223 protein-coding genes, 1 tRNA gene, 1 other RNA gene and 2 pseudogenes (1 of these 227 running past the window's edge) are annotated in these 220407 nt (G+C 70.6%); 117 read left to right on the forward strand and 110 right to left on the reverse strand.

The genetic code is table 11. The features are described from left to right. From CKY28_RS19370 to CKY28_RS13075, 3 genes are all read left to right on the forward strand, one after another. A complete protein-coding gene (locus CKY28_RS19370) occupies positions 1–177 on the forward strand; it encodes a DUF6471 domain-containing protein (protein WP_425442533.1) in 177 nt (58 codons plus the stop codon). 26 nt (positions 178–203) lie between these two features. Next, positions 204–1085, forward strand: coding sequence for a hypothetical protein (locus CKY28_RS18330; protein WP_141243941.1), 882 nt, complete (start codon positions 204–206; stop codon positions 1083–1085). 359 nt (positions 1086–1444) lie between these two features. Continuing rightward, the gene (locus CKY28_RS13075; RefSeq protein WP_245841865.1) at positions 1445–4417 is read left to right on the forward strand and encodes an AAA family ATPase; all 2973 of its coding nucleotides are present in this window, start codon (positions 1445–1447) and stop codon (positions 4415–4417) included. Here CKY28_RS13075 and CKY28_RS13080 read toward each other — a convergent pair. The 3 genes from CKY28_RS13080 to CKY28_RS13090 all read right to left on the reverse strand — a co-directional run bounded on the left by CKY28_RS13080 (position 4389) and on the right by CKY28_RS13090 (position 9220). After that, complete coding sequence (locus tag CKY28_RS13080) at positions 4389–7841, reverse strand: Dyp-type peroxidase domain-containing protein (RefSeq protein ID WP_095998819.1); 3453 nt, start codon at positions 7839–7841, stop codon at positions 4389–4391. The two genes, CKY28_RS13075 and CKY28_RS13080, sit on opposite strands and share 29 nt — an antisense overlap. Then, positions 7838–8584 carry a Crp/Fnr family transcriptional regulator gene (locus CKY28_RS13085; RefSeq protein WP_095998820.1) on the reverse strand — a complete coding sequence of 249 codons (747 nt, stop codon included), beginning with the start codon at positions 8582–8584 and terminating at the stop codon, positions 7838–7840. Before CKY28_RS13085 ends, CKY28_RS13080 begins: the two co-directional genes overlap by 4 nt. Positions 8585–8845: 261 nt before the next feature. After that, on the reverse strand, positions 8846–9220 hold the full coding sequence (locus CKY28_RS13090) for a UrcA family protein (RefSeq protein ID WP_095998821.1): 375 nt from the start codon (positions 9218–9220) through the stop codon (positions 8846–8848). A 340-nt stretch (positions 9221–9560) separates the two neighbouring features. Between CKY28_RS13090 and CKY28_RS13095 the strand changes: the two genes are divergently transcribed. Together CKY28_RS13095 and CKY28_RS18770 are read left to right on the forward strand one after the other, a co-directional pair. Continuing rightward, complete coding sequence (locus CKY28_RS13095; protein WP_095998822.1) at positions 9561–10472, forward strand: IS1595 family transposase; 912 nt, start codon at positions 9561–9563, stop codon at positions 10470–10472. 573 nt (positions 10473–11045) lie between these two features. Further along, positions 11046–11441 (forward strand): hypothetical protein, encoded by a 396-nt coding sequence (locus CKY28_RS18770; RefSeq protein WP_176473093.1) that lies wholly within the window; start codon positions 11046–11048, stop codon positions 11439–11441. A gap of 12 nt (positions 11442–11453) precedes the next feature. On the opposite strand, the gene CKY28_RS13100 is transcribed toward CKY28_RS18770, so the two are convergent. Further along, a protein-coding gene (locus CKY28_RS13100; protein ID WP_095998823.1) for an IS5 family transposase occupies positions 11454–12214 on the reverse strand; the annotation gives its coding sequence in 2 pieces (ribosomal slippage) (positions 11454–11881 and positions 11881–12214; 762 coding nt in all). Positions 12215–12669: 455 nt separating this feature from the next. Here CKY28_RS13100 and CKY28_RS13105 point away from each other — a divergent pair. The 21 genes and pseudogenes from CKY28_RS13105 (at position 12670) to CKY28_RS13205 (ending at position 29431) form a co-directional block, all read left to right on the forward strand. After that, entirely contained in the window at positions 12670–13188 is a 519-nt protein-coding gene (locus CKY28_RS13105; RefSeq protein WP_095998824.1) for a hypothetical protein, read from the forward strand. Then, entirely contained in the window at positions 13185–14501 is a 1317-nt protein-coding gene (locus CKY28_RS13110; RefSeq protein ID WP_245841838.1) for a DNA-packaging protein, read from the forward strand. Before CKY28_RS13105 ends, CKY28_RS13110 begins: the two co-directional genes overlap by 4 nt. A gap of 140 nt (positions 14502–14641) precedes the next feature. Next, positions 14642–15742, forward strand: a complete 1101-nt coding sequence (locus tag CKY28_RS13115) for a phage portal protein (RefSeq protein ID WP_095998825.1) — start codon at positions 14642–14644, stop codon at positions 15740–15742. Beyond that, on the forward strand, positions 15739–16041 hold the full coding sequence (locus CKY28_RS13120; protein ID WP_095998826.1) for a DUF6127 family protein: 303 nt from the start codon (positions 15739–15741) through the stop codon (positions 16039–16041). The genes CKY28_RS13115 and CKY28_RS13120 overlap by 4 nt, the downstream gene beginning before the upstream one ends. Further along, a complete protein-coding gene (locus CKY28_RS13125; protein ID WP_176473094.1) occupies positions 16029–16391 on the forward strand; it encodes an HK97 family phage prohead protease in 363 nt (120 codons plus the stop codon). Before CKY28_RS13120 ends, CKY28_RS13125 begins: the two co-directional genes overlap by 13 nt. Before the next feature lie 169 nt (positions 16392–16560). After that, positions 16561–17568: a phage major capsid protein gene (locus CKY28_RS13130; RefSeq protein ID WP_425442520.1), complete on the forward strand. Its 1008-nt coding sequence runs from the start codon at positions 16561–16563 to the stop codon at positions 17566–17568. A gap of 189 nt (positions 17569–17757) precedes the next feature. After that, complete coding sequence (locus CKY28_RS13135) at positions 17758–18312, forward strand: head-tail connector protein (RefSeq protein WP_095998828.1); 555 nt, start codon at positions 17758–17760, stop codon at positions 18310–18312. Then, the gene (locus tag CKY28_RS13140) at positions 18309–18503 is read left to right on the forward strand and encodes a hypothetical protein (protein ID WP_095998829.1); all 195 of its coding nucleotides are present in this window, start codon (positions 18309–18311) and stop codon (positions 18501–18503) included. Before CKY28_RS13135 ends, CKY28_RS13140 begins: the two co-directional genes overlap by 4 nt. Further along, positions 18500–18892 carry a tail completion protein gp17 gene (gene gp17, locus CKY28_RS13145; protein ID WP_095998830.1) on the forward strand — a complete coding sequence of 131 codons (393 nt, stop codon included), beginning with the start codon at positions 18500–18502 and terminating at the stop codon, positions 18890–18892. The genes CKY28_RS13140 and gp17 overlap by 4 nt, the downstream gene beginning before the upstream one ends. A 142-nt stretch (positions 18893–19034) precedes the next feature. Continuing rightward, positions 19035–19469 (forward strand): phage major tail protein, TP901-1 family, encoded by a 435-nt coding sequence (locus tag CKY28_RS13150; RefSeq protein ID WP_245841839.1) that lies wholly within the window; start codon positions 19035–19037, stop codon positions 19467–19469. A gap of 159 nt (positions 19470–19628) precedes the next feature. After that, positions 19629–19940, forward strand: coding sequence for a gene transfer agent family protein (locus CKY28_RS13155; RefSeq protein WP_095998831.1), 312 nt, complete (start codon positions 19629–19631; stop codon positions 19938–19940). Further along, on the forward strand, positions 19937–20155 hold the full coding sequence (locus CKY28_RS13160) for a phage tail assembly chaperone (protein WP_095998832.1): 219 nt from the start codon (positions 19937–19939) through the stop codon (positions 20153–20155). The genes CKY28_RS13155 and CKY28_RS13160 overlap by 4 nt, the downstream gene beginning before the upstream one ends. Further along, positions 20148–20720, forward strand: coding sequence for a tail tape measure protein (locus tag CKY28_RS13165; RefSeq protein WP_095998833.1), 573 nt, complete (start codon positions 20148–20150; stop codon positions 20718–20720). Before CKY28_RS13160 ends, CKY28_RS13165 begins: the two co-directional genes overlap by 8 nt. Positions 20721–20768: 48 nt before the next feature. Further along, complete coding sequence (locus CKY28_RS13170; protein ID WP_095998834.1) at positions 20769–23027, forward strand: DUF2460 domain-containing protein; 2259 nt, start codon at positions 20769–20771, stop codon at positions 23025–23027. A 244-nt stretch (positions 23028–23271) separates the two neighbouring features. Continuing rightward, a complete protein-coding gene (locus CKY28_RS13175; RefSeq protein ID WP_095998835.1) occupies positions 23272–24081 on the forward strand; it encodes a DUF2163 domain-containing protein in 810 nt (269 codons plus the stop codon). Continuing rightward, a complete protein-coding gene (locus CKY28_RS13180) occupies positions 24078–24470 on the forward strand; it encodes a hypothetical protein (RefSeq protein WP_095998836.1) in 393 nt (130 codons plus the stop codon). Before CKY28_RS13175 ends, CKY28_RS13180 begins: the two co-directional genes overlap by 4 nt. A gap of 2 nt (positions 24471–24472) precedes the next feature. Further along, positions 24473–26611, forward strand: a complete 2139-nt coding sequence (locus CKY28_RS13185; RefSeq protein WP_095998837.1) for a phage tail protein — start codon at positions 24473–24475, stop codon at positions 26609–26611. An 11-nt stretch (positions 26612–26622) separates the two neighbouring features. Beyond that, positions 26623–27123, forward strand: coding sequence for a DUF2793 domain-containing protein (locus CKY28_RS13190; protein WP_095998838.1), 501 nt, complete (start codon positions 26623–26625; stop codon positions 27121–27123). Between the two features lie 118 nt (positions 27124–27241). Further along, positions 27242–28354: an OmpA family protein gene (locus tag CKY28_RS13195; protein WP_095999220.1), complete on the forward strand. Its 1113-nt coding sequence runs from the start codon at positions 27242–27244 to the stop codon at positions 28352–28354. Positions 28355–28584: 230 nt separating this feature from the next. Continuing rightward, a pseudogene (locus CKY28_RS13200) lies at positions 28585–28926 on the forward strand (DUF5946 family protein); the annotation flags it as partial. Positions 28927–29008: 82 nt separating this feature from the next. Then, positions 29009–29431, forward strand: a complete 423-nt coding sequence (locus CKY28_RS13205; RefSeq protein ID WP_095998840.1) for a VOC family protein — start codon at positions 29009–29011, stop codon at positions 29429–29431. Here the strand turns inward: CKY28_RS13205 and ygfZ are convergent. Next, positions 29421–30128: a CAF17-like 4Fe-4S cluster assembly/insertion protein YgfZ gene (gene ygfZ / locus CKY28_RS13210; RefSeq protein ID WP_095998841.1), complete on the reverse strand. Its 708-nt coding sequence runs from the start codon at positions 30126–30128 to the stop codon at positions 29421–29423. The genes CKY28_RS13205 and ygfZ overlap by 11 nt on opposite strands. Positions 30129–30151: 23 nt before the next feature. On the opposite strand from ygfZ, the gene pyrC reads away from it, so the two are divergent. Then, entirely contained in the window at positions 30152–31186 is a 1035-nt protein-coding gene (pyrC, locus tag CKY28_RS13215; RefSeq protein ID WP_095998842.1) for a dihydroorotase, read from the forward strand. 96 nt (positions 31187–31282) lie between these two features. Here pyrC and CKY28_RS13220 read toward each other — a convergent pair whose 3' ends face one another. Next, positions 31283–32035, reverse strand: coding sequence for a DUF1134 domain-containing protein (locus CKY28_RS13220; RefSeq protein WP_095998843.1), 753 nt, complete (start codon positions 32033–32035; stop codon positions 31283–31285). A gap of 159 nt (positions 32036–32194) precedes the next feature. On the opposite strand from CKY28_RS13220, the gene CKY28_RS13225 reads away from it, so the two are divergent. After that, positions 32195–32284: transfer RNA gene (locus CKY28_RS13225), tRNA-Ser, on the forward strand. Positions 32285–32584: 300 nt separating this feature from the next. Here the strand turns inward: CKY28_RS13225 and CKY28_RS13230 are convergent. Next, on the reverse strand, positions 32585–33103 hold the full coding sequence (locus CKY28_RS13230) for a thioredoxin-like domain-containing protein (protein ID WP_176473095.1): 519 nt from the start codon (positions 33101–33103) through the stop codon (positions 32585–32587). Beyond that, positions 33090–35228, reverse strand: a complete 2139-nt coding sequence (locus tag CKY28_RS13235) for a TonB-dependent receptor plug domain-containing protein (protein ID WP_141243943.1) — start codon at positions 35226–35228, stop codon at positions 33090–33092. The genes CKY28_RS13230 and CKY28_RS13235 overlap by 14 nt, the downstream gene beginning before the upstream one ends. 450 nt (positions 35229–35678) lie before the next feature. On the opposite strand from CKY28_RS13235, the gene mntR reads away from it, so the two are divergent. Continuing rightward, entirely contained in the window at positions 35679–36122 is a 444-nt protein-coding gene (gene mntR, locus CKY28_RS13240; RefSeq protein WP_095999221.1) for a manganese-binding transcriptional regulator MntR, read from the forward strand. Between the two features lie 185 nt (positions 36123–36307). Here mntR and CKY28_RS13245 read toward each other — a convergent pair whose 3' ends face one another. Genes CKY28_RS13245 through CKY28_RS13260 form a run of 4 tightly spaced genes read right to left on the reverse strand, consistent with a single transcriptional unit; the run spans position 36308 to position 39485 of the window. Continuing rightward, complete coding sequence (locus tag CKY28_RS13245) at positions 36308–37102, reverse strand: APH(3') family aminoglycoside O-phosphotransferase (RefSeq protein WP_245841840.1); 795 nt, start codon at positions 37100–37102, stop codon at positions 36308–36310. 40 nt (positions 37103–37142) lie between these two features. Then, positions 37143–37355, reverse strand: coding sequence for a TFIIB-type zinc ribbon-containing protein (locus CKY28_RS13250; RefSeq protein WP_095998847.1), 213 nt, complete (start codon positions 37353–37355; stop codon positions 37143–37145). Position 37356: 1 nt separating this feature from the next. Further along, entirely contained in the window at positions 37357–39072 is a 1716-nt protein-coding gene (locus CKY28_RS13255) for a long-chain-fatty-acid--CoA ligase (RefSeq protein WP_342747173.1), read from the reverse strand. Continuing rightward, complete coding sequence (locus tag CKY28_RS13260; protein WP_095998848.1) at positions 39072–39485, reverse strand: hypothetical protein; 414 nt, start codon at positions 39483–39485, stop codon at positions 39072–39074. Before CKY28_RS13260 ends, CKY28_RS13255 begins: the two co-directional genes overlap by 1 nt. Positions 39486–39783: 298 nt before the next feature. Here CKY28_RS13260 and CKY28_RS13265 point away from each other — a divergent pair, with 298 nt between their 5' ends. Next, the gene (locus CKY28_RS13265) at positions 39784–40701 is read left to right on the forward strand and encodes a hydrogen peroxide-inducible genes activator (RefSeq protein WP_095998849.1); all 918 of its coding nucleotides are present in this window, start codon (positions 39784–39786) and stop codon (positions 40699–40701) included. Positions 40702–40910: 209 nt separating this feature from the next. Here CKY28_RS13265 and CKY28_RS18340 read toward each other — a convergent pair whose 3' ends face one another. From CKY28_RS18340 to CKY28_RS13280, 4 genes are all read right to left on the reverse strand, one after another. Further along, positions 40911–41120: a zf-TFIIB domain-containing protein gene (locus CKY28_RS18340; protein WP_141243944.1), complete on the reverse strand. Its 210-nt coding sequence runs from the start codon at positions 41118–41120 to the stop codon at positions 40911–40913. Then, a complete protein-coding gene (locus CKY28_RS13270; RefSeq protein WP_095998850.1) occupies positions 41117–41836 on the reverse strand; it encodes a Bax inhibitor-1 family protein in 720 nt (239 codons plus the stop codon). The genes CKY28_RS18340 and CKY28_RS13270 overlap by 4 nt, the downstream gene beginning before the upstream one ends. A 9-nt stretch (positions 41837–41845) precedes the next feature. Beyond that, entirely contained in the window at positions 41846–42058 is a 213-nt protein-coding gene (locus CKY28_RS13275; protein WP_141243945.1) for an HP1242/YdcH family protein, read from the reverse strand. A gap of 250 nt (positions 42059–42308) precedes the next feature. Next, positions 42309–42656 (reverse strand): hypothetical protein, encoded by a 348-nt coding sequence (locus CKY28_RS13280; protein WP_141243946.1) that lies wholly within the window; start codon positions 42654–42656, stop codon positions 42309–42311. A 449-nt stretch (positions 42657–43105) separates the two neighbouring features. On the opposite strand from CKY28_RS13280, the pseudogene CKY28_RS19375 reads away from it, so the two are divergent. After that, a pseudogene (locus CKY28_RS19375) lies at positions 43106–43354 on the forward strand (hypothetical protein); the annotation flags it as partial. Between the two features lie 26 nt (positions 43355–43380). Here the strand turns inward: CKY28_RS19375 and CKY28_RS13285 are convergent. From CKY28_RS13285 to CKY28_RS13300, 4 genes are all read right to left on the reverse strand, one after another. Beyond that, positions 43381–45798, reverse strand: coding sequence for a TonB-dependent receptor (locus tag CKY28_RS13285; protein WP_095998852.1), 2418 nt, complete (start codon positions 45796–45798; stop codon positions 43381–43383). Positions 45799–45866: 68 nt separating this feature from the next. Beyond that, positions 45867–47165 carry an MFS transporter gene (locus CKY28_RS13290; RefSeq protein WP_176473096.1) on the reverse strand — a complete coding sequence of 433 codons (1299 nt, stop codon included), beginning with the start codon at positions 47163–47165 and terminating at the stop codon, positions 45867–45869. Between the two features lie 181 nt (positions 47166–47346). Beyond that, positions 47347–48411, reverse strand: a complete 1065-nt coding sequence (locus CKY28_RS13295; RefSeq protein WP_095998854.1) for an LLM class flavin-dependent oxidoreductase — start codon at positions 48409–48411, stop codon at positions 47347–47349. After that, complete coding sequence (locus tag CKY28_RS13300; RefSeq protein ID WP_095999224.1) at positions 48408–49304, reverse strand: aldo/keto reductase; 897 nt, start codon at positions 49302–49304, stop codon at positions 48408–48410. The genes CKY28_RS13295 and CKY28_RS13300 overlap by 4 nt, the downstream gene beginning before the upstream one ends. A 31-nt stretch (positions 49305–49335) precedes the next feature. Between CKY28_RS13300 and CKY28_RS13305 the strand changes: the two genes are divergently transcribed. Together CKY28_RS13305 and CKY28_RS13310 are read left to right on the forward strand one after the other, a co-directional pair. Then, on the forward strand, positions 49336–50415 hold the full coding sequence (locus tag CKY28_RS13305; protein WP_176473097.1) for a Gfo/Idh/MocA family protein: 1080 nt from the start codon (positions 49336–49338) through the stop codon (positions 50413–50415). Continuing rightward, positions 50412–51794, forward strand: a complete 1383-nt coding sequence (locus CKY28_RS13310; RefSeq protein WP_245841841.1) for an FAD/NAD(P)-binding protein — start codon at positions 50412–50414, stop codon at positions 51792–51794. The genes CKY28_RS13305 and CKY28_RS13310 overlap by 4 nt, the downstream gene beginning before the upstream one ends. Here the strand turns inward: CKY28_RS13310 and CKY28_RS13315 are convergent. The 5 genes from CKY28_RS13315 to CKY28_RS13335 form a co-directional block, all read right to left on the reverse strand. Beyond that, complete coding sequence (locus CKY28_RS13315; RefSeq protein WP_095998855.1) at positions 51791–52744, reverse strand: cation diffusion facilitator family transporter; 954 nt, start codon at positions 52742–52744, stop codon at positions 51791–51793. The two genes, CKY28_RS13310 and CKY28_RS13315, sit on opposite strands and share 4 nt — an antisense overlap. Beyond that, complete coding sequence (locus CKY28_RS13320; protein ID WP_095998856.1) at positions 52741–53430, reverse strand: substrate-binding periplasmic protein; 690 nt, start codon at positions 53428–53430, stop codon at positions 52741–52743. The genes CKY28_RS13315 and CKY28_RS13320 overlap by 4 nt, the downstream gene beginning before the upstream one ends. A gap of 58 nt (positions 53431–53488) precedes the next feature. Further along, on the reverse strand, positions 53489–54661 hold the full coding sequence (locus tag CKY28_RS13325) for a glutathionylspermidine synthase family protein (protein WP_342747177.1): 1173 nt from the start codon (positions 54659–54661) through the stop codon (positions 53489–53491). 150 nt (positions 54662–54811) lie between these two features. Continuing rightward, on the reverse strand, positions 54812–55573 hold the full coding sequence (locus tag CKY28_RS13330) for a PspA/IM30 family protein (protein WP_245841843.1): 762 nt from the start codon (positions 55571–55573) through the stop codon (positions 54812–54814). 18 nt (positions 55574–55591) lie between these two features. After that, positions 55592–56026 carry a YjfI family protein gene (locus CKY28_RS13335; protein ID WP_095998859.1) on the reverse strand — a complete coding sequence of 145 codons (435 nt, stop codon included), beginning with the start codon at positions 56024–56026 and terminating at the stop codon, positions 55592–55594. Positions 56027–56097: 71 nt separating this feature from the next. Here CKY28_RS13335 and CKY28_RS13340 point away from each other — a divergent pair, with 71 nt between their 5' ends. The 5 genes from CKY28_RS13340 to purT are packed head-to-tail and all read left to right on the forward strand — an operon-like array spanning position 56098 to position 59980. Next, positions 56098–57102, forward strand: coding sequence for a potassium channel family protein (locus CKY28_RS13340; protein ID WP_095998860.1), 1005 nt, complete (start codon positions 56098–56100; stop codon positions 57100–57102). Next, complete coding sequence (locus CKY28_RS13345; RefSeq protein WP_176473098.1) at positions 57099–57734, forward strand: DUF2491 family protein; 636 nt, start codon at positions 57099–57101, stop codon at positions 57732–57734. The genes CKY28_RS13340 and CKY28_RS13345 overlap by 4 nt, the downstream gene beginning before the upstream one ends. A 10-nt stretch (positions 57735–57744) precedes the next feature. Then, positions 57745–58161, forward strand: coding sequence for a DUF350 domain-containing protein (locus CKY28_RS13350; RefSeq protein ID WP_095998861.1), 417 nt, complete (start codon positions 57745–57747; stop codon positions 58159–58161). Positions 58162–58170: 9 nt separating this feature from the next. Next, on the forward strand, positions 58171–58809 hold the full coding sequence (locus CKY28_RS13355; protein ID WP_095998862.1) for a DUF1190 domain-containing protein: 639 nt from the start codon (positions 58171–58173) through the stop codon (positions 58807–58809). Between the two features lie 4 nt (positions 58810–58813). Beyond that, the gene (gene purT, locus CKY28_RS13360; protein ID WP_095998863.1) at positions 58814–59980 is read left to right on the forward strand and encodes a formate-dependent phosphoribosylglycinamide formyltransferase; all 1167 of its coding nucleotides are present in this window, start codon (positions 58814–58816) and stop codon (positions 59978–59980) included. Here purT and CKY28_RS13365 read toward each other — a convergent pair. Next, entirely contained in the window at positions 59958–60452 is a 495-nt protein-coding gene (locus tag CKY28_RS13365) for a metallophosphoesterase family protein (RefSeq protein ID WP_095998864.1), read from the reverse strand. The two genes, purT and CKY28_RS13365, sit on opposite strands and share 23 nt — an antisense overlap. A gap of 69 nt (positions 60453–60521) precedes the next feature. Here CKY28_RS13365 and CKY28_RS13370 point away from each other — a divergent pair, with 69 nt between their 5' ends. Then, positions 60522–60800, forward strand: a complete 279-nt coding sequence (locus CKY28_RS13370; protein WP_095998865.1) for a hypothetical protein — start codon at positions 60522–60524, stop codon at positions 60798–60800. Here the strand turns inward: CKY28_RS13370 and CKY28_RS13375 are convergent. The 12 genes from CKY28_RS13375 to uvrB form a co-directional block, all read right to left on the reverse strand. Next, positions 60797–61891 (reverse strand): spore photoproduct lyase family protein, encoded by a 1095-nt coding sequence (locus CKY28_RS13375; RefSeq protein ID WP_095998866.1) that lies wholly within the window; start codon positions 61889–61891, stop codon positions 60797–60799. The two genes, CKY28_RS13370 and CKY28_RS13375, sit on opposite strands and share 4 nt — an antisense overlap. A 43-nt stretch (positions 61892–61934) precedes the next feature. Then, positions 61935–62777, reverse strand: a complete 843-nt coding sequence (locus CKY28_RS13380; RefSeq protein WP_095998867.1) for an RDD family protein — start codon at positions 62775–62777, stop codon at positions 61935–61937. After that, entirely contained in the window at positions 62767–63759 is a 993-nt protein-coding gene (locus CKY28_RS13385; protein ID WP_245841844.1) for a stage II sporulation protein M, read from the reverse strand. The genes CKY28_RS13380 and CKY28_RS13385 overlap by 11 nt, the downstream gene beginning before the upstream one ends. After that, positions 63756–65117, reverse strand: coding sequence for a DUF58 domain-containing protein (locus CKY28_RS13390; protein ID WP_095998868.1), 1362 nt, complete (start codon positions 65115–65117; stop codon positions 63756–63758). Before CKY28_RS13390 ends, CKY28_RS13385 begins: the two co-directional genes overlap by 4 nt. Before the next feature lie 17 nt (positions 65118–65134). Continuing rightward, complete coding sequence (locus CKY28_RS13395; protein WP_095998869.1) at positions 65135–65509, reverse strand: GIY-YIG nuclease family protein; 375 nt, start codon at positions 65507–65509, stop codon at positions 65135–65137. Between the two features lie 85 nt (positions 65510–65594). Beyond that, a complete protein-coding gene (locus CKY28_RS13400) occupies positions 65595–66551 on the reverse strand; it encodes an AAA family ATPase (RefSeq protein ID WP_095998870.1) in 957 nt (318 codons plus the stop codon). Then, positions 66548–67792 (reverse strand): DUF4350 domain-containing protein, encoded by a 1245-nt coding sequence (locus tag CKY28_RS13405; RefSeq protein WP_095999229.1) that lies wholly within the window; start codon positions 67790–67792, stop codon positions 66548–66550. The genes CKY28_RS13400 and CKY28_RS13405 overlap by 4 nt, the downstream gene beginning before the upstream one ends. After that, entirely contained in the window at positions 67792–68478 is a 687-nt protein-coding gene (locus CKY28_RS13410; RefSeq protein WP_095998871.1) for a DUF4129 domain-containing protein, read from the reverse strand. Before CKY28_RS13410 ends, CKY28_RS13405 begins: the two co-directional genes overlap by 1 nt. Positions 68479–68566: 88 nt before the next feature. Beyond that, positions 68567–69199, reverse strand: coding sequence for a hypothetical protein (locus CKY28_RS13415; RefSeq protein WP_095998872.1), 633 nt, complete (start codon positions 69197–69199; stop codon positions 68567–68569). Further along, positions 69196–69432, reverse strand: a complete 237-nt coding sequence (locus CKY28_RS13420) for a hypothetical protein (protein ID WP_095998873.1) — start codon at positions 69430–69432, stop codon at positions 69196–69198. Before CKY28_RS13420 ends, CKY28_RS13415 begins: the two co-directional genes overlap by 4 nt. Positions 69433–69529: 97 nt before the next feature. Beyond that, positions 69530–70831 (reverse strand): family 1 glycosylhydrolase, encoded by a 1302-nt coding sequence (locus CKY28_RS13425; RefSeq protein ID WP_095998874.1) that lies wholly within the window; start codon positions 70829–70831, stop codon positions 69530–69532. 84 nt (positions 70832–70915) lie between these two features. Then, positions 70916–73114 (reverse strand): excinuclease ABC subunit UvrB, encoded by a 2199-nt coding sequence (uvrB, locus tag CKY28_RS13430; protein WP_095998875.1) that lies wholly within the window; start codon positions 73112–73114, stop codon positions 70916–70918. 103 nt (positions 73115–73217) lie between these two features. On the opposite strand from uvrB, the gene CKY28_RS13435 reads away from it, so the two are divergent. Continuing rightward, positions 73218–74555, forward strand: coding sequence for an amidohydrolase (locus CKY28_RS13435; protein ID WP_095998876.1), 1338 nt, complete (start codon positions 73218–73220; stop codon positions 74553–74555). A 14-nt stretch (positions 74556–74569) separates the two neighbouring features. Further along, positions 74570–74959 (forward strand): VOC family protein, encoded by a 390-nt coding sequence (locus CKY28_RS13440; RefSeq protein ID WP_095998877.1) that lies wholly within the window; start codon positions 74570–74572, stop codon positions 74957–74959. On the opposite strand, the gene CKY28_RS13445 is transcribed toward CKY28_RS13440, so the two are convergent. After that, on the reverse strand, positions 74946–75674 hold the full coding sequence (locus tag CKY28_RS13445; RefSeq protein WP_176473100.1) for a class I SAM-dependent methyltransferase: 729 nt from the start codon (positions 75672–75674) through the stop codon (positions 74946–74948). The genes CKY28_RS13440 and CKY28_RS13445 overlap by 14 nt on opposite strands. A gap of 45 nt (positions 75675–75719) precedes the next feature. Further along, the gene (locus CKY28_RS13450) at positions 75720–76907 is read right to left on the reverse strand and encodes an MBL fold metallo-hydrolase (RefSeq protein WP_095998879.1); all 1188 of its coding nucleotides are present in this window, start codon (positions 76905–76907) and stop codon (positions 75720–75722) included. A gap of 185 nt (positions 76908–77092) precedes the next feature. On the opposite strand from CKY28_RS13450, the gene CKY28_RS13455 reads away from it, so the two are divergent. Beyond that, on the forward strand, positions 77093–78676 hold the full coding sequence (locus tag CKY28_RS13455) for an amidase (RefSeq protein ID WP_095998880.1): 1584 nt from the start codon (positions 77093–77095) through the stop codon (positions 78674–78676). Here CKY28_RS13455 and CKY28_RS13460 read toward each other — a convergent pair. Further along, positions 78673–79116, reverse strand: a complete 444-nt coding sequence (locus CKY28_RS13460) for a DUF2721 domain-containing protein (protein ID WP_095998881.1) — start codon at positions 79114–79116, stop codon at positions 78673–78675. The genes CKY28_RS13455 and CKY28_RS13460 overlap by 4 nt on opposite strands. Before the next feature lie 71 nt (positions 79117–79187). On the opposite strand from CKY28_RS13460, the gene CKY28_RS13465 reads away from it, so the two are divergent. Further along, the gene (locus CKY28_RS13465) at positions 79188–80279 is read left to right on the forward strand and encodes a GNAT family N-acetyltransferase (protein ID WP_095998882.1); all 1092 of its coding nucleotides are present in this window, start codon (positions 79188–79190) and stop codon (positions 80277–80279) included. Here the strand turns inward: CKY28_RS13465 and trmB are convergent. Beyond that, positions 80264–80944: a tRNA (guanosine(46)-N7)-methyltransferase TrmB gene (gene trmB / locus CKY28_RS13470; RefSeq protein WP_095998883.1), complete on the reverse strand. Its 681-nt coding sequence runs from the start codon at positions 80942–80944 to the stop codon at positions 80264–80266. The two genes, CKY28_RS13465 and trmB, sit on opposite strands and share 16 nt — an antisense overlap. 146 nt (positions 80945–81090) lie before the next feature. Next, complete coding sequence (locus CKY28_RS13475) at positions 81091–82344, reverse strand: putative DNA modification/repair radical SAM protein (protein WP_095999230.1); 1254 nt, start codon at positions 82342–82344, stop codon at positions 81091–81093. A gap of 149 nt (positions 82345–82493) precedes the next feature. On the opposite strand from CKY28_RS13475, the gene CKY28_RS13480 reads away from it, so the two are divergent. Further along, positions 82494–82907: a hypothetical protein gene (locus CKY28_RS13480; RefSeq protein ID WP_095998884.1), complete on the forward strand. Its 414-nt coding sequence runs from the start codon at positions 82494–82496 to the stop codon at positions 82905–82907. A 56-nt stretch (positions 82908–82963) separates the two neighbouring features. Here CKY28_RS13480 and CKY28_RS13485 read toward each other — a convergent pair whose 3' ends face one another. Genes CKY28_RS13485 through CKY28_RS13495 form a run of 3 tightly spaced genes read right to left on the reverse strand, consistent with a single transcriptional unit; the run spans position 82964 to position 84954 of the window. Then, on the reverse strand, positions 82964–83701 hold the full coding sequence (locus CKY28_RS13485) for a DsbA family protein (RefSeq protein ID WP_095998885.1): 738 nt from the start codon (positions 83699–83701) through the stop codon (positions 82964–82966). A gap of 24 nt (positions 83702–83725) precedes the next feature. Then, a complete protein-coding gene (locus CKY28_RS13490) occupies positions 83726–84427 on the reverse strand; it encodes a thioredoxin domain-containing protein (RefSeq protein WP_095998886.1) in 702 nt (233 codons plus the stop codon). A 5-nt stretch (positions 84428–84432) separates the two neighbouring features. Further along, positions 84433–84954 (reverse strand): DUF721 domain-containing protein, encoded by a 522-nt coding sequence (locus CKY28_RS13495; RefSeq protein ID WP_095998887.1) that lies wholly within the window; start codon positions 84952–84954, stop codon positions 84433–84435. A gap of 47 nt (positions 84955–85001) precedes the next feature. Between CKY28_RS13495 and CKY28_RS13500 the strand changes: the two genes are divergently transcribed. The 7 genes from CKY28_RS13500 to CKY28_RS13530 all read left to right on the forward strand — a co-directional run bounded on the left by CKY28_RS13500 (position 85002) and on the right by CKY28_RS13530 (position 91072). After that, entirely contained in the window at positions 85002–85994 is a 993-nt protein-coding gene (locus CKY28_RS13500; RefSeq protein WP_095999231.1) for an A/G-specific adenine glycosylase, read from the forward strand. Further along, positions 85991–87304, forward strand: coding sequence for a serine hydrolase domain-containing protein (locus CKY28_RS13505; protein ID WP_095998888.1), 1314 nt, complete (start codon positions 85991–85993; stop codon positions 87302–87304). The genes CKY28_RS13500 and CKY28_RS13505 overlap by 4 nt, the downstream gene beginning before the upstream one ends. Before the next feature lie 134 nt (positions 87305–87438). Then, positions 87439–88317 (forward strand): NAD(+) diphosphatase, encoded by an 879-nt coding sequence (nudC, locus tag CKY28_RS13510; protein WP_095998889.1) that lies wholly within the window; start codon positions 87439–87441, stop codon positions 88315–88317. 56 nt (positions 88318–88373) lie between these two features. Beyond that, complete coding sequence (locus CKY28_RS13515) at positions 88374–89114, forward strand: hypothetical protein (RefSeq protein WP_095998890.1); 741 nt, start codon at positions 88374–88376, stop codon at positions 89112–89114. Between the two features lie 155 nt (positions 89115–89269). Next, on the forward strand, positions 89270–89737 hold the full coding sequence (locus tag CKY28_RS13520; RefSeq protein WP_095998891.1) for a hypothetical protein: 468 nt from the start codon (positions 89270–89272) through the stop codon (positions 89735–89737). Positions 89738–89796: 59 nt separating this feature from the next. Then, complete coding sequence (locus tag CKY28_RS13525; RefSeq protein WP_095998892.1) at positions 89797–90441, forward strand: DUF2306 domain-containing protein; 645 nt, start codon at positions 89797–89799, stop codon at positions 90439–90441. 10 nt (positions 90442–90451) lie between these two features. Next, positions 90452–91072 (forward strand): LysE family translocator, encoded by a 621-nt coding sequence (locus tag CKY28_RS13530; RefSeq protein ID WP_095998893.1) that lies wholly within the window; start codon positions 90452–90454, stop codon positions 91070–91072. A 10-nt stretch (positions 91073–91082) separates the two neighbouring features. On the opposite strand, the gene CKY28_RS13535 is transcribed toward CKY28_RS13530, so the two are convergent. Beyond that, positions 91083–91646: a TetR family transcriptional regulator gene (locus tag CKY28_RS13535; protein WP_141243948.1), complete on the reverse strand. Its 564-nt coding sequence runs from the start codon at positions 91644–91646 to the stop codon at positions 91083–91085. 65 nt (positions 91647–91711) lie between these two features. Between CKY28_RS13535 and CKY28_RS13540 the strand changes: the two genes are divergently transcribed. Then, entirely contained in the window at positions 91712–92164 is a 453-nt protein-coding gene (locus CKY28_RS13540) for a hypothetical protein (protein WP_141243949.1), read from the forward strand. Between the two features lie 9 nt (positions 92165–92173). On the opposite strand, the gene CKY28_RS13545 is transcribed toward CKY28_RS13540, so the two are convergent. Further along, entirely contained in the window at positions 92174–93061 is an 888-nt protein-coding gene (locus CKY28_RS13545; RefSeq protein WP_095998896.1) for a prephenate dehydratase, read from the reverse strand. 148 nt (positions 93062–93209) lie between these two features. Between CKY28_RS13545 and CKY28_RS13550 the strand changes: the two genes are divergently transcribed. Continuing rightward, complete coding sequence (locus tag CKY28_RS13550; RefSeq protein WP_095998897.1) at positions 93210–93908, forward strand: c-type cytochrome; 699 nt, start codon at positions 93210–93212, stop codon at positions 93906–93908. Between the two features lie 143 nt (positions 93909–94051). Here the strand turns inward: CKY28_RS13550 and CKY28_RS13555 are convergent, their stop codons facing one another. After that, positions 94052–94930 carry an LOG family protein gene (locus CKY28_RS13555; RefSeq protein ID WP_095998898.1) on the reverse strand — a complete coding sequence of 293 codons (879 nt, stop codon included), beginning with the start codon at positions 94928–94930 and terminating at the stop codon, positions 94052–94054. Positions 94931–94968: 38 nt separating this feature from the next. Beyond that, positions 94969–95604, reverse strand: a complete 636-nt coding sequence (locus CKY28_RS13560; protein WP_176473101.1) for an extensin family protein — start codon at positions 95602–95604, stop codon at positions 94969–94971. 194 nt (positions 95605–95798) lie between these two features. On the opposite strand from CKY28_RS13560, the gene CKY28_RS13565 reads away from it, so the two are divergent. The 6 genes from CKY28_RS13565 to CKY28_RS13590 all read left to right on the forward strand — a co-directional run bounded on the left by CKY28_RS13565 (position 95799) and on the right by CKY28_RS13590 (position 102992). Beyond that, positions 95799–96962 carry a phosphoserine transaminase gene (locus CKY28_RS13565; protein ID WP_095999232.1) on the forward strand — a complete coding sequence of 388 codons (1164 nt, stop codon included), beginning with the start codon at positions 95799–95801 and terminating at the stop codon, positions 96960–96962. A gap of 134 nt (positions 96963–97096) precedes the next feature. Next, a complete protein-coding gene (serA, locus tag CKY28_RS13570) occupies positions 97097–98674 on the forward strand; it encodes a phosphoglycerate dehydrogenase (RefSeq protein ID WP_095998900.1) in 1578 nt (525 codons plus the stop codon). 65 nt (positions 98675–98739) lie between these two features. After that, positions 98740–99210, forward strand: a complete 471-nt coding sequence (locus tag CKY28_RS19315; protein WP_095998901.1) for an endonuclease domain-containing protein — start codon at positions 98740–98742, stop codon at positions 99208–99210. After that, on the forward strand, positions 99207–100301 hold the full coding sequence (locus CKY28_RS13580) for an ATP phosphoribosyltransferase regulatory subunit (RefSeq protein ID WP_095998902.1): 1095 nt from the start codon (positions 99207–99209) through the stop codon (positions 100299–100301). Before CKY28_RS19315 ends, CKY28_RS13580 begins: the two co-directional genes overlap by 4 nt. Positions 100302–101124: 823 nt before the next feature. Continuing rightward, positions 101125–102414 (forward strand): adenylosuccinate synthase, encoded by a 1290-nt coding sequence (locus CKY28_RS13585; RefSeq protein ID WP_095998903.1) that lies wholly within the window; start codon positions 101125–101127, stop codon positions 102412–102414. Positions 102415–102482: 68 nt separating this feature from the next. Then, entirely contained in the window at positions 102483–102992 is a 510-nt protein-coding gene (locus CKY28_RS13590; protein WP_095998904.1) for a hypothetical protein, read from the forward strand. A 56-nt stretch (positions 102993–103048) separates the two neighbouring features. Here the strand turns inward: CKY28_RS13590 and aroC are convergent, their stop codons facing one another. The 6 genes from aroC to CKY28_RS13620 are packed head-to-tail and all read right to left on the reverse strand — an operon-like array spanning position 103049 to position 107632. Beyond that, a complete protein-coding gene (gene aroC / locus CKY28_RS13595) occupies positions 103049–104116 on the reverse strand; it encodes a chorismate synthase (RefSeq protein WP_095998905.1) in 1068 nt (355 codons plus the stop codon). Beyond that, positions 104113–104502: a hypothetical protein gene (locus CKY28_RS13600; protein ID WP_095998906.1), complete on the reverse strand. Its 390-nt coding sequence runs from the start codon at positions 104500–104502 to the stop codon at positions 104113–104115. The genes aroC and CKY28_RS13600 overlap by 4 nt, the downstream gene beginning before the upstream one ends. Next, positions 104499–104867 (reverse strand): VOC family protein, encoded by a 369-nt coding sequence (locus CKY28_RS13605; protein ID WP_245841845.1) that lies wholly within the window; start codon positions 104865–104867, stop codon positions 104499–104501. The genes CKY28_RS13600 and CKY28_RS13605 overlap by 4 nt, the downstream gene beginning before the upstream one ends. Positions 104868–104880: 13 nt before the next feature. Further along, positions 104881–105684, reverse strand: coding sequence for an enoyl-ACP reductase FabI (fabI, locus tag CKY28_RS13610; RefSeq protein WP_095999233.1), 804 nt, complete (start codon positions 105682–105684; stop codon positions 104881–104883). 17 nt (positions 105685–105701) lie between these two features. Further along, positions 105702–106670: a YihY/virulence factor BrkB family protein gene (locus tag CKY28_RS13615; protein ID WP_095999234.1), complete on the reverse strand. Its 969-nt coding sequence runs from the start codon at positions 106668–106670 to the stop codon at positions 105702–105704. Positions 106671–106678: 8 nt separating this feature from the next. After that, positions 106679–107632: a DnaJ C-terminal domain-containing protein gene (locus CKY28_RS13620; RefSeq protein ID WP_095998908.1), complete on the reverse strand. Its 954-nt coding sequence runs from the start codon at positions 107630–107632 to the stop codon at positions 106679–106681. A 101-nt stretch (positions 107633–107733) separates the two neighbouring features. Here CKY28_RS13620 and CKY28_RS13625 point away from each other — a divergent pair, with 101 nt between their 5' ends. Further along, positions 107734–108006: a hypothetical protein gene (locus tag CKY28_RS13625; protein WP_095998909.1), complete on the forward strand. Its 273-nt coding sequence runs from the start codon at positions 107734–107736 to the stop codon at positions 108004–108006. 153 nt (positions 108007–108159) lie between these two features. Here the strand turns inward: CKY28_RS13625 and CKY28_RS18775 are convergent, their stop codons facing one another. Next, positions 108160–110646 carry a calcium-binding protein gene (locus tag CKY28_RS18775; protein ID WP_095998910.1) on the reverse strand — a complete coding sequence of 829 codons (2487 nt, stop codon included), beginning with the start codon at positions 110644–110646 and terminating at the stop codon, positions 108160–108162. A 122-nt stretch (positions 110647–110768) separates the two neighbouring features. On the opposite strand from CKY28_RS18775, the gene pdxH reads away from it, so the two are divergent. Genes pdxH through CKY28_RS13645 form a run of 3 tightly spaced genes read left to right on the forward strand, consistent with a single transcriptional unit; the run spans position 110769 to position 113098 of the window. Continuing rightward, complete coding sequence (pdxH, locus tag CKY28_RS13635) at positions 110769–111350, forward strand: pyridoxamine 5'-phosphate oxidase (RefSeq protein ID WP_095998911.1); 582 nt, start codon at positions 110769–110771, stop codon at positions 111348–111350. Then, positions 111347–112294 (forward strand): cation diffusion facilitator family transporter, encoded by a 948-nt coding sequence (locus tag CKY28_RS13640; protein WP_095998912.1) that lies wholly within the window; start codon positions 111347–111349, stop codon positions 112292–112294. The genes pdxH and CKY28_RS13640 overlap by 4 nt, the downstream gene beginning before the upstream one ends. Before the next feature lie 9 nt (positions 112295–112303). Beyond that, the gene (locus CKY28_RS13645; protein ID WP_095998913.1) at positions 112304–113098 is read left to right on the forward strand and encodes a PhzF family phenazine biosynthesis protein; all 795 of its coding nucleotides are present in this window, start codon (positions 112304–112306) and stop codon (positions 113096–113098) included. Positions 113099–113133: 35 nt separating this feature from the next. Here CKY28_RS13645 and CKY28_RS13650 read toward each other — a convergent pair whose 3' ends face one another. Further along, entirely contained in the window at positions 113134–113643 is a 510-nt protein-coding gene (locus tag CKY28_RS13650; protein WP_095998914.1) for a hypothetical protein, read from the reverse strand. 295 nt (positions 113644–113938) lie between these two features. Between CKY28_RS13650 and CKY28_RS13655 the strand changes: the two genes are divergently transcribed. The 4 genes from CKY28_RS13655 (at position 113939) to CKY28_RS13670 (ending at position 119363) form a co-directional block, all read left to right on the forward strand. Then, a complete protein-coding gene (locus CKY28_RS13655; protein WP_095998915.1) occupies positions 113939–114220 on the forward strand; it encodes a hypothetical protein in 282 nt (93 codons plus the stop codon). Positions 114221–114497: 277 nt separating this feature from the next. Then, on the forward strand, positions 114498–116156 hold the full coding sequence (locus CKY28_RS13660) for an N-acyl-D-amino-acid deacylase family protein (protein ID WP_095998916.1): 1659 nt from the start codon (positions 114498–114500) through the stop codon (positions 116154–116156). A 79-nt stretch (positions 116157–116235) separates the two neighbouring features. Beyond that, positions 116236–118107 carry an AI-2E family transporter gene (locus CKY28_RS13665; RefSeq protein WP_095998917.1) on the forward strand — a complete coding sequence of 624 codons (1872 nt, stop codon included), beginning with the start codon at positions 116236–116238 and terminating at the stop codon, positions 118105–118107. Beyond that, positions 118104–119363, forward strand: coding sequence for a YihY/virulence factor BrkB family protein (locus tag CKY28_RS13670; protein ID WP_095998918.1), 1260 nt, complete (start codon positions 118104–118106; stop codon positions 119361–119363). The genes CKY28_RS13665 and CKY28_RS13670 overlap by 4 nt, the downstream gene beginning before the upstream one ends. Here the strand turns inward: CKY28_RS13670 and mscL are convergent. Then, positions 119317–119781 (reverse strand): large conductance mechanosensitive channel protein MscL, encoded by a 465-nt coding sequence (gene mscL / locus CKY28_RS13675; RefSeq protein ID WP_095998919.1) that lies wholly within the window; start codon positions 119779–119781, stop codon positions 119317–119319. The genes CKY28_RS13670 and mscL overlap by 47 nt on opposite strands. 68 nt (positions 119782–119849) lie before the next feature. Between mscL and CKY28_RS13680 the strand changes: the two genes are divergently transcribed. Genes CKY28_RS13680 through CKY28_RS13695 form a run of 4 tightly spaced genes read left to right on the forward strand, consistent with a single transcriptional unit; the run spans position 119850 to position 122465 of the window. After that, positions 119850–120431, forward strand: a complete 582-nt coding sequence (locus CKY28_RS13680; RefSeq protein WP_095998920.1) for a LemA family protein — start codon at positions 119850–119852, stop codon at positions 120429–120431. Further along, positions 120428–121294 carry a TPM domain-containing protein gene (locus CKY28_RS13685; protein ID WP_095998921.1) on the forward strand — a complete coding sequence of 289 codons (867 nt, stop codon included), beginning with the start codon at positions 120428–120430 and terminating at the stop codon, positions 121292–121294. Before CKY28_RS13680 ends, CKY28_RS13685 begins: the two co-directional genes overlap by 4 nt. Beyond that, positions 121294–121962: a TPM domain-containing protein gene (locus CKY28_RS13690; RefSeq protein ID WP_095998922.1), complete on the forward strand. Its 669-nt coding sequence runs from the start codon at positions 121294–121296 to the stop codon at positions 121960–121962. Before CKY28_RS13685 ends, CKY28_RS13690 begins: the two co-directional genes overlap by 1 nt. Continuing rightward, positions 121959–122465: an NUDIX hydrolase gene (locus CKY28_RS13695; protein ID WP_095998923.1), complete on the forward strand. Its 507-nt coding sequence runs from the start codon at positions 121959–121961 to the stop codon at positions 122463–122465. Before CKY28_RS13690 ends, CKY28_RS13695 begins: the two co-directional genes overlap by 4 nt. Here the strand turns inward: CKY28_RS13695 and CKY28_RS13700 are convergent. Together CKY28_RS13700 and hrpB are read right to left on the reverse strand one after the other, a co-directional pair. Further along, complete coding sequence (locus tag CKY28_RS13700) at positions 122458–122748, reverse strand: NADH dehydrogenase ubiquinone Fe-S protein 4 (RefSeq protein WP_095998924.1); 291 nt, start codon at positions 122746–122748, stop codon at positions 122458–122460. The genes CKY28_RS13695 and CKY28_RS13700 overlap by 8 nt on opposite strands. Before the next feature lie 10 nt (positions 122749–122758). Next, on the reverse strand, positions 122759–125299 hold the full coding sequence (hrpB, locus tag CKY28_RS13705; protein ID WP_095998925.1) for an ATP-dependent helicase HrpB: 2541 nt from the start codon (positions 125297–125299) through the stop codon (positions 122759–122761). 139 nt (positions 125300–125438) lie between these two features. On the opposite strand from hrpB, the gene CKY28_RS13710 reads away from it, so the two are divergent. Further along, the gene (locus CKY28_RS13710) at positions 125439–127715 is read left to right on the forward strand and encodes an MHYT domain-containing protein (RefSeq protein WP_095998926.1); all 2277 of its coding nucleotides are present in this window, start codon (positions 125439–125441) and stop codon (positions 127713–127715) included. A 68-nt stretch (positions 127716–127783) separates the two neighbouring features. Then, positions 127784–128719, forward strand: a complete 936-nt coding sequence (locus CKY28_RS13715) for a cation diffusion facilitator family transporter (RefSeq protein ID WP_095998927.1) — start codon at positions 127784–127786, stop codon at positions 128717–128719. 52 nt (positions 128720–128771) lie between these two features. Here the strand turns inward: CKY28_RS13715 and CKY28_RS13720 are convergent, their stop codons facing one another. Next, positions 128772–129203: a hypothetical protein gene (locus CKY28_RS13720; protein WP_095998928.1), complete on the reverse strand. Its 432-nt coding sequence runs from the start codon at positions 129201–129203 to the stop codon at positions 128772–128774. Positions 129204–129391: 188 nt separating this feature from the next. Next, positions 129392–130399, reverse strand: coding sequence for a polyprenyl synthetase family protein (locus CKY28_RS13725; RefSeq protein ID WP_095998929.1), 1008 nt, complete (start codon positions 130397–130399; stop codon positions 129392–129394). Between the two features lie 97 nt (positions 130400–130496). Here CKY28_RS13725 and CKY28_RS13730 point away from each other — a divergent pair, with 97 nt between their 5' ends. Next, entirely contained in the window at positions 130497–130778 is a 282-nt protein-coding gene (locus CKY28_RS13730) for a chorismate mutase (RefSeq protein ID WP_095998930.1), read from the forward strand. Between the two features lie 117 nt (positions 130779–130895). On the opposite strand, the gene CKY28_RS13735 is transcribed toward CKY28_RS13730, so the two are convergent. Both CKY28_RS13735 and CKY28_RS13740 read right to left on the reverse strand, forming a co-directional pair. Further along, on the reverse strand, positions 130896–132689 hold the full coding sequence (locus CKY28_RS13735; protein ID WP_095999235.1) for a DUF885 domain-containing protein: 1794 nt from the start codon (positions 132687–132689) through the stop codon (positions 130896–130898). Positions 132690–132939: 250 nt separating this feature from the next. Beyond that, positions 132940–133371, reverse strand: coding sequence for an RrF2 family transcriptional regulator (locus CKY28_RS13740; protein WP_095998931.1), 432 nt, complete (start codon positions 133369–133371; stop codon positions 132940–132942). Between the two features lie 39 nt (positions 133372–133410). Between CKY28_RS13740 and ssrA the strand changes: the two genes are divergently transcribed. Then, positions 133411–133784: a transfer-messenger RNA gene (gene ssrA / locus CKY28_RS13745) on the forward strand. Between the two features lie 101 nt (positions 133785–133885). Here the strand turns inward: ssrA and CKY28_RS13750 are convergent. Both CKY28_RS13750 and CKY28_RS18780 read right to left on the reverse strand, forming a co-directional pair. Continuing rightward, the gene (locus CKY28_RS13750) at positions 133886–134608 is read right to left on the reverse strand and encodes a hypothetical protein (RefSeq protein ID WP_095998932.1); all 723 of its coding nucleotides are present in this window, start codon (positions 134606–134608) and stop codon (positions 133886–133888) included. A gap of 140 nt (positions 134609–134748) precedes the next feature. Then, positions 134749–134898 (reverse strand): hypothetical protein, encoded by a 150-nt coding sequence (locus CKY28_RS18780; protein WP_176473103.1) that lies wholly within the window; start codon positions 134896–134898, stop codon positions 134749–134751. A gap of 201 nt (positions 134899–135099) precedes the next feature. Here CKY28_RS18780 and CKY28_RS13755 point away from each other — a divergent pair, with 201 nt between their 5' ends. From CKY28_RS13755 to CKY28_RS13765, 3 genes are all read left to right on the forward strand, one after another. Next, entirely contained in the window at positions 135100–135681 is a 582-nt protein-coding gene (locus CKY28_RS13755; protein ID WP_095998933.1) for an outer membrane protein, read from the forward strand. Between the two features lie 105 nt (positions 135682–135786). Next, positions 135787–138096: a calcium-binding protein gene (locus CKY28_RS13760; RefSeq protein ID WP_095998934.1), complete on the forward strand. Its 2310-nt coding sequence runs from the start codon at positions 135787–135789 to the stop codon at positions 138094–138096. A 68-nt stretch (positions 138097–138164) separates the two neighbouring features. Then, positions 138165–138734: a cytochrome b gene (locus CKY28_RS13765; RefSeq protein WP_095998935.1), complete on the forward strand. Its 570-nt coding sequence runs from the start codon at positions 138165–138167 to the stop codon at positions 138732–138734. On the opposite strand, the gene CKY28_RS13770 is transcribed toward CKY28_RS13765, so the two are convergent. Next, on the reverse strand, positions 138731–140152 hold the full coding sequence (locus CKY28_RS13770; RefSeq protein ID WP_095998936.1) for a glycoside hydrolase 5 family protein: 1422 nt from the start codon (positions 140150–140152) through the stop codon (positions 138731–138733). The two genes, CKY28_RS13765 and CKY28_RS13770, sit on opposite strands and share 4 nt — an antisense overlap. Before the next feature lie 89 nt (positions 140153–140241). Beyond that, on the reverse strand, positions 140242–140742 hold the full coding sequence (locus CKY28_RS13775; protein ID WP_095998937.1) for a hypothetical protein: 501 nt from the start codon (positions 140740–140742) through the stop codon (positions 140242–140244). A gap of 106 nt (positions 140743–140848) precedes the next feature. Between CKY28_RS13775 and CKY28_RS13780 the strand changes: the two genes are divergently transcribed. Further along, positions 140849–141796, forward strand: coding sequence for a cell wall hydrolase (locus CKY28_RS13780; protein ID WP_176473104.1), 948 nt, complete (start codon positions 140849–140851; stop codon positions 141794–141796). A gap of 9 nt (positions 141797–141805) precedes the next feature. Here CKY28_RS13780 and CKY28_RS13785 read toward each other — a convergent pair whose 3' ends face one another. Then, positions 141806–142330 (reverse strand): hypothetical protein, encoded by a 525-nt coding sequence (locus CKY28_RS13785; protein WP_095998938.1) that lies wholly within the window; start codon positions 142328–142330, stop codon positions 141806–141808. 18 nt (positions 142331–142348) lie between these two features. Further along, a complete protein-coding gene (locus tag CKY28_RS13790; protein WP_095998939.1) occupies positions 142349–142579 on the reverse strand; it encodes a hypothetical protein in 231 nt (76 codons plus the stop codon). A gap of 750 nt (positions 142580–143329) precedes the next feature. Between CKY28_RS13790 and CKY28_RS13795 the strand changes: the two genes are divergently transcribed. Further along, positions 143330–143590, forward strand: coding sequence for a hypothetical protein (locus CKY28_RS13795; RefSeq protein WP_141243950.1), 261 nt, complete (start codon positions 143330–143332; stop codon positions 143588–143590). A gap of 31 nt (positions 143591–143621) precedes the next feature. Continuing rightward, entirely contained in the window at positions 143622–144326 is a 705-nt protein-coding gene (locus tag CKY28_RS13800) for a hypothetical protein (RefSeq protein ID WP_217989590.1), read from the forward strand. 1 nt (position 144327) lies between these two features. Here CKY28_RS13800 and CKY28_RS13805 read toward each other — a convergent pair whose 3' ends face one another. Both CKY28_RS13805 and CKY28_RS13810 read right to left on the reverse strand, forming a co-directional pair. Next, positions 144328–145623 (reverse strand): Hsp70 family protein, encoded by a 1296-nt coding sequence (locus CKY28_RS13805; protein WP_095998941.1) that lies wholly within the window; start codon positions 145621–145623, stop codon positions 144328–144330. An 83-nt stretch (positions 145624–145706) separates the two neighbouring features. Then, entirely contained in the window at positions 145707–146447 is a 741-nt protein-coding gene (locus tag CKY28_RS13810; protein WP_095998942.1) for a hypothetical protein, read from the reverse strand. Positions 146448–146758: 311 nt separating this feature from the next. On the opposite strand from CKY28_RS13810, the gene CKY28_RS13815 reads away from it, so the two are divergent. Together CKY28_RS13815 and CKY28_RS13820 are read left to right on the forward strand one after the other, a co-directional pair. After that, entirely contained in the window at positions 146759–147049 is a 291-nt protein-coding gene (locus CKY28_RS13815; RefSeq protein WP_095998943.1) for a type II toxin-antitoxin system TacA family antitoxin, read from the forward strand. Positions 147050–147086: 37 nt separating this feature from the next. Continuing rightward, positions 147087–147602, forward strand: a complete 516-nt coding sequence (locus CKY28_RS13820) for a GNAT family N-acetyltransferase (protein ID WP_095998944.1) — start codon at positions 147087–147089, stop codon at positions 147600–147602. 279 nt (positions 147603–147881) lie between these two features. Here the strand turns inward: CKY28_RS13820 and CKY28_RS18360 are convergent, their stop codons facing one another. The 11 genes from CKY28_RS18360 to rimP form a co-directional block, all read right to left on the reverse strand. Then, on the reverse strand, positions 147882–149651 hold the full coding sequence (locus CKY28_RS18360) for an ATP-binding protein (RefSeq protein ID WP_141243951.1): 1770 nt from the start codon (positions 149649–149651) through the stop codon (positions 147882–147884). Between the two features lie 558 nt (positions 149652–150209). Next, positions 150210–152570, reverse strand: coding sequence for a polyribonucleotide nucleotidyltransferase (pnp, locus tag CKY28_RS13835; protein ID WP_095998947.1), 2361 nt, complete (start codon positions 152568–152570; stop codon positions 150210–150212). Positions 152571–152725: 155 nt separating this feature from the next. Beyond that, entirely contained in the window at positions 152726–152995 is a 270-nt protein-coding gene (gene rpsO / locus CKY28_RS13840; RefSeq protein WP_095999238.1) for a 30S ribosomal protein S15, read from the reverse strand. 15 nt (positions 152996–153010) lie between these two features. Further along, positions 153011–154015, reverse strand: a complete 1005-nt coding sequence (gene truB / locus CKY28_RS13845) for a tRNA pseudouridine(55) synthase TruB (RefSeq protein ID WP_095998948.1) — start codon at positions 154013–154015, stop codon at positions 153011–153013. Positions 154016–154022: 7 nt separating this feature from the next. Next, the gene (locus CKY28_RS13850; RefSeq protein ID WP_095998949.1) at positions 154023–154706 is read right to left on the reverse strand and encodes a site-2 protease family protein; all 684 of its coding nucleotides are present in this window, start codon (positions 154704–154706) and stop codon (positions 154023–154025) included. 24 nt (positions 154707–154730) lie between these two features. After that, positions 154731–155309 carry a thymidine kinase gene (locus CKY28_RS13855; RefSeq protein ID WP_095998950.1) on the reverse strand — a complete coding sequence of 193 codons (579 nt, stop codon included), beginning with the start codon at positions 155307–155309 and terminating at the stop codon, positions 154731–154733. After that, on the reverse strand, positions 155309–155695 hold the full coding sequence (gene rbfA, locus CKY28_RS13860) for a 30S ribosome-binding factor RbfA (protein ID WP_095998951.1): 387 nt from the start codon (positions 155693–155695) through the stop codon (positions 155309–155311). The genes CKY28_RS13855 and rbfA overlap by 1 nt, the downstream gene beginning before the upstream one ends. 72 nt (positions 155696–155767) lie before the next feature. Then, on the reverse strand, positions 155768–158506 hold the full coding sequence (gene infB / locus CKY28_RS13865; protein ID WP_095998952.1) for a translation initiation factor IF-2: 2739 nt from the start codon (positions 158504–158506) through the stop codon (positions 155768–155770). Positions 158507–158515: 9 nt separating this feature from the next. After that, entirely contained in the window at positions 158516–159262 is a 747-nt protein-coding gene (locus tag CKY28_RS13870; protein ID WP_095998953.1) for a DUF448 domain-containing protein, read from the reverse strand. Continuing rightward, a complete protein-coding gene (gene nusA / locus CKY28_RS13875) occupies positions 159243–160868 on the reverse strand; it encodes a transcription termination factor NusA (protein WP_095998954.1) in 1626 nt (541 codons plus the stop codon). The genes CKY28_RS13870 and nusA overlap by 20 nt, the downstream gene beginning before the upstream one ends. 1 nt (position 160869) lies before the next feature. Next, positions 160870–161442: a ribosome maturation protein RimP gene (gene rimP, locus CKY28_RS13880; RefSeq protein WP_095999239.1), complete on the reverse strand. Its 573-nt coding sequence runs from the start codon at positions 161440–161442 to the stop codon at positions 160870–160872. Positions 161443–161605: 163 nt separating this feature from the next. Here rimP and CKY28_RS13885 point away from each other — a divergent pair, with 163 nt between their 5' ends. Together CKY28_RS13885 and CKY28_RS13890 are read left to right on the forward strand one after the other, a co-directional pair. After that, complete coding sequence (locus tag CKY28_RS13885) at positions 161606–162781, forward strand: PQQ-dependent sugar dehydrogenase (RefSeq protein ID WP_095998955.1); 1176 nt, start codon at positions 161606–161608, stop codon at positions 162779–162781. After that, positions 162778–163947 (forward strand): PQQ-dependent sugar dehydrogenase, encoded by a 1170-nt coding sequence (locus CKY28_RS13890; protein ID WP_095998956.1) that lies wholly within the window; start codon positions 162778–162780, stop codon positions 163945–163947. The genes CKY28_RS13885 and CKY28_RS13890 overlap by 4 nt, the downstream gene beginning before the upstream one ends. Before the next feature lie 181 nt (positions 163948–164128). Here CKY28_RS13890 and CKY28_RS13895 read toward each other — a convergent pair whose 3' ends face one another. Together CKY28_RS13895 and CKY28_RS13900 are read right to left on the reverse strand one after the other, a co-directional pair. After that, positions 164129–164509, reverse strand: coding sequence for a PaaI family thioesterase (locus CKY28_RS13895; RefSeq protein ID WP_095998957.1), 381 nt, complete (start codon positions 164507–164509; stop codon positions 164129–164131). Next, positions 164506–164928: a PaaI family thioesterase gene (locus tag CKY28_RS13900; protein WP_095998958.1), complete on the reverse strand. Its 423-nt coding sequence runs from the start codon at positions 164926–164928 to the stop codon at positions 164506–164508. Before CKY28_RS13900 ends, CKY28_RS13895 begins: the two co-directional genes overlap by 4 nt. Positions 164929–165108: 180 nt before the next feature. On the opposite strand from CKY28_RS13900, the gene CKY28_RS13905 reads away from it, so the two are divergent. Continuing rightward, complete coding sequence (locus tag CKY28_RS13905) at positions 165109–165891, forward strand: crotonase/enoyl-CoA hydratase family protein (RefSeq protein WP_095998959.1); 783 nt, start codon at positions 165109–165111, stop codon at positions 165889–165891. On the opposite strand, the gene CKY28_RS13910 is transcribed toward CKY28_RS13905, so the two are convergent. The 3 genes from CKY28_RS13910 to CKY28_RS13920 form a co-directional block, all read right to left on the reverse strand. Further along, positions 165888–166325, reverse strand: coding sequence for an acyl-CoA thioesterase (locus CKY28_RS13910; protein WP_095998960.1), 438 nt, complete (start codon positions 166323–166325; stop codon positions 165888–165890). The genes CKY28_RS13905 and CKY28_RS13910 overlap by 4 nt on opposite strands. A 115-nt stretch (positions 166326–166440) precedes the next feature. Beyond that, a complete protein-coding gene (locus tag CKY28_RS13915) occupies positions 166441–167223 on the reverse strand; it encodes an SDR family NAD(P)-dependent oxidoreductase (protein WP_095998961.1) in 783 nt (260 codons plus the stop codon). 13 nt (positions 167224–167236) lie between these two features. Then, a complete protein-coding gene (locus CKY28_RS13920; RefSeq protein WP_095998962.1) occupies positions 167237–168406 on the reverse strand; it encodes an acetyl-CoA C-acetyltransferase in 1170 nt (389 codons plus the stop codon). Between the two features lie 78 nt (positions 168407–168484). Between CKY28_RS13920 and CKY28_RS13925 the strand changes: the two genes are divergently transcribed. Beyond that, complete coding sequence (locus tag CKY28_RS13925; protein ID WP_095998963.1) at positions 168485–169150, forward strand: nitroreductase; 666 nt, start codon at positions 168485–168487, stop codon at positions 169148–169150. Here the strand turns inward: CKY28_RS13925 and CKY28_RS13930 are convergent. From CKY28_RS13930 to CKY28_RS13940, 3 genes are all read right to left on the reverse strand, one after another. Next, a complete protein-coding gene (locus tag CKY28_RS13930) occupies positions 169147–169413 on the reverse strand; it encodes a hypothetical protein (RefSeq protein WP_095998964.1) in 267 nt (88 codons plus the stop codon). The two genes, CKY28_RS13925 and CKY28_RS13930, sit on opposite strands and share 4 nt — an antisense overlap. Positions 169414–169454: 41 nt before the next feature. Continuing rightward, positions 169455–170780, reverse strand: coding sequence for a DEAD/DEAH box helicase (locus CKY28_RS13935; RefSeq protein WP_095998965.1), 1326 nt, complete (start codon positions 170778–170780; stop codon positions 169455–169457). A 343-nt stretch (positions 170781–171123) separates the two neighbouring features. Then, positions 171124–172395, reverse strand: coding sequence for a NupC/NupG family nucleoside CNT transporter (locus tag CKY28_RS13940; protein WP_095998966.1), 1272 nt, complete (start codon positions 172393–172395; stop codon positions 171124–171126). 420 nt (positions 172396–172815) lie between these two features. Here CKY28_RS13940 and CKY28_RS13945 point away from each other — a divergent pair, with 420 nt between their 5' ends. The 9 genes from CKY28_RS13945 (at position 172816) to CKY28_RS13980 (ending at position 180780) form a co-directional block, all read left to right on the forward strand. After that, entirely contained in the window at positions 172816–173688 is an 873-nt protein-coding gene (locus CKY28_RS13945; protein WP_095998967.1) for an alpha/beta fold hydrolase, read from the forward strand. A 9-nt stretch (positions 173689–173697) separates the two neighbouring features. Next, positions 173698–174348, forward strand: a complete 651-nt coding sequence (locus CKY28_RS13950; protein WP_095998968.1) for a queuosine precursor transporter — start codon at positions 173698–173700, stop codon at positions 174346–174348. Further along, the gene (locus CKY28_RS13955) at positions 174345–175148 is read left to right on the forward strand and encodes a thymidylate synthase (RefSeq protein ID WP_095998969.1); all 804 of its coding nucleotides are present in this window, start codon (positions 174345–174347) and stop codon (positions 175146–175148) included. Before CKY28_RS13950 ends, CKY28_RS13955 begins: the two co-directional genes overlap by 4 nt. A 79-nt stretch (positions 175149–175227) precedes the next feature. Continuing rightward, complete coding sequence (locus tag CKY28_RS19290; protein WP_281253249.1) at positions 175228–175359, forward strand: hypothetical protein; 132 nt, start codon at positions 175228–175230, stop codon at positions 175357–175359. Positions 175360–175376: 17 nt separating this feature from the next. Further along, positions 175377–175835 (forward strand): dihydrofolate reductase, encoded by a 459-nt coding sequence (locus CKY28_RS13960; RefSeq protein WP_245841846.1) that lies wholly within the window; start codon positions 175377–175379, stop codon positions 175833–175835. A 181-nt stretch (positions 175836–176016) separates the two neighbouring features. Next, positions 176017–176943: a bifunctional riboflavin kinase/FAD synthetase gene (locus CKY28_RS13965; protein ID WP_095998970.1), complete on the forward strand. Its 927-nt coding sequence runs from the start codon at positions 176017–176019 to the stop codon at positions 176941–176943. Between the two features lie 37 nt (positions 176944–176980). After that, positions 176981–179857, forward strand: coding sequence for an isoleucine--tRNA ligase (gene ileS, locus CKY28_RS13970; RefSeq protein ID WP_095998971.1), 2877 nt, complete (start codon positions 176981–176983; stop codon positions 179855–179857). Beyond that, entirely contained in the window at positions 179850–180350 is a 501-nt protein-coding gene (gene lspA, locus CKY28_RS13975) for a signal peptidase II (protein WP_095998972.1), read from the forward strand. Before ileS ends, lspA begins: the two co-directional genes overlap by 8 nt. Next, positions 180343–180780, forward strand: a complete 438-nt coding sequence (locus CKY28_RS13980) for a DUF3035 domain-containing protein (protein ID WP_095998973.1) — start codon at positions 180343–180345, stop codon at positions 180778–180780. The genes lspA and CKY28_RS13980 overlap by 8 nt, the downstream gene beginning before the upstream one ends. 149 nt (positions 180781–180929) lie before the next feature. Here the strand turns inward: CKY28_RS13980 and metC are convergent, their stop codons facing one another. The 3 genes from metC to CKY28_RS13995 all read right to left on the reverse strand — a co-directional run bounded on the left by metC (position 180930) and on the right by CKY28_RS13995 (position 184762). Beyond that, on the reverse strand, positions 180930–182144 hold the full coding sequence (gene metC, locus CKY28_RS13985) for a cystathionine beta-lyase (RefSeq protein ID WP_095998974.1): 1215 nt from the start codon (positions 182142–182144) through the stop codon (positions 180930–180932). 93 nt (positions 182145–182237) lie between these two features. Further along, positions 182238–183077 (reverse strand): sulfurtransferase, encoded by an 840-nt coding sequence (locus tag CKY28_RS13990; RefSeq protein ID WP_095998975.1) that lies wholly within the window; start codon positions 183075–183077, stop codon positions 182238–182240. Positions 183078–183196: 119 nt separating this feature from the next. Continuing rightward, complete coding sequence (locus tag CKY28_RS13995) at positions 183197–184762, reverse strand: cryptochrome/photolyase family protein (RefSeq protein ID WP_095998976.1); 1566 nt, start codon at positions 184760–184762, stop codon at positions 183197–183199. A 21-nt stretch (positions 184763–184783) separates the two neighbouring features. On the opposite strand from CKY28_RS13995, the gene queF reads away from it, so the two are divergent. The 6 genes from queF to CKY28_RS14025 all read left to right on the forward strand — a co-directional run bounded on the left by queF (position 184784) and on the right by CKY28_RS14025 (position 191821). Next, positions 184784–185230, forward strand: coding sequence for a preQ(1) synthase (gene queF / locus CKY28_RS14000; protein ID WP_095998977.1), 447 nt, complete (start codon positions 184784–184786; stop codon positions 185228–185230). A gap of 120 nt (positions 185231–185350) precedes the next feature. After that, positions 185351–187618 carry a glycosyltransferase family 4 protein gene (locus CKY28_RS14005; RefSeq protein ID WP_095998978.1) on the forward strand — a complete coding sequence of 756 codons (2268 nt, stop codon included), beginning with the start codon at positions 185351–185353 and terminating at the stop codon, positions 187616–187618. 30 nt (positions 187619–187648) lie between these two features. Continuing rightward, on the forward strand, positions 187649–188941 hold the full coding sequence (locus tag CKY28_RS14010; protein WP_095998979.1) for a glycoside hydrolase family 130 protein: 1293 nt from the start codon (positions 187649–187651) through the stop codon (positions 188939–188941). A gap of 180 nt (positions 188942–189121) precedes the next feature. Beyond that, complete coding sequence (gene gntA / locus CKY28_RS14015; protein ID WP_095998980.1) at positions 189122–189826, forward strand: guanitoxin biosynthesis heme-dependent pre-guanitoxin N-hydroxylase GntA; 705 nt, start codon at positions 189122–189124, stop codon at positions 189824–189826. Beyond that, a complete protein-coding gene (locus CKY28_RS14020; RefSeq protein ID WP_095998981.1) occupies positions 189827–190423 on the forward strand; it encodes a DUF1989 domain-containing protein in 597 nt (198 codons plus the stop codon). It begins immediately after the preceding gene. Positions 190424–190531: 108 nt separating this feature from the next. Further along, a complete protein-coding gene (locus tag CKY28_RS14025; protein WP_095998982.1) occupies positions 190532–191821 on the forward strand; it encodes a homoserine dehydrogenase in 1290 nt (429 codons plus the stop codon). On the opposite strand, the gene CKY28_RS14030 is transcribed toward CKY28_RS14025, so the two are convergent. From CKY28_RS14030 to hflK, 5 genes are all read right to left on the reverse strand, one after another. Next, positions 191818–192246, reverse strand: a complete 429-nt coding sequence (locus CKY28_RS14030; protein ID WP_095998983.1) for a hypothetical protein — start codon at positions 192244–192246, stop codon at positions 191818–191820. The two genes, CKY28_RS14025 and CKY28_RS14030, sit on opposite strands and share 4 nt — an antisense overlap. A gap of 13 nt (positions 192247–192259) precedes the next feature. Continuing rightward, on the reverse strand, positions 192260–192523 hold the full coding sequence (locus tag CKY28_RS14035; protein ID WP_095998984.1) for a DUF4236 domain-containing protein: 264 nt from the start codon (positions 192521–192523) through the stop codon (positions 192260–192262). A 169-nt stretch (positions 192524–192692) separates the two neighbouring features. Then, positions 192693–194228: a Do family serine endopeptidase gene (locus CKY28_RS14040; protein WP_095999241.1), complete on the reverse strand. Its 1536-nt coding sequence runs from the start codon at positions 194226–194228 to the stop codon at positions 192693–192695. A 176-nt stretch (positions 194229–194404) separates the two neighbouring features. Next, complete coding sequence (gene hflC / locus CKY28_RS14045) at positions 194405–195271, reverse strand: protease modulator HflC (RefSeq protein ID WP_095998985.1); 867 nt, start codon at positions 195269–195271, stop codon at positions 194405–194407. After that, on the reverse strand, positions 195268–196365 hold the full coding sequence (gene hflK / locus CKY28_RS14050) for a protease modulator HflK (protein WP_095998986.1): 1098 nt from the start codon (positions 196363–196365) through the stop codon (positions 195268–195270). Before hflK ends, hflC begins: the two co-directional genes overlap by 4 nt. A 72-nt stretch (positions 196366–196437) precedes the next feature. Between hflK and CKY28_RS14055 the strand changes: the two genes are divergently transcribed. The 3 genes from CKY28_RS14055 (at position 196438) to CKY28_RS14065 (ending at position 199460) form a co-directional block, all read left to right on the forward strand. Continuing rightward, positions 196438–197391 carry an Mrp/NBP35 family ATP-binding protein gene (locus CKY28_RS14055; protein ID WP_095999242.1) on the forward strand — a complete coding sequence of 318 codons (954 nt, stop codon included), beginning with the start codon at positions 196438–196440 and terminating at the stop codon, positions 197389–197391. Between the two features lie 143 nt (positions 197392–197534). Then, the gene (locus CKY28_RS14060) at positions 197535–197966 is read left to right on the forward strand and encodes a CoA-binding protein (protein ID WP_095998987.1); all 432 of its coding nucleotides are present in this window, start codon (positions 197535–197537) and stop codon (positions 197964–197966) included. Positions 197967–198041: 75 nt separating this feature from the next. After that, positions 198042–199460: an amino acid permease gene (locus tag CKY28_RS14065; RefSeq protein WP_095998988.1), complete on the forward strand. Its 1419-nt coding sequence runs from the start codon at positions 198042–198044 to the stop codon at positions 199458–199460. Here the strand turns inward: CKY28_RS14065 and CKY28_RS14070 are convergent. The 3 genes from CKY28_RS14070 to acnA are packed head-to-tail and all read right to left on the reverse strand — an operon-like array spanning position 199457 to position 203018. Next, positions 199457–200110, reverse strand: a complete 654-nt coding sequence (locus tag CKY28_RS14070; protein ID WP_245841847.1) for a cyclase family protein — start codon at positions 200108–200110, stop codon at positions 199457–199459. The genes CKY28_RS14065 and CKY28_RS14070 overlap by 4 nt on opposite strands. Next, positions 200107–200355, reverse strand: a complete 249-nt coding sequence (locus CKY28_RS14075; protein ID WP_245841848.1) for a CBU_0592 family membrane protein — start codon at positions 200353–200355, stop codon at positions 200107–200109. Before CKY28_RS14075 ends, CKY28_RS14070 begins: the two co-directional genes overlap by 4 nt. After that, complete coding sequence (gene acnA / locus CKY28_RS14080; protein WP_095998990.1) at positions 200352–203018, reverse strand: aconitate hydratase AcnA; 2667 nt, start codon at positions 203016–203018, stop codon at positions 200352–200354. The genes CKY28_RS14075 and acnA overlap by 4 nt, the downstream gene beginning before the upstream one ends. 221 nt (positions 203019–203239) lie before the next feature. On the opposite strand from acnA, the gene CKY28_RS14085 reads away from it, so the two are divergent. Both CKY28_RS14085 and CKY28_RS14090 read left to right on the forward strand, forming a co-directional pair. Then, entirely contained in the window at positions 203240–203440 is a 201-nt protein-coding gene (locus CKY28_RS14085; RefSeq protein ID WP_095999244.1) for a type II toxin-antitoxin system VapB family antitoxin, read from the forward strand. After that, entirely contained in the window at positions 203437–203808 is a 372-nt protein-coding gene (locus tag CKY28_RS14090) for a type II toxin-antitoxin system VapC family toxin (protein WP_095998991.1), read from the forward strand. The genes CKY28_RS14085 and CKY28_RS14090 overlap by 4 nt, the downstream gene beginning before the upstream one ends. A 16-nt stretch (positions 203809–203824) precedes the next feature. Here CKY28_RS14090 and CKY28_RS14095 read toward each other — a convergent pair whose 3' ends face one another. The 3 genes from CKY28_RS14095 to CKY28_RS14105 are packed head-to-tail and all read right to left on the reverse strand — an operon-like array spanning position 203825 to position 205834. Then, positions 203825–204274 (reverse strand): thiol-disulfide oxidoreductase DCC family protein, encoded by a 450-nt coding sequence (locus tag CKY28_RS14095; RefSeq protein ID WP_095998992.1) that lies wholly within the window; start codon positions 204272–204274, stop codon positions 203825–203827. After that, positions 204267–205382, reverse strand: coding sequence for a saccharopine dehydrogenase NADP-binding domain-containing protein (locus CKY28_RS14100; RefSeq protein ID WP_095998993.1), 1116 nt, complete (start codon positions 205380–205382; stop codon positions 204267–204269). Before CKY28_RS14100 ends, CKY28_RS14095 begins: the two co-directional genes overlap by 8 nt. Then, positions 205376–205834 (reverse strand): DUF2269 family protein, encoded by a 459-nt coding sequence (locus tag CKY28_RS14105; protein ID WP_095998994.1) that lies wholly within the window; start codon positions 205832–205834, stop codon positions 205376–205378. Before CKY28_RS14105 ends, CKY28_RS14100 begins: the two co-directional genes overlap by 7 nt. A gap of 140 nt (positions 205835–205974) precedes the next feature. On the opposite strand from CKY28_RS14105, the gene CKY28_RS14110 reads away from it, so the two are divergent. Further along, a complete protein-coding gene (locus tag CKY28_RS14110; protein WP_176473105.1) occupies positions 205975–206478 on the forward strand; it encodes a hypothetical protein in 504 nt (167 codons plus the stop codon). A 120-nt stretch (positions 206479–206598) separates the two neighbouring features. Further along, entirely contained in the window at positions 206599–209004 is a 2406-nt protein-coding gene (locus CKY28_RS14115; protein WP_095998996.1) for a TonB-dependent receptor, read from the forward strand. On the opposite strand, the gene CKY28_RS14120 is transcribed toward CKY28_RS14115, so the two are convergent. Then, positions 209001–210098: a Gfo/Idh/MocA family protein gene (locus tag CKY28_RS14120; protein WP_095998997.1), complete on the reverse strand. Its 1098-nt coding sequence runs from the start codon at positions 210096–210098 to the stop codon at positions 209001–209003. The two genes, CKY28_RS14115 and CKY28_RS14120, sit on opposite strands and share 4 nt — an antisense overlap. Before the next feature lie 193 nt (positions 210099–210291). Between CKY28_RS14120 and CKY28_RS14125 the strand changes: the two genes are divergently transcribed. From CKY28_RS14125 to phbB, 5 genes are all read left to right on the forward strand, one after another. Then, positions 210292–211737: a S41 family peptidase gene (locus CKY28_RS14125; RefSeq protein WP_095998998.1), complete on the forward strand. Its 1446-nt coding sequence runs from the start codon at positions 210292–210294 to the stop codon at positions 211735–211737. A gap of 167 nt (positions 211738–211904) precedes the next feature. Further along, a complete protein-coding gene (locus tag CKY28_RS18785; RefSeq protein WP_176473106.1) occupies positions 211905–212402 on the forward strand; it encodes a hypothetical protein in 498 nt (165 codons plus the stop codon). A 142-nt stretch (positions 212403–212544) separates the two neighbouring features. Then, positions 212545–214719 carry a xanthine dehydrogenase family protein molybdopterin-binding subunit gene (locus CKY28_RS14130; RefSeq protein ID WP_095998999.1) on the forward strand — a complete coding sequence of 725 codons (2175 nt, stop codon included), beginning with the start codon at positions 212545–212547 and terminating at the stop codon, positions 214717–214719. Between the two features lie 48 nt (positions 214720–214767). After that, positions 214768–215775, forward strand: a complete 1008-nt coding sequence (gene hemH, locus CKY28_RS14135) for a ferrochelatase (protein ID WP_095999000.1) — start codon at positions 214768–214770, stop codon at positions 215773–215775. Positions 215776–215806: 31 nt separating this feature from the next. Next, positions 215807–216529 (forward strand): acetoacetyl-CoA reductase, encoded by a 723-nt coding sequence (gene phbB / locus CKY28_RS14140; protein WP_095999001.1) that lies wholly within the window; start codon positions 215807–215809, stop codon positions 216527–216529. A gap of 266 nt (positions 216530–216795) precedes the next feature. Here phbB and CKY28_RS14145 read toward each other — a convergent pair whose 3' ends face one another. Both CKY28_RS14145 and CKY28_RS14150 read right to left on the reverse strand, forming a co-directional pair. Beyond that, positions 216796–217527, reverse strand: coding sequence for an energy transducer TonB (locus tag CKY28_RS14145; protein WP_095999002.1), 732 nt, complete (start codon positions 217525–217527; stop codon positions 216796–216798). Positions 217528–217906: 379 nt separating this feature from the next. After that, on the reverse strand, positions 217907–218260 hold the full coding sequence (locus tag CKY28_RS14150) for a glycine zipper 2TM domain-containing protein (RefSeq protein WP_095999003.1): 354 nt from the start codon (positions 218258–218260) through the stop codon (positions 217907–217909). Positions 218261–218414: 154 nt separating this feature from the next. Between CKY28_RS14150 and CKY28_RS14155 the strand changes: the two genes are divergently transcribed. Beyond that, positions 218415–219404 (forward strand): esterase-like activity of phytase family protein, encoded by a 990-nt coding sequence (locus CKY28_RS14155; RefSeq protein ID WP_095999004.1) that lies wholly within the window; start codon positions 218415–218417, stop codon positions 219402–219404. Between the two features lie 122 nt (positions 219405–219526). Here CKY28_RS14155 and rpmB read toward each other — a convergent pair whose 3' ends face one another. Then, positions 219527–219814, reverse strand: coding sequence for a 50S ribosomal protein L28 (gene rpmB, locus CKY28_RS14160; protein ID WP_095999005.1), 288 nt, complete (start codon positions 219812–219814; stop codon positions 219527–219529). A gap of 135 nt (positions 219815–219949) precedes the next feature. On the opposite strand from rpmB, the gene CKY28_RS14165 reads away from it, so the two are divergent. Both CKY28_RS14165 and CKY28_RS14170 read left to right on the forward strand, forming a co-directional pair. Then, positions 219950–220129, forward strand: a complete 180-nt coding sequence (locus tag CKY28_RS14165) for a hypothetical protein (RefSeq protein ID WP_095999006.1) — start codon at positions 219950–219952, stop codon at positions 220127–220129. 65 nt (positions 220130–220194) lie between these two features. After that, positions 220195–220407, forward strand: the start of a protein-coding gene (locus CKY28_RS14170; protein WP_095999007.1) for a nucleoside deaminase. The gene runs 216 nt beyond the window's last position; 213 of the gene's 429 nt are visible here — the first part of the coding sequence; its start codon is at positions 220195–220197; its stop codon lies beyond the right edge, outside the window.

A 220407-nucleotide genomic window follows, 5' to 3' on the forward strand; every position in this document is an offset into this window, starting at 1 on the left:
CTGAAGCGCAGCGATGTCACATACGCGCAGCTCGCCGGCAAGCTCGCCGACATAGGCGTGATGGACTCGGAGCCGAACATCAGGAACAAGCTGGCACGGGGTAGATTTACAACGGTGTTCCTGATCCAATGCCTAGGGGCGATCGAAGGCTCAACGTTCCGGCTATCTTCGGACTAATAGCAATTTCGGCGGGGCTTGGGTCATTGGCAACGGCATCGTTCTCAGGGCCGAACAAGCCAGAGCGTTACCCCCGCTACATCGAAATTGCCGAACAAGAACAGAAAGCTCCGCCTGCGGAGGCCGGCCCAAAAACTGTCCAGCGCCGCGAGAAACGCGAGCCATGCCGCGACCAGCGGTCCCGTGATGACTCCGATCTTTGCGCCCAATGGCGCGCGGTGGAGGCTTCCCGCAATGCGGCTGATTGGGCATTCTGGCAACTTATACTCAGCGGCTTTGGCGTAATCGGCCTTATCCTTTCGCTTGATTTTAACCGAAGGGCGCTTGCCGCCGCGCGCGAAGCAAACAAGATTTCCCGCGTTAGCATGGAAGCCGAAAATAGAGCATGGATTCAAATCTGCGGCGTCAGCGACGCCACTTTCTCCCAGCAATGGCGGCCAAACCTACAAATCTGGTCTGTATCAGGCCAGTGTAGATTCAAAAACGTCGGGCAGACTGTCGCGCGCCAGATTCGGATCGATCATGAGTTTGGCTTCTTTACCCGTCACATCCTGCCCGGAGGCGGCATGGATATACGGCCTATTGGCCGCCTTCACACCGATGCTGCCCCGATAATCGGGTATCTGTTTCCTGACACTGATCGAACTTGCTATGTTACAGAAAGCCTCAATGACGGTTTCAAACGAGCGACGAGAATACTCAATCAAGAGGAGCAAGTTGCTGATGTGGTGCTCTACCTGTTCGTTCGTATCTACTATCGGACGATCTACGAGGATGACGAGTCGCCTGAGCGTGTAACTGAGTCGATTTACAGGATCGATAATCCTAAAAATCCGGTGATAACCGGTTCCGAGATTGAGAATGCTGTGGGCCTGATCCCGGTCGAAGCAGGAGCCCGGATTACCTGAAATTCCGATACTCGACGCATTAGATAATAAGGCACCCGTCACCGCAAGGATGGGTAACCAATTACGTGTCGGCGCAGCTGCCATATAGAATCGTGTCGAAGGCTAAATGCAATCGTCAGCCTTTGCACAAGTTAACGCCTACGTTTGGTGACAGACTTACACATCCGAACGGGGTAAGTGGTAATTTGGTTCAGGGTTTATCGGCGTACGCGCGACTCACGCTGAGTCGTCCGCACCGCGATGGATGCTGAAACGAGTTCAGCATGATGGCGGCGAGAGGGGTCCGGTCCGCAACCGCTTCAACCCGGACGCCACCTGTGCGATAACGCCCGCGCTACCCGTCGGAGGCGTTGGGCGACGTGGAACTCGGGGCGAGCTGGGGCGGTCTGGGCGAGCGCAGGTTCGTGACGCTGTTGTTCAGCGACCTGTGCCATTCCACGCGGATCGCGATGGCCATGGACGCGGAGGCGTACGCGGAGCTCTTGGAGCGGGTGCGGGCGGTGTCGGAGCCGATCGTGGACGCGCATGGCGGCCGCGTCGCGCAGGTCTACGGCGACGGGTCGCTGAGCGTGTTCGGGAGCGGGGACGCGGCGGACGCGGACGCGGCGAACGCGATCGACGCCGCGCTGGCGCTGCACGCGGCGGTGCGCGGGCTGGAGCGGCCCGCCGACTGCCCGGTCGATCTCCGGCTCCACAGCGGCGTGCATACGGGGCTGGTGCTGCTGCGCGACGGCGACCTCGCGCGCGGCCGCGTGGAGGCGACGGGGATCGCCACCAGCATCGCGGCGCGGCTGGCGGCCGCCGCCGGGCCCGACGAGCTGCTCGTGTCCGAGACCTCCGTCGGCCCGGCGCGGCGCGTGTTGCGGCTGGGCGAGGCGCGCGAGGTCGCGGTCGACCGGGCGGGCGAGTCGGTCAAGGCGACGCCCGTGCTCGGCCCGGCGCCGGCCGCGGGGATGGGCGCGGGCGCGTCGCGGGCGACGCCGTTCGTCGGGCGGACGGGCGAGCTGGCGGCGTTCGGGGAGGCGTTATCGAAAACGGGGGCGAGAACGGGCGCGCCGCTGCGCCTCGCGGTGGTCGCGCCCGCGGGCCAGGGCAAGAGCCGACTGGCGGAGGCGTTCGGGCGCATGGCGGCGGAGGCGGAATACGCGGTGTTCGCGGGCGCCTGTCCGGGCGGACCCGCGGCGGGCGTGCTGATCGCCTGGGCGCAGATCGTTGCGGGGATGCGGGAGCGGGAGGCGGGCGGCGAACTCGCCGAGCCGCTGCGCGCGCTCCTGGACCGGATGCGCGGGCGGGGAGGGGGCGGGGAGCCGCTGGCCGACGCGTTCGTGCAGGTCGTGGCGCGGCGCGCGGAGCGCGGGCCGGTGCTGCTGGTGATCGACGACTGGCAATGGGCGGACGGCGCGTCCATGCAGCTGCTCGCCCGGCTGACCGGATCGGGCGCGCCGGTCGCGATCGTGCTGACGACGCGCGAGGCCGCGCCGCACGGCATCCCGCTCGACGGCTGGGAGCTCCTGTTCCTGCCGCCGCTCGACCTGGAGCAGTCGCGCGCGCTGATCCGGCACTGCGACCCGCGGCTGGACCCGCTCGACGCCGCCAAGGTCCATGCGCGGGCGGGGGGCAACCCGCTCTATATCGAGGAGCTCTGCCACCTGGCGGACGGGCGGCCGCGCTCGCTCGACCAGCCCGCGGGCGGGCCGGAGCGGATCGGCTGGCTGGCGGGCATGATCGGCGCGCGGCTGGAGGCGCTGGCCGGCGAAGAGGCGGCGGCGCTGCACGCGGCGGCGGTGATCGGCGAGGCGTTCCCGTTATGGCTGTTCGAGGCGGTGGTCGGCGACCCGCGCGCGGCCGAGCGGCTGGAGGCGCTGGTGGCGCGCGACTTCCTGGTGGCGGGGCCGCGCGCTGGGCGGTTCCGCTTCAAGCACGGCGTCACCTGGGAGGTGGTCTACAGCCTGGTGCCGATCCGCGAGCGCAAGGCGCTGCACGCGCGCGCCGCCGCCGCGCTGCTTGACCGGCCGGGCCGGGGCGGGATCGAGCGCGACGAGATGCTCGCCTGGCACCACGCCGCGAGCGACCGGATCGAGGAGGCCGCGCTCGCCGCCGAGCGGGCGGGCGACGCGGCGGCCGGCTTACGCGCGCTCGACCGGGCGCAGCTGCAGTATCGCCGGGCGCTGACGCTGCTCGAGCGTCTGCCGCCGACCGACGGGACGCACGCGCGCATGGCGGGGCTGGTCGCGCGGTTCGGCATGGTGAGCGTGTTCGATCCCGAGCCGTCGCACCTCGCCATCTTCGACGCAGCGGCGGCGCGGGCGGACGCGCGCGGCGAGACGGAGGCCGCGGCGCAGGCGGAGTTCTGGGCGGCTTATTCGGCGTACGCGACGGGCGACGGGCGCCGGTCGGTCGCCTATGCCCGCCGCGCGCTGGAGCGGTGCGGCGCGGAGGAGACGCCGTTCGTCGTGCAGCTGCGCGCGACGCTGGGCCAGGCGGAGGGGCTGCTGGGGCGGTACGACGAGGCGCTGGCGCTGCTGGACGGGGCGATCGACGTCAAGCGGCGGCACCGGTCGGGGCGGCACGCGTCGCTCGGCGTCGCCTATTCGCTGACGAGCAAGGCCGCGATCCTGGGCGATCTGGGCCGGTTCGACGAGGCCATGGCGGCGATCGACGAGGCGGTCGCGCTGATGAACGGCGAGAACCACCCGGTGGAGGCGTCGATCCTCAACTGGGCGGGCGCGATCCGGCTGTGGCAGGGGCGGCCCGACGCGGCGCTGGAGGCGGCGGCGCGCGCGCGAGTGGTCGCGACGCGCGCGGAGACGGTCTATCTCCACGCGATGAGCCGCGCGATCGACGGCTATGCGCGCTGGCGGATGACGGGCGGGCCGGACGCCAGGCGCGACCTGGCGGACGCGGTGACGTGCATGGCGGAACGGGGCAAGACGCTGGGCGCGTCGCTCGCCTTCGGGTGGCTGGCCGAGGCGGAGGCGGAGTCCGGCGCGGCGGGCGCGGCCAGGCGCGCGATCGGCGGGGCGCTCAGGCGGGCGCGGGCGGGCGACCGGCTGGGCGCGGCGATGGCGGCGCGGGCGGCGGCGCGGCTCCACCGGCGCGAGCCCGCGCGGGCGCTCGCCTGGATCGCGCGGGCACGGCTGCTGGCGGCGCCGCGACGCGCGCCGCACGAGGCGGCAGCGACCGACCTCCTGGAGGCGGAGCTGCGCGCGTCATGGGGCGGGCCTGACGCGGCGCGGCCGCTGCTCGACCGGGCGGAGGCGGGCTTTGCGGCGATGGGGATGCTGTGGCACCTCGACCGCGCCGCTAACCTAGCGGGCGCAGCGTCGCCGTGAGCGGGGCGGCGCCGGGGCGCAGCGTCGCCCCGCCCAGCAGCGCCGCGAAGAAGCCGACGAGCGTGCCCATCCCCATCGCCCGGCCCGGGCAGGCGTGGGGCGGCCCGTTCCGGCCCGCCGCGCCGCCGAAGGCGAGGTCGGGGCGGAGCCGGCCGGCCGCCAGCGCGTCGGCGGTGGCCGACTGGATGGCGAGGAGGACGGGCGTCCCCGCCTCGACGGTCTCCCCGTTCAGCTCGTGCGTCTCGGCTGCGGTGCGCCAGACGAAGTCGGGGGCGGGCGTGTTCACGATCGACCGCTCGATCCGGTCGCGCAGCGCCCTGCGCCGGGCGGCCTCGTCGGGCTCGGCGAGCCAGTCCTCCTGGACCCGGAACAGCTCGCCCTTCTCCGCCCAGTCGACGAATATGTTGGCGAGGTTGGCGGCGGTGACGGGGACGAAGCCGATCATGACGCCCGCGACCGTTCGGGCGAGCAGGTCCGGGTCGTCGCGGAAGGGCGGCGTCGCCGCGAGCGTCCCGGCGATCGCGCCGGTCAAGGGCGGGCCCGACCGGAGCCGGGCGCGCACCGCCTCGGCGAGCAGCCTGCCGTGCGCCTGGCCCACCGCCACGCCCGGAGCGGACGGGGTGGGGTCGAAGACGTAGCGGGCGGGCGAGTAGAGATCGCCGGGGCAGAGGGCGGCGCGGCCGCGCGACGGTCGCCAGTCGAGCCCGTCGGCCTTGACGAACGCGCCGTCGGGCAGGCCGAACCAGTCGGCGCACAGCCCGGCCATGAAAGGGTCCACCACCTCGGTCAGCAGGTTGACGGGCCGGGCGGGGCCTTCGAGGTGCGGCCGCAGCGACGCCCCGGCCATCGCCAGCGCCTTGCGGAAGGCGGTCTCCTCGTCGACCGCGCCGATGACGGCGTTGCCGGCGGGCGCCTGGGCGCGATAGGCGGCGTCGCGGGCGTCGAACCCCAGATAGATGCGGCCGACGGACTTGCTGAAGCGCTCGTCATAGCCGCGCACCGAGTAGCGCCGGCCGTCGTCGCCCAGCACGGTGCGGACCAGCGCCTCCGACCCGACGAGCAGGCCGAGCGGCGAGGGGAGCGCGCCGCCGTGCCGGGCGCGCACCGCCGCCCAGAAAGCCGCGGCGTCGCCCGTCTGGCGCGCGCCCACGTCGTCGATGAGCGACTGCCACGCCTCCGCGGGCGCGTCCGAGTCCCGCAGCCGGGCGATCAGCGCCTCGCCGCGCTCGACCTGCTCCGCCAGCTCCTCGGGCGGCGGGGGCCGGAGGCTCGGCAGCGCGCGCACGGCGGAGATGGCGGGCGCGAAGGCGTAGAGCGTCCAGTCCAGGGTGGTGACCGGCCTGGCCGCCGGGGCGAGCGCGACGCGGCGCACCGAGCCCTCGTGCCGGAAGCGGTAGACGTCGCCGCCGTCGCGCGCGGGCCCGACCAGCGGGTCGGCGAGGCAGGAGGCGATACGCGTGCTGTTGCCGCCGTTCACCCAGGACTGGATCAGCTCGTACTGCTGGGCGAGGCTGGCGCAATAGGCCATGAACATGATGCCGCGCTCCGCGCTCTGCCCGGCGAGCGCGGCGGGCGGGCCGAACGACATGCCGCGCCGCATGATGCGCGGCGGGCGGCCCGAGCGGGGGTTGGCGCGGCGGATGTGCGACTGGAGCGGGCACCGGTCGCCGTGCGGGTCGCTGTCGAAGGTGAAGTCGTTGAGGCCGGACCCGCCCGGCACGGTGGGCGCGCCGTCGGCGCGGCGGCCGAGCAGCTTGGCTTGGACGGCGGCGCGGCTGAGGCGCGCGCGGGCGGCGGCCGCGTCGACCATCGCGCGGTAGGCGTCCGGGTGGACGGGCATGCGCCGCATCGCGAGGAAGCTGCCGTTCCCGAGCAGCGCCGCGCCCGGCCCGTCGGCGGGCTGGAGCAGCAGCTCGTCCGGCGCGATCTCGTGCGGCCCGTCGGGCGGGCGGCCCTCGACCAGCTCCGGCTGGCTGATCCCGTCGCGCAGGCCGAGATGGTCGATGTCGGCGCGGTCGTGCGCGCGCCGCATCGACTGCACGCCGAGCAGCCGCAGGCCCGGCAGCGCCGCCACCTCCGCCACCCTAGCTGCGAGCGGGTGCCGGGGGTCGGCGGCCGCGTCGTGCGACGGGTCGCCGGGCGCGCGGGCACGGTACTGGAGTACGACGTCGATCGAGGACAGGTCGATCTCCCCCGCGCGGCCCGGCGGCCAGTTGCGGCGCGGCCGCCGCCAGTTGCTCGGGTGGAAGGCGCGCACGTCGCCCAGGAGCGCCGCGCGCGCCTCCGCGCCCTGGCGGAACTCGGACGGCAGCGCGCCGAGCACGGACGCGTCCGCGCCGAGCCGCATCAGCCCTTCATAGGTGAGGGCGAGCGTGAGCGCCTCGTCCGCCGGCGCGTCCGCCTCGCTGGTGAGCGGGAGGTCGGCGAGCGTCTCCGCCGCCAGGCCGGGGTCCGTGACCTGCAGGAACAGGAGCGCGCCGTGCGTCATCGGGCCGTCGGCGGTGTCGAAGGAGGTGAGCACGCCCTTCTGCACGTCCGCCCGGTCGATCGGCGCGGCGCGCGGGCCGGCGGCGAGCGCGGCCGGACCGGGCGCGGAGCGGAGCCAGGCCACTTCCTTCGCGAAGGCGGGCGGGGTTCTGGTCGGCTCCCACTCGTCGAGCATCGAATTGGCCGCGCGCAGCAGCGTCAGCGCGTCCTCGTCGCGCGCGTCCGCGCCGTAATAGCGGGTCAGCCGGAACATGGCGCCGAGCACCGACAGGGCGAGGCCGTCGACGACCGCGGCGGGCGCGCGGCTCCGCGCCTCGCGCGCCACGCGGCGGGGATCGAGGCTGGCGAGGCCGGTGAGCGCGAGGTCGCCGTCGCGCGCCGGGTGGTGGCGCTGGATCCGTTCCGCCTGGCCCAGATAGGCGAGGTCGCCCGCGGTGAGCGGCGCGGCGCTGTAGAAATACTGGGCGGGCCGTTCGTTCTCGCGGACCCACGCCGCCCACTCGGCGGGCGAGGCCTCCCGCGCGAGCGGGTAGTCCTGGCAGTTGCAGAAGACGAGGTCGAGCATCGGCCCCGCGTCGCGCCAGAGCGCGCGCATATAGGCTTCCCAGCTGCCGTCGAAGGTGACCGCCAGCACCATGCGCGAGGGATCGGGCAGGATGGCGATGCGGAAGGACTGGACCTGCTCCAGCCGCTCCACCGGATCGGAGAAGGCGGACACGGGCGACGACTCGCGCGCGGCGGTGCGGATGGCGGCCAGCGTGCGCAGCGTCAGCGCCATGCGCGTGGCGGGCGTCACCGACTCGTAGGACTGGACCAGCCCCGTCCTGAGCGGCGCGACCACCACCAGGTCGGACGCGCCGCCGAGCGCGAGGCCGCGCGGCTTTTCGCGGACGCGGCGGCCCCATTCGAGCGCGGCGCGGTCCTCGCTGCCGATCACGCGGTGGTCCCCAGCATGCGCGCGTCGTTCGCGGCCGCGTCCTCCAGCGGGTCGCGGTCGTCGCCCTTGGCCTCGCGCACCAGCTTGGCGAGCGCGGGCACGTCCGTGATCTCGATGCGGCGGCGGTGCTGGGCCAGGATGTTGCGGCCGGCGAGCCAGCGCAGCTCGCGCGTCACCGCCTCGCGGTGGGTGCCGACGCGCGCGGCGAGGTCGGCGTGGGTGGGGGCCGGGTCGATGGTCCGGCCGCCCGTCTCCGGATCGTCGGTCGACAGGCGCAGCAGCTCGCAGTGGAGCCGGGCGGGCACGCGGAGCGTGTTCAGCTCCAGGATGCGCTCGGTCAGGCCGCGAACCTGGGCGGTGAGGCGGCGCGCGAGCCAGAGCGCGCCTTCCGGCGTGGCGCAGGCGGCGTCGCGAAAGGCCGGGCCGGGGATGCTCGCCACCGTGCAGTCGCCCAGCGCGACGATGGAGGTGGAGCGGGGGCGGCCGTCGATCGCCGATAATTCGCCGAACAGGTCGCCCGCCGCCAGGTCGCGCAGGATCACCTCGCCGCCATGGCCGGAGCAGACCACCACCTGGACGCGGCCCTCGAGCACGAGATGCACGCTGGTGGACGGCGCGCCGACGTTGAGCAGCAGGCGGCCGCCGCGCGAGCGGAGCACCGTCGCGTGCGGTGACAGCCGATCCGCCAAATCGCCGGGCAGCGCGCGGCGCGCCGCCGCGACGAGGCCGAGCTGATGGGCCATGGTCCTCGCTCCCTGTTCATGTCCCGCGTGCCCAGGGGTCGCGGGCCGAGGCCGAGCCGAATACGCACGGGCGTCGACCCGGCGACCGCGCGCCTGCGGCCGGGAGGCCGTCGCGGGCGCTCGCGCGGCCGGGTCGCCGCGGTCCGAGCGTGGAGCGGTCGGCCGTTCGGCACAAGTCCGTTTCGGCCGATTGTAGGGAATCGACAAGCTCCGAGGAAAAACGGGGCGGCGCGTCCCCTGCGCCGCCCCGTCCCTCCCTGATCACCGGCGCGCGGTCGCCAGGGCGAGCTGCGTGCCGTCCTGCCGGCCGACGTGCCGCGCGATCGCGAGCTCGACCGAGCGCTTGGCGCCGGCGGCGGCCACGCGGCGGCACTGGGGCGGCTCCACGATGCCCGGGCCGAAGCCGGGCTGCGGGCACACCGCCCGGTAGGCGCGGCGCAGGCGGCGGTTGAACGTCGCCTTTCCGGCCTCGGTGGCGAGGTTCAGGTCGGCGTACGAGACGTGCACCGACCGCGAACCGTCGAGGTTGTGCCGGACGGCGGTGGGGCCGGCCTCGGCCCGCCCCGCGGTGGCGAGGGGAAAGAGCGTGGTCACGACCACGAAGGCGATGCTGGCGAGACGGTGACGAGCGTTCATGATGGTCCTCCACTGAGCGGCGACGCCGTTCCTTCGTGGGCCGCGTCGCGCCGGCCTTTCCGACCGGTGCGTCCTTGTCGCCGATCGCGGCGGGACGTTCGGTGACGCAGGCCACCGTGGAACTGTGGTGTTTCCCACATGGCGGCGTCGCGCGCGGGCGGGGGCTCGTGCGTGCGGGCGGCGTAGGCTTCATGCGGTGCGCTGAACCATGCTGGTGATTTTCCCGCTTGACAGCGTCACGCTGCTTGGGTACAAAACAGGAACGCTGAAAAATTGGGCGTTATTATACTTGACGTACCCAGCCGATTGAGGGCATAACGGCCTTCAAGGAGCTTGAACCATGTCGGCACTTTCCGCCCCGCACTTCCACAACGAAGAAGCCGCCTACGCCTACGTAGAGGCGCGGATTTGGCCGAACGGCCCGGTTTGCCCGCACTGCGGGGGCGTGGACCGGATCGGTAAGATGGGCGGCAAGTCCACTCGGATCGGCACCTACAAGTGCTACCAGTGCCGCAAGCCCTTCACCGTCAAGGTCGGGACCATCTTCGAGTCGTCGCACGTCGCGCTGAACATCTGGCTTCAGGCGATGTACCTCATTGCCGGGTCGAAGAAGGGGATCAGCTCGAACCAGCTTCACCGGACCTTGGGCGTCACCCTCAAGACCGCCTGGTTCATGTCGCACCGTATCCGCGAAGCGATGCGCTCGAACGATCCGGGCTTCTTCGGCGAGAACGGCGGCGGCGTGGAGGTGGATGAGACCTTCATCGGCCGCGAGCCGGGCCGTGAGGTGGCGCAGGGGCCGCACCACAAGATGAAGGTGCTGGCGCTGGTGGATCGCGACACCGGCCGCTCGCGCGCGATCGTGGTGGACAACCTCAAGCCGCGCGACCTCGCGCCCATCATGTTCCACAATATCGCCCGTGAGGCGCGGCTGATTACCGACGAAGCGCACCACTACCGGGCGTTCTCTCTCGCCTTCGAGGGCGGGCACGACGCGGTGCGCCACGGCGCTGGCGAGTACGTGCGCGGCGACGTGCACACCAACACCATCGAGGGCTATTTCAGCATCTTCAAGCGCGGAATGCGCGGCATCTACCAGCACTGCGCGAAGAAGCACCTTCACCGCTATCTGGCGGAGTTCGATTTCCGCTATACCAACCGGGTGGCGAACGGCATCAACGACGCGGAGCGGGCGGACCGCCTTCTCGCTGGCGTGGTCGGGCGTCGCCTGACTTACCAACAAGCTAATTGAGGCCAGCGATGCCGAAGCGAAAACAGCAGATAACGCCCGATCGGCAGAGCGAGCAGTTCAGAACAGAAGCGCAAAAGCTAATCGACGCTGGCGAACTAAACTCCATCGAAGCGGACGCCGCGTTGGATCAACTGGTTCAAAGGGCCAATGTGAGAACCGACTTGGCTCAACCGCGAGGAAAGAAAGCATAAGGGAATGTATCTTACTCCCAGGATTGATCCCAATCTAATCCCTGATGATGAAAGGGAGGGAGCGCGATACATCGAGCAGAACCTACAGGGTCTACAGAGCCTGACCGTTCAGTTTAAAAGTGCTCTTGCTCTATTCCACAGTACTAAAGTTCTGCACAAATCAGAGATAGACAACTTGCCGAAGATACCCGACTTTCCTGATGACATGTCAGAGTGGGGCGTCGTTTCCAAACGGCACAGAGCAGAGATGGAAGCTTATCAAGCGCGCTTAAGAATGTTCTCTGATTGGCTTAGGTTCGCCGCTAGGCAAGGCGCAATGCTTACATATAGCTTTTCCATGATAAGCCAGAAGATGAATGGCACTTTAGGAAAGTGCCCCATTATGCTGTCCAAAGTCGACCTAGATGCCAAAAAGCGCGCCCAGAAGATATTGGAGAGCAATTTTCCGCAGATAGCGTCTATTCGGCTGTCCGCCGCACATCCGCGCGAAATTGGTTCTACACCGCGCGATCATGAAAAACATTCCATCAAAGGTGGACACTCTGACAGAGTTATATCGTCAAGTTCTCCACAGTTGCTTATCGAGGGTTCGCTGCTGATAGAAGACCATCGATTAGTATATACCTCATCAATCTCCGGCCGGGCCGTTTCTTTCGAGCTTTCCGAAACGTCTTACAAGCATCTAGTCGATGCCCAGCTTGAGTTCTGGAACGCTTTTAGCCCTTTGGAAGACCAGTTTTGGAGAGATACACGTCTATCTGAAAAATGGTCCTTCTAGGGTCAGGACTCACTACCGCGGTAGCCAGAAGATGACCGTCGCCGCGAGCGTGATGGCGGACATGAAGGTGTGGGCGCACCGGTCATAGCGGGTCGCGACGCGTCGCCAGTCTTTGAGCCTGCCGAACATGATCTCGATCTTGTGGCGGGCGCGGTAGAGCTGCTTGCCATGCCGGATCGGGCGGGAGCGGCCGGAGCGACCGGGGATGCATGGGCGGGTACCGCGGTCTCGCAGCGCCTGGCGGAACCAGTCGGCATCATAGCCGCGGTCGGCGATGAGCACCGGGGCGGCGGGCATGGCGGGCAGCATGGTCGCTGCGCCCTTGTAGTCGCTGACCTGGCCCTCGGTGAGCAGCAGCACGCGCGGGCGGCCCTGCTCGTCGCAGACGGCGTGGAGCTTGGAGTTCAGGCCGCCTTTCGTGCGCCCGATACGGCGCGGAACAGCCCCTTTTTGCGGAGCGATGCCGCGGTCCGGTGGGCCTTGAGGTGGGTGGCGTCGACCATGAGCTGGTCAGGTGCGCCGCCCTCGGCCGCGAGACCTGCGAAGATGCGGTTGAAGACACCCGCCCGGCTCCAGCGGACGAAGCGGTTGTACAGCGTCTTGTGCGGACCATAGGCGAGCGGAGCGTCTCGCCACATCAGCCCGTTGCGGATTACGTAGATGATGCCCGACAGCACCCGCCTGTCGTCCACCCGAGCCAAGCCGCGCTGCAACGGGAAGAACGGCTCGATCCGGCGCATCTGTGCCTCCGACAGCAGGAACGGCTCAGCCATAGGGCACCTCCTGGCACCCCGAATCCGCTACGCCGCGAGCCGTTCCACGCCGGCGTTATTGGGTCCTGAGCCTAGCGATGTCATGAAAGTCGAACTGGCCGTCTAAGGTTACGGACTCAATGAACTCTGAGAACAGAACAGCCTCGGAGTTGCTGGCCTCAAAAGCGTCGCGTAGCGCAACCGCCAAGCGATCTGCAAAGCCCCCGTCACTCTGAGCTTCACTCATCCTCACGCTCCTTGGGTACGTAAAGTACAATAACGCCAAAAATTGCGAGTCGAGGGGATCGGCTCCGGGGACGGCGGACGATCGAACATCATCGGGAACGGGAGCACGTCGCGGCGGAGCCGCGCCGTCGGTCGACGCGCGTGGAGGGTCCACGCGGTCGCCGGCCGTGCTTGCGCGGGTCTTGCGTCAGCTCGGCTGACGCGAGCCGCGCTGCGCAGGGGAGAGATACATGAACCAGGAAAATTCGAAACCGGCGGTCGACGCGCCCAAGCCGCGTCGTCGGCCCGTGCGGTGGACGCGGAAGATGAAGGACGATTTTCTCGACCATTTGGCCGCGACGTGCAATGTCCGCGGAGCGGCGCGCGAGGTCGGCGTGCATCCGCGATCCGTGTACAATCTGCGCCGCAAGGACCCGGCATTCACGCGCGCCTGGGGCGAAGCGCTGCTGCTCGGATATGAGGTGCTGGAGACGCGGCTGGTCGGGTGCGCGCTTGCGGGCGCTCGGGAGGACGGAGCGCCTTGCGTGCCGGACGCGGACCGGCCTGAAATGGACGAACCGGTCGAACCGCTCGACCGGGCGCTGGCGCTACACCTGCTGAAGTCGCATCGCGGCCACCTGCTCGGACGGCGTGCGGTCGGCGGGCCTAAGCCGCGCCGGGCGACGCCGGAGGAGACGGACGCGGCCATACTGCGTAAATTGGCGGCGATGGATCGGCGTCGTCAGGCGCGCGACGAGGCGGAGGCGTGAGCGCCGCGGGGCCGAGCTCCGCCGCGATCGAGCGATTGCTGGCGTTGAAGCCGGAGAGGCGGGCGGCCCTGTTGCGGGGCCTGTCGGATCCGCAGCGGCGCGAGCTGAACGAGCGCTGGGACGTCTGGGCGGGCGATGGGCAACGGACGCCGGACGGGGATTGGCGCGTGTGGATGATCCGGGCGGGACGGGGCTTCGGCAAGACGCGCGCGGGCGCCGAGTGGATCAGCGCGGTGGCGCGTGAGACGCCGGACGGGCAGCTCGCGTTGGTGGGCGACACCTTGGACGAGGTGCGCGCCGTCATGGTCGAGGGCCGCAGCGGCGTGATGGCGGTGGCGCGGACGGACGAGCGCGTGGAATGGCTGTCCGGCAGGCGGGCGGTCCGGTTCGCGTCGGGGGCCGTCGGCTACCTCTACGCGGCGACCGCGCCGGAGAAGCTGCGCGGGCCGGAGCATCACGCCGCCTGGTGCGACGAGGTCGCGAAATGGCGCGAAGGCGACCGGACATGGGACAATCTGCTGATGGGGTTGCGCGTAGGCGAGCGGCCGCGCGTGCTCGTCACGACCACGCCGCGGCCCAACGCGTTGATGCGGCGTGTGCTGGCCGCGCGCGGGCTGGAGGAGACGGGCGGCCGGACGCGGGACAACCCGCACCTGCCGGTCGTCTTCGTGGCGGACATGGAGGACGCCTATGGCGGCACCAGGCTCGGGCGGCAGGAGCTGGACGGTGAGCTGATCGAGGACGCGGAGGGCGCGCTGTGGCGGCGGAAGATGTTCGACGACCACCGCGTCGCGGCCGCGCCGAAGCTCAGGCGCGTGGTGGTCGGCGTCGACCCGCCCGCGTCCGTGGACGGCGACCTGTGCGGGATCGTGGGCGTGGGGCTGGGGCGCGACGAGCGGCTCTACGTGCTGGAGGATGCGAGCGTGGGCGGTTCCTCGCCGGAGGGCTGGGCGCACGCCGTGGCGGCGTGCGCGTCGCGGTGGGGCGCGGACCGGGTCGTGGCGGAGAAGAACCAGGGCGGCGACATGGTGCGCCACGTGCTGGCGGCGGCGGAGGCGACGCTGCCGATCAAGCTGGTGCACGCGACCCGCGGCAAGGTCGCGCGGGCGGAGCCGGTGGCGCTCCGGTACGAGGCGGGGCGCGTCAGTCATGCGGGGCGGTTCCCGGAGCTGGAGGACGAGCTCTGCGGGCTGAGGATCGGCGGGGGCTATGACGGGCCGGGGCGGTCCCCGGACCGGGCGGACGCGTGCGTGTGGGCGTGCACGGCGTTGATGGAGGGGCAGGGGAAGATGGTGGGGGTGCGGCAACTTTAGCTCCCTCTCCCCTCTGGGGAGAGGGCTGGGGAGAGGGGCAGGGCGGGACGTCGACGGCGGTGCACTGCCCCTCTCCCCTCGTCGCCTTCGGCGACTTCGTTCCCTCTCCCCGGAGGGGAGAGGGACAAGGGAGAAAGCACATGAAGTGGTTCGGCAAGCGGGCCGCGCGGGACGACGCGCGGCCGGGGTTGGCGCGCGGCGGTGGGTCCGGCGTAGTGCTGGGGGAGTGGCCGCGGTCGTACGAGGCGCAGGTGCGCGACGGTTATTGCGGCAACGCGGTGGCGCAGCGGGCGGTCAGGCTCGTGGCGGAGGCGGTGGGGTCGGCGCCGGTGGAGGCGTCCGATCCGGCGCTCGCCGCGCTCGTGGGCGCGCGGGTGGACGGGCGGCCGGTGCTGGAGACGGTGGCGGCTCAGCTGATGCTGCACGGGAACGCGTACCTGGCGGTGCTGCGGGAAGGACCGGACGATGTGGGCGAGCTGTTCCCGCTCCGCCCGGAGCGGGTGCGGGTGGAGCTGGACGCGCTAGGCTGGCCGGCGGCGTACCGGTACCAGGTGGGTGAGCGGGTGACGCGCTTCGGCGCCGACCCTCATCGGCCGGAGATCGTGCACCTGAAGGGCTTCAACCCGGTGGACGACCATTACGGGTTGGGGTGCCTCGGCGCGGCGTCCGGGGCGGTGGCGGTGCACAACGCCGCGGCGCGGTGGAGTAAGGCGCTGCTGGATAACGCCGCCAGGCCTAGCGGTGTCCTGCTCTACGAGCCGGGGGACGGCGCGGTGTTGTCGGCGGAGCAGTGGGCGCGGGTGCGCGACGAGCTGGACCGCGAGTTCTCAGGGGCGGCAAACGCGGGGCGGCCCATGATCCTGGAGGGCGGGTTCAAGTGGGCGGCGCTGTCGCTGAGCCCCGCCGACATGGACTTCGCGGGGACGCGCGACGCGGCGGCGCGGGAGATCGCGCTGGCGTTCGGCGTACCGCCGATGCTGCTGGGGCTGCCGGGCGACAACACCTACGCGAACTATCGCGAGGCGAACCGGGCCTTGTGGCGGCTGACGGTGCTGCCGCTGGCGGGCGCGGTGCTGGGCGGGATCGCGCATGGGGTGCGGGGGTGGTTCGAGGACGCGCGGCTGGTGGTTGATCTCGACCGCGTGCCGGCCTTGGCTGAGGAGAGGGCGATGCTGTGGAAGTCGGTGGCGGCGGCGGACTGGTTGTCCGACGACGAGAAGCGCCAGCTGGTGCGGCCGTGAGCGGGGTGTTGGCGCAGCTGCTGGGGCAGGCGGCGGAGCGCGGTGTCGACGCGGCGACGCTCCGCGCGATCGCCGAGGAGGCGGGTGAGCTGGGGGCGACGCGGGCGCTGACCAGGCTGGGGCTGTCGGACGAGGGGGCGGAGGAGGACGTGCGCGAGCTGCGCGACCTGCTCAGGAGCTGGCGGGAGGCGAAGCGATCGGCCTGGCGGGGGTTGTGGGGGTGGTTCGTGCGGGTCGTCTCCACCGTGTTGCTGGCCGGCATGGCGGTCGAGCTGGGGACGGGCGGATGGCTGGAATAGCGTTCGCCGGGTACGCGGCCGTGTTTGACCGGGTGGACCGGGCGGGGGACGTGGTGCGGCGCGGGGCGTTCGCGGGCGCGGCGGCCGTGCCGTTGCTGCTGAACCATGCCGGTTCGGCTGTCGGGGAGATCACGGTGGTCGTGGAGGACGCGTACGGGTTGCGCGTCGAGGGGGTCGCGAACGGGCCGGTGATGGTCGGGGCGGGGCTGTCGGTGGGGTATCGCGCGCGGCGGGCTCGGCAGGGGGCTTGGCGGGAGCTGCTCGACTGCGAGCTCTTGGAGGTGAGCCTGGTGGGGGTGCCGATGCAGCCGCTCGCCAGGGTGGATCGGGTGGGGCGCAGCGGCGACTAGCGACATGCCGGGGGCATGTCGCAGCCGCGAAGCCGGCTTGCGTCAGCAAGCCGTCGGTAGGCCCTCACCCTGGCTCGCGATGCGAGCCTGTCCCTCTCCCGCGAAAGCGGGAGAGGGTTTGTCAGAGGGCGTCGAGTTGCCGGCGCCTTTTTCTTTTTGGAGCGGGAGAATGGGAATGACGGATATGGTGGTGGCGCGGCCGGTGCTGGAGGGCGCGCGAACGGTCGAGGGCGCGTTCGACGGGTTCGTGCGGGCGGGCCGGACGGTGGAGATGAAGGCGTTCACCGGCGTGACCGGGGACGCGGGCGGCTTCGCGGTGCCCAAGGAGATCGACCAGGTGATCGAGACGGCGCTCAAGGCCGCCTCGCCGATCCGGGCGATCGCCAATGTGGTGAAGGTCGGCACCGCCGGCTACCGCAAGCTGGTGACCACGGGCGGCACGCCGTCGGGCTGGGCGGCGGAGACGCAAGCGCGGCCGGAGACGGCGACGCCCGTGTTCAGCGAGATCGCGCCGCCGATGGGGGAGCTCTACGCCAACCCGTCCGCCTCGCAGGCCATGCTCGACGACGCGGCGTTCGACGTCGAGGAATGGCTGGCGAGCGAGATCGCGATAGAGTTCGCCAAGGCGGAAGGGGCGGCGTTCGTCAACGGCAACGGCGTGAACCGGCCCAAGGGGTTCCTGACCTATGCGACCTCGACCACCGGGGATGCGGCGCGGCCGTTCGGGACGCTGCAGCATCTGGCGAGCGGGGCGGCGGCGGACTTCGGGGCGAGCCCGCAGGAGCGGCTGATCGACCTCGTCCAGTCGCTTCGCGCGCCGTACCGGCAGGGGGCGTGCTTCGTGATGAACGCGGCGACGGTGGCGCGGGTGCGCAAGTTCAAGACGAGCGACGGGGCGTTCGTGTGGCAGCCGTCTTTGAGCGCGGGGCAGCCGGCGACCTTGCTGGGGTATCCGGTGGTCGAGGCGGAGGACATGCCGGACGTGGGCGCGAACGCCTGCCCGATCGCGTTCGGGAACTTCCGGCGCGGCTACATCGTGGCGGAGCGGTCGGAGACGGCGATCCTGCGGGATCCGTATTCGAACAAGCCGTTCGTGGGGTTCTACGCGACGAAGCGCGTGGGGGGAGCGGTGGTGAACTCGGAGGCGATCAAGCTGCTCAAGATCAGCGTCAGCTGATCCCGGCCGATCGGGGCTCCCCGCAAAGTATTACTCTGCGGGGTCCCCGGCCGACGGCTCGGCTTGCCGAGCCGTCCGACGACGCGGCTATGCCGCGTCGGCCCCTCCACCGCCTTTGGCGGTCCCCCTCCCCGAGCGAACTCGGGGAGGATTGTTTCAGGAGAAGAGCATGAAGCGGGAGGAACGGCCGTGACCGCGCCGGTGCCGGAGGCGGCGGTGGCGGGCGCGGTGGCGGCGGCGCGGGCGCATCTGCGGATCGCGGGCGGGCAGGAGGACGCGGTGCTGGCGCGGTTGGCGCGGACCGCCTTCGCGTTGGCGGAGGCGTTCACGGGCGCGGGGCTGATCGCGCGGGCGCACGAGGACGTGGCGCCGGCAGTGGCGGCTTGGACGCCGCTGGCGCTGGAGCCGGTGCGGGCGATCACGGGGGTGACGGGCCTGCCGCCGGGCGGGGGTGCGCCATTCGCCTTGCCGGTGGACGCGTACGCGGTCGACATCGACCATGAGGGGCGCGGCTGGGTGCGGGTGACCGCGCCGGGCGCGGCGGCGCGGGTGGCGATCGCCTATCAGGCGGGGCTGGCGGCGGACTGGGACGCGCTGCCGGCGCCGGTCGCTCAAGGGCTGGTGCTGCTGATGGCGCACCTGTTCGACGAGCGGGGCGGGCGGGGCGCGGGCGCGCCGCCGGCGGCGGTGACGGCGCTGTGGCGGCCGTGGCGGCGGATCAGGCTGGAGAGGAGGCGGGCGTGAGGACGCTTGAGCGAAGGGCCGCGCGCGTCGTCGAGGCGCGGGCGGGGGAGCTGGCGGCGGCGTACGGTCAAGTGCTGCCGGGGGTGCGGGTCGAGGTGGAGGGCGGCGACGTGGTGCTGTCGGGGCGCGGGCTGGCGGGCCGAGTGCTCGACGAGCCGGCGCTACGGGATCCGGCGGGGCTTGTCCGGTGAGCGCGCGGGAAGCGTTGGTGGACGCGGTCGCGGCGTGTCTGCGCGGGCGGCTCGCCGAGGCGGCGGTGTTCGACGCGCCGCCGGTGCGCTCGACCGTGCCGTACGCGGTGGTGGACGAGCCGGTGATAGGGCCCTGGGGGACCAAGAGCTGGGTCGGGTACGAGGCGCGCGTCGCGGTGGGCTTGTGGGACGAGGGCGAGCGGCCGGTGCGGCTGCGCGCGATGCTCGGCGAGGTCGAGGAGGCGGTGGCCGGCCTGCCGCCGGACATGGCGGGCGGGTGGCGCGTCGCGCGGGTCGAGCTGGTGCGGAGCCGGCTGGCGCGGGGCGCTTCGGACAGGTGGCTGGCGAGGGCGGAGTTCGTGGCCTGGGTGTGGCGGGCGGACTCCTAAGCTCCTCCCTCGCCCATGGTGGGGGGAGGGGGATCGCGCCCGCAGGGCGTGGTGGAGGGGGGTGCTGCGCGGGAACGCATCCCGAGGTTCCCCCCTCCACCGCCTTCGGCGGTCCCCCTCCCCCGCTGTGAGCGGGGGAGGAATGAAGAAAGTCGACGAGCGGGAGGTGTATATGGTGGAGAAGGGGAGCGCGTTCCTGTTGAAGGTGGGGGACGGGCAGGCGACGCCGTCCTTCGCGACGGTGGCGGGGATGCGGACCACGCAGATGTCGGTGAACGGCGAAGCGGTGGTGGTGACGACCAAGGACTCGGGCGGCTGGCGCGAGCTGTTGTCGGGCGCGGGCGTCCGCTCGGTGAGCGTGTCGGCGTCGGGGGTGTTCACGGGCAGCGCCGCGGAGGCGCGGGTCCGGGCGAACGCCTTGTCGGGGGCGCTCGACCAGTACCGGCTGACGTTCGAGGGGGGCGAGATGATGACGGGGCGGTTCCTCGTCACGCGGCTGGACTATTCGGGCGATTTCAACGGGGAGCGGGCTTACGCGGTGACGCTGGAGAGCTCTGGCGCGGTGGTGGCGAGCTGATCATCCCTCTCCCGCTTTCGCGGGAGAGGGAGAGACGCGCGAAGCGCGGCGAGGGTGAGGGCCCGTTCTTCGGATGCGCCCTGTTCAGGCCCTCACCCTGCTGCTTCGCAGCTGTCCCTCTCCCGCGAAAGCGGGAGAGGGCTTTGGGGGAGATCACACATGACGATCATCAATCCCGCGCGGGGCGAGGCCGCGCTGCGGGTGAACGGGTGCGTGCTGAAGCTCCGGCCGAGCTTCGAGGCGCTGGTGGGGGCGGAAGGTGAGCTGGGGCCGCTGTTCGCGCTGGTGGAGCGTGCGGCTGGGGGCGGATTGTCGCTTTCAGAGATGGTGGGGCTGTTCTGGTGGTGCCTGGACGAACGGCCGGAGGGCTTGACGCGCGCGGCGCTGGGGGAGGCGGTCGTGGCCCAGGGGCTGGCGGCGTGCGCGCCGGCGCTGGGCGGGCTGCTCCGGCAGATCCTGGCGGGGCGGTGAGCGAGGGCGCGTTCGCGCCCGCCGCGGTGCGGCTGGCGGGGCTGGCCGGGGCGCTGCTGGGATGGTCGCCGGAGGCGTTCTGGCGGGCGACGCCGGCGGAGTTGGGGGCGGTGGTGCGGGCGTTGGCGAGAAATGGGGCGGAGGAGGCGGAGGACGCCGCGCCGCCGGACGCCCGGCTGATCGCGCGGATGCGGGAGGAGTTTCCGGATGGATGAGGAGATCGACCGGTTGGTGGTCGCGGTGCGCGCGGACTTAGGGACGTTCCGGCGCGACGTGGAGGCGATGCGCGGCGCGCTCGACGGGCCGCTGGAAGCCGGGGCGGAGCGCGCCGGGCGCGCGATCGAGGGGGCGCTCGGGCGGGCGGTCAGGACGGGCAAGCTGGGCTTCGACGACCTGAAGCGCGTGGCCTTGTCGACGATGGCGGAGATCGCCTCGGCGGCGGTGCGCGACGGGGTGGGGGCGCTGATCGCGGGGGGCGGGCGCGGCGGCGGCGCGAGCGGACTGGCGGGGGCGCTGCTGGCGCTGGCGGGTGCGCCGGGGCGGGCGACGGGCGGGCCGGTGGGGCCGGGGCGCGCGTACCTGGTTGGCGAGCGGGGGCCGGAGCTGTTCGTGCCGACGGCGAGCGGGCGCGTCGAGCCGGGCGTATCACGTGGCGGTGCGCGGGAGGTTCGGGTGGCGATCACGGTCAACGCGGGGCCGGGGGTTAATGGGCCGGAGGCGTTGACGCGGTCGAGCAGGCAGGTGGCTCGGGCGGTGCAGCGGGCGTTGCGGGAGGAGTGACAACATAGTTCCTCCCCCGCTGTGAGCGGGGGAGGATTGGGGGTGGGTATGGCTTACTGGTTGGCGAAGGAGCATGTCGGGCAGCGCGAGGATATCGTCTCGCGGTTCGATCCGCGGTTCTGGACGGTGAACTTTCCGCGGCCGATGATGGCGGCGGTGACGACGACGGCGCATGACGCGCTGCGGGTGGATCTGGCTTTCTATCGCCGGGACGACCTGGCGGGGCTGATCTGGGAGGCGGAGGATCGGCACGACCATCCGCTGTTGGCGTATGAGACGGCGCGGGACTTTCGGGAGTGCCGGCTCGGGTTCCGGTGGCGGTCTTCGGGCGTGCTGCCGCTCGACGCGGTGAACGGGCCGACGCTGACGATCGAGGGGCGGGACGGGCAAGGGAACCCGCGCGCCTGGTATGTGCGATTGTGGAACTATGCGCGGGGCACGCCGGAGGACGCGGCGGTCTCGATCGACTTCGCGGACGTGCTCGGCGGGTTCCTGTTGCCGGAGGAGGCGGACCCGGTCTGGGCGGGGGACGTCGACCGGCTGTTCGTGTCGATGGTGCCGCTGGGGTACACGGGGGCGGACATGGGCTTCGATGCGCCGGCCGAGGGGTGGGTCGAGCTCACCGACATGGTCTGCGAGGGGCCAGGGTCGGTGCTGGCGATCGGTGACGTAGGTGTGCCGCCGCACGGGGCGGGGATCGCGGGCGGGTATGACGACAGCTACCACCTGACGCCCGCGCGGCTGCTGCGGCAGGCGCTGCACCTGGGGTATCGGGGGGCGGTCAATCATTATGTGGGGATGAGCCACTATTTCCGGCTCGGGGCGGATGGGCTGGTGACGCTCGAAGGTGGTGCGCTGAACGGGCCTTGCCTGGCCTGGCATCGCGACTTCGCGGGCCGAGCGCGCGCGTTCGGGTTCGACGTGATCTGGTCGCTGAGCTTCGAGCTGTTCGACGCGCATTGTCCGGAGAGCTGGAAGCAGCGGGCGGCGGACGGGTCGCCGGCGCTGACGGGCTGGGTGCCGCCGTCGACGCTGCTGTCCCCGGCGAACGGGGAGGCGATGGCGTACTTACGCGCGGTGGCGCGGGCATTCGTGCGGATCGCGGTCGAGGCGGGGCTCAGTCCTAAGTTCCAGGTGGGGGAGCCCTGGTGGTGGATCATGGGGGATGGGCGACCTTGCATTTATGATGTGGCCGCGGTGGCGGCGTTCGCGCCGGTGGCGGTGCCGAGCGTGCGGGGCACGCTAAGCGCTGCGCAGAAGGCGGCGTTGGACCGGGCGGGGGAGGTGCTGGGGGCGGCGACCGCCGGGCTGGTTGCGGCGGCGCGCGACGAGGCGCCGGGGTGCGAGGCGCTGCTGCTGGCGTATCTGCCCAGCGTACTCGATCCCGCGGCGCCCGAGGTCAGGCGGGCGAACTTGCCGCCGGGCTGGGCCAAGCCGGCTTTCGATGTGCTGCAGCTCGAGGATTATGAGTGGGTGACGGCGGGCGACACGGCCGCGACCGCGCGGGGCGTGGCGGAGGCGGGGGCTCGGCTGGGCTATCCGGTTTCGGAGCAGCACTATTTGTCGGGATTCGTGCTGCGGCCCGAGGAGGCCGGGCAGTGGGGGCGGATCGAGGCGGCGTTGGAGGCGGCGCGGGCGCGGGGCGTGGCGGCGGCGTTCGTCTGGGCGCTGCCGCAGGTGGCGCGCGACGGGTTCGTCAGGTTCGGGGGAGAGGACGACATGCAGGCGTTCGACAATGTGGCGTTCCCGCTGGCGCTGGGGGCGGAGGTGGAGGTCGCGCCCGGCTTCTCGACGGCGGTGCTGACGGGGGCGGGCGGGTATGAGACGCGCAACAGCCAGTGGGCGGAGGCGCGGACGACCTATGACGTCGGGCCGGGGGTGCGGTCCGAGGCGGACATCGCGGCGCTGCTGGCGTTCTTCCGGGCGCGGATGGGGCCGGCGCGGGGATTTCGGTTGCGCGACCCGTTCGACTTCGCCGCTTCGGCTGAGCGGTTGGGGGTGGGGGACGGGGTTAACCGGCGGTTCGCGTTGGTGAAGCGGTACGGCGAGCAGGAGCGGCGGATCACGCGGCCGGTGGCGGGAAGTGTGGCCGTGACCGTCGGCGGGGTGAAGGTGTCGGGGTTCTCGGTTGAGGATGGTGGGTGGGTGGTGCTGGACGATGCGCCTACCGCCGGGGCGGTGGTGGCGGCGTCGTTCGTGTTCGACGTGCCGGTTCGGTTCGCAGAGGACGTGCTGCGGGTGAACCGGGCGACGTTTCTGGCGGGGGAGGCGGTGAGCGTGCCATTGGTGGAGCTGCGGGAGGCGTAGCGAGCGCCGTCGGCGAAGCCGACGGCGGCACGCGGGCGACCCGGCCGGCGGGGCCGCGCTCGCGCGGCGCCCGTCCGGCCGGGGTCCCCGCAAAGTACTACTTTGCGGGGTGGCTTCACGTCACGGGGCGAGGCCGCCCTCGCCCCGGTTGAGTGAGCGTCGCAGCTGCCCCTCCACCACCGGCCCAAGTGGGCCGGCGGTCCCCCTCCCCGAGGCAAGCTCGGGGAGGATCAAGGAGAGCAAGATGGATTGGTTGACTGAGGAACTCACCACCGTCGCGTTCTGCTGGCGGGTGGAGCGGCGGGACGGGGTGGCGGTGGGGCTGACGAGCCACGACCGCGATCTCGTGATCGACGGGCTCCCGCACCGCGCCGCGCCGGGGATGACGCCCTCGGCGATCCGGCGCGAGGAGGGGCTGGAGGCGGACACGATGGACGTGGGCACCGCCTTGTCGTCGGCGCTGATCCGGGAGGACGATCTGCTCGCCGGGCGCTGGGACGGGGCGCGGGTTTCGTTGTCTGCGGTGGACTGGACGGAGCCGTCGCGGCGCGTGGCCTTGAGTGAGGGGACGATCGGCGCGGTGGAGCTGACGGACGCCGGCTTCACCGCCGAGCTGCGCGGGGCCGCGGCGGCGCTGGAGCGGGCGGTGGTCGAAGAGACGAGCCCGGAGTGCCGCGCGGAGCTGGGCGACCGGCGCTGCCGCGTGCCGATGGCGGGGCGGCGGCGGTTCGCGCGGGTGGTGGAGTCGGACGGCGAGCAGCTGACGCTCGACCGAGCGGAGCCGGAGCCGGACGCCTATGGCGGCGGGCGCTTACGCTGGTTCGGGGGCGCCAATGCGGGGCTGGAGGGCGCGGTGGCGCGGTCGGAAGGCGCGCGCGTCGTGCTGCGCGCGCCGCCGGCGTTCGAGGCGGAGCCGGGGACGCTGGTCGAACTGGTCGAGGGGTGCGCGAAGAGCCTGGAGGTGTGCCGGGGGAGGTTCGGCAACGCCGTGAACTTCCGCGGCGAGCCGTTCCTGCCGGGGATGGACCTGCTCACGCGCTATCCGGGCGCGTGAGCGCGGGGAAGCGCGCCGCGGCGGCGGCGCTGGGCGCGCTGGGCGTGCGATTTCGGCTGCACGGGCGTGACGTGGCGAGTGGGCTCGACTGCGTCGGGCTGGCGGCGCTGGCGATGCGCGCGGGCGGGTACGCGGGCGAGGCGCCGAGCGGGTATCGGCTGCGCGGCGGCGACCTGGCCCGCGTGGCGGCCGCGGTGGAGGGGCTGGTCGCGGCGGACGGGTCCGCGCCCGGCGACCTGCTGCTGTTCCGGCCGGGGCCGGGGCAGCTGCACCTGGCCGTGCGGACGGCGCGCGGGTTCGTGCACGCGGATGCGGGGCTGGGGCGGGTGGTGGAGCGGCCGGGGGCGGACCCTTGGCCGCTCATCGGGGCGTGGCGATTGGAGGGCTAGGCATGGCGACGATGGTGCTGACAGCGGTGGGCGGGATCGTCGCGGGGCCGATCGGGGCGGCGCTGGGCGCGGTGGCGGGGAGCGCGATCGACGCTCGGCTGTTCGCGCCCAAGCGGCGGGAGGGCCCCAGGCTTCAGGAGCTCAAGGTCCAGGTCTCGAGCTACGGCGCGCAGATCCCGAAGCTGTTCGGGACGATGCGCGTGGCGGGAACGGTGTTCTGGGCGACGGACCTCGTCGAGCGGCGCGCGCGGAGCGGCGGCGGCAAGGGGCGGCCGGCGGCGACCGAGTACAGCTATTCGGCGAGCTTCGCGGTGCTGCTCTCCGGGAGGCCGATCCGGCGCGTCGGGCGGATCTGGGCGGATGGGAAGCTGCTGAGGGGCGCGGCGGGCGATTGGAAGGCGCGGACGGGGTTCCGGCTGCACCTGGGCGGCGAGGATCAGGTGCCCGACCCGCTGATCGCGAGCGCGGAAGGCGATGCGCCGGCTGCTAGGAGTTACGCTTACGCGGTGTTCGAGGGGCTGGAGCTGGCGGACTTCGGCAACCGCATCCCGTCGCTGACCTTCGAGGTCGTCGCGGACGACGGGCCGGTGCGGGTGGACGCGGTGGCGCGGGCGTTGGCGCCGGAACTGGACGCGAGCGCCTCGGCCGAGGTCGACGGCTTCGCGGCGTCGGGCGGGAGCGTGCGGGCGGTGCTGGAGGCGCTGGCGCGGACCGGGGGCTCGGCGCTGGCGGCGGAGGGTGGGCGAGCGACGATGCGGGATGCGCCGGCGCGCGTGGTCGAAGTGGAGGACGCGGGCGTGTCCGCCGACGGGCGAGGCGGGCGGGTCCGCCGCTCGATCGCGCCCGCGGACGCCGCACCGCGCGTCGTGACCATCAGGCATTATGATCCGGCGCGCGACTGGCAGACGGGGTTGCAGCGCGCCAGGTATGGCGCGGGCGGGCGGACGCTGGAGCTGGAGGTCGCCGCCGCCATCGGGGCGGGGGCGGCCAAGACCTTGGCCGAGCGGGTGCTGGCGCGCGAGGAGGCGGGGCGGACGCGGCGGATCGTGTCGTTGGGCTTGGGCGGGCTCGCGGTCGGGCCGGGCGACGGCGTGCGGATCAAGGGTGAGCGGGGCGTGTGGCGCGTCGTCGCCGCGGAGACGGAGCGCTGGGCGACGCGGCTGGAGCTGACGCCGGTGGAGCGGGGCGCGCTTCCCAAGCCGGCGAGCTCGGGGCGGGTGCTCGGCGCGCCGGACCTGGAGGCGGGGCGCACGGTCGTGGAGGCGTTCGAGCTGCCGGGGCTGGACGGGCCGCTGTCCGCGCCTCGGCTTATGATCGCGGCGGCGGGCGGGCCAGGGTGGCGTGGGGCGGCGCTGCTCGGCAGCCTGGACGACGGGGCGAGCTGGGCCGAGTGGGGCGCGGCGGCGGCCCCGGCGGTGATCGGGCGGGTGGAGGCGCCGCCGGTCGCGGCGTCGGGCCGCCTCATGGACCTGGTGTCGCGGCCGGTGGTGCGGGTGCCGGAGCATATGCCGCTCGAGGAGGCGGACGACGCGGCGCTCGACGCGGGCGCGAACTTGGCGCTGCTGGGCGACGAGCTCGTGCAGTTCGGGCGGGCGGAGCCGTTGGGCGGCGGCCGTTGGCGGCTCGGGCGGTTGCTGCGCGGGAGGCTGGGGACGGAGGACGCCGCGCCGGCGGCGGCCGGCGCGCGGTTCGTGTTGGTGGAGCAGGGCGCGATGCGGGCGGTCGATCTGCCCGCGCACGCGCTGGGGCGGAGCGTGCGCGTGCTGGCGGCGGGGGTGGGCGACGCGGACGGCGCGGAAGCGTCGGCGCTGGTCGCCGGCCGCTCGGTGCTGCCGCCCGCGCCCGTGCGGCTGCGCTGGGAAGCGCGGGCGGACGGGTCGGCGATGCTCCGCTGGATCAGGCGGAGCCGGGCGGGGTGGCGCTGGCTGGACGGGGCCGACGTGAGCCTAGGCGAGGAGCGCGAGGGCTGGGATGTGCGGCTGCGCTTTCCCGACGGGAGCGAGCGGATCGAGGCGTGCGACTCGGCCGAGTTCCTGCTGGGCGCGGCGGACCGCCTCGGCGGGCCGGTGGAGGTGACGGTGCGCCAGAGGGGCGACTGGGGGCTGGGCGGCGCGGCGCGACTCGTCGTGCCGGGCATGTGAGGAGGGGAGAGATGGGCGACTCGACGGCGCGACTCGGGCTGCCGCTGCTGGCGGCGGGGCAGGCGCAAAAAGAATTGTGGCACAACGAGGCGCTGGCGCTCCTCGACATGGTCGCGTGCGCGGGCGTCGAGGAGCTGGGGGCGTCCGCGCCGCCCGCCACGCCCATGCCCGGTCGGGCCTGGGTGCTCGGTGCGGACCCCGTCGGCGCTTGGGCGGGGCACGCGCGGGAACTGGCCGGCTGGACGGACGGCGGGTGGCGCTTCGTCGCGCCGTTCGAGGGGTTAAGCGTTTGGGTGGTGGCCGAAAAGCTGCACGCGACCTTCACGGGCGGGCGGTGGGTTCCAGGCGAGGTCCGCGCCCGCCGCGTGCTGGTCGACGGGGTGCCGGTGGTGGGGCCGCAGCGGCCCGCCATCGCCGCGCCCGCGGGCGGCGCGACGGTGGACGCGGAGGCGCGCGCGGGCCTGGAGCAGGTGCTGGCGGCGCTCCGCGCGCACGGGTTGATCGCGCCCTGATCGGGTCGGGTTGTTGCGCTTGCGCCACAGTTCCCGGCTTTCGTCACCTTGCGCTGAAACCAAGCAGCGGGTAGTTGGTTTGCGCTGTCCGTATGGACAACCAAGAAAGGGGACTATGATGCGGAAGCTTGCCATCGCCATGGCGCTCGCCTCCACCGCCTTAGCTTCGCCCGCGATCGCCCGCGACAACGCGTGGTACGTGGGCATCGAGGGCGGCGCGATGCTCGTCGAGGATATCGACTACGACGTCACCGCGACGAACGGCACGGCCATCAACAACGGCCTGACGGTCGACTCGGAGTACGGCTACGACGTCGACGCCGTGATCGGCTACGACTTCGGCGCCTTCCGTCTCGAGACGGAGGTCGGTTACCGCAAGGCGTTCGTGGAGGAGCACCAGCTCGGCTTCGCGGTTCCGCCGCTGCCCGCCGGCACCTATGAGAACAGCGCGTTCGGCAGCACGTCGGCGCTCAGCTTCATGATCAACGGCTTGCTCGACTTCGGCGAGGACGACGGCCTGCAGGGCTTCGTCGGCGGCGGCGTGGGCGTCGCCCGCGTGAAGGCCGACGAGTACGGCATCCTGCCGCTCACCCTGGTGGACGACAGCGACACCGTGTTCGCCTGGCAGGGCCTGGCGGGCATCCGCGCGCCGCTGACCGACACGATCGACGCGACGCTGAAGTACCGCTTCTTCAACGCGGACGACGTGAAGCTCGTCGCGGCGAACAACGCGCAGCTCGAAGGCCGCTTCCGCTCGCACTCGATCCTGGGCGGCGTGACGTTCAACTTCGGCGAGCCGGCGGCCCCGCCGCCCCCGCCCCCGCCGCCTCCGCCCCCGCCGCCTCCCCCGCCGCCGCCGCCGACGCCGCCCGCGGTGGTCTGCTCGCCGGGTCCGTTCATCGTGTTCTTCGAGTGGGACCGCTCGGACATCACGCCGGAGGCCGCCTCGATCCTCGACAACGCGGTTACGCAGTACCAGAACTGCGGCGGCGCGCAGGTCCAGATCGCGGGCCACGCGGACCGCTCGGGTTCGGCGCAGTACAATGTGGGCCTGTCGCAGCGTCGCGCCGACGCGGTGCGCGCCTACATGACCAGCCGCGCGATCCCCGAGGGCTCGATCACGACCCAGGCGTTCGGCGAGGAGCGTCCGCGCGTCGACACCGCCGACGGCGTCCGCGAGGTGCAGAACCGCCGCGTGGAGGTGCTCTACGGTCCGGGTGCGGGCCAGTAAGGCAGCCGACACGGCGAACAGGAAGAGGGGAGGTCGGGCAACCGGCCTCCCTTTTTCTTTGCGAGCTGGTCATGAGCGATCTTGAGACCTGTGCCGACTGCGGCGTAGCGCTGCCCGCGGTTATGACGGACGGACACGCCTATCTAGGGGCTTCGCCGTCCTGCTGGGCGCTGTTTGGGGAGGTACTGGCGCGAGAGTACGCTGACCCGGCCTAATTCCGCGCGCATCGGACGACGGTGGACGCCTATTGCGCGCAGCATCCGGGCGAGCCGGAGCGCCGCACGGTCCAGTCGATCAACATCCATCTGGCCGGCCTGTATGTGACGGTCGGGCGCGGCCTGGCGAGCGATTACGCACGGCGCGTGATCGGGGCGCTGACGGCCGGGCACGCCGCGGCGTTCCGCTGGCTCGACCCGCCGCCGAACCTAGGCACGATCCGCATCAATCATGTCCGTACGGCTGCGGGCGCGGACGACCATGGCGAGCGCGTGCGTGCCTGGGCCCGGTCGGTCTGGGACGCTTGGGCGCATTACCATGACGATGTGGCGAGGCTAGTCGCACGAGTGGCCTGAGCGGGAGGGGGCGCGTCGGCCGCGAATTCCGGCGCTTCGCGCTACGCTCGCCTCATACAGTCGGACGAGGTAGGAAGGTCGGATGAACTCGACCCCGCCCATCGACGGTCTGCTCGAGACCGCGATCTACGTCGACGATATGGACCGCGCCGTGCGCTTCTACGAAGAGGTGCTGGGCTTGCCCGCGATGCTGCGCACGCCGCGGCTGACCGCGTTCGACGCGGGGCGATCCGGCGTGCTGCTGGTGTTCGCGCGCGGGATGACGGAGGCGGACAGCCCGACGCCGGGCGGCGTGGTGCCCGGGCATGACGGGGCGGGGCGGCTGCACTTCGCGTTCGCGATCACCGCCGACAGCTACGACGCGTGGCGTGCGCACCTGCTGGCCAAGGGCGTCGCGATCCGGAGCGAGGTGGCGTGGCCGAAAGGCTCGCGCAGCCTGTATTTCAACGACCCGGACGGGCACGTGGTCGAGCTCGCCACGCCGGGGCTGTGGCCTAACTACTGAGCGCCCTCGCCAGCCAGTCGGGCGTGAGGGCGTCACCCAGCGACTCGACGCGGCGGTGCTCGACCATCAGGCCCAGCTCCGGATAGGTCGCGCGCGTGCGGTCGCCCGGCTCGGCGAATGGTACTACGACGAGGCGGCGGTTGACCTTGGAACGGTGGTGCATGCGGGCGGTGTTCTCCTGGCCGACGTAACAGCCCTTGGTGAAGCTCACGCCGTTCAGCTCGCGCGCGTTGCATTCGAGCCAGAGCGTCTCGCCTGAGCCGAGCTCGGCCACGCCTTCCGTCACGCCGAGGCGGAGGCGGTGCTCGAGCCAGCCCTCGGCCGGATCGCTGGGCGGGGCCAGCCAGCGGCGGCCAAGTTCGGGGAGGCGCGGGTCGGGAACGCCCTCCGCGCCGTCGGGCGCCCAGTGGACGGCGAGCGCGTCGTCGCGCGCAATAGTGATGGCGCGGCGCAGGCGGTAGATCGACAGGCGGCGGGCCAGCGCGTCGGCCTGCGCGGCTTCGCAGTCGATCAGCACGTCGCCGCCGTCGGCCCAAAGGATGAAATCGAAGAGCGCTTTGCCCTGCGGGGTCAGCAGGCCGGCCCAGACGGGCAGCGCGCCGGTCGCGTCGTTGGTGGTGAGACCTTGCAGAAAAGGGCGTACGTCCTCGCCGGACAGCCGCAGCACCGCGCGATCGATTAGGGTGGTTCCAGGCATGAGCGCGAGGTAAGCGGCCGGGCATGGAAACCCAAGCGATCACGATCCGCCGACCCGACGATTGGCACGTCCACCTGCGCGACGGCGACATGCTCCGCGCGGTGGCGCCCTATACGGCGCGGCGGTTCGCGCGCGCGATCGTGATGCCCAACCTCGTGCCGCCCGTGACGAGCGTCGCCGCCGCCGAGGCGTATCGCGACCGGATCGTCGCGGCGCTGCCGGAGGGCACGGCGTTCCAGCCGCTGATGACCTGCTACCTGACCGACGACGCCGATCCGGAGGAAGTGGCGCGCGGGTTCGAGGCGGGCGTGTGGGCGGCGTGCAAGCTCTACCCCGCAGGCGCCACGACCAACTCGGCGAGCGGCGTGACGGACGTGCGCAACATCCGCCCCGTGCTGGAGCGGATGCAGCGGATCGGCATGCCGCTGCTCGTCCACGGCGAGGTGACGGACCCGGCGGTGGACGTGTTCGACCGCGAGGCGGTGTTCATCGAGCGCGTGGGGGCGGGGCTGGTCCGCGACTTTCCCGAGCTGAAGATCGTGATGGAGCATATCACGACGGCGGACGCGGCCGAGTTCGTGGCGGCGGGCGGGCCGCTCCTGGGCGCGACGATCACGCCGCAGCACCTGCATCTCAACCGCAACGCGCTGTTCGCGGGCGGCTTGCGGCCGCATGCCTATTGCCTGCCGGTGGTGAAGCGCGAGCGGCACCGGCTGGCGGTGCGGGCGGCGGCGGTGTCCGGCAGCCCCAAGTTCTTCCTCGGCACCGACAGCGCGCCGCACGCGGTGGAAGCGAAGGAGTCGGGATGCGGGTGCGCGGGCATCTTCAACGCGCCGTTCGCGCTGGAGAGCTACCTGCAGGTGTTCGAGGAGGAGGGGGCGATCGACCGCTTCGAGGCGTTCGCGAGCGAGAACGGGGCGCGGTTCTACGGGCTGCCGCTGAACCAGGGCACGGTGACGCTGGCGCGCGAGGCGGTGGACGTGCCGGAGCGGGTCGCGGGCGTGGTGCCGTTCCATGCGGGGGAGCGGCTTGCTTGGAGGGTGGTCGAGACTGACTGAGCCCGCCGCGGCGAAGCCGCGTCGTCGAACCTAGCTGAAGCTAGGCCGGCCGGGCTTGGGCGTCTCGCCCGCGGGGCGCGGACGTGCGCCCTACGCCTAGAAAGGCAACCACTTATGCTTTTCGGTGAACCGCATGTACCCGATATTCACCCCCGCGCGCCAACCGACGCCCAAGCGAACCGGGATCAGCACCGTGTCGCCGCGCCGTAGGTAAGAGGCCGCGAAGCCGCCGACCGCATACAAACGCCCTTCCGCTGCGGGGAAGCGCTTATAGAGCTCCTGGCTGTCGTAGAGGTTGTACACGAGCACGAACACCTTGTCCGCGTCGCCGCCGAAATCGAAGCCGACCGACGGGCCCGTCCAGTAGACGGGGCGCTGGCCCTCGATCTTGTGCGTCATCACGCCCGAGCCGTAGCGCAGGCCGACCACGAAGGCGCCCGCCGCCTCGCGGCCGGCGATATAAGCGTTGGGCTCGCCCTGATCCTTGAGGATGCGCTCGATCAGCCCGGCGAACTCGGCCGCGCCCTTGCCGAACACGCCCTCGCCCGCGGCGAGCAGGTCCTCGCGCTTGTACGTCGTCTCCGCCCGCATCGCGGCGTCGGCGGCGGGCGCTTCCGGCGCGGCCTGCTGCGGAGCGCCGGCGGCCGCCGTCGGCGCGGGCTCGGCGGGAACCGGCTCGTATGCTTGCGTTTGCTGCGGCAGCGACTCGGGTTGCGGCTGGGAGGCGGGCGGCGCGCCCTGGAGGTCGCCGTCGATCGCCTGGTTCGGATCGATGGTGCGCACCTGCGCGGCCGCAGGCCCCGCCAGCGCCATCGCGCCCAGGCCCATGCTCAAAAGGAAACGACGCATAGCTTACACCCCCGGAACTCCACCCGAGCGGCATGATACGCCTCGACATGGTTGCCACGCAATTAACCACGCGGTCGCTTTCGTCGCATTCCCCGCACGGCTTGCACGCCGGTTGATCGGGCGCGGAGGCGCGGTTATAGCCCGTCGCCTGCCGCAGCCGGAGACGTGGGTGAGTGGCTGAAACCAACGCTTTGCTAAAGCGTCATACGGGAAACCGTATCGAGGGTTCGAATCCCTCCGTCTCCGCCAGGCTCGCCCGACCTCCCGTAGCGCGCTTCGCTCCTCAGGCGAGCGCGGCCCACGCCGCCGGTCTGGAGGTGCATGGGCGTGTTCACCGTCATGACGGGCGCGGCCCCGGTCGCGCCGTAGCCCTTCAGCATCCTAAAACCGAACTTTTCCGCACGGGTGCGCCGTGCTTGGTCGCGCGCGGGGACGATGCTGCGGCCCGTGGCCGCGGTGCAGGCCTGGAGGTTGGCGGGGCCGGCGATGTAGTTGAGCATGGCGGGCGCGCGGCCCGTCGCCCCGGAGCGCGAGGAGCGCCCAGGCCGGTCACCGCGTCGCGCCAGGCACGTCCTTGCGAGCGGAGGTCTCGGTCAGCAGCGCGCGCAGCGTCCGCCGCGGGCTGCTCGTTCCCCGCGCATCCCAGCTGCTCGTGAGCACGCGTCCGTCGCGGTCGAGCGCCAGCAGCCCGGGCAGCGCGGCGGCGCCCAACCGACGCAGCCGCGTCCGATGCCCGTCGTCGCACGGCAGCAGCAGCCAGGGCATGCGGCTCGCGCGCGCATAGTCGAGGGCGGCGCGGCAGGTCGCGTCGTCGCTGACGAACACCACCTCCACTCGGCGGGCGCGGAGAGCGGGATAGGCGGCGACGAGCTCGGGCGCGAACGCCCGGCACGGCCCGCACCAGCTCGCGCCGTAGTAGAGCGCGACCACCCGCGTGTCGGGCGGGAGCGCCGCCGTCCGGGGCCGACCGCGCTCCAGCCGGACGAAGCGATCGCCCGGGACCGGCTCCGCTCGGGCGGGTCCGGCGAGTGCCAGCGGGATGGCGAGGAGCGCGCTAGAGCGCGGCATCGAGCCTGACGAACAGCGTCCGCGGGCTACGCGGGCCGTAGACATAGTCGCTGTCGCGCGCGGCGCCGACCTCCAGGTCGCGTTGGCGCGCGTCCGTGACGTTGCGCACGCCGACCGTGAGGTCGATCTCGCGGCCGTCCCCGCCGACGGGAAAGTGGCGGGTGGCGCTCAAGTCGACGACGAGGAAGTCGTCCGTGCGCCTGATCTCGCCCAGGCGGTTGTTGAGCACGTCCATGCGCCCGATGTAGCGCAGCGCCGCGAACGCGTCGAAGCGGGGCAGCGGTGTCCAGACCACCTGCCCCACGCCCGACCGTTCCGGGCTCTTCAGCACGCGCCGCGTCATGAGCGTGCGCCTCTCGTCCTCGTATACGACCTGCGGCTCGTCGTAGAGCGCGTCCAGGTACGCCCCGCCGACCGTCGCGCGCAGCCGGTCGGACAGGCGGTAGCCGATGGTGAGTTCCGCGCCCGCTACGCGGCTGCCGCCCGCGTTGGAGCGCAGGCGGAACAGCCCGCCCGCGTCCTCGCGTATGTCGCCGAGGAAGAAGGTGTCGCGGATGCTCGTGATGTAGGCCTGGCCGTCGAGCGTCACCGCGCCGTCCCGCCAGGTCGGCCGCCAGTCGAAGCCGAGCGCCACGCTGTCGGCCTTCTCGGCGCGCAGGCCGGGCGCGTTGCGCACCCGGATCGGGTCCGCGCCGAGCACCTCGATGTGGACGTCCTCGCTGAACACCTCCGGCGCGCGGAAGCCTGTGGAGTAGTTCGCGCGCAGCACCAGCTCCGGCACCGGCGACGCCCAAAGGCCGACGCGGGGCGACGCAACCGCCCGGCCCAGCTCCGAGCTCTTGTCCACGCGCGCGCCGAGCAGGAGCTTGAGCCCGCTGCTCAAGCTCCACTCGTCCTGCACGAAAGCGCCCAGCGTGCTGAACGCGCCTTGCGTGATCACCGACAGCTCGCGGCCGTCCGCGTCCACGCCGCGGTCGTCGACGCGCTCGTGGCGGTACTGCACGCCCGCCAACACGGAGTGCGCGCCGAGCATGGCCTCCAGCCTTCCCTCGGCGAAGTGGAGGCGGTCGGTCGTGCGGCCGTACTGGCGGCGGCTCGCCCCCGCGGCCTGCGCGAACGCGGCGGGATCGAAGCCGGGCGCGGCCGGATCCGCCTCGACGTCGCCCAGGCCGCCGTAGAAGCTGTCGCGGTTCAGCCCCGCGAATGCGTAGACGCCGACGAGCCGCGTCTCGGGCGCGACCTCCTGCGCGACGCTGACGCCCGCGCGGTGCAGCTCGCTGTCGATCGCCTCCGCGATGTTGGACAGGAAGGCGGGCTGGTCGAGCAGGTTGCCGCCGCGGCGGCGCTCCAGCGTGTACTGATGATCCAGCGCCACCGTCGTGCCCGGGCCCGGTCGCCACTCGCCCCGCGCGCCGGCCGTGGCCAGCCGCCTGCGCGCCAGTTCCGAGTAGCCGTCGCCGTTCAGGTCCACCGCGGGGCCGAGCTCGGCCTGCGCATAGGCGTTGACGAAGCCGCGCCCGTCCGGGAGCACCAGGCTGCCGAGCACGCTTGCAATGCCCGCGTGCTCGCCGTCCGGCCGATCATAGCCGAGCGTCGCGCGCCAGCCGGTGCGCTCGGGACGGAGCGGGAGAACGTTGACGACGCCCGCCACCGCGCCCGGTCCGTAGAGCGCGGAGCCGCCGCCCTTCACCACCTCGATCTGCCGCACCAGGAGCGCGGGCACCTGTTCGACGCCGTACACGGCGGCGACGCCTGAGACGAGCGGCAGGCCGTCGAGCAGGATCTGATTGTACGCGCCGGGCAGCCCCAGGAGCTGTATCTCGACCGTGTTGCAGTTCTGGCAATTACTCTCCGAGCGCGCGCCGACGAGGTAGTCGAGCGCGTCCGCCAGGTTGCGCGCGGCAGTCGCCTCCAGCACGGACCGTCCGATCACGTCCGTGCGCACGGGCGCTTCGCGTACGGTACGAGGTGATCGCGTGCCGGTGACGACCACCTCGCCGGCTCCGCCCGCGCCGGGCCGCACGCCGCCGGCCGATCCGGTGGCCGAGGAGGAGGCGGCGTCCTGCGCGACGGCGGGAGCGCCCGCCAGGACGGCGGCGACCACGCCGGGGATGAGGAACCGCATCACGCCTCCACGCTGAAACTTAGCTAAGGCGAAACAAGAGCGCTCCTGCTTGGTTCCGGTCGCGTCACAGCGGAGCGGAGCGCAGCAGGTGGCCATGGTTGACGAACGAGCTGGTTTTCAGAAGCCGAAGCTTCCCGTCGCCGTTGGCGCGCCGCCCCACCGACGCGGCGGGACCGACGCGGCCGGTCCTGCGGCGCGGCCCGACCCGAGCCTCGCCGCCGCGTGCCGGGGCGCGGCGCGGCCGGGCGGCGAGCGATCGGTCCGGCGTTCGCCCCGGCGCTTCGTCTTTTCGGACGGCGAGGGCCGCGGGACCGAGGCGTACGCCCTTCGGGCGACGCGACGCCGCGACCTGGCGTCCGGTGACCGAAACAACACAGCCGCGGCTAAGAAGTGCTCGCGACCCGCCCGTCGTCGGGCTATCCTGCGCGCGATGCACGCGAGGACACCGGCATGGACGTGAATACCGCCCGGCGCGCGGCGGCGTTCCGCAAGACGCGCGAGGCGCACCTGACGGAGGTGGCCGAGGACTATGTCGAGCTGATCGGCGACCTGATCGCCGAGACGGGCGAGGCGCGGCTGACCGACGTCGCCGAGAACATGGCGGTGAGCCAGGCCACGGCGTCGAAGATCGTGGCGCGGCTTCAGCGCGAGGGCTTGGTCAGAAGCAAGCCGTACCGCTCCATCTTCCTCACGCCCGCAGGCGCGGAGATGGCGGAGGGCTCACGGCGCCGGCACAAGCTGGTGCTCGACTTCCTGCTCGCGCTCGGGCTGGACGAGGCGACCGCCGACGCGGACGCGGAGGGCATCGAGCACCACGTCAGCGATGCGACGCTGGAGGCGCTCACGCTGCTCACGGCGCGGTTGCGCGACACGGGCGACGGCGTCCGTTCCTGAAGGGTCGGAGTCCGAGGCGGCCCGGCCGCCTCCGGCTGGTCCTAGGCGCGGTGTGGCGCGTGAGCCACCGTCCGGGTCGCGCGGCGCCCGATCCGCTTCGAACCGCCGGGCGCGGGCCCCTGCCGACCATGCGCCGGCGGCTGCACCGGCGCGATCGGGGTGCGGCCTTGCGGCCGGGCGACCGCCTAGAAGAGCTCGTCCAGAAGCAGGTGGAAGCGCAGGCGGCGTTGGTCCGGCTCGGCGATGCCGTAGGCCCGGAACAGCTCCCGCTGCAGATCCTCACCGAACTCGCCGAGATTGTCCCAGAGGATGGCGAGGTCCTGATACGGGTCCGCCACGCCGACGCGGCCTACGTCGATGCAGCCCGTCACCCGCCCGTCCTCAATCAGGACGTTGCCGACCGAGAAGTCGCCATGGGTGACGACCCGTTCGAAGCTCAAGGGCAACAGCGCGGTCAGCTCCCGCCAGACGGGCTCGGGGTTCCACGCGTCGCGCTCGGGATCGTCGGGCGGCGGGGTCCATCCGGTCTCGATCCGGCGACGGGCGCCCGCCATGCGCAGCGGCGCCTGCGCGTTGAACGGGCACTCGTCGACCGGAAGCTCGTGGATCGACCTCAGGAACGCCGCCAGAGCCGCCACGGTCTCGCGCCGGCGCTCGGGGCGGGCGACGAGGCGCTGGTAGGCGGTGAGCCCCGGCATCGCGGTGCTCAGGAGCCAGGCCTCCTCCGGCGTGCAGACGAACCGGACCACCTCGGGAACGGGGATCCTGCCCGCGAGCCAGCGGAGCCGGGCCATCTCCTCCGTGATCGCGACGGCGACGTCCCCGGTCCCGTGCTTCAGGTACAAAGGCGCGCGGCCAGGCTCGTTCAGCCGGTGGACGTCACCGCCCGACTCGCCGTCGAGGTCGCGGGTCCAGCGGCGGCCGGCGACGAGCGGCGCCATGCAGTCCGGCACGGGCACGGGAAAGGCGGACCCGCTCATGCCCTCACCATGTAGCGTGAGCGGAGGCTTCCCGTCCGGATCACGCCCCCGCCGCGACCCTCGCGCCGAATAACGGTTCGCGCGCCTTGTTCTTGCCCGCCCGGTGCGCGAGCGCGAGCAGAACCTCGAACTCGCCGCAGTCGAGCCACACGCCGCCGCAGAACCGGCAGCGATCGTACTCGACCAAACCGGACATCACGGGATCAGCGACCCCGGCGCACGCCGGGCAGGTGATGGACGAACGTCGCGGCATGTCAGGCCTCCTCGGCTGCGGAACGAAAGCAATCGGCGCGCTCCTGCTCGACGAGCGTCTTCCTGCAGGGCTTTCCGATCAGCGTCCTGGGCAGCTCGACGCGGATCTCGATCTCCCGCGGCTGCTCGATCTTGCCCAGCTTGTTGGCGAGGAAGGCGCGCAGCTCCGCGAGCGTCGCGGCGCCGGGGCCCTTGAGCGCCACGAACGCTTTGGGCGCTTCCCCGCGATACGCGTCGGGGACGCCGATCACGAGGGCCTCGGCGACGGCGGGGTGCTCCAGCAGCGCCTCCTCGATCACGCGCGGATAGACGTTGTAGCCGCCGCACAGGATCACGTCCTTCAGCCGGTCGGCGACGAACAGGTTCCCACCCTCGTCCAGGCGGCCGAGATCGCCGGTGCGCAGCGCCCCGTCGACGAACGTCCCCGCCGTCTCGTCCGGCCTGTTCCAATAGCCGCGCATGACCTGCGGCCCGCGCACGCATATCTCGCCCACGTCGCCGGCCGGGAGCAGCCGGTCCGGCGCGTCCGCGTCGCGGATCTCCACGGCGGTGCCGGGGAAGGGACGGCCGACCGAGCCGTGCGGCGCCTCTCCCCGGATCGGCTGGCAGGCGACGATGGGCGACGCTTCCGACAGCCCATAGCCCTCGACCACCCTGGCGCCCGTCGCGCGCTCGAAGGCGTGGCGCACCTCGGGCGCGAGCGGAGCCCCGCCCGAGATGCAGGCGCGCAGGTGGGACAGGTCGACCGGGCGCTTCTGCGCGGCCTGGGCGATCGCGTGCAGGATCGTAGGCACGGCCGGCATATAGTCCGGCCGCGTGCGCCCTAGCGTCGCCAGGAGTTGACCCACCGCGAACCTGGGCAGCAGCACCATCTTCGCGCCCGAGCGCAGCGCGAAGTTGAGCACGGTGGTGAGCGCGAACACGTGGAATAAGGGCAGCACGCCGACCACGCTTCGCCGGAGCGCGTCGGCCTCGCCGATGTGTGCGAGCATGGCGTCGGCGTTCGCGACCAGGTTCGCGTGCGTCAGCACGGCGGCCTTGGGCGTGCCGGTGGTGCCGCCCGTATATTGCAGCACGGCGGGCGCGTCGGGCGCGACCGCGACGGGCTTGGGCAGCCGCGGGCCGGCGACGAGGTGCTCGAAGGTGAACGCGCCGTCGCCGAGGGGCGCCATGTCGCGGCGCTTCAGCAGCCGATAGGCGAGCCGCTTCGGCCAAGGCAATTCGTCGGCGACCCGGCAGGTGATCACGTGGCGCAGACTCAACCGTCCCGCCGCCGCCGTCACCCGCGCGTGCACCTCGGGGATGTCGCAGGTCGCGACCAGCTCCGCGCCCGAGTCGGCGAGGAGGTGTTCCAGCTCGCGCTCGGCATAGAGCGGGTTGGCGTTGACCACGATCCCGCCGATGCGGAGCGTGGCCAGATACAGGACGGGGTAGTGGGGCGTGTTGGGCAGGCATAGCGCGACGCGCGTACCGGGCGTGACGCCCAGGAGCTGGAGGCTCGCGGCCGCGCCGTCCACCAGCTCGTCGAGCTCGCGCCAAGACGTGACCCGGCCCATGAAGTCGATCGCGGGCAGCTCGGGGTGACGCGTGACCGTGCGGTCGAACATGTCGGTGACGAGCCGCGGCCTGGCGAGGAGATCGGGGCCGTGCGCGCGAGCGAGGCGCGGGGCTGCGGCGACGCTTCCGCCGGCGAAGATGGGGGAGGCTTCGGGCGGCATCAACGCACCGTGAACACGAAGTCGCCGATGGTGGAGCCGGTCGCCGCCTCGCAGCGTCCATCCCCGATCGGCTCGGCCACCGGCACCGCGCGCGCATAGGCGCCGCTGTGGCGGACGGGCGTGACGGAGAAGCGGCAACCGGCGCCGCGCTCGTCGACGTAGCGGACGGAGAAGGCCGCGCCGTCCGCCTCGGCGTGCGGCATCAACACCTTGCCGTTGGGCTTGCGCGTGAGCGCCAGGAAGCCCGGCTCGACCGACGCGCTCAGCGGCTGCTCATAGCCGGAGAGCGGCTTGTCCACCGCCAGGCGCAGCGGCTGCTGCGAGCGGTTGTGCACCGTCACCGTCGTGGCCCAGGCCGGGGCGGACGGCGCCAGGGCGGACATCAGGGTCAAGACGATCAGCGGCTTCCGCATGTTCCTCTCCTTTCGACCGCTGGAGGCGCCCGGCTCGCTTCCCGGCCAGCATGCCGAGCCGCAACCATCGCATCGCGCCCGGCAGGTGGGGGAACATCGCGCGTCAAACCTCCGGCATGAACGGCCGCGCTGCCGCGGCGGGCTGGTCCGGAACGGTCGCACCTTGGAAGCCCGATGGGATCGGCTCAGGGCTCGTTCGGGCTCGACCGCTCCGGCGACCGAGACTTAGTGCTCGAGGAGGGCGACCGGCCAATCGATAGGCTTGCGCGACGCCTATAGACTATGCCTATAACCACCTATGCCGACGCTGAGGCAGTTCCGCTACTTGGTCACGCTGGCCGACACGGGCTCGTTCGTGGCGGCCGCGCGCAATTGTAACGTGTCGCAGCCGTCCTTGAGCCAGCAGATCAAGGCGCTGGAGGACCGCTTGGGCGTCAAGCTGGTGGAGCGCGGCGCCGCGGGCGCGATCCTGACGCCCATCGGCCGCACGATCGTGGGTCGCGCGCGCGGCGTGCTCGCCGAGGTGCGCGACATGGAGGCGCTGGCGGCGCGCTGGTCGGACGAGCTGTCGGGCACGCTCCGGCTCGGCACCACGCCGACCCTGGGTCCCTATCTCCTGTCCCCCATCATCGCCGAGCTGCACAAGGCCGCGCCCGAGCTCAGGCTCTACGTCCGCGAAGGCATACCCGACGATCAAGCGCTCGAGCTGTCGCGGGGCAACCTGGACGTGCTGCTCGGCCCGATGCCGGTCAACGGCGACGACCTGGAGGTGGAGCCGATCTTCCGCGAGCCCCTCTATCTGGTCGGCGCGGTCGACGACGAGCTGGCGGGCGACGGCCCGGTCGAGCCCGAACGGTTGCACGGGCGTGCGCTGCTCTCGCTCGACAAGCGGCACCACTTCCACAGGCAATGCGCCGAGCTCGCCGCCGCCTACGGCATGGCGATGTTCCCCGATTACGAGGGCACGAGCCTCGACAGCCTGCACCAGATGGTGGCGAGCGGGCTGGGGCTGACCGTATTACCGGCGCTCTACATGGCGTCGGACGTGGGCGGCATGAGCGGGCTGGCGGTCGTGAAGGTGAAGGGCTGGCGCGCGCACCGCTCGGTCGCGTTCGCCTGGCGGCGCGCATCGAGCATGGCGGCGGCGTTCCGCTTGCTCGCGGGCCAGGTCCAGGTCCAGGCGCGCGACAGGCTGGAGGCCATAGCTTTCTCCTGACGCGCCCGCGACGGCCTTTCTATTGGCCTGTCCGAGGAGACATGGCTTATCAGCGACTCGGCCCGGTCGAAGCCACCCCCGAACCGCCGGGTACCATCCTGCGTCCGGAGCTCCGCCCCTGAGCTCCGGACGCTTTCATATGCGGGGAAGGCTCGGAGTTGGCGGACCTCGGCGCTTTCCGCGGACGCCAGGCGAGCCCGCCTATTTTCTCAGGCGGCGAGTCCCCCGATCAGCCACTTGGCGCGCAGCCGACGGCGCTCGGCCCCTGCTCTCCACAGTTCGAGGGCGATCGCGCCGAGATGGCTGTCGTCGACCCAGCTCGCCGAGCACGCGTCGCATCGAAGGATCGCCCGGCCGTGGCGCGCGCCCGGGGCGAGTGGAGCGCCGCAGGCGGGGCAGGGCGCGGCCGCCTTACTCATGGTCCGGCCCTTTCGGGGCGATGTACCTTCGCGCGCCGAAACCGAAGCGGCGCGAGGACGCTCAGGTGTAGCGACAGGGCGCCGGCCGCGGAAGCTTCGCCGTCCGGCTCACGCTCGACAAGTAGCTCGCGCATGCGCCCGTCATGTCGTGCAATCGCCCAGGTGAAGATCAGGATGCTGGCGATCGAGGCGGCGAATTGCGTCGCCGACGAGCCGGCGGCGAGGTGCGCGAGGTCCGCGATCACCAGCGCGACCACGGCGCTGATCGCCAGCACCGGCCCGCGGAAAGGGTCCTTCCTCGCGAACCGGACGAGCAGCCCGAGCGTCGCGAACAACATGGCGGCCGACGCGATCGCGGCCGACGGGTCGAGGCCGGCGAAGGCCAGGGAGGCACCGGCGAGCGCGACGCCGAGCAGCGTCGCGAACGTGACGAGCGCGAGGCGCACAAGGCTCGCCGGCCACTTGCCGAAGCGGCCGCCGATCGCGAGCGCGAACAGGAGCGCCGAGGCGATGGCGAGGTAGGGGAAGGCGGCCTTCTCCGCGACGACGGCGCGGATGGCAGGCGATCCCGCAACGACCGCCGCGACGAGCGCGGTGAGCGACAGGCTGGCCGCCATGGTCCAGTAGGCGCCCGAAAGGCGGCTGCGCAGGTAGGGACCGGCGCCGGCCCGGCCATCCCAAGCTGACGGCCGCCGGTCGATGGTGGTCGCGTTCATCGCGGCGCCTCAGACGCGCCCGGCGCGCGCGAGGATGCCGCGCACGAACGCGAGCGTATAGCCGTTGGTCGGCGCATGACGCGCTAGCCGGTCCTTGATGGCCAGGCGCTCCTTCTTCAGCCGCGCGAGCCGCTGAGCGTCGGGGAAGCGCCGCATGCGCTCGCGCCCGAGCTCGCGGCTCACGATGCGGTACGCGGCGAGAAGCCAGTCGGATACGTGCATCGTCCTCTCCTTGACGCTGTGGTCCGTCGGGGCGATCGCGCCGGTTCGAAAGCCGGGGCGACGTCCCGTGCGGTTCGACATCGCGGGGTGGTCGACCGCCGCCAGAGGGGCCCGGACCGCCTCCACCGGGTACGGCCGCTTCCCGCACCGGGCTAATTGGAAGGGTCGGCGACCAATCATAGGGCGGAGCTATGGACGTCGGCACGACGCGTGTCCTCACCGGCCGGACGCGCGGCCTGCCGCCGCCGTATCAGCCGCCCCGGTCCAACCGGGTCACCCGCGCCATCCCGTCCACGTCGATGGCGACGCCGTAGAGCGGCCCGTCCGAGCACCGCGCGAAGAAGACCGGCGAGCCGTTCACGTCCGGACGCCGCTCGCTCTCGATCACGCCCTGGCAGGGCGCGCCCCCGTCGGTGACGGCGCGCAGCAATACCGCGTCGCGCTGCCCCCGCGGCAGTTCCCGGATCCGGCGTTGCGCTTCCGACGGAGCCGTCGGACCGGCGGCCGCCTCGACCACCTGATCCCGCTCCGGATCGGCGACCGCGTCCTGCTGAGCGCACGCCGCGAGCGCGAGCATGGGAAGAAGAGCGATGCGCATTCCGAACCTCCGATGGTTATGGCCGGAGACCGACCAAGTGCTTGGGCCCGCCGATCGGAAAGGAGCCTAATCGGTCGCCGAGTGCGCCGACCAATGGGAAGGTGCATCCGGCCGCCATAGTCTGTAGCTATCCTGCGGGTGTCGACGCCAACGGCATGGCTCATGCACTAGGCTGTCCCCGAAGTCGGATGCGCGCCGATCGAGATCGGCGGGACGGCAGCCTATAGGTCCAGCCTACCATGAGGTCGCGAGCTCTCCAGTCTCCCGCCTCGAGTCCGATCGGTAGTGAACCGGCAGCGCTCGAACGAACTTCGCCATCACCCCGCGGCGAGCGTTCCCCGCGGCGGTCGGCGCGCCGTGTCCCGGGCACGTACCCCGCCCGTGCGCCCGCCGCCGCGAATGGCTGATGACGGAGCCGATCCTGGCCGGACTGGCGGACGCTTCAGCCGGGCACGTCGGTCCTGTTCCTGCTCATCCGCAAGGTTCAGCTGGAGAAGGTGCCGGCGGCGCTGAAGGGCTTTGGCGGGTGGGTGGTGTGCTCCTGCCTCTCGCTCAACCAGAGAGCGCGGCGCCGAGCTGCGCTCGACCGAGCCCCGCAGATCGCCCAGCTGCGGAGAGCGGGCGTCAACGGAGCACCATATCGCCTGAGTGCTTGTCCTGGTCGTGACGGAACGACGGGTCGGGCGCCCCCACCCTAGTCTGTCCGCCGGCGCCGGCCCGCCCCCTAGAAATTCACGCGCCCCGTGATCCCGTAATAGCGGTCCGCCTCGCGCGGAATGATGTAGCGGTAGCCGCCGGCGGGACCGCCGGCGGTGATGGACGCGGCGAAGCTCTTGTCGAAGACGTTGCGGACCTGGGCGGTGAGCCGGAAGCGGTCGGCGGCGTCGATCAGCGAGGCGGCGAGGTTCACCAGGGTGTAGCCCTCGATCGTGGTGGCCTCGCGCACGGCGGGGTTGGCGTCGAACTGCGACAGCTGCTCCGACTGGTAGGCCGCGTCGCCGCCCAGCCCGATGTCGAGGCCGCCGCCGGTGCGGATGCGGTAGTCGGCGGCGAGCGACGCCTTCCACTCGGGCGCATAGGCGAGGCGCGTGCCGCTGGGGATGACGCCTGTGTTGTTGCCGTTGCTCGGCACGCGGAAGCGGTCGACCTTGGCGTCGGTATAGGCGAGCCCGCCCGAGATCGACAGGTCGTCCACGGGCCGGAACAGGAGGTCGAGCTCCGCGCCGCGCGTCGAGATGGTGCCCGCGTTGGTGAAGCGGGTGACGATCACGCCCGCGACCTCGTCGGGGTTGTTCGCCTGGAAATTCTTGTACTTGGCGTAGAAGCCCGCGACGTTGAGCACGAGGCGGCCGTCGAAGAGCGTGGTCTTGAGCCCCGCCTCGTAGCTGTCGGCCGTCTCCGGCTCGATGACGTTGGTGCCCGTGGCGTTCAGGTTGAAGAACACGTTGAACGCCGGGCCCTTATAGCCGCGCGTCCAGCTGGCGTAGGCGGTCGCTTCGGGCGAGAACTCGTACTGCACGCCCGCCTTGCCCGACCAATTGTCGTTGGTCGTCTTGGCGCGGAAGGGGATGCCGTTGGATGCGACGGTCGCCTGGCCCGCCGCCGCGCCCGGCGCGACGCCCGCCGCGACGAGCTGGAGGTAGCGGTCGAACACACCCTGGTCGAAGTTGGGCTGGATGCCTGGAGCGGCCTGGGGCACGCCGGCGGCGTTGCGGGCGAGGCCGGTCGCGACGCGGCTATGGAAGACGCTTAGCTCGTCGTTGGTGTAGCGTAGGCCGCCGATCAGGCGCAGCTGGTCGGTCAGGTTGAGTTCGGTCTGGCCGTAAAAGGCGAGGTTCTTGAACACGGAGCCGAAATTCGCGGTGCCCGAGGGCGTGGTCACCGTCAGCCCCGGCGCCGTGCAGGGCGTGCCCGCCGCGCCGCCCGCGCAGACGATGTCGAAGCGCGAGAAGGTGCGCTCGGTATAGGCGCGCGAGTAGAAGGCGCCGAGCGTGTAGGTGAGGAACTGGTCGCCGGGCGAGGTCAGCCGAACCTCTTGGGTGAAAGTGTCGGAGACCTGTGGGCCGTCGTCGTGCAGCTCGTTGAAGCCGACGAACGCCCGCGGCAGGAAATCGCCGTCGCGGATCTCGCGGTTGTCGAACTCACGGTAGCTGGTGATCGACGTGATCGTGTTGCGGCCGAGCGACGCCTCCGCCTGGAACGACACGCCCCAGCTCTTCTCCTCGGTGGCGGTGACGAGGTTCTGCGCGAGCTCGCGCGTGCGATCGCCGCGCGCCACGGGCAGCACTTGCGCGATCACGGCGTTGGACGGCGTGGTGCCGATCAACTCGCCGCAGCAATCGTCGTTCGCCTCGCGATAGTCGCCGATCAGCGTGAAGCGCACGTCGTTCGGGACGTCCGCCTCGACGACGCCGCGGAAGCCCCAGCGCTCGAAGCCGTTGACGCGCAGGCCCAGCGTCGTGTTGCGGATGTTGCCGTCCCAGTCGCTCGCGAAGCCGGTGATGCGGCTGCGGACGTCGGGTCCGAGCGGCACGTCCAGCGCCACGCGCGTGCGGTACTCGTCGCCGTTGCCGGTGAAATAGCCCGCCTCGACATAGCCGCCGAACTTCTCGCCGGGGCGCTTGGTGGTGATGTTGACCACGCCCGCCGACGCGTTCTTGCCGAACAGCGTGCCCTGCGGCCCGCGCAACACCTCGAGCCGCTCGATGTCGACCAGGTCGCTGAACGCCTCGCCCGCGCGCGAGAAGACGACGCCGTCCACGACCGACGAGACGGACGGCTCGCCGGCGATAGAGAAGGTGGAGGTGCCGACGCCGCGCAGGAATAGCGACTGGTTGATCGACGTGCCCGACTTGCGGAAGTTGAGCGTGGGGACGAGATACTGCGCGTTCTCGATCGTGTTGACGTTCGCGGCCGCGAGCGCCTCGCCGGAGACGACGGTGACGGCGAGCGGCACGTCCTGCAGCCGTTCCTCGCGGCGCTGGGCGGTGACGACGATGTCGGCGGGGTTGGTGGAGGCCTGCTCGACGGGGTCGGTGGTCGCGCCCGATTGCTGCTGGTCGCCCGCCGCCTGCGCGAAGGCGGGTGCTGCCGCGAACAGCGCGGCTCCGGCGAGCAGTTGTCCGACGATGCGGCTGGTCATTTCCGTCCCTCCCTGTGTCGACCGCCTCTTTACCCCCGGGCGGTCCTGATCCGTATAAAGAAGAAGCTTCAGCCCGACGACATGGATTGTGTCGGCAGCGGTCCGTCCGCGGCCGGCGCTTCGACCGGGCGGACGCGCGGCATCAGCAGCCTCAGCCACCCATATGCCAGGAAGTAGGAAGCGGCTGCAAAGACGAATAGCGGGAAATAGCCGCCGCCCGCCGTCAGCACGACGCCCGTCACCCAGACGATCGCCATGCCGCCCAGGTTGCCGCAGAACGCGCCGAACGCGGTGACGCGGCCGACCTTTGCGCGCGGCACCACATCGGTGATGATCGAGAAGAGTGAGAGCGAGAAGCCCTGGTGGCCCGCGAGCACCAGCCCCATCGCGATCGCCACCGGCCAGAAGCTGTCGAGCAGGAGCACGAACGGCACGGGCGCGACCAGGCAGGCGGATGCGAGCATGACGGTGCGGCGTACCCGGTCGACGACCCAGCCGCGCTCGATCAGGCGTGTCGAGATCCAGCCCGCCAGGAACGCGCCCCCGCCCGAGCCCGCGAAGGCGATCGCCAGCGGGATGGCGAGCTCGGCGGTCGAGAGGCCGAACTCGCGCCGGTAGAAGTCGGGGAGCCAGAAATTTAGCAGCCACCAAGTCGAGTCGGACAGCGCCTTGGCGATGACGATCGCCCAGGTGCGCCGTTCGGACAGGATCGGGCCGTAGGGCGCGCCGTCGTCCGAATAGTCGGCCTGAGCGAGCTCGGCCCCGTCGTCGAAGCGCACGCCGCGCGCCGCGACGAGCCAGGCTATGAGCGTGAGAAGCCCGCCCGCGCCCGCGAACACCAGCGCGCCGCGCCAACCGAACGCCGCCGCCATGACCGGCACGCCGAAGGGGAGGAGGATCGTGCCGGTGCTGGCGATCGCGGTGCCGAGCCCGACGGCGAAGGAGCGCCGCTCGGGCTGGAACAGCGTGGCGACCGTCTTGATGGTGAGCGGCGTCTGCACCGCCTCCGTCGCGCCGAGTCCGAGACGGGCGGCGACAACTTGGCCGGACGTGCGCGCCCAGCCGTGCGCGAGCGCGGCGAAGCTCCAGGCGGTGACGCCGACGATCACCGACCGGCGTACGCCCAGCTTGTCGATCATCCAGCCTGTAAACAGGAAGGAGAGCGCGGCGGCGAACTGCGTCATCGCCGCGAGCTCGCCGAAGCGCGCGTCGTTCCAGCCGAGGTCGGCGGACATGTCGGGCTTCAGGATCGCGATCACCGGGCGATCCATCGCGTTGAAGATGCCGGCGACGCAGAGCAGCGCGAACAAGATCCACGCGCGCGCCGGCGACACGCTCGTCGCGGTTCTCGGGTCCCCTCCGGTCATCGCGCGGAGTGTGACGGGTTCGCCGCGAAACGCCAGCTTTTCTACGCGCCGTTGCATCACCCGTCTCGTCACCCCGGACTTGTTCCGGCATCCATCGTGGTGCGAACGATCCGCCGGGGACGTGCGTACGACGATGGATGCCGGAACAAGTCCGGCATGACGGAGCCTAGGTCAGGCCTGCTCAGACCACCAACGGCCCGTGCTCGATCCGTGGCAGGACGTGGCGCGCGAAGAGGTCGGCCTCCGCCGCGTGCGGGTAGCCCGACAGGATGAACGCATCGATGCCGAGCGCGCGGTAGGCGTTGAGCTTGGCGAGCACCTGGTCCGGATCGCCGACGATGGCGGCACCGCAGCCGGAGCGGGCGCGGCCTATGCCGGTCCAGAGATTGTCCTCGATATAGCCTTCGTTCGACGACGCCGATTCGCGCAGCTCGGCCTGGCGAGCGACGCCGGCGGACTGGCTATCGAGCGACTTGGCGCGGATCGCCGCGCCCTCGGCCGCGTCGAGCTTGGACAGGAGGCGGTCGGCGGCGGCGCGCGCCTCCTCCTCCGTGTCGCGCACGACGACGTGAACGCGATAGCCGAACTTGAGCGTGCGGCCGCGCTTGGCGGCGCGCTCGGAGAGGTCGGCGACGATGCCGCGCACGCCCTCCATCGTGTCGGGCCACATCAGGTACACGTCGCAACCCTCGGCCGCCGCCTCGCGCGCGGCCGGCGACAGGCCGCCGAAATAGAAGGGCGGGCAGCGGCCGGACACGGTGCCGATGCGCGGCGGGTCGACCTTCACATTGTAGAAGTCGCCCTGGTGGTCGACCGCCTCGCCGTTCAGCAGCGTGCGAAGGACGCGCATCGCCTCCACGGTGCGCTGATAGCGGGGCTCGCTGTCCAGCTTCTCGCCCGGCAGGTCGGAGGAGATGATGTTCACCGTCAGCCGCCCGCCGAGCATCCGGTCGATGGTGGCGAGCTGGCGCGCGAGCTGCGGCGGCCAGCTCTCGCCGATGCGCACCGCCATCAACAGGCGCATGCGCTTCAGCATCGGCGCGATGCCCGCCGCGAACGCGGTGGTGTCGATGCCGAGCTGATAGCCGGAGGGGAGCAGGATGTTGTCGAACCCGCCCGTCTCCGCCTGGAGCACGATGTCGCGGCAATGCTCCCAGCTGGAGCGGAGCTTGTCGTCGGGGACGCCTAGGAACTCGTAATCGTCGTCGCAGAGCGCGGAGAACCAGCTGATCTCGCAAGGGTTCATGGCAGCTTCTCCCCCGTTCCGGCCTGCATCACGGCATACCATTGCTCGCGCGTCCACTCGACCTTGTACGCGTCGGCGGCGGCGCGGACGCGCTCGGGGCGCTGCGAGCCGACGATGGGGATGACCCGCGCCGGATGAGCCATGACCCAGGAGAGCGCGGCGGCGGTGGCGTCGACGCCGTAAGCCGCGCCGTGCTCGGCGAGCAGCTTGCCCGCAGGACGGTCCCGGTCGAGCAGCTTGCCCCCGCCGAGCGGCGACCAGGCGAGCACGGCGACGTCGTCCGCCATCGCCCCGTCGAGCGTGCCGTCGTAGAGCGGCTGGACGCGCAGCGGCGAGAACTCGGGCTGCGTCGAGACGATCGGCTGGCCCAGGAAGCGCTGCAGCGCGGAGAGCTCGGCGGGCGCGTAGTTGGAGACGCCCAGCGCACGCACCTTGCCCTGCTCGACCATGCGGGTCAGCGCGCCCGCCACCTCCTGCGGATGCGTCAGGAAGTCGCGGCGGTGGATCTGGTACAGATCGATGACGTCGATGCGCAGCCGCCGGAGCGAGGAGTCGATCGCTTCCGACAAGTAGCCGGTCGAGGAGTCGTAAGGCGTCGGCGGCGTGATCCCGCCCTTGGTCGCGATCACCATGCGGTCGCGCATGCCGGCGTCCTCCGCCAGCGCGCGGCCGAACAGCTCCTCCGCACCGCCGAAGCCGATCGGCGATCCGAAGCCGTAGATGTCGGCGGTGTCAAACAATGTAATCCCCGCCTCGAACGCGGCGTCGATCAGTTCGCGGACGGGGCGGGTATCGTCGCCCTCCAGCCGCCACATGCCCCAGGCCAGGGGCGATACGGTGATCCCGCTCTTGCCGAGCGGGCGCGGTTCGCGTGATAGCCGGATCGTCGTCATGGGGACGACCCATGACATGGGATGAGGGCCGATGGTAGCTCCGATCAGGTACGGCGTGGTGGGCACGGGGATGATGGGGGTGGAGCATCTCCACAACCTCCTGATCACGCCCGGCGCGGAGGTGGTCGCGGTGGTCGACCCGACGCCCGCCTCGCTCGGCTGGGCCAAGGCGGTGGTCGGCGAGGGCGTGCGCGCGTTCGACTCGGTCGAGCGCTTCGCGTCGGAAGCGCAGGTTGACGCGGTCGTCGTCGCATCGCCCAACCACACGCACCGCGCGGTGCTGGAGCCGCTGTTCGACGCGGGCGTCGCGATCCTGTGCGAGAAGCCGCTCGCCACCGGCGTCGCCGACGCGCGCTGGATCGTGGAGCGCGCGGCCTCGCACCCCCGGCCGTTCTGGACGGGCATGGAATATCGCTACATGCCGCCCGCCGCCGAGTTCATCCGCGAGGTTCACGACGGGCGCGTCGGGCGCTTGCGCATGCTCTCGATCCGCGAGCACCGTTTTCCATTCCTGCCCAAGGTCAACGACTGGAACCGCTTCAGCCGCAACACGGGTGGCACGATGGTGGAGAAGTGCTGCCACTTCTTCGACCTGATGCGGCTCATCACGCGGGCCGAGCCGGTGCGCGTCTACTGCTCCGGAGCGATGGACGTGAACCACCTCGACGAGCGTTACGGGGGCGAGCGGCCGGACATCATCGACAACAGCTTCACCACCGTCGATTTCGACAATGGATCACGCGCGATGCTCGACCTGTGCATGTTCGCTGAAGGGGCGGAGCATCAGGAGGAGATGTCGGCGACGGGCGACAAGGCGCGCCTCGACGTGCTGATTCCGCCCGGCGACCTCGTCTTCTCCCCGCGCGTCGACTGGCGCGGGCCGAAGGCGGTAGAGCGCCGCCACGTCGCGGTCGACCCGGCGGCGATGGCGGCGGGTTCGCACCACGGCGCGACCTTCTATCAGCACCAGGCCTTCGCCGCGGCCATACGGGGCGAGGGGCCGGTCGGGGTGACCGCGCATGACGGGCTGATGGCGGTCGCGATCGGCGCGGCGGCCGAGCTCTCCGCGCGCGAGAAGCGGGTCGTCGACATGGCCGAGGTGCTGGCGTGAACGTGCTGGGGCGCATCCGCAATCCGAGCGACCACGTCCTCATCGTCGGCGCGGGCTTCTCCGGCACGCTGCTCGCCTTGAACCTGCTCCGCCACGAGGGGCCGCGCGCCACGATCGTGGAGCGGCGCGAAGGCCAGGTCGCGCGCGGCGTCGCCTACAGCGCGGCGCACCCGAGCCACCTCTTGAACGTCCGCGCCGGCAACATGAGCGCGCTGCCCGACGACCCCGACCATTTTGTCCGCTGGCTGGAGGCGCGGGGCGAGGGCGGGCGCACCAGCTTCGTGCCGCGCACCACCTACGGCGCGTACCTGCGCGAGATGCTCGACGAGGCGCGCGCGCGTTCGCCCGAACGGCTGACGCTGGTCGAGGGGCAAGCGGCGGACCTGCGCGAGGAGCGCGGCGGCGTGCGCCTGACCCTCGACGGGGGCCGCACGATCGAAGGCGACGCCGCCGTGCTCGCGGTCGGCAACCTGCCGCCCCACGACCCGCCCGGCCTCGGCCCCGACCGGCTGCCCGCGGGCGTCTACAGCCCCGACCCCTGGGCCGCCGACATCGGCGAGGGCCTCGACGATAGTGACACCGCCATACTGATCGGCACCGGCCTGACCGCGGTGGACGCGGCGCTGCTACTCGACGCGCGGGGTTTCCGCGGGCGCATCCTGGCGCTGTCTCGCCGCGGCCTCGCGCCGCACCGGCATCAGGACGGCCAGCCCTATTGTCCCGGCGTCACCGAGCGGCCATCCGGCTCGCTGTCGGGCATCGTCCGCCACGTCCGCCGGCGCGCCGGGGCGGCCGGCTGGCGCACCGCCGTCGACGAGCTGCGGCCCATGACGCACATGATGTGGGGCGCGGCCACGCGCGACGAGCGCGCCCGCTTCCTGCGCCACGCCCGACCCTATTGGGACATCCACCGCCACCGCCTCGCTCCGCAAGTCGCCGACCGCATCGACGCGCTGGTGCGCGAAGGCCGGCTCGACTTCGCCGCGGGCAAGACGCTGGGCGTCGAGCCGGAAGGGCGGGGCGCGCGGCTCTACTGGCGACCGCGGGGCGCCGACGAGGTGGTCGGCACGCTGGCGGCGCGCATCGTCAACTGCACGGGGCCGCAGGGCGACCTCACCCGGTCGCGCGAGCCGCTGCTCCGCGCGCTCATCGACCGCGGCGCGATCCGGCCCGACCCGCTCAGGCTGGGGCTCGATGTGGACGCGAGCGCGCGTGTGGTCGACGCGCGCGGCCGCGCGTCCGACCGCGTCCACGCGATCGGCCCCATGACGCGCGGCGGCGTGTGGGAGATCGTGGCGGTGCCCGACATACGCTGGCAGGCGTGGAACCTCGCGCGCCGCCTGTCGAACGCGCAGTGGGTGGGCGGCGAGGGGCTCTAAGCGTCCGGCAAGCGCGTGACGGGCATGACCACCAATTCGTGCACGCGCCAGTTCATCGCCTTGGCGCGCGCGGACGCGTCCTCCAGCTTGGCCGGCAGGTCGGCGACATCGGGCGCGGTCATGACGAACGCCTCGCCGATGAAGATATGGCCTTCGTCGCGCATGCGCACCCGCGCGTCCTCGACCCAGTCGAGGCCACGCAGCATCCGCTCCACCTCGTGCGGCAGCTGCTCGAAACCCGACTCGTCCGCGCGCTCGGGCCGGCGGTCTATCAGGTCGGCCACCGCCGTCTTGAGCGTGCCGATCCCGTCCTTGAGGATGTCGGCCGAGACGAGCGCGGCGGCGAGCGGGTCGAGCCACCACAGGCCGAAGCCGGTGCCGACCACGCCCACCGCCGTCGCGCTCTCGGCCATCCAGTCGGCCTTCATCATGCGCGCGTCCGCGAAGAGCACCTTGTCGTGCATCTTCGGCGCGAGCTTCAGCTTCATGCGGCCCAGGATCACCGACGGCACCGCGGTGTAGACGAGCGCGGCCAGCATCGGCCAGCCCGCCCAGACCATGTTCCCGAACAGGTTGAACCCGCCGATGGTCGCGCGCTCGCCGGAGAAGTAGCTCATCGCCGCCTCGGTGAGCAGCCAGCCGCCCATCAGGCACAGCGCGAGCGCGGCCGCGAGGTGCGCGATCGAGGTCGCGCGGTGGTGTCCGTAAGGGAAGTCGGGGCTGGCGCTCCGCCGCGCGACCCGCGTGCCGACGAGGAAGGCGAGCGCGGGCACGACGCTGATCACGTCCTCGTAGAAGCTCGTGCGCATCGCCTGGCTCGAGCCCATGGTGAGGTAGAGGAGCGTGGCGGCGGACGCGATATACGCGACGGTGATCCATTCGAGGCGGACCGCCTTGCGGTACACCTGCTCCACTTCGGGCGGGAACTCGGCGGGTTCGTGCGCCCTCATCGCCGCGCCTCCTGTCCCAGCCGCCGCTCGATCGCGTCGCGGTGCCGGTGGAGGAAGCGGTCGAGCGCGAAGGTGAGCGCGTTCTCCGACGGCGGGGTCGCGATCGCATGCCGCTCGGTCGCGAGCGTCGTGCCGGTCGAGACCAGCCCCAGTGCACCTAGTTCGGGCTCGTACGCCGCGCGGAAGTCGGGGGCGTTGAGGTCGGGCACCGCCTTGCGCGCGCGGATCAGCGCGGCGAGGCCGGGGCGGCGCGGGTCGTAAGCGACGGAGACGCCGTTCCAATCGTCGGGCGCGCGCACGCCCGGCCGTGCCCCGATCACCGCCTTGGCGGAAATATAGGGCTGCGTCTGCCCGACCAGCGCGCCCCAGGGCGCGACGTCGGTGAAGCCGGCGAGTCCCAGGTCGATCGCGTTGTCGCTCAGGCCCTCGACGATCTGCGCCTCGCCCGCCTCGACCCAATTGACGCGCACGCCGCGCGCCGCCGCCCAGCGCCGGACGAGGTCGGGCTCCAGCCCCGCCGGCCCGCCGTCCGCCCCGCGCCGCACCCAGGGCTCGGCGACGCTCCAGCCGACGCGTAACGGGCGGCCCGCCTCGACCTGTTCGAGCGTGCTTTCCGCGTCGCGCGGGAACTCGCCGCAGCCCGCGAGCACGGCGCAGAGGAAGAGCATGAGCGGGGCGGTCCGCATGCCCGAAACAACGTTCCGAAGTCGTTTCGGTTGCGGTATGTTACCCGGCGCGCGCCAGCTAGACGATCGCGTGCGGCAGGAAGCGGGCGAGGTCGCGCGTGATCGGGCCGTCGTCCTCGCGCACCGACATGGCTACGGGCTCGTCGCCGACGATCCAGGAGCCGATCACGACATGGCCGCCGTCGAACACGGGCAGCGGCGCCAGCTCCTGCACGATCCAGCCCTCCTCGCCGTAGCCGCCCTCCGGCCCCGACTGCTTGGCGGAGCCGTCGACCAAGTGGATGTCCCAACCCTCGCGCGAGAAGAGCGGCTTGCGCACGTACCGGCTCCCGATCGCGGCGGTCGCGGCCGTGTCATCGGCGAAGGCGGCGGGCAGCAGGTTGGGGTGGCCGCGGTGGCGCTCCCACAAGAGCGGCAACATGCCCTTGTTCGACAGCACCGCCTTCCAGGCGGGTTCCAGGAAGATCGTATCCGTAGCGCCCAAGTGCTCCGCATAGGGTTCGCGGAGCAGGTCCTCCCACGGATAGAGCTTAAACAGGGCCGCGATCAGCACGCCCGCCTCGTCGACGAACTTGCCGTCGGCATCGACGCCGATGCGGTCGACGGGGACGAACTCCGGGTCGAGTCCCGCCTGGCGTGCTGCGTCCTCCAGGTAGCGGACGGTCTGCCGGTCCTCGACATGATCGGCGACGGACGCGAAGTGGACGAGGCTGCCGCGCGTGAACAGCCGCCCGAACCGCTCCACCAGCGCCTCGTGCAGGCGGTTATACTGGTCGGCGTCCTTCGGGAGCCGGCCCGCCGCCATCATGTCCTCCAGCCAGCGCCACTGGAACAGCGCCGTCTCGAAGATGCTGGTCGGCGTGTCGGCGTTGTACTCGAGCAGCTTTGCGGGACCCGCGCCGCCGCCGCCGTAGCTGAAGTCGAAGCGGCCGTAGAGCGACGGCGCTTGTCGCTCCCACGACCGCGCCACCACGTCGCGCATGTCCGCCGGGATGGCGAGCCGGTCCATCAGCGCCTCGGAACGGACGACCTCGTCGACGAGCGCGAGGCACATCTGGTGGAGCTCGCCGCTGGGCGCTTCGACGCCGTTCTCCACCTCGTCGAGGGTGAAGCGGTAATAGGCGCGTTCGTCCCAGTAGCGCTGGCCTTCCTGATGGTGGAAGGTGAAGCCCATCTCCTGGGCGGTCTCCTCCCAGTCGGGGCGCTCGGCGACGGCGACGCGTTCTATGATCTCACCCCTCCCTAGTTTCCGTCATCCCGGCCTTGAGCCGGGATCCATGCGCGGCGCCTCCGTCTACGGTGGCCGCTTGCGAACGGACGGACGCGCGTGGATGCCGGGTCAAGCCCGGCATGACGGGAAGAGGGCAGGGAAGGGCGGAACTCACTGCCGCGGCAGGCGTGCGGGATCGCCGCTCGTGGGCGTCGCGTCGCCCGAAGCACCCGGCAGCCGCAGCGGCTCGCCCCCGCTCGGCCCCGCGAGCCGCGCCAGGATGTCGTCCGCGCTGCTCGTGCCCGGCAACAGCCCCGCGTCGCGCAGCTTCGCGTCGAGGTCCGCGCCCGTGCGCATGTCCTCCAGCTCGGCCGCCGCGCGGAACTTCTCCTCGCGCACAAGCTGGCGCTCCTTGATGCGCTTGAGGCTGTCCGCGGCGGAGCCCAATGACGAGGCCTGCTGGCCGTAGCTCGACGCGACGGCGGCCTGGGCGCGCTGCACGCTCTCATTGGCGCGCACCACCTCGACCTCGCGGCGCAGCGCCTCGATCTTGCCGTCGCCCTGGGTGATGATGCCGCGGATGCGGTCCTCGGCGGCGCGCATCTCGGCGATCTGCGGCTGCTTGGTCGAGCCCTCCGCCTCGATCGTCGCGAGCCGCTCGGCGACCTGGCGGGCGAGATCCATGTCGCCGCGCTGCATCGCCGCGCGCGCCGACGCTTCATACTTGTCGCGCTGCGCCGCCAGGCTCTCCAGCTCCTTCTCCAGCATGCGGCGCTTGGCGGTCAGCCCGGCCAGGTCGTCGCGCGCCCTGGCCTGCGCGGTCCCGGCGTCGCGGATCTGCTGGTCGAGGATGGTCAGCGCGTTGGCGTCGGCGATCGACTGGCCGGCCTCGTGCGACTTGCCGCGGACCAGGGCGGATAACTGCTTCCACATCGACATGGGCTTCGTTCCTCAGGCGGCGAACTGGGTGCGGAGGTCGTCGGCGGCGTCCAGCGCGTTCTGCGCGAGGACGCGGAGCTCGAGCAGGATCTCGCGCAAGGGGCTCTCGGACGACAGCTCGCCGATCAGCTCGTAATAATCGCGCCCGTCCACGTCGGTGATCGCGAAGTTGGACAGCGGCACGAGCTTCTGCGCCTTCAGGATGAAGCGGTTGAACTCGTCGGGGTTGGGCTGCTCGTCGACGGGCCAGAGCAGCGTCGACACGACGATCTGCTCGCCCGCGACCGACAGGAAGATGGAAAGGTCGCCGTAATTGCGCGCGATCACGCGCAGCACCGGCTCCGCCGCCTCGATCCGCACGACGCCGAACTCGTCGGCATAGCCCGCCTGGCTCAGGGTGCTCATCAGGCTGGAGATCGTCCAGGCGCGCGGTGCGTCGTCGGTCATTGCGTTCCCCCTGCTATGCGCGGTAATCATAGGGACGCGGTTGGGCACGCGAAAGGGGGGTGGCGTGACGGATGGGACGGTTCGGCCTCAGCGCGTTCCTCAGGCGCCTGTACCTCGCCGCCGCCGAGCTGCACTGGGGCGTCATGCTCGCGTTGCTGCTGGCGCACATGGGCACCAGCTGGCTCGCTCTGCAGTGGGCGGGCGAGGCGGACCTCAGGCCGCCGGTCGACTTCGCCTACTGGTACCTCACCACCGCGACCACGATCGGTTACGGGGATCTCAGCCCCAGGTCGGACTGGGGCCGGATGATCGCGGCCTTGTTCGCGATGCCGGGGGCGGTGGCGCTGTTCACCGCGTCCTTGGCGCGCGCCTTCGCCGGGCTATCCGGGCGCTGGCGGCGGCGGCGCGAGGGCTTGGGGGACTATAGCGAAATGCGCGGGCTCGTCGTGCTCGTCGGCTACGACCGCGACAGGACGCCGCGCATGATCGCGGAGATCACCGCTGACGCCCGCGCCCAGGACATCGTGCTGGTCGCGACCGACGCGCTCGACGTGGACGACCCGACCTACCGTTACGTCCGTGCCTCGTCGCTGACCGCGCCGCCCGAGCTCCGGCGCGCCGGCGTCGCCGAGGCGGCGCGCGTCGTCGTCTACGCCGCGTCCGACGCCGAGACGCTCGCCGCGACGCTGGCGGTCACCGCGATCAACGAACGCGGCCATGTGGTCTGCTTCCTGCGCGATCCCGACACGGCGCGGCTCTTGAACGCGCACTGCCCGCAGGTCGAGGTGGTGCTGACGCCCACCGTCGAGCTCGTTGTCAAGGCGCTGAGCGATCCGGGGTCGAGCCGCCTCATCGCCCAGCTCGCGAGCCACACCGACGAGGGCGCGACGCTCTACGCGACCGAGGCGGCGTCGGGCGGGCGCTTCGACGAGGTGGCGCGCAGCATGCGCGAACGCGGCGCGGTGCTGGTGGCGACCTGCGCGGCGGGCGACAACCAGCCCCGCTTCGACCTCGACGCCGGCGTCAGCCCCGGCGACCGGCTCTTCTACATCGCCAAGCGGAGGGTGGCGGCATGATCCTGGGTCGGCTGTTCGGGGGCGGGGAGACGCCGCGCGCGTCGTCGATCGCGGTGGTGCGCAACGTCACGGTCGGCCGCCAGGTCCGGCTCGACCCGCTCGCCTGGCGCGCGCTGGAGGGCACTCGATTCCAGCTCGACCGCGACACGCTGGAGATCACAGCGCAGGGGCTCATCAAGCTCGACGAGGGCGGCTACGTCCACCGCTTCTACACCGACGACGAGCTGATGCTCCAAGCCGTGTCGCAAAACCCCGACGGCTCGGACGCCGACGACTTCACGCTGTTCCAGCCTTGGACGAGCACCTATCCCGCGAACCGCAGCGACCGCGAGCTGTTCCTGCAGCGCCTGTCGCAGCCGACATGGGACGAGGCCGGCCTCGCCCGCTTCGACCGCTACTGGTACGAGGGCGACGACCGTCCGCAGCCGCCCGTGCAGCTGTGGGAGGCGGTCTATTACGAGCGCGACGCCGCGCCCGTGCGCCACATCCGGCAGAGCTGCATGCTCTACGCGCGGCAGCTTCCAGCGGGTGAGGAGCTGCTGCTGGCGCTGGCGATGGAGCCGGAGGGCGGCGACTACACGCACGAGATCATGATCGGCCTGGCCGTCGGCCCGGGCGAGTTCACGGCCTGATGGGGGACCAATGACCTTCGACACGCAAGCCTTCGCGACGGGTGCGGGGCACTTCGTCCTCGCCTTCGGCCTCTCGTGCCTGTTCCTGGCCATCTTCAAGCGGCTCTACCAATGGTCGACGCCGTACGACGAGGCGACGATGATCCGCGACGGCAACCCGGCCGCGGCGATCGCGCTGGGCGGCGCCATCATCGGCTTCGCGCTGCCGCTCGCGTCGGCACTGACGCAGACGGCGAACTGGCTCGAGTTCACCGCCTGGGCGGTGCTGGCGGGCGTGATCCAGATCGTCGCGTCGCTCGTGGTGCGCCGCTTCATCGTGCGCGACATGGTGCAGCGGCTGGAGGCCGGCAACGTCGCGAGCGCGGCGTATCTCGCGGCGACGGCGGTGGGCGTAGGGCTGCTCAACGCCGCCAGCATGACCTATTGAGACCGAACCATGACCACGACCCTACCCCGCCGCCGCAAGCGCTCCGCCGCCGCCGGGCTGTCCGCGGTCGGCGCGATGGCGATGCTGGGCGGCTGCGAGAACGGCCCGACCGACGCCGAGCTCTCGCGCCAGCAGTTCGGCGAGCCGACCGAGGTCTCCGCCTTCCGCACCGTCTCCGAGTGCACGGCGTCGGGCGCGTTCAGCGCGGTCCAGTGCCAGGAGGCGCAGCAGGCGGCGCAGGCGCAGGACGCGCAGGTGGCGCCCCGCTTCGCCGACCAGAGCACGTGCGAAGAGCAGTTCGGCGAGGGCCAATGCTCCTACCGCTATGCGGGCGGCCAGAGCTTCTTCGTGCCGCTCCTGACGGGCTTTATGATCGGCCGGTTGCTCGACGGCGGCAGCCGCTACCGTTACCAGCCGCTCTACCGCAGCCGCTACGACGATCGCTACTACACCGGCGGCGGCGCCTTCCTCTACGGCGGCGGGAGCGGGCGGGGCTACCACCGCTACCAGGTCGGCAGCCGCGCGATCACCAACCCGGTGACCACGCAGCGCATCCAGACGCGCAGCTCGGTCGTATCGCGCGGCGGCTTCGGCGGCCGCGCCAGCGCGCGCGGCGGGGGATGGGGCGGCGGCAGCCGCGGCGGCTGAGCCGGTGACGTTCACCGCCACGATCCTGCTGCTCGGCTCGGGCGAGCTGGGCCGCGAGTTCGCCATCTCCGCCAAGCGGCTCGGCGCCTATGTGGTCGCCTGCGACAGCTACGGCCACGCGCCCGCGATGCAGGTGGCCGACGAGGCGGAGGTGTTCCCCATGCTCGACGGCGACGCGCTGCGCAGCGTCATCGAGCGCCGCCGCCCCGATTACGTCGTGCCGGAGGTGGAGGCGATCCGGACCGAGGTGCTGGCGGAGGTGGAGGCGCGGGGTGTGACCGTGGTCCCGTCCGCCCGCGCGACGATGCTCACGATGAATCGCGACGGCATCCGCGACATCGCCGCGCGCGAGCTGGGGCTGACGACGTCGCGCTACGCTTACGCCGAGAGCCTGGACGAGGTGCACGCCGCGGCCGAGCATGTCGGCGTGCCCTGTGTGGTCAAGCCCGTCATGTCCTCCTCGGGCAAGGGGCAGAGCACCGTGCACGACGCGGGCGAGCTCGAGCGCGCCTGGGACTACGCCGTCGCGAACATGCGCGGCGACCGGCGGCGCGTCATCGTCGAGGCGTTCGTCGCCTTCGACTACGAGATCACGCTGCTGACGGTGCGCGGGCGCGACGGCGTCAGCTTTTGCCCGCCGATCGGCCACCGGCAGGAGCGCGGCGACTATCGCGAGTCGTGGCAGCCCGCCGCCATGTCGGACGCGGCGCTCGCCCGCGCGCAGGACATGGCGCGTGCGGTCATCGAAAACTTAAGCGGCTACGGCCTGTTCGGCGTCGAGTTCTTCGTGCGGGGCGACGAGGTGATCTTCTCCGAACTCTCGCCCCGCCCGCACGACACCGGCATGGTGACGCTCCTCTCGCAGAACTGGAGCGAGTTCGACCTCCACGCCCGCGCCGTCATGGGCCTGCCCGTGCCCGAGGTGCGCCTTCGCGGACCGGCCGCCTCCGCCGTAATCCTCGCCGACCGCGACGCGGAGCGGTTCCGCTTCGAGGGGCTGACGGACGCGCTCGCCACGCCCGGCGAGGTAGATATTCGCCTGTTCGGCAAGCCGACGACCCGGCCGTACCGCCGCATGGGCGTGGCGCTCGCGTTGGGGAGCGACACGGACGACGCACGCGCCCGCGCGGTGGAGGCGGCGGGCCGGGTCAGGATCGCCTACGACCGATGAGGTCGGCGAGCGTGACCGGACGGTAGTCCCGCGCGTCGACGCCGACATCATACTGACGCGTCATCGGCCTTAGCCGCCCGTGGCTGTGCCCGTGCAGGTTCACCGCGCCGCGCCCCTGCCGGTTCCAGCTGCGGAACGGGTAGTGGCAGAGGACCAGCTGAACGCCGTCCAACTCCAGCTCGGCATAATCCCGCACGCTCGCCCAGCCCGCTGCGTCGCATGTACCCGGCGGGTCGTTGTTGCCGCGGATCAGGTGCTTCGTCCCGTTCAGCCGCTCCAGCAGCCCCGCGACATCGCCCGCCCGCCGCGCCACGTCGCCCAGGTGCCAGACCTCGTCCTCCCGGCCGACCGCCGCGTTCCAGTTCGCGACCAGCGCCGCGTCCATCTCCGCCGTCGACCCGAAGGGCCGCCGGCCGATGTTGAGCGTCCGGTGGTCGCCCCAGTGCGTGTCGGAGGTGAAGAATACCGCCATGCAAGACGGAACGCCCGCGGGCGCGGCGGGTTCGTGGGGCCGTGCAGGCTTGAAACAGGAACGATCGACATGCCCGACGGGAACGACGCGCAGGAACAGCAGCTCGAGCGCCGCTACAAGATCCGCCAGGTCACCGATTACCAGGCCAGCTGGACGGAGCGGGGCAGGGGCGAGCCGGGCAAGTTCACCATCCAGCTCATCCTCGACAAGGGCGTGGACGAGTACATCATCGAGGCGAACTCGGACGACGTGGACGTGATCCTGAAGCTCTTGAAGCGCGCGGACCACGCGATGTTCGACATGGAACGCAAGGTGCTGATGTTCGAGAACCTCGATATCGGCGACTAGAACGCGTACCTGACCTCGCAATACGGCATCACCTCGGCCAGGATCTGCTGGAACCGTTCCAAGTAGCGCCGCTTGTCGGCGACCTTGTAGCGCAGGTTCCACTGGCCCGATTCCGACCGCTTCCACTGCTGTAGGTCGGGCCGCCACAGCAGGTCCTCGGCCTTGGGGTGCCAGCCGAGATTGACCTCGTGCAGGTTGGCGTTGTGCGTGAGGAAGATAATCTCGCACCGCATCTGCTCGCGCGCTTGGCGTGAGAGCCGCGCGTCGACCTCCTCGAACAGCGCGCGCCAGTCGGCTTCCCAGCCGTCATAGACGATGACGGGCGAGAAATTCAGGTGCACTTCGTACCCCGCCCGCACGAAGTCGTCGATCGCGGCGATCCGGTCGGCGATGGGCGAGGTGCGCACGTCTACCACGCGCGCGACGTGCGCCGGCATGAGCGAGAAGCGCACGCGCGTGCGCTCCTGCGGGTCGTAGCCCAGCAGGTCGCGGTTCACGTACTTGGTCGCGAACGAGCCCTTGGCGTTGGGCAGGTCGCGGAAGGTCGCCACCATGTCGCGGACGTTGTCGGACACGAGCGCGTCGACCGACAGGTCGCCGTTCTCGCCCAGATCGTACACCCAGGCCGCCGGGTCGATCTGGTCGGGCGCCGTCTTCGGCCCCTGCTTGGTCGCGTGGCGCGCGATCGCCCGGCAGATCTGCTCGATGTTGACGAACACGCTGATCGGGTTCGCGAAGCCCTTGCGCCGCGGCACGTAGCAGTAGGCGCACGCCATCGCGCAGCCGTTCGACGTGGAGGGCGCGATGAAGTCGGCCGACCGCCCATTGGGGCGCATCGCGAGCCCCTTCTTCACGCCCAGCACGAGCACCGTGCGCTTGATCTTCACCCAGTCGTCGACATTACCCTCGTTGCCGTAGAGCGTCGGGATGTTCCAATGCGAGGGCACGTGGATGCGCTCGGCGTCCGGGTAGCGCGCCAGCACCTCGCGGCCGCGCGCATACTCCTCGACCGCGGGCTCCGTGTAGATGCGCGAGACTTCGAGCAGGCGCAGGATCGGACTGGGCGCGGGGCGGTCGAGCAGGTCTTCCATGACGGGGTGAACCGGCGGGACGCGATTTGGTTACGCGCGCCCGTCAGCGCGCATATTTGTCCTCCCGCCGCCGGCCCACCATCAACCCCCGCTCCAATCGCGCGCAGAGCGCGGCGTAATAGTCGTTGAGAAAGCCGAGGTCGTCGCCGTCGTCCGCCATGCCGGCCTTGCGGCGGATGATCGAGGCGACGGTGGCGACCGAGTCCGCCTGCCCCCCGCGCAGCACGCCCTCCAGCGTCTGCAATTCGTACACGCCGTAGAGGTCGAGCGCGGCTTCGGGGAAGTGGCGGCGCGGGCGTTCGGCGGCGAGCTCGGCGCCCAGCTGCGCCTTGACCGTCTGCACGACCCAGGTGCCCGCGACGAGGTCGCCGACGCGCAACCGGTCGCGGTTGAACAGCGGAAAGAACAGGAACAGCCCGCTCCAGCTCAAGGCGAAGATCGTCATGGCGGTGTCGGCGCTCCCTTCCGCGCCGCGCTGCGCGAGGAAGGAGAGGGGCAGGAACAGCTCGATCTCGCGCATGGCGTTGCGCGCCACCACCGCGCCGCCCGTCAGCCGCCCGCCGTCGCGCGCCACGACGCGCAGGCCCACCATGCGCTTGCCGGGCGTGGCGCCGCGCCCGCCCAGCTCCCACAAGATGAACCAGCCGTTCCGGAGCGTGAACGCGCCGAGCAGCCACAGGATCATCAGCAGCTCGCCCTGGCGCGCGCCCGACAGGAGCCACAGGATCGCCAGCGTGCCCAGCACCAGCACGACGAGGATCATGACCGTATCGAGCATGAACGCGCCCGCCCGCGCGCCGGCCGAGCCGAGCTCGAGCCGCAGGTCGACGCCCTCCGGCGTGACGAAGCTCCGGACGCGGGTGCGGGGCGCGCGGTTACGCCGCATCGCGCCGCCGCGGCAGGTAGAAATAGGCGAGCCAGCCCATGAGCATCGCGGCCCCGATCAGCGCGCGGAACTCGTCGGTGCGCACCGTCTGCCGCCCGATCCCTTCGAGGAGGCCGGCGACGAGCAGCATCAGCACCACGCCCAGCATCGCGGTCGCAGCCAACCGCCCCGCCGCCACCGCCGCGTCCATGCGCGACAGCCGGCCCGGAAAGGCGATGGCGGTGCCGATCCGGAACCCCGCCGCGCCCGCGATCAGGATCGCGAAGATCTCGGTGGTGCCGTGGATCGCGAGCCACGCTGCCAGGCCCGCGCCTAATCCGTGCGGCACGAACACCGCGAAGAACGCCCCCAGCATCAGCCCGGTATAGACGAGCAGCATCGCCGTCGGCACCGCGAAGGCGAAGCCCAGCGCGAAGGCGAAGATCGCCACCTGCGAGTTGTGCGTGAACAGGTACGCCGCGAATGTCGCGAGCATGTCGTCCTGTTTGCCGTACAAGCTCTCGCGCAATTTCGCGGCCGATGCCGACGGGTCGCGGCCGTTCGCCAGCCCTTCGTCGATGACGGCGTAAAACCAGGTCGGGTCGTCGCGGATGAGCAGGTACGCCGCGACCGCCGCGACCGCCGTCAGCACGAACGCGGCCAGCGTCTCGCGCCACAGCGCCTGCACCGCGCGCGGCCATTCGCGCGCGAAGAACGCTTTGATCTGGGTCCAGGCGGAGCTCGGCACGCCGTAGAGCTGGAAATAGGCGCGCGTGCAGAGCTGCTCGAGATAGGCGACGAGCGCGCGGTCGAGCGACGTCTCGCGCGCGACCGAGAGCGACGACAGCGTTGTGCGATAGAGCAGCGGTAAGGCCAGCAGGTCGTCATCGCCCAATGCGCGGATAGAACGGCGCTCCATCAGTCCGACGAGCCGCTCCAGCCGCTCCCAATCCGCCGCATGCGCCTGGCGGAATCGGCTGGCGTTGACGAGCGGCGCGGTCACAGGAGGTTCCTCCGCTTGAGGTCGATGTAACCGGCGACCAGCCGCTCGCCGACGCGGTCGTGCTCGCTCTCGATGACGTGCACGCCCAAGTGCCTGAGCCTGGTCAGCGCGAGCTTGCGGTCGGCGAGCAGCCCCGCGGCGGTGACGGCGCGGGTGACGTCCTCGACGGCGTCGGGCGCGCGGTCGAGGAACGTCTCCACCTCCTCGTCGCGCAGCACGACCACGAGCAGCAGGTGCTTCTCGACGAGCTTGCGCGCGGCGCGGACGAGGAAGTCGGCCGATGTCGCGTCCGTGAACTCGGTGAACAGCACGATCATCGAGCGGCGCGTAAGCAGCCCGGCGAGCGTGGTGAGCGCGAAACTGTAGTTGGTCTCCTCGCCCGAATAGTCGATCTCGGCCGCCAGCCGCTGGAGCGCGGGAAAGGCCGCGGCACCTCCTATCAGCCCACCGGCGACGCGCGGGCGGCTGTCGAACGCGTGCAGCGCGACGCGGTCGCCGAGCTTGAGCGCCACCCAGCCCGCGAGCAAGGCGGCGGAGACGGCGCGGTCGACGCGGGGCAGGCCCGCGACCGGCTCCGACATCTGCCGTCCGCTATCGACCGCGAACACGATCTGCGCGTTGCGCTCGGTGCGGAACTCCTTGGCGTGGAGCTTGGAATGGCGCGCCGACTGCTTCCAGTCGATCGCGCGCCGGTCCATGCCGGCGCGGTACTCGACCATCGCGTCGAAGTCGGAACCGTCGCCGCGGTCCATCTGCGCGAGCAGGCCCTGCAGCGCGTGGCGCTGGAAGATCTGCGACGCGCGCTCCTCGACGCCGCGTATGTCGGGCAGGACGGGAAACGCGAGCGCCGCCTCCACTTGCCGCTGGTGCCAGCTGAGCCCCAGCGGCCCGCGCCAGCGCGCCCACAACGCCTCGATCCGCGCCGTCCCGCGGCGGAGCGTGTGGAGGCCGACGAGCACCGAACCGCGTCCGCCCGCCAGCTCGACCGCGGTCCGCCCTTCCTCCTCGGCGCGGACGAGCGGATTGGTCGCGACCGCCACCTGCGCCGCGCGGGGCGGGCGCGGGCCGTCGATCGCGAGTGCGACGGTCACGTCGGCTTGCCCGCCGACGCTGGCGCTATCCGGTCCCACGACCGAAAGCTTCGCCTTGCGCGACCCGAGAAGCGCGTCGAGCAGCGTCAGCAGCAGCACGGTCAACGGCCAGGCAAGCCCCGCGTACCAACGCCCCGGCGCGAACACGCCGACGAGCAACGCGAACGGCGCCCCCGTCGCGGCCGCGACCACCGCCGCGCGCGTCGGGTAGACGGCGGCGCGGGTACTGCGCCGTTCGGCATTCAATGGATCAGTCGCGACCGACATATTTCCGTCACCCCGGCCTAAGGGACCCCAGCAAAGTAATACCTTGCTGGGAACCCCGCGCCGGGGTCCATGCGCGTCCATCGCGGCTCGCACACCGGCGCAAACCCGAGATCGAGGGCCAGATCACGCCATGTCGGGTTCGACTTCTCGATCAGCTCGACCTTCCAAGCTCGTCGCCAATTCTTGATCTGCTTCTCGCGCGAGATCGCATCCACGATCGCCTCGAACAGCTCGAAGTAGATGAGGTACGCGGTCCCGTACCGCTTGCTGAAGCCCTCTATTATCCCTGTCCGGTGTTGATGGATGCGCTGCATCGGCCAGCGCGTCACGCCGGCATAGAGCGCGCCCTGCTTCTGATTGGTCAGAATGTAGAACATGGGCTGCGGCGTCATACAGGGCCGTCCCCTCGCCAACGGACGCGCATGGATGCCGGGTCAAGCCCGGCATGACGGGAAGAGGTCGGGCGAGGCGAGCCCGTCACCTCGGCGCCTCGATCGTGTCGATGATCCCCGCCACCACCTCCTCGACCTTACGCCCGCCGATCTCCGCGGCCGGCGACAGGATCAGGCGGTGCCGGAGCAGCGCGGGGGCGAGGCTCTTCACGTCGTCGGGGATCACGAAATCGCGCCCGTCCAGCGCCGCCCTGGCCCGCGCCGCGCCCGCCAGCATGGCGCCCGCGCGGGGGCTCGCGCCGCTCTCCAGGTCGGCCACGTCGCGCGTGCCGCGGATCAGCGCCACGACGTAATCGACGACCTCGTCGACGAGCCGTACTTGCGCCACGACCTCCACCGCGCGGCCGATTGCGGCGGCGTCAGCGACCGCCTCGACGCCCCAGTCCTCCGGCTCCATCGCCGACTTACGCGCGCCGTGAGTAGCGACGATGCGGCGCTCCTCGTCGGCGCTGGGATAGCCTACCTCCTGCTTGAACAGGAATCGGTCGAGCTGCGCCTCGGGGAGCGGGTACACGCCCTGCTGCTCGATCGGGTTCTGCGTCGCGACCACCGTGAAGCGTGGCCCCAGCGCCATGGTGTCGCCGTCGATTGTCACGGTGCGCTCCTGCATCGCCTCAAGCAGAGCGGCCTGCGTCTTGGGCGGCGTCCGGTTGATCTCGTCGGCCAAGAGCAGGTCGGTGAAGATCGGCCCGCGGGTCAGGGTGAAGGACGACGTCTGGAAGTTGAACAGGTTCGCGCCGATGATGTCGCCCGGCATCAGGTCGGGCGTGAACTGGATGCGCCCGAATTTCAGCCCCAGCGCGCGGGCGAAGCTGTGCGCCAGCAGCGTCTTGGCGGTGCCCGGCGGGCCTTCGAGCACGATGTGCCCGCCCGCGAACAGCGCCACCAGCATCAGATCGACCGTCCGCTCCTGGCCGACCACGGCCTTGCCCACTTGTTCGCGGATCGCGTTCCCCAGCGCGCGTACGTCGTCCACCGTCACCTGATCCTGTCCCCCATCCATCCGTGCAGCCGCCGCGCCCCGCGCAGCAGCTCGTGCCTGTCCTCGGCGCGTCCGACCGCGCCCGCCAGCTCGCTGAACCGTTCCCGGTTGCTCAGGCGGTCGAGATACGCGTCCGCCTCGTCCGCCCCGAGCGCGGGCGGCACGCCGAACAGCTCGCGCGCACGCGCCCGGATCGCGTCGGCGTAGCGCGCGCCCAGCCGGCTCTCGCGCTTCGCTTTGCGCACCAGCGCCGCCGTATTGTCGATCAGCGCGCGCTTGCCGAACGCGACCGCGCGTTCCGGTACCGCGGGCGCGCCGAACCGGGTCAACGCCTGCCATCCCGCCAGCAGCAGCGCCGCCGCGATCGCCAGCGTCATCGCCAGCACCGGCGGTTCGAAGAACAACTTGAGGACGCTCCGCCCGCGCCCGAGCCCGTTGAGCGTGACGTCGAACGCGATCCGGTCGGCGCGGTCGCCCGCGATGTGGTCGAGCATGGCGACCGACGCCCGCGCCTGTCCCAGATCGGCGACGCCGTGGTTGGCGATGAGGTCGGGGTCGGCGAGGACATAGGTCGGCCGATCCTCGAACCGGCCCAGCACGACGCCGCCGCGGCCGTCGGTGACGAGCGGCACGAGCTTGTCGATGACCTGCGTCGATCCGTCCTCGCGCTTCCACTCGCGCGTCTGATGCGCGGTGATCACCTGCAGGCGGCGCGGCGCGCGGAAGCGGATGTCGGACGGCAAGCCCGGCGCGGTCGTCAGCATGCGTCCGCCGCCCTGGCGACGGCGGATCGTCAGGCGCGTCGCGGGCGCCATCACGCCCTGCGGCTCCCACACGGGCAGCGTGTCGGTGACGCGCACCCAGCCGCGCCGGTCTTCGTCGGCGACGGTGGCCCATTTGGGCAGCACGATCAGCAGCCGTTTATACTCGCGGGCGGCGGTGACCTTGTCGATCGGCGTCGCGCCGCGCTCGGGCGTGATCACCACCAGCTCGGCCTGCCCGAACTGCGCGTCGGAGCGCAGCACCTGGGGCGAGCGGCCCGTCGCGTCGAGCAGCCGCACGATCCCGCTGAAACCCGTGGCCGCGTCGCTCAGCGCGTGCGCGCCGCCGTTCCGGCCCGAGCGCAGGTCGGGCGCGAACGCGCCGAGCACCAGGGTCGCCGCGAAACCGAGCAGACCGACGACGAGCATCAGCGCGACCGCGACCGGGCCGAACGGGCTGGACTGGGCGCGGGCGGCCATCACGCCCTCCACGCGCCGGGAAGCGCATAATCGGCATAGGCCGCGCGCGCGGCCCTCCAGTCATCCTGGTCCACCGCCCGCCCGCCGAACAGGCTGCGCTCCACCAGCCGCGCGATGTCGGCGAACAGCGTCCGCGCGGTCGGCGGCACGGCGGGCGCGGCGGCGAGCTCGCGGCTGGTCAGCGCGGGCCGGACGAGCTGCGGCCGCCGCCGCGCCATGTCCTCGACCGACCGCAGCAGCAGGTGGTGCGCCGCCTCGGCGTAGCGGCCCGCCGCGGCCAGCGCGTCCGCCTCCTGGAGCCAACCGCGCGTCTGCGCCGCCTCCGGCGCCCACTCCTCTTCGGGCGTTCCCTCGACGGTGCGCGATCGGCGGCGCGGCAGCCGCCACTCGCCGTGCCGCACCCGTTCCACCACCGCCCAGACCAGCGCCGCCGCGAACAAGGCCAGCACGCTCCAGAGCAGGATGCGCGCGACCGGCGCGTCGGGCATGAAGCTCCCCAACCAGCGCAGGAACCGCCCCACGGGCGCGAGCAGTTCGCCCAACCATTCGAAGAAGCGCTTGAGCCAGGCCGGCGGCTCGGCCGGCGGATCCTGGGTGCGGAGCGCGAACTGCACGTCGCCGTCCGCACGCAGCGCCCGATGCGCCGCCTCAAGACGCTGGACCCCCGCCGCGCCCTCCGCCGCCATTTGGTGTCGAACCCCCTGCGCCCGTTTGGCCCGACCTTAGCGGCGCGCGAGCCCCGCGCAACCGCTAGGGCGTCGTCTCAGCCCGGGATCACGCCTGGTCCTTCTCAGACGCCGCGGTTGAGCCGTCTCGACCTACTACTTGGCCGAGCCACGCCGACTTTCCGTCGTCGCCGACGCCGGGGCGATCTGCTTGCAATTCGGAGAGTTCCCGCCCGCCGTGCGCGATCTTGTTGATCACATCACGAGCGCTCGGAATCACGCCAGCCCGCTCCAGGCTGATGAGCCAGGTCCTCGTAGAAAGGATGTGCGCTCGCTCAAAGCGGGACAGGAGCCTGCTGGCCCCCTCGTCCTCGATCAGTACGAGCGGGACGGCGCCGGGCGCAGCGAAGTCGTCGAGCCGGCGCAGCATGTACGCGAGGGTGGCGTCGCCGAAGCCGCTCGTGGCACGCCGCTCGCCGGCGCGCTCGCGTTGCAATGCGGCCTCGTACGGCTCCCTCATAGGTGTGTCGACGACGCGGACGCGGTTGCCGATTCGAGCAAACCAGCGTTCGAGGACCGGGTAATCGGGTGCAGTAGGTTTCTTGAGGCACTCGAGCTTGACGATGTCCGCGATGACGATCGGTCGGTCGAATACCTCGATCAGGTCTAGCCGGTCGGCGTGCGCCAAGCTGATGAGAGGACCACTATCGGGAATGATGAGGTCGACGAAGGCGGCGGTCACGCGGCCTTCAGGCTCGCTTGACCCCGGATGAGTTCAGCGACCATCTCGGCTTGGCGTAGCTCATGCTCATATGGTTCGGTGCGGATCGGGACTCCGCTATGCTCCGCCGCCTTGTACAGCTCGCCCAGCGTGTCGATCTGCGCGAGCTCCATGGCGCTTCGGTAGTCCATGCGACCTTGCTGCCAGGCTACCAGGATGTCGTGCAGGGACGACGCTGCCATGAGCTTCTCCATAAAGATCGCAAGATAGCAGAGCCCGCACCGGGCCGAAACATCGTGGGCCGCCTCGGTGATGGCGCGATCGGTCGGACCGTTCCGGAGGGGTCTTCGCCTAGGCGCCCCCGTCCGCCATGCTCGGCTCCGCCTTGATCTTGTGCCGCAGCCGCTCCGCCGCATGCTCGCGCTGGCGGACAGCCCAGTCCTCGTCGCACTCGTGCGGCATCACCACCGGCACCGTCAGCGCGGAGCTCATCGTCGGCAGCACGTCGCGCCAGTCCTTGATGAGTTGCTTGTACGCGCGCCCGACCGCGCGGATGTTGCGGTCGAGGTCGTAGAGCCCGAGCGGGTTCACGCGCCCGTTCTTCTCGCGCAACGCCACGTCCCAGTCGATCTGGTCGGTGAGCGAGTACCAGGTGAAGCCAACGATGGGCGTCCCCGTGTTGCGGACGCGCAGCACGTTGGCCCATTCCTTCCACAACCAGTCGACCGCCTCCGTGCCGAGCGGCCCCTCCCACATGTTCGTCTCCGTGTGCATCACGGGTAGGAGGTAGCGCTCATGGTACTGGCGCGTGATCTCGTCGTAACCGAACACCTCGCCCGACGGGCCCGTCGAGCCGTCCGCGCGCACGCGGTGCTCGTTGGTGACGTAATAGTCGTTGCCCATGATGCAGTGCTGCTTCAGGCGGTTGTCGAGGAAGAAGTGGTACTCCTCGCGCGTCATGCCGTTGTCGAGCAGGTATTCGTACATCTCGGAGTCGACGCGCCGGCCGTAGTTGAGGTCGAGCGAAAGGAAGCGCTGCGAGTTGAGGATCTCCGCGGGCTTGATCGCGGCCGGGTTCTCCGCGTGGAAATACTCCGACGACTCCGACTGGATGAAGATCGCGTCGGGCCTGGCGCGCAGGATCGCGCGCATCGCGAGGACGTTGGCCTTGACGATGTGCTTGAGCGCCGTGACGAACGTCCGATCCGTCGTACCCTGCTCGTTCCACCAGCCGTACTTGGCCGAGAAGACGGCGCAGATGAACATCTCGTTGACCGGCGTGTAGAGCTGTACCCACGGGTATCGCCGCGCGAACTCGCCGGCATATCGCTCGAACAGCTCGGGGAAGTCCGGGTTCTGGAAGTCGCCGATCCAGTCGGGCACGCCGAAGTGGCAGAGATCGGTGATGGGAACGATGTTGCGCCGCTTCAGGTCGGCGAAGGTGACGTCCGAGAACTTCCAGTCGTACTTGCCCGGCGCGAGCCACGTCTTGTGGATGGGCGGCCCGTAGCGGAGATAGTGAATGCCCATCTCCTCCACGAGCGTGAAGTCCTCCTCCCAACGCTCATAGAAGCCGCAGACCTCCATCTGGTCGACCCGCTCGCGGCCGTTCCGGATGCGGGGCACGCTGTTCTCGATGCCCGTGGCGAACATGAAGGTGGCGATGGTTGGTCTCCCGAAGCGTGAAGCTCGGGAACGCGCTTTAGCGCAATCCGGTCCCGGCGCGAGGGGGCGGGGCTAGCGCCCGCCCGCCCGCCGCGCCGCCCTGATCGCCTTTTGCTTGCCGAAGCGCGTCTTGCGCGTCCCCGGCTTGCCCTCGTTCGAGCGGCCCATGATCGGCGCCTTTTGCTGCTCGACGGGGAGGCCCAGCTCCTCGTTTTCGAGCTGCCGGATCTCGTCGCGGAGCCGCCCGGCCTCCTCGAACTCGAGGTCGGCGGCGGCCTTGCGCATCTTGCGCTCCAGCTCCTCGATGTACGCGCGCAAGTTGTGGCCGACCATGTGCGGGCGGTCCTCGTCGATCTCGACGGTGACCTGGTCCTTGGACGCCACGTGCGCGATGATGTCGCCGATGTTGCGGCGGATCGTCTGGGGGGTGATGCCGTGCTCTAGGTTGTACTGGAGCTGTTTCTCGCGGCGGCGTTCCGTCTCGCGCATCGCGCGCTCCATGGAGCCGGTGATGCGGTCGGCGTAGAGGATGACGCGGCCCTCCACGTTGCGCGCGGCGCGGCCGATCGTCTGGATCAGCGAGGTTTCCGAGCGGAGGAACCCCTCCTTGTCCGCGTCCAGGATCGCGACCAGCCCGCACTCGGGGATGTCCAATCCTTCGCGCAACAGGTTGATGCCGATCAGAACGTCGTAAACGCCCAATCGGAGATCACGGATAAGCTCGATGCGCTCCAGCGTCTCCACGTCCGAATGCATGTAGCGGACCTTGATCCCCGCCTCGTGCATATACTCGGTCAGGTCCTCCGCCATGCGCTTCGTCAGCGTGGTGACGAGCGTGCGATAGCCCTTGGCGGCGGTCGCCTTGCACTCCTGGATCAGGTCCTGGACCTGCTCCTCAACAGGGCGGATCTCCACCGGAGGGTCGATGAGGCCGGTGGGGCGGATCACCTGCTCGGCGAAGACGCCGCCCGTCTGCTCCATCTCCCAGGAGCCGGGCGTGGCGGAGACGCACACCGTCTGCGGCCGCATCGCGTCCCACTCGTTGAAGCGCAACGGCCGGTTGTCGATGCACGACGGCAGGCGGAAGCCGTATTCGGCGAGCGTGAGCTTGCGCCGATGGTCGCCCCTGGCCATCCCGCCCACCTGCGGCACGGTGACGTGGCTCTCGTCGACGAACAGCACCGCGTTCTCGGGCAGGTACTCGAACAGCGTGGGCGGCGGCTCGCCCGGCAGGCGGCCGGTGAGGAAGCGGGAATAGTTCTCGATGCCGTTGCACGAGCCGGTGGCGGCGATCATCTCCAGGTCGAAGTTGGTGCGTTGCTCGAGTCGCTGGCGTTCGAGCAATTTGCCCTCCGCCTCCAGCTCCTTCAGCCGCTCCGTCAGCTCGAAGCGGATCGCCTCGACCGCCTGCTTCATCGTCGGGCCGGGGGTGACGTAGTGGCTGTTCGCGTAGATGCGGACGGAGTTGAGCGAGAGGTTCTTCTTGCCCGTCAGCGGGTCGAACTCGACGATCTCCTCGATCTCGTCGCCGAAGAAGGAGACGCGCCACGCCGCGTCCTCGTAGTGCGACGGGTAGATCTCCAGCGTGTCGCCCTTCACGCGGAAGTTGCCGCGCTGAAAGGCGGCGTCGTTGCGCTTGTACTGGAGCGCAACGAGCTTGCGCACGATCTCGCGCTGATCGACGGTCTGGCCCTTTTTCAGGTCGAAGATCATCGCCGAGTAGGTCTCGACCGATCCGATGCCGTAGAGGCACGAAACCGACGCCACGATGATCACGTCGTCGCGCTCCAGCAGCGCGCGCGTGGCCGAGTGGCGCATCCGGTCGATCGCCTCGTTGATCGACGACTCCTTCTCGATGTACGTGTCGGAGCGCGGGACGTAGGCTTCCGGCTGGTAGTAGTCGTAGTAGCTGACGAAATACTCGACCGCGTTCTCCGGGAAGAACGACTTGAACTCGCCGTAGAGCTGGGCGGCCAGGATCTTGTTGGGCGCGAGGATGAGCGCGGGGCGCTGCAGCTCCTCGATGCACTTCGCCATGGTGAAGGTCTTGCCCGACCCGGTGACGCCCAAGAGCACCTGGTCCTTCTCGCCCGCGCGCGCGGTCTCGACCAGCTCGCGGATCGCCGTGGGCTGATCGCCGGACGGCGTATACTCGGTCACGAGCTTGAACGGCTTGCCGCCTTCCAGCTTCTCGGGCCGCGCGGGACGATGGGGGACGAAGCTCGCGTCCGTCTCGGGCTCGGCGAGGTTTCGGCGGATCTGGATCTCCATGGCTCGGATATGGGCCTTCCGGAACGGACCGGCAACGCGTGAGCGGGCTTGAGCGGCGCGTTTTCGAGGCTAGGCTGCGGCGCGACCACTCCAAGGATCCCGCATGCGCCACCTTCTCCTCGCGACCGCCCTCATCGCCGCGCCCGCCGCGGCGCAGGGCCCCGACTACGCCGCCGCCGTCCAGGCGGATTACGACCGCGACCTCGGTGCGCTCTGGGACCACTTCCACCGCAATCCGGAGCTCTCCTTCAAGGAGACCAGGACGGCCGCGCGCATGGCGCAGGAGCTGCGCAAGGTGTCGGGCATGCAGGCGACCGAGAAGGTCGGCGGCACGGGCGTGGTCGGCGTGCTCCGGAACGGCGACGGACCCGTCGTGCTGCTCCGCGCCGACATGGACGGGCTGCCCGTCGAGGAGAAGTCGGGCCTGCCCAACGCGTCCAAGGTGCGCCAGGTCGGCGTCGACGGCGTGGAGACGCCCGTGATGCACGCCTGCGGGCACGACACGCACATCGTCGGCTTGGTCGCCACCGCGCGGCGGCTCGCGGCGCTGAAGGACCGTTGGCGCGGTACGGTGGTGTTCATCGCCCAGCCCGCCGAGGAGCGCGTCGGCGGCGCGGCCGCGATGCTCAAGGACGGGCTCTATTCGCGCTTCCCCAAACCCCAATACGCGCTCGCCTGGCACGTCGACGCGTCGCGCGCGACGGGCAAGGTCGCGGCATCGGAGCTGATCCAATATTCCTCGTCCGACTCGGTCGACATCGTCGTGCCGGGTGTTGGCGCGCACGGGGCTTCGCCCAATGCGGGCAAGGACCCCGTCTACATGGCGTCGCAGCTCGTCATCGCGCTCCAAGGGCTGGTCAGCCGCGAGCGCCAGCCGCTCGACCCGGCGGTGATCACGGTGGGCTCGTTCCACTCGGGGCTGAAACACAACATCATCTCCGACGAGGCGCGTCTGCAAGTGACGGTGCGCGCCAACAGCGAGGCGGAGCGCAAGCGGCTGCTCGACGGCATCCGCCGCGTCGCGCGCGGCATCGGCGAGCTGAACGGCATGCCCGAGAACCTGATGCCGCGCGTCGCGGTGCCCGAAGGCACGCCGGTGACCGCCAACGATCCCGAGCTCGCCCGCCGCCTGAACGCGGTGATGGTGCGCGAGCTGGGCGCGGACCGGGTGCAGCCCTTCGAGCAGAAGGGCATGGGCGCGGAGGATTTCGCCTACCTCGTAGCACCCGAGCACGGCGTGAAGGGCTATTACTTCGCGGTCGGCGGCACGCCCGCCGCGGCGCTCGACGCGGCGGCCAAGGGCGGTCCCGCGGTGCCGTCGCACCACTCGCCCCTGTTCAAGATCGACCCCGAGCCCGCGGTGGTGACGGGTGCTGTCGCGATGACGGCTGCGGTGCTCGACCTGCTCAAGCCGGGGCAGGGGAGCGCGGCGGCGAACTGAGAAGGGGTGAATATATGATCGGCTACGCGACCGTAGGCGTGAACGACCTGGAGCGCGCCTACCGCTTCTACGACGCGCTGTTCGCCGAAGTGGGCGCGAAGCGGCTGATGGCGCTGCCCGGCGACCCGCGCGGCTTCACGCTCTACGGCACGGGCATGGACCGGCCGATGGTGGCGATCACGCGCCCGTACGACGACGGTGCGGCCTCGCCCGGCAACGGTTCGATGATCGCGTTGGCGGCGGACAGCCGCGAGCAGGTGGACGCGCTGTACGCCAAGGCGCTGGAGCTGGGCGGTTCCGACGAGGGCGCGCCGGGATTGCGCCAGCCCGAGGAGATGGGCTTCTATGGCGCCTACTGGCGCGACCCGGACGGCAACAAGTTCTGCGCGTTCAAGCTGGGCTGAGCGCGGGCACTTCGTCGGGCTCCGCCAGCACCAGGAGCGAGCAACCGCCCAGCACCCGCGCGCAGAGCGCGGGCCGCGCGGCGTAGAGCAGGCGGTCGGGAAGGCGGCGTACCCGCTGCTTCCAGGTCGCGGGCGGGGGCTGCATCACCGCGTGGGTGAAGCGCGCGTCGAGCACGCGATAGCCGCAATCCTCCAGCGTCGCGCGCGCCGTGTCCGCGTCGAAATAATGGAGGTGCCCCACGCTGCGGCGCCGGTGCATCGGCAGGCCCGTCAGGAGCGACTTGATCGACAGGTCGAGCGGCACGTGGAACACGAAGCGGCGCGCGACCGGACGGAGCAGCTCGAGGAAGCCGAGATAGTCGGGGACGTGCTCGAACACGTCCATCGCGAGCAGGACGTCGAACGGCTCGCCGCGATGCTCCTCGACGCCGCCGTGCACGAAGCGCAGGCCCGCGTTCGCGCGCGCGGCGGCGACGCGGAAGGCGGGCTCGGCGACCTCGAAGCCCGTGAGCTCGACGCCCGGCGGCATGGTCGCCTGCAGCTGGACGAGCACGCCGCCCGTCCCGCAGCCCGCGTCGGCCACGCGTCGCGGCGCGAGGCCGGCCGCATCCAGGATCTCGCGGACGCGCGCCGCCTTCCACGCGGCGTCGCCTTCGTGCCAGTCCTGCGTCCGCGACAGGTACTCGCCGTCCTGGTAGCGCTGGATGAACCCCACTCGACCTGTCCTCCCGAGAGCGGGGATGGCCGTAGCGCCGAAAGCTTAACGAAGCGCCCGCACCGCCGGCGTGTCGAGGCACCGCTCCAGCCGTTCGTCCGACAGGTTCCGCGTCGGCGTAGGCCGGCGATAGGGCGGCACCTCGACGGGCCGCCCGATCGCGACCGCGGCGAAGCCCGTCCGCCCCGTGCAGCGCAGCGTCTCCGCGAGCAGCCGCGGCGGCGTGTCGTAGCCTTCGTAGGACAGCCGGAACGTGCCCCAGTGGATCGGCAGCGACGTCGACGCGCCCAGCCGCTCGTGCACCTCGGCGGCTTGGATCGGCCCGATATGGCTCCCGCTCGCCATCTGGCCGGCCTTGAAGCGGAACGCGCCGATGGGGATCAGCGCGAGGCGGACTGGGCCGTACCGCGCCGCCTCCGCCGGCCAGCGCCCGTCGCCGAAGCCGGTGTCGCCGGCGAAGAACAGGTTGCCGCCGGGAAGCTCGACGACGAAGCTCGACCAGAGCGCGCGGTTGCGGTCGGCGAACCAGCGGCTGCCCCAATGGTGATTGCGGTTGACGACCACGCGCACGGGCCGCGGGTCGCCGGGACGGCCGCGCATCGTGACCGCGCCGCCCCAGTCCACCGCCTGCGCCTCGACGCCGCGCGAGCGTAGGATCGTATCGTTGCCGAGCGAGGTGACGATCAGCGGCCGGTCGCGCTCCCACAAACGCCGGAGCGTCGCCAGGTCCATGTGGTCGTAATGGTTGTGGCTGACCACGACGAGGTCGATCTTGGGCAGGTCTTCGAACCGTACGCCCGGTTCCGCCACGCGGCTCGGCCCGACGAAGCCGAAGGGAGACGCGCGCTCTGACCAGATCGGGTCGGTGAGGATGTTGAGGCCCTGCGTCTGCACCAGCACCGTCGCGTGGCCGATCCAGGTCGCGACCATGCGGTCGCCCTCCACGCGCGCCGCGGGCTTGGTGGGCGTCACCGCGACGCGTTCCGGCCAGGCCGGCCGCCCGTCGCTCCCCGTCAGCTGCCGCCAGAAGAAGCCGCCGCGGCCGCCCCCGCCCGGCGGGCGGACGGTGTCCTCGCCGTCGGGATTGAAGAAGCGCTCGCCGTCATAGTGGCCGCTCTCCGGCCCCTGATAGTAGATGCGGTCGAGGTAGCGCGGCACGATCGTGATCGCGAGCGCGAGCAGGATGACGAGCGCCAGGATCGCGCGGCCGACGTGTTTCAGGAACCTAACCAAAGATAGCTCCGCGCTGCGATTTCGACCCTACCCCCGTCATGCCGGACTTGTTCCGGCATCCATCGGTGTGCGAACGATCCGCCGGACGTGCGCGCACGACGATGGACCCCGGAAGAGGGAACCCAGCAAAGTACTACTTTGCTGGGGACCCATGTCCGGGGTGACGGGCAGGGGATAATCAGAATATGCGTAATCTGTTGATCGGCCTCACGCTCGCCGCAGCCCCGATCGCCGCCCAGGCCCAGCAGGTCGAGGAGCGCACGATCGAGCAGCTCCAGGCCGACATGACCGCGGGCCGCACCTCGTCCGCCGCGCTCGTCCGCGCCTACACGCGCCGCATCGAGCGGATCGACCGGCGTGGCCCCACGCTCCGCTCGGTCGTCGCGATCAACCCGGACGCGCTCGCGCAAGCCCGCGTGCTCGACGCCGAGCGCAAGGCCGGGCGCGTCCGCGGCCCGCTCCACGGCGTGCCGATCCTGATCAAGGACAATATCGACTCGGCCGACGACATGCCGACCACCGCGGGCTCTCTCGCGCTGAAGGACAACTACACCCGCCGCGACGCGCCGCTGGTCGCGCGGCTCCGCGCGGCGGGCGCGGTGATCCTGGGCAAGACCAACCTGTCCGAATGGGCCAACATCCGCTCCAACAACTCGATGAGCGGCTGGAGCGCGGTGCGCGGGCTGGTGAAGAACCCGTACGCGCTCGACCGCACCGCCTGCGGCTCGTCCTCGGGCTCGGGTTCCTCGATCGCGGCGAGCCTCGCCGCGGCGGCGGTGGGGACGGAGACGGACGGCTCCGTCATCTGCCCGTCCTCGATCAACGGGCTTGTCGGCCTGAAACCCAGCATGGGCCTGGTCAGCCGCACGCACGTCGTGCCCATCAGCCACAGCCAGGATATTCCGGGCCCCATGGCGAAGAGCGTGCGCGACGCGGCGCTGATGCTGAGCGCGATGGCGGGCTCCGACCCGGTCGACCCGGTCACGACGGGAGCCGACGCGGCCAAACGCGACTACGCCGCCGGCCTGTCGCCGAACGCGCTCCAGGGCCTGCGCGTCGCCGTGTACCATCCGCAGAACGCCTCGACAGAGCTGATGGACGTGTTCCACCGCGCGCTCGATCAGCTGCGCGCCGGCGGCGCGGTGCTCGTCGACGTCGAGCGCCCGCCCACGCCCGGCCTGGGCGACGCGGAGATCAAGGTGCTGCTCACCGAGCTCAAGGCCGATCTCGACGCCTATCTCGCGACCACGCCGCCGTCGGTCACGACGCGTACGCTCGACCAGGTGATCGCGTTCAACAAGGCCAACGCCGCGGCCGAGATGCCCTTTTTCGGCCAGGAGCTGTTCGAGGAGGCGGCCAAGACCAAGGGCCTGGCCGACCCCGAATATCGCGACGCGCGCGCGAAGTCGCTGAAGATGGCGAGCGAGGCGATCGACGGCATGCTCAAACAGGCCAACGCGGCGGTGATCGTGACGCCCAGCTACGGCGCGGCCTGGCTGTCCGACACGGTGCACGGCGACCAATATGGCGGCCCCAGCTCCAGCCAGCTGCCCGCCATCGCCGGCTATCCGAACCTGACGGTGCCGATGGGGCTGGTGGACGGGCTGCCCGTGGGGCTGAGCTTCATCGCGACGAGGAACGCCGACTTCACCGTGCTCAACGCGGGCTACGCCTATGAGCAGCGCGCCCGCGCCCGCGTGGCGCCGCGCTACCTGCCGACGGCGGACGCGGGGCCGGGGCTGGACGGCGCCTCAGGGTCGAGACCCTAACGAAGTAGGTCCTCGCGCACGTGGATGGCGCGCAGCGACAGGCGCACCTCCACCATGAAGCTCAGCAGCGACACGATCAGCATCAGCGTGGCGAGGATGAACGAGACGGCGACCGCCGAGCCCATCTGAAGGTCGGTCAGGCTGCCCACGAACAGGAGCGCCACGACGAGGCAGGTCAGCATCGCGCTCGCCACCGACAGCGTGAGCGCCAGGTTGATGATGGTGATGCGCCGGTCGAGCAGGCGCAGCTCCCATACGTGCCGGTCGTGCTCGGGACCCGTCGAGCGCGGGTGCAACTGCTCCAGCGCGCGCGAGCGGTCGACCACGCGCGACAGACGGCCGGTGAGCACGTTCAGGAGCGCGCCGATCGCGGTGAGCATGAAGATGGGCGACAGCGACAGCTGGATCGTCTGCGCGACGGTGGAGATTTCGGGCAGCATCGCGCCCCTGTCGCCAATCCCCGCGCCCGTCGCAAGCTGATGGTAAGCCTCACGCGCTATCGCGGGCGGCGATGACCAAGCCGCTCCGCCCCGACGACTTCCGGCGCGCGTCCCATGCGGTCGAGGCGGTGGTGGTCGACGGCCTGCCTCCGTCGCTCGACCAGGTCGCGGACGCCGGGCCCGCCTCCCACGCCTTCCTGCGCCGCGCCTGGTTCGCCGCGGCGGTCGAAGCCTATGGCGGAACCCCGCGCACGCTGGTCGTGCGTCGCGGGGGCGAACCGGCGTTGGCGCTTCCGCTCGTCCCCTACGGCCCGCGCGCTCTCGGGCTGGCGATGGCGCCCGGCAGCTATTGGCCGTTCCGGAGCTTTCCCCTGTCGGACGCGTCGGAGCCGGTGCTCGCCGCCGCGCTCGCGCGGCTCGCCCGCACGGTGAACGTGCTCCGCATCGGCCCTACGCCCGACGAGGACCCGAGCGTTTCGCCGCTGCTGGCCGCGGCGCGCGCGCGGGGCTGGGCGGTGCTGGACCGGCCCGTGGGCGCGTCATGGCTGTTCCGTCTGGGCGACGCGACGCGCGCCGGCGAGTGGCCGCGCGGCTCCACGCTTAAGAAGAACCGCTGGCACGAGAAGCAGCTCGCCGCGCACGGTGCGCTCGACTGGCGATTCGCGGAAAATGACGACTGGCCCGCGGCGTTCGACCGGCTCGCGGCCGTCGAGGAGAAGAGCTGGATCGCGACCCGGACCGACGGCCGCGACGCCAAATTCACGGACACGGGCCACGGCCGCTTCTGGCGCGTGGCCGCCCGCGACGAGCGGCTGCGCGGCATGATGCGCGCCGCCCTGCTCGCCGTTGACGGCGAGCCCGCCGCCTTCTCCTTCGACCTGGTGGCGGGGCGGACCACCTACGCGATCGCCAACAGCTATGACCCGGCCTACGCCAAGCATTCGCCCGGCAAGCTCCTCTACACGCGCAACCTCGTCGCCCTGGTCGAGCGCGGCGTCGAGCTGGTCGATTGGGGCATGGGCGACAGCGGCTACAAGCAGGTCATCGGCGCGGACGAGGGCCCGGCCTTACGCGACTGGCTGCTGCTGCGCCCCGGCCTCCCCGCCGCGGCGGTGCGCCTGATCGCGCGCTGGTGGAGCCGGTCGGGTCAGACGCGCAGGTAGCGGAAGTACCAGACCTCGTGCCCCTGTCGGCGCGCCTTCCGCTCGTAGCGCGTCTCCGGCCAGTCGGTTGGGCGCTCCAGGAAGTCGGCGGGCCGCTCGGCGGTCCACCGGAAATCGCGCCGCGTATTCATGACCATCATCGACCAGCGGCAATAGGTCGGGTCGTCGGTCCCCAGCCGGAACTCCGCCTGCCGCTTCAGCTTCGCCGCGATCACGTCGAGCGGCCCATGGTTCATCATGCGCCGCTTGGCGTGCCGCGCCTTGGGCCAGGGGTCGGGATGGAGCAGATATACGCGATCCAGCGACGCGTCCGGCAGGCGCTCCAGCACCTCCAGCGCGTCCCCCATGTGCACCCGCACATTGGCCAGCCCGCGCTCGCGGACGTGCCCGAGCGCGCCCACCACGCCGTTCAGGAACGGCTCGCAGCCGATGAAGCCTATCTCCGGCGCCGCCTCCGCCTGCGCCGCCAGATGCTCGCCCGCGCCGAAGCCGATCTCGACGTGCAACGGCCGGTCGTCGCCGAACAGCGTTCGCGCGTCGAGCGGTCCCGTCTCGGGCACGCTCAGTTCGGGTAGCAGCTCCTCGACGAGCGCGGCCTGGCCCTGGCGCAGCTTGTGGCCCTGACGGCGGCCGTAGAGGCGGCGGATGGTGGTGGGGTCGTTCAAGCTTTTACTCTTCCGTCATGCCGGACTTGATCCGGCATCCATGCGCGTCCGTTCGACCGATGCGCTCCCTCTGCCAACGCGGGCGTGCCGCTGGTGGACGCGCATGGACCCCGGATCAAGTCCGGGGTGACGGGAAAGGGAAGGGGCTAAGCGAACAGCTCCAGCTGCTTCGTCTTGGGCGCGACGAGCGGCTTCAGCTCCGCGCGGTCGGCGATCAGCGTCGGCCGCCAGTCCTCCGTCACGATGAACGGCCGGACCTTCGCGACCGAGTTGGTCAACCGCGCCACGTCGTCCAGCCGGATGCGCCGCCACCGCCGCGACTTCACGATCTGGTTGACCGCTTTCACCCCCAACCCCGGCACGCGCAGCAGGTCTTCGCGTGGGGCTCGGTTCACGTCGACGGGAAAGCGCTCGCGATGCTTCAGCGCCCAGGCGAGCTTGGGGTCGATATCGAGCGGCAGCATGCCCGTCGCTGGATCGGCCGCCGCGACCACCTCGTCGGGCCGGTACTGGTAGAAGCGCATCAGCCAGTCCGACTGGTACAGCCGGTGCTCGCGCATCAGCGGCGGGCGGCTGAGCGGCAGCACGGCGGACGCGTCGGGGATGGGGCTGAACGCGGAGTAGTAGACGCGGCGCAGGCCGAATCGGTCGTACAGCCCCGACGCCTTCGAAATGACGTCGCCGTCGGTCGCGGCGTCCGCGCCCACGATCATCTGCGTCGACTGGCCGGCCGCGAAACGCGGCGCCGACTTGTATCGCCCGCGCGCGTCCTTGGCGTCGAGGATGGCCGACTTCACCGCGCCCATCGCGCCCTCGATCCGCCCCGCGTCCTTCTCGGGCGCCAAGCGCTTCAGCCCGCCCAGCGTCGGCAGTTCGACGTTGATCGACACGCGATCGGCGTAGAGCCCGGCCTGATGCACCAGCTCCGGATCGGCGTCGGGGATCGTCTTGAGGTGGATGTAGCCGCGGAAATCATGGTCCTCGCGCAAAGAGCGCGCGACCTCGACCAGCTGCTCCATCGTATAGTTCGACGAACGGATGATCCCCGACGAGAGGAACAGCCCCTCGATATAGTTGCGGCGGTAGAAGGAGAGGGTGAGGTTCACGACCTCCTGCGCCGTGAACCGCGCCCGGCGCACGTTCGACGACTTGCGGTTGATGCAGTAATGACAGTCGAAGATGCAGCTGTTGGTCAGCAGGATCTTGAGCAAGCTGATGCACCGTCCGTCCGGCGCATAGGCGTGGCAAATGCCCATGCCCTCCGTCGAGCCCAGTCCCTTGCCCCCGCCCGCTGCGTCCCGGCTATTGCGCTTGGCCGTGCCCGACGACGCGCAGGACGCGTCGTACTTGGCGGCGTCGGCGAGGATGCCGAGCTTCTCCTGGATGCCGAGCTGCGCCACGATGTTCCATATACGTTCGCGCACGCCGCCCGGCAAGGACGCCCGTCCGTTCGACGTTGGTATAATTTACGGGACAAAATCAACGGTTTCACAACCGCTGGCAGGCTTCTATAACGCATGTAAACGGTTTCTGTCGCAGCGTTGACTTCATGACTCCCTCTACTTGCCTGACCCGCCTCGATGAGCATCAGGCCACGATCTTAGGCATCCTTCAGCGCGGCGAGCGCCTCCTCAAGGCGCCCGAGCGCGACGCGCCGGCGCTGGCCCGGGCCCGGTGGGAGTTGGCGCGCGCGCTGCTGGCGTATCAGGGCTTCAAGCACCGCGAGCTGTTCGACCCCGTCGCGGCGAGCGGCTGTCCGCGCCGCGCCCCGGTCGCGCGGCGGCTCAAGGGCGAGTGCGAGGCGGTGGGCGAGTCGTTCCGCGCCTATGTCGCCAAATGGAGCGCGGTCAGCGTGCTCGACTGCTGGGCCGAGTACCAGCCCGCCGCCCTGCGCCTGATCGCGCAGGTCCGCGACCATCTCGCGCGCGAGCGGCGCGAGACGGCGGCGCTGCTGACGGCCTGACTTCCGTTTCAGCGAGGCTGAAACGGCACCGCATCCGGCGTGAGCCGGATCCTACCCTACGCCCCCGCGCGCTTCAGCGCCGCTTCGACGTCCTGCCAGCTCACCGTGTTCTGGAGCGGTTCACCGTTCAAGAGGAAGGTCGGCGTACCCGTGACGGTACCGCCCGCCTGCGCTTCCTGCGTCAGCTTCACCAGCCGGTCCTGCGCCGCCGTGTCGGCTAGGCAGGCGCGGGCACGGCTCTCGGGGATGCCTCGCTGCTGCACGAAGTCGATCAGCCCCATCTGCTCGCCCAGCGCGGCGATCGCCTGGCCCGGCGCCATCGCGTTCAGCCGTTCCTGGAACGCCGGCCCGGCCTGCTGAAGCCGGTCGAGATAGGCATCCTGGTTCGCGTACATCTGGTCGAGGATGGGGAAGAAGGTCGCTTCGCCGCCGCACTGGCCGAGCAGCGCCGCCGCGAGGTCCGGCGCGCCGTGGACCAGGAAGTCGCGGAACTCGAAGCTCACCTTGCCGCTCGCGACATATTGCTGCTCGAGCGGCGTCGCCGCCGCGCGCGAAAAGGCGCCGCAAGTGGGGCAGGTGCGCGCGCCGTATTCGACGAGCTTGATGGGCGCGTCGGGGTTGCCCATGCGGTACCCGCCCTCGGGCGTGCGCACCACCGTCTCCGTCCAGCTTTGGCCGGCGGGCGCGGCCTTGGCCTGGACGGGCGGGGCTTGCGTGTTCGAGTTGCCCGCGCCGCCCTCGCCGCAGCCGGCGAGCACGAGGGCGAGAGACGCGAGCGCGAAACGGAACTTCATGGGGTGTACGAACTCCTGGAGTGATCAGCGGGAGCTAAGAAGCGGCTGGAGCCGCGTCCAGTCGTGCGCGCCCGTGTAGCGGCCGTTGACGAAGAAGGCGGGCGTGCCCGTCACCTCCGGAGGCGTCTTGTTCGCGAGCAGCCGGTCGAGCGCCGCCTTGTCGGCGAAGCAGCGCTGCAGCTGGACGTCGGTCAGCCCCTGCGCCCGCCCGATCGCGAGCAGCCCCGATCCTTCGGCCAGCCCGCGAAGCTGCGCGCCCGGCGCCGCGGTGGCGAGCGTCTCGCGGTTGGTCCGCGCGAACTCCGCGCCGCGCCCCAGCCAGGTCTGCTGGCCGGCGAAGATCGCGTCGTTGATCCGGGCGAAGCGCGCCGCGCCGCCGCAGCGCGCGACGATCACGGCGGCGAGGTCGAGCGGATCGCGGATCAGGTGGCGATACTCGATGCTGGTCGAGCCTGAGCGGATGCGCGTGGCGAGCGGCGCCTTCGACTCGGCCGCGAAATGCGCGCAGTGCGGGCAGGTGTAGCTGGCGTACTCGACGATCTTGATCGCCGCGGCCGGGTTGCCGACCAGGTGCCCGCCCTGCGGCGTCGCGGCGACGGTGCGCGACCAGTCGCGCTGTTGTTGAGCCTCGACCCCACCCCGCAAAGTCTTACTTTGCGGGGACCCCTCAGCGGGCGCGACGAGCGTCAGAGCGGCCATGCCGGCCAAGGCGAAAGCGAAACGCATTGCATTTATCCGATACGGGGAAGCGTGGGACGCGCGGCGACGCCCGCCGCGAGCGATTCGAGCACGGCCTTGAGCTCCGGGTCGGCGATCCCTTTCAGGTTCTGCCCCAACTCGACCGGCGCTGGCTTGAGCGAGGGCGGCGCCGCGCGGGTCGCGGGCTTGGCGACGTCGCCCTGTTTGATCACCACGCGCGCCACCGCCGGATAGCCGAAGAAGCGGTTCACCCGCTCCGTGATCTCCGGCACGATATGCTGCATGATGACCGCGTGCGCGCCCTTGACCGTCAGCGTCAGCACGCCGTCCTGCTTGGACCCGTGCGGGAAGCGGATCGACTCGGGCTGGCTCACGTTCGCGTAGCGCTCGCCGACGATCTCCGGCCAGCGGCTGACGATCGACGACTGCACGAAGCCGAAGCGCCGGAACGCCGCGCGGCCGACGTCGGGCAGCAGCTCGGCCACCTGGCGGGGGCCGTTCCTGCGCTGGGGCTCGTCGTTGGCGGGCGGACGCTTGCTCACGCCCGTCCTCATGCCATACCGCCCCGGTGGACGCAAAGAGCCTGAACGTCGCGGGGGCGCTGCTGGAGTGGTACGACGCGCACCGGCGCGACCTGCCTTGGCGCAGCCCGCCGGGCGAGACGCCCGACCCGTACCGCGTGTGGGTGTCGGAAGTGATGCTCCAGCAGACCACCGTCGCGACCGTGCGCCCCCGCTTTGAGGCCTGGGTCACGCGCTGGCCGAGCGTGGCCGCGCTGGCGGCGGCGGGCGAGGCGGAGGTCATGGCAGCCTGGGCGGGCCTCGGCTACTACGCCCGCGCCCGCAACCTCCGTGCGGCCGCCGCGAGGATCGCGAGCGACGGCTTCCCGCGCACCGAAGCGGGCTTGCGCGCGCTCCCCGGCTTCGGCGCGTACACAGCGGCCGCCGTCGCCGCGATCGCCTTCGGCGAGCGCGCGGTGGTCGTCGACGCGAACGTCGAGCGCGTCGTCTCGCGCCTCCACGCGATCGAGACGCCGCTCCCGCAGTCCCGCCCCGCGATCCGCGACGCCGCCGACGCGCTCACGCCGGCCGCGCGCGCTGGCGATTTCGCGCAAGGGATGATGGACCTGGGCGCGACGATCTGTAGCCCCAAGCGCCCGCGCTGCCTGCTCTGCCCGGTTCGCCCGTGGTGCGACGCCTACGCATCCGGCGAGCCCGACCGTTATCCTCTGAAAGCGCCCAAGGCCGACCGCCCGCAGCGCCACGGTACCGTCTTCTGGCTCGAACATCAGGGCCGCGTCCTCCTCCACCGCCGCCCCGCGCGCGGCCTGCTCGGCGGCATGCGCGCGCTCCCGACCGGGCCGTGGGAGGCCGAGCCGCCCGGCCTCGCCGGCGCGCCCGCCGAGACGCCGTGGCGGCTGCTCCCCGACTCGGTCGAGCACGGCTTCACCCACTTCCGCCTGACGCTGGCGCTTGCGGCGGGCGAGGGGACCGGGCACGAAGCCGGCGAGTGGTGGCCGATCGATGATCTGGCGGGGGCGGGGCTCCCCACCGTCTTCGCCCGCGCCGCCGAGGCCCTAAGGAGAGGCAGATGAAAATTTACGCGTTGACGGCTGGAGCGGCGCTCCTTGCGGGGGCAGCCTGGGCGGGCCAGACGGCGAGCCCTGCGCCGCGCCCCCAGGCGCAGGCCGCGGCGCAGCTCCCCGCCACGCAAGCGCTGTTCCAGTCCTACGTTTCGACCGGCAAGATGCCCGGCATCGTCGGCGCGTTCGGCGCGCCCGGCCGTCCCGCCACCTTCGTCACCGCCGGCCGCATCGCCGACGGGGCTAACGCGCCCGCCGCCGGCCCCGACTCGCTCTGGCGCATCTACTCGATGACCAAGCCGATCACCGGCATGGCCGCGATGATCCTCGTGGAGGAAGGCAAGCTCCGCCTCGACCAGCCGGTCCACGAGATCCTGCCCGCCTTCCGGAACATGCAGGTGCTGACCGACCCGGAGAAGAGCCTCGCGAGCCGCCCCGCCGCCCGCCCGATCACGATCCGGCATCTCCTCACCCACACCGCCGGGCTCGGCTACAACATCATCACCACCGGCCCGCTCAAGGCCGAGTATGAGAAGCGCGGCATCCTGCCGGGCGCGGTGAACGGCCTCGTCGAGGCGCAGGCCCGCCAAGTCCGGCCCAAGTCGCTTGGGGAGTTCGCCGACCGCGTCGCCACGCTGCCGCTGATCGCCGACCCCGGCACGCGCTGGAGCTACTCGATCGGCCTAGACGTGCTCGGCGCGGTGGTCGAGCGCGCGGGCGGCATGCCGTTCGAGCGCTTCCTGCAGACGCGCATCTTCACGCCGCTGCGCATGACGTCGACCTACTTCACCGTGCCCGCGTCCGAGACCGGCCGCTTCGCCACCAACTACCTCTTCGCCGGCGACAACCGCGTTCCCGTCGATCCGGCCGCGACCTCGGTCTACCTCCAGCCGCCGAGCTTCCCCTACGGCGGCGCGGGCCTCGTCTCCTCGGCGCGCGACTACGACCGCTTCCTCCACATGCTCCAGAACGGCGGCACGCTGGACGGCGCGCGCGTGATGAAGCCGGAGACGGTGCGGCTTGCCATGTCCGACCTCCTGCCGCCGGGCGTCACCTTCGCCGGCATCGGCGGCGGTACGGGCGGCACGCAGGGCGGAGTCCGGATGGGCTATGGCGCGGGCGGCTCCGTGTACCTGGAGGGCAGGCCCGGCGGCCCCGGCAAGGGCACGTACGGCTGGGGAGGCGCGGCCGGCACCATCGCCTATGTCGACCCGGAGAACCGCGTGCGCGGCACGATCATGGTCAACTATTTCCCCGCCGAACGCTGGCCGCTCCGCCAGGAGATCCCCGCCGCGCTGGCGAAGGACTTGGGAAGGCGGTAAGGGTGGCACACACCCCCTCCCTCCGTCACCCCGGACTTGTTCCGGGGTCCATCGTGGTGCGAACGACTCCGCCGGAGTGCGCGTCGAACCATGGACCCCGGAACGAGTCCGGGGTGACGGGCAGAGGCTGACGTATGACGACGCCCCCCGGCTTCACCGGCTCCCCGCTCGACCGCGCCGACCGCCTTCGCAACGATAAGGCCGCGCTCCAGCTCGCGGTCGCCGACTACCGCGCCCGCCTGCTCCGCCTCGGCCCGGGCTACACGCCCGACGTGACGCCCGAAGGCCGCCTCGCCTGGATCAGCCTCGCCGACGCGGCCCCGGACGCCGAGCTCGTCTTCTTAGGGCTAGAGGACGAACGCCCCCGCTTCGCCGCGATCACCAACGAGCCCGGCGGCGCGCCCTTCCGCAGCCCCCGCCTCCTCGCCGCGCTGGGCGAGATGGCGGAAGGCGAAGCCGCCACCTACGCCGCCGCCCGCGCCGTGCTCGACTGGCACGCCCGCCACCGCTTCTGCGCAAACTGCGGCTCGCCGACCGACGTGATCCGCGCCGGCTGGGCCCGCCGCTGCCCCGCCTGCTCCGCGGAGCACTTCCCGCGCACCGACCCCGTCGTCATCATGATCGCCGAGCACGAAGGCCGCGCGCTCCTCGGTCGACAGGCGAGCTGGCCCCCCGGCCGCTATTCCGCGCTCGCCGGCTTCGTCGAGCCGGGCGAGTCGATCGAGGAGGCGGTCGCCCGCGAGATCCACGAGGAGGCGGGCGTGCGCGTCACGCAAGTGCGCTACGTCGCCAGCCAGCCCTGGCCCTTCCCGTCGCAGCTCATGATCGCCTGCGTCGCCCGCGCGGACGACGACGCGCTCCGCGTCGACACGTCCGAGCTCGAAGAGGCGATCTGGGTCCCCCGCGACGAGGTCCGCGCCGTGCTGGAGGGCAGGGGAACCGCGTTCCTCCCGCCCCCGCCCTACGCCATCGCCCACACGCTACTCGAGCGCTGGGCCGCGGACGTCCCGTAACGGGATCGCCCTACGCCGTTGTCGGCGGCGCACGCCCGCGCCATGTCCGGAGCGGCATGACCGGCGCGCTTCCTCGACTCACCGGCCTGCGCTCGCGCCTGCGCGGCCGCGGGCCCGTCGAGCTCGCACGGCTCGCCGTCAAGAACATCGTCCACCTCGTCCGTTCGCTCACGCCCGCCGCGCGCGCGGCGCGTGCGCGCGACCGCGCTTTCGATCGCCGCTGGGGCACCGACACCGGCGGCGAGGTGAGCGTTCATGATCTGGGGCTGGACGCGAAGGCCCTGCCCGGCGCCAAACGCTACGCGGCGCTCGACGAGGCGATGCTGCGCGAGCCGATCGCCGCGCTCGCGCTCGACCCCGCCATGTTCGAGTTTATCGACTACGGCGCGGGCAAGGGCCGGGCGGTGATGGTGGCGATGGACATGGGCTTTCGCCGCGCCACGGGCGTCGAGCTCTCCGAACGGCTCGTGGGGATCGCCGAGCGGAACCTGCGCCTCTTCGCCCGCCGCAACCCCGCCGCCGCGCCCGGCCGCGTGCTCCGGGGCGACGCCGTCGCGTTCCGTCCCGAAGGCCGCGCGATCCTCGCCTTCTTCTACAACCCCTTCGACGCCGCGGTCATGTTGCGGGTGCGCGGACGGCTCGAAGAGGCGCTGGGTGAGGGGACGGAGCGCATCGTCGTCGTCTACGCCAACCCCGAACATGTTGACGTCTTCGCCGACGCGCCCGGCTGGACGCGCGGCCCGGAAAGCGGCGGCTGGACGAGCTTTTCCGCCGAGTCTGCCGCGTTTCGTCGCTGAAAGAAAACAGCCCGTCGAATCGCACCAAGTTGGGACTTTCGTACAAAGTCCCGCTTCGGGCCGGAAACGAATCGCCTGACCCCTCGTTACTGTGGTAGTTTGTATCTCCAGGGGCATCGCGACGTCGCGGTGCGCCGCGTAGCGGAGGATCCACCATGCGCTACTTCGTCGATGCCGAGTTCAACGGGTTCGGGGGCGAGCTGATCTCGCTCGCGGCGGTGCCCGAGACGAACGGGTCGCCGCACTTCTATCAGGCGATCGGCTGCCAGCGGCCGATCCTGTGGGTGCGCACCAACATCATCCCCGTGCTCCAGATCGCGCCGCGCTCCAAGGGCGAGGTCGCGCACCTGTTCGCGCATTACCTCGAGAACGACCCGGCGCCCGTGCTAATCTCCGACTGCCCGGAGAGCCTGGCGCACGCCGTGCTGCTGCTGACCGACGGCCGCGGCGGCCGCCTCCTCCAGTCGCGCGTCCGCACCGAGCTGCTCCCGGCTTCCGACTTCTCGGCGGTCGCCCACAGCGAGACGCCCTACAACGCCTATCGCGACGCCCTCGCGCTCAAGGACTGGGTCCTCGCCCAAGAAGCCCAGCGCCGCCCCGTCGACCTGTTGCGCGCGGTCTGACGCTCGGGTTTCGCGCGGCCACGCGGTCGTGTTAAGTTCCTCCCGATCGGGAGGAACGGATGGCGTCGATCACGGCCAAGCGCGCGGCGACCTCTTTCTGGGCGCTGACCGCGCTGTTGAGCGTGGCGGTCGCGCTCTTCTCCTACCGCTACCTGACGCATGCGAGCCTGGGCGCGCCCGACATCCTCGCCAACACCTATGCCCGGCCCTGGTTGTCGGTCCATGTCGCCGCGTCCGCCACGGCGCTGCTGCTGGGCGCGTTCCAGTTCCTGCCAGGCTTGCGCTCCCATCGGCCGGCGCTGCATCGCTGGACGGGCCGCATCTATGCGGTCGGATGCCTGATCGGCGGGGCGGCCGGGTTGGTGATCGCCTTCGGGTCGACCGCGGGGCCGGTCGCAACGCTGGGCTTCGGCCTGCTCGCGGTCGCTTGGCTCGTCACCACCGCGCAAGGGTGGCGGCTCGCCCGCGCGCGGCGCTACGCCGAGCACCGCGCTTGGATGATCCGCTCCTGGTCGCTCACGCTCGCCGCGGTGACGCTCCGGCTCGGGCTCGCCGGCATCGCGCTGAGCGGGCTGCCGTTTCGCGAGAGCTATCTGGCGGTGTCGTTCCTCTGCTGGGTGCCCAACCTCCTCGCAGCCGAGCTCTACCTGCGCAGCGCTCGGCGGACACGCCCGCTCGCGACCGCGTCGCTGCGGCCCGCCTGAGGCGAGCGCCGTGAACCTGGAACTCTGGCTCGCCTTCGCCGCCGCGTCGTTCGTCATGGGCGTGATCCCCGGCCCCGGCGTCGCGACCATCATCGGTTTCGCGTTCGGCTCCGGCCGGCGCGTCGCGCTCGCCGAGGTCGGCGGCATGGCGGTCGGCAACGCCCTCGCGATCAGCTTGTCGCTCGCCGGCGCGGGCGCGGTGCTCGCCTCCTCGGCGCTCGCCTTTACGATCCTGAAATGGGCGGGCGCGGTCTATCTGGTGGCGATCGGCCTCCTCGCCATCCGGCGCAGCGGGGCCGAGCGCGCCACTTCGCCCTCCGCCCGACCGGTCACGCCTCGGCTCGCCTTTCTGAGCACGGTCGCGGTGGGCGTGTTCCACCCCAAGACGATCCTGTTCTTCGTCGCCTTCGCCGCCCAGTTCGTCAGCCCCGACGCGCCCTACCTGCCCCAGGCCGCCATCCTCGTCGCGACCTTCACGATCGTCGCCGCCGCCACCGACACCGCCTACGCGCTGCTCGCGTCCCGGGCGTCGGGCCTGTTCGAGCGCCCGCACTTACGCCGCTGGACCGCCCGCGCGGGCGGTGGCGCGCTCGTCGCGGCGGGCGTGGCGACCGCGGCAATACGGCGGTGACGTTTTGGGGTCAGGGCCGTGCCGCGCCGTCCGCCACCGCTCCATTTCGCACGGCCATGTCGGCCAGGTCGCGCCTGCCGATCGCGTCCAGGAACAGCGCGCCTTCGACGGTTGCGAGCAGTGACGCGCATGCCCGTTCGCGATCGGCCCGCCGATCGACGAAAAGGTGGTCGCCCGTCCAGCGCACGAATCCGTCGGTGATGGCGGCCGCGATCGCGCGCTGCGGCTCCCGGCCCCGCGCCGACGCCGCCGCGAGCTCCAGCCACAGCCGCATATAGGGCCGAAGCTCGACCGACCCGACCGCGCTCCAGATGGCTAGGAGCAGCTCGGGCGGGGGGAGGCGCGTCCCCGTCGGGATCGCCCGGTCGAGTATCACGGTCAGCCGCCCCGCCACCCGCTCCAGCGTCGCCGCGACCAGCTCGTCCTTGCTCGCGAAGTAATAGAGCAGCATGCGATCGCTGGTGCCCACCGCGGTGGCGAGCGGGCGCAAGCTCGCAGCGGCCATCCCGTGCTCGAGAAGGTGGTCGGCCATGCGCTCGATGGCGGCTTCGCGACGTGCGTCCCTGATGCTCACGCGATTCTTGTAGCGCTTATTACACCATCCTGCTATGTAGCGGCCGCTACAGAGGAGGATGCGTCATGGAACGGACTGCTGGCGCCGGTGTGTCGATGAAGGCGGAACGGGCGGACGCGCCGTCCCCAGGACGGCTCTCGGATCGGCAAGCGGCGATCCTGGTTGCCTTCGGTCTCGCCTTCTGGCTCGTCGCGGCGCTGTTCATCCGCATCGCGCCGTTCGACGTCTTCGGCCGGGACGTCGGCACAATCCTGCTGTTCGCCGCGACTTTGCCATTGGCTTGGGCGTCGGTCCGGGTTGCGGAGCGGATCGCGGCGCTCGCGCCCGACCAGCTCCTGCCGGGCGTCGCGCTCGCTTCGGCGGCGGCCATGCTGTGCGACGGCGTGGGGCTGATCTGGTGGGGGCTGTACGGCGACGGCGACCGGCTGCCGGGGGCCGCATGGCTGCTGTGGGGCGTGGGCCTGATCTTGTTCGCCGCCTTCCTCGACGGTCGACGTCGGACGGTGCGCCGGGGCTGAGCGTCCCGCCTAGCCCCGCTCGCGTGCCCGCCGGTACGTGCCCAGCACCCGCAGCCGTTCCGAGTGGAAGCGCAGCTCGGCGAGCGCGCGGTCGAAGCCCGGTTCGCCCGGGCCGCCCTCCACGTCGGCGTAGAACTCGGTCGCCGCGAAGCTGCCGCCGCGCTGATAGCTCTCCAGCTTGGTCATGTTGACGCCGTTGGTCGCGAAGCCGCCCATCGCCTTGTACAAGGCCGCGGGCACGTTCCCGACCGCGAACACCAGGGTCGTCATGCGCGGACCTTCCGCGATCACGCCGTCCTCACGCGCCAGCACCACGAAGCGCGTGGTGTTGTGCTCGGCGTCGGCGATGCCGCTGGCGAATGTCTTCAGGCCGTACAGCTCGGCCGCGGCGGGCGGGGCGAGCGCCGCCACGCGCGGGTCGCCGCGCTCCGCCACCAGCGCGGCCGCGCCCGCCGTGTCGGGATAATCCATCGGCTCGATCCCGTGCGCGTGGAGCCAGCCGCGGCACTGGCCCAGCGCCTGCGGGTGGCTTACCGCCTGCTCCACCTCCTCGCGCGCGCCCAAGCCCATCAGCGCGTAGCGGATCGGCAGGAAATGCTCGCCCGTGATCAGGAGGCCCGATTCGGGCAGCAGGAAGTGGATATCGGCGACACGCCCGTGGAGCGAGTTCTCGATCGGGATCATCGCGCACCCCGCGCGACCCTCCTTCACCGCGTCGATCGCGTCCGCGAAGTCGAAGCAGGGAAGGGGCAGCCCGTCCGGGAACATCTGCGCCACGGCCACATGGCTGTTCGCGCCCGGCGCGCCCTGGAACGACACGGCGCGCGGCGGGTCGGCGGCGGCGGCTTGCGTCAGGCGGGCGACGAGCGGGCGGGCGGGGGCCGGAAAGCGGTCCATGGTCCGCGCGGGTTAGGTCGAGTGTGGCTCCCGGGCAACCCGCCTGCTAACCGCGGTTATCGCCGCCCGACGCGCGGCTTGCGGTGGCGCGCGCGCTTTCCTAAGGACGGCGGCGTTTTACTTCCATTCCAAGGTTCCGAACCGACACATGGACATCCGGACGAACATGATCGCGGGCTGGACGCTCGCCGCTTCGGGCGCCGCGCTGGGCCTCGCGATCATCGGCAGCATGGTTTACGGCGGCGAGCGCCCGGAGAAGATGGGCTACGCGATCGAGGGCGTCGAGGCCGAGGGCGGCGCGAGCGCGGAGGCGCAGGTGCCGATCGCGACGCTGCTCGCATCCGCCGACCCCGCCAAGGGCGCCGACGTGTTCAAGAAGTGCTCGGCCTGCCACACGATCAACGCGGGCGGCGCCAGCGGTATCGGTCCCAACCTCCACGGCATCATGGGCCAGCCGATCGCCGCCAAGCCCGGCTTCGGCTATTCGGACGCGCTGAAAGGCGTGGGCGGCACCTGGGATTGGGAGAAGATGAGCGCCTGGCTCCTCTCCCCCCGCAAGTTCGCGCCCGGCACCAAGATGACGTTCGCGGGCATCGGCAACGGCCAGGACCGCGCCAACGTGCTCGCCTATCTGAACCAGCAGGGCTCCAACCTGCCGCTCCCCGCCGCCCCGCCGCCGGGCGCGGAGGCGTCGCCGACCGGCGCGGTCGATCCCAAGGCGCAGGAGGCGATCGCCAACGCCACCGCCAACCCCACCGCCGAGATCGCCAACACCGGCACGCCGACCGAGGCCGCCCCGTCGCTCGACCCCGCCGCGCAGGAGAAGGGCGCTCGGGCAGACCAGTAGGGGCTAGAGCCTCTCGATCACCCGGCCTAACCCCACCTCGTCACCCCAGCAAGCTGGGGTCGTTGTAGGAGAGGGCACCCCCGCTGGTCGGGCCTACCCCAGCGTTCGCTGGGGTGACGAACAGGGGCGAGGGGAGGGGGCGCTTACGCCGCCTCCGCCTCCGCCTGCTCGTCGTAGAAGCGCTGCACCACCGCCCAGCCCTCGGCGGGCGTGTCCACGTAGCGGAAGATGCCGAGGTCGCGCTCGCTCACCACGCCCTCCTCGACCAGCGCCTCGAAATTGACCACCCGCTCCCAGAACTCGCGCCCGTAGAGCAGCACGGGGATGGGCTTGATCTTGCCCGTCTGGATGAGCGTCAGCAGCTCGAACAGCTCGTCGAACGTCCCGAACCCGCCCGGAAACGCCGCCACCGCGCGCGCCTTCAGCAGGAAGTGCATCTTGCGAAGCGCGAAATAGTGGAACTGCACCGACAGCGACGGCGTCACGTACGGGTTGGGCGCCTGCTCGTGCGGCAGCACGATGTTCAATCCGATCGATTCCGCGTGCACGTCCTGCGCCCCGCGGTTCGCCGCCTCCATGATCGACGGGCCCCCGCCCGAGCACACGACGAAGTGCCGCTGTCCCTGCAGGTCGCGCGGAAAATTGGACGCGAGCGACGCCAGCTCGCGCGCCATGTCGTAATATTTCGACTTCGCCTTGAGGCTCTCCGCGATGCGCCGGTTCTTCTCGTCGGTCGCGAGGTCGAGCAGCGCGTCCGCCTTGGCCGGCTCCGGGATGCGCGCCGAGCCGTAGAAGACGAAGGTGGAGCCGATATGCGCCTCCTCCATGATGAGCGAGGTCTTCAAGAGCTCCAGCTGGAAGCGCGTAGGCCGCAGGTCCTCGCGCAGCAGGAAGTCCATGTCCTGGAACGCCAGCTTGTAAGCGGGATGCGCGGTCTGCGCCGTCTGCACGCTCTGCGCGGCGCTCTCGGCGTCCTGGCGGGCGCGGGGGAAGACGCGGTCGGGAACTCGGGTGTCGTTCATCCGAATCGTCCTACGCGCGGCTCGTTACGCGTCAACCCTCACCGGCAGAAGTCGGCCCGATCCGCCTCCAGGTGCAGGTGGTCGCGATGCGCCGCGTTGTAGTCGGGCGTCAACACGGTGCCGAACCGCTTGCACGCCGAGCGCCGGATCGTCTGGAAGAAGCGCTGGACCTGCGGGTCCTCCGACCGCCAGTCGTTCAGCACCGACACGGTGCGCCCGTCCTCCAGCGTGAAGCCGCCCACGTCCACCGCGTTCGCCGTCGCATGCCCCGACCGCCGCCCGGACCCTGCGACGTTGCGGCAGGCGTAGGTGCCCATGCCCTGAACCCGTGTCAGCTCCGACCCGAGTATCTGATAAGCGGCGGGCGCGACCGCGTTCCTGACCCAGGCCGCGAACGCGCGCGCGTTGCCGCACTGCATGGCCGTGATCCCCGTCACCGGCACGCCGATGTCGGTCAGCTGCACCGCCCCGTACACGCCGCATCCCTCGCCCAGTTCGCGGTCGGGCAGCGGCTTGAAGTCCACCCCCTCGCGCCTGAGGTCCGCATGGCACCGCGCCGTCTCCCGCGCGGAGGGCTCGTCCGCCTGTGCCCGCGGCCGGGGTGCGGCCGGCCGCTCCCGATCCCCGCACGCGGCGAGCAGCAGGGCCGCCGTCAACATCCCCCAACCCGTCATGCCGGACTTGATCCGGCATCCACGCGCGTCCGCCTGCCTCATCGCTGTCGTTGATGGACGCGCATGGACCCCGGCTCAAGGCCGAGGTGACGGTTTTCGGCGTGGTCGGCTTGCCGAGCCCTCGATCCGCCGCTAACCCCGTCGACGGGCCACGCCGTCCCAACGCGGCGCGCGCTCTCTGCAAGGAGAGTTACATGACTGAGTCCCCGCCCCCGGTGCGCGTCGCGCACCAAATTCCCGAACATCCGCAGGTGCGTCCTGCGCGCCCGTTCTTCTCCTCCGGCCCCTGCGCCAAGCCGCCGGGCTGGTCCGCCGACAAGCTGGCGACCGAGTCGCTGGGCCGCTCCCACCGCTCCAAGCTCGGCAAGCAGCGGCTTGGCCTTTGCATCGACCTGATACGCGAGGCGCTCCAGCTCCCCGACACGCACCGTATCGGAATCGTCCCCGGCTCCGACACCGGCGCCTATGAGATGGCGATGTGGACGCTGCTGGGCGCGCGCCCCGTCACCGCGCTCGCCTGGGAGAGCTTCGGCGAGGGCTGGGTCACCGACGCCGTCAAGCAGCTGAAACTCGAGCCGACCGTCATGCGCGCCGACTACGGCGAGCTGCCCGACCTCCGCGCGGTCGACTGGTCCCACGACGTCCTCTTCACCTGGAACGGCACCACGTCCGGCGTCCGCGTGCCCAACGGTGACTGGATCGCCCGCGACCGCGAAGGCCTGAGCTTCGCCGACGCCACCAGCGCAGTCTTCGCCTACGACCTCCCCTGGGACCGCATCGACGTCGCCACCTTCTCCTGGCAGAAGGTGCTCGGCGGCGAAGGCGCGCACGGCGTCCTCATCCTCGGCCCCCGCGCGGTCGAGCGCCTGGAAACCCACACGCCCCCCTGGCCGCTGCCCAAGGTCTTCCGCCTCACCGCCAAGGGCAAGCTCAGCGAAGGCGTGTTCAAGGGCGAGACGATCAACACCCCCTCCATGCTCGCCGTCGAGGACGCGATCTGGACGCTGGAGTGGGCGAGGGGGCTCGGCGGCCTCCACGGCCTGATCGCCCGCTCGGACGCCAACGCCGCCACGCTCGACCGCATTGTGGAGGAGCGCGACTGGCTCGGCCACCTCGCCGCCGATCCGGCGATCCGCTCGCGCACCAGCGTCTGCCTGACCGTCGAAGGCGCGGACGAGGCGCTGATCAAGAAGATGGCGAGCCTCCTGGAGCAGGAAGGCGCGGCCTACGACGTCGCCGGCTACCGCGACGCCCCGCCGGGCTTACGCATCTGGTGCGGCGCAACCGTTGACACCGCCGATATCGAAGCGCTCGGCCCCTGGCTCGACTGGGCGTACGCGAGCGCGAAAGACGCTTAACTCCCTCTCCCCTCCGGGGAGAGGGGCAGTACCAAGCGCTTCACCCTGAACCGCCCCTCTCCCGACCTCCCCCGGCTTTCGCCGGGGTCGGCCACCCTCTCCCCGCAGGGGAGAGGGAGAAGAAGGAACCCTCGATGCCCAAAGTCCTCATCAGCGACAAAATGGACCCTCGCGCCGCCCAGATCTTTCGCGAACGCGGGCTGGAGGTCGACGAGATCACCGGCAAGACTCCGCAAGAGCTCCGTGCCATCATCGGCACCTACGACGGCCTAGCCATCCGCTCCTCCACCAAGGTCACCCCCGACCTCCTCGAAGCCGCGACGAACCTGAAAGTGGTCGGCCGCGCCGGCATCGGCGTCGACAATGTCGACATCCCCGCCGCGTCCGCGAAAGGCGTGGTCGTGATGAACACGCCCTTCGGCAACTCCATCACCACCGCCGAGCACGCCATCGCGCTCATGTTCGCGCTCGCCCGCCAGCTCCCCGAAGCCGACGCGTCCACCCAGGCCGGCAAGTGGGAGAAGAACCGCTTCATGGGCGTCGAGCTCACGTCCAAGGTGCTCGGCCTGATCGGAGCCGGCAATATCGGCTCCATCGTCGCCGACCGCGCCCGCGGCCTCAAGATGCGCGTGATCGCCTTCGACCCCTTTCTCACCCCCGAGCGCGCCGTCGAGATCGGCGTGGAGAAGGTCTCGCTCGACGACCTGCTTAGCAGGGCCGACTTCATCACGCTCCACACGCCGCTGACCGACCAGACGCGCAACATCCTCAGCCGCGAGAACCTCGCCAAGACCAAGAAGGGCGTCCGCATCATCAACTGCGCCCGCGGCGGCCTGATCGACGAGGCGGCGCTGAAGGAGCTGCTCGACAGCGGCCACGTCGCGGGCGCCGCGCTCGACGTGTTCCAGACCGAGCCCGCGACCGACAGCCCGCTCTTCGGCACCCCCGGCTTCATCTCCACCCCGCACCTGGGCGCCAGCACCACCGAGGCGCAGGTCAACGTCGCCATCCAGGTCGCCGAGCAGATGGCCGACTATCTGACCACCGGCGGCGTGACGAACGCGCTCAACATGCCGAGCCTCTCCGCCGAGGAAGCCCCCAAGCTCAAGCCCTACATGGCTTTGGCCGAAAAACTCGGCTCCCTCGTCGGCCAGCTCGCCCACGGCGCGATCACGAGCGTGGCGGTCGAGGCGGAGGGCGCCGCCGCCGAGCTCAATCTCAAGCCCATCACCTCGGCCGTGCTGGCCGGCTTTCTCCGCGTCCATTCCGACACGGTCAACATGGTCAACGCCCCCTTCCTCGCCCGCGAGCGCGGCCTCGACGTCCGCGAGATCCGCCACGAGCGCGAAGGCGACTACCACACGCTCGTCCGCGTGACGGTCGGCACCCGCGACGGCGAACGCTCGGTCGCCGGCACCCTCGTCGGCAACGAAGCCCCCCGCCTCGTCGAGCTGTTCGGCATCAAGGTCGAGGCCGACCTCGCCGGCCCCATGCTCTACGTCGTCAACGAAGACCGCCCCGGCTTCATCGGCCGCCTCGGCACGCTGCTCGGCGAGGCCAACGTCAACATCGGCACCTTCCACCTAGGCCGCCGCCAGGCGGGCGGCGAAGCGATCGTGCTGCTCTCTGTCGACGAGCCCGTCACCCCCGACCTCCTGGCGCGGGTCAAGGCGCTCCCCGACGTGCGGACGGCGATGGGCCTGAACTTCTAACTTGATCTCCCTCTCCCCTCCGGGGAGAGGGTGGCCGAGCCGAAGGCGAGGTCGGGAGAGGGGCAGTGCCGAAAATCGACGAACACCTGCTGACCTTCGCGAAAGAAGTACGCCGGGAAATGACTCCCGCCGAGGCACGCCTCTGGTACCACCTCCGCGCCAAGCGCCTGAACGGCGTCAAGTTCGTGCGCCAATCGGTCCGCCGCCCCTACATCGCCGACTTCGTCGCACGCTCGCACAAGCTGATCATCGAGATCGACGGTGACACCCACGCCCACAGCGAGGGCTACGACGCACACCGGACGGCGCAGCTGGAGCGGGACGGCTACCGCGTCGTCCGCTTCACCAACTCGGACGTCATGAGCAACGAGGAAGGCGTGATCTCGACCTTGCTCCAAGCGCTCGGAACTGCCCCTCTCCCTTCCGCCGCGCTGACGCGCGGCTCCCTCCCTCTCCTCAGAGGGGAGAGGGACGACAAATCAAACTCCCTCTCCCCTCTGGGGAGAGGGCCGGGGAGAGGGGCAGTGCCGGAGTGAGCGCGCTATTACCCGAGGGCTTCCGTGACCGCCTTCCACCCCACGCGGACTCGGCCGCCGAAATCGAAACTCGCGTGCTCAGCGTCGCGCGCTCCTACGGCTACGAACGCGTCGACCCCCCGCTCGCCGAGTTCGCCGACGGCCTAGCCACCCGCCTCAAGGCCGGCGCGCTCCGCGACGCCGTCCGCTTCGTCGACCCCGTCTCGCAACGGACGCTCGCCATCCGCCCCGACCTCACCGCCCAGGTCGCGCGCGTCGCCGCCACCCGCATGGGCCACCACCCGCGCCCCGTGCGCCTGAGCTACGCCGGCTCGACCCTACGCCTCCGCGCGCCCGAGCTGTCGCCCAAACGCGAGCGCCGCCAGCTCGGCTGCGAGCTCATCGGCCTCGACTCGGTCGCCGCCGCGCGCGAGGTCGTCGGCGTGGCCGCCGAAGCGTTAGCGGCCGCCGGGGCGGGGGGCCTCAGCATCGACTTCACGCTCCCCGACCTGGTCGACACGCTCGCCGCCGGCCCGCTCCCGTGCGCGCAAGTCGACGAGCTCCGCGCCCGCCTCGACGCCAAGGACGCCGGCGGCGTCGCCGCGATCGCCCCCGCCTATCTGCCGCTAATCGAAGCCGCCGGCCCCTTCGACCCCGCGCTCGCCAAGCTCCGAGTGTTCGACGCGACGGGTGTCCTGACGTCGCGCCTCGACGGTCTCCAGGCCATCGCCGAAGCGGTGAGCGGCCTCGCCACCCTCACCCTCGACCCCACCGAGCGCCACGGCTTCGAATACCAATCCTGGCTCGGCTTCTCGCTCTTCGTCGCCGGCGGGCCGCGCGAAGTCGGCCGCGGCGGCACCTACACGGTCCTGCGCGAGGACGGCGCGGAGGAACCCGCCACCGGCTTCACCCTCTACGCCGATCAGCTTGGCCAGGCCACCGCGCTCGACCGCCGCCGCCTGTTCCTCCCCCTCAGCACGCCCGCCGAGGACGGCGCACGCCTCCGCCGAGAAGGCTGGGTCACCGTCGCCGCGCTTGAGCCGGGCGATACGCCGGAGGCGCAGCTGTGCACGCATGTGTGGCGGGAAGGAAGCGTTGAGGCGGTAAGTTGAGCGTCCGCAATGGGTGGAGAACGAACATTAGAGGTGGCGACGAGACTGGGCCTGGCTAGGACCGCCATTCTCTCGTAGCTGCTACCAAGCCGTATCCTGCTAAGGCTCCGATCAAGGGCGGGAACTGAACGAACAGGTATTCCAGCCCGCTTGTCGAACGAAGCAGTTCGGGATGCTGGCCTTGCCACCAACTGACGTAGGCGAAGGTGCCGAGAGGGATCAGGGTTAAACTCCAGCATCCGAAGCGCTTGGAACTGAGCATAAGGCCGAGCGCACCGCCAGTTATGAAGCCTATCAGCAACAATGCTTCGGAACTTAGCATAGGCATTCATCGCAGCAGCCCCGAGTGTCCGCAATGGGTCGAAAGCGGACGTGCCGAAAACCGCTGTCCTACAGCGCGCGTTTATGGTCCAAGTTGGTTCGTGACCGCTCGACGTGCCTCTTCTCCTCCCGTCACCCCCGCCTTGAGCCGGGGTCCCGCTTCTTGCCGCCGAAAAGAAGCGGGATGCCGGATCAAGTCCGGCATGACGATAGTACGCGTCCACTCGCGTCAAACTCACATTTACTACGAAACCAACAACTTAGCGCGCTCCGACCTCTCGCTTCCCTCGGCGAAGTCCGCAAGATACCCGATCCCGTGTAAAAGTCGTCAAACTTACCTCGAAAAGCCCAGGAATCCGCCGTTCCGCACGAGCCGGCCCGCGTCCGACCGCCTGCCGTGCGTCAACGCCGCAGGACTGTCGCTCCCACCCGTTCTAGGCGTGTACTTTAGTGTACTTCCGCGTGCCTTCGCCCTAACGCCCGCCCCGGAAGGAACTCAGAATTGGCCAACGTAGCGGTGATCGGCGCGCAATGGGGCGACGAGGGCAAGGGCAAGATCGTCGACTGGTTGGCCTCGCGCGCCGACATGGTCGTGCGCTTCCAGGGCGGGCACAACGCCGGCCACACGCTCGTCGTCGGCGGCGAGACCTACAAGCTCTCGCTGCTCCCCTCGGGCATCGTCCGCGGCACGCCGTCCGTCATCGGCAACGGCGTCGTCCTCGACCCCTGGGCGCTGAAGAGCGAGGTCGAGCGGCTGAGCGGGCAGGGGATCACCGTCACCCCCGAAACCTTGCGCATCGCCGACACCTGCGCCCTTATCCTGCCCTTCCACCGCGACCTCGACGGCCTGCGCGAAGACGCGAGCGGCGCGGGCAAGATCGGCACCACCCGCCGCGGCATCGGCCCGGCCTATGAGGACAAGGTCGGCCGCCGCGCCATCCGCGTCTGCGACCTCGCGCACCTCGATCAGCTCGAGCCCCAGCTCGACCGCCTCACCGCCCACCACGACGCGCTCCGCGCCGGCTTCGGCGAGCCCCCGATCGACCGCGAGGCGCTCAAGCGCGAGCTGGCGGAGATCGCCGCGTTCGTCCTCCCCTTCGCCAAGCCCGTCTGGCGCGACTTGAACGAGGCGCGCGCGCGCGGGCGCCGCATCCTGTTCGAGGGCGCGCAGGGCGTGCTCCTCGACATCGACCACGGCACCTACCCGTTCGTCACCTCGTCGAACACGATCGCCGGCACCGCCGCGGGCGGCTCGGGCCTAGGCCCCGCCGCGGTGGGCTTCGTGCTCGGCATCGCCAAGGCCTATACGACGCGCGTCGGCTCCGGCCCTTTCCCGACCGAGCTGGACGACGAGATCGGCGAACGCCTAGGAACCCGCGGCCGCGAGTTCGGCACGGTGACGGGCAGGAAGCGCCGCTGCGGCTGGTTCGACGCGGTGCTCGTGCGCCAGTCGGCCGCCGTGTCCGGCATCACCGGCATCGCGCTCACCAAGCTCGACGTGCTCGACGGCTTCGACGAGGTCCGCATCTGCAGCGGCTACCGCCTCCGGGGCGAGACGCTCGACTACTACCCCTCCCACGCCGCCGACCAGGCCGCGGTCGAGCCCATCTACGAGTCGATGGAGGGCTGGCAACAGTCCACCGCCGGCGCGCGCAGCTGGGCCGAGCTCCCCGCCCAGGCGATCAAGTACATCCGCCGCGTCGAGGAGCTGATCCGCTGCCCCGTGGCGCTCGTCTCGACCAGCCCCGAGCGCCAGGACACCATCCTGGTGCGCGACCCCTTCGCGGACTGAGAACGTCCGCTTATTGCGGCGGGATCGTCCCCGTCGCGGTCGGGCTGCCCGACGGCGCGCTCGACGTCGTGCCCGTGCTCGACGCGGTGCCCGGCGTGTTGGTCGTGCCGGGGGAGGTCGTGGTAGTGCCCGTCGTACCGGTGCCCGTGGTTCCCGTGGTCGAGCCCGGCGTGCCCGTGCCCAGCGTCGTGCCGGTGGTCGTATCGCCGCTCGTCGTGGTCGGCCGGCCCGTGCCGTACGTATCGCCGGTCGAGGTCCCGGTGCTCGTGGCCGTGTCCGCCGTGGGCGTCGTCGTGCCGGTCGCGCCCGTGCCCGTCGTGGTGCCGGTGGTGGTACGCCCGCGCGTCCGCCCACGGCTACGCGTCGTGGTGCCGCGCGTCGGCTGGGTGGCGGTCTGGCCGGGAGTGCTGCTCAGCGTGCTGCCCGTGCCGGTCGAGGTGCCGGTCGTGCCGCCGGTCGACCCGGTGGCGCCGCCCGTCGTGCCGGTCTGCGCGACCGCGGCCGCTGACAACAGCAAGGCGGAGGCGAGGGGGATGGTGATGCGCATTCCAGTTACTCCCGAGGAGTGGGGGAGTTAACGCAACATACAGGGCTGCTAACCTGTTCCGCCCTTTTTCCGCCTCGTTATATTAGGTTAGCCACATTGCGCCCGGTGCAGCAGCGCCTGGTCGGCGAGCACCAGCGTCACCATCGCCTCGATCACGGGCACGCCGCGAATGCCGACGCACGGGTCGTGCCGTCCTTTGGTCGCGATCTCCGCGTCCGCGCCGCCGCGCGTCACCGTCTCGACGGGCGTCAGGATGGAGCTCGTCGGCTTGAACGCGACGCGCAACCGGATCGGCTGCCCAGTCGAGATGCCGCCCGCGATCCCGCCCGCATGGTTGGCGAGGAACACCGGCCCGTCCGGCCCGCTCCGCATCGGGTCCGCGTTCGCCTCTCCGCTCGAAGCCGCCGCCGCGAAGCCGTCGCCGATCTCCACACCCTTGACCGCGTTCACCCCCATGCACGCCGCCGCCAGCTCACTGTCCAGCTTGGCGTAGAGCGGCGCGCCCCAGCCGGCGGGCACGCCCGTTGCTTCGCACGCCACCACCGCGCCCAGTGACGAGCCCCGCTTGCGCGCGTCATCCACTAGCCCCTCCCAGCGCCGCGCGGCCTCCGCGTCGGGGCAGAAGAACGGATTGCGGTCGATCTCCGCATCGTCGAACTGCTGGAAGTCGATCGCGTCACCCCCGATCGCTTCGACCCAAGCCCGCACGCGCACCTGCGGGATCACCAGCCGTGCGACCGCCCCCGCCGCGACCCGCGACGCCGTCTCCCGCGCCGACGACCGCCCGCCGCCGCGATGGTCGCGGAAGCCGTACTTCGCGTCATAGGCATAGTCCGCGTGCCCCGGTCGGTACGCGTTCGCGACCTCCGAATAGTCCTTCGACCGCTGGTCGACATTCTCGATCATGAGGCTGATCGGCGTCCCCGTCGTCCGCCCCTCGAACACGCCCGACAGGATGCGCACCTCGTCCGGCTCGCGCCGCTGCGTCGTGAAGCGCGACTGCCCCGGCCGCCGCCGGTCGAGCCAGGGCTGGATGTCCGCCTCGCTCAGCGCGATTCCCGGCGGACACCCGTCCACCACCGCCCCGATCGCCGGCCCGTGGCTCTCGCCCCAGGTCGTGAACCGAAAAACGCGCCCGAAGCCGTTCCAGCTCACGCCTGCTCGCCCTTGCGCGTCAGCTTCGCCACTTCGTCCCTGTACCGGAACCGCAGCGCCGACCAGGTGTCGTCGATCGCCACCTGCGTCACCGCGACCAGCTCGGCTTCGCGCAGCGGCTCCCAGCCCTGGTCGCGGTTGATGTCAGTCCGGATCGCCCCCGTCTTCTTCGGATAAGCGAACCACAATCGCCCACCCCGCCGGTACAGCGGCAGCGCCTCTCCGAGCCGCGGCGCGACGTCGGCGACCGACCGCACGAACGCCAGCACCAGCTCCGGCATCTCCGCCCGCTCGTCTGGCACCGCGTCCAGCTCCTCCGGCCGCGCGACCACGTGCGCGGCAATGCCCGGTTTCCAACCCAACTTGTCGAGCGCGCTCTTGCTCACGCGCCCGCCTCCCGTTCGATCAGCTCCAGCCGGTTGCCGAACGGGTCCTCAGTGAAGAAACGTCGCCGCCCCCCGATCGGCATGTCCTCGCCGATCGGCCGTCCCGCCGCGACCAGCCGCGCGCGCAAGGCGTCCAGCTCGTCCGTCGCCAGGGCTACATGCGCCTTCCTCGCCGGCCGGAAGTCGGCTTCGACGCCTAGGTGCAGCTGCCGCTCGCCCGCCGCGAACCAGCACCCGCCGCGTCCGGCGAGCGCTTCGGGCTTGTCGATCTCCACGAGCCCGAGCAGCACGCCGAAGAACGCCCGCACCTCGTCCTCACGCCCGGGCGGCATCGCGATCTGGACGTGGTCGAGCGTCAGCGCCATCAGGCCAGCGTCTCTAAGCTAACGCGATGTCCGGCGCGTCCTCCGCCTTCATGCCGATGACGTTGTAGCCCGCATCGACGTGGTGCACCTCCCCCGTCACCCCGCTCGCCAGGTCGGATAGCAGGTACAGCCCCGCGCCGCCCACATCCTCGATCGTGACGTTGCGGCGGAGCGGGGAGTTCAGCTCGTTCCACTTCAGGATGTAGCGGAAGTCGCCGATCCCGCTCGCCGCCAGCGTCTTGATCGGCCCGGCCGAGATCGCGTTCACGCGGATCTTCTCCGGCCCCAGGTCCATCGCGAGGTACTTGACGCTCGTCTCCAGCGCCGCCTTGGCGACGCCCATGACGTTGTAGTGCGGCACCACCTTCTCCGCGCCGTAGTAGGTCAGCGTGAGGAGCGAGCCTCCCTCCGGCATCATCGCCCGCGCGCGCTTGGCGACCGCGACGAAGCTGTAGGCCGAGATGTTCATGGTCATGAGGAAGTTGTCGAGGCTGGTATCGACGAACTTGCCCCGGAGCTCGTTCTTGTCGGAGAAACCGATCGCGTGGACCACGAAGTCGAGCGTCGGCCATTCCTTGGCCAGAGCCGCGAACGCCGCGTCCAGCGCCGCCATGTCGCTCACGTCGCAGTCGATCAGCCGGCTCGACCCCAGGCTCTCCGCCAGCGGCCGCACGCGTCTCTCCAGCGCCTCGCCCTGGTAGCTGAACGCCAGCTCCGCGCCCGCGCCCGCCAGCTGCTGCGCGATGCCCCATGCCAGCGACCGGTCGTTGGCGAGCCCCATGATCAGCCCGCGCTTGCCCGCCATCAGTCCCGTCACGCCAAACCCCTTCATACTCACGCGGGGGCGGCTTCGGCCCCCGTCTCGGCATCAGCGTTCCCTAGCGCGGGTTCGGGCGGTTCCGCCAGCGCCGCGTTCAGATGCGCGCCGAACACGACGCCCAGCCCGATCAGGTAGAAGAAGGTGAGCAGCACCACCACGCCCGCCAGGCTGCCATAGGTCAGGTCGTAGCCGCCGAGCTGACCGAGCGCCCAGGGCAGGCCCGCCGTCATGCTCACCCACCATGCGGCCGTGAACGCCGCGCCCGGCCAGATCGGGCAGCGGCGGTATTTGCGTGGCGTCACCGACCGGAACAGCGCCCAGAGCGCGCCGAACATCACGAGAGCGGGCACGAAGCGCGACAGCCCGATCCACCCGGCCACGTCCTCCGCGAAAGGGAACAGCCGGTATACGAACTGCTCGGCCGCGGTCAGGAACCCCTGGAGCAGGAACGAGAACAGCGCCAGCACTACGGACGCGATGATGACGAGCGACGACGATAGCCGCGTCCGCCAGAAGGGTGCGGTGGAGACGTAGCCGTAAGCCTGGCGGAAGATGTCGCGGATCGTCTCCACGAAGCTCCCCACCGTCCACAGCCCCACCAGCGCGCCTAGCCAGAGCAGCGACCCCGTCCGCGCCGCGATCACGTCGGACAACGGCTTCCGGAGCAGCTCGGCCGTGTCGGGGGGCAGCGTGCGCAGGAACGTCTCCACGGTGCGCAGCGTCTCCTCGTCCTGCCCGAACAGCGCCAGCACCGCCGCGGCGACGATGAAGAAGGGGAACAGCGCGGTGAGCGCGAGATAGGCCAGGTTGCCCGCGTGGATGAAGCCGAAGTTCCACACCCCCAGCGCCGCGCGCTTCGCCACCGCCGTCGCCCGCTCGCCGGGGCGCATGCGGCCGAGCTCGCGCTGCAGGAATTGGCGGGTGCGCCCGTGCTTCTTGGCCTGGGCGCGTTCTTCGGGCGTGAGTCCGGTGGGCTCGCTCATCCGCTCCGTTAGACGCCCATCGCCGCCCTCGGGTTCCTCCCCGCCGCGCCCGACCACTTGTCGACGAACGCCTCCAGCTCCGCGTCGCCCGCCGGGATGTCGACCAGCAACGTCACCAGCTGGTCGCCGCGCCCGCCGCCTTTCTTGTGGAAGCCCTTGCCCTTGAGGCGCAGGACCTTGCCCGACGTCGTGCCCTTGGGAATGGTCAGGATGACCGGCCGTTCGACGGTGGGCGCGCGCACCTGGTCTCCCAGCACCGCTTCGGCCAGCGTGATCGGTAGGTCGAGGCGCACGTCGTCGCCGTCGCGCGTGAAGAAGCGGTGCGGCTGGACCTCGATCGTGACGATCGCGTCGCCGGGGCCGCCCGGCCCCTCCTCGCCGCGGCCGGCGAGCCGCATCTGCGTGCCCGTCTCGACGCCGGCGGGCAGCTTGAGCTCGATCGACTTGCCGTCCGCCAGCGTCACGCGCTGCGGCTCCAGCGTGGCCGCCTCGGTGAAAGGCACCTGCAGCTTGTAGGCGATGTTGGCGCCCTTGGCCGAGCTGCGGCGACCCCCGCCGAAGCCGCCGAACCCGCCCGTGAAGCCGCCGCGCTGCTGGCCGCCGAACAGCCCCTCGAAGATGTCGCTCATGTCGGCGTCGCCGCCCGCGCCGCCGAAGTCGAAGCCCTGAGAGCGGAAGCCGCCACCGCCGGCGCCCCGCGGCCCCGCGCCGCCCGTGCCGAAGCCGAAGGGCGCGGTGGGGTTGCCGTCCGCGTCGATCTCGCCCCGGTCGAAGCGCGCGCGCTTGTCCTTGTCGGTCAGGAGGTCGTACGCCGCCGTCACCTCCGAAAAGCGCGCGGCCGCCTTGGGATTGTTCTTGTTGCGGTCCGGGTGCAGCTCTTTCGCGAGCTTGCGATAGGCCTTCTTGATGTCGGCCTCGCTCGCCCCGCGCGCCACCCCCAGCGTCGCATATGGATCGGCCATGGTTCCCCCGAATAGGTGTGTTGGTCGACTATGTAGGTGCCGCCGATCGCGATTGAACACCCATCGGCCCTAAGCGTTAGCGAATGCCGAAAGGATAAGCCATGAGCGACAAGCAACCCAACCAGGCGATGCCGTCGAGCGCCAACAAGGGCGCGTCGGACGGCGTCAGCGACGCGGAGACCAACCGCCACGGCGGCGGCGAGAGCGCGGGCGGCGGCTACGCCAACCCGCAGACCGGCAAGGAGCCGACCGGCGCGCAGGGCTTCATGGGCCATGGCGGCCAGACCAAGGTCGCCTATCACGGCACGGGGCAGGGCGGCACGGACGACGACGCGGACGTCGGCAACGTGAACGCGCCCACGAAGCAGGACTAGCGAAGCCGCGCCCGTCGCAAGCTCGGCTTGCGACGGCCACACGCGGCAAGCCGGCCGGCGACCGGCCGGCCCTCGTCCGGCCCGTGTCGACCGACGACGCGGCTTCGCCGCGGCGCAAGCATCCCCTTCTGTCCTCGCCCTGATCGCCCCCGTTCAGGCCGCCGGAATGTCGCCGACCGGTTGGACGATGGTGAAGCTCGCGGCCGTGAGCACCGTACCTGCCGCGAGTTGCGCGAACAGCACGGCGGCACCCGCGCCCGAGCCGTCCGCGTCGTAGAACAAGCGCCCGGTGGCCTGGTCGTAGACGAGCCGGTCGTCGCCGTCCTGTGCGGCCGTGCCGAGCGCGAGCTCGCCCGCCTGTACCCCGCCGTCCGCCACGCCCGCGAACACGTCGGACGCGAGCCCGATCAGGTCCTCGGGGCCGAAGTCCTGGATCGTGTCCACGTTGCTCGTGCCCGGCGCGGTGGTGAACGCGAACGTGTCCGCGCCGCCTAAGCCCACCAGCGTGTCGGCGCCGCCGCGGCCGTCGACGACGTTGGCCGCGGCGTTGCCCACCACCGTTTGGCCGACCTCGTTGCCCCGGAGCGTGTACGCGGACGCGGCGTCGGCGGCGGAGCCGTTGATGGCCGCCAGCGCTTCGACCTCGGTTCCTTGCCGCAGCTGGTAGCTCGCGCTGGCGTAGACCACGTCCGCGCCCTGGCCCGCCTGCTCCCTCACCACGTCACCCTGGCTGAACACGCCATAGGTGTCGTTGCCGAACAGGCCAATGAGCGTGTCGGGCAAGGCCTGGCCGTCGCCGCCGCGCCCGTTCAGGATGTTGTTGCCGTAGTTGCCGGCTATGACCTGGCTCGCGCCGTTGCCCACGAGATAGATGGGCTCGGTGCCCGCCTGGTCCGAGTTGGACAGGTACTCAACCGCAGCCGTGGAGTACAGGAAGTAGCTCGTGCCCGACGCATACACGGTGTCGAACCCGCCCGTGTCCTCGATCACGTCGCCGGTCGCGAACACCCGGTACGTGTCGTCGCCCAGACCACCCGCCATGGTGTCCACGCCGCCGCCGCCGCCGGAACTCAGGATGTTCGCGCCGTCGTTGCCCTCCAGGCGCTGCGACTGCTCGTTGCCGCCGATGTTGATGGACGCCGTGCCCGCCGCGGCCGAGAGCAGCTCGACGGACGCGCCGCCGCTAAGCAGGTAGCTGCCCTGCGTCACCGTCAGCGTGTCGAAGCCCTCGCCGACCGCCTCGACGATCGCGTCGCCGACCTCGTCCACCACGAACCGGTCGTCGCCCGCGCCGCCCTCCAGCCGGTCGACCCCGCGGCCACCGTCGAGCAGGTCGCCGCCCGCGCCGCCGACCAGCGTGTCCGCGCCGTCGCCGCCCTCCAACCGGTCGGCGCCGAAGCCGCCCTCGAACCGCTCGGCCCCCGCGCCGCCCAGCAGCGTATCGTTGCCCGCATTGCCGTACACGGCGCCGCCCACGCGCCCCTCACGCCCGTCATACAGGTCGTCGCCGACGTAGAAGCGCATCTCGCCGCCGACCGCGCCTCGGTTGGAAAACACGACTGACTGCCGGTCGTCGGCCTGCTGGATATCGACACGCTGGTCCCAGCCGGGCGCGAGCGGGAAGCCGTAGCGCCCGATCGCGCTCTCCGCGTCGAGCGAGATCGCGCCGCCGGAGCCGCCGCTGAGATTGGCGCCCGGCGACGCGCTCGACCGGAGCGTGAGGCTGGAGCTCGTGCCCAGTTCGATCGAACCGAAGCCGTCGGCGTTGCCGATGTCGAACGCCGCCTTCTGGACATAGCCCGCGTTGATCGACAGCGTCTCGAAGCCGGCCACCGTGGCCAGATCGTACGCCACCCCACCAGCGCTGTACGAGTCGATCCTGAGCGTGTCGCGCCCCGTCCCGCCGTCCGCTCCGCCGCCGGGGAGCGTAGGCGCGGCCGCGGTCCCGAACCGGTTCAACCACAGGACGTCGTCGCCGCCGCCCAGCGACACCGCCCCCGACACGACGGAAGCGTTCGACAGCTCCAAGCCTTCCGCCGCGTCACCGCCCGCGACCGAGCGCAGCGACGACGCATGCAACCGGAAGCGGTTGCCCGCGAGCAGGAGGTCGACCGCCGGATTGAGCGAGTCGATCAATCCCATGCCGTAGTCGAGCGGCGCGCCCAGCGTGATCGCCTGATAGCCGGAGAAGCCGACGAACTGCCCGTTGCCGGTCAGCGCGAGCTCCTCGAAGCCGGTGAACGCCGTGCCGTACCGCACCCCCTGGTCGGTGACGGTGAACGCCGCGCGGTCGCGCCCCGCGCCGCCCTCGGCCGCGGCCGACGCCGCGCCGCGGCTCTCGTACCGGTCGTCGCCCGCGCCCAAATCGATCCGGCCTATAATCGACCCGGCATTGACCAGCGTGTCCGCGCCGGCCGATCCCGTCACCGCCGCCGTGGAATGTGCCTCCGCACCGTCGGCGACGCGGATGATCCCGCCCGCTTCGTTGATCACGGTGGAGCCGCCTGCCGCGAAGGTGACGCCGCCGACGATGCGGCCGCTCTCCGTGTTGACGAGTTCGACGCCCGTCGCGTCTATTTGCACGCCGTCCGTGATAACCGCCGCGTTACGATAACGCGCGCCCGCCTCGCTGAAACGCATACCCGCTCCCCGCAATCCCCAAGTCCCGCATGTCGCATGCTTTTTCGGCGGCCGCAATCGGACGGGCGGGAAGGGGCGCCGCACCGTTCCCCCCGCGCCTCCGCCGCGCTACATCGCCCGGCGTGACCGAGAACCCCCATGCCCTGTTCGACACCTGGCTCACGCAAGCCACGGAGAGCGAGCCCAACGATCCCGAGGCCGTCGCGCTCGCCACCGCGACGCCCGACGGCCGCCCATCCGTCCGCATGGTCCTCCTGAAGGGCCATGACGAGCGCGGCTTCGTGATCTACACCAATCGCCAGAGCCGCAAGGCCGACGAGCTGGAGGCCAATCCCCGCGCGTCGCTGCTCTTCCACTGGAAGACGCTCCGCCGCCAGGTCCGCGTCGAGGGCGCGGTCAGCCGCGTCTCCGACGAGGAGTCGGACGCCTATTTCGCCTCGCGCAGCCGCGACTCGCGCCTCGGCGCCTGGGCGTCCGAGCAGTCGCGCGACCTCGACCACCGCGACACGTTCCTCAACCGCGTCGAAGAGATGCGCCGCCGCTTCGAAGGCCGGGACGTGCCGCGCCCGCCGCACTGGGGCGGCTACCGCGTCGCGCCGGAGCGCGTCGAGTTTTGGCGCGACCGCGAATTTCGACTACATGAGCGGCGGGTCTTCCTCCCCGACGGGCGGGGCGGCTGGACCGAAGGACTGCTCTACCCGTGACGCTCGAAGAACGCCGCAGAATCATCCCCCTCGCGATCCGCGCGGCGCTCGCCAGCGTCGGCGTGGCGCTGTTCCTGCTCGCGCTCAAGGGCTACGCCGCCTGGACGACCGGATCGGTCGCGATGCTGGGCTCGCTCGCCGACACCGGCCTCGACCTGCTGGCCAGCCTTGTGACCCTGTACGGCGTCCGGCTCGCCGCCGAGCCCGCCGACCACGACCACCGCTTCGGCCACGGCAAGGCGGAGGCGCTCGCCGCCTTGTTCCAGGTCGCGCTCATCACCCTGTCGGCCGCCGGCATCGCCTGGCGCGCGATCGAGCGGTTCGGCCAGCCGGGGGAGAACGCCGAAGCGGGTCTGGGCATCCTTGTCTCCGTGGTCGCCATCGGCGTCACCTTCGGCCTGCTCGCCTATCAGCGCGCGATCGTGCGCCGCACGGGCTCGGTCGCGATCCTGGCGGACAACGTCCACTATCAGTCCGACGTGCTCCTCAACTGCGCCGTCATCGCCGCGCTCGTGCTGGAGCAGTACGCCGGCCTGACCGGCGCCGACCCCGTGTTCGGCATCGCCATCGCGCTCTGGCTCGCCTGGCAGGCGTTCAAGGCATCGTCCGCCGCGATCGACCAGCTGATGGACAAGGAATGGCCGGAGGACCAGCGCGCCGCCTTTCTCGACATCGCCGCGCGCCAGCCGGGCCTGCGCGGCATCCACGACTTCCGCACGCGCCGCTCAGGGTCGCACGACTTCGCGCAGTTCCACATGGAGGTCGACCCCAGGCTGTCGGTCGCCGCCGCGCACGACCTGGTCGAGGGCGTCGAGCGCAACCTCAAGCGCGCCTTCCCCAAGGTGGAGGTGCTGATCCACCTCGATCCCGAAGGTCACGTCGACACCGACAACCCGCTCGTCGAAGCGGATGTCACGCCGCACTGGTTCGGCAAGCGCGTTTAAGGAGTTCGCATGAGGTTGCCGTTCACCCAGGTCGACGCGTTCGCGGCCGAAGCTTTCCAGGGTAATCCCGCCGCGGTCATCCCGCTCTCCGCCTGGCTCCCCGACGACACGCTCCAGGCGATCGCGGAGGAGAACAACCTCTCGGAGACGGCATTCATTATCCCCGCCGACGGCGATGCCGATCTCGAGCTGCGCTGGTTCACCCCCGCCGTCGAGGTGGCGCTGTGCGGCCACGCGACGCTGGCGAGCGGCCATGTCGTGCTGCAATCCGAACCGACGCGCGACAAGGTGACGTTCCGCACCCGCCAGGCGGGCCTTCTCGAGGTCGCGCGCGACGGCATCGGCTACGCGATGGCGCTCCCCGCCTACCGGGCCGAGCCCAGGGAGCTGCCCGCCGTGCTCGCCGGCCTAGGCCTGACCCAAGCCGTCGAGACGCGCTGGCACCCCGGCCGCTACGCGCTGGTCGTGCTCGACGACGAGGAGGCGGTGCGCGGCTTGCGCCCCGACTTCCGCGCGCTCGCGGCGGAGGGCGACATCCTCACCATCGCCACCGCCCCCGGCCGCGACACCGACGTGGTCTCCCGCGTCTTCGCGTGCGGAGCCGGGATCGACGAGGACCCGGTGACCGGCTCGGCGCATTCCGTCCTCACGCCTTACTGGACCGAACGCTTAGGCCGTGACCGCTTCACGGCGTTCCAGGCGAGCAGGCGCGGCGGGCGACTGACCTGCCGGGCGGAGGGCGACCGGGTGGTGCTCGGCGGCCAGTGCGTGACGGTGATCGAGGGTACCTTTCTTCTACCCTAGCGAAGGCGCGGCCACGCCCGCGTCGGCCAGCCCGATCAGTCGCCCGAACGCCGCAGCCGCGCCGTGAGCCCGCCGTCGCCCGACAGCGTCACCGTCGCGCCCGGCGCGAGCCGCACCACATCCGTCAGCTCCACCGTCCGTGTGCCACCCAGGTGGGGGCAACCGGCCCCCGACGGCTTGGTCCAACGCACGGTCGCGCTCAGCGCCTCCGCGCCGTCGCCGTGATGCGCCACCGAGAGGTTGATCGACAGGCCGGTGCTGCGGATGCGCAGGTAACCGGCGTCCACGCCGCAGGACGTCTCGGGCGGCTCCGACTGTTCGTGCCGGATCGTGCTCCCGCTCCCTCGCGCGACGCGCAACGGGCCGCTCCACAGCGTCCGGCCTTCCGCCTGCACGTCGACGTGGACGGTGAAGGGCCGCGTCGCCGGCTCGTGGTGTAGGGCTGCGCGCGCAACGATGCGGGGCGGCGGCGCCGGCGTCGCGACTTGGACGATCGGCGGAGGCGCGAGTATCGGCGCGACGACCTGCAGCACGGCGATCAGCATGGTTCTTCCTCCCCTAACCCGACCGTCCCTAGCCGGCGATCGGCAAGGAGCGGTGACCGGACATGGTGAACGCGCGGTCCCCGCGCCCGTCGATGGACCGCCGAGCCGCTCCGAGTCGCCGCCCGCCTCGCAGTCCTCTCACGGCCCACCCGTTCGCGCCGAAGGACGAGCTGTTGTCGACGAACCGCCCGCCCAAGTTTCGGGTCGTTCCGCCGCTGCAACCTTTCGCAGCCGATCCGGCGACTTAGGATCGTCGCCAACAGGGGAAACGCACACGGATTTGAAAGGCCGACCCATGTTGCTGACCATTCTGACCACGCTCGCGCTCGCCGCGCAGCAGACTCCCGCGCCGCAGACGGGCGCGCCCGCCACGTCGCCGACGCCTGACGCGACGGCGCCGGCGCCGGCCGATCCGGCGGCGACGCCCGAAACGACCCCGCTGACGCAGCCCGCTCCAGACGCGGGCACCACGGCCACCGCGTCCGACCCCGCCGCGACCTCGCCCGACGCCACCGCCGAGCAGGGCGCCGCGACGGAGACGCGGCAGGACAAGAAGCGCCGCCGCCCGCGCCGCTGACCCCTTTCGGTTCCGCCGCGCCTGCATCGCGGCGGGACCGGAAAGGCCGCCGGTCCCCCCCATGCCGGCGGCCACCCCATCCCGGCGAGGACCGACATCGACGCGAGCGTCCCGAAGGCGGCGTGCCGTCCGCCTCCGGCCGCCCACGTCCCTGTTCGGCCCGCCGGGGTGGGTTCCGTGCGGATGTGGGCAGGGCTGCTCATTTGCGTCTTCGCGTGAACAACCTTCCTAAACCCCGCTTGCGCCGAAGCACCGCCCGCCGCACGGTTCCGACCCGATGCGCCACCTCCTCGCCCCAGCCGCCGCGCTCCTCCTAGGCGCGGCCGAACCGCCCGCCCGTTACGACCTGCTCATCCGCAACGCCGTCATCTATGACGGCTCCGGCGGCGCACCCTACCCCGGCGAGCTCGGCGTGCGCGGCGACCGGATCGTGTGCGTGCGCACCTGCCCCGCGGGCCAGGCGGCGAGCACCGTGGACGCCCGCGGCCAGGCGCTCAGCCCCGGCTTCGTCAACATGCTCAGCCACGCGCGCGAGTCGCTGCTCCACGACGGCCGCGCGATGAGCGCCGTGCTCCAGGGCGTCACGCTGGAGGTCAATTCCGAGCTCTCCCACGCGCCCCTGACGCCCGCGATGCGCGCCGCGCGCGAGAGTCGGCAGGGCCTGATCAAGACGCCGCTCGAATGGTCGACGCTCGGCGGCTATCTGGACCGGATCGAGCGCGGCGGCGTGTCGGTCAACGTCGCGTCCTATATCGGCGCAGGGTCCGTGCGCGAGTTCGTGCTGGGCGCGAACGACGTCGACCCCACGCCCGACCAGCTGGCGCGGATGCGTGCCCTCGTCCGCGACGGCATGCGCGAGGGCGCGCTGGGGCTGGCGACCATGTTGATCTACGTCCCTGAACGCTACGCCGAGACGCCCGAGCTCGTCGCGCTTGCGGGGGAGGCGGGCCGCTGCGGCGGCCTGTTCGCGGCGCATATCCGCAACGAGGGCGACGCGCTCCTCGAAGCGCTCGACGAAATGGTCGCGATCGGCCGCGAGGCGCGCGTGCCGATCCACGTCCACCACCTCAAGCAGTCGCTGCCGCGCAACTGGCCCAAGCTCGGTGACGCAGTCCGGCTGATCGAGGCCGCCCGCGCGTCGGGCCTGCGCGTCACCGCCGACATGTACCTCTACCCCGCCAGCGGCACGGGCGCGAACACCATGCTCCCCGCCTGGGTGCAGGAGGGCGGGATCGAAGCGACGATCGAGCGCCTGCGCGACCCCGCGACGCGGGCGCGCGCCAAGGCCGAAATGCGCGACCGCGGGCCGGAGCACGTGCTGTTCAGCGGCTTCAAGACCGACGCCCTGCGCCAATACACGGGCAAGCGCCTCTCCGAGGTCATGCGCATGCGCGGGGACGCCGACTGGCGCGACACCGTCATCGACCTCATCGTCGCCGACGGCTCGCGCGTGGGCACCGTGTTCTTCATCATGTCGGAGGACAATGTCCGCCGCCAGACGGCCTTGCCCTGGATGACGTTCGGCTCCGACTCGAGCGCCATCGCCGCCGAGGGTCTGCTGCTCAGGGACGGCGCGCACCCGCGCACCTACGGCAACTTCGCCCGCCTCCTCGGCAAGTACGTCCGCGACGAGCGGACGATGCCGCTCGCTGAAGCGGTACGGAAGCTGACCGCGCTCCCCGCCGACACGCTCCATTTGCGCGACCGCGGCCGCCTCCGCCCTGGCGCCTACGCCGACCTGGTGATCTTCAATCCCGCCACGATCCGCGACAACGCCACCTTCGAGACGCCCCACCGCTACGCCACCGGCGTGGCCCATGTCTGGGTCAACGGCGTCCACGTCGTGCGCGACGGCGCGCATACCGGTGCCAAGCCCGGCCGCAGCGTGCGCGGCCCCGGCTGGACCGGCCACCCCGGCGGCGGCGCGTGCCGCTGACCTGAGCCGCGGGCACGAAACGGGGAAACCCGCGTTATCCCGCATCATCGGCCAGCCTGGCCGGGGTGAACAGGGGTATATGCTTTTGGGCGCGCAGCAGGAGCCGGTCCGGCGCGGGTCGGCCCCGCCCTTTGGACCGACGGAGGTGCAGCCCGCGCACGTGCCCGGGCTGACGGGGCTGCTCGGCCTCGCGGTCGGGGTGGTCGTCGTCGCCGGCCTTTATTTCGGGCGCGACGTGCTCATCCCGATCACGCTCGCGATCCTGCTCTCCTTCGTGCTGTCGCCGATCGTCCACGCGCTGCGCCGCCTGCGCGTGCCCCGCGGCCCCGCCGTGTTCGCCACCGTCCTCCTCGCGCTCGGTCTCCTGGGTGCGATCGGGACTTTGGTCGGCACGCAGGTCGCCAGCCTCGCCGACGACGCGCCCGGCTACGCCCGCACCATCGAGAGTAAGCTGGCCGGCGCGCGCGACTACGCCACCAGCCGCCTGGCCGTATTCACGCGCGACACGGAGAAGCGTGCCGAACCCGGCCGTCCCGACGCCGACGCGCCCGTCACCGACGCCATCGCCGGCCAGGTGCGCGAGCCGATCCCCGTCCGCGTCATCGGCGACGAGCCCAACGCCCTGAAGGTCGCGGGCGACGTGCTCGCCCCCGTGCTCCACCCGTTCGAGACGTTCGTCATCGTGCTGGTGGTCGCGATCTTCATCCTGATGCAGCAGGACGACCTCCGGAACCGCATGATCCGGCTGTTCGGATCGTCCGACCTGCACCGCACCACCATCGCCATCGACGATGCGACCAGCCGCCTGTCGCGCTACTTCCTGTCGCAGCTGGCGGTGAACACCGCCTTCGGCGTCGTCGTCGGCGTCGGCCTCTGGCTCATCGGCCTGCCCGTGCCCGCGGTCTGGGGCATCCTGGCGGGCGTGCTCCGCTTCGTGCCCTATATCGGCGCGATCCTCGGCGCGGTGCTGCCCATCGCGGTCGCGGCCGGCGTCGATCCCGGCTGGACCATGGTGCTCTGGGTCGTCGCGCTGTTCGTCGTGACGGAGCCGATCGTCGGCTACGTCATCGAGCCTCTGCTCTACGGCCACTCGACCGGGCTGTCGCCGCTCTCGGTCATCGTAGCGGCGGTGTTCTGGACGTGGATCTGGGGACCGATCGGGCTCATCCTTTCCATGCCGCTCACCCTCTGCCTCGTCGTGCTCGGCCGCCACGTGCCGCAGCTGGAGTTCCTGGACGTGCTGCTCGGCGACCGGCCCGCGCTGTCGCCCGTCGAGAGCTTCTACCAGCGCATGCTCGCCGACGACCCGGAGGAGGCGCTGGACCAGGCGGAGGCGATCGTCGGCGAGCGCGGCCTGACCGCCTATTACGACGAGGTCGCGCTTCAGGGGCTCAAGCTCGCCGCCGCCGACGCCAGGCGCGGCGTCGTCGACCGCAGTCGCGCCTACCAGATCGTCGACGCTATGCTCGCCGTCGTCCACGACCTGGACGAACATGCGCCGGAAGAGCCGGAGATCGCCGATCCGGACTGGGCCGAGCCGGGGGCGGTCACCTGCATCGCCGGCCGCGGCGTGCTCGACGACGCGGTCACCGCCATGGTCGAGCAGCTGCTCCGCCACCGCGGCTTCGGCGTCCGCCGCATCACCCACGCCGAGGTCGGCCGCGACCGCATCGGCCGGCTCGACCTCTCGGGCGCCAAGCTCATCTGCCTGAGCTATCTCGAGCTCGGCGGCACGCCCGGCCATTTGCGCTACCTCGTCCGCCGCCTCCGCCGCGCCGCGCCCCACGTGCGGATTATGGTCGGCCTGTGGCCCGAGGGCGAAGCCGCGCTCACCGACCGGCAGATCCAGCAGGCGCTCGGCGCCGACCTCTATGTCGGCTCGCTCGCCGGCGCGGTCGAGGCCGCGCTCGCGCTCGCCGCCCAACCCGTTTCCGAAAGGGAGATCGCATGACCGACAGCAAGAGCGGCGGGGGGCAGGGCCGAGACGCGCCCAGCCCTTGGAAGATGCCCGCCGGCGGCTGGTGGGCCGCGCTCAAGCGCACGCAGAAGGAGATGGGCGACGACAATGTCGGCCTGATCGCGGCGGGCACCGCCTTTTACGCCTTCGCGTCGATCATCCCCGTGCTGGGCGCGGTGGTGCTCAGCTACGGCCTGTTCGCCAGCCAGGAGCGGGTGGTGGCCGACATCGAGTCGCTGTTCGCCAGCCTGCCGCGCGAGGCCGCGTCCGTGATCCAGGACCAGCTGCTGACGGTGGTCAGGACCGAGGGCGGCAAGCAGGGGATCGGCCTCGTCGTCGCGCTGGCGCTCGCGCTCTACGGCGGCACCAAGGCCGCGAGCGCGATCGTGACCGCGCTCAACATCGCGTACGAGCAGAAGGAGACGCGCGGGATCGTCAAGCTTTACCTGCTCTACTTCGCGATCGTGATCGGGGCGGTGGTGCTGGTGCTGGGCGCGATCGCATCGACGACGGTGCTGGCGTTCCTCGACAGCCTGCTTCCCAATCTCGGCGGTGCAGGCAAGTTCGTCATCCGGCTGCTCAGCTACGCGCTGATCGCCGCGCTGGCGGTGACGGCAGGCGCGTGCCTTTACCGCTACGGCCCGAACCGCGAGAACGCGAAATGGGCATGGCTGACGCCCGGCTCGGCGATCGCGACCCTGCTTTGGCTGGTCGGCACGGCGCTGTTCGGCCTCTACGTGTCGAACTTCGCCAACTACGGCGCGACCTACGGCTCGCTCTCCGCGGTCATCGTGCTCCTCACCTGGCTATGGCTGTCGGCGTACGTTTACCTGTTCGGCGCGGAGCTGAACTCGGAGCTGGAGCGCCAGACCCAGCGCGACACCACCACGGGCGCGGAGAAGCCGATGGGCGCACGCGGCGCGACCGCGGCGGATACGGTGGCCGAAGGTGATGAGGCCGGCGAGGAACGCCGCGACGGCTCCGCCCGGCCTGCACGCGCTCGCCAGGCATCCGGCGGCGTCGGCGTCGTACCCGCCGCCATCGGCCTGCGCACCGCCGGCCGCGTCACCGGCCACAAGCCCGGCCTCGCGCCCACGCTGCTCACCGCGGTGGGCCTCTCGCGCCTGGGCCGCGGCGGCAACGCGGTCGGCGCGGCGCTGGTCGCCGCCGGCGCCGCGCTCGCCTGGCTCGGGCGCGACAAGCCTAAGCCGAAGGCGAGGAAGGAGGCCGTCCCCGCAGTTCGTCCCTGATCTCGCGGAGCAGCGCCACCTCCGTCGGCTCGGGCGCGGGCACTTGGGCCGACTTCTCCTTCTCCCGCTCGAACACCGACACCATCCGGTTCACGGTCCTGACCAGCATGAAGATGATGAAGGCGACGATGAGGAAGTTGACCGCTTGAGTGATGAACGCGCCATAGCCGAGCAGCGGCACGCCCGCCTTCTTGAGCGCGGCATAGTCGGTCGAGCCCGCCAAGTTCGCCGGCACGGGGCCGAGCGCCACGAAGTAGCTGGAGAAGTCGAGCCCGCCGAGCAGCCGGCCGATGACCGGCATGATCACGTCCTCGGTCAGCGAGGTGACGATGCGCCCGAACGCCGCGCCGATGATCACCGCCACCGCCAGGTCGAGCACGTTGCCCCGCGCGATGAACGCCCTGAACTCCTTCAGCATCTTCGCTCCCTCTCGCCGTTGAGACCGGGGCGCTTTATACCACATCCGTTACGACCAGGAGCATACGCATGAACCGTGCTTTCGCCCCAGTAGCCGCAGCCGTGATGCTGGCGGGATGCGGCATCAACAGCGTGCCCACCGCGGAGGAGAACGCCAAGGCGCGCTGGGCCGACGTCCAGGCCGCCTATCAGCGCCGCGCCGACCTGATCGGCAACCTCGTGTCGACCGTCAGCGCGTCCGCGCGCGCGGAGAACGAGACGCTGACCAGGGTGGCCGAGGCGCGCGCCCGCGCGACCCAGGTGCAGGTCTCGCCCGACCAGCTCACCGACGCCAACCGCGTCCAGCAGTTCGCCGCCGCGCAGGGCGCGCTGGCGCTCGCCTTCCGGCCCGTCCAGGAAGCCTATCCGGAGCTCCGCAGCCAGGCCAATTTCTCGACGCTGCTCCAGCAGCTGGAGAGCACCGAGAACCGCATCAACATCGCGGTGCGCGACTATAACGAGGCGGTGCGCGAGTATAACACGCGCATCCGCACCTTCCCCGACGCCATCGGCGCGCGCGTCATCCACGGCGCCAAGCCGATGACGCCGTTCCAAGCGGTGACGCCCGGCGCCGACCGCGCTCCGCAGATCGGCTCCGGCAAGTTCGAGTGACCGCTCGGGCCGTTACCCTGCTGATCCTCTTGCTCGTCGCGGGAGCGGCGCGGGCGCAGTCGTTCCCGGAGTTTACCGGCCGCGTGGTGGACGGGGCGAACGTCATCCCGGCCGCGACGGAAGCGGACCTCACCGCCAAGCTCGAGGCGCTCCAGCGCGAGACGAAGCGGCAGCTGGTGGTGGCGACCGTGCCCGATCTGCAGGGCTACGACATACGCGACTTCGGCTATCGCATGGGCCGCGACTGGGGCGTGGGCCTGCGCGACGTGAACAACGGCGCGATCCTCCTGGTCGCACCCAACGAACGCAAGGTCTCGATCGAGGTAGGCACCGGTCTGGAGGGCATCGTCACCGACGCGCTGTCGGCGACGATCATCAACGAGCGGATCGTGCCGCGCTTCAAGGCGGGCGACCTGCCCGGCGGCATCGTCGCGGGCGCGGACGCGTTGGCGCAGCAACTGCGCGCCGCGCCGGAGGAGGCGCAGGCGCGCACCGACACGGCCGCGCGCGAGTTCGACGAAACGCACCGCCGCCGCGTGGGCACGGCCGGCGGCGGGCAGGGCGTGCCGGGATCGCTGATCTTCTGGGGCCTGATCTTCCTGTTCGTCGTGCTGCCGCTCATGCGCCGGCGGCGCGGACGCTGGGGCGGCAGGCACTATCGTGGGGCGAGCGACCCGACGCTGCCGATCGTGCTCTGGTCGGTCGCGAACGAGCTCGGCCGTTCGCGCGGCGGTGGCGGCGTCGGCTGGGGCGGAGGCGGATCGTCGGGCGGCGGCGGGTGGACCGGCGGCTGGACGGACAGCGGCTTCTCCGGCGGGGGAGGCGGGTCGTTCAGCGGCGGCGGCGCCTCGGGTAGCTGGTGATGCGCTTCTCCCAGGCCGACCGAGACGCCGTCATCGCCGCCGTGGCCGCGGCCGAGGCGCGCACCGACGGGGAAATCGTGACCGTAGTGGCGGCACGGTCGGACGCGTACCACGACGTGGCGCTGCACTGGGCGGTGCTGGCGACGCTCGGAATGCTGGCGGCGCTCGCGGCGTTCCCCTGGATCGCCGAGCGGATCTACGGCCTCCTCGACCCCTGGACGGTGCAGACGCCCTTGGGCGGGCTGTTCACCGTTGCGCTGGTGCTCGCCGCGGCGACCTTCCTGCTCGCGCGCCTGATCCTCGCGCCCATGCCCGTCCGCATCGCGCTCACCCCCGGCCGCACGGAGGCGCGGCGCGTGCGCCGGCGCGCGGTGGAGCTGTTCCGCGCCGCCGTGGAGCGACGAACGAAGGTCAGAACGGGCGTGCTCCTCTACCTCTCGCTCGCCGAGCACCGGGCGGAGATCGTCGCCGACGAGGCGATCCACGCCAAGGTCGCGCCCGAGCTCTGGGGCGAGGCGATGGCGGTGCTGCTGGAGCGCACGCGCGCCGGACGGCCGGGCGAGGGCATCGCCGCCGCCGTGGAGCGGATCGGCGCGGTGTTGGCCGAGCATTTCCCGCGAGGGCAGGGTGACACCAACGAGCTGTCCGACCGTTTGGTGGAGCTATGATCGAACGCGTTTGGGAAGGTCGCTACATCGCGGTCGAGAAGCAGGGAAACTGGGAATACGCGGTCCGCAACCGCGGGATCGAGGCGGCGGTAATCGTTGCGGTGGATGACGGCCACCTGCTCCTCGTCGAGCAGTTCCGCGTGCCCATCGGCAAGCCGAGCCTGGAACTTCCCGCCGGCCTGATCGGCGACGAGGAGGAGGGCGAAGAGCTGGAGGTCGCCGCCGCCCGCGAGCTGGAGGAGGAGACCGGCTACCGCCCCGAGCGCATCGAGCGGTTGGGCGTGTTCCACTCCTCGCCCGGCATGACGTCGGAGGCGTTCACGCTGGTGCGCGCGTCGGGGCTGACCAGGACGGGCGAGGGCGGCGGCGCGGAGGGTGAGGGGATCACCGTCCACCGCGTGCCGCTCGCGGAGCTGCCGGCCTTCGTGGAGGCGCGCCGCGCGGCGGGCTGCGCGGTCGACGCCAAGATGCTGCTGGTACTGGCGGGCTCGCTGCTTACCTGAAATTGTCGGCGTAGCTCTGCAGCTGCAGGCGGCGCGGCGGTTCGGGGACGATCTCGAACTTCAGTCCCTGGCGCTCGCAATAGGCGACCGCCTCCTCGCACGACTTGAAGATCAGCCGGACCTGATCGGCGCGCGCGTCGCCGCCGCCGCCGGCCCAGCCGGTGAGCGGGTCGGGGGTGAGCGGCTTCTCGCGGTCGAAGATGAGCTGCCACTGCTTGACGCGGCCGGCGCCGTGTTCGGCCCCGATCTGCGGGCGGACGGAGATGAGCGCGGTTGCGGACATGGGCGCTCCCTTAACGCGTAGCGGCGGCGCGTGCATCCGCCTTTTTGGTGCGGAGCGTGGCTGACGCAGATGCTGGATCCTCGGGCCAGGGGTGCTTCGGATAGCGCCCGCGCATCTCCTTCGCGACCGCGGCCCAGCTCCCCGCCCAGAAGCCGGGCAGGTCGCGCGTCGTCTGGATCGGGCGGCCCGCGGGCGAGGTGAGCGAGAGCACGAGCGGCACGCGCCCGGAGCCCACGACGGGGTGCGTCGCGAGCCCGAACAGCGCCTGCGGCCGGAGCTCGACGCGCGGGCCGCCCTCGGCGAGCCAGTCGATCGCGTGGTGCGACCCGGCGGGCGACACGAACTCGGCGGGCGCGAGGCTGTCGAGGCGGCGCAGCTCGTCGTAGCCGAGCAGCGTGCGGAGCGCGTCGGCGAGCGCGCCCGGCGCGATCTGGTCGAGGCGTCGCTTGCCCGCGAGCAACGGCGGGAGCCACTCGTCGAGCCGGGCGAGGAGCGCCTCGTCGTCCAGCCCGACGCCGGCATAGGTGGCGCGCGTGCGCAGCTCGTGCGCGGCGGGCGGCCAGGGAAGGAGGTGGAGGCCGTGCGTGCGCACGCCTTCGAGCAAGGCGGCGGCGACCTCGCCCGGGTCGGCCTGCGCGTCGGGCCCGCCCGCCAGCCGGATCGCGCCGAGGCGCCGCTCGCGCGTGGCCTGGACGGCGCCGGTGGCGGGATCGAAGCCGAGCGTGCGGCGGGTCTCGATCCGGTCGGCGAACAGCGCCTCGACGGCGGCCCCGTCGATCGCGGCGGCGGACAGGATGCGCGCGCCCGCGGCCGTCCCCTGCGTCTCGGCGACGGCGAGCCAGTCGCTGCGGGCGAGCGGGGAGGCGGGGTCGAGCCGGAACCCGCGGCCGCCGACGCTGGCCCAGCTCTCGCCGGACGCGTCGCGGCGACGCGACACGCGGTCGGGATAGGCGAGGGCGAGGCAGGCGGCAACGTCCTGACTCCCTCTCCCCTCCGGGGAGAGGGTTGGGGAGAGGGGCAGTGTGCTGCCGTTCGACACTGCCCCTCTCCCGACCTCGCTACGCTCGGCCACCCTCTCCCCAGAGGGGAGAGGGAGAAGGCGCGCCCAACGCTCCGCCAGCTTGCGCGCGGCCTGCGCCTTGGGGCCGCGGTCGCTTCGCCAGCGGCGCAGGCGCAGCTCCAGGTCGGCGTCGTTGCCGCCCAGCCCGCGCTCGCCGAGCAGCACGGCGACCTCCGCGGCGGTGCGCCCGAGCCCCATCTCCCCCGCGCGCAGCAGCATGTGCGCGAGTCGCGGCGGCATGGGCAACCCGGCGACGGCGCGGCCGTGCGGCGTCGGGCGGCCGTCCTCGTCCAGCGCTCCGAGCGACAGAAGGCGGCTGCGCGCCTCAGCGACCGCGGCGACGGGCGGCGGGTCGAGCCAGAGCAGGTCGCGCGGGTCGGGCACGCCCCAAATCGCCGTCGCGAGCGTCAGCGCGGACAGGTCCGCCTCCAATATCTCCGGCGGGTCGAAACGCGGCAAGCCCGCGGTCGCGGCCTCCTCCCACAGGCGATAGGCGACGCCTGGGCCCTGACGTGCGGCGCGGCCGGCGCGCTGGGTGACGGCGGCCTGGCTCGCGCGCTCGGTGACGAGCCGTGTCAGCCCCGCGGCGCGGTCGTAGCGCGGGCGGCGCGCGAGCCCCGAGTCGACTACCACACGCACGCCGTCGAGCGTCAGGCTCGTCTCCGCAATCGACGTGGCGAGCACGAGCTTGCGCCGCCCGTTCGGGTCAGGCTGGATCGCGGCGCGTTGCGCGCCCGGCTCCAGGCCGCCGTGGAGGCGGTGCAGCACCACATCGTCGGGGAGCCCGCCCGCGAGGCGCTCGGCGGTACGCTCGATTTCCGCGACGCCGGGCAGGAAAGCGAGCACGCCGCCGTCGGTTTCGGCGAGCGCGCGGCGAATCGCGCCCGCCATCGCGTCCTCGATCCGCGCCTCCGCGGCGCGGCCGACATGGCGCAGCTCGAGCGGGTGGCTCCGCCCCTCGCTCTCGACCACCGGCGCGTCACCCATCAGCGCCGAGAAGCGCGCGCCGTCAAGCGTCGCCGACATGGCGACGAGCCGCAGGTCGGGGCGCAGGCCCGCCTGCGCGTCGAGCGCCAAGGCCAGCCCGAAGTCGCCGTCCAGGCTGCGCTCGTGCACCTCGTCGAACAGCACCGCTGAGACGCCCGCGAGCTCGGGATCGGCCTGGATGCGGTTAGCGAATATGCCTTCGGTCACCACCGTCACGCGCGTCGCCGCCGACCGCTTGCTGTCGAGCCGCGTCGCATAGCCGAAGGTGCGACCGACCGGCTCGCCCGCGAGCCCCGCCATCCGCTCCGCCGCCGCGCGTGCGGCGAGGCGTCGCGGCGATAGGAGCAGGATCTCGCCACCGCACCAGGGTTCACCGAGCAGCGCCGGCGCGACCGCCGTCGTCTTGCCCGCGCCCGGCGGCGCGACGAGCACGGCGTTGGACCGCTCGCGCAAGGTGGCGAGCAGGTCCGGCAGGACGGCGTGGATGGGAAGCGCGGGCGTCATCGGAAGGCCGGCGGAGATAGGGGGCCCGGTCGCGCCGGGCAAATTCGGACTGGAAGTCGCGCGCCGTTCGGCGCAAAATCGTGTCCGCTCTTTGGTTTAGCGTAGCCGAGCACGGCGAGGGCGTAAGGGGGAGGGGTCGATGACGATCGCGGGAACGCACGACGGCACGCTCGTCGCGATGTCGATCGCGATCGCCATGTTCGCCTCCTACACCGCGCTCGACCTGGCGGGTCGGATCAGGGCGTCGACCGGCTGGATCCGCAGGCTCTGGCTCTCCACCGCCGCCGTCGCGATGGGCGGCGGCATTTGGGCCATGCACTTCGTCGCGATGCTCGCCCACAGCATGCCCGGCATGGAGGTCGGCTACGACGTCGGGCTCACCATGCTGTCGCTGCTCCTGGCGATCCTGGTCACCGGCGTGGCGTTCGCGGTCATGAACCGGTCGGAGGCGTCGGGCCGGCGGCTCGCGGCGGCCGGCCTGTTCATGGGGCTGGGCGTCGTCGTGATGCACTACATGGGCATGGCGGCCATGCGAATGACCGCCGACCTGAGCTACGACCGGCTCTGGATCGGCATCTCCGTGCTCATCGCGATCGGCGCCGCCACGACCGCGCTCTGGCTCGCGTCGCGCAACAGCCGTCAGATCGAGAGGGCGGCCGCGGCGCTGGTCATGGGCGTCGCCATCGCCGGGATGCACTTCGCCGGCATGAGGGCGGCGATGTTCACCGGCCATAGCGGCGCGATGGAGGACGGGATGGCCAGCGTGGGGCAGACCGCGCTGGCGCTGGCCGTGTTCGCCGCGACGTTCCTGATCCTGTTCCTCTCGCTCGTGGCCGCGATGTTCGACCGCCGCTTCGCGTCGCTCGCGCAGCGCGAGGCCGACGCGCTCCGGAAAAGCGAGGAGCGGTTCCGCTCCCTCTACCGCGGAACGCCGCTCCCGCTGCACGCCTTCGATCAGGAGGGTCGGATCGAGCAGGTCAGCAATACCTGGCTCGAGCTGATGGGCTATGCGCGCGAGGAGGTGGTCGGCCGGCCCTTGATCAATTTTCTGACCGAGGAGTCTGCGCGACGCTTCAGGCAGCAGGACTGGCCGGAGCTGATCGCCAAGGACGTGCTGGACCCGCGCGAGTACCGCGCGGTGACCAAGGCCGGCGCGTTCCTGGACGTGGTCTCGGCCGCCCGCGTCGAGCGCGACGACGAGGGCGCGTTCATCCATGTGCTGGGCGGGCTCACCGACGTGACCGAGCGCAAGCGCGCGGAGGAGGCGCTTCGCCAGGCCCAGAAAATCGAGGCGATCGGCCAGCTGACCGGCGGCGTGGCGCACGACTTCAACAATCTCCTGGCGGTGGTGGTCGGCAACCTCGACCTGCTCCGGCGGCGGCTTCCCGACGATCCGCGCACGCGCCGGCTGGTCGAGAGCGCGCTGGAGGGCGCGCAGCGCGGCGCGGCGCTCACGCAGCGGCTGCTCGCCTTCGCGCGGCGCCAGGACCTGCGGCCCGAGGCGGTGGACGTCGCGCAACTCGTCGGGGGAATGGCCGACCTGCTGCAGCGCTCGATCGGGCCGATGGTGCGCGTGGAGACTCGCTTCCCGCCCGAGCTGCCGCCCGCGCGCGTCGACGCGCACCAACTGGAGATGGCGATCCTCAACCTGGCGGTGAACGCCCGCGACGCCATGCCGGAGGGCGGGCTCCTCGAGATCGGCGCCACCGCGGAGCAGCTGGGCGAGGGGAACGCGGCGGGGCTCCTGCCCGGACCCTATCTGCGTGTCGTGCTGACCGATCACGGCGCGGGCATGGACGAGGCGACGCTCGCGCGCGCGACCGAGCCCTTCTTCACGACCAAGGGCGTGGGCAAGGGGACGGGACTGGGCTTATCGATGGTGCACGGGCTCGCGGCGCAGTCGGGCGGGCGGCTCCTCATCCGGAGCCAGCCGGGCGCGGGCACCACCGTCAGCCTCTACCTGCCCGCCACGATCACACCCCGCGCGTCGGTGGGGCCCACGCCTGCGCTCCTCGCCGACGTGGGCGAACCCCGCCGCGTGCTCGTCGTCGACGACGATCCGCTGGTGCTCGCCAACACGGCCGATTTGCTCGAGGATATGGGCCACTCGGTGCGGCGGGCGTCGTCGGGACCGGACGCGCTCGACCAGCTGGCGCGCGACGCGGAGATCGACCTGGTGGTCACCGACCAGCTCATGCCGGGCATGACGGGCTCGCAGCTCGCGCGCCGCATCCGGACGGCCGCGCCCGAGATCCAGGTCCTGATCGTCAGCGGCTTCGCGGAGCTGGAGGAGAGCGAAGCCGGCAACTACCCGATGCTGCGCAAGCCGTTCGACCGCGAGGCGCTCGCCCAGGCGCTGTTCCGGCTCCGCCATCCGGCGACCGTCGTGCCTTTCCGGCGGGTGGGTTCGGCCTGAGCCGCCGCCTCGACCGCACCCTCGCCCCCGCCGCCCGGATCGGCTAGCCTTCCGCCCCGGAGGACCCCTTGGGCGCGCATCATCACCATGGGCACGGGCATCACGGCCACGGCCACCACGACCATCACCACGGCCCCGCGAGCTACGACCGCGCCTTCGCGGTCGGGATCGGGCTCAACATCGTCTATGTCGTGGCGGAGGCCGCGGCGGGGTTGTGGACGGGGTCGGTCGCGCTGCTCGCGGACGCGGGGCACAACCTGTCGGACGTGCTGGGGCTCGCCGTCGCCTGGGGCGGCGCGGCGCTGGCGCGGAAGCCCGCGACCAAGCGCTTCACCTATGGGCTGAAGAGTTCGACCATCCTGGCGGCGATCGTCAACGGGCTGCTGCTCATGGTGGCACTGGGCGCGATCGTGCTGGAGGCGGCGCGGCGCATCGCCGAGCCTGCGCCGGTTATGGGCCTGACGGTGGCGGCGGTGGCGGCGGTCGGCATCGTGATCAACGGGCTGACCGCGATGCTGTTCGCGCGCGGGCGGCACGGCGACGTCAACATCCGCGGCGCGTTCCTGCACATGGCGGGCGACGCGGCGGTGTCGGCGGGGGTGGTCGTGGCGGGCCTGATCGTGTGGCGCACGGGGGCGGCCTGGATCGACCCGGCGGTCAGCCTCGTCATCGCGGGGCTGATCTTCTGGCAGACGGTGGGGCTGCTGCGCGAGGCGGGCGAGATGGCGCTGCAGGCGGTGCCGCGCGACATCGACTACGACAAGGTGCGCATGTCGCTCCGGACGCTGCCCGGCGTCGAACGGGTCCACGACCTCCACATCTGGCCTATGTCGACGACCGAGCCGGTGCTGACCGCGCACCTCGTCATGCCAGGCGGGCATCCGGGCGACCGGTTCTTGGGCGACGCGCGCGAGATGCTGCACCAGCGGTTCGGGATCGGGCACGCGACGTTGCAGGTGGAGGTCGGCGTGGAGGAGTCGTGCGCGGCGGAGCACGCGTGCTGAGCCGCTTGGCCGTCCCGAAGGGCGCGAGTCGCCGACCCGCGCCCGTCGTCGCTTAGTCGTCCCAGCGATCCCGCCGAAAGTCGCGCCGGTCGTCGCGGCGCTCGCGGAGGAACTCGCGCCGGTCGCGGCGGTATTCGCGGGCGTAGTCGCGATAGTCGTCGCGATACTCGCGCCGGTAGTCGCGGTAGTCGCCGCGCCGCTCGCGCAAGAACTGGCGGTAGCTCAGATCGCCGCGGCGGTAGGCGCGGTAGTCGTCGCGGTAATCGCGGCGGAAGTCCCGGTAGTCGCCCCGACGGTCGCGGCGGAACGCGCGGTCGTCGGCGCGGCGGTCGCGCCGGTAGTCGCGATAGTCGTCGCGCCGGTCGCGGCGGAACTCGCGCCGGTCCTCACGCCATTCGCGCCGATCGTCGTCGAGCACGGCCGCCTGGGCGGGCACGGCGGGAAGGAGGACCGCGGCGAGCGCGGCGAAGAGGATGGTACGCATGACGCTTCTCCTGCTGAACGGGCGCATCATAGCGGAGCCTGGATGAACGGCCGGCTACGCGCCGTTCATGTGGCCGTTCAGGAGGCGACGGCGAAGCCGCCGCTACGACGTCGGACGAGATCGGCTGCGCCATCTCGCCGGCTGGGCGGGGCGTTGCGCGCGAGCGCGCACCCTAGCGGGCGTGGCCGCTAGTACGCCCTCGCCACCGCGAACTCGACCGCCTCGACCATCGCGTCCTTCGCCCGCCCGCTCGCGAAGCCGGCGATCGCGTCGATCGCGCGCTGGCCGTAGTGGCGGGCGCGCGCGAGCGTGTCGTCCACCGCGCGGGTGCGGCGGACCAGCTCGACGGCGTGCGCGAAGTCCTCGTCGGACACGCGGCGGCCCTCCACGGCGTCCTTCCAGAACTTGCGGTCCTCGGGCCCGCCGCGCGCGTGCGCCAGGATGACGGGCAGCGTCATCTTGCCCTCGCGGAAGTCGTCGCCCGCGTCCTTGCCCATCACGCCCGCGTCCGAGACATAGTCGATTGCGTCGTCCACCAGCTGGAACGCGATGCCGAGGTTGCGGCCGTAGCTGTCGAGCGCCTGCTCCTCCGCTTCCGGCCGCTCGGCGACGACCGCGGCGATGCGGCAGGCGGCCGCGAAAAGGGCCGCGGTCTTGGCGCCGATGATGTCGAGATAGCGGTCCTCGCCCAGGTCGATGCGACGCGCGGCGGTGAGCTGGTTCACCTCGCCCTCCGCGATCACGGCGGACGCGTTGGAGAGGATCTTCAAGACCTTGAGGCTGCCGTCCTCCACCATCAGTTCGAACGAGCGGCTGAACAGGAAATCGCCCACCAGCACGCTCGCCGGGTTGCCCCAGATGATGTTGGCGGTGCGACGCCCGCGCCGGAGGTCCGACCCGTCGACCACGTCGTCGTGGAGCAGCGTCGCGGTGTGGATGAACTCGACCGCGGCGGCGAGCCGGTGGTGGCGCGTCCCCGTGTAACCGATCAGCCGGGCGCTCGCGAGGGTGAGCATCGGCCGCATCCGCTTGCCGCCGCCCGCGATCAGGTGGCCGGCGAGCTCGGGGATGAGCGGGATCTCCGACTGCATCCGGTCGAGGATGACGGCGTTCACCGCGTTCATGTCGCCCTGGACGAGCGAGACCATCGGGTCGAGCGAGGGACTCCCCGAGCGAAGGCGGTGGACGGTTGCCATATAGCGCCGGCGATGTGGCCGTTGCGTCCGTGGAACGCAAGTCTTGGCAAGGGTGGACCGATTGTCCCAGGGTGGAGAGCCAAGGGAGGACCGCGCCGTGACGGACGAAACGCTGAGGGGTTACCGCCGGAGCATCGACAATATCGACGCGGCGCTCGTCCACCTGCTCGCCGAACGGTTTAAGGTGACGCAAGCGGTCGGGCGCTACAAGGCCGAGACCGGGCTACCACCCGCCGATCCGGGGCGGGAGGAGGAGCAGATCGCGCGGCTGCGCCGGTTGGCGACCGAGGCGGAGCTGGACCCGGAGTTCTCCGAAAAGTTCCTGCGGTTCATCATCGACGAAGTTATCAGACACCACCGGGGGATGCGCACGCCCTAACTCCCTCTCCCCTCCGGGGAGAGGGTGCCGAGCGCAGCGAAGGCGGGAGAGGGGCAGTGTCGAGACGGCGGCGTACTGCCCCTCTCCCCGACCCTCTCCCCGGAGGGGAGAGGGAGTTTAGGCCATCCGCTCCGCCACCAGCCGCTCCATGATCGACAGCGGCATCGCACCGTCCTTCAGCACGGCGTGGAAGCGCTTGATGTCGAACCGGTCGCCCAGCCGCTTCTGCGCCGCCTGTCGCGCGCGGACCCAGGCCATGTGGCCGACCTTGTAGCTGCACGCCTGGCCGGGCTGCGTGCAGTAGCGCTCCACTTCGCGCTGCGAGCGCGGCTCGGCGAAGCCGGTGGTCTCGACCAGGTAGCGCGTCGCGCGTGCGCGGTCCCAGCGCTTGGTGTGGATGCCCGTGTCGACCACCAGCCGCGCGGCGCGGAACAGGAAGCTCTGGAGGTAGCCCGCGCGCTCCAGCGGCGTCTTGTACGCGCCCAGCTCGTCCGCGACCTCCTCGGCGTAGAGCGCCCAGCCTTCGCTGTACGCGCCGAAGAAGCCGATCTTGCGCAAGGTCGGTATGTCCGCGCTCGTCTGCGCGGTCGAGATCTGGAGGTGATGCCCCGGATCGCCCTCGTGGTACGTCAGCGCCGGCAGCGTGTATTTCGGCCAGTCGCCCGTATCCTTGAGGTTGATGTAGTAGATCGCCGGGCGCGACCCGTCGAGCGAGGCACGGCGGTAATAGCCGTTCGACGCCCCGTCCTGGATCTCGACCGGCACCGCCCTGATCTCGAGCGGCGTCGCCGGGATCTCGGCGAAGACGCGCGGCAGGCGGCCCTTCATGTCGCGCACGCCCTCGTTCAAAGACGCCAGCAGCTGCGCGCGGCCCTCCGGCGTGTCGGCGTAGAGCTGGTCGGGGCGCTTGTTGAGCTGCGCCAGCCGCTGGCCGACCGACCCTTGCGTCAGCCCCTCCGCGCGCAGGATCTTGTCGAGCTCGGCGCTGATCGACGCGACCTGCTCCAGGCCCATCTGATGGACCTGCTCGGGCGTGAAGTCGGTGGTGGTCGCCTGGGCGAGCGCCACCGCGTAGATCGCGTCGCCTTGCGGCACGCGCCACACGCCGTCGCCCTCTTGGGTCTTGCCCCGCAGCTGCTGCACGAACGCGATCTGTCGGTCGAGCGCCGGGTAGACGACCGTCTCGACGGTGCGCGTGGCGCGCGGACCCCAGTCGCCCGCCACGTTCTTGGCCTTAGCGCGGGTGACGAGGCTCCTGACCATCGTGCTCTCCGCCGCGGGCTGCGAGCGGAGCTTCTTCATCTGGCCGAGCGTCAGGTCGAGCGACCAGGCGGGCGCGACGTAACCGCGCGCGGCGTCGGCGCGCTGAACCTGCACGTCTTCGTCGAGCACGCGCGCGAACTGCCCGAGGCGCGACAGATACGCCTCCGCGTCGGTCTGCGTCTCGATCGTGTGCGTGTCGTTCAGGAAGTCGGGCGTGGAGAAGTATGCGCCGCCCTGCTGGAAGATGCGATAGGGCCGGATCGCGCTGTCGAGCTCGAACCGCGTCGGCGCGACCGTGCCGTTGCGGAGCGAGTAGAGCACGATCTCGCGGTTGAGCGCCTGCGCGGGCGAGAGGCCGGCGACCGGGAAGCGCTCCACCTCCGCGAGCCAGCGCCGCGTGCGCGCCAAATCCTCCGCGCGCTCGGCGAGGCCGTTGCCGTCGAGCTGGTATTTGAGCTTGGCGCGCGCGCCCTTGTCGAGGCCGAGCCCGGTCGCGAACTCGGGGTTGCTGTCGACCGTGTCGTCGAAGATGCGCCCGAACAGCGCATTGAGCCGCGCGTCCGGGGTGCCTTGCGCGAAGGCGTGGGAAGGCGCGAGCGCCGCGCCGACGCTGGCAGCGGTGCCGTAGAGGAAGTGGCGACGGTCCAGGGTCAAGACCCTCTCCAATGTCGTTGGGGAAGTCCTTTCACGGCAAAGCGCCGGAACGCAATAGGTTAGCGGGCACGCCTATCTAGTTCCAACCGTCACCCCGGACTTGTTCCGGGGTCCATCGCTGTCCGGGCGAACCGCCCGCGAGCATAGGGACGGACGTCGGTGCGTACCCTCGAACGGATCGCGTGCGCGACGATGGACCCCGGAACAAGTCCGGGGTGACGAAGAGGGCGGTGAGAAAAGGCCCTTACGCCGCCGCCAGATCCTGCGCCGTCGCGTCCGCCAGGCTGGTGCCGTCCAGGATGCGCGCCGTCTCGTCGCGGACGCGCAGCATCGCGTGGCGGATCGCGCAGTCGGCCTCCGACTTGCAGTCGGCGCAGCGGCGGTACGCGGTGCGGCTGACGCAGGGGACGAGCGCCAGCGGTCCCTCGATCACGCGGATGATCTCGCCCATGGAGACGAGGTGCGGCGGCTTGGCGAGCAGGTAGCCGCCCATCTTGCCGCGGTGCGACACCAGGAACCCCGCCTCGCGCAGGTCGGCCAGGATCAGCTCCAGGAACTTGCGCGGCACGTTCGCCTCCGCGGCGATGCGCGTCATCGGCACGGGCGCGCAACCCGCGGGCTGTTCGGCCAGGAACAGCATGGCGCGAAGGGCATAGCGGGAACGCTGGGTCAACATGCGTCCCCTATTAAGCTTATAATATGGCGGGGGAAAGGCGGCGTTGCGCTCGCTTGCGCCTTTTCCTATATCGGTTTCGCCGGGTTCGCCCGGCTATGGCGATAAACTGCGGCGTTCAATAGACGCAGCGGACCCGGGGGCGGTACCCGGCGGCTCCACCACCTGAGCCGAGCCACTGGGCCAGCACGCGTGAAGCGTGCCGGCCGAGCGGCTCAGCTGGAGGGGCCGAACTAGGATCGACGTGTGTTGAAAAGCGCTGTTTTCGCCCGGAATGGGACCACCGCAACGGCCCATATCACAAGTGCCAACGACAACGAGGCGCTCGCGATTGCCGCGTAATCTGGACCTCACGGTTTAGATTACATCGGACAAAAGCGCGGTTCGGGCCGCACCGGGCAACAGAAGCGGATACCGGCGGCCGCCGGGGGGGCCGAGCAACAGAACCCCCCGGACCTTTGAAGTCTCGGAGCACCGAGCGACAGAAGCTCCCCGCTTTCCGCGGTTCCGTCGCTTCTTATCCCGTCACCGCGCGCGTCGCCGCCAGCCCCGGTCCGCTCCAGGCGAGCGGCTCGATGAGCAACTGCACCGCCGCAAACACGCCCAGCCCCCAGCGATAGGCCGGGTGCACGGAGCCCCGCATGCGAAGGTCGCGGACCATGGCGACGAGCGCGTAGAGCATCAGCACCGCGAAGACCGCGTGGAGGTTCCACCGCCCGAGCAGCGGCATGGGGAGCAGCCGACCGATCGCCGGGCCCATCAGCACCAGCATGCCGCACAGCATCAGCCGCTTGTGCCAGCCCGCGTCGCGCCGCATCGCCACCGCCGCGGCCGTCAACCCGCCGAAGGTGAGCAGGTGGCCGACGTTCATGAACAGGAACACGTTGGGCGGAAAAAAGGGCGGCACGGTCCCGCGCCGATAGGACGACATCATGATCGCCAGCCCCATCCACACGACGAACACGGCATAGGCCGCCGACAGCATGCCCAGCCGCCGGTGCGTCGCGACGTCGCCGGACGCCACCAGCCAGCTCTGCGCCACGAACAGCGCCACCCAGCCCATGAACGTCGCGCCGTGCAGATGGACGAGCCAGGTGGCGCGTCCCAGGTCGACGCGGCCCAGCAGCGCGTGCGAGCCGAAGCCCAGCACCACCGTCGCGCCGATCGCGATCGCCATCCCGAAAAAGAACCGCCGTTCCGCCTCCAGCGGATCGCGGCGTGCGAACGCGACGGTCGCCATGGTCGAACCCCCTTTTAGTCCAGCTAGTCTCCGGTCGGGGCGACCCCATGACGCCGGACGGGGCCGCGCGCATCGAGCCTGCGACGGGAAGGCGACGGAAGCGCGTCGGCGGGGGTCGCCCTCTTCGCGATATGGGCGGCTCAGCCCCGCGGAGGCCTTCGCGCGGCCAGCGCCGCCTCGATGCGCTCGATCAGCTCGCGGATGCCGGGCGCCGCCGCGTCGTCGCGCGCTGGCTCGGGCGCCCGCATCTTGGCGCATACGCGCGCGAACGCTCGTGGGTCGTGCAGCATGGTCCCGAGCCATGCGGTTGAAAGGTTAACGACCCCTCACCGGCGGCGCCCGTCCCGCGCGCTCGTCGCCCCGTCGTGCCGATCGGCCGGGTTCGTCGCCCTTCCGTCCGGTACGTCGCACGCCGCCTGACCGCGGCGGCGCTCCCTCCTACCGGGCCGCCGACAGCCGAACGCCGGCTGCCCAGACAGGAAGGATCGACCATGCGTTTCACCACCATCGCTCTCGCCGCCGCGACGCTGGCCGCGACCCCCGCCGCCGCGCAGGACTTCACGGGGCCGCGCCTCGAAGCGAATATCGGCTATGACCGGCTCGACGCCGACACCGGCGTCGCCGGCGCGCCCGACCACGCCGAAGGCCTGCGCCTGGGCGCGGCCGTCGGCTACGACGTGGCGCTGGGCCCGAACTTCACGATCGGCGCGGAGGCGGGGATCGGCTGGAGCCTGGACGATCGCGAGCGCGCCGCGGTGGGCACGAGCCGGGTAGGCATCGACAGCGGGCGCGACATCGACGTGTCGCTGCGCCTGGGCGCCCGCGTCGCGCCGCGCACCCTGCTCTACGCCAAGGCGGGCTGGGCCAACACCCGGTTCGAGGGCGAGGTCCGGAACGCGAGCGGCGCGCTCGTATCGCGGGTGCGCGGGGACGAGGACGGCTATCGCCTGGGCGCCGGTGTCGAGCAGGCGCTCGGCCGCCGCCTCTTCGTCAAGGGCGAGTACCGCTACACGAACTATGGCGACGACCTCGAACGCCACCAGGCGCTGGTCGGCTTCGGCGTCCGCTTCTGAGCCAGGCGACCGAAGCTCGGGCGAACGATCCACTATCTGGCGTTCGCCCGCAGCCGTGCTAATCCGTCGTTCCGGCCTAACCGCCGCAACGAGGGAGAGAACAGGGTGGCGCGACTGATCCAGGGAACCGCGGGCGGCGACACGTTGTACGGGGAGACGGGCGATACGCTCGACGGCGCCGCCGGCGACGACACGTACATCATCTACGACCCCAGCGCGGTGATCTTCGACGCCTTCAACGCGGGGAACGGCGGGTACGATCGCGTCCTCACCTTCGTCAGCTTCGACATCGGCGAGACGGCGCAGGTGGAGGTGCTGTCGACGGCAGACAACGCGGGCGTCCAGCCGCTCGACCTCGCGGGCAACGGCGGCACGCAGGTCATCGTCGGAAATTACGGCGCCAACGTCCTGCGCAGTCGCGGCGGTGGCGACACGTTGTACGGGCTGAGAGGCGACGACACCTACTACGTCTCCGCCGGGGACCGCGTCGTGGAGAATGGCGGCGAAGGCGTCGACTTCGTCTATGTCGGGACGAGCTACGCGCTGGACGCGGGCTCGTCGATCGAATGGCTCGGATCCGTCGCGCCGAACGCCGACCTCGCCGCCAACCTGACCGGCAACGCGCTCACGCAGACGATCGTCGGTTCCGGCGGGGCCGACGTGCTCGACGGCAGGGGCGGGGCGGATACGCTGATCGGCCTCGGCGGGAACGACACCTATCGCGTGTACGGTCCGGCCGACGCCGTGGTCGAGGCCGTCAACGGCGGCGTCGACACCGTCTACACCAGCGGGAATTTCTACCTCGCCGGCGGCGCGTCGATCGAAACGGTGTCGGCCGCGGATCAGGGGCTCTCCTCGTCCATGTACCTGCTCGGCAACGAGCTGGATCAGCGCATGATCGGCGACTACGGCGCCAACACCCTGAACGGCGGCGGCAGCAGGGGCGGCGACACGCTGGTCGGGCTGCGCGGCGACGACACCTACCGCATCTTCGGGCAGAACGACGTCGTGGTCGAGGCCGCGGGCGAGGGTGCGGACACCATCTACACCAGCGGGAACTACCGCCTGGCCGCCGGCGTCGAGGTGGAGGTCCTCTCGTCCTGGTCGCACATCGCCACGACGGGCATCAACCTGACCGGCAACGAGCTCGGCAACGTCGTCATCGGCACCTACGGCGTCAACGTCCTCGACGGCGGCGGGGGCGCCGACACGCTGATCGGCCTGGAAGGCGGCGACGTGTTCCGCTTCACCGCCGCGCCGGTGGCGGGAAGCGTGACGACGGTCCGCGACTACGGCGTCGGCGTCGACGTCGTCCTGCTCGACTCGCGGGCCTTCACGCAGCTGGCCGACGGCGTGCTCGCGCCCGGGGCGCTCGCCTATGGCGCGGCGGCGGCGGACGCCGACGACCGCATCGTCTATGACGCCTCGACCGGCGCGCTCTCCTACGACGCCGACGGGAACGGGTCGGGCGCGGCGATCCAGTTCGCCCGGCTGCCCACGAACGTCGCGCTCTCCGACCTGCGCATCGTCGTGGCGAGCGTCCCGCCCGAGCAGCTGACGACCAACACGCCGGGAACCTACCTGATCGGCGACGCGGTCGGGCAGGGCACGGCCATCCCCTCCTCCGTGACCAACGTCACCTTCAATCCTTATGGGATCGGCTATTATTTCGACCTGGTGTTCGGCGCGAGCACCTCGAACGGGGCCGTGCCGTCCATCCGCTTCACGGGGCCGGACTTGCCGGGCAGGCTCGACTTCTCCCAGCTGCGGCAAGGCGTGGTGACGCGCCCCGACCAGGGCTATTCGACGGCCGCGGGCCAGCTCCTGCTCGCGGAGCCGCCGGCCCCCTCCGGCCCGACCGCGCCCTTCCCGTCGGCGGTCGTCGGGACCGCGTTCGACGACGTGATCGACCGGATCGTGGGGAACGGGTTCGGGGTCGGCACGGTGACCGGCGGGGCCGGGAACGACTTCATACGCGGCGCGAGGCTGGCGGACGGCGGCGCCGGCGACGACCGCCTGTTCGCGACGATCAGCACCACGCTGACGGGCGGCGCCGGCGCCGACCTGTTCGACCTGCCGATCCGCACACGCCAGCCGGGAACCAACTCCGGCAGCGCGTTCAACGTCGTGACGGACTTCAACCCGGCCGAGGACAGGATCAACCTCGTCCTGAACTATAGCGGGGGGCTGCTGCCCGTCGATCTGGTTCCCGGCCCCGTCTCGGCCAGCCAGTTCTACGCCGGCACCGCGCCCACCAGCCCCGACCAGCGCATCTTCTACAACACGGCCACGGGCGAGCTCAGCTTCCTGGTCCGCGGCAACGCCGGGTCGGCGGCCGGCGAGATACCCGTGTTCGCCAGGCTGCCCGCGAACCTGGACCTGACGGCGGACGACTTCACCTTCGTGCTGGTCTGATCCTCCCCTCTTGGTGGTCGCGCCGGACGTGCTAACGTGTCGGACGACCACGACGGAGGAGCGACGGCATGGCGACGGTGGCGGAGCGGCAGGACCGCGTCTCGCATAGCGGTTACTCCAAGGTGGCGATCGCGCTGCACTGGACGATCGCCGTGCTGATCCTGGGCAACATCGCGGGCGCGCTCGTCGCGGAGTCGCTGGGCGACGAGATGGAGGCGTGGATCTTCTCGGTCCACAAGTCGATCGGGCTGACCGTGCTTGCGCTGTCGCTCTTCCGGCTGGGCTGGCGGATCAGCCACGGCTTTCCGCGCCTGCCGGGCGATACGCCGGGCTGGGACGCGGTGCTGGCGCGCGCGACGCACGTCGCCTTTTACTTCCTCATGATCGCGGTGCCGCTCGCGGGTTGGGCGATGGTGTCGGCGGGTCCGCGGCCGCTCCACTGGTTCTGGCTGTTCGACGTACCCAAGCTCCCCGTCTCCCGCGCTCTGGCGGGCGTGGCGCACGAGGCGCACGAGATACTGGCGTTCGCGACGCTGGGGCTGGCGGTGCTGCACGTCGCGGGCGCGCTCAAGCACCACCTGATCGACCGCGACGACGTGCTCCAGCGCATGCTGCCGCTGGTGCGGCGGCGCGCTTAAGGGAGCCGCCGGATCGCGAAGGCGCGGTCGGGGCCGATCGGGGAGGGCGTGAATCGCAAGCCCCCGCCCCGCGCCTCGGCGGTGAGCTCCTCGACCACGCGGCCGGCGCTCGTGTTCCAGCCCGTCACGCGGTAGCGGCCTTCCGCCAGGCCGGGTACGCTGACCGAAGGCGCTACCGGCTCGACGTCGGCGCGCACCCGACCATCGGGCGCCAGCGCGTTGCGGCGGAGCAGCCAGACGAGCGCCTGGGTCTCGTCGCGGCACGCGAAGCGGTGGAAGCCCGTCGCCTTTACATCGGCCGACACGTTGGCGCGCCCGAACCGCGGCCAGTCGATCTGCGGCAGGAACCCCGCCATCGCCCTTTGCGCACGCCGCATGCCGGCCGTCAGCGTATGCGGCTTCCGGTTCGGCCAGCGCATGCCGCCGCCGACGCCGCCGCTCGCCAGGTGCGCCCAGCTCATATGCCGGAAATATTCGTCGTCGAACGGCTCGGGCAGCGTCTTCTTCTTGTCCTTGAAGCTGTGGATCGGCCCGTGCTCGGTATCGAGGAAGGGGCGGCCGTCGGTGATCTCGCCCAAGCAGTCGCGCACGACCCTGCCCATCGCCGTCGCGGGCGCGACCGTGTCCTTCGGGTCGTCGATCGAGCCCTCGCGATAGATGTGGATCGACGCGAAATCGAGGTCGGGGTGGCGGAAGATCGGCTCTTTGAGCGGCATGCGCGGCCGCCACCACAGCTCCGGCCCGAACAGCGACACCGTCTGCGGATGCGCGCGGCCGTAGAGGCGCCGCTCCAGCGTCCGCACATGATGCGACAGGTCGGCGATGAACTCGGGAAAGCAGTCCGCGCTGTCGCCGCCCTGCGCCGGGTGGATCTCGTTCCACAGGTCCCAGGCGAACAGCGCGCCCGACCCGCCCCAGCGCTCGACCATGAAGGTGAGCCTGGCCTTGATCGCGCTCCGCGTGTCGCCGCACAGCAGCATCTGCGACGGGTGCTTTAGCGGCCCGCCGTTCGCGACGTTCCACGGGTGGTGCCGCCAGTGCAGCCACATCCAGAACGTGTCGACCGGCGTCAGCAGGATCCGCATGCCGACCCGCTCGCACATCTGGAACAGGTCGTCCCAGAGCTGCACCATGGCGGGCACCGGCCGCCCGGCGGGCCGCTCGAAATAGCGGTGCCGCACCTGCGCATACTCGACCATCAGCCGGAGCGTGTTGACGCCGTGCTCCGCCAGCCAGGTCAGGTGCCGTTCCACCTTGCCCAAGTCGCGCCGGCGGAACAGCCCTTCGAACTCGACCCAGGAGATCGCGTCGTTCTGGCCGATGGGCGTGAAGGGCCGCCCGTCCTCGTCGACGAAATACGGCGCGTCCGCCGCGACGCCGATCCAGGGAAGCGTCAGCCGCCGGTCGTCGCGGGCCATGTCAGAGCGTCATATCCGTGTGGGGCGTCCAGAGTAGCCGGCAGAGTAGCCGGATCACCCCCAACCGAGCGGCGGCTGGCGGGTTCCCGCTAGCGTCCGCGCAAACGCGACCAGACCCAGCGCCAGAACCGCGCCTCCAGCAGCATGAGGCGGGCGAGCAGGGGAGGGACGCCCCGCCGCTCGATCGCGGCGGCGTCCGGCTTCTTCGAGAACGCGACGCGCACAACGGCGACGAGGATCGCAGCCTCTGCGACCACCAGCACCGCGATCCTCACCCAGCGCAGCGGCGCCACCGCCGCCAGCACCACCTCCGACGCGTCGGGAGTCAGCCATCGCGCGAACCACAGCCCGGCGCACGCCATCGCCAGCACGCGTAAGCCGAGTGTGCGGCCGCCCACCGTTCCGCGGAGGTGCAGCGCATAGAGCGCCGGCACGAACAGGCACCAGTCGAACAGCAGCGCCGCCTCGCCGAGCCGCGCTTCCGCTCCCCAGTCGGCGGTCGCGCTCATGGAGTAGGAGGCGAGCAGCGCGAACGGCAGCAGGACGTGGAACCAGTGACGGCGCGCGAACGGTGCGAGCTGAAGCGGCATGGCGAAACCTCCCGTTGCGCCACCGTAACGGCTGTTCCGCGCGTCGCCAGTGGTCCGGACCCGGTTTAACCCCGTCCTAACCACGCCCGTCCTATTGCGGCACGGCATGTTGAAGCTAGTGGGCATGGGCGCGTCGACGATCGCGGCGTTGGGGACGACGCTGGGCGTGTACGCGTCACGCGTGCCCGTCGAGCCGCGCAGCCGGATCAAGGACCGGCAGATCATCGCCGACGCCAAGCCGCTGCTCGAGAAGATGGAGCTCAACGTCCCCGATCTGCGCACGGCCGATCTCGACGACCTCCCCGCGGCCGCGACGCCCGCGATCGGCGGCGGCTACGTCCCTCCGCCCTTCGCGCTCGCCGCGCGCACGCCCGACGACGCGACACGCGCTCTCGAATGCCTGACCCAGGCCGTCTATTACGAAGCGGGCAACGAGCCGCTCGACGGCCAGCGCGCCGTCGCGCAGGTGGTGCTCAACCGCGTCCGCGACCGCGCCTTTCCCGCCAGCGTCTGCGGCGTCGTATACCAGGGCTCGCACCGCCGCACCGGCTGCCAGTTCACCTTCACCTGCGACGGCTCGCTCCGCCGCCGGCCCGTGCCCTCGCTCTGGACGCGCGCGCAAGCCGTGGCGCAGGCGGCGCTGGGCGGCGAGGTGTACGCGCCCGTGGGCTCGGCGACGCACTACCACGCGAACTACGTCTCGCCCTGGTGGGTGCCCAGCCTCACGCGCATCGGCTCGGTCGGCGCGCACATCTTCTACCGCTGGCGCGGCGCGCTCGAGCGCGCGCTGACCTTTCGCCAATCCTATGCCGGCGCGGAGCCCGGCGCGGCCTCCTCCGCGCCGATGGCGGCCGCGGCGCAACTCGAGGCGGACGACGGCCCGGCCGTGCGCGTGCACCGCGCCGGCGCGCCCGCGACCGCCGCGGTCACGGTGCAGGGCGTCCGCATCCACCGCCGGGACCTGCCCGTCGCCGCCACGCCGATCGACGACACCGCCGACAGGCTGGAGGTGGTCGACGGCGCGGTGATCGCCGCCGAGAGCGACCCGGTCTAGCTCGGACGCTCAGCCCCCGTCCGCACGCGCCGGCTTGCGGCGCCGCGCCCTGCGCTCCGCCGCCGCCGCTTCCGCGCGCATGGCGCGTTCCTGCAGCTCGACCACGGCCATGACCCTGCGCCGAACCTCCTCGATCGTCACCTCGCGCCGGGCGGGCTGATAGGCGCGGCCCAGGCCCGCGACCCGCGCCTTGTGGAGCCAGAGCGCCTGGAGCGCCTGGTCGAACGAGATCGGCTCCAACACCGCGTCCGCCGTCAGTTCCTCGTCGCCCAGCATCCTGCCCGCCGACGCGGCCATCTCGATGGACAGGCGGTCGTACCCGTGCTCGACCGCCGTCCTCCACCGCTCGGCGAAATCGGGCCAGCGCGTGCGGTGGTTGTACGCCGACGCCTGGCTCAGCCCCACCTCGGCGCAGGCGCGCTTGACGTTGCAGCACGCCGCCAGCGTCGCCAGGAACCGCGCCTCCAGCCGCGGCGTCCACTGCTTCTCCCGCGCGCGGGCCACCTGCGTCCAGCGCCCGTTGGACTCGCGCACCGTCAGCTCCTCGCCGTTCTACGTGCGCCACTTGGCCGCCGGCCCCACGCCCGCGGCCCGATCGAGCCGCGCCTCGGCCGAGGCGATCGCCGCCTCCATCTCGGCCCTGAACGCGGGGTCGCCCGCGCGGTGCAGCGACACCCAGGACCGCGACACCTTGGCCCGCTCGGCGGCGAGCGTCTGGTTGCCCGTCTCCGCCAACGCCTTGAAGAACGCCGCCCGCCGCCGCTCGCTCGTCTTCGCGCTCACCTTTCCGCCTCCCCGAAGTTCGTCCCGACTCGGGGGTTAGGCGGGACCCGATCGTGTAGGACACCCTGGAATGAGCGGGTTGAAGGCCGAATGTCCGCAATGGGTGGAAAGCGGACATTGCCGTGAGGTCGTGTCTTTGCAGACGATGCTCTACGCGAACGGTCAAGACCGGCTTCCTGCCTCATCCATAAGTTGAATGCATTCCGCTTCCCCATCTAGCGAGGAGGCAATAAAAAGACCGCTTTCTATGCCGGCGGGCGTCGGCCAGCCATGCGTTACATAGTCATATACTGGACATCAGAAAAGTAACCTTGGAGAGTTCGACCGCATGAAGTTCCGTATCAAACTGGCTATAGTAGGACTGCTAATCCTAATTAGCATTTCCGTATACCTGTACAGCACAAATTGTTGTGGTGGTGCTATTGGTGGCGCATGCCGCAGAGACCTGAATATTTGAGAACATCTGGATTTTCGACCTATAATAGTCTCTAGTTTGACGCGAGATTCTGCGCACTGTCTGCTGTAGATGGATAATGTCCGCAATGGGTCGAAAGCGGTCATTCGCGTTAAGCGCTGCTTCGGGCCGGGTACCTATCTCCGGCGGCTCGTGCCGGCCACGGCCGGGCCGTCGGGCGCGGTGCCGTCCGCGGCGTGGAACCTGTGCAACCGGCCCCCTCCCGATCCGGCCGCAGGGGAGCAAGGCGCAGGGTCGGGCGTTGTCGGGCGGGAAGCAACATGGGGAGGATCGCCGTGATCGCAGCGCTGCTGTTGTGCCAAGCCGCACCCGACATCGAACTGCGGGCGACCGCGCGGGCGCGATCCGTCGAGATCGAGCGGGCGGGGGAGGCGAGCCTGACGGTGCGCTCCGATCCGCCCGGCGGCGACGTGGTGGACGTGCGTGCGCCCCGCGCCGACGGGCGCCGCCGCCTGCGCGACGTGCGGGTGGACGTGGTCGCGGAGGCGCGCATCGCCGATCCCCAGGAACGGCCCGCAACCGAAAGCCCGCGCTGACGTTACGCCTCCGCAACAGGGAGGTTCATTGATGCGTGTTAGTGTTCTCGGCGCGGCGCTCGCCGCGTGCGTCCTCGCCGCGCCCGCGCTGGCGCAGGATCGCCGCCAGCCGCAGCGAACGGGCCAGCCCTCGCCGCTCGCGCAACAGGCGATGGCGGGCGGGCAGCAGCCCGACGTGCTGCTCGACGTGCCCAATCTCTCGGTGGACGAGATCACGCTGGAGGTGAGCAACCTGCGCGCCGACATCGCGCTCGATGCGCGCCTCGCCAACCTGCTCAAGCTGACGGCGGGGGCGAACGTCGGCATCGACCAGGTCAAGATCGGCATCAAGGGCGTACAGGCGCAGGCGACGCTGATCGTCCGGCTAGAGAATGTCCGCGCGATCATCGAGCGGACGCTGCAGACGCTCGACAACAACCCGCAGATCGTGACGCAGCTGCTGAACACCGTCGACAACACGGTGGGCACCGTCGGTGGGGTCGCGAACAACGCGGTCGGGACCGTGGGCGGCGTCGCCAACAATGCGGTGGGTGCGGTGGGCCAGATCGCCGGCTCGGCGCTCCGGACCGGCCAGGTGCTGAACCTCGGCCAGCTCGGGCTGTCCCAGCTCGGCCAGACGGTGAACGCCGCCGGCCAGACGGTGCGCCAGGTCCGCGACCGGAGCGGCGCGGTGCTGGAGGTGGTCACCGATCAGGCCAACCGCATCGTCTCCAGCCGCGCGCTGCCGCGGCAGTGATCTAGGCCGCCCAGGCCGCCGGGTCGGGCTCGCCGCCGATCAGCGCCAATCCGTGCGCGATCGAGGTGAGCTCGCCCCCGGCCGCGATCCGCTCCCCGCCGAACCGCCGCTCGAACAGGGCGCGCACCGCCGGAACGAGCGACGTGCCCCCGGTCAGGAACACGCGGTCGATCCCCTCCGGCCCGACCGCGGCCGCGGCGAGCGCGCGCTCCAGCGCCGCCTCGATCCGCGCCAAGTCCTCGGCGATCCAGCCCTCGAACTCCTCGCGCCTGACCTCCGCCGCGATCGCGACGCCGCCGCCCTCGAACCGGAACTCGGCCCTGTCCTCCGCCGACAGCGCGCGCTTCACTCGCCCCACCGCGTCGTAGAGCGGAAAGCCCTGCTCGTGCTCGATCAGCGCGATCATGCGCCCGATCGGCTCCGGGTCGAGCGCGTCGCGCTGTAGCCGCCTGAGCTCGTCCAGCGTCCGCCGGTTGCGCATTAAGGCCAGCCGCGACCAGTCGGCGAACTCCGCGAACCAGCCGCCCGGTATCTCCAGCACCTTGCCCATCGAGCGATATCGCCCGCCCTTGCCCAGCATCGGCAGCACCAGCCGGTCGACGATGCGCCGGTCGAACCGGTCGCCCGCGATCCCCACCCCCGCCGACGCCAGCGGCTCGCAGCGCCGTGTCGCGCCCGGCTCGCCCACGCGCACCACCGAGAAGTCGGTCGTGCCGCCGCCGAAGTCCGCCACCAGCACGGTGGCCGGCTCGCTCAGCCGCGACGCGTAGCTGTAGGCGGCACCGAGCGGTTCATAGACATAGTGGAGCTCGACGCCGAACTCCCCCAGCATCAGGTCGTAGCGCCGCCGCGCGAGCTCGGGATCGGGCCGCGCGCCCGCCCACTCCACCGGCCGACCCACCACCACGCGCCGCGGCCGCTCGTCCAGCGCGCCGCCCGCGTGCCGCACGAGGCGCTGCAGGAACAGCCGCCCGAAATCCTCGAAGCGGTACGGCTTGCCGAAGATCAGCGCCCGCTCGAAGCTCGCGCTCGCCGCCACCGTCTTGAACGACTGGACGAAGCGGCTGTCGAGCGGCGACTGGAGATACTCGTCGATCGCCCAAGGCCCCGCTTCGCACGCGATCCCGTTCCAGGCGCGCTCCTCCTCCCAGAAGCACAACGCGGAGCGGAACACCGCGCCCGTTCCGTCCGCGAACTCGACCAGCTCGGACCCGCCCGCGCCGTCCCCGAGCGCGACCACGGTGTTGGTGGTGCCGAAATCGAGCCCGAGCGCATGGGCGGGCGGTTCGCCGTTCACGAAGGTGTCCTTGGCCGATGGTGGGGAGCCCGCCGCGCGGGGGCGCGCCTATGGCACGCGCCGGGCTCCCACGCAACGCGCGCTCAGCCGCCGTCCGAAGCTCCCCGCCGCTCGGCGTCGCGCATGCGCTCGATCGCCTCGAACTTCGCGAGGATCGACTCCGACAGCTCCTCCAGCGAGCGCGGACGCCGCCAGCGGCCGGGCGCGCGGCCGACGCCCAGGACGCGCGCCTTGTGTAGCCTGAGCGCCTGGAGCGCCTCGTCGAGCGAGATGGGCGGCATCACCAGCTCGGGCGCCATGTCGCGGTCGCCCAGCGCCGCCCCGACGGACGCCGCGATCGACATGGCGAGCTCGTCATAGCCGTCCTCGATCGCCTCGTCCCAGCGCCGCGCGAAATCGTGCCAGCGCCGCCGATGGTTGTACGCGGACGCGGGGCTCAGCCCCACGACGGCGCAGGCGCGCTTGACGTTGCAGCACCGGGCGAGCGCCTGGAGGAACCGCTCCTCCGCCCGCGGCGTCCACTGCTTCACCCGGGCGCGCGCCACCTGCGTCCAGCGCCCGTTCGAACCCCTGACCGCCAGCTCCTCGCCGTCCTGCGTCGCCCACCGGCGCGCCGGACCCACGCCCGTGGCCTGATCGAGCCGCCCCTTCGCCGCCGCGACCGCCGCGTCCATCTCGGCCTTGAACGCGGGGTCGCCCGCGCGGTGCAGCGTCACCCACGACCGCGACACCTTGGCCCGTTCCGCCGCCAGCGTCTGGTTGCCCGTCTCCGCCAGCGCCGCGAAGAACGCCGCCCGCCGCCGCTCGCTCGTTCTCGCCGTCATCCCTATTCTCCCGCGCTGTCCGTCCCGACTCGGAGGCTAGGCGAGGGCGGAGGCTGTAGGACAGAGCCGTTCGCACCTTTCCGACAGACCAACGCGCGGCTCCTCCCACCCGTCACCCCGGACTTGTTCCGGGGTCCATCGCTGTCCGGGTAAGCCGATTGCGAGCATTGGACCGAGCAGTTGAGCACGCTCGCCAACCGTACCGCGCGCACAAGGATAAGCCCCGGAATCAGTTTGTGGCGAAGAACGGGGTATATGGACGTGATCATCCCGGCCGAGATGGTCGCGGACGTCGATCAGGAGTTCCGACGATGCCTGGCGTCGCTTTCCGCACAAGAAAGATCAGCATCCGCGTCTCGCCCGACGCCAAGCGGCTGCTGCAGACGGCGGCGTCCGCCTCGCGTCGCTCGCTCAGCGAGTTCGTGCTGGAGAGCGCGCTGGCGCGCGCGGCGGAGACGCTGCCCGACCGCCAGCGCTTCGGCCTCGACGCGGACGCCTGGGCGGCGTTCCAGGCCGCGCTCGACGCGCCGCCCCGGTCGCTGCCGCGCCTGCGCCGCCTCCTGTCCGAACCGAGCGTCTTCGAAGATCCCGCCCCCCAGTGATGAGTCCCCAAGAAGGGTCCGCAGTGACAGGCCCGCGATGACGGGGGCGTCGAGCGGGCCGCTCCGGATCGAGAAGCTGACGCCCACCCACCCGCTCGACGCGTTCGAGTGCGGCGCGCCGGCGCTCGACCGCTTCCTGATCCGCCACGCGCTCCAGAGCCAGCGCGCGGGCGCGTCGCGGACCTACCTCGCGCTCCAGGGCGAGCGCGTCGTCGGCTACCGCAGTCTCGCCGTCGGCGAGGCCGCCTATGAGGACGCCGCCGAGCGCCCGACCAAGGGCATGGCCCGCCACCCGATCCCGATCATGCTGCTCGCGCGGCTGGCCGTAGCGCAGGACCAACAAGGGCAGGGAATCGGCGCGGGCCTCCTCAAGGACGCGCTGCTCCGCACCCTACAAGCGGCGTCGATCGCCGGCATCCGCGCGCTCGTCGTCCACGCCAAGGACGACGCGGCGCGGGCGTTCTACGAACGGTACGACTTTGCGCCGTCGCCGACCGACCCGTTCCACTTATATCTGTTGCTGAGAGACGTGCGAGCGCTGCTGACTAGCTGATTTCTGAGATCGGGCTCTTTCAGCGCCAAGCTCGGCCGCTCAGCGGCGCAGATCGGGCTTCCTATCGCTCCTGTTCATCCAAGCGTCGACGGAAGCGCTGATTAGTGGAGAGCGAATTGGCCGCTTTGGACCGGAGAAATGATTTTCCGGCCCTTCGTTCACCCACGGTCAGCCGGCAGTCATGCGCTCTATTCTCGGACGCTAAAGAATCAACGGCGACCACCCGAAGGATACATCCTCGCGTAAACAGCCGGCCCAGACGGGCCGGCTAAGTCAAATTTAAGCAGCCACCCGCCCAAGACGCTGTCCCAGGATGCGCTTTATGCTCATGTCAATGTGATAGCGGGGTAGGACCGAAGCCGTGAGAGCAGTTTCGCTCCACAACTCGGGCAACTCCTGCATGCTCCACTTCCCGCCTTGTTTGAGTGCCAAGGCGCTCATGACAGTTTCGATGAGCTGCTGCTCGAACCATTCGCGAGTCACATCCTGAATGGTTGACCTGCATCCGGGAATGTTGGCGTAGCGTTCGGCCCAGCGGTCGACCATGTCGGTGAAGGCCCGGAAGTCTCCATTAATCAAGAGAAGGTTCTGCTCGGGCAGATACCGGGCAGCTCTGTCTTCTAGGTCACCAGCATTCCGCGTTTTGTCCTCGAGAGAAATCCACCTAGCCTGTGGCTCGGTAGGTAGGTTAATCAAGTCAGCAGGCGTGCCCACCTCCTCGGCAAATAGTGCATAGATGTCACCACGCGCGCCGCCTCTACTTCCGCTTATGGAAGAGTTTTCCCGCTTCTTCTTGTCGTCGTTCTCGCTTTCACCTCCAGTGTTTTCTCCAGGGGTGACGTTGTATTGGCCGCCCGGGCGAGGCCGATAGCGGCCGAACCGAAACAGTTCACGAACTGTGCGAAGCCGCTCCCGTATGGCTTTGCGGTGATCGGTTTGTTTTGATCCAGACCCAATCTCATCCTGATACTCCCTTAGCCGCTCGGGCATAAGTTCGCGGAATTCGGCAGCATAGCTTGACCAATCCAACGGCTCGCTTCCAATGAGAAGCTGTGTTCGCGCGGTATTCGCCGTCACCATACTCAAAGGATCATTGTCAGGCTCAATGTATAAAACTACCCGATCACCACCGAAGACTATCCCGAACGCCTGAAGCCGAGCATAGCCCGCAGAACTGGATGCAATCTCGTAAAGCTCATTCTGGAAGAGTGCACCGACATGTCCGCCAGGAACGTAATGTCCGCTGTTGGTATCAACGTCTGGCTTGATAATCCACCAGTGCAGATTTGCTTTATTGCTGGGAAGTCGAACTTGTCCTTGGTCTGCGGCATTCTCAGCAAGCCAAGGCCCTTGACCAGTCGCTTTCCTCAAAAAGTTGTGCCGGGTACCGCGTGGCAAGTCCCAGCCTTCTCGTACCGATACCGTCACGCCTTCGGGAAAAGTGAAGAACCTAGAGTTCAAATACCGAAGGATCCACTTGCGCGGCATCTTGGCACCTGGAGGCGCTAGCACGGTATTCTCATTGAGCGACGATCCGAGTAAGACGACCATCGTGCCATGGGTATCGATGGGCTCCGGCTTCACGTCATTCTGGATATGCTGCCAGAACTCCCCGTTGCCGAACCGAAGCAGGCCGTAGTCACCCGTGTTCGGATCCTTGTGGAGATGGATCATCGACCCAAGTCCATCTTTCCAGCTGAGGTAAACCAAGCCTTCAGGGTTCAATGGGGCAGCGGAAATCTTAGCTCCAACGCCGAAGTTACCAGTCGCCGACTGCTCGTGGATCGAGGACGAGAGCTTATTGATAAACTCAACCATCTCGTCGCCGGACATGCCCAGTCCGGTATCGATTATGCAGAGCTTCTGGGCAGAGTCTGGTCCAAGGAGATCAAAGCGGTTCCAGTCCACATCCCAGCGAATCTCGCCAATGGGTGGGTCGCACCGTTCGACCGCCTCAACAGCATTCTTCGTAAGCTCGCGAACGAACTGAAGAGGGGAGCAATCTCTGTTAAGGCGATCTACCAAGAAGCCCATCTTGGCGACGGTCATAGGAAGAACGTCGGGCGCACGCCGACCTGGCTCAAAAGCAGCCATCTCAAGCACCTTTCAATGCCCCTGCGGAGTTGTTCGGCAGGAATCATCGTAAGTTCGCCATCCCGCGGGGCAGTGAGTCTGCGCGGCTTCGTGGCAAAGTAAGCGTAAGGCCGCTGGTACCTACCAGTCAACAGGAAGTCGGTAGTGGACCCAAGCCGGTGCATGTTCTTGCTCATCCGGGCTGTGCCGGAAGCGGAAATAAGCTGACGGTCCGCTCTCTACCTATCACCTGGTGCCAACGACCACACGAACGGATGTCCGGTATTGAGGAGCGCCGAAGTAGACATGAGCGGCCGACGATGGTTCTTTTCAGCAGTGGAGCAAATTGATCGACAGCTTCTCTGATCCTGTTAACTGCCGCGGGCCAGCCTCGTGTGATCAGAGGAAGCCGAGGCGGTCGAGCTGCGGCGGCTTACCCGGCCTCTATTAACGCCAAACACGATAAAAACCGGCTGACGAAAAAGGGCCCGGCGGTCGCCCGCCGAGCCCTTCTCATCGACCCTGATCGAAAGCTCAGTCGCGGTCGCCCGTCAGGAACGCCGGCGCGAACTCGGGCGCGGGGCCGTCGTCGTTGCCGCCTTCGGAGCGCTCGCGGCGCGGGCCCCGATCGCCGCGGTCGCCACCACGATCGCCGCCCCGGTCACCGCGCGGACCGCGATCCCGGTCACCGCCACCGCCGCCACGCCGGCGGTCGCCGTCGCGGCGGGGGCCGCGGTCGCCGCGGTCGCCACGATCACCGCGCGGCTCGCGGGCGGGGCGCGTGTCCTCCAGCTCGGCGCCGGTCTCCTGGTCGACGACGCGCATCGACAGGCGGACCTTGCCGCGCGGGTCGATCTCCAGGACCTTGACCTTGACCTCCTGGCCTTCGGACAGGACGTCGGACACCTTCTCCACGCGCTCGTTCCGGATCTCGGAGACGTGGACCAGGCCGTCCTTGCCGCCCATGAAATTCACGAACGCGCCGAAATCGACGAGGTTGACGACCTTGCCGGTGTAGATCTTGCCGACCTCGGCCTCCTCGACGATGCCCTTGATCCAGTTCATCGCCGCCTCGATCTGCGCGCCGTCCGAGCTCGAGATCTTGATCACGCCCTCGTCGTCGATGTCGACCTTGGCGCCCGTGGTGGCGACGATTTCGCGGATCACCTTGCCGCCCGTGCCGATGACGTCGCGGATCTTGGACTTGTCGATCTGCATCGTCTCGATGCGCGGCGCATGCGCGCTGAGCTCGGTGCGGGTCTCGCCCAGCGCCTTGGCCATCTCGCCCAGGATGTGCGCGCGGCCCTCATGCGCCTGGGCCAGCGCGGTGCGCATGATCTCCTCGGTGATGCCGGCGATCTTGATGTCCATCTGGAGGCTGGTGATGCCCTCCGAGGTGCCGGCGACCTTGAAGTCCATGTCGCCCAGGTGATCCTCGTCGCCCAGGATGTCCGACAGGACGGCGAAGCGGTCGCCTTCCTTGATCAGGCCCATGGCGATCCCCGACACCGGCCGCTTGATCGGCACGCCCGCGTCCATCAGCGCCAGGCTGCCGCCGCATACGGTCGCCATCGACGAGGAGCCGTTCGACTCCGTGATGTCGGACGTCACGCGGATCGTGTAGGGGAACTCCTCCTTCGACGGCAGCACGGGGTTGAGCGCGCGCCAGGCGAGCTTGCCGTGGCCGATCTCGCGACGGCCCGGCGCGCCGAAGCGGCCCACTTCGCCGACCGAATAGGGCGGGAAGTTATAGTGCAGCATGAAGTGCTGGTACGACAGGCCGTTCAGCCCGTCGATCATCTGCTCGGCGTCACGCGTGCCGAGCGTGGTGGTGGCGATGGTCTGCGTCTCGCCGCGGGTGAACAGCGCGGAGCCGTGCGCGCGCGGCAGGAAGTGGACCTCCGCCTCGATCGGGCGCACCGTCCGGGTGTCGCGGCCGTCGATGCGCACGCCGTCGGTCAGGATCGCGCCGCGGACGATGTCGGCCTCGAGCTTCTTCACGAGCTTCAAGGTGCCGAGATATTGGGCGGGGTCCTCGTGCTTCAGCGGCTCGAATACCTCGCGGGCCTTGGCGCGGGCGGCGTTGACCGCGTTCTGGCGCTCGGCCTTGTTGGTGATGCGGTACGCGGCCTGGAGGTCCGCGCCGATCGCCTCGCGGAGCTTCGCCATGGTCGCCGACTTGTCCTCGACGGGGGCGAGCTCCCACGGGTCCTTGGCGGCCTGCTCGGCGAGCTCGATGATCGCCCCGATGACGCGCTGGAACTCGCGGTGCGCGAACATGACGGCGCCGAGCATGACGTCCTCGGACAGCTCCTTGGCCTCCGACTCCACCATCATGACCGCGTCGTGCGTGCCCGCCACGACCAGGTCGAGCTCGCCCGCCGCGACTTCGGCGTCGGTCGGATTCAGCTGATACTCGCCATCGCGATACCCGACCCGCGCCGCGCCGATCGGCCCCATGAACGGCACGCCCGACAGCGTCAGCGCCGCGCTGGCCGCGATCATCGCCAGGATGTCCGGCTCGTTCTCGCCGTCATAGCTCATGACCTGAGCAATCGCATTGATTTCGTTATAAAAGCCCTCAGGGAAGAGTGGCCTGATAGGGCGATCGATAAGGCGGGAGATCAGCGTCTCGCGCTCGGTCGCGCCGCGCTCGCGCTTGAAGAAGCCGCCGGGGATGCGCCCGCTAGCGGAGAACTTCTCCTGGTAGTGGACGGTGAGCGGGAAGAAGTCCTGGCCTTCCTTGACCGACTTCGCCGCCGTAACCGCGCAGAGCACGACGGTCTCGCCGAGCGTCGCGAGCACCGCGCCGTCGGCCTGACGGGCGACGCGGCCCGTTTCGAGCGTCAGCGTCTTGCCGCCCCACTCGATCTCCACTTTCTTGGTGTCGAACATTTGGTTTCCTTCACTCCGGTGGCCCTATGCCGGCCGGGGCCTATGTGCGGGCTTGTCCGGCCCGCGGCGGTTCGGAGCTGTCATCGCCCCTGACCCGAACGCCGAACTGCGTCGGGGCCGATAAGGAAAGGGCGGCCGCTGGGCCGCCCTTCCAATTACTTGCGAAGGCCGAGCTTCGCGATCAAGTCGAGGTAGCGCTGGCCGTCCTTCTTGCGGAGATAGTCCAGCAGCGCGCGGCGCTTGTTGACCATCATCAACAGGCCGCGGCGCGAGTGGTTGTCCTTGGCGTGGCCCTTGAAGTGGTCGGTCAGGTTGCGGATCCGCTCGGTGAGGATCGCGACCTGGACTTCCGGCGAGCCGGTGTCGCCCGCTTCACGGGCGTGCTCGGTGATGAGCGCCTGCTTGCGCTCCGCAGTGATCGACATCGTGTTCCTTTCCATTCAGAGGTTGAAGCCCCGAACGACGCGGACCTCTCGGTCCCGAACTTCGACCAGCGCGACGGGGGTGTCCCCCAGCATCGCGAAAGCCTGTCCCCCATCTCGGACGGCGTCGGCGGCGATCCCGGCCAGAACCCGCCCCTGACGGAGCGCCCCTGCCTGGTCGAGAGTGAGGGAGAGAGCCGGGATGTCGTCCAGCCCCGCCCTCAACGGCAGGAGTATTTCTTCGAGGCGGCGCGCATGGCCGAGTTCGGTCAATTTGTCCAGTGATAACGCGTGGTGGATCCAGAATGGACCGGCCTTGGTCCGGCAAAGCATGGTGACGTGACCTACCGTGCCGAGCGCGAGTGCGATGTCGCGGGCGAGCGATCGGATGTACGTACCTTTCGACACGTGCGCTGTCAGCGTAACCTCGCGGACACGCTCATATTTGCCGGCGTGAGTGGCGCGCTCACGCTCGAAAAAGGAGCGAACAGCGGAGCGAAAGTCACTTTGTTCAATTGGTGGCAATCTCGCTTCGCTGCGAACCGGCAGCATACCAAGCGCGCCTAAATACTTGATGTTGACCCGTCGCGTGGCGAGTTCGATCTCTTGCCCCGAGCGGGCAAGCTCATAAGCGCGTTGCCCGTTGATCTTCAGTGCCGAATAGACGGGTGGAATCTGATCCTGCTCACCCCTGAAGCGCTCCAGGACAGCCTCTATATCGCGACGTAAAGGTCGCACGTGGGAGGTCGCGATGACCTCGCCCTCCGCGTCCAGCGTCGCCGTTTCTTCACCGAAGCGGATGGTGAACTCGTAGATCTTGTCGCTATCCAACAAGCGACCGGCGAGCTTGGTCGCCTCGCCGATCGCGACCGGCAGCACGCCAGACGCCAGTGGGTCGAGCGTGCCGCCGTGCCCTACCTTAAGTTTGGGGTAGCCGCCCGCGCGCAACGCGCGCTTGACCGCGGTCACCGCCTCCGTCGAGCCGGGGCCGACGGGCTTGTCGAGGACGATCCAGCCGTGCACGCGCGCGTCAGGCGATCGCCTGCGCCAGCGCCATGAACCAGCCCGTCACCGCCTCCGCGGGCGGCGCGACCACGCGCTGGACGATGTTGGCGCTCGGCACCAGCATCGGCAGCACTACGAGCAGGCCGAGGAGCAGCAGGAAGCCGTAGCGGCCGATCTTGGCGTACTCGCGCGCGAGCGGGCGCGGTAGCAGGCCCTCAACCACGTGCCCGCCGTCGAACGGGGGTAGGGGTAGCAGGTTGAACAGTGCCAAGAACACGTTCACGACGACAAACGAGAAGAGCATGTCGGCGGCGAAGCGCGCTGCCCCCGTGATCCCGTCCGACACGCCGAACACCAGCCCCAGCCCGATCGCGCCGACCGTCGCGAGCAGGATGTTCATGCCCGGCCCGGCGAGCGCCACCAGCATCATGCCGACACGCGGATTGCGGAGCCGCCGCGAGACGACGGGCACGGGCTTGGCCCAGCCGAACACGGGCGCGCCCGCGACCGCGAGGCTTAAGGGGAGCACCACGGTGCCGATCGGATCGACGTGGCGAATCGGGTTGAAGCTCAGCCGCTTCTGCTCGGCCGCGGTGGGATCGCCCAGAAAGCGCGCGACCCAGCCGTGCGCGACTTCGTGGAACACGATCGCGATCACCAGCGGCACGATCCATACGGCCGCGCGATAGATGATGTTGTCAGGGTTCATACGGGAGATATGGCGTGGGCGAGGTCAGCCCGCCAGCGCCTCGGTGAAGTGGCGGCGACATAGCGCGACGTAGCGGTCGTTACCGCCGATTTCGAGCTGGCGCCCGTGCGCCACCGGCCGGCCCTCGTCGTCAACGCGCAGATTCATGCTCGCCTTGCGACCGCAGGTGCACACCGATTTGATCTCGTGCAGAGCGTCCGCGAGCGCCAGGAGCCGCGCCGAGCCCTCGAACAGGTCCCCGCGGAAGTCAGTGCGCAGGCCGTAGGCGAGCACGGGTAGTCCATGCGCATCGGCAAGGCGCGCGAGCTGGTCGACCTGGGTCCCGGACAGAAATTGAGCCTCGTCGACGAGCACACATGATAACGATTCTCGATTGTGCTCAGCGAGCACCAGCGCCTCAATGTCGGTTCCCGCATCGAACGCAGTCGCGGGCGCGGACAGGCCGATGCGGCTCGCGATCACGCCCGGCGCGAAGCGGTCGTCCACCGCGGCGGTGAACAGCATCGTGCGCATTCCGCGCTCGCGATAGTTGAAGTCGGCCTGGAGCAGGTTCGTCGACTTACCCGCGTTCATGGAGGCGTAGTAGAAATAGAGCTTGGCCATCACTCCTCGCCCAAATCGCGCGCCACCTCCGGCTTGCGCAGGATCGCGTCGATGCGACCGCCCTGGTCGAAGCTCTCGTCGGCGAGGAACTTGAGACGCGCGGCGTATTTGGTCCGCACGCGGTGAGCGACCTCGCGCTGGAGATAGGCGGTGTTCTGGCGCAATGCCTTGAGCACCGCCTGCTCGTCTTCTCCAAGCAGCGGCTTCACGAACACGGTGGCGTGGCGCAGGTCGGGGGACATGCGCACCTCGGTTATGGACACGAGATGGCTCTGCAGCGTCTCGTCGTGGACGTCGCCGCGCTGCAGGATCTCGGACAGGACGTGGCGCACTTGCTCGCCGACGCGGAGCGTGCGGACGGAGCGTTCGGGTTGGTCGTTCTTCATCTACGTGTCAGGGCCCTCACCCTGGCCCTATGGGCCTGTCCCTCTCCCGCGAAAGCGGGAGAGGGAAGGTCGTTAGAGCGTCCGCTCGCGGAGCTCGACCTCGAAGGTTTCCAGGAAGTCGCCCGCCTTGATGTCCGTGAAGTTCTGCGTGAACGTCACGCCACACTCCAGACCCGCGCGGACCTCCGGCACGTCGTCCTTGAAGCGCCGCAAGCTGGCGATCTCGCCCTGGTAGATGATGACGTCGTTGCGCGTGATGCGCGCTTTCAGCGCCTTGCGGATCGCGCCCTCGACGACCAGCAGACCCGCGGCCTTGCCCGTCTTGCCGGCCGAGAAGACCTGGCGAATCTCCGCGCGGCCGACCACCGTCTCGAACGCCTCGGGGCCGAGCTGACCGGCCATGCCGGCGCGGATCTCGTCCACCAGGTCGTAGATCACGTCGTAATATTTGAACGCGACCTTGTTGCGCTCGGCGATCTCGCGCGCCTTGGCGTTGGGGCGGACGTTGAAGCCGATGATCGGCGCGCCGCTGGCGGCCGCCAACGTCACGTCGGACTCGGTGATGCCGCCCACGCCCGAGTGCAGGATGCGCACGCGGATGTCGTCGGTCGACAGCTTGTTGAGGCTGCCCACGATCGCCTCGACCGTGCCCTGCGTGTCCGCCTTGACGACGAGCGGGTATTCCTGGGCCTGCTTCTCCTTGAGCGCGGAGAACATGGACTCCAGGCTGGCAGGCGCCGCCGTGGTGCGCTTCTGGGTCAGCACGCCTTGACGGTACTCGGCGACCTCGCGGGCGCGCGCCTCGTTCTCGACGACCTGGAGCTGGTCGCCCGCCGACGGCACGCCGGCGATGCCCAGCACCTCGACGGGCATGGCCGGGTCGGCGGTCTTCACCTGGCGGCCCTTGTCGTCGACGAGCGCGCGGACCTTGCCCGACTCGGCGCCGACGACGAACACGTCGCCGACCTTCAAGGTGCCGCGCTTCACCAGGACGGTCGCGACGGGGCCACGGCCCTTGTCGAGCTTGGCCTCGACCACCACGCCCTCGGCCGCGCGGTCGGGATTAGCGCGCAATTCCAGGAGCTCGGCCTGAAGCTGGATCTTCTCGATCAGCTCGTCGAGGCCGGTCTTCTTGAGCGCGGAGACCTCCACATCCTGGACGTCGCCGCCCAGGCCCTCGACCACGACCTCGTGCTCCAGCAGGCGCTCGCGGACGCGCTGCGGATTGGCCTCGTACTTGTCGATCTTGTTGATCGCGACGATCATCGGCTTGCCGGAAGCCTTGGTGTGGTTGATGGCCTCGATCGTCTGCGGCATCAGCCCGTCGTCGGCGGCGACTACCAGCACCACGATGTCCGTCACGTCCGCGCCGCGGGCGCGCATCTGCGTGAACGCCTCGTGACCCGGCGTGTCGAGGAAGGTGACCTTGCTCTTGTCCTTGAGCGTCACCTGATACGCACCGATGTGCTGCGTGATGCCGCCGGCCTCGCCGCGCACCACGTCCGTGCCGCGCAGCGCGTCGAGGAGCGACGTCTTGCCATGGTCGACATGGCCCATGATCGTGACCACGGGTGGCCGGGGCTGGAGCGCCTCGACGGGGTCCTCAGAGGTGTCCACCGCCAGGTCGACGTCGGACGCGGAGACGCGGGACACGTTGTGGCCGAACTCGGTGACGAGCAGCTCGGCGGTATCCTGGTCGATCGTCTGCGTCATCGTGACGGGCATGCCCATCTTGAACAGCGCCTTGACCAGGTCCGCGCCCTTCTCCGCCATGCGATTGGCGAGTTCCTGGACGGTGATCGCGTCGGGCACCTGGACGTCGCGGACCTGCTTGGGCGCCGCCTCGCGCGGGCCGAAGTGGCGCTTCTCCTTTTCACGCGCGCGCTTCAGCGCGGCGAGCGAGCGGGCGCGGGCGCCGTCGCCGTCGTTCAGCGCGCGGTTGACGGTCAGCTTGCCGCCGCGGCGCTCCTCGCCCTTGCGGTCGCGCGACGGCGCGGGACGCGACGGGGGCGCGTTGCGCGGCGTGGGCTGGCCCGAAGGCATACTGCGCTGCTGCGACTGCGCCGACGCGGCCGGCGTGGCAGCCGCAGGCTTGGGCTGTTCAACCGGCTTGGGCGGCGGAGGCGGCGGGGCTTGGCGCACCACGGGCGAGAAGCGGCGCGGCGCGGGCATGGACGGGTCGCGCGCGAGCTCCACGACCGGCGGGGGCGGCGCGGGCGTGGGCGCAGGACGCGGAGCCGGCGCAGCGGCTTGCGCCTGACGCGCCTCGGCGGCGCGGGCCACCTCGGGCTCGCGCTGCGGAGCGGGCGCGGGGGCCGGCTCGGGCGCGGCGACCGGTTCCGGGGCGGGCGTGGGCTGCGGCTCGGGTACCGGAGCAGGCTGGGTCTGCGCTTCGGCCTCGACGCGGGCGCGCTCCTCGGCGCGGCGACGCTCGTCCTCGACGGCACGCTGGCGCTGCTCGGCCTCGCGGCGGCGCGTCTCCTCGAGCGCAGCCATGCGCTGCTCTTCGGCCTCGCGCAGCAGGCGGGCTTGGCGCTCCTGCGGCGTCTCGCCCGCAGGGGCGCGGGCGGGCGCGGGCTGGGGAGCGACCGTCTCAGGCTGCGCGGGCGCGGGCGCGGGCTGCAGCGCTTCCGCCTCGGGCGCGGCCTCGCCGGGGCGGCGGAAGGTCCGCGCCTTTTTCGTCTCCACGATAACGGTGTTCGACCGGCCGTGGCTGAAACTCTGCTTCACCTTGCCGGTCTCGACCGTGCGGCGCAGCCCTAGGGGCGCGCGCATGCCGAGCTTGGGCTTGTCGTTGTCGGTGTCGCTCACTCGTGTTCCTCAGTTCGTCACGGCCGTTGGCGCTGCCCCGGCGGGAAGCGCCGATGCGCCTTGCGGGGCCGTTCCGCAAGGCTCCAGGGAAGATTCGGGTCCGATGAAACGCAGCCAGCGGTCGAGCGCGTCGCCCACCCGCTTCGCCGCCGCACGGTCGGTCAGGCCGAGATGTACCACATTCTCCCGGCCCAAGGCTAACGACAATATGGTGCGCTCGAGCGGGAGAACCAACCCCTTGAGGTCACTTCCTTCCCGATCCGATCCGACGCGCCATCCTTGAGCGAGCTTGCGCATCCCGTCCTCTCGTGCGTCGGCGGCGTGGTAGAGCGCGTGGAGCTGGCCGGAACGAGCGGCGGCCTCGATCTTGTCGGAGCCGGTTAGCAGCGTGCCCGACTTCGCCTCCAGGCCGAGCCGGTCGAGCGCGTGGCGGCGGAGCGAGTCCTCGATGCGCTCGGGCAAGTCGGGGAGCACGCGCACTTCGTTCGACTTGAACGCGCGCGAGAGCGCACCTCGAAGACGTCCCTTCGCGACCGCCTGTTCCAGTTCGGCACGGCCGATACCGATCCAAGCGCCGCGGCCGGGCGCCTTGGCGCGGATGTCGGGATGCACGGAGCCGTCCGGCCCGAGCGCGAGCCGGATCAGCGACGCGCGCGCGACGCGGTCGCCGGACAGGACGCAGCGGCGGACCGGGCCGTCCGCCGCCTGATCAGCCGTGAGGGCTAGAGTGCGGGCCTCATTGCGCGGAGTCCGCATGCGCGTCCTCCTGCGGAGCCTCGGCCGCGTCCTCGTCCTCGAACCAATGGGCGCGGGCGGCCATGATGATCTCGTTGCCCTGCTCTTCGGTCAGACCGTATTCGGCGAGGATGCCGCCCTTGCGCGGCACCTGGGTGCGCTGCCCATCCTCGCCGCGGCGGCGCGGCTCGGCCTTGGGACGCTCTACCAGCTCGTCGGTGGCGAGGTCGGCGAGGTCGTCCAGCGTCTTGATGCCGGCTTTGCCCAGCGTGACGAGCATCGCTTCGGTCAGATACGGCATCTCGGCCAGCGCGTCTTCGACGCCGAGCGCAGTGCGCTCCTCGCGGTTCGCCTGCTCGCGGCGCTCGAGCGCTTCCTGCGCGCGGCTCTGCAGCTCCTGGGCGAGGTCCTCGTCGAAGCCTTCGATCGAGGCGAGCTCGTCGAGCTCGACGTAAGCCACCTCCTCGAGCTGGGTGAAGCCCTCGGCGACCAGCAGCTGCGCCAGCGTCTCGTCGACGTCCAGCTCGTTCTGGAACGTGTCGGAGCGCTCCACGAACTCGCGCTGGCGCTTCTCGGAGGCGTCGGCCTCCGTCAAGATGTCGATCGCCTTGGCGGTCAGCTGCGACGCGAGGCGGACGTTCTGGCCGCGGCGGCCGATGGCGAGCGAGAGCTGGTCGTCGGGCACGACCACCTCGATCCGGTCCTCCTCCTCGTCGATCAGCACGCGCGCGACGTTGGCAGGCTGGAGCGCGTTGACGACAAAGGTGGCGGTGTCGGGCGACCAGGGGATGATGTCGATCTTCTCGCCCTGCATCTCCTGGACGACCGCCTGGACTCTGGAGCCCTTCATGCCGACGCACGCGCCGACGGGGTCGATGGACGAATCGTGGCTGATCACGCCGATCTTGGCGCGGCTGCCCGGATCGCGCGCGGCGGCCTTGATCTCGATGATGCCGTCGTAGATCTCCGGCACCTCCTGCGCGAACAGCTTCTTCATGAAGTCGGGATGCGCGCGGCTGAGGAAGATCTGCGGCCCGCGGTTCTCGCGGACCACCTTCAGGATCAGCGCGCGGATGCGGTCGTTGACGCGCACCACCTCGCGCGGGATCTGCTGGTCGCGGCGGATCACGCCCTCGGCGCGGCCCAGGTCGACGACAACGTGGCCGAACTCGACGCGCTTGACAACGCCGGTGATGATCTCGCCCTGGCGGTCCTTGAACTCTTCGTATTGGCGCTCGCGCTCGGCGTCGCGGACCTTCTGGAAAATGACCTGCTTGGACGCCTGCGCCTGGATGCGGCCGAACTCTATCGGCGGCAGCGGGTCGACGAGGAAGTCGCCGACGGAGGCGCCCGGCTGCAGCTTCTGCGCGCCCTTGACGTCGACCTGCTTGTAGATGTCGTCGACCTGCTCGACCACCTCGACGACGCGCCACAGGCGCAGGTCGCCGGTGTTGGGGTCGAGCTTGGCGCGGATGTCCATCTCCGCGCCGTAGCGGTTCTTGGCGGCGCGCTGGATCGCGTCCTCCATCGCCTCGATCACGATGGCGCGGTCGATCATCTTCTCGGACGCGACCGAATTGGCGATCGCGATCAGCTCCGCGCGGTTGGCGGTGGCGGCGGTGGCCATGTTACGCTTGTTCCTCTGCTGGGGCGGCGTCCTCGTCCGCCTCTTGTTCGAACTCTTCCGCACCCTCAGTGGAGAGCGGCTTGGTGGCGGCGATGAGCCGGTCGGTGATGGTGAGCTTGGCGTCGGCGATCTGATCGAAGCCGATCGTCATCGCCCCGTGCCCGCGTACGTCCACCGTGACGCGGTCGCCCTCGACGCCGACGAGGTCGCCGGTGAGCTGCTTGCGCCCGTCCACCGGCTGCGCGAGCTGGACGCGCGCCTCATGGCCGGCCCAGTCGCCGAAATCCTTGAGCCGCGTCAGCGGCCGGTCGATGCCGGGGCTCGACACCTCGAGCCGGTAGGCGTGCTCGATCGGGTCGCGGCCTTCCGCCTCCAGCTGGTCGAGCCGGTCGGAGATGCGCCGCGACAGGTCGGCGCAGTCGTCGATCGTCAGCTGGCGCGTGTCGGGCCGCTCGGCCATGACCTGGAGCGTCGGGTCCGACTTCCCGCCGTACATCTTCACCCGGACGAGGTCGAAGCCGAGCGCCTGAGCCTCGGGTTCGATCAACTGGGTGAGGAGCGCGATGTCGGTCAAGCGTCGGTGTTCCGGATGCAGGTGGTCGCCGCCGCGGAGCACCGCTCCGCAGCCTCTTCACCGCTAGCGATGTCGAGAAAGCACGGGTGATATACGCCCGCCCCGCGTCTTGCGCAACCCGTGGGGCGGATACGACGTTTCGGCTCCGTAGCAGGAGACGAAAATGCGCTTGATCTCGCTCGCGGTCATCACGGCCGCACTGATTGCATGCACCGGCGGGTCGCCGGCCGAAGGACAGGCGGGCCAGCCGCAGGGCAAGTACCAGGCGGGCGCGCAGGCGCCGACCTCTGACGCCAAGCCGTTCCAGGTCACGCCCGTCGCCGATTTCGAGGCGCCCTGGGCGATGACGTTCCTGCCGGACCGGCGCATGCTGGTGACGGAGAAGGCGGGGCAGCTCATGCTCGTGTCCGCCGACGGGCGGGGCCGCACGCAGGTGGCGGGCATCCCCGCCGTCGACAGCGCGGGGCAGGGCGGACTGATGGACGTGGTGCTCCACCCCGACTTCGCGCGCTCCGGGCTGGTCTACTTCTCCTATTCAGAGGCGGGGCCGGGCGGCAAAGGCGTGGTGCTGTCGCGCGGGCGGCTGGTCGAGGCGAACGGACAGGCGCGGCTCGACGAAGTCCAGAAGCTGATCGAGGCGACGCCCTATGTGCAGGGCGACGGCCACTATTCGGGCCGCATCGCCTTCGCGTCCGACAACCGGCACCTGTTCTTCACCATGGGCGAGCGGCAGAAGTTCACGCCCGCGCAGGATCCGAAATCGACGCTGGGCAAGGTGCTCAGGCTGACGCACGACGGCAAGCCCGCGCCGGGCAACCCGCTCGCGGCCAAGGGCTTCCACCCCGCCGTATGGAGCTACGGCCACCGCAACCTGCTCGGCATCGCGTTCGATGCGCAGGGCAATCTCTGGGAGCAGGAGATGGGCCCCAAGGGCGGCGACGAGGTGAACCTCATCCTGCCCGGCCGCAACTACGGCTACCCGATCGTGTCGGACGGCGACCATTATGACGGCCGGCCCATCCCCGACCACGACACGCGGCCCGAGTTCGAGAAATACAAGGTCAACTGGACGCCTGTGATCTCGCCCGGCGGGCTGATGATCTACTCGGGCAACCTGTTCCCGCAGTGGCGCGGCGACGCGTTCATCGGCGGGCTGTGGAGCCAGGCGCTGGTGCGCGTCGACCTGAACGGCACGAACGCGGCCAAGGGCGGCCAATGGGACATGGGCGCGCGCATCCGCGAGGTCGAGGAGGGACCGGACGGCGCGATCTACGTGCTGGAGGACGGCGGCCGCGGGTCGCAGGGGCGGCTCCTGCGCCTGACGCCGGTCGGACGGTGAGCCCGCGTCACCTCCTGGCCGGCGGTGCGCTCGCGCTCCTGCTCGTCGGCTGCGGAGGTGACGACGGCGGTTCCGCGCCCGATCCCATCGCGACCGCCTCGCCTACGCCCGCCCCGACTCCAGCCCCGACCCCGTCGCCCAGCCCGTCGCCGACCACGACGGCGGTGACGCGCGGGGCGGTGGCGACCTTCGCCAGCCCCTGGGCGATGGTGTTCCTGCCCGACGGGCGGCTGCTCGTGACGGAGCGCGGCGGGAACCTGCGTGTGGTGACGACCGCGGGCGCGGTCTCGGCGCCCGTGTCGGGCACGCCCGCGGTGGTGGCGCGGGGGCAGGGCGGGCTGCTCGACGTGGCGCTCGACCCGGCCTACGCGAGCAACCGCCGCATTTACCTGAGCTTCGCGGAAGGGGGGCAGGGCGGCACGGGGCTAGCGGTGGCGCGCGGTACGCTGACGCTGGATGCGGGCGGCGGGCGGCTCGACAATCTCCAGCTCGTCTGGCGGCAGGTGCCGAAGATCGCCAACGACGACCGGCATTTCGGCGGACGGCTGGCGTTCGCGTCCGACGGCTTCCTGTTCATCACCGCGGGCGAGCGGCACCAGGGCGCGCCCGCGCAGGCGACCGGCAACACGCTGGGCAAGATCGTCCGCATCGACCCGGACGGCGTGCTGCCGGCGGTCGCCGATCCCAGGCCGGAGATCTGGACGCTGGGCCACCGCAACCCGTACGGGCTCGTGCTCGCGACCGACGGCCGGCTCTTCTCCAGCGAGATGGGGCCGGAGGGCGGCGACGAGTTCAACCTGATCGAGCGCGGGCGCAATTACGGCTGGCGCGTCGTGTCCGAAGGAAACGACGGCGAGGTGCTGCCGCGCCACTCCACGCGGCCCGAGTTCGCCGCGCCGCTGGTGAGCTGGACGCCCGTGATCGCGCCGGGCGGCATGATCCAGTACACGGGCACGCGCTTCTCCGGCTGGAACGGCGACTTCGTGCTGGCGGGCCTGACCGCGCAGGGAATCGTGCGGGTGCGCGTGTCGGGCGCGACCGCGAGTGAGGCCGGCCGCATCGGCCTGGGCGCGCGCATCCGCGAGGTGGAGCAGGGTCCCGACGGCGCGATCTGGGTGCTGGAGGACGGCGGGTCGGGGCGGCTGATCCGCCTGGACCCGGCGTAGGAGAATTTGCGGTTACCACACCCTATCGTCACCCCGGACTTGTTCCGGGGTCCATCGCGGTGCGCGCATTTCCGCTGAAAGAAGCGCACCGCAGGTGGTCCCATACCCGCTGATGGTTCGCCCGGACGACGATGGACCCCGGAACAAGTCCGGGGTGACGGGAGTGGTCGCCGAACTGCGCTCAGCCCCGCACGATCAAGTAGTTCATCCGCGCCGCCGCGATCGGGCGGTCGGGCTCGTCCTGCCACGCCGTCGCCTCGACGTTCGCGACGCGCGTGCCGAGACGGGTCACGCGGCCCGCGGCGCGGGTGGGCTTGTCGCGGCCGCCGCGCATGAAGTCGACGGTGACGCCCACCGGCTTGATCCGGCCTCCGCTCTCGCCCGCCAGCGCATGGTCGAGCGCGACGATCGCCGCCATCTCCAACAAGCCCGAGATCGCGCCGCCATGGAGGAAGCCGGGGCGGCCGACCACGTCGTCGGCGAAGGGCATCACGAGCACGGGCGCGCCGTCACTCGGTTCGATCTCGAGGCCGAGCACCTCGGCGTAGGGCGGCAGCTTCACGGCTGCACCTCCGTATTCATGTAAGTGCCCGCGACATGCGCGATCGGGTCTTCGGGATCGCCGTCATGCGCTTGGCCGCGCACGAACGAGATGGCGCGGGTGAGGCGGTAGCACTCTCCGCGACCGATCACCGTGCGGCCGGGCGTGGCGGGACGGAGATAGTCGATGCGGAGGTCGAGCGTCGCGTGCGGGACCCAGCGGTCGCGCTTGCTCCACACGGCGAGGCTCGTCGCCATGTCCATCAGCGTGATGATCGGCCCGGACGCGAGCACGCCGCGCTCCGGGTCGCCGACGAGGTCGGGCGCGTAGGGTAGGGCGAGCTCGGCCCAGTCCTCGCCGTGATCGTGGTAGGTGATGCCCAGCCTGCCCCCATGGCCGCCGAAGCGGTGGGTGGCGAAGGCGCGTATGTCGAAGCCCATGGGCGGGCGCTGTAGCGGATCAGGTACGGCGGGCAACATCAACCCTCTCCCGCTTTCGCGGGAGAGGGACAGCGGCGTAGCCGCAGGGTGAGGGTCTGTACGGGGCACTGCCCTCACCCTGGCGCTTGCGCGCCTGTCCCTCTCCCGCGAAAGCGGGAGAGGGGAAAAAAGGAGCATGACATGACCGATCGCGTCACCATCAACGTCGAGGGCGGGGTCGCCGACATCCGCCTCGCCCGGCCGGACAAGATGAACGCGCTCGACCCCGCCATGTTCGACGGCATCGTCGACGCGATCGACCAGCTGGCGGGCATGACCGGCGTGCGCGTGGCGGTGCTGTCGGGCGAAGGGCGCGCCTTCTGCGCGGGGCTCGACATGGCGAGCATGGCCGGCGGCGGGTCAGGGCTCGACATCGCCGAGCGCGCCTGGGGGCCGGCCAACAAGGTGCAGCAGGTGAGCTGGGGCTGGCGGACGCTGCCCATGCCGGTGATCGCGGCGGTGCACGGCGTCGCGTTCGGCGGCGGTTTCCAGATCATGTCGGGGGCCGACATCCGCATCGCCGCGCCCGACACGCGCTTCGCGATCCGCGAGTCGCACTGGGGGCTGGTGCCCGACATGGGCGGGATCGCGCTGTGGCGCACGCTGGCGCGCGACGACGTATTGCGCGAGCTGACATATACGGGCCGCGAGTTCGGGGCGGCGGAGGCGGAGCGGTTCGGGTTCGTGACGCGGGTCGCGGAAGACCCGCTGGAGGCCGCGCACGCGCTGGCGCGCGAGATCGCGGGCCGCAACCCGCACGCGGTGCGTGGGATCAAGCGGCTCTACAACCATGCCGCCGACGGCGATCCTGCGTCCATCCTGGACCTGGAGACGGTGGAACAGCTGAAGGTGATACGCACGCCCAATCAGATCGAGCAGGTGCGCGCAAACATGGAGAAGCGCGCGGCGGTGTTCGAGGATTAGGGCTCGCGCACCCGGAACTCCTCCAGCCGCGCCCGGAATGCGTCGGGCATGCCGGCGCCGTCGTCATTCTTGTCCATGACGATCACCACGTCACAGGTCGCGATCGCGCGGCCGCCCTGGAACATGGCGGCGAGGATGGACCAGCTGCGGTTGCCGGCATGGCCGATGCCGGTCGCGACCTCCACGTCCTCGGGATAGCTGCCCTCGGCGAGATAGTGGATCTCCTGGCTCGCCACGACGGCGCGGCGGCCGGAGAAACGCTTGCCCCACAGCTCCGCCTCGCGGTTGAAGCGGGTGCGCGCGGTCTCGAACAGCGCAGCGAAGGCGACGTTGTTGAGGTGGCCGAGCACGTCCAGGTCTTGAAAGCGCGTCTGGACGGCCGCGTGGTGCGGGTAGGCGGCGAGGTCTAAACGCCAGGCGGCGGGGCGGGGCATGGCTGGTTCTTCCTAAGAGGCCGACGCGGGAGCAAGTCCCGCGTCGTCGAACGGGCGCGAGCGCCCGCCGGCCGGCTTCGCGCGAGTCTTGCGCCGAGGCGGCGCAAGCCGCGCTTCAGCGAGGCGCCATCCGAATGGCACCGTCCAACCGCACGTCCTCGCCGTTGAAATAGCCGCACTCGATCATGGTGAGCGCGAGCTGGGCGTACTCGTGCGGCAGGCCAAGACGCTTAGGGAACGGCACGGACGCCGCGAGCGCGTCCTTTACGGGCGCGGGCATGCCGTTCATCAGCGGCGTCGAGAAGATGCCCGGCAGGATGGTGTTCACCCGGATGCCCTCGCTCATCAGGTCGCGCGCGATGGGTAGCGTCATGCCGACCACGCCGCCTTTGGACGCGGAGTAGGCCGCCTGGCCCATCTGGCCGTCCTCCGCGGCGACCGACGCCGTGTTGACGATCGCGCCGCGCTCGCCGTCCTCCAGCGGGTCGAGGGTGAGCATGCCGGCGGCCGATTTGGCGATGCAGCGGAAGGTGCCGACCAGGTTGATCTCGATGATCCAGTTGAACGCGTCGAGCGGGAAGTGCTTGATCGAGCCGTCTTCCTTCGAACGGCTGGCGGTCTTGATCGCGTTGCCGGTGCCCGCGCAGTTCACCAGCACGCGCTCCTGCCCGTGCGCCTCGCGGGCGCGGGCGAAGCCGGCGTCGACGCTCTCGTCGGAGGTGACGTTGACCTCGCAGAACACGCCGCCGATCTCGGCCGCGACGCGCTCGCCCTTCTCGGCTTGCAGGTCGAAGATGGCGACGCGCGCGCCCTTGGCCGCGAGCGCGCGGGCGGTGGCCTCGCCCAGGCCCGACGCGCCGCCGGTAACGACCGCGGCGATGCTGTTGTCGATCTTCATGTCTCTTCCCCTGTTAAACCCGCTCGACGATCGTCACGTTGGCGATGCCGCCGCCCTCGCACATCGTCTGGAGGCCGTAGCGCAGCCCTCGCTTGTGGAGCGCGTGGACGAGTGTCGCCATTAGCTTGGTGCCCGACGCGCCGAGCGGATGGCCGAGCGCGATCGCGCCGCCGTTGACGTTGAGTTTCTCCGGATCCGCGCCGGTGTGCTTGAGCCAGGCGAGCGGCACGGGCGCGAACGCCTCGTTGACCTCGTACAGGTCGATCTCGTCTATTGTCATTCCGGCACGACGGAGCGCCTTGTCGGTCGCGAACAGCGGCTCCTCCAGCATGATGACCGGGTCGCCGGCGGTGACGGTGAGGTTGTGGACGCGGGCGAGCGGCTTGAGGCCGTGCTCCTTCAGCGCGTGCTCGGAGACGACGAGCACCGCGGAGGCGCCGTCGCAGATCTGGGACGCGTTGGCGGCGGTGATGACGCCGCCCTCTTTCAGCAACTTGACCGAGCTGATCGACTCCAAGGTCGCGTCGGCGCGGATGCCTTCGTCGCGATCGTGCAGAACCTCGCCCTCAGACGTCTGGACGGGGAGGGGCACGATCTCGTCGCGGAACGCGCCCTGCTCGGTCGCGGCGGCAGCACGCTGGTGGGAGCGGACCGAATAAGCGTCGAGCTCCTCCTTCGAGAAGCCGTGCTTCTTCGCCATCATCTCCGCGCCCATGAATTGGCTGAACTCGATGTCGGGATAGCGCTCGTGCTGGCGGGGCGACTTGGCGCGGCCGAGCCCGGCCTGGTGGAAGAGCATGCCCGTCGAGCCCATGGGTACGCGCGTCATCGACTCGACGCCGGCCGCGATCACCACGTCCTGCGTGCCCGACATCACCGCCTGGGCGGCGAACTGGATCGCCTGCTGCGACGAGCCGCACTGGCGGTCGATCGTGACGGCGGGGACGCTCTCGGGCAGCTTGGAGGCGAGCACCGCGTTGCGGCCGACCTGGAAGGACTGCTCGCCGCCCTGGCTGACGCAGCCCATGATGACGTCCTCGACCGCGGCCGGATCGAGCCCGGAGCGGTCGATGATCGCATTCAGGACCTCGCCGGCCATGTCGGCGGGGTGCCAGCCCGCGAGCCGGCCGCCGCGCCTGCCGCCTGCGGTCCGCGCCGCCTCCACGATGTATGCCTCGGCCATCGTCCAGCTCCGCTCCGTAACAGTTGTTATTCCGAACTCATTGGCGCAGCTTGACGTGAACGGCAAGTGGGACGGGCGATGACGGTTTCGGAAGCGGTGGCGGCCAGGCGGTCGGTTAGGGGCTATCTCGATCGCGAGGTGTCGTCGGCGACCTTGCGCGAGCTGGCGGTTAAGGCGGCGCGCGCGGCGACCGGGGGCAATCTCCAGCCCTGGCATGTCAACATCGTGGCGGGCGAGGCGATGCGGCGGCTCAAGGCGGTGATGGCCGAGCGGCTCGGCTCGGGCGAGCTGGAAACGGCGGCGTACGACATTTACCCGCGCGAGCTGGGCGCGCCCTATCGCGACCGGCGCTTCCAGGTGGGCGAGGCGATGTACAGGCACATCGGCATTCCACGCGAAGATAAGGCAGGGCGGATGCGGTGGCTGGCGCGCAACTTCCAGTTCTTCGGCGCGCCCGCGGCCTACTTCGTCACGGTGGACCGCGGCATGGGGTCGCCGCAATGGGCGGACCTGGGCATGTACCTCCAGAACCTGATGCTGCTCGCCGTCGAGGCGGGGCTGGCGACCTGCTCGCAGGAGTGCTGGGCCTTGTGGCCGGAGACGGTCACCCGCTTCCTGGGCACGCCGCCCGAGCGGATGCTCTTCTGCGGCGTGGCGATCGGGTACGAAGATCCAGACGAGCCCGCAAACCGCCTGCGCAGCGAGCGGGCTCCAGAAGGGGAGTGGCTGACGGTGGTCGCTTAGAGGACGACCGTCTGCGGCTTGGAGTCCTCGAGCGCGGTCAGGACCATGCGTTCCCAAATTGCCACGTCGCCCGCCGCCGCCATGCGCTCGTCGGGCACGCGGAGGGTGTGGAGGACGGCGATGGCGTCGGGGAGGTACTCGCGCCAGACCTGCTCGACCTGAGGGGAGGCCGACTCCTCCGTCCCCTCGGCGTTGATGCTGATGCGCTGGCCGGCGAGGACCTTGGCGACACGTTCGGCGAGCGGTCTGACGCTGGTGTCCATGGGGTTAAGCTCCTTTCGGAGGCGTAACCCTCGAACGCGCGTCAGGCTCCCGCAGCGGCGCGCGGGCCGCCGCGACCGCGGCCGCCGCGACGACGGCGAGCCTGGTTGGTCGGGACCGGCTGGTGCGTGGCGCGGGGACGCGCGGGCGGACGGGGGCCGCGCGGGCGCTCCTCGCGCGGGAGCGGGTCGGCGCCGACGGCTTTGACGCGCTCGGCCTTGATGCGATCCGCCTGACGGAGGAAATCGGCGGGGAGCGGCTGGACGGTCAGCTTCTGGCGCGTCAGCTTCTCGATGTCCTTGAGATAGGGACGCTCGTCCTCGGCGCAGAAGGCGATAGCGATGCCCGAATTGCCGGCGCGCGCGGTGCGGCCGATGCGGTGGACATACTGCTCCGGCACGTTGGGCAGCTCAAAGTTCACGACGTGGCTGACACCCGACACGTCGATGCCGCGCGCGGCGATGTCGGTGGCGACGAGGATCTTGACCTCGCCCGACTTAAACTCGCCCAGCGCGCGCTCGCGCTGCCCCTGCGACTTGTTGCCGTGGATGGCGTTGGCGCGGACGCCGTTGCCCGCCAGCAGCTTCACTACGCGGTCCGCGCCGTGCTTGGTGCGCGTGAACACGAGCGCGCGGTCGATCGCCGGATCGGCGAGCGTCAGCGTGAGCAGCGCCTGCTTCTCCGTCTGGTTCACAAAGGTGACGTACTGGTCGACGCGCTCCGCGGTGGTCGCGGCGGGGACGACGGAGACGGTCACCGGCTGGTCAAGGAACTGGTCGGCGAGCTGGCGGATCGCGGGCGGCATGGTGGCCGAGAAGAAGAGCGACTGGCGCTGCTTGGGCAGCATCCGGACGATGCGCTTCAGCGCGTGAATGAAGCCAAGGTCGAGCATCTGGTCGGCCTCGTCGAGGACCAGGATCTCGAGCTGCGCGAGGCTGAGCGCCTGCTGGTCGATCAGGTCGAGCAGGCGGCCGGGGGTGGCGACGAGGATGTCGACGCCGGGGCGGACGTTCTGCCGGTCCTTGTTGACCGAGGTGCCGCCGAACACGGTGACGACGGACAGGCGCTGGAACTTGCCGTAGAGGCGCGCCTGCTCGGCGATCTGCGACGCGAGCTCACGCGTGGGGGCGAGAACGAGCATGCGGCAGTGCGTCGGCAGCGTGCGCTTAGGCGCGGCGGAGAGGCGCTGGATCGAGGGCAGCACGAAAGCGGCCGTCTTGCCGGTGCCGGTCTGGGCGATGCCGAGCAGGTCGCGGCCCTGCAGCAGATGGGGGATGGCGTCGCGCTGGATGGGCGTGGGCTGGTCATAGCCCTTGGCGTGGAGCGCGCGGACGAGCGGTTCGGCGAGGCCGAGATCTTGGAAGTTCACTAAAGTACACTCTTGCGAGAGCCGACGCGCGCCTCGGATAGGCGCACGGGCGGCGGGGGTTGATGACGCCCCGCGTGATAGGGATGCCTTGGGCAAGGTCGGGGCGGAGCCTGCCCTGGATCGAGTCCAGGGCGATCACGCTGCGAAGAACGCCTCGACGCGGTTGCATGTGTTACCGGCGATCGAACAAGTCAAGCCGCCTTGGTCCTCCCCCGCTTACAGCGGGGGAGGTGGCGCGCGTAGCGCGACGGAGGGGGTGCGGCGCGATGCCGTATCCCGTTGCTCCCCCTCCACCATTCGCAAGCGAATGGTCCCCCTCCCCCGCTGTAAGCGGGGGAGGAATTTAGAGGAGGAGGCCGGCCAAGGCGGCGCTCATGAGGTTAGCGAGGCTGCCCGCGAGGAGGGCGCGGATGCCCAGCTTGGCGATGACGGGGCGCTGGTTGGGGGCGAGGCTGCCGGTGGCGGCCATCTGGATGGCGATCGAGGAGAAGTTGGCGAAGCCGCACAGCGCGAAGGTGACGATCGCGACCGTGCGGGGCGCGAGCTGCGCGCGGAGCTGGCCCAGATCGATGAACGCCACGAACTCGTTCAGCACGAGCTTGGTGCCGAACAGGCCGCCCGCGACCTGCGCCTCGTTCCAGGGGATGTTGAGCAGGAACATCACGGGCGCGAAGACGAAGCCGAGCAGGCGCTGGAAGCTCAAGTTCGGCACACCGAGCGCGCCGCCGACGGACCCCAGGATGCCGTTCGCCAGCGCGATCAGCGCGACGAAGGCGAGCACCATCGCGCCGACCGCCACCGCGATTTTGACGCCGGTCTGCGCGCCGTTGGCGGCGGCCATGATGACGTTGGCGGCGCGCTCCTCTTCCTCATGCGCCTCAGCCGCCTGGATCAGTCCGCGCTCTTCGGCGATCGGATCGTCGGCCAGCGGGAGTTCGCCTTGGCGGGAGCGCGGGTCGGGCATGATGATCTTGGCCATCAGCAGCCCGCCGGGCGCGGCCATGAAGCTCGCCGCCAGCAGATAAGGCAGCGACTCGGGGCCGAGGAAGCTCGCGTACGCCGCGAGGATCGTGCCTGCGACGCCCGCCATGCCCACCGTCATGACCGCGAACACCTGGGACGGCGTGAGCGCCGCGAGATAGGGGCGGATCACCAGCGGGCTTTCCGACTGGCCGACGAAGATGTTCGCCGCCGAGCAGAGCGATTCCACCTTGGAAACGCCGATCACGCGCTCGATCGCGCCGCCGACCCAGCGGACGATGAACTGCATGATGCCGAAATGGTAGAGGATCGACACCAGCGAGGCGAAGAAGATGATCACCGGCAGCGCGGCGATCGCGAAGGCGGTGCCGCCGATCTCGGGCTTGGCGAGCGGGCCGAAGAGGAAGGTGGTGCCCGCGGCCGCGTAGCCGAGCAGCGCGGAGACGCCGTTCGAGAGCCCCGCGAGCACGTTCTGGCCGATGGCAGTGCGCAGCACGAACATGGCGATCAGCGCCTGAAGCGCGAAGGCGGAGACGACCACGCGCGGGCGGATCGCGCGGCGGTCGGTGGAGAGGAGCAGCGCGAGTCCCAGGATGACGGCGATGCCGGCGAGGCCAAGAGGCAAGCGGCTCACCGAATCGGCCCTAAGCCCGACGCTTCACACATTTCACGCCCGTTCGGCACTTCCGTTGCGTGCTCTTGAAACAAACTTACGCGGTGCATTCTGGCCCCCAGCCCCGAAGCCGCGGCTTATGGCGGATCGGGGGCTTGTAGGACAGTCCCGAAAATGCGTGGGCGCGGGTCGTGAGAAAAGGGGCGCAGTAAGCAGCGAAGGCACAAAAAATGTCGGGCTTAGCACGCGGAGGGGCTTCGCGTGTCAGCGTGCAACTGGTCATCAGCGTAGTTTGGGGGGCGCTAACACGGCCGCGCGTAATTCCTCCGTGCCCTCGGCGCAAACACTCTTCCGCCTTTGCGGCTCCGTGTAGATCACCCCTCTGCGGTCTTATGAAGTATGCGCTTTCGCGACCGCGCGCCCTTGGGGTAGGCTCGCCCCATGGAACTTCGTCAGGTGGACACCGCGCGGGGCTCTTTCGGCGTGCGGGTGGCCGGGCCGGAGGACGGGCCGGTGCTGCTGTGCGTCCACGGCTTTCCCGACGATGCAGGCACCTGGGACGGGGTGGGCGCGGCGCTGGCGGCGCGGGGCTATCGCGTCGTCGCGCCTTATCTGCGCGGCTATCATCCCTCGCCGCTGGAGGGCGATCTAGGGCTGGCGGCGCTGACCGACGATCTGGCGGGGGTGCTGGAGGCGGTGGACGCGCGGGGGCGCGCCTTCTACATGGGACATGATTACGGGTCGCAGATCGGCTACGACCTCCTGACTCGCTACGGCGGGCGTTTCGTCGCGGCGGTGATGCTCGCGGGCGCACACCCCGCCAACATCGCGCGGACGGTCGGCCGCCATCCGCGCCAATGGTGGATGAGCCGCTACATCCTTGGTTTCCAGCTCAAGGGGCTGGCGGAGGCGCGCGTCCGCACGCGCGACTTCCGCCATCTGGAGACGCTGTGGCGGCGTTGGTCGCCGGGGCTCGACCCGACGCCGCATATGGGGCGGGTGAAGGCGACGTTTCGACGAAGCATGCCGCACCCGATCCGTATGTACCGCGCCGGCGGCTTCGACATCGGCGAACGGCCGATCGCGACGCCGACGCTTTTCGTGGCGGGCGGGGCCGATGGTTGCCTGCTCCCCGCATTGGGGGATGGGCAGGAACGATTGTTCAAGGGCGGTTACGAGCGCCGCGTGCTGGCGGGCGTGGGTCATTGGCCGCATCTCGAGCGGTCGGACCTGATGACGCGATGGACGGGAGAATGGTTCGAACGGTACGGCGGCGGTGCGAACCGCCTTCCGCCGTCGCCCCACGTCCGCTAGCAACCGCGGATGCAAGCCGACTCCCGCCTGATCTCCCCGTCGCTCTTCGCCTTTTCCATCTTCTACGGTGGCATGGTCTGCATCGCGGGCGTGCTGGGGAACAAGCAGGTGGCGCTGGGACCGCTAGCGGTGGAGGCGGGGATTTTCGCGTTTCTGCTGCTGGTGGTCGTGTCGAGCGCGGTGGCGGAACTGCACGGGCGGACGGTCGCCAACAGGCTGGTGCAGATCGGGTTCGTGCCGCTGATCGCGTCCATCCTCTTGTCGGTGATCGTGCTGGCGGTGCCCGCCGCACCCGACATGGACCCGGCGCGCGCGTCGGCGTTCGAGCTGATCATGAGCGGCACGCCCCGCATCTGGCTGGGCGGCATCGTCGCGTACGGCGTGTCGCAGACGCTGAACGTGTCGATCTTCTCCGCGCTGAAGGGTCGCGAAGGGTCGCGGCTGCTGTGGCTGCGTGCGGGGCTGGCGAGCATCCTGAGCCAGATCGTCGACACGCTGCTGTTCGTGTCGATCGCCTTTTACGGCGTGTTCCCGATCGGGCAGTTGCTGCTGGGGCAGATGATCGCCAAGGTGGTGCTGTCGGCGGTGCTGGTGCCGCCGCTCATCTACTTGTTCGTGAGCCTGGGGCGCCGATTGGACGGGAGCCTCGACCGGGCATGAGCGGCGAGCGGCAGTATCTCGACCTGATGGCCCGCGCGCTCGAGCAGGGCGCGGAGCAGCGGGACCGGACGGGGGTCGGCACCCGGTCGGTGTTCGGGGCGCAGATGCGGTTCGACCTCCGGGAGGGCTTCCCGGTGCTCACCACCAAGAAGCTGCACCTGCGCTCGATCATCGTGGAGCTGCTCTGGTTCCTGCGCGGCGATACGAACGTCCGCTGGCTGCAGGAACGGCGGGTCAGCATCTGGGACGAGTGGGCCGACGAGGGCGGCGAGCTCGGGCCGGTGTACGGAAAGCAGTGGCGCGACTGGGAGACGGCGGACGGTCGCCACGTCGACCAGATCGCGGAGCTCATCGCGCTGATCCGCCGCGACCCGGCGTCGCGGCGGCAGATCGTCACCGCCTGGAACCCGGGCGAGCTGCATCGCATGGCGCTGGCGCCGTGCCACTGCCTGTTCCAGACGCATGTGGCGAACGGGCGATTGTCGCTGCAGCTGTACCAGCGGTCGGCGGACATCTTCCTCGGCGTGCCGTTCAACATCGCGAGCTACGCGCTGCTGTGTCACATGATCGCGCAGCAATGCGACTTGGAGGTGGGCGAGTTCGTCTGGACGGGAGGCGATTGCCATCTGTACCTCAACCACCTGGACCAGGCGCGCGAGCAGCTGAGGCGTGAGCCGGGCGCGCCGCCGCGGCTCGAGATCGGGCGCAGGCCGGACGCGATCGACGGCTACGAGCTGGAGGATTTCACGCTCCACGGCTACGAGGCGCAGCCGCACATAAAGGCCCCAGTGGCGGTTTGATTACAGTTGTAGTTCAGAAACCGTTCAGCTGTGCGACTACATACGTGGTCGAAACGAACGCAGGACGGGAGTGAGCGCGGTGGAGGACCTCATACGGCTGATCGTGGTAGCAGTGCTGGCGGCGGTGCTGCTGAGCTTCGCGGAGCGGACGACGCTGGACGAGCGCGGCTTCAGGATCGCGGCCGCGCCGAGCGCGGAGGCGTCGGCCTGACCGAAATCGTCCTCTACGTGGCGCGCGCCGACAACGGCGTGATCGGGCGCGACGGCGGGCTGCCGTGGCGGCTGCCGGCGGACCTCCGGCGCTTCAAGGCGCTGACGATGGGCAAGCCCATGGTGATGGGCCGCAAGACGTTCGAGAGCTTTCCCGAGCCGCTGCCGGGACGGCGGCACATCGTGCTGACGCGCGATCCGGCGTGGAGTGCGTCGGGTGCGGAGCGGGCGGGGTCGGTGGACGAGGCGCTGAGGCTCGCTGGCAAGGCGGACGAGATCGCGGTGATCGGCGGGGCCGAGGTGTTCGCGCTGTTTCTGCCGCTAGCGACACGCGTCGAGCTAACGGAGGTGCATGCGGACGTGGACGGCGACACGCGCATGCCGGGCTTTGACGGTTGGCGCGAGGTAGTGCGGGAGGACTGCCCCACGAAGGAGGGGCGGCCTGCCTATAGTTTCGTGACGTTGGTTCAGGGTTAGGCTCGGCTCCCCGACTTGCCGTCATGCCGGACTTGATCCGGCATCCATGTGCGTCCGCTCGTTCGAGAGCGCCATTGGCAATTGGGCGTACGCGCATGGACCCCGGATCAAGTCCGGGGTGACCGCAGGGGGATGATGGGCGGGGGTATGCGCCGGTGGATCGTCCCCGTATAGCACCCGCATGCGACGGCTGGACGGGGGAACGGCCGCGCCGGCCGACTTGCGCGGCGGCGTGGTCGCGCTCGGCAATTTCGACGGCTTTCATCTCGGGCACCAGGCGGTGGTCGGGCGGGCGGTGGCGCGCGCCAAGGCCGAGGGGCGGCCGGCGCTGGTGGCGACGTTCGATCCGCATCCCGTGCGCTTCTTCAAGCCGGACGTGGCCCCGTTCCGGCTGACGACGCTGGAGCAGCGCGAGCGCTTGCTCGCCGCGGCGGGCGCGGATGCGATGGTGGTGTTCCGGTTCGACGAGGCGCTGGCGGGGCTCGACGCGCGCGCGTTCGTGGCCGAGCGGCTCGTCGGGCTGCTCGGCGCCGCGGGCGTGGTGACGGGGGAGGACTTCACCTTCGGGGCCAAGCGGTCGGGCAACGTGGGCGTGCTGCGCGCGCTGGGCGGCGAGCTCGGCTTCAGCGTGGAGACGGTGGGGCCGGTGACGCTGGACGGCGCGCCCGTATCGTCGAGCCGCATCCGCGAGAGCCTGCGCGAGGGCCGGCCGGAGGTGGCGGCGGGGTTGCTCACGCGGCCGTTCGCGATCGAGGGCGTGGTCGGCCACGGCGACAAGCTGGGCCGCACGATCGGCTATCCGACGGCGAACATCGACCTGGGCAAGTATCTGCGCCCGCGATACGGCGTGTACGCGGTCAGGGGGCGGCTGCCGGACGGGCAGGTGCTCGACGGGGCGGCGAACATCGGCGTGCGGCCGATGTTCGAACCGCCCAAGGAGCTGTTGGAGGCGTACTTCTTCGACTGGTCGGGCGACCTGTACGGGCAATGCGTCGAGGTGGAGCTGCACGCGTATCTGCGGCCCGAGGCGAAGTTCGACGGGCTCGAGGCGATGGTAGCGCAGATGGACCGGGATTGCGCGGCGGCGCGGGCGTTGCTCGCCCGCTAGCGCCGCGTGCGCGCGTGGGTTAGAGCGCCCGGCATTTATGGCCGACCAATCCACCACCGTTCAACGCGACTGGCGCGACACCGTCTTCCTGCCGAAGACCGACTTCCCGATGAAGGCTGGGCTCGCCGCCAAGGAGCCGCAGATCCTGGAGCGCTGGGCGCGGATCGGGCTGTATCAGCGTCTGCGCGAGCAGCGCGCGGGGCGCGAGCGTTTCATCCTCCACGACGGCCCGCCCTACGCCAATGGCGACATCCATATGGGCCATGCCATGAACAAGGTGCTGAAGGACATCGTCGTCCGCTCGCAGACCCTGCTCGGCAAGGACGCGCCGTACGTGCCCGGCTGGGACTGCCACGGGCTGCCGATCGAGTGGAAGGTCGAGGAGCAGTACCGCGCCAAGAAGCGCTCCAAGGACGAGGTCCCTGTGGACCAGTTCCGCGCCGAGTGCCGCGCCTATGCCGAGAAGTGGGTTGCGGTGCAGCGCGAACAGTTCGAGCGGCTGGGCGTCATGGGCGACTGGGACGACCCGTACCTCACGATGAATTACGACGCCGAGGCCGCGATCGTGGGCGAGCTGCTGAAGTTCGCGGAGTCGGGCCAGCTCTATCGCGGGGCCAAGCCGGTGATGTGGAGCCCGGTCGAGAAGACCGCGCTCGCCGAGGCCGAGGTCGAGTATGAGGACGTGGTCTCGACGCAGATCGACGTAGCGTTCGAGATCGTGGAGGCCCCGAATGCGCCCGAGCTGGTCGGCGCGCACGCGGTGATCTGGACGACGACGCCGTGGACGATCCCGGTGAACCAGGCGCTCGCGTATGGGGAGGACGTCGAGTACGTCGTCGCAGAGATCAGCGGCCGTAGATACCTTTACGCTCTCCATCTCGAGCAGGCGTTTCTGCGACGGATCGGTAATCCGGAGATGCGTGGGTTAGGGCTGATGAAGCGAGGTTCTCTCGCCGGTGCCGTCGTTCGTCATCCGATGCACCACCTAGGCGGCTTCTTCGCCAAGCCTCGCCCCATGCTGCCGGGCGCCTTTGTCACCACGGACGCGGGCACGGGGCTGGTGCACATGGCGCCGGACCATGGCGAGGACGACTTCGAGTTGTGCCGTGCGCACGGGATCGAGCCGGTGTTCGCGGTGGATGGGGCGGGCAACTACCGGGCGGACTGGACTTGGCTCGGCGGCCAGGGGTCGGTGATCAACAAGAAGTTTGTCGCGCCCGACGGGCCGATCTGCGAGGGGCTGCGCGAGGCGGGGGCGCTGCTCTCGGCGTCGGAGGACTATCGGCACTCATACCCGCATTCGTGGCGGTCCAAGGCGAAGGTGATCTTCCGCGCGACGCCGCAGTGGTTCATTCCGATGGACCGGGGGGTAGGACAAGGTGTCTCGACTTCGCTCGACACGAACGGAAGGGGGAACGCTCGGTCCATGTTAGGAGGGGAGGCCGGCTCCCCCCAGCCGTTCGCTTCGAGCGAAGTCGAGAAGCGGGGCAACCAGGCCACCCTCCGCGAGCTCGCGCTGGACGCGATCTCGCGGACGCGGTGGGTGCCGTCGCGCTCCGAGAACCGCATCCGGTCGATGGTGGAGGGGCGGCCCGACTGGGTGATCTCCCGCCAGCGCGCCTGGGGCGTGCCGATCGCGCTCTACCTCCACCGCGCATCCGGCGAGTATCTGAACGACCCGGCGGTCAACGCGCGGATCGTGGAGGCTTTCCGGCGGGGCGGCGCGGACGCGTGGTTCACCGCCGACCATCAGGCGCTGCTGGGCGATGCGTACGACGCGGCCGAGTACGAGCCGGTCAACGACATCCTCGACGTGTGGTTCGATAGCGGCTCGACGCACGTGTTCACGATCGAGCAGCGCTACGGCGAGGGCGTGCGCGCGGACCTGTACCTGGAGGGCTCCGACCAGCATCGCGGCTGGTTCCAGTCGTCGCTGCTGGAGAGCTGCGGCACGCGGGGGCGGGCGCCGTACGCGGCGGTGCTGACGCACGGCTTCGCGCTCGACGGCGAAGGGCGTAAGATGTCGAAGTCGGTCGGCAACGTCGTCGATCCGCTGAAAGTGATCGGCGAGTCGGGCGCGGACATCCTGCGCATGTGGGCGGCCTCGACCGACTATTTCGAGGACGTGCGCATCGGCAAGGAGGTGCTGGCGACGAGCTCGGACGCATACCGCAAGCTGCGCAACACCTTCCGCTACCTGCTCGGCGCGCTGGACGGGTTCTCGGATGCCGAGCGCGTGCCGGTCGCGGACATGCCGGAGCTGGAGCGGTACGTGCTCCACCTCACGAGCGCGCTCGACCGCGAGCTCAAGGACGCGGCGGAGGCGTTCGAGTTCAACCGCTACGTTCGCGCGCTGACCGACTTCGCGAACGAGGACCTGTCGGCCTTCTTCTTCGACATCCGCAAGGACTCGCTCTACTGCGACGCGCCCTCGTCGCTCACGCGGCGGAGCTACCGGACGGTGCTGGACCTGCTGTTCCAGGCACTCACGCGCTGGGCGGCGCCGATCATTCCCTTCACCGCGGAGGAGGTGTGGCAGGCGCGTTATCCGTCGGAGGACGGGTCGGTGCATCTCCTCGACTGGCCGGAGCTGCCCGACGCCACTGACAACGGCTTGGCGCAGCGCTGGCTGGAGGTGCGCCGCTTGCGCGAGCGCGTGACGGAGGCGATCGAGCCGATGCGGCGCGAGAAGATCGTGCGCTCCTCGCTCGAGGCCGAGGTGAGCGTGCCCAAAATGCCGCTCGACGCCGGGCTGCTCGCGGAGACGTTCATCGTGGCGCGCGTCGATCAGGGCGACGTGGTCGACGTGAAGCGCACCGAGTACGAGAAGTGCGGCCGCTGCTGGCGGCTGCTGCCCGAGGTACGCGAGGACGGCGGGCTGTGCGCGCGGTGCGAGCAGGTGGTCGATGCGTAACCTCCCCCGTATCGGGCTCGTCACGGCGCTCGTCGTCTTCCTCGCCGACCAGGTCAGCAAGTGGTTCGTCACCGGCCCGCTCGGCATCCGCGCGCTGGGCGACGCGCGCGAGCTCCTGCCCATCTTCGACCTGCGCTTCGTGCCGAACATGGGCGTGTCGCTCGGGCTGTTGCAGGCGGACTCGGACGCGTCGCGCTGGCTGCTCGTGGCGCTCACCGCCGCGATCGCGACCGGCGTCGCGGTGTGGATGGCGCGCGAGCGGAACCGCGTCGAGCAGGCGGCGCTGGGCCTCGTGCTGGGCGGGGCAATCGGCAACATCCTCGACCGGGTGCGCTTCGGCTATGTGGTCGACTTCGCCGACCTGCACTTCGGCGAGTGGCGTCCTTTCCTGGTGTTCAACGTCGCCGATGCGGCTATTACGGTCGGCGTGGTCATACTCCTCGCCCGCGCGCTGTTCGTGCGGAGCGAGCCGACGGAGAAAGTGAATGCGTAAGGTTCTGGTCGCGGGCGGCCTCGCCCTCCTGCTGGCGGGCTGCGGCTCGTCGGGCCTCCTCAACCGCGACCGGCCGGACGAGTTCGCCGTGGCGCGCCAGGCGCCGCTCGTGATCCCGCCCGACTATTCGCTCGTGCCGCCGCAGCCGGGCGCGGCCGCGACGCAGAACGTCAACACGCAAGGCCAGACGCTGGAGGCGCTGTTCGGCGGCCAGGTCGCGCGCAGCCAGGCGGAGACGGGCGCGCTGTCGCAGGCGGGCGCCGCGACCGCGGACGCCGGCGTGCGCTCCAGCGTGGGCGATCCCCAGACCAACGTCGTCGATAAGGGCGCGACGACGCGCGACATCGTGGCCGCGCCGGAGGGCGACGGCCAGGACGCCCGCGCCGCGGCGGGTGCGCAGGCGACGACCCAGCCGCAGCAGCCGCAGTAATCCCTTTGTTCCTCCCCCGCTTACAGCGGGGGAGGGGGACCAGCGTAGCTGGTGGAGGGGGTACAGGGCGATGCCGTATCCCGTCGTTCCCCCTCCACCACTCACTAACGTGAGCGGTCCCCCTCCCCCGCTGTAAGCGGGGGAGGAATTTAGAGGTTGCGCCACCTCTCCAGCCCGGCCGCCAGATCCGCGATCAGGTCGTCCGGGTCCTCCAGGCCGATTTGGAGGCGGACCATCGGGCCGGCCTGCTCGCGCTTGACGACGGAGCGGTGGCGGTGCGGGTCGACGGGGATCGCCAGGCTCTCGAAGCCGCCCCAGCTATAGCCGATCCCGAACAGCTCGAGCCCGTCGATCAGGCGCGCACGGGCCGCGTCGTCGCCGCCGTTGAGCACGAACGAGAACAGGCCGGACGCACCCGTGAAGTCGCGTCGCCAAAGCTCGTGGCCGGGGCAGGAGGGAAGCGCCGGGTGAAGCACCTGCGCGACCTCGGGCCGGGTCGCGAGCCACTCGGCAATGCGGAGTGCGGACGCCTCGTGCTGCTTCAGCCGGATCGCCATGGTGCGCAGGCCCCGGCTGCCGAGCCAAGCGTCGTCGGGCGAGGCGGTCTGGCCAAGCTGGAAGCTGGTGTCGCGAAGCGCCGCCCAGCGCTCGGGCGTGGCGGTGACGCTGCCCAGCATCACGTCCGAATGGCCGACGACGTACTTGGTGCAGGCTAGGATCGAGAGGTCGACGCCGTGCTCCAGCGCGCGGAAGTGGAGCGGGGTGGCCCAGGTATTGTCGAGCAGCACCGCGCAGCCGCGCGCCTTGGCGGCGGCGGCGATGGCGGGGACGTCCTGCACCTCGAAGGTGAGCGAGCCGGGGGATTCGAGGAGGACGGCGCGGGTGCGGTCGGAGACGAGCTCGGCGATACCTGCGCCGACCAGCGGGTCGTAGAAGCGGGTCGTGATCCCCATGCGCTTCAGGAGCCCGTCGGCGATGGCGCGCGTGGGGTCGTAGGCGGAGTCGACCAGCAGTAGCTCGTCGCCGGGCGAGAGGACGGAGAGCAGCGCGGCGGCGACCGCGGCGACGCCCGAGGGGTAGAGGAACGTCGCGTGTGCGCCGGGCTCCAGCTCGGTCAGCGCGTCGGCGAGGCTCCACTGGGTGGGCGTGCCGCGCCGGCCGTAGAAGAGCCGGTGGTGCGTGTCGCGTCCCGCCGCGGCGCGGAGGTCGGCGACGGAATCGTAGAGGATCGTCGAGGCGCGCCAGACGGGCGGGTTGACGATGCCGGCGGTCCATTCCGGACGGCGGCCGGCGGTGACGACCTTTGTCGCGTCCGCGGGTGGGCGGGTGGCGGGGGAGGCGGAGCGGTCGGGATCACGGGCCATGTTCTCACCCCTGCCGTTCGCTTCGAGCGAAGTCGAGAAGCCAGTCCCTGCCCATCCGTTTCTCGACTGCGCTCGAAACGAACGGTGGGGGGGCTACGCGGCCCCCACTTCCTTAGGCGTGTGCGGGTCCGCGCCCCACTCCGACCAGCTACCGTCGTAGAGCGCCGCGTCCGTGCCGAGCAGGTGCGCGGCGAACAGCAGCACGGCGGCGGTGACGCCCGAGTTGCAGGTGGTCACCAGCGGGCGCGACAGGTCGATGCCGGCGCGGTTGAACTCGGCGCGAAGTGCTTCGCCCCGCTTCCATGTGCCGTCGGGCTCGAACAGGTCGGAATAATGGAGGTTGCGGCTGCCGGGGATGTGGCCCTCCGCGACGTGCGGGCGGGGGTCGGGCTCCTCGCCGGTGAAGCGGGCGAGCGAGCGGGCGTCGAGCACCTGCTCCGCGCCGGTCGAGAGGTTGGCGCGCATCTGGTCGAGGGTGCGCAGGCGTGTGGGATCGAGCCGGGCGGTGAAGGCGCGGGGTTCGCCCCGCTCGCGGCCGGAGGCGAGGGGGCGGTTCTCGGCGCGCCACTTCGCGAGGCCGCCGTCAAGGATCGTGACCTCGCCCACGCCGAAGCTTCGCAGCATCCACCAGGCGCGCGCCGACGAGCGTAGCGGCGTGTCGTCGTAGAGGACGATCCGGTCGCCGTCGCCGACGCCGAGCTCGCGCAGCCGTTCGGCGAAGCGGTCGGCGGAGGGGAGCATGTTGGGATGGGGGCTGTCTGTATCGCGGAGCGATGCCAAGTCGAGGAACGCGGCGCCGGGAATGTGCGCGGCCTCGTGCTCCGCGGGCGCGTCGCGGCCGTGCTCGGGGAGGAAGTAGGTCGCGTCGAGGATGCGCAGGTCGTGCGCGCCGAGTTCGCGGGCGAGCTGGTCGGTGGAGATTAGGGGGTCCATCGGTCCTACATAGCACACGTCAGCCCGGCCTTGAGCCGGGGTCCCGCTTTCTTGACCACCGAAGCGGAAGAAGCGGGACCACGGGTCAAGCCCCGGGTGACGAGGAAGGAGGAAGTGGGTCAGTCCGCATAGGACGGCACCGCATCCAGCGCGTCGAGGTGCGCCTTGGCGGCGGCGCGGATCGCGGCGCGTTCCAGCGGGTCGGTGCGGTCCCAGTGGCGGTAGGGCATGCCGAGGCGCGGGTTGTCGCGAAGTTTGCGGCCGTGGCGCTGGAGGAAGTCCCAGTAGAGCGCGTTGAACGGGCAGGCGTCGGGACCGGTGCGGGCGCGGACGTCGTAGCGGCAGCCGCGGCAGTAGTCGCTCATGCGGTCGATATACTTGCCCGTGCTGACATAGGGCTTGGTGCCCATGAGGCCGCCGTCGGCGTACTGGCTCAGGCCCAGCGTGTTGGGCAGCTCCACCCACTCATACGCGTCGGCGTAGACCTCCAGATACCAGCGGTGCACGTCGAGCGGGTCCGCGCCGATGAGGAGCGCGTAGTTGCCCGTCACCATGAGCCGCTGGATGTGGTGCGCGTGCGCGGTGTCGAGCGTCTGGCCGATCGCCTCCTTGAGGCAGCGCATGTCCGTCTCGCCCGTCCAGTAGAAGGCGGGGAGCGGCCGCGTGTGGCCGAAGAAGTTGCGGCGGACGTAATCGGGACCCTCGCGCCAATACATGCCGCGGACGAACTCGCGCCAGCCGATGAGCTGGCGGACATAGCCCTCGACGGAGTTCAAGGGCGCGCGGCCCGCCAGATACTCGGCCTCGGCGCGGCGGCAGAGGTCGAGCGGGTCGAGCAGGCCTAAGTTGATGTACGGGCTCAGGATCGAGTGCCAGAGGTGGCGCTCGCCGACGAGCATCGCGTCCTCATAGTCGCCGAACTTCGGGAGCATATGCACCATGAAGTTCGCGGCCTGAGCCTCGGCCTGTTCGACGGTGACCGCATAATCGAAGCCGTCGAGCTTGCCGGGGAAGTCGGCGAAGCGGCGCTCCACCAACTCGAGCACCTCCTGCGTGATCGCGTCGGGCTGAAAGGCGAGCGGGCGCGGCATGAACAGGTCGGGCGCGGGCGCGGGCTTCCTGTTCTCCTCGTCATAGTTCCAGCGGCCGCCCACCGGCTCGTCGCCGTCCATCAACAGGCCGGTGCGCCGGCGCATGTCGCGGTAGAAACCTTCCATGATCAGCTCGGGCGCGGATGCGGCCCAGCGGGCGAAGTCGTCGCGCGAGCAGAGGAAGCGATCGTCGGGGAGGACGTCGACGGGCAGGCCGAGCTCCGCCTCCCAGCCCTCCAGCATCGTCTGCACGCGGTGCTCGCCCGCCTCCGTCACGACGATGCGCTCGGGCGTGTGGCGGGCGACGGCGCGGGCGATCTCTCCGGTGAAGCTGCCCGTGTTCTCCGGGTCATCGAGCCCCACGTAATCGACGCGCCACCCAGCCTCGCGGAGCGCTTGGGCGTGGTGCCGCATGGCCGAGAGGATCAGCGCGAGCTTGCGCTTGTGGTGGCGGACATAGGTCGTCTCGTCGGCGACCTCCATCATGAGGACCACCGTTTCGGCCTTGTCGCGACCGCGGAGCGAGGACAGGCGCGGGCCCAGCTGGTCGCCGAGCACCGGGACCAGAACCGCGCAATCTGGCGTGGAAGGCATCGGCTTCTATATGGGAAGCCCATGACCCCATTGCATCTAGGGCAGGCCAGCCCTCTTCCCCGATCGCCGGAAGAGGCGGTCCTCGATTACGTCCCCAATCCGCGGCCTGGCCGTCCCTATCTCGTCCGCTTCACCGCGCCCGAATTCACATCGTTGTGTCCGGTGACGGGGCAGCCCGACTTCGCGCACCTGGTGATCGATTACGCGCCCGCCGAGACGATCGTGGAATCGAAGTCGCTCAAGCTGTTCCTGGGGTCCTTCCGCAACCATGCCGCTTTTCACGAGGATTGCACGGTCGGCATCGGCGAGCGGCTGTTCGCCGAGATGAGGCCGGTGTGGTTAAGAATCGGCGGCTATTGGTATCCGCGTGGCGGAATCCCCATCGACGTGTTCTGGCAATCGGGCGCGCCGCCCGCAGAGCTGTGGCTGCCCGGCCAAGACGTGCCCACTTACCGCGGCCGCGGGTGAACTGGGCGCTTATTTCTGCTGCACTGCACCAAACATATGCAACCTTTCAGTCCGTTCAGCTTTTAATCGGGCGGGTCCGCCCCCATTTCGTGGGCGACGGTTTCGAACAAAGGTAGGGGAATGGGTAAGACGGGTGGCGCCGCCGGCGTCAGGCGGATCGCGCTGATCGGGAATTTCCTGCCGCGCAAATGCGGGCTCGCGACCTTCACGACCGACGTCCACGCCGCGATGCGCGCCCGCTTTCCCGAGCTCGCCGTCGATGTCTACGCGATGGACGACCATCCCGGCCGCTACGACTATCCGCCCGAAGTTACGCACGCGATCGCCGAGGGCGATCCGTCGGCTTACGCGGAGGCCGCGCGGCGGATCGAGGCGTCGGGCGCCGAGGCGATCTGGGTCCAGCACGAATACGGCATCTTTGGCGGCCCAGCGGGCGAGCATCTGCTGACGCTGCTCGACCGCACGACGCTTCCCGTCGTCCTCGCGCTGCACACCGTCCTCGAACAGCCCAACGCCGACCAGCGTCGCGTCATGGAGGCGCTGCTGCGGCGCTCGGCGCGCGTGATCGTGATGGCGGAGCGGGGCGCCGAGATCTTGCAACGCGTGCACGGCACGGGTGCGGCGCAGATCGTCGTCATCCCGCACGGCGTGCCGGACCGGCCGCTGGTCGATCCCGATGCGATGAAGGACCGCTTCGGCTGGCGGGGCCGCGAGGTGGTGCTGACCTTCGGCCTGCTCTCGCCGGGCAAGGGCATCGAGACGATCATCGAGGCGCTGCCCCGCGTCGTGGAGCGCCACCCGGACCTGCTTTACGCGGTGCTGGGCGCGACGCACCCCAACCTCGTCGCGCACGAGGGCGAGGCGTATCGCGAGCGGTTGCAGGCGTTGACGGCGAAGCTCGGGGTCGAGCGGAACGTCCAGTTCGTCAACGCCTTTGTCGAGCATGACGAGCTGCTCGACTATCTGCAGGCGGCGGACATCTACGCGACGCCCTATCTGAACCCGGCGCAGATCACGTCTGGCACGCTTTCCTACGCGGTGGGCGTGGGCAAGGCGGTAGTGTCGACGCCGTACGTCCACGCGTGCGAGATCCTGGCCGACGAGCATGGTGTGCTAGTGCCGTTCGGCGACGCGGGCGCGTTCGCCGAAGCGGTCGACCGACTGCTGTCCGACCCCGCCGAGCGCCGCGCCTTGTCCGAGCGCGCCTATGCGCGCGGGCGGACGATGATCTGGCCCAAGCTCGCCGAAGCGTCGATGCGCGAGATCAAGGCGGCAATCGCCTCGCGCCCTAGCCGGCTGGCGGCCCCCGCCGTCGCGCGTCCGCTCGCGCCCGACTTCTCGGCGGTGGAGCGGATGAGCGACGCGACGGGCATGCTCCAGCACGCCATCTACGCCATCCCCGACCGCCGCCACGGTTACTGCATCGACGACAACGCCCGCGCGCTCATCCTGACGAGCCGCATGCCGGGCATGGACCCGGCGGTGCGCGACCGCTGGGCGACCGTGTACGCGTCGTTCGTGCAGTACGCTTGGAACCCGGACGCCAGGCGCTTCCGCAACTTCATGCGCTACGACCGGACTTGGTGCGAGGAGGTGGGGTCCGAGGACTCGAACGGTCGCACGCTATGGGCGCTGGGCGTCACCGTGCGCGACGCGGAGCTGGCGAAGCACCGCGAGTGGGCGCGCGCGATGTTCGACAGCACGGCGAGCCTCGCGCTCGAGCTGGGCAGCCCCCGCGCGCAAGCCTTCGTGATGCTGGGCGCGGCGGCGATGCTGCAGGCGAGCCCGGGGCACCGGCTCGCGACCGAGATCCTGCAGCGCTTCCCCGCGGAGCATATGGCGTTGCTGGAGGAGGCGCGGCGACCGGAGTGGAGCTGGTTCGAGATCGTGCTGGCGTACGACAACGCCCGCCTACCCGAGGCGCTGATCCGGGCGGGGCACGCGCTGGGCCGCGCCGACTACGTCGCGTGTGGGCTCGAGACGCTCCAGTGGATCATCGGGAAGCAGACGAGCCCGGAGGGCCGTTTCCGCGCGGTCGGGTCCGAGAGCTTCGGGCGCGCATACGCCGAGCCGCTGCCGTTCGACCAGCAGCCGTTGGAGGCGCAGGCGACGGTGGACGCGTGCGAGGCGGCGTGGGAGGCGACGGGCGACCGGCGCTGGATCGCGGAGGCGGAGCGCGCCTATCACTGGTTCCTGGGCGCGAACGACTTAGGCCTGCCGCTCGCGTCCCCGAACGACGGCGGCTGCTTCGACGGGCTGATGCCGACGGGGCTCAACCGCAACCAGGGGGCGGAGTCGATCCTGGCGCTGCAACTGGCGAACTGCGCGATTTCGGAGCTTTCCAAGAAGACGGACGGCGTGGCAGAGAACCGGCGCGCCGCCGCGTAAGAGCGGCGAACACCGGGGAGCTCGCATCCGATGGAGTTGTTCAACCACCCGTTGCGGCTTCGCGCCGATCCGGCGCGCGTGGTGGTCCGGCCGTTCCACATCGCCTGGGCGCGCACCGGCAACGGCCCCAGCCGCACCGAGCGACTGGTGGGCGAGGTGCTCGCCATGTCGGAGGACGAGGCCGCGCAGGAGCTGGAGGACGTGCTCCAGGATTTCGAGGCGCGGCACTGGCAGACCCGGCGCGTGTTCATGGGGCGCTACGACGAGATTGAGCGCCTGATGGAGCTCGACGGCGCGGCCATCCCGGACATCAAGCGGCAGCTGATCGGCGCCTATTTCTGCCAGGAATACAGCTACGCCGCCGCCGCCTTGATGAACCCCAGCGCGGTGCCGCATCCCGATCAGTCGGGCCTGGAGCCGGGCGCCACGCGCATCGTCATGTCGCTGCGCTCGGTCGGTGAGGGGCACATCTCGACGGTGGCGTTCCGCGAGGGGATCGTCACGCCGGCGTGCGAGCTGATCCTGTCGCCCGAGCCGCCCTTCGCCACCGCGCCCGACCTGGACGGCGACGGCTTGTGGGACGCCGCCGACCTGCCGCCCAGCGGGCCGGTGACGGTGCATCGCCACCGCGACTCCAACCTGTCGGGCACGGTGATTTTCCCCATCACCGACGCGCAGTCGCGCGGGCTGGAGGACCTGCGCCTCGTCCGCTTCGATCATGGCGGCCGCGACTTCGAATGGATCGGGACCTACACCGCCTATAACGGCTCGGCGATCCAATCGGAGCTGATGCGCACGCGCGACTTCCGGCGGTTCGACCTGGTGCCGATGACGGGCGCGGCGGCGCGCAACAAGGGCATGGCTCTGTTCCCGCGCCGGATCGGCGGCGAGTACATGATGATCGGCCGGTCGGACGGCGAGAACCTGTTTCTGCTGCGGTCGGGCGACCTGACCCACTGGGACGATGGCGAGATGATCCTGCGGCCCGAGTACGGCTGGGAACTCGTCCAGATCGGTAATTGCGGACCGCCCATCGAATTGGACGAGGGCTGGCTGCTGCTGACGCACGGGGTCGGCGCAATGCGCAAATATTCGATCGGTGCGGTGCTGCTCGACAAGGATGACCCGTCGAAGGTGACCGGCCGCACCGCCGAGCCGCTGCTCGCCGCGAAGGACCAGGACCGCGAAGGTTACGTGCCCAACGTCGTCTACTCGTGCGGTGCGATCCGGCACGGGGACAAGCTGTTCCTGCCCTATGGCATCGCCGATTCGTCGGTGGGCTTCGCGTTCATGGGCATCAAGGATCTGCTGGGCCGAATGTAAGTCGATCAACTCCTTCGAGGCCTGCGGAGGGAACTTGGGTGTGCGTCGCTAACCTGGATGAGCAACGATTACGCCGTTTCAGCCGCGACTCGTCCCACTCGGTTACACATGTGACATTCAGGTGCGATTCAGCCTTGGATGCCGGAACGACCCTCCCCAAATCCCGTTCTGCGACTCCCCATGACCGAACGTCAGACGCCACTCTTCCCTTGGACGCACGATGCGCAGCAGGATTTGGAACGCATGCTCCACGCCCATGTGGAGGCGGCGGGCTTCCCGTGCGTGGGCGCCAAGGCCGCGCTCGCCAAGGGCACGTTGGAGGTGTTGGGGGCGAGCCGGATCGACAGCGCCTGGGACGACCTGCGCATCCATGACGGCCTCCTGCGTTTCGCGGGCGAGTATCGCGCCGACCCGGCGCTGTTCCGCAGCTTCGCGGTGGTGTTCGAGGGGCCGGACGACCTAACTGAATTTCAGTTCGAACGCGCGCTGTGGGACCGCGTCCAGTCGCTGTCCGACAAGGATGTGTGGCGCGGCCAGAGCTATGACCGGCGCGTCAGCCCCGATCCGTCGAGCCCGCACTTCTCCTTGAGCTTCGGCGGGGAAGCGTTCTTCGTCGTCGGGCTGCACCCGAACGCCAGCCGTCCGGCGCGCCGCTTCGGCCGCCCGACGATGGTGTTCAACCTGCACGACCAGTTCGAGAAGCTGCGCGCGCAGGGCAAATATGAGGGCATGCGCGAGAAGATCATGGTGCGCGACGAGGCGCTGGCCGGGTCGCGCAACCCCATGCTCGCGCGCCACGGCGAGGCGAGCGAGGCGCGGCAGTATAGCGGCCGTGTTGTCGATACCGACTGGAGCGCGCCGTTCCGCTACTCGGGCGACGGCTGAGTGGGCGAGACGATCGAGATCCCGGAGCGCAGCGGCGTCGCGTTCCGCATGGCCGCGGGCGAGCTGCTGACCGTCATCGACCCGCGCGGCGAGCAGGTCGCCGATCTCCTGGCGTTCAACGCGCACGACGTGGACGAGGTGATCTCGTCGGGCCGCACGCTGGACTATGCGGAGACGATCCGGCTGACGACGGGGCACAAGCTGTACTCGAACCGATCGAACGTGCTGCTGGAGATCGTCGAGGACGATGTCGGCGTGCACGATTTTCTGCTGACACCCTGCTCGTACGATACGTTCAAGCATTTCTACCCGCACCTACCGCCGCACCGCGGCTGCTTCGGCAACCTCGCGGCCGCGCTGGAGCCGTACGGCGTCACGCCCGACCGCATCCCCGTCGCGTTCAACTGCTTCATGAACGTGCCGGTGGATAGCGGGACGGGCAGGCTGAAGGTGCTGCCGCCCGTGTCCAAGGCGGGCGACCGGATCGTGTTCCGGGCGGCGATGGAAGTGGTGGTCGGGCTCACCGCCTGCTCCGCGCCGGACTCGAACGGGGGGACGTTCAAGCCGATCCACTATCGGGTGGATAGCCCCGCTTGACCCCATCCTCGTCACCCCGGGCTTGACCCGGGGTCCCGCTTCCATTCTGACTCGGGATGAGCGGGAGCCTGGCTCGGGGCCAGGGTGACGAAGAGGGGTGGGCTATACATGACCGAACCGCTGCGCATCGCCTTGGCCGGGCTCGGCACCGTGGGGGCGGGCGTGGTCGCGCTGCTCGACGCCAACGCCGAGCTGATCACCCGGCGCGCGGGACGGACGATCCAGGTCGTCGCGGTCTCGGCGCGCGACCGTTTCAAGGATCGCGGCGTCGACCTCTCGCGCTTCGCCTGGGAAGACGACACGCGCCTGCTCGCCGAGCGTGAGGACGTGGATGTGGTGGTCGAGCTGGTCGGCGGGTCGGACGGGCCCGCGCTGGCGCTCGCGCGCGCGGCGTTCGGGCGAGGCAAGGGGCTCGTCACCGCCAACAAGGCGATGCTGGCGCATCACGGGCTGGAGCTCGCGGCGGCGGCGGAGCAGGCGGGCGCAGCGCTCAAGTTCGAGGCGGCGGTGGCGGGCGGCGTGCCCGTCATCAAGGGCCTGCGCGAAGGCGCGGCGGCGAACGAGTTGCGGCAGGTCTACGGGATCCTCAACGGCACCTGCAACTTCATTCTGTCGAAGATGGAGACGGAAAGCCGCGGCTTCGACGATGTGCTGCACGAGGCGCAGGCGGCCGGATTCGCGGAAGCCGATCCCAGCTTCGACATCGACGGGGTGGACGCGGGTCATAAGCTCGCCATCCTGGCGAGCCTGGCGTTCGGGACGGCGCCGACCTTCGCGGCGGTCGAGATGACGGGCATACGCCACCTGCTCGCGGCCGACATCGCGGAAGCCGCGGCGTTGGGCTATCGCGTGCGGCTGCTGGGGCTTGCGGAGTCGGGCGTGTCCGGGCTGTTCCAGCGCGTCCACCCCTATCTCGTGCCGCTGAGCCATCCGCTCGCGCATGTGACGGGGCCGACCAACGCGGTGGTGGCGGAGGGTGACTTCGTCGGCCGCCTGCTGTTCCAGGGCGCGGGTGCCGGCGCAGGGCCGACGGCGAGCGCGGTGGTGGCGGACCTGATCGACATCGCGCGCGGGGTTACGGGGCCGCCGCTCGCCATGCCGTCTGACATGCTCGCGCGCGCCGACCGGGCCGATGCCGGCGATCGTCGCGGGCGCGCTTATTTGCGCTTCACCGTCGAGGATCGGGTGGGCGTGTTGGCCGAGATCGCGGCGGCGATGCGCGACGCGGGCGTGTCGATCGAGAGCCTGATCCAGCGCGGGTCGCACGCGGAAGGCGGCGTGCTCGTGGCGATCGTGACGCATGAAGGGCCGGAGCGCTGCGTCGCCCAGGCGCTGGAGCGCCTACGCGGCTCCCAGAGTTTGGTGGGCCAGCCGATGTGGATGCACATCCTCGACTAGGGCGTGAGCTTCCGTGCGGTGGGCTCGCTTAGATCGATGGGCACGCGCGGGCGCTTGTCGCGCTTGCGGGTGGCCCATTTCACCTCGTCGACGATCGCGGCGACCACCGGCATGATCGGCGGGCCGAAACCGACCTGGCAGCCTCCCTGCGTCGTGGCGCAGGGCGTGCCCTCCGCCGCGAGCGCGCCCGTGCCCGACAGGTCGGGATTGGACGGGCGCGGGCGGTTGCCGACATATTCCTGCGGGTAGGGGATCGTCTGGTCGGGCAGGTCGGTCGCGCAGACGACGACGTCGCCTTCCTCACCCTCGGACACCTCGCGCGGTGCGCACTTCTGCGGCCCGACAGGCGCCAGGATAGAGAAGCGCTCGGGCGGGGGCGGGACGACGGGCGCCGCCGTCTGGGCCGCGAGGAGCAGAAGGAGCATTGGGCGTCTCCGATCAGCGGCGGGTAAGCGCGCGGACGAGGCCGCCGAGCCAGCCGACGCGCTCGGGCTCGGCGCGACGCTTACGCTTGGGCCGGGTGACGATGTCCTCCGAGTAGGACATGCCGGAACCCGGTACGCCCACCGTGCCGCGGACCCCGCGCTCCGAGACGTTCACCGTCGCGCCCGGCCGGCCGATGCTGGCGCTCACTCCCGTCTTGCTGAGGTTGAGGCGGAGGCCCGGCAGGATCCGGATCGATTTGTGGAAGCGGAAGCCCATGCGGCTCTCCTCGGGTGCGTAAGGGCGACCGTGCGCCAACGGGAGTCGGGCGTCAACAAGCGAAGGGCCGCCGCTCGGATGGAGCGACGGCCCTTGCTAGCGGTAGGGGCCGGCGCGGGAGCAAGTCCCGCGTCGTCGGTCATAGCCCGGGGGCTATGCCGGCCGGCCGTTAGCCCTTCGGGCTGACGGCCACGAACTGCCCCCCCACCCGCGGGCGCTGGACGTAGAGCAGCACCTGATCGCGTCCGGCGTTGCGCGCCTGGGCCACGGCGGCGGCGAGCTCGGCGGCGGTGCGCACGGGCTGGCGGTTGACAGATACGATCACGTCGCCGCGACGCACCTTGGTGGCGGCGTCGCTGGACGGGTCGACACTGGCGATAGCCAAGCCCTGCACCGTCGAGTCGACGCCGATGGAGCGCGCGATCTGCGGGGTGAGCGGCACGACGTTGACGCCGAGCGGGTTGGCCGACGCGGGCGCGCGGCTCGCGGGCGCATCCTCGGCGGGCAGGCCGTCCGAGTCCTCGCCGCCGTTCAGCGCCGCGAGTTGCTCCTGCGAGGGGCGCGTGCCCGCCGTCGCGGTGACGGTGACCGGACGCCCGTCGCGCAGCACGTCGAGGCGCACCGGGCTGCCCGGCGGCACGCTGGCGACGAGGTAGGAGAGCGTCGCGTCGGGCGTGACCTCCCGGCCGTTGACGCGGGTCACCACGTCGCCGGGACGGAGCCCCGCGCGCGCGCCCGGCTCGCCCGGCTCGACGCGCGCGATCAGCTCGCCGCGGCCGCGCTGGATGCCGAGCGCGGCGGCAAGGTCGGCGTCGATCGGCTGGAGCGAGACGCCCAGGTAACCGCGGCGGATCGGCTGGCCGGCGCGCAGGCGCTCGATGATCGGGCGCGCCTCCTCGGTCGGGATGGCGAAGCCGAGGCCGATATTGCCGCCCGATTGCGAGAAGATCTGGCTGTTGATGCCGATCACGTTGCCGTTCAGGTCGAACATCGGGCCGCCCGAATTACCCTGGTTGATCGCGGCGTCCGTCTGGATGAAGCGGTCGGCGGGGCCGCCGCCCGTCGAGCGGTGCACCGCCGACACGATGCCGGCGGTCACCGTGCCGTTGAGGCCGAACGGGTTGCCGATCGCGACGACCCAATCGCCGACGCGGGTGCGGGTCGAATCACCCCAGCGGACGAAGGGCAGGTTCTGCGCATCGATCTTGAGCAGCGCGAGATCGGATTCGGGGTCACGGCCGACGACGCGCGCGGTGTACTCCTTGCGGTCGGGCAGCGTCACGGTGATCGTTTCGACGGTGGCGTTGCGGGCGCCCGGCGCGATCACGTGGTTGTTGGTGACGACGTAACCGTCCGGCGAGATGATGAAGCCGGAACCGAGCGACGCGCCCTCGCGGCGCACGGGCGGGCCGCCCTGCTGGCCGCGGCCGCCGAACTGGCCGAACAGTTCGGCGAAGGGCGTGCCCTGGAACGGGTTGGCGGACTGGGTCACCTGGATCGACTGCTTGGTCGAGATGTTGACCACGGCGGGGCTGAGCCGCTGCACCATGTCCGCGAAGCTCATGGGCGCGCCGGCGCGGGGCGCGGCCGACTGGATCATGCCCGGCTCGTTCTGCGCCGTCTGGGCGACGGAAGGCTGGAGCGCGACGGTGGCGGTGGCGCCGCCGAGCAGAAGGGCACCGGTGATGGCGTAGGCGTTGCGCACGATCAAATCGTTCCTCTCGGTTCAACGTTCGGGTGAACGACCACGCTTGTGATCGATCCATGCTGAACGCGGTTTGAATATGAACGGAAATGTCAGGGGGAGACGCGGCGGTTTCAAGTGGGCCGCGATGGACGGGCGACGAACTTCCTCCCCGAGCCGGGCTCGGGGAGGCGAGGTCACTGCGCGCGGTTCTGGAAGTTGCGCAGGTAGGAGTTGTTCGGGCTCAGGATGACGTTGGTCGAGCCCTCGGGCGGCGGGCCGCCGTCGGCGCCGAAGGTGCGGCGGTAGCTCTGCATCGCGCGGTAGAAGTCGTACGCCTCCGCGTCCTTGTTGAACGCTTCCGCGTAGATGCGCGCGGCGTTGGCGTCGGCCTGGGCGCGGATGATCTGCGCCTCCTTCTGGCCCTGCGCGCGGATGGTGGCCGCCTGCTGCTGGCGCGCGGTGCGCATGCGCTGGAGCGTCGAGTCGAGCGGGCTGCCGTCCGGCAGCTCGGCCTGACGGATGCGCACGTCGACGATCTGGACGCCGTACTGCGACGCCACGCGGTTGAGCTCGCGCTGGATGTTGTTCATCACCTGCGCGCGCTCGGGGCTCAGCAGCACGGAGAAGGGCTGGCGGCCGAGCTCGTTGCGGATCGCGTTGCCGAGCAGCGGGCGGAGCGCATCCGTCACGCGCGCCTCAGAGCCGGCGGTGGTGACCATGCGCAACGGGTCGACGACGCGGAAGCGGGCGAAGGCGTCCACCTCGAGCCGCAGCTGGTCGGACGACAGCACCTGCTGGTTGGGCTGCTCGACGTCGAGCACGCGCTTGTCGACCCAGACGAGCCGGTCGATGAACGGGATGCGCGCGATGACGCCCGCGCCCGTCCGGCCGAACACCTCGCCGGGCGCGTAAGCGTTAACGGTGCGCACCGGCTCCTGGAGGCGCAGGATCACCGCCTGCTTCGTCTCCGGCACGACGGCGAAGGTCGCGGCGGCGAGGATCACGGCGAGCAGCGCGAGCACGCCGATCACCACGGGGTTACGGAGCAGCGCGGGGCTCATCGGGCGGCTCCCGTCTGGGGCGCGTTCTGCACCTGCGGCTCCGTCAAGCGGCGGCCCTGCTGCTGGCGGTCGAGCGGCAGATAGGGCGTCACGCCCGGCGCCTCGACGATCGTCTTATCGGTCTTGGAGAGCACGTCTTCCATCGTCTCGTAATACATGCGCCGGCGCGTCACCTCGGGCGCGAGCCGGTATTGTTCGTAGAAGGCGTTGAACGAGGCGGCCTCGCCCTGCGCCAGCGCGAGCTTCTGCTGCGCGTACGCCTGGGCCTGGTTGCGCACGGTGGACGCGTCCTGCTGCGCGGCGGTGACGTCCTTGAACGCCTCGTTGACCTGCTCGGGCGGGTCGGCCTGCTTGATCGCGACGCCCTGGATCTGGATGCCGGAATTATACTCGTCGAGGATCTGCTGCGTGCGGCTCTGCACCTGCGCCTCGACGGCGGTGCGGCCGGGACCGATCGCCTGGTCAAGCCCGACATTCGCCACCGCCTCGCGCATCGCGCTCTCGGACGCGGCGCGGACGGTCGCCGTCGGGTCGGCGAGCTGGAAGACGTAGTCCTCCGGGTTGCGGATGTTCCAGCGCACCGAATAGGCGAGGTCGACCAGGTTCTGGTCGCGGGTGAGCATCAGGTTGGCGCCGCCGCCTTCCGGGAAGTTCTCCTCGCGGATGGCGGAGACGTCGACCTTCTCCACGCTGGCGAAGGGCGCGGGTGCCGTGAAGCGCAGGCCCGGCTCCAGCGTGCCGCCGTAGCTGCCGAAATTGGTCACCACCGCGCGCTGCTGCGGCGCGATGTTGTGCACGGAGGTGAACAGGATCCAGAGGCCGACCAGCACGAGTGCGCCGATCGTCCACAGCGTGCGCGGGGCGGGGTTGGGCAGGCCGCCCGGTATGCCACCGCCGCCTCCGCCCCCGCCGCGGCGCGCCTTGGCGAGGAACTCGTCGAGCGCGGTCGGCTTCTGCACGCCCTTGCGGCCGCCGGGCGGCACGGCCCAGGGATTGCGGGGGCCGCCATTGCCGCCCGAGTTGCCGCCGTCGCCCCCCCAGGGGCTCGCGGTCGAGATGATCGGGCGGCCGAACCACCCCCGTGAAGTCGTCATGGCCGTAATTATAGGAACGGACGGGAACGAAAAACAGTGGCGCGCGTGACCGCCGGCCCTATGGCCGCACGCATGGTCGATGTTGATCGGGTGAAGGCGGCGGTTGCGGCCGTGGCGGGCGGGCGCGTGAGCGTGCGCGTCGACGGCGCGCGGGCGGGCGTGGTGCTGGACGCGACCGGGCTCGCGCCCGAGGAACGCGATGCGCTGGAGGTGCGCGTCCGCGCCGCCGCGGCCGCCGTGCCGGGCGTGGCCGAGGTGCGCGTCGCCGTCACCGCCGAACGGACGCAGCGCAAGCTGGTCGCGGTGGCGAGCGGCAAGGGCGGCGTCGGCAAGTCCACGATCGCCGCCAACTTGGCGATCGCACTCGCCAGGAACGGGCGTCGCGTGGGACTGGTCGATGCCGACATCTACGGCCCCTCGCAGCCGCGGTTGATGCGCGCCGAAGGCGTGCGGCCGGAGGCGCGCGACAAGCAGCTGCTGCCGGTGTCCACGCCCTACGGCGTGCCGATGCTGTCGATGGGCCAGCTCGTCGAGCCCGGCCGCGCGCTCGCCTGGCGCGGGCCGATGGCGGCCGGCGCGCTGGGGCAGCTGGTCGACGCCGACTGGGGCGCGGCGGACACGCTGGTGCTCGACCTGCCGCCGGGCACGGGCGACGTGCAGCTGACCATGGTGCAGAAGCACAAGCCGGCGGGCGCGGTGATCGTGTCGACGCCGCAGGACTTGGCGCTGATCGATGCGGCGCGCGCGATCGACCTGTTCAACACCGCGGGCGTGCCGGTGATCGGGATCGTGGAGAACATGGCCGGTTACGCCTGCCCGCATTGCGGCGAAGTGTCGGATCCGTTCGGGCGCGGCGGCGCGGAAGCGGAGGCGGCGCGGCTGGGCGTGCCGTTCCTGGGGCGCGTGCCGCTGTCGATCGGCATCCGCGAGGCGTCGGACGCGGGCGAGCCGCCGGCGGCGGGGGCGGACGACCGGGTGTTCGCGCCGATCGCGGAGCGGATCCGCGCCTGGCTAGCTTCCCGCTAAGCCATCCCATCCGTCATGCCGGACTCGTTCCGGCATCCATCGTCGTACGCGTGCTCCGGTCGGTGTGTCCGCGCGACGATGGACCCCGGAACAAGTCCGGGGTGACGAAAGGTTGTAGCGGCGGACCAGACGAGGAGGACCCCATGCCGCTCACCAGGAACGAGGATATTCGGGCGCTGCTTGAGAACGCCCGCACGATCGCGCTGGTGGGCGCGTCCGACCGGCCGGACCGGCCGAGCTACCGCGTGATGCGGTTCCTGCAGGACCACGGCTATCGCGTTCTGCCCGTCAACCCGCAGATCGCGGGCGAGCATGTCCACGGCGAGTTCGTCTGGACGCGGCTGGCGGACATCGGCGTGCCTATCGACATCGTCGACATCTTCCGCCGGCCGCAAGCGGCGGGCGAGGCGGTGGACGAGGCGATCGCCGTCGGCGCCAGGGCGGTGTGGATGCAGCTCGGCGTGATCAACCACGACGCGGCGGCGCGGGCGGAAGCGGCGGGGCTGCAGGTCGTGATGGACCGCTGCCCCGCGATCGACATCCCGCGCTTCGGCTTGCCCAAGATCGCGGCCTGAGGCGGACGCTGGCGGAACGCGGCACGGCGTCGTAACGAACGCGACGGTTTCCCTTCCGTTCGGAGCTCCCGCCGCATGCCGTCCCACCCTCCCGCCCCGACAGGCCTGCTCCGCCGCAAGGTCGTGACGCCGGAAGGGCACGGCCACGAGCGGCTGGCGCGCACGCTGTCCTGGCCGCATCTCGTGGCGCTGGGCGTGGGTGCGATCGTGGGGACGGGCATCCTGACATTGATCGGCGTGGGCGCGGGGCTGGCGGGGCCGTCCGTCATCCTGAGCTTCGCGGTGGCGGGGCTGATCTGCGCGGCGGCGGCGCTCTGCTACGCCGAGATGGCGACGATGATCCCGGCGTCGGGTAGCGCCTACACCTATAGCTACGTCGTGCTGGGCGAGGTGATCGCCTGGGTGATCGGCTGGTCGCTGATCCTCGAATATTCGCTCGTCGTCTCCACGGTGGCGGTGGGGTGGTCGGGTTACGCCTCGCCGCTGCTGCAGGGCGCGTTCGGCTTTCCCGCGGCCTTGACGCAGGGGCCGGAGCTGGGCGGCGTCCTGAACCTGCCGGCGGTGTTCATCATCGCGGTGGTCGCGGGGCTGCTCTGCCTCGGCACCAAGGAATCTGCGACGCTGAACGCGTTCCTGGTGGGGTTGAAGATCGTCGCGCTCGCCGTGTTCGTCGCGGTGGCGCTGCCCTACTTCAACAGCGCCAATCTCGAGCCGTTCATGCCGTACGGCTTTCCCAAGCAGTTGAGCGCGGACGGCGTCGAGCGCGGGGTGATGGCGGCGGCGGCGATCATCTTCTTCGCCTTTTACGGCTTCGACGCGATCTCGACGGCGGCGGAGGAGACCAAGAACCCGGGCCGTGACCTGGCGATCGGGATTGTCGGGTCGATGCTGGCCTGCGTGCTCATCTACATGCTCGTCGCGGTCGCGGCGGTGGGGGCCTTGTCCTATCAACGCTTCGCCGGGTCGGCCGAGCCGCTGGCGCTGATCCTGCGCGAGCTGGGGCGGCCGGGCGTGGCGCGGTTTCTGGCGCTGTCGGCGGTGGTGGCGTTGCCGACGGTGCTGCTCGCCTTCCTATTCGGGCAGAGCCGCATCTTCTTCACCATGGCGCGCGACGGGCTCCTGCCGCCGTCGCTGGCCACCGTCTCGCGGCGGGGAACGCCGGTCAGGATTACGCTGGTGACCGCGGTGATCGTCGCGATCATCGCCGGGCTGCTGCCGCTGGGCGAGATCGCCGCGCTGGCGAACGCAGGGACGCTGGCGGCGTTCGTCGCGGTGGCGGTGTGCGTGCTCGTCATGCGCAGCCGCGCCCCCGACGCGCCGCGCAGCTTCCGCACGCCGTTGGCCATGGTCGTCGCGCCCGCGGCGGTGCTGGGGTGCCTATACCTGTTCTGGAGCCTGCCCAGCTCGACGCAGTTCTACTTCCTGCTGTGGAACGTGGCGGGGCTCCTGGTCTACTTCCTCTACGCCCGGCCGCGGGCGGTCGCGGCGGCCTAGGGCAGCTCGGCGAAGGCGCGGACGGGGAAGGTGCCGACGCCCTGGAAGCGGGGCGGCACGGCGTAGAAGCGCGCACCGTCCGCGACCGCGTCGAGGTTGGTCAGGTGCTCGACGATCGGCACGCCCCCGCCGAGCAGCGCCGTGTGCACGGGGCGGCGCATCGCGCGGGTGTCGTCGATATTGTGGCTGTCAATCCCGACCACCGCCGCCCCCTCGTCCGCGAGCAGGCGCGCGGCGGACTCGGTCAGAAAGGGGTGGTCGTCGAAATAGGCGGGCGTGCCCCAGTGCGCGTCCCAGCCGGTGTGGACCAACACCGCCCGGCCGCGGATCGGGCGTCCCGCGAAGGCGTCGGCGTCGACCGCGAGACCCTCCGCGAAAGGCCGGCGGACGATCATGACGAGCACCCCGGCGACGCGCTCCAGCGGCAGGCCGGCGAGGTCGTGGCCGTGTGCGAAGCGGTGATAGGGAGTGTCGAGATAGGTGCCGGTGTTGCCGACCATCTCCACGCGCTCGATCTGGAACGTCTCGCCGTCGTCATAGCGGGCGGCGGACTGCTCGCGCGTCCAGTAGTCGCAGACCACGGGGCCGGGCAGGCCCTTGTAGGTCGTCACGCCGGGCGTGACGATTTGGTTGAGTTCGACCCGCCTCACGCAGTGCGGGCGCGGGCAAGCGCCGCGACGCCGATGCCCATCCATACCACGTTGAGTACGGTCGACGGCAGCGCGCCGTGCCACCAGCCGTTCACGACGAAGCCGGCAGCACCGACGATGTTCATCGCCTGATAGGCGGGGGAGCGGGCATAGAGCTTGCCCGCCGACAAGAGCGCGTAGGCGGCGAGGATGAGGAGGGCGCCGGTCCAGCCGACGACCTCCACCATCAGCTCGGTTCCGGTCACGCCGCCAGCTTGCGCAGCACGTACTGGAGGATGCCGCCGTTGAGGAAATACTCGAGCTCGTTGACGGTGTCGATGCGGCAGCGGGTCTGGAACTGTTCGGTCGAGCCGTCGGCGCGCGTCAGCGTGACCGTCACGTCCTGGCGCGGACGGAGGCCGCCCACGTTCTCGATCGTGAAGGTCTCGTCGCCCGTCAGATTAAGCGTCTTGCGGTCGACGCCGGCGGCGAACTGGAGCGGGAGCACGCCCATGCCGACGAGGTTGGAGCGGTGGATGCGCTCGAACGACTCGGCGATGACGGCGCGGACGCCGAGCAGGTTGGTGCCCTTGGCCGCCCAGTCGCGGCTGGAGCCGGTGCCGTACTCCTTGCCGGCGATCACGACCAGCGGCGTGCCCTCGGCCTTGTGGCGCATGGCGGCGTCGTAGATCGGCATGACCTCCGAGCCGTAGCGCGTCATGCCGCCCTCGACGCCGGGGACCATTTCGTTGCGGATGCGGATGTTGGCGAAGGTGCCGCGCATCATGACCTCGTGATGGCCGCGGCGGGCGCCGTAGCTGTTGAAGTCGGCGCGCGTAACCTGATGATCCTGCAGGTACTTTCCGGCCGGGCTGTCCGCCTTGATGCTGCCGGCCGGGCTGATGTGGTCGGTCGTGATCGAGTCGCCTAAGATGGCCAGCGGCTTGGCGTTCCGGATGTCGTCCGTCGCCTTGGGCTCCATGGTAAGCCCCTCGAAATAGGGCGGATTCGCCACGTACGTAGAGCCTGCGCGCCACTGGAAGGTGTCGGAGCCGGTGACGTCGATCGCGCGCCACTTCTCGTCACCTTCGTAGACGTTGCCGTAGCGCATGCCGAACATGCCTGCGTCGATGTTCGCGTCCATCAGCGACCGGACCTCCTCATTCGAGGGCCAGATGTCGCGGAGGTAGACGGGGCCGTCATTGCCGTCGCCGATGGGCGTCTCCGTCATGTCCTGCGTGACGGTGCCCTTGAGCGCGTAGGCGACGACGAGCGGCGGCGAGGCCAGGAAGTTGGCGCGCACGTCGGGCGAGACGCGGCCCTCGAAGTTGCGGTTGCCCGACAGCACGGAGGCGGCGACGAGCTCGTTCTCGTTGATCGCCTGGCTGATGGGGGCGGGCAGCGGGCCGGAGTTGCCGATGCAGGTCGTGCAGCCGTAACCGACGAGGTTGAAGCCGAGCGCGTCGAGGTCCTCGGTCAGCCCCGCCTTGGTGAGGTAGTCGGTGACGACCTGGGAGCCCGGCGCGAGCGACGTCTTGACCCAGGGCTTAGGCGCCAGGCCCTTCTCGCGGGCCTTGCGGGCGACGAGGCCGGCGGCGACGAGCACCGACGGGTTGGACGTGTTGGTGCAGCTGGTGATGGCGGCGATCACCACGTCGCCGTCGCCGATGTCGTGGTCGCGCTCGGCCACGGGCGCGCGCTCGGCGCGCTCCTTGTGGTAGACCTTGAACAGGTCGCCGTTGAACACCTCGTCCACCTTGTTGAGGCTGACGCGGTCCTGCGGGCGCTTGGGGCCTGCGAGCGAGGCGGTGACGGTGCTCATGTCGAGCTCGAGCGTGTCGGTGAACACGGGATCGGGCGCGTCCGCCTCGCGCCAGAAGCCGTTGGCGCGGCTGTACGCCTCGACCAGCTCGATCACCTCCTGCGGACGCGCAGTCAGGCGGAGATAGTCGATCGTCTTGTCGTCGATCGGGAAGAAGCCGCAGGTGGCGCCGTACTCGGGCGCCATGTTGGCGATCGTGGCGCGGTCGGCGAGCGTCATATGGTCGAGGCCGGGGCCGTAGAACTCGACGAAGCGGCCCACCACGCCCTTTTGGCGCAGCATCTGCGTGACCGTCAGCACGAGGTCCGTCGCGGTGATGCCCTCCTGGAGCGCGCCGGTCAGCTTGAAGCCGACGACCTCCGGGATGAGCATGGAGACGGGCTGGCCGAGCATGGCCGCCTCCGCCTCGATGCCGCCCACGCCCCAGCCGAGCACGCCCAAGCCGTTGATCATGGTGGTATGGCTGTCGGTGCCGACCAGCGTGTCGGGATAGGCGACCGAGCGGCCCTCATTGTCCGACGACCAGATGCCCTGCGCGATGTACTCCAGGTTGACCTGGTGGCAGATGCCCGTGCCGGGCGGCACGACCGAGAAGTTATCGAGCGCCTTGCCGCCCCATTTCAGGAACTCGTAGCGCTCGACGTTGCGCTGGTACTCGAGCTCCATATTGTCGTTGATCGCGCGGGGGCTGCCGAACTCGTCCACGGTGACCGAGTGGTCGATGACGAGGTGGACGGGGACCTGCGGGTTGATCTTCGCGGCGTCGCCGCCGAGCCGGGTGATCGCGTCGCGCATCGCCGCCAGGTCAACGACGCAGGGCACGCCCGTAAAGTCCTGCATCAGCACGCGCGCCGGGCGGTACTGGATCTCGCGGTTCGGCTGGACGGGGTTGTCGGCCCATTCGACGATCGCCTGGACGTCGTCGACCGACACCGTCTTGCCGTCCTCGAAGCGGAGCATGTTCTCCAGCAGCACGCGCATGGAGAAGGGGAGGCGGCTCACGTCGCCGAACTTCGCGGCGGCGTCGAGCGCGTAGTAGTCGTAACTGCGGCCGCCCACGGTGAGCGTCTTGCGGGCGTTCAAGCTGTCCTGGCCGATGGCGGTCATGCGGGTCCTCTTCATGGGAGCCCGTGCGGCGCGCGGCGGCGAAGGGGACGCGCGGAGGCCTCGCGGGCAAGGTCAAGCTGGTATCGGCGCGCGCCTTAGCAAGGGGTTAGCGGCGGGGGAAGGGCAGGGTGCGGGCGGGGGTGCGATGAACCAACCGAGCGCTGGTCGGCATGGATTTCAGCATCGGCTGACGCTACTTAACGTGCCTGAGGAGAATGGCCATGCGTACCACCATCGCGCTCGATGACGAACTCGTCGCTAAGGCGCAGGAGTATACAGGGATAACGGAGAAGTCGGCACTAATTCGAGAAGCGCTGAGATCCCTGGTCGCCCGAGAGGCGGCGCGCCGACTGGCATTGTTGGGCGGGTCGGACCCTAATGCTACCGCCGCCCCACGACGGCGGCCCGATATGGACTCGTGATCCTCGTCGACAGTTCGGTCTGGATTGATCACTTCCGGCGACCCAATCCGGTGCTGGACGAGCTGCTCAGAGCCGAGAAGATCATGTCGCATCCGTTCGTCATCGGTGAACTCGCAATGGGCAGCTTGGCAGACCGGATGGCGGTGCTGGCGCGGTTGCGCGAGCTGATTGGGTCGCGCGTGTCGTCGCATGATGAGGTGATGACCTTGGTGGACGCGCACGGGCTGCACGGGCTGGGGCTGAGCTACGTTGACGCTCACCTGCTCGCGAGCACCTTACTGACGCAGGAAGCGCGCCTGTGGACGCGTGACAAGCGGCTGCTCGCGGCCGCCGAGCGGCTGGGTGTGGCGGCCAAGCCGGTGAACTGAACCGGCGGCGCGCGGTTCAGAGCAGTCGGGCGCGCTGTTCGGGGGTGAGCAGGGCGCAGTGGGACGCGCGGCCAAACCAGCGGTAGCGGTTGCGGGCGAGGCGCGCATAGGCGGCGTCGCGCCAGCGCTCGGGAACGAGCCGACCCAGGCGGAGAAGCCGCCACGGCCCGCCGAGGACGGCGCACAGTTTCAGGTAACCGGCGCTCGCCGTGTAACCGCGCCCGTCGGCGACGAGCAGGTAGCTCGCGTCCGGGTCTACGCCGTAGTGGTGGTAGAGCGCCGCGCCGAGCGGCGACACCGTGGGCGTGAAGTTGACGCGGCCGCGCTTGTCCCAGCGCATCAGCCGCGACGCCCCGCCCGAGCAGAGCACGCATTCGCCGTCGAAGACGAACAGGGCGCGGCCGTCGTCGAAGGCGGGCACGGCGGGGTCGTCGCGGTACGACCAGGGGCGGCCGTGCTCAGGCATGCGCCGGCTCGCGATGGACGGTGATGTCGAGGCCGGCGAGCGCGCCGAGATATTCGTCGAGGTCGAGGAGGTCGAGGCAGGGCATGGCGCCGCGCCGGTCGAGGTCGCCGCGGGCGAGCTTCCGAGCGAGCAGGATGGCGGGCATGCACGGGATATAGGGGCCGTGGCCCGACCGCGCGACGATGAAGAAGCGGACCCGTTTGGGACGGCCGTCCGGGCCCTCGCCGGACAGGACCATGTGGAAGCCCGACCGACCGGAGCCGAACCGGTCGAACAGGAAGGCCAGCCCGAGCAGGCGTCCGGCATGGCGGTCGAGCGAGCGGATCGCGCCGAGGCGCACGAGCCAGCTCAGGCCCCAGGTACCGAGATGCAGCAGCTTGAGCTCGTGGCCCGCGGCGAAGCGGATGCGGCGGAGCGTCGGGTAGCGGGCGGGGAACAGGTCGAGGTCGGGAATGTCGCAGTCGCCGAACAGCCGCCAGCCGAGCTCCGGGTAGCGTACGGCGTGGAGATCCTGCCAGCCATGGACGGTGCGGGAGATGCCGTCGCGCAGCACGGCGATCGGCTTGCCGACATAGCTCAGCACGGCGGAAGTGGTCGCGAGCCCACGGTTGGTCTGCTGGGCGGCGCTGATGCCGTAGTCGAGCGCGTCGAGCCGCGCGAAGCCGGGGAGATGGTGGTCGACCACCGCGGCGGTGAGGCAGGGGACCGAGCTCGCGCCGCCGACGACGAGCACGCCGCGCGCGCGGGCCGCCTCGTCCAGTTCGCCGATCGTGCAGACGAAACGGCGGGCGTCGGCGAGGTCGAGATAATGCGCGCCGGCGGCGATCGCGGCGCGGGCGACGCGATGATCCTGGCGCTGGAAGGGTCCGACGGTGTGGACGACGATGTCGGGGCGGGCGCGGGTGAACGCCTCGTCGAGGTCGCCGTCGATATCGAGCGCGTGCGCTTCGAGCGCGTGGGCGGCGTCGAGCGCGCGGACGAACGCTTCCGCGCGAGACCGCGACCGCCCGGCGATCAGCAGGCGCACGTCCCGATCGGGCGCGAGCGCGCGGGCGATATAGCCGCCGAAATTGCCGTAGCCGCCGATCAGAAGGACGCGCGCTACCATGAGGGCTTGGCCACCATGAGGTGGAAGACGAGCACGAGCCCGCCGAACGCGGGCCAGCCGAGCGCGAACCACCAGCGGAACAGCCGCCCAACCAGCGCCTCGTCGGGTGCATCGGTCGCCAGCAGGCGCTTGAGGCGGATCTGGATGGCGACGACGGGGAGCCAGCACAGACCGGCGACGACGTAGAGCGCGTAGGTGGCGACCAGCCAACAGTCGCCCCAATCGAAGCCGCCGCGCCATACGAGCCAGGCGCCGCTCAGCGGCTGGACGAGGACGGCGGGCAGCGTGAAAACGAAATCCGCGCGCACCGTCCAGGCGGCGGCGAAGCGGCGCACGGCGGGGACGCCGCTCAGCATACCGGCCAGCATGAAAAAGGCGATGCCGAGCCCCGTGCCGAACAGCACCGTCGCGCTGACGATATGGACGGTCTTGATCAGCGGGTACGCATCCATCCGTCTGCCCGTACCGGCGCGGCGGTTGACGGTCCATCAACGCGCGCCGGGCAAGATACAGGCGTTCACATTTTGTTCTGTCCTACAGGCCCGCCCGCCTATATCTAGTCCGCTCGACTCGAATGGAGGGGAGAGCGGGAATGGGGGACGGAGCGCCTAGGTACAGGCATGACGGGTGGACGCCCGAGCGGGAGTTGCGGTTCTGCGCGGAGCTGGCGCGGACGGGGTGCGTCAAGGACGCGTGCGCGGCGGTGGGGCTGACGACCACGTCCGCCTACCGCGCGTACAAGCGTTGTTCCGAGTTCGCGGCGAAGTGGGACGAGGCGCTGGAGAGCGAGCGGCCGATCCTGATGCAGGCGGCGTTCGAGCGGGCGGTCAACGGCGTGGAGGTCACGTATCGCCAGGGCCGCCGGACGGTGACGGTGCGCCGCTACTCGGACGCGCTACTGCGCTTCCTGATCGAGCGCGGTGACGGGAAGAAGAATGCACGGGCGCAGCGCTGGATCAAGCCAGCCGATCCCGAGAAGACGCGCCAGGAGATCCTGCGCAAGGTCGCGGCGGTCAGGGCTCAGCGGGACCGGGAGCGGCGCGAGGAGGCGCTGGCCTTCGCCGAGCGGATGCGCGCGGAGGGCTGGGCGCCCTAACTCCGGCCATGTCGCCCGAAAGCAACACCGATTAACTAAAACCCGGAAGGGGCCGAATCGAGCCTTGTTCGCCCCTGCCGGGTCGTTACCCTCGCGTGACAACCAGCAGGGAGAGCTCCGATGACCCGTTCCGCCGCCAAGCGTTTCCTGGTCTCGAGCGTGGGGGCGTCGCTGGCGGTCCTGCTCGCCCAGCCCGCCTCCGCGCAGACGGCGGGCGGCGCGGCCGCCGGCGCGGGCGCGGAAGAGGCCGAGACGAACCAGGAGGTGGTCGTCACCGCGACGCTGCGCGCGACCACCGTGCAGGACGTGCCCTTCTCGATCAACGCGCAGACGGAGGCCGACATCCAGCGCTCGGGCGCGACGACGCTGGAGGACCTGTCGCGCAACGTCGCAGGGCTGACCATTCAGAATCTGGGGCCGGGCCAGAGCCAGGTCGCGGTGCGCGGCGTATCGGCGGGCCAGATCGTGCGCGACCAGCCGGGCGTAAAGGAGCAGGTCGGCGTCTACCTGGACGACAGCGTGATCTCGCTCTCGCTGTTCACGCCCGACCTCGACCTGTTCGACCTCAATCGCGTGGAGACGCTGAGGGGGCCGCAGGGGACGCTGTTCGGGTCCGGGTCGGTGGGCGGCACGATCCGCTACATCACCAACAAGCCGCGCACCGACCGCGTCGAGGGGACGGTCGAGGGCAACCTCAACCTGGTCGACGGCGACGACCTGGGCGGGCACGTCAAGGGCGCGGTCAACCTGCCGCTGTCGCCGACATTGGCGGTGCGGGCGGTCGGCTACTACACGCGCTACGGCGGGTTCGTGGACGCGATCCGCGAAGGGGGCGGGCGCGACGAGGACGTCAACTCGGGCGAGCGCGTCGGCGGGCGGCTGGCGCTGCTGTTCGAGCCGACGGACGCGGTCTCGATCACGCCGCGCATCGTTTATCAGGAGATCGAGGCGGACGGGTTCAACCGTCAGGACGTGTTCAACCTGTTCGGCAACCGCTTCACCACCACGCGGCCGCAGGTGACCTTCGACGAGCGCGAGCAGTTCCTGCTGCTGCGCGAGCGGTTCCGCGACCGGACGTTCATCGCCGACCTGACGGGGACGATCGACTTCGGGGGCGTCGGGCTGACGTCGGTGACGACGTATATCGACCGCAAGATCCTGGCGTCGCGCGACGCGAGCGCGCTCACCGGATCGGTGTCGGTCGACCTCGGCTTCCCGGCCGCCGCGGTGACGATCCCGTCCAACCTGCGCGACACGACCGACCTGGAGACGTTCACGCAGGAGGTGCGCCTCCAGTCGACGGGCAGCGGGCCGTTCCAGTGGCTGGTCGGCGGCTTCTATTCCAAGGTCGACCGCGTCTACAACCAGACGCTGCCCACCCCCGGCTACGACGCGGCGACGGACGCGAGGCTCGGCGCGGGCACGTCGGCGTCGGTCCGGAACGGGTTCGGGCCGGATTCTCCCTACAACGCCTTCCTGCCCTACGACATCGAGCAGAAGGCGGTGTTCGGCGAGGCGAGCTACGAGGCCGGGCGGCTCACCGCGACCGCGGGCCTGCGCTATTACGACTTCAAGGAGGAGCGGCGTTTCCTATCGGGCGGCCTGTTCGCCAACGGCGACGATCGCACCGACCGGACGAGCTCCGACGGGTTCACGCCGCGCTTCCTGCTCAGCTACGAGGCGTCGGACCAGGTCACGTTCAACGCGCAGGCGTCCAAGGGCTTCCGCTTGGGCGGCGTCAACGATCCGCTGAACCTGCCGCTCTGCTCGCCGGCGGACGAGGCGCTGTTCGGCGGGTTCCAGAACTATGACGACGAGACGCTGTGGAACTATGAGCTGGGCGTGAAGTCGTCGTTCCGCGGCTTCACGTTCAACGCGGCGGCGTTCCGCACCGACATCAAGAACCTGCAGGTGACGCTGGACGCGGGTTCCTGCTCTTCGCGCATCGTGTTCAACGTCGACGAGGCGCACACGCAAGGGCTCGAGGTGGAGATCGCGGCGACGCCCGCGCCGGGGCTCGACCTGGCGCTGAGCGGGACGGTGCTGGAGGCGGAGTTCGACTCGACGCTGCCCGAGCCGCTCGCGACCTCGACGGGCATCCGGAACGGCAATCGGCTGCCCTCGGTGCCGAAGTTCCAGCTGTCGGCCAACGCGACCTATACCCGGCCGGTGAACGACACGATGGACGCATTCGTGTCGGCGAGCTTCCAGCATGTCGGCTCGCGCTTCACCCAGCCCGCCGACCAGGAGAACAACCCGCGCACCTTTGTGGCGGGCCTGCCCTTCGGCGGCGCGCCGGCGAGCGCGTCGACGACGCTGGACCTGCGCCTGCCCGACTATCAGCTGTTCAACCTGTCGGCGGGCCTGGAGTTCGACCGCGGGCTGTCGCTGATCGCGTACGTCAACAACCTGTTTGACGAGAATCCCATCCTCTCGTTCGACCGCGAGCGCGGCGGACGGGCGCGCCTCGGCTTCAACATCGGCCAGCCGCGCACGATCGGGGTGACGGCGCGCCAGCGCTTCTAGTCGAGGCGCACCGTCCTCCCCGTCGCGGCGGAGCGGCGGGCGGCGTCGAGGATGCGGGCGACGACGAGCGCGTTGGCGAGCGACGAGGGATCGTCGTCGGGCACGGCGGCGCGGCCGCGGATCACGTCGGCGAGGAAGGCGAACGGGTCGGCGTGCGCGGGCGGGGGCGTGGCGAGCCGCCGGTCCGCCTGCTCGCCCCGGCGGCGGACGAGCAGCGTGTCGCGGTCGGGGGCGAAGAGCAGGCCCCGTTCTCCGAAGACCTGGACGTCCTTTCGGTGGTCGGGCCAGTTCCACGACGCCTGCACGATGGCGGTGGCGTCCGGGTAGGCGAGCACCAACGTCGCCTCGTCGTCGACGCGGGCGCAGGACGGGTCGGACTTCAGGCGCTGGGTGACGGCAGTGACGCTGGTCGGCGCCCGGCCGTTCATGAGCCAAGTCATGAGGTTGGCGCCGTAGCAGCCGAAGTCGACCAGGGCGCCGCCGCCGTTCGCCTGCGGGTCGGTGAGCCAGGACAGGAACTCGGGCTGCACGCCCAGCTCCTTCGGACCATGGTGGCCGTGGCGGAACACGGCCTTGCGGATCGGGCCCACCTCGCCGCGGGCGAGCGCGGCCCGGATCGGCGCGCGCGAGGCGTACCAGGTCGTCTCGTAATTGGTGAGCAGCTGGATGCGGTGGCGACGCGCGAGCGCGGCCATCGCGTCCGCGTCGGTCGCGCTGAAGGCGAGCGGCTTCTCGACCATGACGTGGAGGCCGCGCGGGGCTGCCGCCTCGACGACGGAGCGATGCTCGGCGATGGAGCCGAACGCGACCACCGCCTCCGGCCGGACGCGGTCGAGCATGGGGGCGAGCTCGGCGTGGACGAGACGCGGGTCGAGCTTGAACTCGCGGACGTAGCGCTCGGCGACCGCGCGGTCGGGCTCGTAGATGCCGACCACCTCCACGTCGCCGCGCTTCTCCCAGCCGAGCAGCCAGGCGACATGGCCGTGGGTGAGCCGCGCCACGGCCAGACGCACCGGGCGATCGGGCGCCTGCGCGGCGGCGGCGGACGGCAGCATCGCGGCGACGACGAGCAGCAGGGCGGCGAGGCGGAACATGGGCGGCTCCTTGGCCGTAGGTGGCGGGATCGTCCCACCTGCGATACCGTGCGGCGGCGCGAGGGGTAAAGGCGTCGGCAATCAACGGTTCACGGAGGGCGTCCTAAGGCGGGAAACATAGGTACATCGCGCGAACATTCGGGCCTGACACGGACCTATCTTCGCGCTAAGTGGTGGAAAACCCGGAGAGAATATGAAGCGGTCGCGTTCGGTGTCGTTCCTGGCCCTATTGGCCGTCCTGACCGGCTGCGGCGGCGGTGGGGGCGGAGGCTCGTCCACGACGACGGTCGCCGCGGCGCCCGCGCCTGCGCCGACACCCGCGCCCAGCTCGACCTGCTCGTTGCGCGACCGGCAGGACTGGGCGGCGGCGCAGCTTCGGGAATGGTACCTGTTTCCTGAGACGCTGCCCGCCTCGCTCGACCCGAGCGGCTATGCGGACGTGAACGACTATGTCGACGCGCTGACCGCGACGGCGCGGTCGCAGCGGCGCGACCGCTTTTTCACCTACGTCACCTCCATCCGCGAAGAGAACGCGTTCTTCGAGCAGGGATCGAGCGCGGGCTTCGGCGTCAGGCTGTCCTACGACACGGCCGGCCGGCGGCTCGTCGTGTCGGAGGCGTTCGAGGGTACGCCCGCGCTGGCGGCGGGTATCGACCGGGGGACGGAGATCCTGGCGATCGGCACCTCGTCCGCCGACCTGCGTAGCGTGGCCGACCTGTTCGCGTCCGGCGGCCCGAACGCGGTGTCGAACGCGCTCGGGCCCAGCACGGCGGGGACCGCCCGGCTGCTCCGGGTCGCCGACGCGTCCGGCACGCGCGACGTGACCGTCGCCAAGGCGGACTTCGCGCTCACCCCCGTGTCGTCGCGCTACGGCGCGCGCATCCTGAACGACGGGGGCCGCCAAGTAGGCTATCTCAACCTGCGCACCTTCATCGACACGGCCGACGGGCAGCTGCGCAATGCGTTCGCGACCTTCCGCGCGGCGGGCGTGACGGAGGTGATCGTCGATTTCCGCTACAATGGCGGCGGGCTGGTCTCGATCGCGGAGCTGATGGGCGACCTACTCGGCGCGAACCGGACGAGCGCGGACGTGTTCAGCATCACCGCCTTCCGGCCGGAGAAGTCGCAGTTCAACGAGACGCGCTTCTTCTCGCCCCAGCCCCAGTCGATCGCGCCCACCAAGATCGCGTTCATCGGCACGGGCTCGACCGCGTCGGCGAGCGAGCTAGTGATCAACTCGTTCGTGCCGTATCTGGGCCAGAACGTGGCGCTGGTGGGCACCAACACTTTCGGCAAGCCCGTGGGCCAGATCGCGCGCGACCGGGCGCAGTGCGACGACCGCCTGCGCGTGGTCGCGTTCGCGACGCAGAACCGCGACCGGCAGGGCAATTATTACGACGGGCTCGCCACCACCGTGCGCGCGACGTGCCGGGCGGGCGACGACCTGAACTTTCCGCTGGGCGATCCGCGCGAGGCGAGCGTGCGCGCGGCGCTGGACTTCCTGGGCGGGCGGCCCTGCTCCACCATCGCGTCCGCGGCGCGCGAGGCGAGCGTGCAGGCGGTGGGCCAGGGCCGGCGCGAGCTCCTGACGCCCGAGCGGCCGTCGGTGGTGCAGCGTGAGGTGCCGGGGGCGTTCTGACGGGCGGCGTGGCGGAATGGAGAATTGATGGTTCGACTCCGTTCGGCGACGGGGCGGACATGCAGGTGCTGCCGTGTCATGCTGCGCTGACGGTGCGAGTGTCCGCTTTCAACCCATTGCGGACGTTAAGCTATGAACTAACCTCGACATCTTTACGGAGGTGTCTGGTGCTTATGTTCAAGCGAATGGCGACTGTTGGGGGATCGATCGTGCTGGCGTTGGCAGCGCCAGCGTCCGCTGCTTGCACAGGTGAGTTTGCCGCACTCGCGAAAGTTGCTGGCGGGGACGCCGACTTACTCCTCAAGGAGCCGGTAGTTAGGGCGCGATTGGCGGAGTTGATGGGGCCAGAGTTGGGCCATTTAGAAGACAGTCTTGCTGTTGCTGGTCCTATTGGTTTGAGCAACTGTGAGTTGGTAGTCGAGGGAAATTCGGCTCACAAGGGTGGGGAGCAAAACGCCATTCTATCGTTTAGCCTCTACTACGGTGTCATCACCGTAGGCACGCGTGAACGAGGCCAACTGTCTATATGGTCAACACGGCACAAGTCGCGGAAGCGTGGCAACTATTCCCACCTACCTGCACACGTGCGCGACTGGCTCTACGTTGCAGCCGGTGGCTTCCGCTCCCGGCTGAAACTGCCCGCCAACACAACAATGATGCACTGATCCAAGGTCCTATCGCGGTGGGTATAACGTCCGCTTTCGAGCCATGGCGAGAATTTATTGGGATTAGCGCAGAGGGCCAGGCGCGACGCGCCCGTTCCGCCGCGCTTGGCCGCGCGTATGCGGCTCGGCTAGGGCCGGGCGCATGGCGCGGGTTTCCAGGCGGGGGTTACTGATCGGAGGCGGGGCGGGCGTGGGGCTCGTCGTCGCTTGGAGCCTGTGGCCGCGGGACTATCCGGCGAACCTGGCGGTGGGGCCGGGCGAGCACGCGTTCGGCGCGTGGCTCAAGGTCGGCGAGGACGGTCGCGTGACGGTGACCGTCCCGCAGGCGGAGGGCGGGCAGGGCGTCTATACGGCGCTGCCGCAGATCGTCGCGGACGAGCTGGGGGCGGACTGGCGGCAGGTGGGCGTGGAGGCCGCGCCGGTGAACCCGCTCTACGCTAATCCGCTGGGGGTGGCCGAGCTGTTCGAAGGGGCGTTCGGGCGCGTGCCGGAGCGCTTCGCGTCCGCGATGCTGACCGCGGGCTCGACGTCGGTCCGGCAGTTCGAAGGGCCCGCGCGCGCGGCCGCGGCGACGGCGCGGGCGCTGCTGCAGCAGGCGGCGGCGCGGCGCTGGGACGTGTCGTGGCGCGATTGCGGCGTGGACCGCGGGTTCGTGACGCATGGGACGGAGCGGCTGCGCTTCGCCGAGCTGGCCGCGGACGCCGTAGGAGGCGACGCGCCCGATCCGCCGCCCGTTGGGCAGGGCCGGGGTGCGGGCCGGCTGACCGGCAAGTCGGTGCCGCGGATCGACGCGCCGTCCAAGGTGGACGGCTCCGCGCAGTTCGCGGGCGATGTGCGGCTCCAGGACATGGTGCACGCGCGGGTACGGGGCGGGCCGCTAGGGGATGGGCGGCTGGTCTCGGTGGACCGCACGGCGGCGGACCGGGTGCGCGGACTGGTGCAGGTGGTGGAGACGCCGAGATGGGTCGCGGCGGTGGGCGTCACGGGCTGGGCGGCGGAGCGGGGATTGGATGCGCTGAAGCCTCGGTTCGAGACGCGGGAGGTGCCGCCCGACGAGGCGGCGATCCGGCGGGCGCTCGAGGCGGCGCTCCGAATGGAGGGGAAGCGGGTCGCGGGCGAGGGCGACGTCGCGGCGGCGCTGGGCGGCGGGCGGCGGATCGAGGCGACCTACGCGGTCGGCCTCGGCGTCCACGCCTCGATCGAGACGGCGAGCGCGGTCGCGGCCTATCGCGACGGGCGGCTGGAGCTCTGGTGCCAGACCGAGGCCCCGGCTCACGCGCGCGCGGCGGCGGCGCGGGGGGCGGGGGTGGGCGAGGGCGACGTGGTGGTCCACCCGATGCTGATCGGCGGCGGCTTCGGCGCGCGGCTCGAGACCGAGCTGATCGAGCAGGCGGCGCACCTCGCGGTGGTGCTACGGCGGCCGGTCAACCTCGTGCGGACGCGCAGCGAGGAGATCGCGCAGGGACGGCACCGGCCGCCGGCGATGGCGCGCATGGCCGCGAGCCTGGGCGCGGGCGGGCTGGTGCAGGGCTGGAGCGCGAAGATCGCGTCGCCCGCGACGGGGAAGGCGCTGGCGCGGCGGCTGCTCGGGCGGGCGGCGACGCTCGCGTCGGCGGGCGAGCGGTACGCGGTCGGCGGGGCCGCGCCGCCCTACCGCATTCCGGCTTGGGCCGTGGACCATCACGCGGCCGACATCGGCATCGAGACGGGCCACCTGCGCGGCGGCGCGCACGGTTACACCTGCTTCTTCAACGAGTGCTTCCTCGACGAGCTCGCCAAGGCGGGGGGACAGGAGCCGGTGTCGTTCCGGATCGGCATGCTGGGCGGCAACCCCAGGCTGGCACGGTGTCTGTCGACGGCGGCGAGCTTGGGCGGCTGGGACGGCGGGCGGCCGGGCACGGGGCAGGGGATCGCGTGCCACAGCTTCCGCGGCGGCCACATCGCCGTGCTCGCCGAGGCGGACCGGAGCGGGGGCGGACGGCCGCGCGTCACGCGGCTGGTCGCGGCGGCGGACTGCGGGACGATGGTCAATCCGGACCTGGTGCGCCAGCAGATCGAGGGCGGGCTGATCTTCGGCCTGGGCCTGGCGCTGGGCGCGTCGACCGGCCTCGCCGCCGGCCGGCCGACGGCGCGCGGGTTCGACCGACTGTGGCTGCCGCTGCTCGTCGACGCGCCGGAGGTGACGGTGGACCTGATCGAGAACGGCGAGGCCTCGGGCGGGGTGAGCGAGCTCGCGGTGCCCCCGGTCGCGCCGGCGGTGGCGAACGCGCTGGAGGCAGCGACGGGGGTGCGGGCGAGGACGTTGCCGCTGTTGTAAGTTCCTCCCCCGCTGTAAGCGGGGGAGGAACTTAGCTAAGTGGGCGGCATGAACCCTCCCGCAGATCATCCCGCCATCCCGGCGCGCAAGGTGGGCGTGCTGCTCATCAACTTAGGCACGCCGGACGAGGCGGACTCCAAAGCGGTCAAGCGCTACCTCAAGGAGTTCCTCTCCGACCCGCGCGTGGTCGAAATTCCTAAGCTCGCCTGGCAGCCGATCCTGCGCGGGATCATCCTGAACACGCGGCCGAAGAAGTCGGCGCATGCTTATGGGCTGGTGTGGACGGACGAGGGAAGCCCGCTCGCCAAGATCACGCGGGCGCAGGCCAGGGCGCTGCAGGGTGCGTGGGGGCCGGGGGTGCTGGTCGACTACGCCATGCGCTACGGCAATCCGGCGATCGCTCGCCAAGTGCAGGCGATGAAGGATGCGGGGTGCGAGCGGATCTTGCTCGCGCCGCTCTACCCGCAATATTGCGCGGCGACGACGGCGACGGCCAACGACAAGGCGTTCGCCAAGCTCGCGCAGATGCGGTGGCAGCCGGCGGTGCGGACGCTGCCGCCTTATCACGACGACCCTGCTTATATTGGCGCGCTCAAAGAACTGGTGGAGGCGGAGCTGGCCGCGCTCGACTGGGAGCCGGACGCGATCGTCGCGAGCTTCCACGGCATGCCGGAGCGGACCTTGTTCAAGGGGGACCCGTACCACTGCCACTGCCAAAAGACGGCGCGGCTGCTGTCCGAGGCTTTGGGGCGCGAGCTGCTGGTCGCGTTCCAGTCGCGCTTCGGGCGGGCGAAGTGGCTGGGGCCGGCGACCGACGAGGTGCTGGCGGGGCTGCCGGGCAAGGGCGTCAAGCGCGTCGCGATCGTGGCGCCCGGCTTCTCGGCCGACTGCATCGAGACATTGGAGGAGCTGGCGATCCGCGGGCGCGAGACGTTCGAGGAGGCGGGTGGCGAGCGGTTCGCGTATCTGCCGTGCCTGAACGACACCGCGCCGGGTATCGCGATGCTGCGCAGCATTTTGGAGCGGGAGCTTGCGGGCTGGGTGGGCGTTCCGTAGCGTCAACCTAGATCAACAAGGGAGAGGCTGCATGGCGCGCGTGGCGATCGTTACCGGAGGGACCCGCGGGATCGGTGAAGCGATCAGCGTGATGCTGCGCGACGAAGGCGTGGTGGTCGCGGCGAACTACGCCGGCAACGACGAGCGCGCCCAGGACTTCACCCGGCGGACGGGGATCAAGTCGTACAAGTGGGACGTGGCCGATTTCGACGCGTGCCAGGAGGGCTGCGCGCGCGTCGCGGCGGACCTCGGGCCCGTCGACATCCTGGTCAACAACGCCGGCATCACACGCGACACGACCATCCTCAAGATGACGTACCAGCAGTGGAAGGAGGTCATCGACACGAACCTCGGCGGCTGTTTCAACATGGCCAAGGGCGTGTTCGCCGGCATGCGCGAGAGGAAGTGGGGGCGGATCGTCAACATCGGCTCGATTAACGGGCAGGCGGGGCAGTATGGCCAGGTCAACTACGCCGCTGCCAAGTCGGGCATCCATGGCTTCACCAAGGCGCTGGCGCAGGAGGGTGCGAAGTTCGGCGTGACGGTGAACGCGATCGCGCCGGGGTACATCGACACGGACATGGTGGCGGCGGTGCCGGGGGACGTGCTGGAGAAGATCGTGGCGCGGATCCCGGTCGGGCGGCTCGGTGGGGCGCATGAGATCGCTCGGGGGGTGGCGTTTTTGGCGAGCGAGGCGGCGGGGTTTGTGACGGGGTCGACGCTGAGCATTAATGGGGGGCAGCATATGTACTGACGAGGGCAGGCGCGGAAGCGAGCTTCCGCGCCGGTGCGCGCGAAGTCGCGCAGCCCGAAGTCCGGCCGGCGGGTTGCTCGCCCTTCGCGAGCAAACCCGTTCGACGTCACGCGGCGGCTTCGCCGTCGCGCTTTCTTTCTGAAAAAAGAAGCGGGACTCCGGCTCGAGGCCGGGGCGACGGGGGAGGGACGGTGTCGCCCACCCGTCCGGCGGAGTACGCGTTCGGCGATGGACCCCGGAACAAGTCCGGGGTGACGGTGGGGAGGTCAGTCCTCCATACCCCACCCAACCTCGCCCGTACCATCGTCCGCCACCGCCCGCCCGGTCGCATCCACCGACGGCCGGAACCGCGTCCGCCGCATGAACAGCCGGCACGTGAGCTGGTCCAGCGCCGGGTGTCCGCTCGACTCCGTCACCGCGCAGCGGGTCACGCGGCCGTAGGGGCCGACGGTGAAGCTGAATACCACCACGCCGGTCATGCCCGCCTCGCGCATCCATTCGGGTTGATCGTCGTCCGTCACCTCGCCGCTGACGTGGCGGAAGCGCCGCGCGACGGGCGCGCCGCCCGTGCCGTCGCCGGAGCCGCCGGCACCGCGGCCAATACCCTCGCCGCCGGCGCCCGTGCCGGGGCCGGGCTTGTCGGTCGCGCCGGAAGAGGGCGCGGGGCCGGTATCGGCGATGGGGGCGGCGAGGACGGGCGGCGGGGGCGGGGTGACGATCGGTTCGGGGGCGACGATCTCTTTCGGGCGCGCGCGTAAGGCGGGCGGCGCTGCCTCGCCCTGCTTCTCGCGCGTGCGGGCGGGGAGAGGGCGCGGCGTCTCGCGCGGCGGGGGCGGCGGGTCGGGGAGGAGGTTGAACGTCTTGAGCGCGTCGTCGGTTCGAGAGGCTAGGTCGACATTAAGCCCGAGGATCAGCGCGTAGCCGAAGGCGGCCGTCACCGCGGCCGATAGAGCGGCGGAGGCGAGGCGGTCGCGGGTGGGGCGGGGCTGGGACGGCATAAGGCTCCGGCGGGCCGACGGCGGAGCCGCCGGCTTGACGTCGAACGGAATCGGCTGCGCCGACCCGCCGGCCGCGTCCGGTGCCGCGCTGCGCGCACCGGCTCGGAAGCTGCGCTTCCGCGCCTGCGCCGGACATAACTAGGGGGCCGGTCGATACACAGACCGGCCCCCCGCTCCCGATACGCTACGCGGGAGACGTACGCACCGCCTACAGGCGGTAGCTTGCTAAGTGGTTGAGATCGGGGGTTCGCGACGGCGAAGCCGTCGCGTGTCGTCGAACGAGCTTGGCGGCTTGGCCGCCAACTCGCCGGCCGGGGTGATTGATGCGGGCCGCCGAGCGGCCCGCACCGGCTCGGAAGCTAGGCTTCCGCGCCTTCAATCACCGGCGGCAGTACCCCGGCCGATCGCTACGGTCGATCGCACGGCCGGCCAGCGCACCCGCGCCCGCACCGAGGACGGTGCCGAGCAGGCGGTCGCCGCGGGTGTCGATCGTGCGGCCGAGCAGGCCGCCGGCGATTGCGCCGACGATGGTGCCGCCGTCACCGTCGCGGCACTTCTGACGCGCGCGATAATTGTTGTAGCGGCGATAGTCGCGGCGGTCGTAATAGCCGCGATCGTCATAGTAGCCGCGATCGTAATAACGGCGGCCCTGCGCCTCGGCGGCGGTGGCGGGCACAATCGCGCCGGCGGTCATCGCGAGCGCCGCGCCGGCCATGGACAGCTTCTTGAACATGCTCCCTACTCCTTGCTCTTCAAACTCGGGGCGGCGGAATAACCGTCCGTCGATGATGCGCTTTTAGGTGATTCGTTTTGAGCCGAGCCTGAATGCGCTCGTTATCCATCGTTCAGGCTTTCGCGGGCGCGCGGCCCGCCCCTATGAGGCGCGGGTGCGCGTGCTCCTCGGCCTGTTGCTGGTCCTGCTGATCGTGCCCGGATGGTCGGGCTACGATAAGCTGCCGTTGCCGAAGGGCGGCGAGCTCCGCGTCGCGCCCGTGGCGCTCCATCCCGGCGATCCGCGCGTGCGCCGCGCGGGGCGGCTGCGCTATCTAGGGGGCATCGCGCTGGAAAGCGCCGATCCGGGGTTCGGCGGCTTCTCGGCGCTGCACGTCGCGGGCGGTCGGTTCCTGTTGCTGGGCGACGGCGGCAACCTGCTCGCGTTCAGGATGGGCGGGGACGGCCGGCCGCGCGACGCGCGCCTGTTCCCTCTGCCTGCGGGGCCGGGCACGGGCTGGCGCAAGCGCGACCGCGACAGCGAGTCGCTCGCGCACGATCCGGCCACGGGCCGCTGGTGGGTGGGGTTCGAGAACCACGACCAGATCTGGCGCTACGCCCCCGGCTTCGCGCGCGCGGAGCGGGGACGGGCGCCCCGCGAGATGCGGCGTTGGTCCGAGGGCGGCGGGGCGGAGGCGATGACGCGGCTCGCCGACGGGCGCTTCGTCGTGATCTCGGAACAGGCGAGGCCGCGGCGCGCGCCGGGAGGAAAGCGGCCGCGCGCGCGGGCGGGGCTGATCTTCGCGGGCGACCCCACCGCGCCCGGCGCGCGGCCCGCGACGTTCAGCTATCGGCCCGCGCGCGGCTACGACCCCGTCGACATGACCGAGCTGCCCGACGGGCGCGTGCTGGTGCTGGAGCGCGGCTTCGACCTGCCGTTCAGCTGGCTCACGCGCGTGGCGATCGTCGCGCGCGGCGCGATCCGGCCCGGTGCGATGGTCGAAGGTGAGGAAATCGCCAGGCTTCAGACGCCGCTCGTCGCCGACAATTTCGAGGGCGTGGCCGTGGGGCGGGAAGGCGGTCGGACGTTGGTGTGGCTGTTGTCCGACGACAACAACACGAGGCTGCAGCGGACGCTGCTGCTGAAGTTCGCGCTGGAAGGGTGAGCGACGGCGGAGCCGCCGCTCGACGTCGAATGGGTCAGGCCGCTCGGCGACCTGCCCGCCGGCCGGGCTCGGCGTTGCGCGGCCGCAGCCGCGCACCGGCGCGGTCGTCGCCGCGCCTGCGCCTATGCCGCCGAGCGTTTCTTGACGATGTCGCGCTTCAGGCGGCGCGCGCGAAGCGAGAGCTTCTCGTCCGACGTCTTGACGAGCCAGTTGTCGAGGCCGCCATTATGCTCCACCGAGCGCAGGCCGTGCGCGGAGACGCGCAGGCGCACCGAGCGCTCCAGCGCGTCGGAGAGCAGCGTCACGTTCTGCAGGTTGGGCAGGAAGGTGCGCTTGGTCTTGTTGTTGGCGTGGGAGACGTTGTGCCCCACCTGCCGGCCCTTGCCGGTCAGCTCGCAGATGCGCGACATGATGTTGATCCTGTGGTCCGGTGTTCGGAAAGGCCGCGCGGATAGCGGCACGGGCGGGTTCCGTCAACCGGATGCAACCCGCGGGCGGGCGGGCACGTTGTTACGCCAGCGATCCGAACGAGCGGGAGGGCCGGCATGCGCGGACTGTTCTTCATCTTAGGCGTGGTGGTGCTGTTGACGGTGGCGGCGATGCACTTCGGCTATCTGCGCTTCGGCGACGGAGCGCCCGCCGCGACGCCCGACCAGGGGATGACGATCGAGCAGGAAGCGGAGCGGATCGCGGCGGAGGAGCCGCCGGCGAACGGGGCCGACTAGCGCCCGCTTGACCCGCGGCGGCCGAGGCGTGCACGCGCCGGCCCATGTTCCCGGTTCCCGAACCCATGCGCCTGGCGCTCGAAGAGGCGCGCGCGGCGGCGGACGCGGGCGAGGTGCCGGTGGGCGCGGTGCTGGTCCGCGACGGCCAGGTGCTGGCGAGGGCGGGAAACGCGCCGCGGCGGCTCCGCGACCCGACGGCGCACGCGGAGATGCGCGTGATCCGCGAGGCGGCCGCGAAGCTCGGCGTCGAGCGGCTGGAGGAGTGCGACCTGTGGGTA

It is taken from the genome of Sphingomonas lenta, assembly GCF_002288825.1.
Taxonomy (GTDB): domain Bacteria; phylum Pseudomonadota; class Alphaproteobacteria; order Sphingomonadales; family Sphingomonadaceae; genus Sphingomonas; species Sphingomonas lenta.

What these genes read in the sequence shown, in the direction of transcription:
- CKY28_RS13085 (WP_095998820.1), bottom strand. Translation starts at nt 8,584, where the DNA reads ATGGCCCATCAGCTCGGCCTCGTCGCGGCGGCGCGCCGCGCGCTGCCC.
- CKY28_RS13090 (WP_095998821.1), bottom strand. Translation starts at nt 9,220, where the DNA reads ATGAACGCTCGTCACCGTCTCGCCAGCATCGCCTTCGTGGTCGTGACC.
- CKY28_RS13095 (WP_095998822.1), top strand. Translation starts at nt 9,561, where the DNA reads ATGTCGGCACTTTCCGCCCCGCACTTCCACAACGAAGAAGCCGCCTAC.
- CKY28_RS18770 (WP_176473093.1), top strand. Translation starts at nt 11,046, where the DNA reads ATGCTGTCCAAAGTCGACCTAGATGCCAAAAAGCGCGCCCAGAAGATA.
- CKY28_RS13105 (WP_095998824.1), top strand. Translation starts at nt 12,670, where the DNA reads ATGAACCAGGAAAATTCGAAACCGGCGGTCGACGCGCCCAAGCCGCGT.
- CKY28_RS13115 (WP_095998825.1), top strand. Translation starts at nt 14,642, where the DNA reads ATGAAGTGGTTCGGCAAGCGGGCCGCGCGGGACGACGCGCGGCCGGGG.
- CKY28_RS13125 (WP_176473094.1), top strand. Translation starts at nt 16,029, where the DNA reads ATGGCTGGAATAGCGTTCGCCGGGTACGCGGCCGTGTTTGACCGGGTG.
- CKY28_RS13130 (WP_425442520.1), top strand. Translation starts at nt 16,561, where the DNA reads ATGGGAATGACGGATATGGTGGTGGCGCGGCCGGTGCTGGAGGGCGCG.
- CKY28_RS13150 (WP_245841839.1), top strand. Translation starts at nt 19,035, where the DNA reads ATGAAGAAAGTCGACGAGCGGGAGGTGTATATGGTGGAGAAGGGGAGC.
- CKY28_RS13155 (WP_095998831.1), top strand. Translation starts at nt 19,629, where the DNA reads ATGACGATCATCAATCCCGCGCGGGGCGAGGCCGCGCTGCGGGTGAAC.
- CKY28_RS13165 (WP_095998833.1), top strand. Translation starts at nt 20,148, where the DNA reads ATGGATGAGGAGATCGACCGGTTGGTGGTCGCGGTGCGCGCGGACTTA.
- CKY28_RS13170 (WP_095998834.1), top strand. Translation starts at nt 20,769, where the DNA reads ATGGCTTACTGGTTGGCGAAGGAGCATGTCGGGCAGCGCGAGGATATC.
- CKY28_RS13175 (WP_095998835.1), top strand. Translation starts at nt 23,272, where the DNA reads ATGGATTGGTTGACTGAGGAACTCACCACCGTCGCGTTCTGCTGGCGG.
- CKY28_RS13185 (WP_095998837.1), top strand. Translation starts at nt 24,473, where the DNA reads ATGGCGACGATGGTGCTGACAGCGGTGGGCGGGATCGTCGCGGGGCCG.
- CKY28_RS13190 (WP_095998838.1), top strand. Translation starts at nt 26,623, where the DNA reads ATGGGCGACTCGACGGCGCGACTCGGGCTGCCGCTGCTGGCGGCGGGG.
- CKY28_RS13195 (WP_095999220.1), top strand. Translation starts at nt 27,242, where the DNA reads ATGCGGAAGCTTGCCATCGCCATGGCGCTCGCCTCCACCGCCTTAGCT.
- CKY28_RS13205 (WP_095998840.1), top strand. Translation starts at nt 29,009, where the DNA reads ATGAACTCGACCCCGCCCATCGACGGTCTGCTCGAGACCGCGATCTAC.
- ygfZ (WP_095998841.1), bottom strand. Translation starts at nt 30,128, where the DNA reads ATGCCTGGAACCACCCTAATCGATCGCGCGGTGCTGCGGCTGTCCGGC.
- pyrC (WP_095998842.1), top strand. Translation starts at nt 30,152, where the DNA reads ATGGAAACCCAAGCGATCACGATCCGCCGACCCGACGATTGGCACGTC.
- CKY28_RS13220 (WP_095998843.1), bottom strand. Translation starts at nt 32,035, where the DNA reads ATGCGTCGTTTCCTTTTGAGCATGGGCCTGGGCGCGATGGCGCTGGCG.
- CKY28_RS13230 (WP_176473095.1), bottom strand. Translation starts at nt 33,103, where the DNA reads ATGCCGCGCTCTAGCGCGCTCCTCGCCATCCCGCTGGCACTCGCCGGA.
- CKY28_RS13235 (WP_141243943.1), bottom strand. Translation starts at nt 35,228, where the DNA reads ATGCGGTTCCTCATCCCCGGCGTGGTCGCCGCCGTCCTGGCGGGCGCT.
- mntR (WP_095999221.1), top strand. Translation starts at nt 35,679, where the DNA reads ATGGACGTGAATACCGCCCGGCGCGCGGCGGCGTTCCGCAAGACGCGC.
- CKY28_RS13245 (WP_245841840.1), bottom strand. Translation starts at nt 37,102, where the DNA reads ATGAGCGGGTCCGCCTTTCCCGTGCCCGTGCCGGACTGCATGGCGCCG.
- CKY28_RS13250 (WP_095998847.1), bottom strand. Translation starts at nt 37,355, where the DNA reads ATGCCGCGACGTTCGTCCATCACCTGCCCGGCGTGCGCCGGGGTCGCT.
- CKY28_RS13255 (WP_342747173.1), bottom strand. Translation starts at nt 39,072, where the DNA reads ATGCCGCCCGAAGCCTCCCCCATCTTCGCCGGCGGAAGCGTCGCCGCA.
- CKY28_RS13260 (WP_095998848.1), bottom strand. Translation starts at nt 39,485, where the DNA reads ATGCGGAAGCCGCTGATCGTCTTGACCCTGATGTCCGCCCTGGCGCCG.
- CKY28_RS13265 (WP_095998849.1), top strand. Translation starts at nt 39,784, where the DNA reads ATGCCGACGCTGAGGCAGTTCCGCTACTTGGTCACGCTGGCCGACACG.
- CKY28_RS18340 (WP_141243944.1), bottom strand. Translation starts at nt 41,120, where the DNA reads ATGAGTAAGGCGGCCGCGCCCTGCCCCGCCTGCGGCGCTCCACTCGCC.
- CKY28_RS13270 (WP_095998850.1), bottom strand. Translation starts at nt 41,836, where the DNA reads ATGAACGCGACCACCATCGACCGGCGGCCGTCAGCTTGGGATGGCCGG.
- CKY28_RS13275 (WP_141243945.1), bottom strand. Translation starts at nt 42,058, where the DNA reads ATGCACGTATCCGACTGGCTTCTCGCCGCGTACCGCATCGTGAGCCGC.
- CKY28_RS13280 (WP_141243946.1), bottom strand. Translation starts at nt 42,656, where the DNA reads ATGCGCATCGCTCTTCTTCCCATGCTCGCGCTCGCGGCGTGCGCTCAG.
- CKY28_RS13285 (WP_095998852.1), bottom strand. Translation starts at nt 45,798, where the DNA reads ATGACCAGCCGCATCGTCGGACAACTGCTCGCCGGAGCCGCGCTGTTC.
- CKY28_RS13290 (WP_176473096.1), bottom strand. Translation starts at nt 47,165, where the DNA reads ATGACCGGAGGGGACCCGAGAACCGCGACGAGCGTGTCGCCGGCGCGC.
- CKY28_RS13295 (WP_095998854.1), bottom strand. Translation starts at nt 48,411, where the DNA reads ATGAACCCTTGCGAGATCAGCTGGTTCTCCGCGCTCTGCGACGACGAT.
- CKY28_RS13300 (WP_095999224.1), bottom strand. Translation starts at nt 49,304, where the DNA reads ATGACGACGATCCGGCTATCACGCGAACCGCGCCCGCTCGGCAAGAGC.
- CKY28_RS13305 (WP_176473097.1), top strand. Translation starts at nt 49,336, where the DNA reads ATGGTAGCTCCGATCAGGTACGGCGTGGTGGGCACGGGGATGATGGGG.
- CKY28_RS13315 (WP_095998855.1), bottom strand. Translation starts at nt 52,744, where the DNA reads ATGAGGGCGCACGAACCCGCCGAGTTCCCGCCCGAAGTGGAGCAGGTG.
- CKY28_RS13320 (WP_095998856.1), bottom strand. Translation starts at nt 53,430, where the DNA reads ATGCGGACCGCCCCGCTCATGCTCTTCCTCTGCGCCGTGCTCGCGGGC.
- CKY28_RS13330 (WP_245841843.1), bottom strand. Translation starts at nt 55,573, where the DNA reads ATGTGGAAGCAGTTATCCGCCCTGGTCCGCGGCAAGTCGCACGAGGCC.
- CKY28_RS13335 (WP_095998859.1), bottom strand. Translation starts at nt 56,026, where the DNA reads ATGACCGACGACGCACCGCGCGCCTGGACGATCTCCAGCCTGATGAGC.
- CKY28_RS13340 (WP_095998860.1), top strand. Translation starts at nt 56,098, where the DNA reads ATGGGACGGTTCGGCCTCAGCGCGTTCCTCAGGCGCCTGTACCTCGCC.
- CKY28_RS13345 (WP_176473098.1), top strand. Translation starts at nt 57,099, where the DNA reads ATGATCCTGGGTCGGCTGTTCGGGGGCGGGGAGACGCCGCGCGCGTCG.
- CKY28_RS13350 (WP_095998861.1), top strand. Translation starts at nt 57,745, where the DNA reads ATGACCTTCGACACGCAAGCCTTCGCGACGGGTGCGGGGCACTTCGTC.
- CKY28_RS13355 (WP_095998862.1), top strand. Translation starts at nt 58,171, where the DNA reads ATGACCACGACCCTACCCCGCCGCCGCAAGCGCTCCGCCGCCGCCGGG.
- CKY28_RS13365 (WP_095998864.1), bottom strand. Translation starts at nt 60,452, where the DNA reads ATGGCGGTATTCTTCACCTCCGACACGCACTGGGGCGACCACCGGACG.
- CKY28_RS13370 (WP_095998865.1), top strand. Translation starts at nt 60,522, where the DNA reads ATGCCCGACGGGAACGACGCGCAGGAACAGCAGCTCGAGCGCCGCTAC.
- CKY28_RS13375 (WP_095998866.1), bottom strand. Translation starts at nt 61,891, where the DNA reads ATGGAAGACCTGCTCGACCGCCCCGCGCCCAGTCCGATCCTGCGCCTG.
- CKY28_RS13380 (WP_095998867.1), bottom strand. Translation starts at nt 62,777, where the DNA reads ATGCGGCGTAACCGCGCGCCCCGCACCCGCGTCCGGAGCTTCGTCACG.
- CKY28_RS13390 (WP_095998868.1), bottom strand. Translation starts at nt 65,117, where the DNA reads ATGTCGGTCGCGACTGATCCATTGAATGCCGAACGGCGCAGTACCCGC.
- CKY28_RS13395 (WP_095998869.1), bottom strand. Translation starts at nt 65,509, where the DNA reads ATGACGCCGCAGCCCATGTTCTACATTCTGACCAATCAGAAGCAGGGC.
- CKY28_RS13405 (WP_095999229.1), bottom strand. Translation starts at nt 67,792, where the DNA reads ATGGCCGCCCGCGCCCAGTCCAGCCCGTTCGGCCCGGTCGCGGTCGCG.
- CKY28_RS13410 (WP_095998871.1), bottom strand. Translation starts at nt 68,478, where the DNA reads ATGGCGGCGGAGGGCGCGGCGGGGGTCCAGCGTCTTGAGGCGGCGCAT.
- CKY28_RS13420 (WP_095998873.1), bottom strand. Translation starts at nt 69,432, where the DNA reads ATGGAGAAGCTCATGGCAGCGTCGTCCCTGCACGACATCCTGGTAGCC.
- CKY28_RS13425 (WP_095998874.1), bottom strand. Translation starts at nt 70,831, where the DNA reads ATGTTCGCCACGGGCATCGAGAACAGCGTGCCCCGCATCCGGAACGGC.
- uvrB (WP_095998875.1), bottom strand. Translation starts at nt 73,114, where the DNA reads ATGGAGATCCAGATCCGCCGAAACCTCGCCGAGCCCGAGACGGACGCG.
- CKY28_RS13435 (WP_095998876.1), top strand. Translation starts at nt 73,218, where the DNA reads ATGCGCCACCTTCTCCTCGCGACCGCCCTCATCGCCGCGCCCGCCGCG.
- CKY28_RS13440 (WP_095998877.1), top strand. Translation starts at nt 74,570, where the DNA reads ATGATCGGCTACGCGACCGTAGGCGTGAACGACCTGGAGCGCGCCTAC.
- CKY28_RS13455 (WP_095998880.1), top strand. Translation starts at nt 77,093, where the DNA reads ATGCGTAATCTGTTGATCGGCCTCACGCTCGCCGCAGCCCCGATCGCC.
- CKY28_RS13460 (WP_095998881.1), bottom strand. Translation starts at nt 79,116, where the DNA reads ATGCTGCCCGAAATCTCCACCGTCGCGCAGACGATCCAGCTGTCGCTG.
- CKY28_RS13465 (WP_095998882.1), top strand. Translation starts at nt 79,188, where the DNA reads ATGACCAAGCCGCTCCGCCCCGACGACTTCCGGCGCGCGTCCCATGCG.
- CKY28_RS13480 (WP_095998884.1), top strand. Translation starts at nt 82,494, where the DNA reads ATGACTCCCTCTACTTGCCTGACCCGCCTCGATGAGCATCAGGCCACG.
- CKY28_RS13485 (WP_095998885.1), bottom strand. Translation starts at nt 83,701, where the DNA reads ATGAAGTTCCGTTTCGCGCTCGCGTCTCTCGCCCTCGTGCTCGCCGGC.
- CKY28_RS13490 (WP_095998886.1), bottom strand. Translation starts at nt 84,427, where the DNA reads ATGCGTTTCGCTTTCGCCTTGGCCGGCATGGCCGCTCTGACGCTCGTC.
- CKY28_RS13495 (WP_095998887.1), bottom strand. Translation starts at nt 84,954, where the DNA reads ATGAGGACGGGCGTGAGCAAGCGTCCGCCCGCCAACGACGAGCCCCAG.
- CKY28_RS13505 (WP_095998888.1), top strand. Translation starts at nt 85,991, where the DNA reads ATGAAAATTTACGCGTTGACGGCTGGAGCGGCGCTCCTTGCGGGGGCA.
- nudC (WP_095998889.1), top strand. Translation starts at nt 87,439, where the DNA reads ATGACGACGCCCCCCGGCTTCACCGGCTCCCCGCTCGACCGCGCCGAC.
- CKY28_RS13515 (WP_095998890.1), top strand. Translation starts at nt 88,374, where the DNA reads ATGACCGGCGCGCTTCCTCGACTCACCGGCCTGCGCTCGCGCCTGCGC.
- CKY28_RS13520 (WP_095998891.1), top strand. Translation starts at nt 89,270, where the DNA reads ATGCGCTACTTCGTCGATGCCGAGTTCAACGGGTTCGGGGGCGAGCTG.
- CKY28_RS13525 (WP_095998892.1), top strand. Translation starts at nt 89,797, where the DNA reads ATGGCGTCGATCACGGCCAAGCGCGCGGCGACCTCTTTCTGGGCGCTG.
- CKY28_RS13540 (WP_141243949.1), top strand. Translation starts at nt 91,712, where the DNA reads ATGGAACGGACTGCTGGCGCCGGTGTGTCGATGAAGGCGGAACGGGCG.
- CKY28_RS13545 (WP_095998896.1), bottom strand. Translation starts at nt 93,061, where the DNA reads ATGGACCGCTTTCCGGCCCCCGCCCGCCCGCTCGTCGCCCGCCTGACG.
- CKY28_RS13550 (WP_095998897.1), top strand. Translation starts at nt 93,210, where the DNA reads ATGGACATCCGGACGAACATGATCGCGGGCTGGACGCTCGCCGCTTCG.
- CKY28_RS13555 (WP_095998898.1), bottom strand. Translation starts at nt 94,930, where the DNA reads ATGAACGACACCCGAGTTCCCGACCGCGTCTTCCCCCGCGCCCGCCAG.
- CKY28_RS13560 (WP_176473101.1), bottom strand. Translation starts at nt 95,604, where the DNA reads ATGACGGGTTGGGGGATGTTGACGGCGGCCCTGCTGCTCGCCGCGTGC.
- CKY28_RS13565 (WP_095999232.1), top strand. Translation starts at nt 95,799, where the DNA reads ATGACTGAGTCCCCGCCCCCGGTGCGCGTCGCGCACCAAATTCCCGAA.
- serA (WP_095998900.1), top strand. Translation starts at nt 97,097, where the DNA reads ATGCCCAAAGTCCTCATCAGCGACAAAATGGACCCTCGCGCCGCCCAG.
- CKY28_RS13605 (WP_245841845.1), bottom strand. Translation starts at nt 104,867, where the DNA reads ATGGCGCTGACGCTCGACCACGTCCAGATCGCGATGCCGCCCGGGCGT.
- CKY28_RS13615 (WP_095999234.1), bottom strand. Translation starts at nt 106,670, where the DNA reads ATGAGCGAGCCCACCGGACTCACGCCCGAAGAACGCGCCCAGGCCAAG.
- CKY28_RS13620 (WP_095998908.1), bottom strand. Translation starts at nt 107,632, where the DNA reads ATGGCCGATCCATATGCGACGCTGGGGGTGGCGCGCGGGGCGAGCGAG.
- CKY28_RS13625 (WP_095998909.1), top strand. Translation starts at nt 107,734, where the DNA reads ATGAGCGACAAGCAACCCAACCAGGCGATGCCGTCGAGCGCCAACAAG.
- CKY28_RS18775 (WP_095998910.1), bottom strand. Translation starts at nt 110,646, where the DNA reads ATGCGTTTCAGCGAGGCGGGCGCGCGTTATCGTAACGCGGCGGTTATC.
- CKY28_RS13645 (WP_095998913.1), top strand. Translation starts at nt 112,304, where the DNA reads ATGAGGTTGCCGTTCACCCAGGTCGACGCGTTCGCGGCCGAAGCTTTC.
- CKY28_RS13650 (WP_095998914.1), bottom strand. Translation starts at nt 113,643, where the DNA reads ATGCTGATCGCCGTGCTGCAGGTCGTCGCGCCGATACTCGCGCCTCCG.
- CKY28_RS13655 (WP_095998915.1), top strand. Translation starts at nt 113,939, where the DNA reads ATGTTGCTGACCATTCTGACCACGCTCGCGCTCGCCGCGCAGCAGACT.
- CKY28_RS13660 (WP_095998916.1), top strand. Translation starts at nt 114,498, where the DNA reads ATGCGCCACCTCCTCGCCCCAGCCGCCGCGCTCCTCCTAGGCGCGGCC.
- CKY28_RS13665 (WP_095998917.1), top strand. Translation starts at nt 116,236, where the DNA reads ATGCTTTTGGGCGCGCAGCAGGAGCCGGTCCGGCGCGGGTCGGCCCCG.
- CKY28_RS13670 (WP_095998918.1), top strand. Translation starts at nt 118,104, where the DNA reads ATGACCGACAGCAAGAGCGGCGGGGGGCAGGGCCGAGACGCGCCCAGC.
- mscL (WP_095998919.1), bottom strand. Translation starts at nt 119,781, where the DNA reads ATGCTGAAGGAGTTCAGGGCGTTCATCGCGCGGGGCAACGTGCTCGAC.
- CKY28_RS13680 (WP_095998920.1), top strand. Translation starts at nt 119,850, where the DNA reads ATGAACCGTGCTTTCGCCCCAGTAGCCGCAGCCGTGATGCTGGCGGGA.
- CKY28_RS13690 (WP_095998922.1), top strand. Translation starts at nt 121,294, where the DNA reads ATGCGCTTCTCCCAGGCCGACCGAGACGCCGTCATCGCCGCCGTGGCC.
- CKY28_RS13695 (WP_095998923.1), top strand. Translation starts at nt 121,959, where the DNA reads ATGATCGAACGCGTTTGGGAAGGTCGCTACATCGCGGTCGAGAAGCAG.
- CKY28_RS13700 (WP_095998924.1), bottom strand. Translation starts at nt 122,748, where the DNA reads ATGTCCGCAACCGCGCTCATCTCCGTCCGCCCGCAGATCGGGGCCGAA.
- hrpB (WP_095998925.1), bottom strand. Translation starts at nt 125,299, where the DNA reads ATGACGCCCGCGCTTCCCATCCACGCCGTCCTGCCGGACCTGCTCGCC.
- CKY28_RS13710 (WP_095998926.1), top strand. Translation starts at nt 125,439, where the DNA reads ATGACGATCGCGGGAACGCACGACGGCACGCTCGTCGCGATGTCGATC.
- CKY28_RS13720 (WP_095998928.1), bottom strand. Translation starts at nt 129,203, where the DNA reads ATGCGTACCATCCTCTTCGCCGCGCTCGCCGCGGTCCTCCTTCCCGCC.
- CKY28_RS13725 (WP_095998929.1), bottom strand. Translation starts at nt 130,399, where the DNA reads ATGGCAACCGTCCACCGCCTTCGCTCGGGGAGTCCCTCGCTCGACCCG.
- CKY28_RS13740 (WP_095998931.1), bottom strand. Translation starts at nt 133,371, where the DNA reads ATGTTGACCCAGCGTTCCCGCTATGCCCTTCGCGCCATGCTGTTCCTG.
- CKY28_RS13750 (WP_095998932.1), bottom strand. Translation starts at nt 134,608, where the DNA reads ATGGCGACCGTCGCGTTCGCACGCCGCGATCCGCTGGAGGCGGAACGG.
- CKY28_RS18780 (WP_176473103.1), bottom strand. Translation starts at nt 134,898, where the DNA reads ATGCTGCACGACCCACGAGCGTTCGCGCGCGTATGCGCCAAGATGCGG.
- CKY28_RS13755 (WP_095998933.1), top strand. Translation starts at nt 135,100, where the DNA reads ATGCGTTTCACCACCATCGCTCTCGCCGCCGCGACGCTGGCCGCGACC.
- CKY28_RS13765 (WP_095998935.1), top strand. Translation starts at nt 138,165, where the DNA reads ATGGCGACGGTGGCGGAGCGGCAGGACCGCGTCTCGCATAGCGGTTAC.
- CKY28_RS13770 (WP_095998936.1), bottom strand. Translation starts at nt 140,152, where the DNA reads ATGGCCCGCGACGACCGGCGGCTGACGCTTCCCTGGATCGGCGTCGCG.
- CKY28_RS13775 (WP_095998937.1), bottom strand. Translation starts at nt 140,742, where the DNA reads ATGCCGCTTCAGCTCGCACCGTTCGCGCGCCGTCACTGGTTCCACGTC.
- CKY28_RS13780 (WP_176473104.1), top strand. Translation starts at nt 140,849, where the DNA reads ATGTTGAAGCTAGTGGGCATGGGCGCGTCGACGATCGCGGCGTTGGGG.
- CKY28_RS13800 (WP_217989590.1), top strand. Translation starts at nt 143,622, where the DNA reads ATGCGTGTTAGTGTTCTCGGCGCGGCGCTCGCCGCGTGCGTCCTCGCC.
- CKY28_RS13810 (WP_095998942.1), bottom strand. Translation starts at nt 146,447, where the DNA reads ATGACGGCGAGAACGAGCGAGCGGCGGCGGGCGGCGTTCTTCGCGGCG.
- CKY28_RS13815 (WP_095998943.1), top strand. Translation starts at nt 146,759, where the DNA reads ATGCCTGGCGTCGCTTTCCGCACAAGAAAGATCAGCATCCGCGTCTCG.
- CKY28_RS13820 (WP_095998944.1), top strand. Translation starts at nt 147,087, where the DNA reads ATGACGGGGGCGTCGAGCGGGCCGCTCCGGATCGAGAAGCTGACGCCC.
- CKY28_RS18360 (WP_141243951.1), bottom strand. Translation starts at nt 149,651, where the DNA reads ATGACCGTCGCCAAGATGGGCTTCTTGGTAGATCGCCTTAACAGAGAT.
- pnp (WP_095998947.1), bottom strand. Translation starts at nt 152,570, where the DNA reads ATGTTCGACACCAAGAAAGTGGAGATCGAGTGGGGCGGCAAGACGCTG.
- rpsO (WP_095999238.1), bottom strand. Translation starts at nt 152,995, where the DNA reads ATGTCGATCACTGCGGAGCGCAAGCAGGCGCTCATCACCGAGCACGCC.
- CKY28_RS13850 (WP_095998949.1), bottom strand. Translation starts at nt 154,706, where the DNA reads ATGAACCCTGACAACATCATCTATCGCGCGGCCGTATGGATCGTGCCG.
- CKY28_RS13855 (WP_095998950.1), bottom strand. Translation starts at nt 155,309, where the DNA reads ATGGCCAAGCTCTATTTCTACTACGCCTCCATGAACGCGGGTAAGTCG.
- rbfA (WP_095998951.1), bottom strand. Translation starts at nt 155,695, where the DNA reads ATGAAGAACGACCAACCCGAACGCTCCGTCCGCACGCTCCGCGTCGGC.
- CKY28_RS13870 (WP_095998953.1), bottom strand. Translation starts at nt 159,262, where the DNA reads ATGCGGACTCCGCGCAATGAGGCCCGCACTCTAGCCCTCACGGCTGAT.
- nusA (WP_095998954.1), bottom strand. Translation starts at nt 160,868, where the DNA reads ATGGCCACCGCCGCCACCGCCAACCGCGCGGAGCTGATCGCGATCGCC.
- CKY28_RS13885 (WP_095998955.1), top strand. Translation starts at nt 161,606, where the DNA reads ATGCGCTTGATCTCGCTCGCGGTCATCACGGCCGCACTGATTGCATGC.
- CKY28_RS13900 (WP_095998958.1), bottom strand. Translation starts at nt 164,928, where the DNA reads ATGGGCTTCGACATACGCGCCTTCGCCACCCACCGCTTCGGCGGCCAT.
- CKY28_RS13905 (WP_095998959.1), top strand. Translation starts at nt 165,109, where the DNA reads ATGACCGATCGCGTCACCATCAACGTCGAGGGCGGGGTCGCCGACATC.
- CKY28_RS13910 (WP_095998960.1), bottom strand. Translation starts at nt 166,325, where the DNA reads ATGCCCCGCCCCGCCGCCTGGCGTTTAGACCTCGCCGCCTACCCGCAC.
- CKY28_RS13915 (WP_095998961.1), bottom strand. Translation starts at nt 167,223, where the DNA reads ATGAAGATCGACAACAGCATCGCCGCGGTCGTTACCGGCGGCGCGTCG.
- CKY28_RS13920 (WP_095998962.1), bottom strand. Translation starts at nt 168,406, where the DNA reads ATGGCCGAGGCATACATCGTGGAGGCGGCGCGGACCGCAGGCGGCAGG.
- CKY28_RS13925 (WP_095998963.1), top strand. Translation starts at nt 168,485, where the DNA reads ATGACGGTTTCGGAAGCGGTGGCGGCCAGGCGGTCGGTTAGGGGCTAT.
- CKY28_RS13930 (WP_095998964.1), bottom strand. Translation starts at nt 169,413, where the DNA reads ATGGACACCAGCGTCAGACCGCTCGCCGAACGTGTCGCCAAGGTCCTC.
- CKY28_RS13945 (WP_095998967.1), top strand. Translation starts at nt 172,816, where the DNA reads ATGGAACTTCGTCAGGTGGACACCGCGCGGGGCTCTTTCGGCGTGCGG.
- CKY28_RS13950 (WP_095998968.1), top strand. Translation starts at nt 173,698, where the DNA reads ATGCAAGCCGACTCCCGCCTGATCTCCCCGTCGCTCTTCGCCTTTTCC.
- CKY28_RS13955 (WP_095998969.1), top strand. Translation starts at nt 174,345, where the DNA reads ATGAGCGGCGAGCGGCAGTATCTCGACCTGATGGCCCGCGCGCTCGAG.
- CKY28_RS13965 (WP_095998970.1), top strand. Translation starts at nt 176,017, where the DNA reads ATGCGACGGCTGGACGGGGGAACGGCCGCGCCGGCCGACTTGCGCGGC.
- ileS (WP_095998971.1), top strand. Translation starts at nt 176,981, where the DNA reads ATGGCCGACCAATCCACCACCGTTCAACGCGACTGGCGCGACACCGTC.
- lspA (WP_095998972.1), top strand. Translation starts at nt 179,850, where the DNA reads ATGCGTAACCTCCCCCGTATCGGGCTCGTCACGGCGCTCGTCGTCTTC.
- CKY28_RS13980 (WP_095998973.1), top strand. Translation starts at nt 180,343, where the DNA reads ATGCGTAAGGTTCTGGTCGCGGGCGGCCTCGCCCTCCTGCTGGCGGGC.
- metC (WP_095998974.1), bottom strand. Translation starts at nt 182,144, where the DNA reads ATGGCCCGTGATCCCGACCGCTCCGCCTCCCCCGCCACCCGCCCACCC.
- CKY28_RS13990 (WP_095998975.1), bottom strand. Translation starts at nt 183,077, where the DNA reads ATGGACCCCCTAATCTCCACCGACCAGCTCGCCCGCGAACTCGGCGCG.
- CKY28_RS13995 (WP_095998976.1), bottom strand. Translation starts at nt 184,762, where the DNA reads ATGCCTTCCACGCCAGATTGCGCGGTTCTGGTCCCGGTGCTCGGCGAC.
- queF (WP_095998977.1), top strand. Translation starts at nt 184,784, where the DNA reads ATGACCCCATTGCATCTAGGGCAGGCCAGCCCTCTTCCCCGATCGCCG.
- CKY28_RS14005 (WP_095998978.1), top strand. Translation starts at nt 185,351, where the DNA reads ATGGGTAAGACGGGTGGCGCCGCCGGCGTCAGGCGGATCGCGCTGATC.
- CKY28_RS14010 (WP_095998979.1), top strand. Translation starts at nt 187,649, where the DNA reads ATGGAGTTGTTCAACCACCCGTTGCGGCTTCGCGCCGATCCGGCGCGC.
- gntA (WP_095998980.1), top strand. Translation starts at nt 189,122, where the DNA reads ATGACCGAACGTCAGACGCCACTCTTCCCTTGGACGCACGATGCGCAG.
- CKY28_RS14025 (WP_095998982.1), top strand. Translation starts at nt 190,532, where the DNA reads ATGACCGAACCGCTGCGCATCGCCTTGGCCGGGCTCGGCACCGTGGGG.
- CKY28_RS14030 (WP_095998983.1), bottom strand. Translation starts at nt 192,246, where the DNA reads ATGCTCCTTCTGCTCCTCGCGGCCCAGACGGCGGCGCCCGTCGTCCCG.
- CKY28_RS14035 (WP_095998984.1), bottom strand. Translation starts at nt 192,523, where the DNA reads ATGGGCTTCCGCTTCCACAAATCGATCCGGATCCTGCCGGGCCTCCGC.
- hflC (WP_095998985.1), bottom strand. Translation starts at nt 195,271, where the DNA reads ATGAGCCCCGCGCTGCTCCGTAACCCCGTGGTGATCGGCGTGCTCGCG.
- hflK (WP_095998986.1), bottom strand. Translation starts at nt 196,365, where the DNA reads ATGACGACTTCACGGGGGTGGTTCGGCCGCCCGATCATCTCGACCGCG.
- CKY28_RS14055 (WP_095999242.1), top strand. Translation starts at nt 196,438, where the DNA reads ATGGTCGATGTTGATCGGGTGAAGGCGGCGGTTGCGGCCGTGGCGGGC.
- CKY28_RS14060 (WP_095998987.1), top strand. Translation starts at nt 197,535, where the DNA reads ATGCCGCTCACCAGGAACGAGGATATTCGGGCGCTGCTTGAGAACGCC.
- CKY28_RS14065 (WP_095998988.1), top strand. Translation starts at nt 198,042, where the DNA reads ATGCCGTCCCACCCTCCCGCCCCGACAGGCCTGCTCCGCCGCAAGGTC.
- acnA (WP_095998990.1), bottom strand. Translation starts at nt 203,018, where the DNA reads ATGACCGCCATCGGCCAGGACAGCTTGAACGCCCGCAAGACGCTCACC.
- CKY28_RS14085 (WP_095999244.1), top strand. Translation starts at nt 203,240, where the DNA reads ATGCGTACCACCATCGCGCTCGATGACGAACTCGTCGCTAAGGCGCAG.
- CKY28_RS14095 (WP_095998992.1), bottom strand. Translation starts at nt 204,274, where the DNA reads ATGCCTGAGCACGGCCGCCCCTGGTCGTACCGCGACGACCCCGCCGTG.
- CKY28_RS14100 (WP_095998993.1), bottom strand. Translation starts at nt 205,382, where the DNA reads ATGGTAGCGCGCGTCCTTCTGATCGGCGGCTACGGCAATTTCGGCGGC.
- CKY28_RS14105 (WP_095998994.1), bottom strand. Translation starts at nt 205,834, where the DNA reads ATGGATGCGTACCCGCTGATCAAGACCGTCCATATCGTCAGCGCGACG.
- CKY28_RS14110 (WP_176473105.1), top strand. Translation starts at nt 205,975, where the DNA reads ATGGGGGACGGAGCGCCTAGGTACAGGCATGACGGGTGGACGCCCGAG.
- CKY28_RS14115 (WP_095998996.1), top strand. Translation starts at nt 206,599, where the DNA reads ATGACCCGTTCCGCCGCCAAGCGTTTCCTGGTCTCGAGCGTGGGGGCG.
- CKY28_RS14120 (WP_095998997.1), bottom strand. Translation starts at nt 210,098, where the DNA reads ATGTTCCGCCTCGCCGCCCTGCTGCTCGTCGTCGCCGCGATGCTGCCG.
- CKY28_RS14125 (WP_095998998.1), top strand. Translation starts at nt 210,292, where the DNA reads ATGAAGCGGTCGCGTTCGGTGTCGTTCCTGGCCCTATTGGCCGTCCTG.
- CKY28_RS14130 (WP_095998999.1), top strand. Translation starts at nt 212,545, where the DNA reads ATGGCGCGGGTTTCCAGGCGGGGGTTACTGATCGGAGGCGGGGCGGGC.
- hemH (WP_095999000.1), top strand. Translation starts at nt 214,768, where the DNA reads ATGAACCCTCCCGCAGATCATCCCGCCATCCCGGCGCGCAAGGTGGGC.
- phbB (WP_095999001.1), top strand. Translation starts at nt 215,807, where the DNA reads ATGGCGCGCGTGGCGATCGTTACCGGAGGGACCCGCGGGATCGGTGAA.
- CKY28_RS14145 (WP_095999002.1), bottom strand. Translation starts at nt 217,527, where the DNA reads ATGCCGTCCCAGCCCCGCCCCACCCGCGACCGCCTCGCCTCCGCCGCT.
- CKY28_RS14150 (WP_095999003.1), bottom strand. Translation starts at nt 218,260, where the DNA reads ATGTTCAAGAAGCTGTCCATGGCCGGCGCGGCGCTCGCGATGACCGCC.
- rpmB (WP_095999005.1), bottom strand. Translation starts at nt 219,814, where the DNA reads ATGTCGCGCATCTGCGAGCTGACCGGCAAGGGCCGGCAGGTGGGGCAC.
- CKY28_RS14165 (WP_095999006.1), top strand. Translation starts at nt 219,950, where the DNA reads ATGCGCGGACTGTTCTTCATCTTAGGCGTGGTGGTGCTGTTGACGGTG.